Source organism: Pseudomonas sp. Irchel s3f19, from assembly GCF_900187555.1.
Lineage (GTDB): Bacteria > Pseudomonadota > Gammaproteobacteria > Pseudomonadales > Pseudomonadaceae > Aquipseudomonas > Aquipseudomonas capeferrum.
This window is the reverse complement of sequence record NZ_FYDW01000005.1, coordinates 112,682-332,677: the sequence shown is the minus strand read 5'-3', so window position 1 is coordinate 332,677 and position 219,996 is coordinate 112,682. Positions and strand designations below refer to the sequence as shown.

General features: G+C 61.8%; 237 protein-coding genes, 5 tRNA genes and 2 pseudogenes (2 of these 244 only partly in view). 122 read left to right on the top strand and 122 right to left on the bottom strand.

Features of this window, described 5'->3' with window-relative positions:
* Positions 1–368: the 5' portion of a DUF4880 domain-containing protein gene (locus tag CKW22_RS15600; protein WP_033696674.1), read on the bottom strand. It extends 148 nt beyond the left edge of the window; 368 of the gene's 516 nt are visible here — the first part of the coding sequence; the start codon lies at positions 366–368; its stop codon lies beyond the left edge, outside the window.
* A 433-nt stretch (positions 369–801) separates the two neighbouring features.
* Positions 802–1,113: a DUF6124 family protein gene (locus CKW22_RS15595; RefSeq protein ID WP_033696675.1), complete on the bottom strand. Its 312-nt coding sequence runs from the start codon at positions 1,111–1,113 to the stop codon at positions 802–804.
* An 88-nt stretch (positions 1,114–1,201) separates the two neighbouring features.
* Between CKW22_RS15595 and CKW22_RS15590 the strand changes: the two genes are divergently transcribed.
* On the top strand, positions 1,202–1,909 hold the full coding sequence (locus CKW22_RS15590) for a LexA family transcriptional regulator (protein WP_095064378.1): 708 nt from the start codon (positions 1,202–1,204) through the stop codon (positions 1,907–1,909).
* 93 nt (positions 1,910–2,002) lie between these two features.
* On the opposite strand, the gene CKW22_RS15585 is transcribed toward CKW22_RS15590, so the two are convergent.
* From CKW22_RS15585 to CKW22_RS15570, 4 genes are read right to left on the bottom strand one after another with little or no spacing between them, the layout of a single operon-like run.
* The gene (locus CKW22_RS15585) at positions 2,003–3,955 is read right to left on the bottom strand and encodes an acetyl/propionyl/methylcrotonyl-CoA carboxylase subunit alpha (protein WP_033696677.1); all 1,953 of its coding nucleotides are present in this window, start codon (positions 3,953–3,955) and stop codon (positions 2,003–2,005) included.
* On the bottom strand, positions 3,952–4,767 hold the full coding sequence (locus CKW22_RS15580; protein WP_033696678.1) for a gamma-carboxygeranoyl-CoA hydratase: 816 nt from the start codon (positions 4,765–4,767) through the stop codon (positions 3,952–3,954). The genes CKW22_RS15585 and CKW22_RS15580 overlap by 4 nt, the downstream gene beginning before the upstream one ends.
* A 3-nt stretch (positions 4,768–4,770) precedes the next feature.
* The gene (locus CKW22_RS15575) at positions 4,771–6,378 is read right to left on the bottom strand and encodes a carboxyl transferase domain-containing protein (RefSeq protein WP_033696679.1); all 1,608 of its coding nucleotides are present in this window, start codon (positions 6,376–6,378) and stop codon (positions 4,771–4,773) included.
* Between the two features lie 19 nt (positions 6,379–6,397).
* Entirely contained in the window at positions 6,398–7,561 is a 1,164-nt protein-coding gene (locus CKW22_RS15570) for an isovaleryl-CoA dehydrogenase (protein WP_033696680.1), read from the bottom strand.
* 181 nt (positions 7,562–7,742) lie between these two features.
* On the opposite strand from CKW22_RS15570, the gene CKW22_RS15565 reads away from it, so the two are divergent.
* Entirely contained in the window at positions 7,743–9,425 is a 1,683-nt protein-coding gene (locus CKW22_RS15565) for an AMP-binding protein (protein WP_095064377.1), read from the top strand.
* 75 nt (positions 9,426–9,500) lie between these two features.
* On the opposite strand, the gene CKW22_RS27585 is transcribed toward CKW22_RS15565, so the two are convergent.
* A complete protein-coding gene (locus tag CKW22_RS27585) occupies positions 9,501–9,662 on the bottom strand; it encodes a hypothetical protein (protein WP_003251307.1) in 162 nt (53 codons plus the stop codon).
* A gap of 141 nt (positions 9,663–9,803) precedes the next feature.
* Between CKW22_RS27585 and CKW22_RS15560 the strand changes: the two genes are divergently transcribed.
* The 3 genes from CKW22_RS15560 to glgB are packed head-to-tail and all read left to right on the top strand — an operon-like array spanning position 9,804 to position 17,395.
* Complete coding sequence (locus CKW22_RS15560; RefSeq protein ID WP_095064376.1) at positions 9,804–11,822, top strand: alpha-1,4-glucan--maltose-1-phosphate maltosyltransferase; 2,019 nt, start codon at positions 9,804–9,806, stop codon at positions 11,820–11,822.
* Between the two features lie 44 nt (positions 11,823–11,866).
* A complete protein-coding gene (treS, locus tag CKW22_RS15555) occupies positions 11,867–15,184 on the top strand; it encodes a maltose alpha-D-glucosyltransferase (RefSeq protein ID WP_095064375.1) in 3,318 nt (1,105 codons plus the stop codon).
* Positions 15,185–17,395 (top strand): 1,4-alpha-glucan branching protein GlgB, encoded by a 2,211-nt coding sequence (gene glgB / locus CKW22_RS15550; protein ID WP_033696684.1) that lies wholly within the window; start codon positions 15,185–15,187, stop codon positions 17,393–17,395.
* A gap of 183 nt (positions 17,396–17,578) precedes the next feature.
* Here glgB and CKW22_RS15545 read toward each other — a convergent pair whose 3' ends face one another.
* Complete coding sequence (locus tag CKW22_RS15545; RefSeq protein ID WP_033696685.1) at positions 17,579–18,655, bottom strand: autotransporter outer membrane beta-barrel domain-containing protein; 1,077 nt, start codon at positions 18,653–18,655, stop codon at positions 17,579–17,581.
* Between the two features lie 187 nt (positions 18,656–18,842).
* Here CKW22_RS15545 and CKW22_RS27880 point away from each other — a divergent pair, with 187 nt between their 5' ends.
* On the top strand, positions 18,843–18,968 hold the full coding sequence (locus CKW22_RS27880; protein WP_256577300.1) for a hypothetical protein: 126 nt from the start codon (positions 18,843–18,845) through the stop codon (positions 18,966–18,968).
* Between the two features lie 3 nt (positions 18,969–18,971).
* Here CKW22_RS27880 and CKW22_RS15540 read toward each other — a convergent pair whose 3' ends face one another.
* From CKW22_RS15540 to CKW22_RS27580, 8 genes are all read right to left on the bottom strand, one after another.
* The gene (locus CKW22_RS15540) at positions 18,972–19,766 is read right to left on the bottom strand and encodes an endonuclease/exonuclease/phosphatase family protein (RefSeq protein WP_033696686.1); all 795 of its coding nucleotides are present in this window, start codon (positions 19,764–19,766) and stop codon (positions 18,972–18,974) included.
* Between the two features lie 215 nt (positions 19,767–19,981).
* Positions 19,982–22,135, bottom strand: a complete 2,154-nt coding sequence (gene glgX / locus CKW22_RS15535; protein ID WP_033696687.1) for a glycogen debranching protein GlgX — start codon at positions 22,133–22,135, stop codon at positions 19,982–19,984.
* A gap of 174 nt (positions 22,136–22,309) precedes the next feature.
* Positions 22,310–22,558 (bottom strand): DUF2934 domain-containing protein, encoded by a 249-nt coding sequence (locus CKW22_RS15530; protein ID WP_095064374.1) that lies wholly within the window; start codon positions 22,556–22,558, stop codon positions 22,310–22,312.
* Positions 22,559–22,572: 14 nt separating this feature from the next.
* The gene (locus CKW22_RS15525) at positions 22,573–25,347 is read right to left on the bottom strand and encodes a malto-oligosyltrehalose synthase (RefSeq protein WP_095064373.1); all 2,775 of its coding nucleotides are present in this window, start codon (positions 25,345–25,347) and stop codon (positions 22,573–22,575) included.
* Positions 25,344–27,413: a 4-alpha-glucanotransferase gene (gene malQ, locus CKW22_RS15520; RefSeq protein WP_095064372.1), complete on the bottom strand. Its 2,070-nt coding sequence runs from the start codon at positions 27,411–27,413 to the stop codon at positions 25,344–25,346. The genes CKW22_RS15525 and malQ overlap by 4 nt, the downstream gene beginning before the upstream one ends.
* Positions 27,410–29,152 carry a malto-oligosyltrehalose trehalohydrolase gene (treZ, locus tag CKW22_RS15515; protein ID WP_033696694.1) on the bottom strand — a complete coding sequence of 581 codons (1,743 nt, stop codon included), beginning with the start codon at positions 29,150–29,152 and terminating at the stop codon, positions 27,410–27,412. The genes malQ and treZ overlap by 4 nt, the downstream gene beginning before the upstream one ends.
* Positions 29,153–29,166: 14 nt before the next feature.
* Complete coding sequence (gene glgA, locus CKW22_RS15510; RefSeq protein ID WP_033696695.1) at positions 29,167–30,726, bottom strand: glycogen synthase GlgA; 1,560 nt, start codon at positions 30,724–30,726, stop codon at positions 29,167–29,169.
* A gap of 542 nt (positions 30,727–31,268) precedes the next feature.
* Positions 31,269–31,436, bottom strand: coding sequence for a DUF6026 family protein (locus tag CKW22_RS27580; RefSeq protein WP_077068354.1), 168 nt, complete (start codon positions 31,434–31,436; stop codon positions 31,269–31,271).
* Between the two features lie 165 nt (positions 31,437–31,601).
* Here CKW22_RS27580 and gnd point away from each other — a divergent pair, with 165 nt between their 5' ends.
* From gnd to CKW22_RS15480, 6 genes are all read left to right on the top strand, one after another.
* A complete protein-coding gene (gnd, locus tag CKW22_RS15505) occupies positions 31,602–32,624 on the top strand; it encodes a phosphogluconate dehydrogenase (NAD(+)-dependent, decarboxylating) (RefSeq protein WP_256577303.1) in 1,023 nt (340 codons plus the stop codon).
* Positions 32,621–34,126 (top strand): glucose-6-phosphate dehydrogenase, encoded by a 1,506-nt coding sequence (gene zwf, locus CKW22_RS15500; protein ID WP_047581814.1) that lies wholly within the window; start codon positions 32,621–32,623, stop codon positions 34,124–34,126. Before gnd ends, zwf begins: the two co-directional genes overlap by 4 nt.
* A 143-nt stretch (positions 34,127–34,269) precedes the next feature.
* Complete coding sequence (locus CKW22_RS15495; RefSeq protein ID WP_095064370.1) at positions 34,270–36,066, top strand: glycoside hydrolase family 15 protein; 1,797 nt, start codon at positions 34,270–34,272, stop codon at positions 36,064–36,066.
* Between the two features lie 60 nt (positions 36,067–36,126).
* Entirely contained in the window at positions 36,127–36,483 is a 357-nt protein-coding gene (locus CKW22_RS15490; RefSeq protein ID WP_047581818.1) for a VOC family protein, read from the top strand.
* Positions 36,483–37,103, top strand: coding sequence for a TetR/AcrR family transcriptional regulator (locus CKW22_RS15485; protein ID WP_033696704.1), 621 nt, complete (start codon positions 36,483–36,485; stop codon positions 37,101–37,103). The genes CKW22_RS15490 and CKW22_RS15485 overlap by 1 nt, the downstream gene beginning before the upstream one ends.
* 2 nt (positions 37,104–37,105) lie before the next feature.
* Positions 37,106–37,501, top strand: coding sequence for a DUF4440 domain-containing protein (locus CKW22_RS15480; protein ID WP_095064369.1), 396 nt, complete (start codon positions 37,106–37,108; stop codon positions 37,499–37,501).
* A gap of 101 nt (positions 37,502–37,602) precedes the next feature.
* On the opposite strand, the gene preA is transcribed toward CKW22_RS15480, so the two are convergent.
* The 3 genes from preA to hydA form a co-directional block, all read right to left on the bottom strand.
* Positions 37,603–38,877, bottom strand: coding sequence for an NAD-dependent dihydropyrimidine dehydrogenase subunit PreA (preA, locus tag CKW22_RS15475; RefSeq protein WP_095064368.1), 1,275 nt, complete (start codon positions 38,875–38,877; stop codon positions 37,603–37,605).
* Positions 38,878–40,245: an NAD(P)-dependent oxidoreductase gene (locus CKW22_RS15470; protein ID WP_033696707.1), complete on the bottom strand. Its 1,368-nt coding sequence runs from the start codon at positions 40,243–40,245 to the stop codon at positions 38,878–38,880. It lies immediately after the preceding gene.
* A 106-nt stretch (positions 40,246–40,351) separates the two neighbouring features.
* The gene (gene hydA, locus CKW22_RS15465) at positions 40,352–41,791 is read right to left on the bottom strand and encodes a dihydropyrimidinase (protein WP_033696708.1); all 1,440 of its coding nucleotides are present in this window, start codon (positions 41,789–41,791) and stop codon (positions 40,352–40,354) included.
* 616 nt (positions 41,792–42,407) lie between these two features.
* Between hydA and CKW22_RS15460 the strand changes: the two genes are divergently transcribed.
* Together CKW22_RS15460 and CKW22_RS15455 are read left to right on the top strand one after the other, a co-directional pair.
* A complete protein-coding gene (locus CKW22_RS15460) occupies positions 42,408–43,898 on the top strand; it encodes an NCS1 family nucleobase:cation symporter-1 (RefSeq protein WP_033696709.1) in 1,491 nt (496 codons plus the stop codon).
* A 45-nt stretch (positions 43,899–43,943) separates the two neighbouring features.
* Positions 43,944–45,227: a Zn-dependent hydrolase gene (locus CKW22_RS15455; protein ID WP_095064367.1), complete on the top strand. Its 1,284-nt coding sequence runs from the start codon at positions 43,944–43,946 to the stop codon at positions 45,225–45,227.
* A gap of 120 nt (positions 45,228–45,347) precedes the next feature.
* On the opposite strand, the gene CKW22_RS15450 is transcribed toward CKW22_RS15455, so the two are convergent.
* The 5 genes and pseudogenes from CKW22_RS15450 to nhaB form a co-directional block, all read right to left on the bottom strand.
* Entirely contained in the window at positions 45,348–46,307 is a 960-nt protein-coding gene (locus CKW22_RS15450; protein ID WP_095064366.1) for a ribonuclease Z, read from the bottom strand.
* Positions 46,308–46,324: 17 nt separating this feature from the next.
* Entirely contained in the window at positions 46,325–46,771 is a 447-nt protein-coding gene (locus CKW22_RS28155) for an NUDIX hydrolase (RefSeq protein ID WP_050506093.1), read from the bottom strand.
* Positions 46,766–47,065 (bottom strand): annotated as a pseudogene (locus tag CKW22_RS28150) (NIPSNAP family protein); the annotation flags it as partial. The gene CKW22_RS28155 and the pseudogene CKW22_RS28150, both read right to left, overlap by 6 nt.
* Before the next feature lie 81 nt (positions 47,066–47,146).
* On the bottom strand, positions 47,147–47,698 hold the full coding sequence (locus CKW22_RS15440) for a lipocalin family protein (RefSeq protein WP_077068357.1): 552 nt from the start codon (positions 47,696–47,698) through the stop codon (positions 47,147–47,149).
* A gap of 172 nt (positions 47,699–47,870) precedes the next feature.
* The gene (nhaB, locus tag CKW22_RS15435) at positions 47,871–49,373 is read right to left on the bottom strand and encodes a sodium/proton antiporter NhaB (protein WP_033696714.1); all 1,503 of its coding nucleotides are present in this window, start codon (positions 49,371–49,373) and stop codon (positions 47,871–47,873) included.
* Between the two features lie 151 nt (positions 49,374–49,524).
* Between nhaB and CKW22_RS15430 the strand changes: the two genes are divergently transcribed.
* Complete coding sequence (locus CKW22_RS15430; protein ID WP_047581826.1) at positions 49,525–50,337, top strand: crotonase/enoyl-CoA hydratase family protein; 813 nt, start codon at positions 49,525–49,527, stop codon at positions 50,335–50,337.
* 34 nt (positions 50,338–50,371) lie between these two features.
* Entirely contained in the window at positions 50,372–51,202 is an 831-nt protein-coding gene (nudC, locus tag CKW22_RS15425) for an NAD(+) diphosphatase (protein WP_033696716.1), read from the top strand.
* Here the strand turns inward: nudC and CKW22_RS15420 are convergent.
* The 13 genes from CKW22_RS15420 to CKW22_RS15360 all read right to left on the bottom strand — a co-directional run bounded on the left by CKW22_RS15420 (position 51,170) and on the right by CKW22_RS15360 (position 66,384).
* Entirely contained in the window at positions 51,170–51,949 is a 780-nt protein-coding gene (locus CKW22_RS15420) for a TSUP family transporter (protein WP_033696718.1), read from the bottom strand. The genes nudC and CKW22_RS15420 overlap by 33 nt on opposite strands.
* Positions 51,950–52,092: 143 nt before the next feature.
* The gene (locus tag CKW22_RS15415) at positions 52,093–52,923 is read right to left on the bottom strand and encodes an alpha/beta fold hydrolase (protein WP_095064365.1); all 831 of its coding nucleotides are present in this window, start codon (positions 52,921–52,923) and stop codon (positions 52,093–52,095) included.
* 182 nt (positions 52,924–53,105) lie between these two features.
* Positions 53,106–54,452 carry a glutamine synthetase family protein gene (locus tag CKW22_RS15410; protein WP_077068516.1) on the bottom strand — a complete coding sequence of 449 codons (1,347 nt, stop codon included), beginning with the start codon at positions 54,450–54,452 and terminating at the stop codon, positions 53,106–53,108.
* 15 nt (positions 54,453–54,467) lie between these two features.
* The gene (locus CKW22_RS15405; RefSeq protein WP_033696721.1) at positions 54,468–55,019 is read right to left on the bottom strand and encodes a helix-turn-helix domain-containing protein; all 552 of its coding nucleotides are present in this window, start codon (positions 55,017–55,019) and stop codon (positions 54,468–54,470) included.
* Positions 55,012–56,301 carry an FAD-binding oxidoreductase gene (locus CKW22_RS15400; RefSeq protein WP_095064364.1) on the bottom strand — a complete coding sequence of 430 codons (1,290 nt, stop codon included), beginning with the start codon at positions 56,299–56,301 and terminating at the stop codon, positions 55,012–55,014. Before CKW22_RS15400 ends, CKW22_RS15405 begins: the two co-directional genes overlap by 8 nt.
* A gap of 108 nt (positions 56,302–56,409) precedes the next feature.
* A complete protein-coding gene (locus CKW22_RS15395; RefSeq protein ID WP_095064392.1) occupies positions 56,410–58,368 on the bottom strand; it encodes a DNA topoisomerase III in 1,959 nt (652 codons plus the stop codon).
* Between the two features lie 155 nt (positions 58,369–58,523).
* Positions 58,524–58,958, bottom strand: a complete 435-nt coding sequence (locus CKW22_RS15390) for a GNAT family N-acetyltransferase (protein ID WP_033696724.1) — start codon at positions 58,956–58,958, stop codon at positions 58,524–58,526.
* Positions 58,951–60,117: a cupin domain-containing protein gene (locus CKW22_RS15385; RefSeq protein WP_095064363.1), complete on the bottom strand. Its 1,167-nt coding sequence runs from the start codon at positions 60,115–60,117 to the stop codon at positions 58,951–58,953. Before CKW22_RS15385 ends, CKW22_RS15390 begins: the two co-directional genes overlap by 8 nt.
* Positions 60,118–60,198: 81 nt before the next feature.
* On the bottom strand, positions 60,199–61,569 hold the full coding sequence (purB, locus tag CKW22_RS15380; protein WP_033699922.1) for an adenylosuccinate lyase: 1,371 nt from the start codon (positions 61,567–61,569) through the stop codon (positions 60,199–60,201).
* A 189-nt stretch (positions 61,570–61,758) separates the two neighbouring features.
* Positions 61,759–62,385: a high frequency lysogenization protein HflD gene (gene hflD / locus CKW22_RS15375; RefSeq protein ID WP_033696726.1), complete on the bottom strand. Its 627-nt coding sequence runs from the start codon at positions 62,383–62,385 to the stop codon at positions 61,759–61,761.
* Positions 62,382–63,506: a tRNA 2-thiouridine(34) synthase MnmA gene (gene mnmA, locus CKW22_RS15370; RefSeq protein ID WP_095064362.1), complete on the bottom strand. Its 1,125-nt coding sequence runs from the start codon at positions 63,504–63,506 to the stop codon at positions 62,382–62,384. The genes hflD and mnmA overlap by 4 nt, the downstream gene beginning before the upstream one ends.
* A gap of 59 nt (positions 63,507–63,565) precedes the next feature.
* Positions 63,566–64,006 carry an NUDIX hydrolase gene (locus tag CKW22_RS15365; protein ID WP_095064361.1) on the bottom strand — a complete coding sequence of 147 codons (441 nt, stop codon included), beginning with the start codon at positions 64,004–64,006 and terminating at the stop codon, positions 63,566–63,568.
* A gap of 152 nt (positions 64,007–64,158) precedes the next feature.
* Positions 64,159–66,384, bottom strand: coding sequence for an NADP-dependent isocitrate dehydrogenase (locus tag CKW22_RS15360; protein ID WP_095064360.1), 2,226 nt, complete (start codon positions 66,382–66,384; stop codon positions 64,159–64,161).
* 414 nt (positions 66,385–66,798) lie between these two features.
* Here CKW22_RS15360 and icd point away from each other — a divergent pair, with 414 nt between their 5' ends.
* Positions 66,799–68,055, top strand: a complete 1,257-nt coding sequence (gene icd / locus CKW22_RS15355; protein ID WP_033696730.1) for an NADP-dependent isocitrate dehydrogenase — start codon at positions 66,799–66,801, stop codon at positions 68,053–68,055.
* A 69-nt stretch (positions 68,056–68,124) separates the two neighbouring features.
* Here the strand turns inward: icd and cspD are convergent, their stop codons facing one another.
* A complete protein-coding gene (gene cspD, locus CKW22_RS15350; RefSeq protein WP_033696731.1) occupies positions 68,125–68,385 on the bottom strand; it encodes a cold shock domain-containing protein CspD in 261 nt (86 codons plus the stop codon).
* 230 nt (positions 68,386–68,615) lie between these two features.
* Here cspD and clpS point away from each other — a divergent pair, with 230 nt between their 5' ends.
* Both clpS and clpA read left to right on the top strand, forming a co-directional pair.
* Positions 68,616–68,978, top strand: a complete 363-nt coding sequence (gene clpS / locus CKW22_RS15345) for an ATP-dependent Clp protease adapter ClpS (RefSeq protein ID WP_003251220.1) — start codon at positions 68,616–68,618, stop codon at positions 68,976–68,978.
* Positions 68,979–69,008: 30 nt separating this feature from the next.
* On the top strand, positions 69,009–71,279 hold the full coding sequence (clpA, locus tag CKW22_RS15340; RefSeq protein WP_033696733.1) for an ATP-dependent Clp protease ATP-binding subunit ClpA: 2,271 nt from the start codon (positions 69,009–69,011) through the stop codon (positions 71,277–71,279).
* A 155-nt stretch (positions 71,280–71,434) separates the two neighbouring features.
* Here clpA and infA read toward each other — a convergent pair whose 3' ends face one another.
* From infA to aat, 3 genes are all read right to left on the bottom strand, one after another.
* Positions 71,435–71,653 (bottom strand): translation initiation factor IF-1, encoded by a 219-nt coding sequence (infA, locus tag CKW22_RS15335; RefSeq protein WP_002553999.1) that lies wholly within the window; start codon positions 71,651–71,653, stop codon positions 71,435–71,437.
* A gap of 102 nt (positions 71,654–71,755) precedes the next feature.
* The gene (locus tag CKW22_RS15330) at positions 71,756–72,463 is read right to left on the bottom strand and encodes an arginyltransferase (RefSeq protein ID WP_033696734.1); all 708 of its coding nucleotides are present in this window, start codon (positions 72,461–72,463) and stop codon (positions 71,756–71,758) included.
* A gap of 57 nt (positions 72,464–72,520) precedes the next feature.
* Positions 72,521–73,201, bottom strand: coding sequence for a leucyl/phenylalanyl-tRNA--protein transferase (aat, locus tag CKW22_RS15325; protein ID WP_047581837.1), 681 nt, complete (start codon positions 73,199–73,201; stop codon positions 72,521–72,523).
* Here aat and CKW22_RS27305 point away from each other — a divergent pair.
* From CKW22_RS27305 to cysG, 7 genes are all read left to right on the top strand, one after another.
* Entirely contained in the window at positions 73,194–73,427 is a 234-nt protein-coding gene (locus tag CKW22_RS27305; RefSeq protein ID WP_143500745.1) for a hypothetical protein, read from the top strand. The two genes, aat and CKW22_RS27305, sit on opposite strands and share 8 nt — an antisense overlap.
* A gap of 87 nt (positions 73,428–73,514) precedes the next feature.
* Positions 73,515–76,031, top strand: a complete 2,517-nt coding sequence (locus tag CKW22_RS15320; protein WP_371856424.1) for a DNA translocase FtsK — start codon at positions 73,515–73,517, stop codon at positions 76,029–76,031.
* Positions 76,032–76,092: 61 nt separating this feature from the next.
* On the top strand, positions 76,093–76,716 hold the full coding sequence (gene lolA, locus CKW22_RS15315; protein WP_033696739.1) for an outer membrane lipoprotein chaperone LolA: 624 nt from the start codon (positions 76,093–76,095) through the stop codon (positions 76,714–76,716).
* Between the two features lie 12 nt (positions 76,717–76,728).
* Positions 76,729–78,054, top strand: coding sequence for a replication-associated recombination protein A (locus CKW22_RS15310; RefSeq protein WP_033696740.1), 1,326 nt, complete (start codon positions 76,729–76,731; stop codon positions 78,052–78,054).
* Complete coding sequence (gene crcB / locus CKW22_RS15305; RefSeq protein WP_033696741.1) at positions 78,051–78,425, top strand: fluoride efflux transporter CrcB; 375 nt, start codon at positions 78,051–78,053, stop codon at positions 78,423–78,425. The genes CKW22_RS15310 and crcB overlap by 4 nt, the downstream gene beginning before the upstream one ends.
* Positions 78,426–78,455: 30 nt before the next feature.
* Positions 78,456–79,736 (top strand): serine--tRNA ligase, encoded by a 1,281-nt coding sequence (gene serS / locus CKW22_RS15300; protein WP_033696744.1) that lies wholly within the window; start codon positions 78,456–78,458, stop codon positions 79,734–79,736.
* On the top strand, positions 79,737–81,128 hold the full coding sequence (gene cysG / locus CKW22_RS15295; RefSeq protein ID WP_033696745.1) for a siroheme synthase CysG: 1,392 nt from the start codon (positions 79,737–79,739) through the stop codon (positions 81,126–81,128). It begins immediately after the preceding gene.
* Positions 81,129–81,162: 34 nt separating this feature from the next.
* On the opposite strand, the gene CKW22_RS15290 is transcribed toward cysG, so the two are convergent.
* The 8 genes from CKW22_RS15290 to CKW22_RS15255 all read right to left on the bottom strand — a co-directional run bounded on the left by CKW22_RS15290 (position 81,163) and on the right by CKW22_RS15255 (position 86,958).
* A complete protein-coding gene (locus tag CKW22_RS15290) occupies positions 81,163–82,125 on the bottom strand; it encodes a glutathione S-transferase family protein (protein ID WP_095064359.1) in 963 nt (320 codons plus the stop codon).
* A gap of 95 nt (positions 82,126–82,220) precedes the next feature.
* Positions 82,221–83,222 (bottom strand): glycosyl transferase family protein, encoded by a 1,002-nt coding sequence (locus CKW22_RS15285; RefSeq protein ID WP_033696747.1) that lies wholly within the window; start codon positions 83,220–83,222, stop codon positions 82,221–82,223.
* The gene (locus CKW22_RS15280; RefSeq protein ID WP_033696748.1) at positions 83,219–83,554 is read right to left on the bottom strand and encodes a TusE/DsrC/DsvC family sulfur relay protein; all 336 of its coding nucleotides are present in this window, start codon (positions 83,552–83,554) and stop codon (positions 83,219–83,221) included. The genes CKW22_RS15285 and CKW22_RS15280 overlap by 4 nt, the downstream gene beginning before the upstream one ends.
* The gene (tusB, locus tag CKW22_RS15275; RefSeq protein WP_095064358.1) at positions 83,551–83,847 is read right to left on the bottom strand and encodes a sulfurtransferase complex subunit TusB; all 297 of its coding nucleotides are present in this window, start codon (positions 83,845–83,847) and stop codon (positions 83,551–83,553) included. Before tusB ends, CKW22_RS15280 begins: the two co-directional genes overlap by 4 nt.
* A complete protein-coding gene (gene tusC / locus CKW22_RS15270) occupies positions 83,847–84,206 on the bottom strand; it encodes a sulfurtransferase complex subunit TusC (RefSeq protein WP_033696752.1) in 360 nt (119 codons plus the stop codon). Before tusC ends, tusB begins: the two co-directional genes overlap by 1 nt.
* A gap of 1 nt (position 84,207) precedes the next feature.
* Positions 84,208–84,600 (bottom strand): sulfurtransferase complex subunit TusD, encoded by a 393-nt coding sequence (gene tusD / locus CKW22_RS15265; protein ID WP_033696753.1) that lies wholly within the window; start codon positions 84,598–84,600, stop codon positions 84,208–84,210.
* A gap of 117 nt (positions 84,601–84,717) precedes the next feature.
* Positions 84,718–86,097, bottom strand: a complete 1,380-nt coding sequence (locus CKW22_RS15260; RefSeq protein WP_033696754.1) for a nucleobase:cation symporter-2 family protein — start codon at positions 86,095–86,097, stop codon at positions 84,718–84,720.
* 189 nt (positions 86,098–86,286) lie between these two features.
* Positions 86,287–86,958, bottom strand: a complete 672-nt coding sequence (locus CKW22_RS15255) for a Bax inhibitor-1/YccA family protein (protein WP_033696755.1) — start codon at positions 86,956–86,958, stop codon at positions 86,287–86,289.
* Between the two features lie 133 nt (positions 86,959–87,091).
* Here CKW22_RS15255 and CKW22_RS15250 point away from each other — a divergent pair.
* Positions 87,092–87,179 (top strand) — tRNA-Ser (locus CKW22_RS15250).
* A 111-nt stretch (positions 87,180–87,290) separates the two neighbouring features.
* Here CKW22_RS15250 and CKW22_RS15245 read toward each other — a convergent pair.
* Genes CKW22_RS15245 through CKW22_RS15230 form a run of 4 tightly spaced genes read right to left on the bottom strand, consistent with a single transcriptional unit; the run spans position 87,291 to position 89,477 of the window.
* Entirely contained in the window at positions 87,291–88,352 is a 1,062-nt protein-coding gene (locus CKW22_RS15245; protein ID WP_095064357.1) for a tyrosine-type recombinase/integrase, read from the bottom strand.
* Between the two features lies 1 nt (position 88,353).
* Positions 88,354–88,599, bottom strand: coding sequence for a DUF4224 domain-containing protein (locus tag CKW22_RS15240; RefSeq protein WP_095064356.1), 246 nt, complete (start codon positions 88,597–88,599; stop codon positions 88,354–88,356).
* Positions 88,600–88,638: 39 nt separating this feature from the next.
* Positions 88,639–88,962, bottom strand: coding sequence for a hypothetical protein (locus tag CKW22_RS15235; RefSeq protein ID WP_095064355.1), 324 nt, complete (start codon positions 88,960–88,962; stop codon positions 88,639–88,641).
* 56 nt (positions 88,963–89,018) lie between these two features.
* Entirely contained in the window at positions 89,019–89,477 is a 459-nt protein-coding gene (locus CKW22_RS15230; protein WP_095064391.1) for a hypothetical protein, read from the bottom strand.
* 276 nt (positions 89,478–89,753) lie between these two features.
* Between CKW22_RS15230 and CKW22_RS15225 the strand changes: the two genes are divergently transcribed.
* Positions 89,754–90,218 (top strand): lysozyme inhibitor LprI family protein, encoded by a 465-nt coding sequence (locus CKW22_RS15225; RefSeq protein ID WP_160015189.1) that lies wholly within the window; start codon positions 89,754–89,756, stop codon positions 90,216–90,218.
* Positions 90,219–90,302: 84 nt separating this feature from the next.
* Here CKW22_RS15225 and CKW22_RS15220 read toward each other — a convergent pair whose 3' ends face one another.
* The 6 genes from CKW22_RS15220 to CKW22_RS27565 all read right to left on the bottom strand — a co-directional run bounded on the left by CKW22_RS15220 (position 90,303) and on the right by CKW22_RS27565 (position 92,728).
* Positions 90,303–90,608, bottom strand: coding sequence for a hypothetical protein (locus tag CKW22_RS15220; RefSeq protein ID WP_238347571.1), 306 nt, complete (start codon positions 90,606–90,608; stop codon positions 90,303–90,305).
* On the bottom strand, positions 90,605–90,823 hold the full coding sequence (locus tag CKW22_RS15215) for a hypothetical protein (protein ID WP_095064353.1): 219 nt from the start codon (positions 90,821–90,823) through the stop codon (positions 90,605–90,607). The genes CKW22_RS15220 and CKW22_RS15215 overlap by 4 nt, the downstream gene beginning before the upstream one ends.
* A gap of 26 nt (positions 90,824–90,849) precedes the next feature.
* Positions 90,850–91,128 (bottom strand): hypothetical protein, encoded by a 279-nt coding sequence (locus CKW22_RS15210; protein WP_095064352.1) that lies wholly within the window; start codon positions 91,126–91,128, stop codon positions 90,850–90,852.
* The gene (locus tag CKW22_RS15205) at positions 91,125–91,607 is read right to left on the bottom strand and encodes a hypothetical protein (protein ID WP_095064351.1); all 483 of its coding nucleotides are present in this window, start codon (positions 91,605–91,607) and stop codon (positions 91,125–91,127) included. The genes CKW22_RS15210 and CKW22_RS15205 overlap by 4 nt, the downstream gene beginning before the upstream one ends.
* Before the next feature lie 87 nt (positions 91,608–91,694).
* The gene (locus tag CKW22_RS15200; protein ID WP_095064350.1) at positions 91,695–91,919 is read right to left on the bottom strand and encodes a hypothetical protein; all 225 of its coding nucleotides are present in this window, start codon (positions 91,917–91,919) and stop codon (positions 91,695–91,697) included.
* Positions 91,916–92,728 (bottom strand): hypothetical protein, encoded by an 813-nt coding sequence (locus CKW22_RS27565; protein ID WP_177447943.1) that lies wholly within the window; start codon positions 92,726–92,728, stop codon positions 91,916–91,918. Before CKW22_RS27565 ends, CKW22_RS15200 begins: the two co-directional genes overlap by 4 nt.
* Positions 92,729–92,805: 77 nt before the next feature.
* Here CKW22_RS27565 and CKW22_RS15190 point away from each other — a divergent pair, with 77 nt between their 5' ends.
* Positions 92,806–92,985 carry a hypothetical protein gene (locus CKW22_RS15190; RefSeq protein WP_095064349.1) on the top strand — a complete coding sequence of 60 codons (180 nt, stop codon included), beginning with the start codon at positions 92,806–92,808 and terminating at the stop codon, positions 92,983–92,985.
* A 78-nt stretch (positions 92,986–93,063) separates the two neighbouring features.
* On the opposite strand, the gene CKW22_RS15185 is transcribed toward CKW22_RS15190, so the two are convergent.
* A complete protein-coding gene (locus tag CKW22_RS15185) occupies positions 93,064–93,369 on the bottom strand; it encodes a hypothetical protein (RefSeq protein ID WP_256577299.1) in 306 nt (101 codons plus the stop codon).
* Positions 93,370–93,458: 89 nt separating this feature from the next.
* Here CKW22_RS15185 and CKW22_RS15180 point away from each other — a divergent pair, with 89 nt between their 5' ends.
* The gene (locus tag CKW22_RS15180) at positions 93,459–94,358 is read left to right on the top strand and encodes a hypothetical protein (protein WP_095064348.1); all 900 of its coding nucleotides are present in this window, start codon (positions 93,459–93,461) and stop codon (positions 94,356–94,358) included.
* Between the two features lie 91 nt (positions 94,359–94,449).
* Here the strand turns inward: CKW22_RS15180 and CKW22_RS15175 are convergent, their stop codons facing one another.
* Positions 94,450–95,046, bottom strand: a complete 597-nt coding sequence (locus CKW22_RS15175; protein WP_095064347.1) for a hypothetical protein — start codon at positions 95,044–95,046, stop codon at positions 94,450–94,452.
* Positions 95,047–95,159: 113 nt separating this feature from the next.
* Between CKW22_RS15175 and CKW22_RS15170 the strand changes: the two genes are divergently transcribed.
* The gene (locus tag CKW22_RS15170) at positions 95,160–95,564 is read left to right on the top strand and encodes a DUF3224 domain-containing protein (RefSeq protein ID WP_095064346.1); all 405 of its coding nucleotides are present in this window, start codon (positions 95,160–95,162) and stop codon (positions 95,562–95,564) included.
* 77 nt (positions 95,565–95,641) lie between these two features.
* Here the strand turns inward: CKW22_RS15170 and CKW22_RS27870 are convergent.
* Together CKW22_RS27870 and CKW22_RS15165 are read right to left on the bottom strand one after the other, a co-directional pair.
* Positions 95,642–95,759: pseudogene (locus CKW22_RS27870) on the bottom strand (DNA cytosine methyltransferase); the annotation flags it as partial.
* 7 nt (positions 95,760–95,766) lie between these two features.
* Positions 95,767–96,546: a DUF2786 domain-containing protein gene (locus CKW22_RS15165; protein ID WP_095064345.1), complete on the bottom strand. Its 780-nt coding sequence runs from the start codon at positions 96,544–96,546 to the stop codon at positions 95,767–95,769.
* 91 nt (positions 96,547–96,637) lie between these two features.
* On the opposite strand from CKW22_RS15165, the gene CKW22_RS15160 reads away from it, so the two are divergent.
* Positions 96,638–97,696 carry a hypothetical protein gene (locus CKW22_RS15160; RefSeq protein ID WP_095064344.1) on the top strand — a complete coding sequence of 353 codons (1,059 nt, stop codon included), beginning with the start codon at positions 96,638–96,640 and terminating at the stop codon, positions 97,694–97,696.
* A gap of 203 nt (positions 97,697–97,899) precedes the next feature.
* Here the strand turns inward: CKW22_RS15160 and CKW22_RS15155 are convergent, their stop codons facing one another.
* The 7 genes from CKW22_RS15155 to CKW22_RS15130 all read right to left on the bottom strand — a co-directional run bounded on the left by CKW22_RS15155 (position 97,900) and on the right by CKW22_RS15130 (position 102,015).
* The gene (locus tag CKW22_RS15155; RefSeq protein WP_095064343.1) at positions 97,900–98,397 is read right to left on the bottom strand and encodes a single-stranded DNA-binding protein; all 498 of its coding nucleotides are present in this window, start codon (positions 98,395–98,397) and stop codon (positions 97,900–97,902) included.
* Positions 98,394–98,726 carry a hypothetical protein gene (locus CKW22_RS15150; RefSeq protein WP_095064342.1) on the bottom strand — a complete coding sequence of 111 codons (333 nt, stop codon included), beginning with the start codon at positions 98,724–98,726 and terminating at the stop codon, positions 98,394–98,396. The genes CKW22_RS15155 and CKW22_RS15150 overlap by 4 nt, the downstream gene beginning before the upstream one ends.
* 17 nt (positions 98,727–98,743) lie before the next feature.
* On the bottom strand, positions 98,744–99,127 hold the full coding sequence (locus tag CKW22_RS15145; protein ID WP_095064341.1) for a response regulator transcription factor: 384 nt from the start codon (positions 99,125–99,127) through the stop codon (positions 98,744–98,746).
* Between the two features lie 6 nt (positions 99,128–99,133).
* Positions 99,134–99,985, bottom strand: coding sequence for a ParB N-terminal domain-containing protein (locus CKW22_RS15140; RefSeq protein WP_095064340.1), 852 nt, complete (start codon positions 99,983–99,985; stop codon positions 99,134–99,136).
* Positions 99,986–100,332: 347 nt separating this feature from the next.
* Positions 100,333–100,509 (bottom strand): hypothetical protein, encoded by a 177-nt coding sequence (locus tag CKW22_RS27560; protein ID WP_177447947.1) that lies wholly within the window; start codon positions 100,507–100,509, stop codon positions 100,333–100,335.
* 399 nt (positions 100,510–100,908) lie between these two features.
* Positions 100,909–101,157, bottom strand: a complete 249-nt coding sequence (locus tag CKW22_RS15135) for a DUF1654 domain-containing protein (protein ID WP_095064389.1) — start codon at positions 101,155–101,157, stop codon at positions 100,909–100,911.
* Between the two features lie 168 nt (positions 101,158–101,325).
* Positions 101,326–102,015, bottom strand: coding sequence for a LexA family protein (locus tag CKW22_RS15130; protein ID WP_371856423.1), 690 nt, complete (start codon positions 102,013–102,015; stop codon positions 101,326–101,328).
* Positions 102,016–102,087: 72 nt separating this feature from the next.
* On the opposite strand from CKW22_RS15130, the gene CKW22_RS15125 reads away from it, so the two are divergent.
* The 5 genes from CKW22_RS15125 (at position 102,088) to CKW22_RS15105 (ending at position 105,584) form a co-directional block, all read left to right on the top strand.
* Positions 102,088–102,318, top strand: a complete 231-nt coding sequence (locus tag CKW22_RS15125; RefSeq protein ID WP_081717229.1) for a YdaS family helix-turn-helix protein — start codon at positions 102,088–102,090, stop codon at positions 102,316–102,318.
* A gap of 238 nt (positions 102,319–102,556) precedes the next feature.
* On the top strand, positions 102,557–103,285 hold the full coding sequence (locus tag CKW22_RS15120; RefSeq protein WP_095064339.1) for a DnaT-like ssDNA-binding domain-containing protein: 729 nt from the start codon (positions 102,557–102,559) through the stop codon (positions 103,283–103,285).
* A complete protein-coding gene (locus tag CKW22_RS15115; RefSeq protein ID WP_095064338.1) occupies positions 103,282–103,965 on the top strand; it encodes a replication protein P in 684 nt (227 codons plus the stop codon). The genes CKW22_RS15120 and CKW22_RS15115 overlap by 4 nt, the downstream gene beginning before the upstream one ends.
* 27 nt (positions 103,966–103,992) lie before the next feature.
* Positions 103,993–104,289: a DUF1364 domain-containing protein gene (locus tag CKW22_RS15110; RefSeq protein WP_095064337.1), complete on the top strand. Its 297-nt coding sequence runs from the start codon at positions 103,993–103,995 to the stop codon at positions 104,287–104,289.
* Positions 104,286–105,584: a site-specific integrase gene (locus tag CKW22_RS15105; protein ID WP_095064336.1), complete on the top strand. Its 1,299-nt coding sequence runs from the start codon at positions 104,286–104,288 to the stop codon at positions 105,582–105,584. Before CKW22_RS15110 ends, CKW22_RS15105 begins: the two co-directional genes overlap by 4 nt.
* 127 nt (positions 105,585–105,711) lie before the next feature.
* Here CKW22_RS15105 and CKW22_RS27480 read toward each other — a convergent pair whose 3' ends face one another.
* Complete coding sequence (locus tag CKW22_RS27480; RefSeq protein WP_160015187.1) at positions 105,712–105,870, bottom strand: hypothetical protein; 159 nt, start codon at positions 105,868–105,870, stop codon at positions 105,712–105,714.
* Between CKW22_RS27480 and CKW22_RS27865 the strand changes: the two genes are divergently transcribed.
* The 4 genes from CKW22_RS27865 to CKW22_RS15080 all read left to right on the top strand — a co-directional run bounded on the left by CKW22_RS27865 (position 105,856) and on the right by CKW22_RS15080 (position 107,643).
* Complete coding sequence (locus CKW22_RS27865; protein WP_095064335.1) at positions 105,856–106,173, top strand: hypothetical protein; 318 nt, start codon at positions 105,856–105,858, stop codon at positions 106,171–106,173. The genes CKW22_RS27480 and CKW22_RS27865 overlap by 15 nt on opposite strands.
* An 11-nt stretch (positions 106,174–106,184) precedes the next feature.
* Complete coding sequence (locus CKW22_RS15090) at positions 106,185–106,763, top strand: hypothetical protein (protein WP_095064334.1); 579 nt, start codon at positions 106,185–106,187, stop codon at positions 106,761–106,763.
* A gap of 124 nt (positions 106,764–106,887) precedes the next feature.
* Positions 106,888–107,265: a hypothetical protein gene (locus CKW22_RS15085; protein ID WP_095064333.1), complete on the top strand. Its 378-nt coding sequence runs from the start codon at positions 106,888–106,890 to the stop codon at positions 107,263–107,265.
* 102 nt (positions 107,266–107,367) lie between these two features.
* Entirely contained in the window at positions 107,368–107,643 is a 276-nt protein-coding gene (locus tag CKW22_RS15080) for a hypothetical protein (RefSeq protein WP_095064332.1), read from the top strand.
* Positions 107,644–107,679: 36 nt separating this feature from the next.
* Here the strand turns inward: CKW22_RS15080 and CKW22_RS15075 are convergent, their stop codons facing one another.
* Positions 107,680–108,081 carry a type II toxin-antitoxin system HicB family antitoxin gene (locus CKW22_RS15075; RefSeq protein ID WP_095064331.1) on the bottom strand — a complete coding sequence of 134 codons (402 nt, stop codon included), beginning with the start codon at positions 108,079–108,081 and terminating at the stop codon, positions 107,680–107,682.
* Between the two features lie 37 nt (positions 108,082–108,118).
* Positions 108,119–108,301 carry a type II toxin-antitoxin system HicA family toxin gene (locus CKW22_RS15070; RefSeq protein ID WP_016715573.1) on the bottom strand — a complete coding sequence of 61 codons (183 nt, stop codon included), beginning with the start codon at positions 108,299–108,301 and terminating at the stop codon, positions 108,119–108,121.
* A 286-nt stretch (positions 108,302–108,587) separates the two neighbouring features.
* On the opposite strand from CKW22_RS15070, the gene CKW22_RS15065 reads away from it, so the two are divergent.
* The 35 genes from CKW22_RS15065 to CKW22_RS27855 all read left to right on the top strand — a co-directional run bounded on the left by CKW22_RS15065 (position 108,588) and on the right by CKW22_RS27855 (position 138,408).
* The gene (locus CKW22_RS15065) at positions 108,588–108,959 is read left to right on the top strand and encodes a chemotaxis protein (RefSeq protein WP_095064330.1); all 372 of its coding nucleotides are present in this window, start codon (positions 108,588–108,590) and stop codon (positions 108,957–108,959) included.
* Positions 108,959–109,276 (top strand): hypothetical protein, encoded by a 318-nt coding sequence (locus CKW22_RS15060; RefSeq protein WP_095064329.1) that lies wholly within the window; start codon positions 108,959–108,961, stop codon positions 109,274–109,276. Before CKW22_RS15065 ends, CKW22_RS15060 begins: the two co-directional genes overlap by 1 nt.
* 96 nt (positions 109,277–109,372) lie before the next feature.
* Complete coding sequence (locus tag CKW22_RS15055; protein ID WP_095064328.1) at positions 109,373–109,843, top strand: lysozyme inhibitor LprI family protein; 471 nt, start codon at positions 109,373–109,375, stop codon at positions 109,841–109,843.
* 98 nt (positions 109,844–109,941) lie between these two features.
* On the top strand, positions 109,942–110,280 hold the full coding sequence (locus CKW22_RS15050) for an HNH endonuclease (RefSeq protein ID WP_095064327.1): 339 nt from the start codon (positions 109,942–109,944) through the stop codon (positions 110,278–110,280).
* Between the two features lie 157 nt (positions 110,281–110,437).
* Complete coding sequence (locus CKW22_RS15045) at positions 110,438–110,914, top strand: terminase small subunit (RefSeq protein ID WP_095064326.1); 477 nt, start codon at positions 110,438–110,440, stop codon at positions 110,912–110,914.
* Between the two features lie 3 nt (positions 110,915–110,917).
* A complete protein-coding gene (locus CKW22_RS15040) occupies positions 110,918–112,597 on the top strand; it encodes a terminase large subunit (RefSeq protein WP_095064325.1) in 1,680 nt (559 codons plus the stop codon).
* Positions 112,594–112,755 (top strand): hypothetical protein, encoded by a 162-nt coding sequence (locus tag CKW22_RS27555; protein WP_085983377.1) that lies wholly within the window; start codon positions 112,594–112,596, stop codon positions 112,753–112,755. The genes CKW22_RS15040 and CKW22_RS27555 overlap by 4 nt, the downstream gene beginning before the upstream one ends.
* Positions 112,748–114,058 carry a phage portal protein gene (locus CKW22_RS15030; RefSeq protein WP_095064324.1) on the top strand — a complete coding sequence of 437 codons (1,311 nt, stop codon included), beginning with the start codon at positions 112,748–112,750 and terminating at the stop codon, positions 114,056–114,058. Before CKW22_RS27555 ends, CKW22_RS15030 begins: the two co-directional genes overlap by 8 nt.
* A 3-nt stretch (positions 114,059–114,061) precedes the next feature.
* On the top strand, positions 114,062–114,919 hold the full coding sequence (locus CKW22_RS15025) for a head maturation protease, ClpP-related (RefSeq protein WP_095064323.1): 858 nt from the start codon (positions 114,062–114,064) through the stop codon (positions 114,917–114,919).
* A gap of 2 nt (positions 114,920–114,921) precedes the next feature.
* Positions 114,922–116,109, top strand: coding sequence for a phage major capsid protein (locus tag CKW22_RS15020; RefSeq protein ID WP_095064322.1), 1,188 nt, complete (start codon positions 114,922–114,924; stop codon positions 116,107–116,109).
* Between the two features lie 48 nt (positions 116,110–116,157).
* On the top strand, positions 116,158–116,691 hold the full coding sequence (locus tag CKW22_RS27290) for a hypothetical protein (RefSeq protein ID WP_143500741.1): 534 nt from the start codon (positions 116,158–116,160) through the stop codon (positions 116,689–116,691).
* 4 nt (positions 116,692–116,695) lie between these two features.
* Positions 116,696–117,037, top strand: a complete 342-nt coding sequence (locus CKW22_RS15015; protein ID WP_095064321.1) for a head-tail connector protein — start codon at positions 116,696–116,698, stop codon at positions 117,035–117,037.
* On the top strand, positions 117,034–117,360 hold the full coding sequence (locus CKW22_RS15010) for a phage head closure protein (protein ID WP_095064320.1): 327 nt from the start codon (positions 117,034–117,036) through the stop codon (positions 117,358–117,360). Before CKW22_RS15015 ends, CKW22_RS15010 begins: the two co-directional genes overlap by 4 nt.
* 8 nt (positions 117,361–117,368) lie before the next feature.
* Positions 117,369–117,539: a hypothetical protein gene (locus CKW22_RS27550; protein WP_177447945.1), complete on the top strand. Its 171-nt coding sequence runs from the start codon at positions 117,369–117,371 to the stop codon at positions 117,537–117,539.
* Between the two features lie 3 nt (positions 117,540–117,542).
* Entirely contained in the window at positions 117,543–118,043 is a 501-nt protein-coding gene (locus CKW22_RS15005) for an HK97-gp10 family putative phage morphogenesis protein (RefSeq protein WP_095064319.1), read from the top strand.
* On the top strand, positions 118,036–118,422 hold the full coding sequence (locus CKW22_RS15000; RefSeq protein ID WP_095064318.1) for a DUF3168 domain-containing protein: 387 nt from the start codon (positions 118,036–118,038) through the stop codon (positions 118,420–118,422). The genes CKW22_RS15005 and CKW22_RS15000 overlap by 8 nt, the downstream gene beginning before the upstream one ends.
* Before the next feature lie 55 nt (positions 118,423–118,477).
* A complete protein-coding gene (locus CKW22_RS14995; RefSeq protein WP_095064317.1) occupies positions 118,478–118,978 on the top strand; it encodes a hypothetical protein in 501 nt (166 codons plus the stop codon).
* 39 nt (positions 118,979–119,017) lie between these two features.
* Complete coding sequence (locus CKW22_RS14990) at positions 119,018–119,347, top strand: hypothetical protein (RefSeq protein ID WP_095064316.1); 330 nt, start codon at positions 119,018–119,020, stop codon at positions 119,345–119,347.
* 107 nt (positions 119,348–119,454) lie between these two features.
* On the top strand, positions 119,455–119,598 hold the full coding sequence (locus CKW22_RS14985; protein ID WP_371851085.1) for a hypothetical protein: 144 nt from the start codon (positions 119,455–119,457) through the stop codon (positions 119,596–119,598).
* A 42-nt stretch (positions 119,599–119,640) separates the two neighbouring features.
* Positions 119,641–119,976 carry a hypothetical protein gene (locus tag CKW22_RS14980; protein ID WP_095064315.1) on the top strand — a complete coding sequence of 112 codons (336 nt, stop codon included), beginning with the start codon at positions 119,641–119,643 and terminating at the stop codon, positions 119,974–119,976.
* A gap of 53 nt (positions 119,977–120,029) precedes the next feature.
* Complete coding sequence (locus tag CKW22_RS14975; protein WP_095064314.1) at positions 120,030–123,221, top strand: phage tail tape measure protein; 3,192 nt, start codon at positions 120,030–120,032, stop codon at positions 123,219–123,221.
* A 45-nt stretch (positions 123,222–123,266) separates the two neighbouring features.
* Positions 123,267–123,851: a hypothetical protein gene (locus CKW22_RS14970; RefSeq protein WP_095064313.1), complete on the top strand. Its 585-nt coding sequence runs from the start codon at positions 123,267–123,269 to the stop codon at positions 123,849–123,851.
* Positions 123,851–124,456: a hypothetical protein gene (locus tag CKW22_RS14965; protein ID WP_095064312.1), complete on the top strand. Its 606-nt coding sequence runs from the start codon at positions 123,851–123,853 to the stop codon at positions 124,454–124,456. Before CKW22_RS14970 ends, CKW22_RS14965 begins: the two co-directional genes overlap by 1 nt.
* Before the next feature lie 2 nt (positions 124,457–124,458).
* Positions 124,459–124,857, top strand: a complete 399-nt coding sequence (locus tag CKW22_RS14960) for a hypothetical protein (RefSeq protein WP_095064311.1) — start codon at positions 124,459–124,461, stop codon at positions 124,855–124,857.
* Positions 124,854–132,641 (top strand): DUF1983 domain-containing protein, encoded by a 7,788-nt coding sequence (locus CKW22_RS14955; protein ID WP_095064310.1) that lies wholly within the window; start codon positions 124,854–124,856, stop codon positions 132,639–132,641. Before CKW22_RS14960 ends, CKW22_RS14955 begins: the two co-directional genes overlap by 4 nt.
* Complete coding sequence (locus tag CKW22_RS14950) at positions 132,641–133,690, top strand: hypothetical protein (protein WP_095064309.1); 1,050 nt, start codon at positions 132,641–132,643, stop codon at positions 133,688–133,690. The genes CKW22_RS14955 and CKW22_RS14950 overlap by 1 nt, the downstream gene beginning before the upstream one ends.
* 11 nt (positions 133,691–133,701) lie before the next feature.
* Positions 133,702–134,226 carry a hypothetical protein gene (locus CKW22_RS27860; RefSeq protein ID WP_256577298.1) on the top strand — a complete coding sequence of 175 codons (525 nt, stop codon included), beginning with the start codon at positions 133,702–133,704 and terminating at the stop codon, positions 134,224–134,226.
* Positions 134,226–134,831 carry a tail fiber assembly protein gene (locus CKW22_RS14940; protein ID WP_095064308.1) on the top strand — a complete coding sequence of 202 codons (606 nt, stop codon included), beginning with the start codon at positions 134,226–134,228 and terminating at the stop codon, positions 134,829–134,831. The genes CKW22_RS27860 and CKW22_RS14940 overlap by 1 nt, the downstream gene beginning before the upstream one ends.
* Before the next feature lie 60 nt (positions 134,832–134,891).
* Entirely contained in the window at positions 134,892–135,104 is a 213-nt protein-coding gene (locus tag CKW22_RS14935) for a hypothetical protein (protein ID WP_095064307.1), read from the top strand.
* Positions 135,105–135,174: 70 nt separating this feature from the next.
* Positions 135,175–135,909 carry an SGNH/GDSL hydrolase family protein gene (locus CKW22_RS14930; RefSeq protein WP_160015185.1) on the top strand — a complete coding sequence of 245 codons (735 nt, stop codon included), beginning with the start codon at positions 135,175–135,177 and terminating at the stop codon, positions 135,907–135,909.
* Positions 135,910–135,970: 61 nt separating this feature from the next.
* Positions 135,971–136,417, top strand: a complete 447-nt coding sequence (locus CKW22_RS14925) for a structural protein P5 (RefSeq protein WP_095064305.1) — start codon at positions 135,971–135,973, stop codon at positions 136,415–136,417.
* Positions 136,414–136,935, top strand: coding sequence for a DUF2514 domain-containing protein (locus CKW22_RS14920; RefSeq protein ID WP_095064304.1), 522 nt, complete (start codon positions 136,414–136,416; stop codon positions 136,933–136,935). Before CKW22_RS14925 ends, CKW22_RS14920 begins: the two co-directional genes overlap by 4 nt.
* A 167-nt stretch (positions 136,936–137,102) precedes the next feature.
* Positions 137,103–137,897 (top strand): DNA adenine methylase, encoded by a 795-nt coding sequence (locus tag CKW22_RS14915; RefSeq protein WP_095064303.1) that lies wholly within the window; start codon positions 137,103–137,105, stop codon positions 137,895–137,897.
* 78 nt (positions 137,898–137,975) lie between these two features.
* Positions 137,976–138,188, top strand: coding sequence for a hypothetical protein (locus CKW22_RS14910; RefSeq protein WP_033698135.1), 213 nt, complete (start codon positions 137,976–137,978; stop codon positions 138,186–138,188).
* A 13-nt stretch (positions 138,189–138,201) separates the two neighbouring features.
* The gene (locus CKW22_RS27855; protein ID WP_095064302.1) at positions 138,202–138,408 is read left to right on the top strand and encodes a hypothetical protein; all 207 of its coding nucleotides are present in this window, start codon (positions 138,202–138,204) and stop codon (positions 138,406–138,408) included.
* On the opposite strand, the gene CKW22_RS14900 is transcribed toward CKW22_RS27855, so the two are convergent.
* On the bottom strand, positions 138,371–139,090 hold the full coding sequence (locus tag CKW22_RS14900; protein WP_095064301.1) for an SOS response-associated peptidase family protein: 720 nt from the start codon (positions 139,088–139,090) through the stop codon (positions 138,371–138,373). The genes CKW22_RS27855 and CKW22_RS14900 overlap by 38 nt on opposite strands.
* Before the next feature lie 103 nt (positions 139,091–139,193).
* Here CKW22_RS14900 and CKW22_RS14895 point away from each other — a divergent pair, with 103 nt between their 5' ends.
* The 5 genes from CKW22_RS14895 (at position 139,194) to CKW22_RS14875 (ending at position 143,240) form a co-directional block, all read left to right on the top strand.
* Complete coding sequence (locus tag CKW22_RS14895) at positions 139,194–139,622, top strand: LexA family transcriptional regulator (protein ID WP_095064300.1); 429 nt, start codon at positions 139,194–139,196, stop codon at positions 139,620–139,622.
* The gene (locus CKW22_RS14890; protein WP_095064299.1) at positions 139,612–140,886 is read left to right on the top strand and encodes a Y-family DNA polymerase; all 1,275 of its coding nucleotides are present in this window, start codon (positions 139,612–139,614) and stop codon (positions 140,884–140,886) included. Before CKW22_RS14895 ends, CKW22_RS14890 begins: the two co-directional genes overlap by 11 nt.
* Positions 140,880–141,089, top strand: coding sequence for a hypothetical protein (locus CKW22_RS14885; RefSeq protein ID WP_095064298.1), 210 nt, complete (start codon positions 140,880–140,882; stop codon positions 141,087–141,089). The genes CKW22_RS14890 and CKW22_RS14885 overlap by 7 nt, the downstream gene beginning before the upstream one ends.
* 111 nt (positions 141,090–141,200) lie before the next feature.
* The gene (locus CKW22_RS27850; RefSeq protein WP_256577297.1) at positions 141,201–141,830 is read left to right on the top strand and encodes a hypothetical protein; all 630 of its coding nucleotides are present in this window, start codon (positions 141,201–141,203) and stop codon (positions 141,828–141,830) included.
* Positions 141,831–142,514: 684 nt separating this feature from the next.
* Complete coding sequence (locus tag CKW22_RS14875) at positions 142,515–143,240, top strand: hypothetical protein (RefSeq protein ID WP_143500740.1); 726 nt, start codon at positions 142,515–142,517, stop codon at positions 143,238–143,240.
* Positions 143,241–143,663: 423 nt separating this feature from the next.
* Here the strand turns inward: CKW22_RS14875 and CKW22_RS14870 are convergent, their stop codons facing one another.
* Positions 143,664–143,843 (bottom strand): hypothetical protein, encoded by a 180-nt coding sequence (locus CKW22_RS14870; RefSeq protein WP_033696799.1) that lies wholly within the window; start codon positions 143,841–143,843, stop codon positions 143,664–143,666.
* Positions 143,844–144,051: 208 nt separating this feature from the next.
* On the bottom strand, positions 144,052–144,237 hold the full coding sequence (locus CKW22_RS14865) for a hypothetical protein (RefSeq protein WP_033696800.1): 186 nt from the start codon (positions 144,235–144,237) through the stop codon (positions 144,052–144,054).
* 399 nt (positions 144,238–144,636) lie between these two features.
* Here CKW22_RS14865 and CKW22_RS14860 point away from each other — a divergent pair, with 399 nt between their 5' ends.
* Complete coding sequence (locus tag CKW22_RS14860) at positions 144,637–144,990, top strand: SH3 domain-containing protein (RefSeq protein ID WP_095064296.1); 354 nt, start codon at positions 144,637–144,639, stop codon at positions 144,988–144,990.
* Positions 144,991–145,415: 425 nt separating this feature from the next.
* Positions 145,416–145,610, top strand: coding sequence for a hypothetical protein (locus tag CKW22_RS14855; protein ID WP_033696802.1), 195 nt, complete (start codon positions 145,416–145,418; stop codon positions 145,608–145,610).
* Positions 145,611–145,742: 132 nt separating this feature from the next.
* On the opposite strand, the gene CKW22_RS14850 is transcribed toward CKW22_RS14855, so the two are convergent.
* Complete coding sequence (locus tag CKW22_RS14850) at positions 145,743–146,648, bottom strand: LysR family transcriptional regulator (RefSeq protein WP_095064295.1); 906 nt, start codon at positions 146,646–146,648, stop codon at positions 145,743–145,745.
* 98 nt (positions 146,649–146,746) lie between these two features.
* On the opposite strand from CKW22_RS14850, the gene CKW22_RS14845 reads away from it, so the two are divergent.
* Entirely contained in the window at positions 146,747–147,508 is a 762-nt protein-coding gene (locus CKW22_RS14845; RefSeq protein ID WP_033696804.1) for a TSUP family transporter, read from the top strand.
* Position 147,509: 1 nt separating this feature from the next.
* On the opposite strand, the gene CKW22_RS14840 is transcribed toward CKW22_RS14845, so the two are convergent.
* The 4 genes from CKW22_RS14840 to CKW22_RS14825 form a co-directional block, all read right to left on the bottom strand.
* The gene (locus tag CKW22_RS14840) at positions 147,510–148,934 is read right to left on the bottom strand and encodes a GGDEF domain-containing protein (protein WP_095064294.1); all 1,425 of its coding nucleotides are present in this window, start codon (positions 148,932–148,934) and stop codon (positions 147,510–147,512) included.
* Between the two features lie 138 nt (positions 148,935–149,072).
* On the bottom strand, positions 149,073–150,902 hold the full coding sequence (locus CKW22_RS14835; protein ID WP_095064293.1) for an SLC13 family permease: 1,830 nt from the start codon (positions 150,900–150,902) through the stop codon (positions 149,073–149,075).
* A gap of 138 nt (positions 150,903–151,040) precedes the next feature.
* On the bottom strand, positions 151,041–151,427 hold the full coding sequence (locus tag CKW22_RS14830) for a glycine zipper domain-containing protein (RefSeq protein ID WP_033696807.1): 387 nt from the start codon (positions 151,425–151,427) through the stop codon (positions 151,041–151,043).
* A gap of 74 nt (positions 151,428–151,501) precedes the next feature.
* Positions 151,502–151,690: a hypothetical protein gene (locus CKW22_RS14825; protein WP_033696810.1), complete on the bottom strand. Its 189-nt coding sequence runs from the start codon at positions 151,688–151,690 to the stop codon at positions 151,502–151,504.
* A gap of 224 nt (positions 151,691–151,914) precedes the next feature.
* On the opposite strand from CKW22_RS14825, the gene CKW22_RS14820 reads away from it, so the two are divergent.
* A complete protein-coding gene (locus CKW22_RS14820; protein WP_095064292.1) occupies positions 151,915–153,066 on the top strand; it encodes a GGDEF domain-containing protein in 1,152 nt (383 codons plus the stop codon).
* 10 nt (positions 153,067–153,076) lie between these two features.
* Here CKW22_RS14820 and CKW22_RS14815 read toward each other — a convergent pair whose 3' ends face one another.
* The gene (locus CKW22_RS14815; RefSeq protein ID WP_095064291.1) at positions 153,077–153,379 is read right to left on the bottom strand and encodes an RcnB family protein; all 303 of its coding nucleotides are present in this window, start codon (positions 153,377–153,379) and stop codon (positions 153,077–153,079) included.
* A 114-nt stretch (positions 153,380–153,493) separates the two neighbouring features.
* Between CKW22_RS14815 and CKW22_RS14810 the strand changes: the two genes are divergently transcribed.
* A complete protein-coding gene (locus CKW22_RS14810; RefSeq protein ID WP_033696813.1) occupies positions 153,494–153,844 on the top strand; it encodes a hypothetical protein in 351 nt (116 codons plus the stop codon).
* A 55-nt stretch (positions 153,845–153,899) separates the two neighbouring features.
* A complete protein-coding gene (locus CKW22_RS14805; protein WP_033696814.1) occupies positions 153,900–154,721 on the top strand; it encodes a bifunctional 2-polyprenyl-6-hydroxyphenol methylase/3-demethylubiquinol 3-O-methyltransferase UbiG in 822 nt (273 codons plus the stop codon).
* Here the strand turns inward: CKW22_RS14805 and CKW22_RS14800 are convergent, their stop codons facing one another.
* The 4 genes from CKW22_RS14800 to CKW22_RS14785 form a co-directional block, all read right to left on the bottom strand.
* Positions 154,722–155,489 carry an SDR family oxidoreductase gene (locus tag CKW22_RS14800; RefSeq protein ID WP_019470688.1) on the bottom strand — a complete coding sequence of 256 codons (768 nt, stop codon included), beginning with the start codon at positions 155,487–155,489 and terminating at the stop codon, positions 154,722–154,724.
* Positions 155,490–155,512: 23 nt separating this feature from the next.
* Positions 155,513–156,580: a phosphotransferase family protein gene (locus CKW22_RS14795; protein ID WP_095064290.1), complete on the bottom strand. Its 1,068-nt coding sequence runs from the start codon at positions 156,578–156,580 to the stop codon at positions 155,513–155,515.
* Positions 156,581–156,767: 187 nt separating this feature from the next.
* A complete protein-coding gene (locus tag CKW22_RS14790; protein WP_033696817.1) occupies positions 156,768–157,085 on the bottom strand; it encodes an SCP2 sterol-binding domain-containing protein in 318 nt (105 codons plus the stop codon).
* 56 nt (positions 157,086–157,141) lie between these two features.
* Positions 157,142–157,852: a histidine phosphatase family protein gene (locus CKW22_RS14785; RefSeq protein WP_033696819.1), complete on the bottom strand. Its 711-nt coding sequence runs from the start codon at positions 157,850–157,852 to the stop codon at positions 157,142–157,144.
* 425 nt (positions 157,853–158,277) lie between these two features.
* On the opposite strand from CKW22_RS14785, the gene CKW22_RS14780 reads away from it, so the two are divergent.
* From CKW22_RS14780 to trbK, 9 genes are all read left to right on the top strand, one after another.
* On the top strand, positions 158,278–159,591 hold the full coding sequence (locus tag CKW22_RS14780) for a tyrosine-type recombinase/integrase (RefSeq protein WP_095064289.1): 1,314 nt from the start codon (positions 158,278–158,280) through the stop codon (positions 159,589–159,591).
* 1,207 nt (positions 159,592–160,798) lie between these two features.
* Positions 160,799–161,572, top strand: coding sequence for a Rha family transcriptional regulator (locus CKW22_RS14775; RefSeq protein WP_095064288.1), 774 nt, complete (start codon positions 160,799–160,801; stop codon positions 161,570–161,572).
* Between the two features lie 234 nt (positions 161,573–161,806).
* On the top strand, positions 161,807–162,106 hold the full coding sequence (locus CKW22_RS14765; RefSeq protein WP_095064286.1) for a hypothetical protein: 300 nt from the start codon (positions 161,807–161,809) through the stop codon (positions 162,104–162,106).
* A 170-nt stretch (positions 162,107–162,276) separates the two neighbouring features.
* Positions 162,277–162,696 carry a hypothetical protein gene (locus tag CKW22_RS14760; RefSeq protein WP_095064285.1) on the top strand — a complete coding sequence of 140 codons (420 nt, stop codon included), beginning with the start codon at positions 162,277–162,279 and terminating at the stop codon, positions 162,694–162,696.
* A 60-nt stretch (positions 162,697–162,756) separates the two neighbouring features.
* Positions 162,757–163,797 (top strand): hypothetical protein, encoded by a 1,041-nt coding sequence (locus CKW22_RS14755; protein WP_095064284.1) that lies wholly within the window; start codon positions 162,757–162,759, stop codon positions 163,795–163,797.
* 198 nt (positions 163,798–163,995) lie between these two features.
* Positions 163,996–164,169, top strand: a complete 174-nt coding sequence (locus CKW22_RS27475) for a hypothetical protein (RefSeq protein ID WP_160015183.1) — start codon at positions 163,996–163,998, stop codon at positions 164,167–164,169.
* Between the two features lie 282 nt (positions 164,170–164,451).
* Positions 164,452–165,471 (top strand): protease SohB, encoded by a 1,020-nt coding sequence (gene sohB / locus CKW22_RS14750; protein WP_095064283.1) that lies wholly within the window; start codon positions 164,452–164,454, stop codon positions 165,469–165,471.
* A gap of 154 nt (positions 165,472–165,625) precedes the next feature.
* Positions 165,626–165,699: transfer RNA gene (locus CKW22_RS14745), tRNA-Cys, on the top strand.
* A gap of 310 nt (positions 165,700–166,009) precedes the next feature.
* Positions 166,010–166,228 (top strand): entry exclusion lipoprotein TrbK, encoded by a 219-nt coding sequence (trbK, locus tag CKW22_RS14740; protein ID WP_033696822.1) that lies wholly within the window; start codon positions 166,010–166,012, stop codon positions 166,226–166,228.
* Positions 166,229–166,491: 263 nt separating this feature from the next.
* On the opposite strand, the gene CKW22_RS14735 is transcribed toward trbK, so the two are convergent.
* Positions 166,492–167,391 carry a DMT family transporter gene (locus CKW22_RS14735; RefSeq protein ID WP_047581907.1) on the bottom strand — a complete coding sequence of 300 codons (900 nt, stop codon included), beginning with the start codon at positions 167,389–167,391 and terminating at the stop codon, positions 166,492–166,494.
* 178 nt (positions 167,392–167,569) lie between these two features.
* Positions 167,570–168,637 (bottom strand): SDR family oxidoreductase, encoded by a 1,068-nt coding sequence (locus tag CKW22_RS14730; protein ID WP_033696824.1) that lies wholly within the window; start codon positions 168,635–168,637, stop codon positions 167,570–167,572.
* A 73-nt stretch (positions 168,638–168,710) separates the two neighbouring features.
* On the opposite strand from CKW22_RS14730, the gene CKW22_RS14725 reads away from it, so the two are divergent.
* The gene (locus tag CKW22_RS14725) at positions 168,711–169,106 is read left to right on the top strand and encodes a MerR family transcriptional regulator (protein ID WP_047581911.1); all 396 of its coding nucleotides are present in this window, start codon (positions 168,711–168,713) and stop codon (positions 169,104–169,106) included.
* A 105-nt stretch (positions 169,107–169,211) separates the two neighbouring features.
* Here CKW22_RS14725 and CKW22_RS14720 read toward each other — a convergent pair whose 3' ends face one another.
* Together CKW22_RS14720 and CKW22_RS14715 are read right to left on the bottom strand one after the other, a co-directional pair.
* A complete protein-coding gene (locus CKW22_RS14720) occupies positions 169,212–171,182 on the bottom strand; it encodes an acyltransferase family protein (RefSeq protein WP_160015181.1) in 1,971 nt (656 codons plus the stop codon).
* Positions 171,183–171,405: 223 nt separating this feature from the next.
* Positions 171,406–171,615, bottom strand: a complete 210-nt coding sequence (locus CKW22_RS14715; protein ID WP_095064281.1) for a DUF6434 domain-containing protein — start codon at positions 171,613–171,615, stop codon at positions 171,406–171,408.
* Between the two features lie 183 nt (positions 171,616–171,798).
* On the opposite strand from CKW22_RS14715, the gene CKW22_RS14710 reads away from it, so the two are divergent.
* A complete protein-coding gene (locus CKW22_RS14710; protein WP_047582044.1) occupies positions 171,799–172,023 on the top strand; it encodes a hypothetical protein in 225 nt (74 codons plus the stop codon).
* Between the two features lie 342 nt (positions 172,024–172,365).
* On the opposite strand, the gene CKW22_RS14705 is transcribed toward CKW22_RS14710, so the two are convergent.
* The gene (locus tag CKW22_RS14705; protein WP_227696970.1) at positions 172,366–172,707 is read right to left on the bottom strand and encodes a hypothetical protein; all 342 of its coding nucleotides are present in this window, start codon (positions 172,705–172,707) and stop codon (positions 172,366–172,368) included.
* A gap of 444 nt (positions 172,708–173,151) precedes the next feature.
* Here CKW22_RS14705 and CKW22_RS14700 point away from each other — a divergent pair, with 444 nt between their 5' ends.
* The gene (locus tag CKW22_RS14700; protein WP_033696829.1) at positions 173,152–173,349 is read left to right on the top strand and encodes a hypothetical protein; all 198 of its coding nucleotides are present in this window, start codon (positions 173,152–173,154) and stop codon (positions 173,347–173,349) included.
* A gap of 1 nt (position 173,350) precedes the next feature.
* On the opposite strand, the gene CKW22_RS14695 is transcribed toward CKW22_RS14700, so the two are convergent.
* Together CKW22_RS14695 and CKW22_RS14690 are read right to left on the bottom strand one after the other, a co-directional pair.
* Positions 173,351–173,764 carry a DoxX family protein gene (locus CKW22_RS14695; protein WP_033696831.1) on the bottom strand — a complete coding sequence of 138 codons (414 nt, stop codon included), beginning with the start codon at positions 173,762–173,764 and terminating at the stop codon, positions 173,351–173,353.
* A gap of 103 nt (positions 173,765–173,867) precedes the next feature.
* Positions 173,868–173,952 (bottom strand) — tRNA-Leu (locus CKW22_RS14690).
* Positions 173,953–174,165: 213 nt separating this feature from the next.
* Here CKW22_RS14690 and CKW22_RS14685 point away from each other — a divergent pair.
* From CKW22_RS14685 to CKW22_RS14670, 4 genes are all read left to right on the top strand, one after another.
* Entirely contained in the window at positions 174,166–174,450 is a 285-nt protein-coding gene (locus CKW22_RS14685; RefSeq protein ID WP_177447944.1) for a hypothetical protein, read from the top strand.
* A gap of 83 nt (positions 174,451–174,533) precedes the next feature.
* A complete protein-coding gene (locus CKW22_RS14680) occupies positions 174,534–175,694 on the top strand; it encodes a nitrogen regulation protein NR(II) (RefSeq protein ID WP_033696834.1) in 1,161 nt (386 codons plus the stop codon).
* Positions 175,695–175,699: 5 nt separating this feature from the next.
* The gene (locus tag CKW22_RS14675) at positions 175,700–177,145 is read left to right on the top strand and encodes an ATPase domain-containing protein (RefSeq protein ID WP_033696835.1); all 1,446 of its coding nucleotides are present in this window, start codon (positions 175,700–175,702) and stop codon (positions 177,143–177,145) included.
* An 11-nt stretch (positions 177,146–177,156) separates the two neighbouring features.
* Positions 177,157–177,519, top strand: coding sequence for a response regulator (locus CKW22_RS14670; RefSeq protein ID WP_033696837.1), 363 nt, complete (start codon positions 177,157–177,159; stop codon positions 177,517–177,519).
* A gap of 45 nt (positions 177,520–177,564) precedes the next feature.
* Here CKW22_RS14670 and csrA read toward each other — a convergent pair whose 3' ends face one another.
* The 8 genes from csrA to CKW22_RS14630 form a co-directional block, all read right to left on the bottom strand.
* The gene (csrA, locus tag CKW22_RS14665; protein WP_004375914.1) at positions 177,565–177,762 is read right to left on the bottom strand and encodes a carbon storage regulator CsrA; all 198 of its coding nucleotides are present in this window, start codon (positions 177,760–177,762) and stop codon (positions 177,565–177,567) included.
* A 253-nt stretch (positions 177,763–178,015) separates the two neighbouring features.
* The gene (locus tag CKW22_RS14660) at positions 178,016–179,038 is read right to left on the bottom strand and encodes a DNA topoisomerase IB (protein WP_033696839.1); all 1,023 of its coding nucleotides are present in this window, start codon (positions 179,036–179,038) and stop codon (positions 178,016–178,018) included.
* A gap of 57 nt (positions 179,039–179,095) precedes the next feature.
* Positions 179,096–180,187, bottom strand: a complete 1,092-nt coding sequence (gene modC / locus CKW22_RS14655) for a molybdenum ABC transporter ATP-binding protein (protein ID WP_033696840.1) — start codon at positions 180,185–180,187, stop codon at positions 179,096–179,098.
* A 1-nt stretch (position 180,188) separates the two neighbouring features.
* The gene (gene modB / locus CKW22_RS14650) at positions 180,189–180,869 is read right to left on the bottom strand and encodes a molybdate ABC transporter permease subunit (protein WP_033696842.1); all 681 of its coding nucleotides are present in this window, start codon (positions 180,867–180,869) and stop codon (positions 180,189–180,191) included.
* Complete coding sequence (modA, locus tag CKW22_RS14645; RefSeq protein ID WP_033696843.1) at positions 180,869–181,627, bottom strand: molybdate ABC transporter substrate-binding protein; 759 nt, start codon at positions 181,625–181,627, stop codon at positions 180,869–180,871. Before modA ends, modB begins: the two co-directional genes overlap by 1 nt.
* Before the next feature lie 107 nt (positions 181,628–181,734).
* Positions 181,735–182,811 (bottom strand): nitronate monooxygenase family protein, encoded by a 1,077-nt coding sequence (locus CKW22_RS14640; RefSeq protein WP_047581918.1) that lies wholly within the window; start codon positions 182,809–182,811, stop codon positions 181,735–181,737.
* Between the two features lie 51 nt (positions 182,812–182,862).
* Positions 182,863–183,033, bottom strand: coding sequence for a hypothetical protein (locus CKW22_RS27545; RefSeq protein WP_077068364.1), 171 nt, complete (start codon positions 183,031–183,033; stop codon positions 182,863–182,865).
* Positions 183,034–183,040: 7 nt separating this feature from the next.
* On the bottom strand, positions 183,041–183,343 hold the full coding sequence (locus CKW22_RS14630; RefSeq protein ID WP_033696846.1) for a DUF1883 domain-containing protein: 303 nt from the start codon (positions 183,341–183,343) through the stop codon (positions 183,041–183,043).
* A 161-nt stretch (positions 183,344–183,504) separates the two neighbouring features.
* Between CKW22_RS14630 and CKW22_RS14625 the strand changes: the two genes are divergently transcribed.
* The 9 genes from CKW22_RS14625 (at position 183,505) to CKW22_RS14585 (ending at position 192,239) form a co-directional block, all read left to right on the top strand.
* Entirely contained in the window at positions 183,505–183,864 is a 360-nt protein-coding gene (locus CKW22_RS14625; RefSeq protein WP_033696847.1) for a hypothetical protein, read from the top strand.
* A 144-nt stretch (positions 183,865–184,008) separates the two neighbouring features.
* Complete coding sequence (locus CKW22_RS14620) at positions 184,009–184,659, top strand: cytochrome c (RefSeq protein WP_095064279.1); 651 nt, start codon at positions 184,009–184,011, stop codon at positions 184,657–184,659.
* Positions 184,656–185,570 (top strand): c-type cytochrome, encoded by a 915-nt coding sequence (locus tag CKW22_RS14615; protein WP_033696850.1) that lies wholly within the window; start codon positions 184,656–184,658, stop codon positions 185,568–185,570. The genes CKW22_RS14620 and CKW22_RS14615 overlap by 4 nt, the downstream gene beginning before the upstream one ends.
* 102 nt (positions 185,571–185,672) lie before the next feature.
* A complete protein-coding gene (locus CKW22_RS14610) occupies positions 185,673–187,034 on the top strand; it encodes a UDP-glucose/GDP-mannose dehydrogenase family protein (protein ID WP_095064278.1) in 1,362 nt (453 codons plus the stop codon).
* 48 nt (positions 187,035–187,082) lie between these two features.
* Positions 187,083–187,922, top strand: coding sequence for a UTP--glucose-1-phosphate uridylyltransferase GalU (galU, locus tag CKW22_RS14605; RefSeq protein ID WP_033696852.1), 840 nt, complete (start codon positions 187,083–187,085; stop codon positions 187,920–187,922).
* Positions 187,923–188,019: 97 nt separating this feature from the next.
* Positions 188,020–189,375, top strand: coding sequence for a glutathione-disulfide reductase (gene gorA / locus CKW22_RS14600; RefSeq protein ID WP_047581926.1), 1,356 nt, complete (start codon positions 188,020–188,022; stop codon positions 189,373–189,375).
* Positions 189,376–189,663: 288 nt separating this feature from the next.
* Positions 189,664–190,227 (top strand): alkyl hydroperoxide reductase subunit C, encoded by a 564-nt coding sequence (gene ahpC, locus CKW22_RS14595; RefSeq protein WP_033696855.1) that lies wholly within the window; start codon positions 189,664–189,666, stop codon positions 190,225–190,227.
* A gap of 203 nt (positions 190,228–190,430) precedes the next feature.
* Positions 190,431–191,993, top strand: a complete 1,563-nt coding sequence (gene ahpF, locus CKW22_RS14590; protein ID WP_033696856.1) for an alkyl hydroperoxide reductase subunit F — start codon at positions 190,431–190,433, stop codon at positions 191,991–191,993.
* Positions 191,994–192,050: 57 nt separating this feature from the next.
* On the top strand, positions 192,051–192,239 hold the full coding sequence (locus CKW22_RS14585; RefSeq protein ID WP_047581928.1) for a hypothetical protein: 189 nt from the start codon (positions 192,051–192,053) through the stop codon (positions 192,237–192,239).
* A 4-nt stretch (positions 192,240–192,243) separates the two neighbouring features.
* On the opposite strand, the gene CKW22_RS14580 is transcribed toward CKW22_RS14585, so the two are convergent.
* The 3 genes from CKW22_RS14580 to nhaR all read right to left on the bottom strand — a co-directional run bounded on the left by CKW22_RS14580 (position 192,244) and on the right by nhaR (position 195,189).
* Entirely contained in the window at positions 192,244–192,891 is a 648-nt protein-coding gene (locus tag CKW22_RS14580) for a YceH family protein (RefSeq protein ID WP_033696859.1), read from the bottom strand.
* A gap of 88 nt (positions 192,892–192,979) precedes the next feature.
* The gene (sstT, locus tag CKW22_RS14575; RefSeq protein ID WP_033696861.1) at positions 192,980–194,191 is read right to left on the bottom strand and encodes a serine/threonine transporter SstT; all 1,212 of its coding nucleotides are present in this window, start codon (positions 194,189–194,191) and stop codon (positions 192,980–192,982) included.
* Positions 194,192–194,295: 104 nt separating this feature from the next.
* Positions 194,296–195,189, bottom strand: a complete 894-nt coding sequence (nhaR, locus tag CKW22_RS14570) for a transcriptional activator NhaR (RefSeq protein ID WP_033696862.1) — start codon at positions 195,187–195,189, stop codon at positions 194,296–194,298.
* Positions 195,190–195,324: 135 nt separating this feature from the next.
* Here nhaR and CKW22_RS14565 point away from each other — a divergent pair, with 135 nt between their 5' ends.
* Both CKW22_RS14565 and CKW22_RS14560 read left to right on the top strand, forming a co-directional pair.
* On the top strand, positions 195,325–195,564 hold the full coding sequence (locus CKW22_RS14565; protein WP_033696863.1) for a hypothetical protein: 240 nt from the start codon (positions 195,325–195,327) through the stop codon (positions 195,562–195,564).
* A gap of 28 nt (positions 195,565–195,592) precedes the next feature.
* Positions 195,593–196,345 (top strand): TerC family protein, encoded by a 753-nt coding sequence (locus CKW22_RS14560; RefSeq protein ID WP_033696865.1) that lies wholly within the window; start codon positions 195,593–195,595, stop codon positions 196,343–196,345.
* Between the two features lie 78 nt (positions 196,346–196,423).
* Here the strand turns inward: CKW22_RS14560 and CKW22_RS14555 are convergent, their stop codons facing one another.
* Positions 196,424–196,603: a hypothetical protein gene (locus tag CKW22_RS14555; RefSeq protein ID WP_033696866.1), complete on the bottom strand. Its 180-nt coding sequence runs from the start codon at positions 196,601–196,603 to the stop codon at positions 196,424–196,426.
* 223 nt (positions 196,604–196,826) lie between these two features.
* Between CKW22_RS14555 and CKW22_RS14550 the strand changes: the two genes are divergently transcribed.
* Positions 196,827–197,513, top strand: a complete 687-nt coding sequence (locus CKW22_RS14550; protein WP_033696868.1) for a peptidase C39 family protein — start codon at positions 196,827–196,829, stop codon at positions 197,511–197,513.
* A 50-nt stretch (positions 197,514–197,563) separates the two neighbouring features.
* Here CKW22_RS14550 and CKW22_RS14545 read toward each other — a convergent pair whose 3' ends face one another.
* Complete coding sequence (locus CKW22_RS14545; protein WP_033696870.1) at positions 197,564–198,847, bottom strand: FAD-binding oxidoreductase; 1,284 nt, start codon at positions 198,845–198,847, stop codon at positions 197,564–197,566.
* A gap of 201 nt (positions 198,848–199,048) precedes the next feature.
* Between CKW22_RS14545 and CKW22_RS14540 the strand changes: the two genes are divergently transcribed.
* A tRNA-Val gene (locus CKW22_RS14540) sits at positions 199,049–199,125 on the top strand.
* Between the two features lie 182 nt (positions 199,126–199,307).
* Positions 199,308–199,384 (top strand) — tRNA-Val (locus CKW22_RS14535).
* 46 nt (positions 199,385–199,430) lie between these two features.
* On the opposite strand, the gene CKW22_RS14530 is transcribed toward CKW22_RS14535, so the two are convergent.
* Genes CKW22_RS14530 through CKW22_RS14515 form a run of 4 tightly spaced genes read right to left on the bottom strand, consistent with a single transcriptional unit; the run spans position 199,431 to position 203,104 of the window.
* Positions 199,431–200,711 (bottom strand): TRAP transporter large permease, encoded by a 1,281-nt coding sequence (locus CKW22_RS14530; protein ID WP_047581930.1) that lies wholly within the window; start codon positions 200,709–200,711, stop codon positions 199,431–199,433.
* Positions 200,705–201,313 carry a TRAP transporter small permease subunit gene (locus CKW22_RS14525; RefSeq protein WP_050506094.1) on the bottom strand — a complete coding sequence of 203 codons (609 nt, stop codon included), beginning with the start codon at positions 201,311–201,313 and terminating at the stop codon, positions 200,705–200,707. Before CKW22_RS14525 ends, CKW22_RS14530 begins: the two co-directional genes overlap by 7 nt.
* 26 nt (positions 201,314–201,339) lie before the next feature.
* Positions 201,340–202,389, bottom strand: a complete 1,050-nt coding sequence (locus CKW22_RS14520; RefSeq protein ID WP_050506021.1) for a TRAP transporter substrate-binding protein — start codon at positions 202,387–202,389, stop codon at positions 201,340–201,342.
* A gap of 46 nt (positions 202,390–202,435) precedes the next feature.
* On the bottom strand, positions 202,436–203,104 hold the full coding sequence (locus CKW22_RS14515; RefSeq protein ID WP_095064277.1) for an RraA family protein: 669 nt from the start codon (positions 203,102–203,104) through the stop codon (positions 202,436–202,438).
* Between the two features lie 112 nt (positions 203,105–203,216).
* Between CKW22_RS14515 and CKW22_RS14510 the strand changes: the two genes are divergently transcribed.
* Positions 203,217–204,116 carry a LysR family transcriptional regulator gene (locus CKW22_RS14510; RefSeq protein WP_033696874.1) on the top strand — a complete coding sequence of 300 codons (900 nt, stop codon included), beginning with the start codon at positions 203,217–203,219 and terminating at the stop codon, positions 204,114–204,116.
* A 51-nt stretch (positions 204,117–204,167) separates the two neighbouring features.
* Here CKW22_RS14510 and CKW22_RS14505 read toward each other — a convergent pair whose 3' ends face one another.
* From CKW22_RS14505 to CKW22_RS14485, 5 genes are read right to left on the bottom strand one after another with little or no spacing between them, the layout of a single operon-like run.
* Complete coding sequence (locus CKW22_RS14505) at positions 204,168–204,968, bottom strand: HpcH/HpaI aldolase/citrate lyase family protein (RefSeq protein WP_095064276.1); 801 nt, start codon at positions 204,966–204,968, stop codon at positions 204,168–204,170.
* Positions 204,969–204,993: 25 nt separating this feature from the next.
* Positions 204,994–205,797 (bottom strand): carbon-nitrogen hydrolase family protein, encoded by an 804-nt coding sequence (locus CKW22_RS14500; RefSeq protein WP_033696876.1) that lies wholly within the window; start codon positions 205,795–205,797, stop codon positions 204,994–204,996.
* A 51-nt stretch (positions 205,798–205,848) separates the two neighbouring features.
* On the bottom strand, positions 205,849–206,844 hold the full coding sequence (locus CKW22_RS14495) for a TRAP transporter substrate-binding protein (RefSeq protein WP_033696877.1): 996 nt from the start codon (positions 206,842–206,844) through the stop codon (positions 205,849–205,851).
* 28 nt (positions 206,845–206,872) lie between these two features.
* A complete protein-coding gene (locus CKW22_RS14490) occupies positions 206,873–208,156 on the bottom strand; it encodes a TRAP transporter large permease subunit (protein WP_095064275.1) in 1,284 nt (427 codons plus the stop codon).
* Positions 208,156–208,674 (bottom strand): TRAP transporter small permease, encoded by a 519-nt coding sequence (locus CKW22_RS14485; RefSeq protein WP_033696880.1) that lies wholly within the window; start codon positions 208,672–208,674, stop codon positions 208,156–208,158. Before CKW22_RS14485 ends, CKW22_RS14490 begins: the two co-directional genes overlap by 1 nt.
* A 341-nt stretch (positions 208,675–209,015) precedes the next feature.
* Between CKW22_RS14485 and CKW22_RS14480 the strand changes: the two genes are divergently transcribed.
* Together CKW22_RS14480 and CKW22_RS14475 are read left to right on the top strand one after the other, a co-directional pair.
* Entirely contained in the window at positions 209,016–209,585 is a 570-nt protein-coding gene (locus CKW22_RS14480; protein ID WP_033696881.1) for an SPOR domain-containing protein, read from the top strand.
* A 115-nt stretch (positions 209,586–209,700) separates the two neighbouring features.
* On the top strand, positions 209,701–210,126 hold the full coding sequence (locus tag CKW22_RS14475) for a GTP pyrophosphokinase (RefSeq protein ID WP_033696882.1): 426 nt from the start codon (positions 209,701–209,703) through the stop codon (positions 210,124–210,126).
* 3 nt (positions 210,127–210,129) lie between these two features.
* Here the strand turns inward: CKW22_RS14475 and CKW22_RS14470 are convergent, their stop codons facing one another.
* Positions 210,130–210,822 (bottom strand): endonuclease, encoded by a 693-nt coding sequence (locus CKW22_RS14470; RefSeq protein WP_033696883.1) that lies wholly within the window; start codon positions 210,820–210,822, stop codon positions 210,130–210,132.
* A 6-nt stretch (positions 210,823–210,828) separates the two neighbouring features.
* Positions 210,829–211,071, bottom strand: a complete 243-nt coding sequence (locus CKW22_RS14465) for a DUF1654 domain-containing protein (protein WP_033696884.1) — start codon at positions 211,069–211,071, stop codon at positions 210,829–210,831.
* A gap of 219 nt (positions 211,072–211,290) precedes the next feature.
* Here CKW22_RS14465 and CKW22_RS14460 point away from each other — a divergent pair, with 219 nt between their 5' ends.
* A complete protein-coding gene (locus tag CKW22_RS14460) occupies positions 211,291–213,414 on the top strand; it encodes a TonB-dependent receptor family protein (protein ID WP_371856421.1) in 2,124 nt (707 codons plus the stop codon).
* Positions 213,415–213,443: 29 nt separating this feature from the next.
* On the opposite strand, the gene CKW22_RS14455 is transcribed toward CKW22_RS14460, so the two are convergent.
* The 5 genes from CKW22_RS14455 to CKW22_RS14435 all read right to left on the bottom strand — a co-directional run bounded on the left by CKW22_RS14455 (position 213,444) and on the right by CKW22_RS14435 (position 219,553).
* Positions 213,444–214,739: an FAD-binding oxidoreductase gene (locus tag CKW22_RS14455; protein ID WP_095064274.1), complete on the bottom strand. Its 1,296-nt coding sequence runs from the start codon at positions 214,737–214,739 to the stop codon at positions 213,444–213,446.
* A gap of 53 nt (positions 214,740–214,792) precedes the next feature.
* On the bottom strand, positions 214,793–215,215 hold the full coding sequence (locus tag CKW22_RS14450; RefSeq protein WP_047581942.1) for a RidA family protein: 423 nt from the start codon (positions 215,213–215,215) through the stop codon (positions 214,793–214,795).
* 26 nt (positions 215,216–215,241) lie between these two features.
* Positions 215,242–216,381, bottom strand: a complete 1,140-nt coding sequence (locus CKW22_RS14445; RefSeq protein WP_033696889.1) for a tyramine oxidase subunit B — start codon at positions 216,379–216,381, stop codon at positions 215,242–215,244.
* Positions 216,382–216,566: 185 nt separating this feature from the next.
* On the bottom strand, positions 216,567–217,877 hold the full coding sequence (locus CKW22_RS14440; protein ID WP_095064273.1) for a hypothetical protein: 1,311 nt from the start codon (positions 217,875–217,877) through the stop codon (positions 216,567–216,569).
* A gap of 188 nt (positions 217,878–218,065) precedes the next feature.
* Entirely contained in the window at positions 218,066–219,553 is a 1,488-nt protein-coding gene (locus CKW22_RS14435) for an aldehyde dehydrogenase family protein (protein WP_095064272.1), read from the bottom strand.
* Between the two features lie 275 nt (positions 219,554–219,828).
* Here CKW22_RS14435 and CKW22_RS14430 point away from each other — a divergent pair, with 275 nt between their 5' ends.
* Positions 219,829–219,996, top strand: the beginning of a protein-coding gene (locus CKW22_RS14430) for an APC family permease (RefSeq protein WP_033696897.1). It continues 1,329 nt past the right edge of the window; only the first 168 of its 1,497 coding nucleotides appear in the window; it begins with the start codon at positions 219,829–219,831; the stop codon falls past the right edge of the window.

Sequence of the window (219,996 nt, the reverse complement as noted above, 5' to 3'; positions counted from 1 at the left end):
AACTCGGTGTCGTGAAACGCCTGCAAGTTCGCCGGGTCGGCATCCAGCCAGCGGCGAAAGTCGATGCGCTCGCACGCGGTCACGTGGGGGCTCTGCAGGCGCACGTACCATTGCCCGGCAACGCTCGCCAGCACATCTAGGCGCGAACGGCCTGCCTGCAGCGCCTGGTTCATATGGCGCTCGATGCTGCTCAACGGCAAATCAAGCCGGGCAGAGAGGGTGGCGAAATCCAGTTGGTCAAGACGGTTGAGCAGGAACACTTGCTGGACGCGTCGGGGCAGGCGTTTCAGGGCATGCAGCAGGGCGTCTTCGGCAGCGTGCTCGGCAGTGGCGGTGGGGTGTTCAAGGGGCAGCAGCAGACGTGTCATGGACAGCTCCTTGCTCAAAAGGGGAGGTGTGGGGGCATCTTCCTTGATGCCTCATCAGCGTAGGTGAAACGAGATTGATTCTCAAGTGCTGATTCGGCAAAGTTTTGTAATGAGCGTTCACGGTCTGACACACTTTTGCTATCATGCCGGCCACTCACGATCTTCATTAGCCTGAAGAGCAAAAAAAAGACCCGGCAAAAAGCCGGGTCAAAAACCGTGATTAGCCTGATGAGGAGATAATCTGAGAGCGACCTAAGCTCCAGGTTATCCAGCAGATCTCGCGATCAGCTGAGTGCAATAATAATCGTTATCATTTGCCAGTCAAATGATTTTTCGCTAATTCGGTAAAATAGTTTTACCGATGCACTTCCTTGTCCCGGCAATCGGGGCCTTTGCCGTTACCCGGCCATCACGTATCTCCCTTCCTTGTTACCTACAAACCCGTCTGCGCGGTGCGTTTGTGCTCCAGCAGTGCGCGCGCCATGTCCATCATGTGCATCAATGCGAAGGTCAACTCGCGCTGGGTGCCTTGCTGATGGACAGCGGTTTCCTGCGCCGTGGCGGCGGCGCAGCGGAGCAGGGCGATGGCGTGCTCCTGGGCTTGCTCACCGCTTACGCCTTCGTGGAGCGTCCAGATCTTGTTCTCGGTACTGGGGCGCGTCGGGTTGGGGTTGAGGTAGTAGTCGAGGGCGCGGCGGGCCGCTTCGCTGTCGAGATCTGTTTCGTCGTTTTGCGGTGGTTTCATCCTGATACCTGCGAATGCCAATAGGGAAAGGGTTCAGGTCGATACTAATACCTAAAGTATTTTCGCGCTTTCTGATAAATAATACTGAATGTTTATTGAGCGCCGGAAGGCAGTCCGTATCGTGCCAGCGATGAATATGGATAAATGGATTGCCCTCGTCCGTGACCGGATGGAGGAGCTAGGGCTTACTCAAGAGCAGCTTGCCGAGCGCGTTGGCGTGTCGCAAGGCAGCGTAGGGCATTGGGTGAACAAGCGGCGACAACCGAAGATCGAGTCGATGAACCGAACGTTCATCGAGCTTGGCATGCCTCATTACAATGTCAGCTTACGGCTGCGCATCGTGGGGCAGGTTGGCGAGGTGCGAGGCATCTATGATGTGGATGATGCCGACGACGACCTGGATCTCATGCAATACATCGTGTGTTTCCGCTACCCGGTACTGAGTTGGGATGAACTCGGTGCAGAGGCGCTGGCGGAGCCTGTTGCATACGAGCAGACGGACTACATGGCCCAGGGCAAGGCGTTCTGGCTGACCGTTGAAAACGATGCGATGAGTGCCGCCAGTGGCCGCAGTGTGCCGCAGGGCATGCGCATGCTGGTGGACCCAGGGGTGGAGGCTGAGCCGGGGCGCTTGGTCATCGCCCGCCAACCGGGCAAGCAGGCGATTTTCCGTGAGCTGGCCGAAGAGGGTGGCCAGCTGTACCTGAAGGCGCTGAACAGCAGCTACCCGGCACTGTTGTGCGAGGAGGGCTGCGTGTTTCTGGGCGTGGTCGTGCGGGTGCATGGGGCGTTTTGACTGCTGGTTTTTGTAGCGCCCATGTGATCGAGCGCCGCCCGCGCGGCACTCGATCGCATAGACACCCCAGGCCTCAAGCCGGCCCGCCTTGAATCATTCCACCAATTCGACCAGCACCGTCCCTTCGCTGACCATATCCCCTTCCTGACAGAACAGCGCCTTCACCGCCCCAGCATGCGGTGCGCGAATGCTGTGCTCCATCTTCATCGCCTCCAGTACCACCAGCGCGGTACCGGCCTCCACCACCTGCCCCGGCTCGACCAGCACCCGCACGATGCTGCCGTTCATGGGCGCGCCCAGGCCACCTTGGTGGCTATGGCTGGCCTCAGCCTCGGCAATCGGGTCGAAGGCTTCGATGGCGTGCATCTCGCCCTCCCAGCGCAGGTACAAGGTGCCACCGCGGCGTATCGCCAGGTGCTGACGGCGCACGCCTTCCTGGTCGTGCACCAGTTGCTCGCCATCGAGCTGCCAGGTAGAGGCCGCGCTGTGTTCCAGCGCCACTGCCTGGTCCTGCCCGGCACTGGCCAGATGCAGACAGCTACGCGCTGGCAGCCCCAGGCGCAGGCCGTTGCGCTCAGCCCACGGCGAACGGTTGTCGTCGTCCCGTTGCTGACCGGCCTGGCCCTGTAGCCAGGCTTCGGCGGCCGCCTCCCAGAAAGGTGCTGGCAGCGCTTGCGGGGCGGGCAGCAAAACATCCTGGTGACGCGGGATGAACCCGGTGTCGAGCTCGGCCTCGGCAAACGCCGGGTGGGCGAGAATGCGCCGCAGGAAGGCGATGTTGGTCTTCAACCCGCCGATGGCGAACTCGTCCAGCATCGCCAGCAAGCGCAGGCGAGCCTGTTCACGGTCCTCGCCCCAGGCAATCAGCTTGCCCAACATGGGGTCGTAGAACGGCGACACCTCGTCACCCTCGCTGACTCCGCTGTCCACCCGACGGCCTTCGCCCGGGGTCGACTCGCGGTACAGGGCCAGCTTGCCAGTGGCTGGCAGGAAGCCGTTGGCCGGGTCTTCGGCATACAGGCGCACCTCGATGGCATGGCCGATCAGCGGCACCTGTGCCTGCGTGATCGGCAATGCCTCGCCGCGCGCCACGCGGATTTGCCAGGCCACTAGATCAAGGCCGGTGATGGCTTCGGTAACCGGGTGTTCGACCTGCAGGCGGGTGTTCATCTCCATGAAGAAGAACTCGCCGCGGGCATCGAGCAGGAACTCCACCGTGCCCGCACCCACATAGCCGATGGCCTGAGCAGCGCGCACCGCGGCCTCGCCCATGGCCTGGCGCTGCGCGGGGGACAGGCCAGGGGCAGGGGCTTCTTCGACCACTTTCTGGTGGCGGCGCTGGATCGAGCAGTCACGTTCGTTGAGGTACAGGCAGTTGCCGTGCTGGTCGGCGAACACCTGGATTTCTACGTGGCGTGGCTTGAGTACGTACTTTTCCACCAGCATGCGAGCATCGCCAAACGACGATTGCGCCTCACGCTGCGCCGAGGCCAAGGCGTCGGCCAGTTGGCTTTCGTCCTCGACCACTTTCATGCCTTTGCCGCCACCACCGGCGCTGGCCTTGAGCAGCACCGGGTAGCCGATGCGTTCGGCGGCGGCACGGAAGGTGTCCAGGTCCTGGGCTTCACCGTGGTAGCCCGGCACCAGCGGCACGCCGGCCGCGTCCATCAGGGCCTTGGCCGCCGACTTGCTGCCCATCGCGTCGATGGCGCTGGCCGGTGGGCCGAGGAAGATCAGCCCGGCGTCTTCGATGGCGCGGGCAAAGCCTGCGTTTTCGGAAAGAAAGCCATAGCCCGGGTGGATGGCTTGGGCGCCGCTGGCCTTGGCCGCGGCAAGCAGTTTGTCCACCAGCAAGTAGCTTTCGGCGGCCTTGGTGCCGCCGAGGTCGACGCGGATATCGGCTTCGCGGCTGTGCCGTGCGTCACGGTCGGTGGCGCTGTGCACGGCAACGGTGGTCAGGCCCATGGCCTTGGCGGTGCGCATCACCCGGCAGGCAATCTCGCCGCGGTTGGCGACCAGCAGGGTGGTCAACGGGGTGCGGCTCATGGGCGCGGCTCCTTGTTATCGTCGGTTTGCCAGGCTGGGCGGCGCTTTTCGAGGAAGGCGCGCAGGCCCTCCTGACCTTCGGCGCTGACGCGGATGCGAGCGATGGTGTTTTCGCAGTAGCGGCGCAGGGCAGGGCTCAGCTCGCCGTCATCGACCTCGCGCAGCAGGTCTTTGCTGGCGCGCAGGGCTTGCGGGCTGTTGAGCAGCAGGTTGGCCACCCAGGCTTCGACCTGGGCATCCAGTTCATGGGCCGGGTACACCTCGGCCAGCAGCCCCAGTTCACGGGCGCGCACGCCGCTGAAGCGTTCGGCGGTCAGGGCATAGCGGCGCGTGGCGCGCTCGCCGATGGCCTTGACCACGAACGGGCTGATGACCGCCGGGGCCAGGCCGATGCGCACTTCCGAAAGGCACAGCTGGGCGTCTTCGGCGCCGATGGCCATGTCGCAGCAACTGATCAGGCCCAACGCGCCACCAAAGGCCGCGCCTTGCACCACGGCCAGGGTCGGCGCCTTGAACCGGTGCAGGGTGTACATCAGCTCGCCCAGCTCGTGGGCGTCATCGAGGTTGGTGTTGAAGTCCAGTTGTGCCGACTGTTGCATCCAGGCCAGGTCGGCGCCGGCGCTGAAGTGCCGGCCACGGCCACGCAGCAGCAGAAAACGCAGGCTGCTGTCTTCGGCTAGCTGGCCGAGGGCGACGATTAGCTCGCGGATCATCTGGGCGTTGAAAGCGTTGTTCTTGTCTTCGCGGCTGAGCCACAGGGTGGCGAAGCCGCGAGGGTCGTTGACCACTTCAAGGGTGCTGAAATCGCTCATGGATCACATCCGGAAAATGCCGAAGCGGCTCTGTTCGATCGGGGCGTTCAGCGCGGCGGACAACGCCAGGCCGAGCACGTCGCGGGTCTGTGCCGGGTCGATCACGCCGTCGTCCCACAGCCGGGCGCTGGAGTAGTAGGGGTGGCCCTGGTGCTCGTACTGGTCGAGGATCGGCTGCTTGAGCCTGGCCTCGTCCTCGGCGCTGAAGGGCTGGCCGCTGCGCTCGCTTTGTTCGCGTTTGACCTGGGCTAGCACGCCTGCGGCCTGCTCGGCGCCCATCACGCCGATGCGTGCGTTAGGCCACATCCACAGCATGCGTGGGTCGTAGGCGCGGCCGCACATGCCATAGTTGCCGGCGCCGAAGCTGCCGCCGATGATTACCGTGAACTTCGGTACCTGGGCGCAGGCCACTGCGGTCACCAGCTTGGCGCCATGCTTGGCGATGCCGCCTTCCTCGTACTTCTTGCCGACCATGAAGCCGGTGATGTTCTGCAGGAACAGCAGCGGGATGCCGCGCTGGCAGGCCAGTTCGATGAAGTGCGCGCCCTTTTGCGCGGCCTCGGCGAACAGAATGCCGTTGTTGGCCAGGATCGCTATCGGGTAGCCGTGCAGGTGGGCGAAGCCACACACCAGGGTGGTGCCGAACAGTGCCTTGAACTCATCGAACACCGAGCCATCGACCAGGCGGGCAATGACCTCGCGCACGTCGAACGGCTGCTTGGCGTCTGCCGGTACCACGCCGTACAGCTCATCGGCAGGATACAGCGGGGCGATCGGCGCCTGGCGCTGCAAGGTGCCCAGCTTGTGCCAGTTGAGGTTGGCCACGCTGCGCCGGGCGAGGGCCAAGGCGTGTTCGTCATTGTCGGCGTAATGGTCGGCCACGCCGCTGATGCGGCAGTGCACATCGGCGCCGCCGAGGTCTTCGGCGCTCACCACCTCACCGGTGGCGGCCTTCACCAGCGGCGGGCCGGCCAGGAAGATGGTGGCCTGCTGGCGGACCATGATCGCTTCGTCGGCCATGGCCGGCACATAGGCCCCGCCGGCGGTACACGAGCCCATCACCACGGCGATCTGCGGGATGCCCAGCGCGCTCATGTTGGCCTGGTTGAAGAAGATCCGCCCGAAGTGCTCGCGGTCAGGGAACACTTCGTCCTGACGCGGCAGGTTGGCGCCACCGGAATCGACCAGGTAGATGCACGGCAGGCGGTTCTGCAGGGCGATGGTTTGCGCGCGCAGGTGTTTCTTGACCGTCAGCGGGTAGTAGGAGCCGCCTTTGACCGTGGCGTCGTTGGCCACGATCATGCACTCCACGCCTTCGACTCGGCCGATGCCGGCAATCACGCCCGCAGCGGGCACGTCTTCGCCATACACCTCATGGGCGGCCAACTGGCCGATTTCGAGGAAGGGTGAGCCTGCGTCCAGCAGGCGGTCGATACGCTCGCGCGGTAGCAGTTTGCCGCGCGAGGTATGCCGCTCCTGGGCCTTGGGGCCGCCGCCCTGGGCGATGTGGGCAAGCAGGCCACGCAGGGCCTGGACCTGTTCGAGCATGGCCGCGCTGTTGCCGGCGAACTCCGCCGAACGCGGGTTGATCTGGGTGTGCAAGGTAGCCATGTGCGCCCGTCCCTTGTGCTCAGCGGGTTTCGTTGAACAGTTCGCGGCCGATCAGCATCCGGCGGATTTCGCTGGTGCCGGCGCCGATCTCGTAGAGTTTCGCGTCGCGCAGCAGGCGCCCGGCCGGGAACTCGTTGATGTAGCCGTTGCCGCCGAGAATCTGGATAGCCTCCAGGGCCATTTGCGTGGCGCGTTCGGCGGTATAGAGGATGACCCCGGCAGCGTCCTTGCGGGTGGTCTCGCCACGGTCGCAGGCCTGGGCCACGGCGTACAGGTAGGCGCGGCTGGCGTTGAGCTGGGTGTACATGTCGGCGATCTTGCCCTGGATCAGCTGGAACTCGCCGATGCTCTGGCCAAATTGCTTGCGGTCGTGGATGTAGGGCACTACCAGGTCCATGCAGCTTTGCATGATGCCGGTCGGGCCGCCGGAGAGCACCACGCGCTCGTAGTCCAGGCCGCTCATCAGTACGCGTACGCCGCCGTTGAGCTGGCCGAGGATGTTCTCTTCGGGCACCTCGACGTCATCGAAGAACAGCTCGCAGGTGTTGGAGCCGCGCATGCCCAGCTTGTCGAACTTGTTGCTGCGGCTGAAGCCGTTCCAGTCACGTTCGACGATGAACGCAGTGATGCCGTGTGCGCCCTTGTCCAGGTCGGTCTTGGCGTAGATCACGTAGGTGTTGGCGTCGGGGCCATTGGTGATCCAGGTCTTGCTGCCGTTGAGCACGTAGCGGTCGCCGCGTTTTTCGGCGCGCAGCTTCATCGAGACCACGTCGGAGCCGGCGTTGGGCTCGCTCATGGCCAACGCGCCGATGTGTTCGCCGCTGATCAGCTTGGGCAGGTACTTGAGCTTTTGCTCATGGGTGCCGTTGCGGTTGATCTGGTTGACGCAGAGGTTGGAGTGCGCGCCGTAGGACAGTGCCACCGAGGCCGAGCCCCGGCTGATTTCTTCCATCGACACCACATGGGCCAGGTAGCCCAGGCCAGCGCCGCCGTATTCTTCCGATACGGTGATGCCCAGCAGGCCCATGTCACCGAATTTGCGCCACATGTCGGCAGGGAACAGGTTGTCGTGGTCGATTTGCGCGGCACGCGGCGCCAGTTCGGCGGCGACGAAGCTGCGCACCTGGTCGCGGAGCATGTCGATGGTCTCGCCCAGGGCGAAGTTCAGGGAGGGGTAATGCATGGGGGCACCTTCTTGTTCTTGAAATAGGGAAAGCACAGTGTCTTTTTCACCTTTACGTTAACGTAAACCTGCCTTCTATTACTGTCAATCTCAGCATCACCTTTACGTAAACGTAAATCTGCGCCAGAGTATCTCCCGCTTGCTTCAATCGTGCCCAGAACAACCACAAGAAGGGACACCCATGAGTCAACCGAGCTATACCTGCGGTCGCCAGGACCGGCCCTTGCTGACCCTGACCATCGGCCAGGCCTTCGACGCCACCGTGGCCCGTTACCCCGACCGCGAAGCGTTGGTGGTGCGCCACCAGGGCCTACGGTACACCTGGGGGCAGCTGGCCGAACAGGTCGATGTACACGCCCGCGCCTTGATGGCCCTGGGCGTAGGCACCGCCGACCGGGTCGGCATCTGGGCGCCCAACTGCGCCCAGTGGTGCATCCTGCAACTGGCCAGCGCCAAGGTCGGCGCGATTCTGGTCAACATCAACCCGGCCTACCGCGTGGGTGAGCTGGAATACGTGCTGCGACAGTCCGGCTGCCGCTGGCTGGTGTGCGCCGATACCTTCAAGACCTCCGATTACCACGCCATGGTCCAGGAGCTGGTACCGGAACTGGCTGCAGCGGCCCCCGGTGAGCTGGCCAGCGAGCGCTTGCCCGATCTGCACGGGGTGATCAGCCTGGCCTGCAACCCGCCGCAGGGCTTTCTGCCCTGGCCTGCGCTGGCAGAGCGGGCAGGGCAGACGCCTGCCGAAGCCTATCAGGCCCGCCAGCAGAGCCTGCCGTTCGACCAGCCGGTGAACATCCAGTACACCTCCGGTACCACTGGCGCACCCAAGGGGGCGACGCTCAGCCACTACAACATCCTCAACAACGGTTTCATGGTCGGCGAGAGCCTGGGCTTGACCAGCGACGACCGCATGGTGATCCCGGTGCCGTTGTACCACTGCTTCGGCATGGTCATGGCCAACCTCGGTTGCATTACCCATGGCAGCACGATGGTCTACCCCAATGACGCCTTCGATGCCGAGCTGACCCTGCGCGCGGTTGCCGAAGAGCGCGCCAGCATCCTCTACGGCGTGCCCACCATGTTCATCGCCATGCTCGACCACCCGGCCCGCCAGGGCATGGACCTCTCGACCCTGCGCAGCGGCATCATGGCCGGCGCCACCTGCCCGATCGAGGTGATGCGCCGGGTCATCGACCAGATGCACATGGCCCAGGTGCAGATCGCCTACGGCATGACCGAGACCAGCCCGGTATCGCTGCAGACCGGCCCGGATGACGCGCTTGAACTGCGCGTGACCACGGTCGGCCGCACCCAGCCGCAGCTGGAGAACAAGCTGGTGGATGCCGACGGCTGCATCGTACCCAGGGGCGAAATCGGCGAATTGTGCACCCGTGGCTACAGCGTGATGCTGGGATACTGGGACAATCCGCAGGCCACGGCAGATGCCATCGACCCGGCGGGGTGGATGCACTCGGGCGACCTGGCGGTGATGGACGAAGAGGGCCATGTGCGCATCGTCGGGCGCAACAAGGACATGATCATCCGCGGTGGCGAGAACATCTATCCACGCGAGCTGGAGGAGTTCTTCTATACCCACCCGGCGGTGGCCGATGCGCAGGTGATCGGCATTCCGTGCAGCAAATATGGCGAAGAGGTGGTGGCCTGGATCAAGCTGCATCCGGGGCATAGCGCTACGGTTGAGGAGCTGCACGGCTGGTGCAAGGCACGTATCGCGCGTTACAAGGTGCCGCGGCATTTCCGCTTTGTCGACGAGTTCCCGATGACGGTGACGGGCAAGGTGCAGAAGTTTCGGATGCGCGAAATCAGCTCGGCGGAAATTTCGGCGGTCTCTGCGGGTTGACAGGTTTGCGCTGCCGGCCTCTTCGCGGGTAAGCCCGCGAAGAGGCCAGTGCAGCCACTGTAAAAGCCTCTATCCTTAAGCCTTCACTGGTGGCTCCTGGCTCGGCGGGTCGCCCACTGTCGGCGGTACCGTCGGCTTGATCGGCAGCTCGTCCGGGTCTTCTTCCGGTACGGGCGGCGGCAAGCTGGGGTCGTCGATGTTGGGATCGGGTGTCTCCGGTGGAATGGGAATGTTCATGGCCTGACCTCGCGTGGGTGAATGAAGAGGTGCTGCAGGCTCTGACTGTCAGGGGCTGCCATTCGCTCAATTTTTTTGAACCCCCACGCCCGCGCTCGGCTCTGAACCCTTACCGCCACCAGCCTAAGGGAGCAAGGTCCGATGTCACGAAACGAGCCCTTCCAGAGCGTGCCTGCGGCGAATGATCACCCGGACCAGGCCATTAGCCTGTCCCAGGCGCTGCTGGCGCCGCGCATCGTGATCGAAGGCACGCAACCCGCGCTCGACGGTGGTACGTTCGCCGTCAAGGCCATCAGCGGCCAGGCGGTCGCAGTCAGCAGCAAGGTCTACAGCGACGGCCACGACCGCCTGGCCGTGATGCTCAATTGGCGCCAGGCGAACAGCCGGCGCTGGCACTGCGTGCCGATGCAGTCGCCGGGCAATGACCTGTGGCTGGCCGAGTTCACCCCGACCGAGCTCGGCCCGCACCTGTTCAGCATCGAAGCCTGGATCGACCCGTTCGCCACCTACTGCCACGACCTGGAGAAAAAGTACCACGCCGGGGTGGAGGTGAAGCTGGAGCTGGAAGAAGGCAGGTTGATGCTGGGCAAAGGCATCGAGCTGAGCCAAGGCGCGTTGCGTGACGAACTGCAAACCGTGCAGCAGCGCTTGCCTGGGTTGAGCGCCGATGACCAAGTGGCGGTGTTTCTGTGCGAGAGCACCGCGCGGCTAATGAGCGAGGCCGAGCACCGCAGCTACTTGACCCGCAGCAGTGACTTCCCCCTCGACGTCGACCGCCCCGCCGCGCAATTCGCCAGTTGGTACGAGCTGTTTCCGCGTTCGATCACCGACAGCCCCGAGCGCCACGGCACCTTCAATGACGTGCACGAACGCCTGCCGATGATCCGCGACATGGGCTTTGACGTGCTGTATTTCCCACCCATTCATCCGATTGGCAAGCAGCACCGCAAGGGCCGCAACAATGCCTTGCAGGCAGCGCCCAGCGACCCGGGCAGCCCATACGCCATCGGCAGCGACGAAGGCGGGCACGATGCCATTCATCCTGAATTGGGCACCCGTGAAGACTTCCGCCGCTTGGTAGCCGCCGCTGCCGAGCATGGCCTGGAAATCGCCCTGGATTTCGCCATCCAGTGCTCCCAGGACCACCCGTGGCTCAAACAGCACCCTGGTTGGTTCAGCTGGCGCCCCGACGGCACCATCCGCTATGCGGAAAACCCGCCGAAGAAGTACCAGGACATCGTCAACGTCGACTTCTACGCCCCCGACGCCGTGCCTTCGCTGTGGCTGGCGCTGCGCGATGTGGTGGTCGGCTGGGTCGAGGAGGGCGTCAAGACCTTCCGCGTCGACAACCCGCACACCAAGCCGTTGCCATTCTGGCAATGGCTGATCGCCAATGTGCGCAGCCAGCACCCGGACGTGATCTTTCTCGCCGAAGCCTTCACCAAGCCTGCAATGATGGCGCGCCTGGGTAAGGTCGGCTACGCGCAGAGCTACACCTATTTCACCTGGCGCAACACCAAGCAGGAATTGCGCGAGTTCTACGAACAGCTCAACCAGCCACCGTGGAGCCTGTGCTACCGGCCCAACTTCTTCGTCAACACACCCGACATCAACCCGTTTTTCCTGCACACCTCAGGGCGTGCCGGTTTTCTCATTCGCGCGGCCCTCGCCACCATGGGGTCGGGGTTGTGGGGCATGTATTCGGGCTTCGAGCTGTGCGAAGCCACACCGCTGCCCGGCAAGGAGGAATACCTCGATTCGGAGAAGTACGAAATCCGCCCGCGTGATTTCACCCAACCCGGCAACATCATTGCCGAGATCGCCCAGCTCAACCGAATTCGCCGGCAGAACCGCGCCCTGCAGACGCACCTGGGGGTGGCGTTCTTCAATTGCTGGAACGACAACATCCTGTACTTCGCCAAGCGCACGCCCGAGCGCGACAACTTCATCCTGGTGGCCATCAGCCTGGACCCGCACAACGCCCAGGAAGCCAGCTTCGAGTTGCCGCTGTGGGAGTTGGGGCTGGACGACAATGCCGACACGTTGGGTGAAGACTTGATGAACGGCCACCGCTGGACCTGGCACGGCAAGACCCAGTGGATGCGTATCGAACCCTGGCATCAGCCGTTTGGTATCTGGCGCATAGAAAAGGCCCGTTAGTCCCTCAGGGGCGGTGCTGAACCCGCAATTGAAAGGAGTCACCCATGGCCAAGCGTTCCCGCCCGGCAGCCTTCATCGACGACCCGCTGTGGTACAAGGACGCGGTGATCTACCAGCTGCACATCAAGTCGTTCTTCGACGCCAACAACGACGGCATTGGCGATTTCGCCGGGCTGATCAGCAAGCTCGACTACATCGCCGAACTGGGCGTCAACACCCTCTGGCTGCTGCCGTTCTACCCCTCGCCACGGCGCGACGACGGCTATGACATCGCCGAGTACAAGGCCGTGCACCCCGACTACGGCAGCATGGCCGACGCCCGGCGCTTCATTGCCGAGGCGCACAAGCGCGGCCTGCGGGTGATCACCGAACTGGTCATCAACCATACCTCCGACCAGCACCCGTGGTTCCAGCGCGCCCGCCTGGCCAAGCGCGGCAGCAAGGCGCGCGACTTCTACGTGTGGTCGGATGACGACCAGAAGTATGACGGCACACGCATCATCTTCCTTGACACCGAAAAGTCCAATTGGACCTGGGACCCGGTCGCCGGCCAATACTTCTGGCACCGCTTCTACTCGCACCAGCCCGACCTCAATTTCGACAACCCGCAGGTGCTCAAGGCCGTGATCGGGGTGATGCGCTTCTGGCTCGACCTGGGCGTCGACGGCCTGCGCCTGGACGCCATCCCCTACCTGATCGAGCGCGACGGCACCAACAACGAAAACCTCCCCGAGACCCACCGGGTGCTCAAAGCCATCCGCGCCGAGATCGACGCCAACTACCCGGACCGCATGCTCCTGGCCGAAGCCAACCAGTGGCCCGAAGACACCCGCCCGTACTTTGGCGAGGGCGACGGCGACGAGTGCCACATGGCCTTCCACTTCCCGCTGATGCCGCGCATGTACATGGCCCTGGCGATGGAGGACCGCTTCCCGATCACCGACATCCTGCGCCAGACCCCAGAGATCCCCGCCCACTGCCAGTGGGCGATCTTCCTGCGCAACCACGATGAGCTGACCCTGGAGATGGTCACCGACCGCGAGCGCGACTACCTGTGGAACTACTACGCCGAAGACCGCCGCGCGCGTATCAACCTCGGCATCCGCCGCAGGTTGGCGCCTTTGCTGCAACGCGACCGCCGGCGCATCGAACTGCTGACCAGCCTGCTGCTGTCGATGCCCGGCACACCGACCCTGTACTACGGCGATGAGCTGGGCATGGGCGACAACATCTACCTGGGCGACCGCGATGGCGTGCGCACCCCCATGCAATGGTCGCCGGACCGCAACGGCGGGTTCTCCCGCGCCGACCCGCAGCGCCTGGTGCTGCCGCCGATCATGGACCCGCTGTACGGCTACCAGACGGTCAACGTCGAAGCCCAGGCCCACGACCCGCATTCGCTGCTCAACTGGAACCGCCGCCTGCTGGCGGTGCGCAACCAGCAGAAGGCCTTTGGCCGGGGCAGCATTCGCATGCTCACACCGAGCAACCGGCGCATCCTCGCTTACCTGCGCGAGTACGTCGACCAGGACGGCAACAGCGAGGTGATCCTGTGTGTGGCCAACGTGTCCCGTGCCGCACAGGCCGCTGAACTGGAGCTGTCGCAATACGCCGATAAAGTGCCGGTGGAAATGCTCGGTGGCAGCGCCTTCCCACCGATCGGCCAGTTGCCTTTTCTGCTCACGTTACCGCCGTATGCGTTCTACTGGTTCCTGCTGGCCTCGCACGACCGCATGCCCAGCTGGCACATCCAGGCTACCGAGGGGTTACCCGAATTGACCACACTGGTGCTGCGCAAGCGCCTGGAAGAGTTGCTCGAAGCGCCTTCCAGCGAAATACTCGAAGGCTCGATACTGCCGCAGTACCTGCCTAAACGGCGCTGGTTCGCCGGCAAGGAAGGGCCGCTCGACCAGGTTCGCCTGCGCTATGGCGTGCGCTTCGGCACCGCGACCACACCGGTGCTGCTCAGCGAGCTGGAGGTGTTCAGCGACGGTGTGGCCAACCACTACCAACTGCCCTTCGGCCTGTTGCCCGAAGAGCAGATCAACAGCGCCTTGCCCCAGCAGCTGGCGCTGTCGCGGGTGCGCCGTGGCCGCCAGGTCGGCCTGATCACCGACGCGTTCGTCCTCGAGCCGTTTATCCGCGCCGTGCTACGTGCCTGCCAGGAGCGCCACCGGCTGCCGTGCGGCAATGGCCTGGGCGAGCTGCGCTTCGAGTGCACCGATCAACTGGCCGGGCTGGGGCTTGGCGAAGACAGCCCGGTGCGCTACTTGAGTGCCGAGCAGTCCAACAGCTCGGTGGTGGTCGCTGACCGGGTGGTGCTCAAGTTGATCCGCCGGGTCAACCCGGGCATTCACCCCGAGCTTGAGATGAGCGCCTACCTGACCGCGGCGGGCTTTACCAATATTTCGCCGCTGCTGGCGTGGGTCAGCCGCGTGGACGAGCACGCCACCCCGCACCTGCTGATGATTGCCCAGGGCTACCTGAGCAACCAGGGCGATGCCTGGGCCTGGACCCAGAACACCCTGGAACGGGCCATCCGCGACGAAATGGAGCCGTCCAGCGCGGCCAGCGAAGCCCACACCGATGCGCTGGCCGAACTCGACGGCTTCGCCGCCTTGCTCGGCCAGCGCCTGGGCGAAATGCACCTGTTGCTGGCGGCACCGACCGAAGACACCGCCTTCCAGCCGCGCCCAAGCGATGCCCGGGACAGCGAACGCTGGAGCAGCCAGATCAGTGCCGAACTGACCCACGCCCTCGACCTGCTGGCCCAGCACCGCGACAGCCTCGACAGTGACAGCCAGGCGCTGGTAGATGACCTGCAGCAACAGCGCGACGGCCTTGCCCAGCACATCGATAACCTCGCGCACCAAGCCCAGGGCGGCTTGCTGATGCGGGTGCACGGCGATCTGCACCTGGGCCAGGTGCTGGTGGTGCAGGGCGATGCCTACCTGATCGATTTCGAGGGTGAGCCGTCCCGCCCCGTGGAAGAGCGCCGGGCCCGGCACAGCCCCTACAAAGATGTCAGCGGCGTGCTGCGATCCTTCGACTATGCTGCTGCGATGATTCTGCGCAGCGCCTCTGCCGTGGACCTTTCCGACCCTGCGCGCAAGGCGCGGCAACGGGTGGCCAGGCAGTACCTGCACCAGTCGCGGCATGCCTTTGTCGAAGCCTATGGCCTGGCCACCGCTGCCATGCCCCACGCCTGGCAACAGGCGGAAGGCGAGCGTGCCGCGCTGGAATTGTTCTGCCTGGAAAAAGCCGCGTACGAAATCACATACGAAGCTGAAAATCGACCGAATTGGCTGGCCGTGCCTTTGCATGGCTTGCATGGACTGATCAGTACCTGGGGAGAGTCATAGATGAATGCAACCACGCGTGAAAACGGCGGTCTTCGGCAACGGGACCTCGACGCCCTGGCCCGCGCCGAGCACGCCGATCCATTTGCGGTACTTGGCCCCCATGGCGATGGCGCGGGTGGGCAGTTCGTGCGCGCCTTCTTGCCCACTGCCCTGAACGTGCGCGTACTGGCGCGCGACGATGGGCGCGTACTCGCCGAAATGCGCCAGGGCAGCCTGCCGGGGCTGTTTACCGCGCACCTTGATGAGGCACAGCCGTACCAGCTGCACATTGCCTGGGCCGGCGGCGAGCAGGTGACCGAAGACCCGTACAGCTTTGGCCCGCAGTTGGGCGATATGGACCTGTACCTGTTCGCCGAGGGCAACCACCGTGACCTGTCGGGGCGCTTCGGTGCGCAGCCGATGCAGGCCGACGGCGTCGACGGCGTGTGCTTCTCGGTGTGGGCACCGAATGCCCGACGGGTGTCGGTGGTGGGTGACTTCAACAACTGGGACGGCCGCCGTCACCCCATGCGCCTGCGTCACAGTGCAGGGGTCTGGGAGCTGTTTGTGCCACGCCTTGGCGTTGGCGAAACCTACAAGTTCGAGGTGCTGGGCAAAGACGGTGTGTTGCCCTTGAAAGCCGACCCGCTGGCCCGTGCCACCGAACTGCCGCCGAGCACGGCGTCGAAGGTGGCCAGCGCGCTCAGCCACCCCTGGCAGGACCACGACTGGATGGCGCAGCGTGCGCAACGTCACGCCTACAGCGCGCCCCTGTCGATCTATGAGTTGCATGTCGGCTCGTGGCAATGCGAGCTGGATGACCTGGGCGAAGTCGCGCGTTACTACAACTGGCGCGAGCTGGCCGAGCGTCTGGTTCCCTATGTGCAGGCGCTGGGCTTCACCCACATCGAACTGATGCCGATCATGGAGCACCCGTTCGGCGGCTCGTGGGGCTACCAGCCCCTGTCGATGTTCGCGCCCACCTCACGCTACGGCAGTGCCGAAGATTTCGCCGCCTTCATCGACGCCTGCCACCAGGGCGGCATCGGTGTGATCCTCGACTGGGTGCCGGCGCATTTCCCCACCGACGAACATGGCCTGGCGCGTTTCGACGGCACCGCCTTGTACGAATACGAGAACCCGCTGGAGGGTTACCACCAGGACTGGAACACGCTGATCTACAACCTTGGGCGTAACGAAGTGCGCGGCTTCATGCTGGCCTCGGCGTTGCTCTGGCTCAAGCAGTTCCACATCGACGGCCTGCGGGTCGACGCGGTGGCATCGATGCTCTACCGCGACTACTCGCGCAAGGCCGGCGAGTGGGTGCCCAACCGCCATGGCGGGCGCGAGAACCTGGAGGCCATCGACTTCATCCGCCACCTCAATGGCGTGGCGGCGCACGAGGCTCCTGGCGCGTTGATCATCGCCGAAGAGTCCACCGCCTGGCCGGGCGTCAGCCAGCCGATCCAGCAGGGCGGGCTGGGCTTTGCCTACAAGTGGAACATGGGCTGGATGCACGACACCTTGCACTACATCCAGAACGACCCGGTGCACCGCACCTATCACCACAACGAGATGAGCTTCGGGCTGATCTATGCCTACTCCGAGCATTTCATCCTGCCGATTTCCCACGACGAAGTGGTGCATGGCAAGCATTCGCTGATCGACAAGATGCCGGGCGACCGCTGGCAGAAGTTCGCCAACCTGCGGGCCTACCTGACGTTCATGTGGGCGCACCCGGGCAAGAAGCTGTTGTTCATGGGCTGCGAATTTGGCCAGTGGCGCGAGTGGAACCACGACAGCGAGCTGGACTGGTACCTGCTGCAGTACCCCGAGCACAAGGGCGTGCAGCGCTTGGTCGGCGACCTCAACCGGCTGTACCGCGAGGTGCCGGCGCTGCACGAACAGGATTGCCAGCCCCAGGGCTTCCAGTGGCTGATCGGCGACGACGCGCAAAACAGCGTGTATGCCTGGCTGCGCTGGAGCAGCAATGGCGAGCCGTTGCTGGTGGTGGCCAACTTCACCCCGGTGCCGCGCGAGGGGTACCGGATTGGCGTGCCGTTTGGCGAGCGCTGGGAAGAACTGCTGAACAGCGATGCCGAATTGTATGCAGGGTCTAATGTAGGCAACCTGGGGGCCGTGGAAAGTGACCAGGTATCCAGCCATGGGCAGCCATTGTCGCTGGCGCTGAACCTGCCGCCGCTGGGCGTATTGATCCTCAAACCGGCCTGATCGATCGGCCAACTCGGTTGCGTTGTAGGAGCGGCCTTGCGTCGCGAAAGGGCTGCGCAGCGGCCCCAGCAATCTCTGCGGCGAAGCTGAAATTCAGCTCTGCGGCGAAGCTGAAATCCAGGGGCTGCTACGCACCCCGTTCGCGACGCAAGGCCGCTCCTACACACAAACCGGGGTTACCGGCTACCAGCGCATCCGCACCCCAAGGCTGCCGATCAACCCATTCAGGTCATTGTCATCCACATCGCTGCTGTAGTCGGCACTCACAAACAACGCCACATTCGGCGTCACCCGGGCTACCAGCCCCAACCCCAATTCCACTGTGGTCGAATACCGCGAGCTGGAAATTTTGTCGACCTGGTCCAGCTTCACCTCGTCGGCATTGCTGAAGTCATACCAGACGTTGGTCCGCACGTAGGGTTCGATCGGCATGCCACGCACCTCGTAGCGCCCGGACAACTTGGCACCGACCCGGCCGCTCCAGCTGGGCTGGCTGTCGAATGCCTGCAGCGTCTCCTCCTGCACGCGGCTGCCGGGGAAAAACTGCTGGTTGATCAACTGTGCCTGCGGCTCGATCACCCAACCCCCGCCCAGGCCGATCGGGTAGCCACCTTCCAGCGAGAAGGTCATGGCATGGCCGCTGTCGTCCAGGCGCTGGCCGCTCTCGCCACGGCCATTGATATCGATACGCGAGCCCATGGCCACGGCATCCAGGTGCCAGCCCCGTTCATGGGTCATGCTCCAGTACACGCCCAGGCTTTCGCCACTCAGGTTCACGGCATTGCGCTGCTTGTCGCCCAGCAGCGGGCGAATGCCATTGAAGCTGCTCTGCAGGTTGTTGTGGCCAACGAAGATGCCCGCGCGGTGCACATTGCCCGCCGTGGTTTCACGCATGAACAGGTCCGGGCCTATCATCAGTTGCTGGCTGGGGGCCTCTAACTGGTCGGGCGGCTGTGCACCGGTGCGCGGGGCACCAGGGAAGAATTGCGACCACTGGCTGGCGACCAGGTCGGCTACTCCCTGGTCGTGGCGCTCGGACATCTTTTCCGAGAATGCGTTGAGGGTACCGATGTTCAACCCGCTGGCGCTGACCGGGTCGAGCGATAGCTGCGGGACCGCCGCTTGTTGCAGAAAACGGGGGGAGGTCGGGTCGTCCTGCAAGTCGAATGCGAAAGTTTCCACCGGGGTTGCCAGAAGCAGCGACGTGGAAACCGCGCAGAAAATGCTGTCGAAGCGCAAGGGATTCGAGGTTCTTTTCATGGCGGATCTCCGTAGTTTTTGTGGTACAGCCCAAGGACCTGGCCTGTTGTCACGAGCTGTACGGCAAAAACAGGGGGCGACCCAAACCAGCACGCCTGCTTTCGCAAACGCGCACGAAGGCGCGAGCTAGAGGCCCGGCGCGAGATCTTTACGACTAGATACTGTTCAGCTAAGGAGAGGTCTGGGCTTGCGTCAAGAAAGCGTGAAGGATCTGTTCATAGCCTGTGATTCGGTACAAGTAGCTGATTTGTTGAGTGAAATACTCGGGGATATCGAAGTTCGCTATTTACCGCTGCTTGGCTATGAAGAATGATTGCTACAGCTTGACCTCGACGGCCAGCGGCAGATGGTCGGAGAGGTGCGTCCAAGGTTTGTGCCCCAGAATCCGAGGTGCATGGCTTTCGGCGTTGCGCAGGTAGATACGGTCCAGGCGCAGCAGCGGCATGCGCGCGGGGTAGGTGCGCGCCAAGTGCCCGTGGTGGCGCTCGAACGCTTCGTGCAAGTCGTTGCGCAGGCCCAAGGTGCGATTGCCGCGCAGCTTCCAGTCGTTGAAGTCGCCGGCGATGATCACCGGGGCGCCTTCCGGCAGTGATTCGAGCAACCTGCGCAGCAGCTGCAACTGTTGCTGGCGGTGGCTTTCCAATAGCGACAAGTGCACGCAGATGGCATGCACCTGGTGTGGGCCGGGCACATCGAGGATGCAATGCAACAGGCCACGGCGTTCGGGGCCGGTGATCGAGACGTCGAGGTTGCGGTGCTCGATGATCGGGTACTTCGACAGCAGGGCGTTGCCATGGTGGCCGTCGGGGTAGACCGCGTTGCGGCCGTAGGCGAAGTCGCTCCACATGCTGTCGGCGAGAAATTCGTACTGGGAGGTTTGCGGCCAACCGGGGTAGCGCGCAGCGTGGCGGTCGTGGCTGCCCAGCACTTCCTGGAGGAAGACGATGTCGGCCTGGGTACTGCGCACCGCCTCGCGCAGTTCCGGCAGGATGAAGCGCCGGTTGAAGGCGGTAAACCCCTTGTGGGTGTTGACCGTGAGTACCCGCAGCCGATGCACGGCCGGGGCCTGGTTGACGGTGGCGAAACCTGCACTGCCGGCTTCGAGGTTCACAGTTGCTCCTCTGTTAAAACGTCACGCTCGGCCTTTGTAGGAGCGGCCTTGCGTCGCGAAAGGGTCGCGCAGCGGCCCCAGCAATCTCTGCGGCGAAGCTGAAATTCAGCTCTGCGGCGAAGCTGAAATCCAGGGGCCGCTGCGCAGCCCTTTCCGACCGGTCCGGCGCCCCGGCAAGGCCGCTCCTACAAGGGACCGGTCAGGGCCCTTCGGGTTCACTCTTCCTCGCGTTGCAACACCATCAATAGCATTGAGCGCCCCTTCACCTCGAACGTGCTCTCGAACGCCAAGTGCTGCCCCTTGCGCAACTCTGGCCGGTCGGTATCCACCAGGCAGCTCCAGTAATCACCGTCAGGCACGGTCGGCAACTGGAACGGCACCACGTCATGATGGGCATTGACGATCAGCAGCACCGTCGCCTCGGCGCCTGGCCGGGCGATGCCGCTGACCTGGGCACGCCCGTCGATCAACATGCCCAGGCACCGGCCATGGGGGTCTTCCCATTGCTCGACGCTCATCTCGCTGCCATCCGGCGCCAACCAGGTGACATCCTTGACCCCGATCGCCTCGTTGTAGTCGCCCACCAGAAAGCGTGAGCGGCGCAGCACCGGGTAGGCCAGGCGCAGGCGGGTCAGGCGCTTGACGAAGGCCAGCAGCGCGGCGCCCTCGTCGTCCAGGTCCCAGTTGACCCAACCGATCTCGCTGTCCTGGCAATAGGCGTTGTTGTTGCCGTGCTGAGTGCGGCTGAACTCGTCGCCGGCGACGATCATCGGCGTGCCTTGGGCAAACAACAGGGTGGCGAAGTAGTTACGCATCTGGCGCATGCGCAGGGCATTGATTTCCGGGTCGTCGGTGGGGCCTTCGGCGCCACAGTTCCACGACAGGTTGTTGTCGGTGCCGTCCTGGTTGTTCTCGTCGTTGTCCTCGTTGTGCTTGTTGTTGTAGGACACCAGGTCGCGCAAGGTGAAACCATCGTGGGCGGTGACGAAATTGACCGAGGCATAGGGGCGCCGGCCGCGGTTGTTGAACATGTCGCCCGACGCGGTCATGCGCGAAGCGAAGTCGGCCAGCTGGCCTTCGTCACCTTTCCAGAACGCCCGCACGGTATCGCGGAAGCGGTCGTTCCACTCGGCCCAGCCGGGCGCGAAGTTGCCCACCTGATAGCCACCGGGGCCGCAGTCCCAAGGTTCGGCAATCAGCTTGACCTGGCTCAGCATCGGGTCCTGGCGGCAGGCGACGAGGAACCCGTGTCGTTCGCTGTAGCCGTCATGGTAACGGCCAAGGATGGTCGCCAGGTCGAAGCGGAAGCCATCCACGTGCATCTCACCGGCCCAGTAACGCAGTGAGTCGGTGACCAGTTGCAGCACGCAAGGGTGGCTCAGGTCCAGGGTATTGCCGGTGCCCGAATCGTTGATGTAGTAACGCTTGTCATCGGGCATCAGGCGGTAGTAGGAGGCGTTGTCGATGCCGCGCATGGACAGCGTCGGGCCGCGCTCGTTGCCTTCGGCAGTGTGGTTGTAGACCACATCCAGAATCACCTCCAGGCCGGCGTCATGCAGGTGCGCAACCATCTCCTTGAATTCGGCGATCTTGCCGCTGGCCAGGTAGCGGGGGTGGGGGGCGAAAAAGGCAATGCTGTTGTAGCCCCAGTAATTGTTGAGGCCCTTGTCCAGCAGGTGCTGGTCGTTGACGAAGGCGTGGATCGGCAGCAGTTCGATGCTGGAAACGCCCAGGTCCTTGATGTGCTTGAGCAGCTCGTCATTGGCAAGGCCGGCGAAGGTCCCACGCAGCGCTTCGGGCACCGCCGGGTGGCGCATGCTGATGCCGCGGGTATGGGCTTCGTAGAGGATGGTGCGCTCCCACGGTATCTGCACGCGCTGATCGCGGCCCCAGGTGAAGGCCGGGTCGATAACCTTGCATTTGGGCACGAAGGGCGCGCTGTCACGCTCATCGAACGACAGGTCGCCGTCGGGGTGGCCGATGGTGTAGCCGAACAGGGCCTCGGACCATTTCAGGCTGCCGACCAGTTGCTTGGCGTAGGGGTCGATCAGCAGTTTGTTGGGGTTGAAGCGGTGGCCGTTCTCGGGCTCGTAAGGGCCGTAGACGCGGTACCCGTAGACCAGGCCCGGGTGCGCGTCGGGCAGGTAGCCGTGGTAGATCTCGTCGGTGTACTCGGGCAGTTCGATGCGTTCGATTTCCTGTTCGCCGCTGGAGTCGAACAGGCACAGCTCAACCTTGGTGGCATTGGCCGAGAACAGGGCGAAGTTGACCCCAAGCCCGTCCCAGGTGGCGCCGAGGGGGAAGGGCATACCTTCGCGAATGCGCGATGGGGCGACTGAGCGGGTTTTCTTCGGGATGCGGGGGCTCATGGCGGTCCTCATGTGGCCGTGGTGAAGGGGGAAACAGTGCAGCGTCTGTGCCGTCTTCTTCGCGGGGCGAGTCGGATCGCCGCACCGCCGCTCCCACAGGGAGGGTGCAGGCCTGACTGTGTGGGAGCGGCGGTGCGGCGATCCGACTTGCCCCGCGAAGAGGCCGGTACAGGTTTAACCAGCAGCTGGCTTCTTCACCGGGCGAGGCTTCTTCACCGCTGCAGGTTTCTGAACCGGCTCTGCCGCTACCTTAGGCTTGGCCGGCGCTTTCTTGCGTGGCGCTGCCTTGGGTGCGAGCGCTTCAGCCTCGGCGAGCTTGCGCGCCATGTCCCAGTGGCGCTCCTCCTCACCGACCGGCTTACCTTCCGATTCCCAGATCTGGTAGGCAAATTCACGAATACGTTTTTCATCGACACTCATCATGACGCTCCTGATGCTCAAGATTGTTGTATCAACACATTGACTGGAAATTCCGACAGTACGGCGCTCAACGGCAGCTCCTTTGAAAGGCTGACCGCAGCACAGGGGAAAAGTCCCGTCGAGTTGGCAGGCGACAAGGCAAACGGCAGTATCAGCCGGGTGTCGTCCCAGTTATGGGCCGGGATCAACGGTGTAGGGGCGCTACCGAGCAGGCCGCTGGCCAGGCGCGGCGCAATCACGATGGCGCGCTCGTCGTCACCCAGGCGGGCGAAGGCCAGCACCTTGTCGGCATGCCGGCCCTGCACGGTCAGCGGCAGGTAGGCGCCACGGCGGAACAGTTCGGCATGCGCCTGGCGACAGTCCAGCACCCGCGCCACCAGCGCTTGCTTGATTCGGCCATCGCGCCAGTGCGCCAGCAGCTCGGCGACCGGCGTGGCGTCGTCCAGGGTGCGGCGCCTGCTGGCGTAGTCGACTGGGCGGCGGTTGTCGGGGTCGACCAGGCTGAAGTCCCAGTATTCATTGCCCTGGTACAGGTCGGGCACGCCGGGCACGGTCATGCGCAACAGCGCCTGGACCAGGCCGTTGAGCGCGCCTGGGCGGGCGATGAGCTGGGCGGCATCGGCCAGCGACTTGCGCAACTGCTGGTTTTCGCCATCGAGCAGCAGGCCATCGATGTAGCGTGCGCAGGCGGCCTCGTAGGCGTCGTTCGGGGCGCTCCAGCTGCTGCGCAACTTGGCTTCGCGCAGGGCCTTCTGCTGCCATTGCCGCAGGCGCTCGGCGTACTGGCGCAGTGCGCCGTCATCGTGTGGCTCAAGGCTCAGCGGCCAACTGCCCAGCAGCGTCTGCAGCAGCATCAGCTCATCACCGGGGCTGGGTGCCAGGCCATCGTCCAGTTGCGCCCGCAGGGGCGCCGCCAGCTCGCGCCAATGCTCCACGCGGCTGGCCAGCCACGGCCCGCGTTCGCTGAGCACCGCCAAGCGGGCGCGGGTGTCTTCGCCGCGTTTATGGTCGTGGGTAGCGGTGGCCAGCAGGCTGTCGGGGAAGTCGCGCAGGCGCCGCTGTGCCTCGTTATGGAAATACGCTGGGCCCGCGCTGAAGCGCTCGGCCTCGAAGCCCACGTCGTTACGCGACAGCAGCCGCGCACTGCGGTAGAAGGCGGTGTCTTCCACTGCCTTGGCGGCGCTGGGTGCGGTCAGTTGCTGGAACCGCACGCAGGCATGGCGCAGGTGCTTGCGCGGCCGGCCCGGTGGTAGGCCACGCCAAGGCTGGCCACCCAGCCATCGTTCGAGCTGTTCGAGCAGTGGCCAGTCTGCCTCGCCAAGGTCCTGGCGGGCAGCGGCCAAGGCCTGCTGGAAGAACGCTTCGTCCTCGGCTGGGCGGCCGCAGGCGTTGAAGTAGGTGCGGTACACCGGGTAATGCGCGACCAGCGCCTGCAAGGCCCGGCGGATGGCGCCAAGGGTCAGGTCACGGGTCATCAGGTCGTCGCGAGCCACTTGCAGCAACGCCTGGGCCACCGATTCGCAGTCACCGGCCAGGCTGGCGTTGAGCACCAGGTGGCGGGCCAGGCGCACCTCCTCGGTGAAGTCCGGGCGTTCGCTGACGTTGGCCCAGAGCTCGGTCAACGGCGCTTCGCCCGCCGGGTCGTGTTGCAGCAGCGAGACCTGGTTCATGAACTCGTAGCCGGTGGTGCCGTCGGTGAGCCAGTCGCGGTGCAGGTGTTCGTTGGCCCCGAGAATCTTCTCCACGTAGATCGGGAAGTGCTCCAGCGCCGCATGCAAGGGCCGCCGGGCCAGCAGGCCATCGACCCTTCGGCGCAGTTTGCGGCAATAGCCGCGTGGGTCGGCCAGGCCGTCGATATGGTCGATGCGCAGGCCGTCCACCAGGCCGCGTTCGATCAGTTCGAACAGCTTGGCGTGGGTGGCTTCGAATACCACGGCGCGCTCGACCCGCAGGCCGCCCAGCTCGTTGATATCGAAGAAGCGCCGCCAGTTGATGTCGTCGGCGGCGGTGCGCCAGCTGGCCAGGCGGTAGGTCTGGCGTTCGAGCAGCAGGTGCAGGCGCTTGAAACCGGCCTCGCTGCGGCTATCGAAAGCGAGCAGGGCCGCGTCGAGGTCGGCGCCGTCTTTTACCAGGCGCGCCAGTTCAGCCTGCAAGGGCAGGGCGTCGGCCAGCGGTTGGGCGCTGTCGTGCAGGGCAGTGAAATGCGCGGCCAACGCCTGCAAGGCGGGTTCGGGGCTTTGCGCGAGGATCCAGCCGTAGTCGATCGGGCAGATGGGGAACCGGTGTTCGTAGTGGGCAATCTGCAGCACACCGTGGTGCTTGTCGAAGGTCAGCGGCATATCGCCTTGCTTCAAGGCCGCCCCGTAATCGCTGCCCAGGAAGGGCAGCAGCAACTGGCCGGCCAGCAGCGGGTCGCTGGAGTGCCACTGGATATCGAAGAACGCCGCATACGGGCTACGCCGGCCCCAGGCCAGCAGGCTTTGCCACCACGGGTTGTCGGCGCCGCCCACGGCCATGTGGTTGGACACCGTGTCGAGGATCAGCCCCATGCCGTGCTGGCGCAGTGCGGCCACCAGGCGCTCCAGTGCAGCCTCACCGCCAAGCTCCGGGTTGACCTGGGTCGGGTCGACCACGTCGTAACCGTGGCGGGAGCCGGCGCGGGCCTTGAGAATCGGCGAGGCATACAGGTGGCTGATGCCTAACTGGGCAAAATACGGCACCAGCGGCACGGCGTGATCAAGGGTGAAGTCGCTGTGAAATTGCAGGCGCAGGGTCGCGGTCAAGGGCTTCATCGGTCACGCTCCCAGGCTTGTTCACGGGCCTGGGCCAGCAGCTCCAGGCGCCGTGCGGCGTCTTCGTCGTCGAGCAGTTCGCGCACCGGCAGGGCGAAGCGCCGGCGCCAATTGGGGTGCCCTTCGGTGGTGCCGGGCAGGTTGGGTTGTTCGTCGCAGCCCAGCAGGTCTTCAAGTGGCACCAGCACCAGCGGGGCGCGGGTATGGCCGACGTAGCGCAGGGCGGCATCGATAACCGCGTCGTTGTCGGGCAAGGGGCCGTAGTTGGCCTCCAGGGTGCGGCGCAGGCCGTCGTGTTCTTGCTGGCGCTCCTGGCGCCAATGGAGTTCGGTGGCGGCGTCGATCAACTGCAGGCGATGGCTCCAGTCGATGTCGCGGTTCTGCAGCCAGCCGGCCAGCGGGGCCAGGTCGTGGGTGCCGGTGGTGGCCAGGGCGCTGTCCGGCCAGTCGAGAATGGGCCTGAAGTGGCCGGGTTGGGTCTGCTCGAAGGGCAGCACACGCATGCCCAGCACGGCCTTGTCGGCCAAGTGTTCGCGCAGGCCTTCGGGCACGGTGCCGAGGTCTTCGCCGAGGATGATCGCCTGGTGGCGCACCGACTCCAGCGCCAGCAGGCGCAGCAGGTCTTCGAGGGGGTAGTTCAGGTATGCGCCCTCGCTGGGCTTGGCGCCCCGGGGGATCAGCCACAGCCGACGCAGGCCCATGACGTGGTCGATGCGCAGTCCACCGGCATGGGCCATGTTGGCCCTCAGCATCTCGATGAAGGCGCGGTAGCCATTGCGCTTGAGGCCTTCTGGGGAGAACGCGCAAATGCCCCAGTCCTGCCCCGAGCGGTTGAGAATGTCGGGCGGCGCGCCGACCTTGAGGTTGGCCAGCAACTCGTCTTGGCGGCTCCAGGCCTGGCTGCCGGCACCGTCGGCGCCTACCGCCAGGTCGGCGATCAGGCCGACGGCCATGCCATTGCCACGGGCGGCCTCCTGGGCTCGTTGCAGGCTGCGTTCGGTCAGCCATTGGCAGAAGGCGTGGAACTCGACCTTGGCCGGGTAGGCATTGGCGAAGGCTTCGACCTCGGCGTGGTAGGGGTCGTGCCAGGCACTGGGCCACTTGCGCCAGTCGGCGCCCAGGCCATGCTCCACCGCTTGTGCCTGCAGCACCTCGAAGCGGCAGTGGTGCTCCAGGGCCTGGCCGGCGGCTTCGCGGTAGCTGTCGAAGTCCTTGCGCAGCGGGTGATCGCCCTGGCTGAAGTCCTGGTACAGCGCTTCGAGCAGGCGCAGGCGGGCACTGGCAGCGCGGGGCCAGTCGACCAGCGGGCGTTGCTCCAGGTCTTCGAGCTGCTGCTGCAGCCCGCAGGCTTCGATGGCCATGCGCACGGCGCGCTCGCCAAACAGCGCGGCCGGGCTGGCATAAAGGCTGTTGAGCAGCAGGCGGCTGGAGGGCGAGTAGGGGCTGTAGTGCTGCTGGTCGATGGACGACAGGGCGTGGATCGGGCTGATGGCCAAGGCGTCCGCACCGCGCTCGGCGGCCGTACGCGCCAGTTGCTCCAGCGCCAGGCAATCGCCGTAGCCGCCATCGCCGCTGCGGCGCAGGCTGTACAGCTGCACGGCCAGGCCCCAGCAGCGCGGCGGCGGTTGCGGCACGCTGTCTTCGAGGCTGTAGCAGCGCGACGGCGCCACCGCCACGGTGAAGGTGCGGCCGTCGATTTCCAGGCTGTGGTAGCCCAAGGGCAGTTCGCCGGGCAGGCGAGCCTGGCTGTCCAGTGCCAGGCTGTGCTGGCTGTGGTCTTCCAAGGTGCAACGCACCGCGCTGCCTGCGCTGAAATAGCGGTGCAGGGCCAGCGGTTGGCCCAGCTCGACGGTCAGCAAGGGCGGCAGGTGCTCGCTGTCCTCGGCGGCCTCCACAGCGCGCAGGCTGGCCTGGATGGCGGTCTCGTCGGCGGCGGGGTGGCCCAAACATTCGAGGACGTTGCGCAGTACGGCGTCACTGACTTGCTGGGGCCGGGCGTTGGCATCGATCCAGTCACGGCTGAGCCCGACGCGGGCCGCCAGACGGTGCAGGGCGGTTTCGCTCATGGGCGCTCCTGGCCAGGGGGAATCAGGCTGACCACGCAGCTGTACGCGGCCAGATGGGTATCGGGGTGGCGGTTGTCACTGCTGTCGAACAGCCGTGTTGCGGCAGGGGGTAGTTCCACGGCTTGGGGGCTTGCGGCCAGGTTCAAGTCGATGCGCAAGGTGTTGCCATCGCCCAGCCGCCAGCGTGCGCTGAGCGCTTTGTCGCCGTGCACGTCGGCGCCCAGCGCACGGCTGCCAGGCAGGTGCGGGATGACATGGCGACGGCGCAGGTCGAGCAACTGCTGATAGAGGCCGTGCCAGCCGGCAATGACCTCGTTGTGCTGCGGGCGTGATGACTCGAATGTCTGCTCGGCGTTGGGGTCGGGAATGCGCTCACGCTGCGCGGGGTCGGCAAATGCGGTGAAGTGGGCGAATTCGCCGCGTCGGCCTTCGCGCACGGCATCGGCCAGTTCATCGTGAAAGTCGGTAAAGAACAGGAACGGGCGGCAACTGCCGTCATCGTCGCCCATGAACAGCAGCGGGATCATCGGCGCCAGCAGCAGCAGGCCCGTGGCCGCACGCAGGGCTGGCGGCGGGCACAGGCGGGTCAGGCGTTCACCCAGGGCGCGGTTGCCGATCTGGTCGTGGTTCTGCAAGAACAGCACGAACGCGCTCGGCGCCAGGTGCCCACTGGGTTCACCGCGCGGCTCGCCATGGCGGTTGGCCTGGCCCTGGAACACGAAGCCTTCCGACAGGCAGCGGGCGAGCTGGTCGATGGGGCGCTGTTTGTAGTCGGCGTAATAGCCTTCGGTTTCGCCGGTCAGCAGCACGTGCAGGGCGTTGTGGCCGTCGTCATTCCACTGCGCGTCGAAACCTTGCTCCAGCAAAAAGGCCTGGTTGTGCTCGTTCTCCAGCACCAGCCACACATGCCGGCCAGGCTCCACCGCAGCGCGTACCCGTTGCGCCAGCTCGACGAGAAAGTCTGGCTGGTCGATTGCGTGCACCGCATCCAGGCGCAGGCCGTCGCAGCGGTAGTCGCACAGCCACATCAGGGCGTTCTGGATGAAGAACTCGCGCACCTCGGCGCGGCGGAAGTCGATGGCCGCGCCCCACGGCGTCTGCTGGTCTTCGCGGAAAAACGGGCTGGCGTACTGGTGCAGGTAATTACCGTCCGGGCCGAAGTGGTTGTAGACCACGTCCACCAGCACCATCAACCCTTCGCCATGGGCCTTGTCGACCAGCGCGCACAGCTGCTGCGGACTGCCGTAGGTATTCTGCGGCGCGAACGGCAGCACGCCGTCGTACCCCCAGTTGCGTTCACCCGGAAACTGCCCCAGCGGCATCAATTCGACAGCACTGATGCCGATGGCGGCCAGGCGTGGCAGTTGCCGGGCAACCCCGGCATAGCCGCCCAGCACGCCGACGTGCAATTCCTGAATGACCGCTTCGTGCCACGGGCGGCCCTGCCAGGGGTGTTGCCAGTCGTAGCTGGCCACATCCACCAGTTCGCTCGGCCCCTGCACGCCCTCGGGCTGGTAGCGCGACGCGGGGTCCGCTACCTGCAGTTTGCCGTCGATCCGATAGTGATAGCGATCGCCGGCCTGGCACGGGGCGGTGCCGGTGTACCAGCCATCATTGTCGGGCAGCAGCTCGACCGGCGGCTGCTGCTCGATTTCCACGCTCACGCTGCGCGCATCCGGCGCCCAGAGGGCGAAGCGCGCCGACGTGGCGTCCAACAACTGTGCGCCATGCCTGTGCATCTTCGATTCTCCGCTCAGTTGTGGCTGAACTGTGCCTGCTTGACCAAGTCCTCATAGAGGCGAGCGTAGGGTTCCACCGCCTGGCACCAGTTGAACGGCTGGGTCATCGACAGGCAGCGCATGGCGTTGAGCAAGTCTTTCTTGCCGTACACATAGAAGGCGCGGCTCAGCGCTTCGCGGTAGCTCTCGACGGTCGATTCGTTGAACAGAAAACCCGTGACCCCACACTCGATGGTATCGGCCAGGCCGCCGGTGTTGCGCGCCACCGGCAGTGAACCGAAGCGCTGCGCGTACATCTGGCTCAGGCCGCATGGTTCATAGCGCGACGGCATCAGCAGGAAGTCGCTGCCGGCGAACATGCGCCGCGCGTCGGTCTCGTTGAAACCGATGCGCACGCCGATACGGCCCGGGTGGCGCAGCGCCAGTTCGCGCATGGCCTGTTCTTCTTCCGGCTCACCACGGCCGATGATCGCGATCTGCCCGCCTTGCTCGACGATGTAGTCGGCCACACCCAGGGTCAGGTCGAGGCCTTTCTGGTAGACCAGGCGCGAGACCACGGCAAACAGCGGCCCCTCGGAGGGTTCGAGCTCGAACAGCTGGCGCACGGCTTCGGCGTTGCGCGCCTTGCCGTCCCAGTCATTGATGCTGAAGTTGTGTTGCAGGTGCTTGTCGGTGGCCGAGTCCCAGCTTTCGTCGATGCCGTTGGGGATCCCGCCCAGCAGGCCTTGCTGGGCCTTGGCCGCAAGGAAACCGTCCAGGCCGCAGCCAAACTCGGGGGTGGTGATTTCCCGGGCATAGGTGGCGCTGACCGTGGTGATGTGGCTGGAGTAGGCCAGGCCGGCCTTGAGGAACGACAGCTTGCCGTAGAACTCCATGCCTTCCTGCTGCATGGCGTGCTCGGGGATTGCCAGCTCCGGGCTGCAGCCACGGCTGTAGACGCCCTGGTAGGCCAGGTTGTGGATGGTGAACAGGGTCGGCGTGTTCAGCCCGCGCCAGTGCATGTAGGCCGGGGCCAGGCCTGCAGGCCAGTCGTGGGCGTGCACCACTTCGGGCTTCCAGTGGATCATGCCTTCGCCGGCAGCAATCTCGGCTGCAGCCAGGCCCAGGCGGGCGAAGCGGATATGGTTGTCGGGCCAGTCGCGGCCATTGTTGGCACCATAGGGAGTGCCGTCACGCTGGTACAGCTCAGGGCAGATCAACACATAGATGACCAGGCCATCGGCCAGGTCCATACGGCCGATCTTGCACGGCGGCAGTGCGGCGTGGCCGCCCAATTCGCCGACGATGTGAATCGGGTTGTCGCTCTCCATCACCTGGCGATAGCCGGGGATCAATACGCGCACATCGTGCAGGTGCGCCAAGGCGCGGGGCAGGGCGGCAGAGACGTCGCCCAGGCCGCCGGTCTTGACCAAGTCGGCGATTTCAGAGGTGACGAACAGGATCTTGCGTTTGTTCGGGTTGTGCTGGCGCTGTGCGCCGGGTGCCTTGCCTGTCGTGGCGAATTCCGGGGTAAGCGGCTCGCGGTTGTCCGGTTTGAATGACTCTACGTGAGGCTCGACAGCGGCACTGATCATACTTCTCTCCGTCCCTATGCTTGGCCGGGTGCTGGCACCCGCGGCGTTATCTCGTGTTGGTTCTCTCTGGTTCAAATCCGTGTAGTGCTATCCATGCCCCTGAGTCGTGCGCGCAGGCACAGCGCGATCAGCATTCCGGCCGAAGGCGATTGGACTGAATGGGGTTGGTGGGCCGAAGCGGGGGAGGTCCCTTTGCATTTGGCCTACTTAGTTCCTGACCCACCGCCGTTTGTGAAAGTTCGACTTTTTTACGTCACTCTTCCTATGAGCAAATGGCGGGCCGAAAGCTGAGTGTAGGAGAGAAGAAGTAAAAAAGGTGACCCACTGGTCACTTTCGTTATGGCCGGTTTAGACGCAAACGTTGGCGTCTGCGACCCGATGTGAACGGGGTGCTCGAGGGTAGGGCACAGGGTTTCAGACGCGCATCATTTCGTCGCGCAGAGAACGGGGTTGCCCTGTTTTGGTGCGCGCGCAGAGGCAAGCGGAGAGGGGGAGGTACAGCAGCGTGGGAGCCGGTCAGCCCCCACCAGGGAAGGTCACGATCAGAGATTGATAGCTTTGTCGCCGGAGCGAGCTTGCTCAAGCATCATGTGCAACTGAGCGACCTGCTGACGCAACTGGTCACGTTCGTCTTTCAACTTACGCAGCTCATCACGGCGTACGGAGACATAGAGGGTCTGGGTTGGAGTAGCAGGCATCAAGGTACCCATGAGCACACCTCGCGGTTTTGGCTGGTGACAGTTAAAGCGTAGTCGCTTCACGCGGGGCGCATTCTGAATTCTTTCGCCGCCCATGGGAACTTTTTTGTTTATCGTGGTCTCGCCGTTCGTCGCTGAACCCTTGGGCGGTACGCTGGACTAATCTGAAACGCTTAACTGCATCATCATCCATTTTCGAAACGGGAGCATCGGCTCATGCAACTGGGAATCGTCGGGCTGGGCCGCATGGGCGGCAATATCGCAAGGCGCCTGATGGGCGCCGGCCATCGCACCGTGGTGCACGACCGCAACCGCGACGCCGTCGTCGGGCTGGAGGGCGAGGGCGCACAAGGTGCCCACGACCTCGGCGCCCTGGTGCAAAAACTCAAGGCCCCGCGTGCGGTGTGGGTGATGTTGCCGGCCGGTGACTCTACCGAGCAGACCATCGCCCAACTGGCCGACCTGCTGGAACCGGGCGATGCGATCATCGACGGTGGCAACACCTTCTATAAAGACGACATGCGCCGTGCCGCCGATCTGGCCAAACGTGGCCTTCACTACCTGGACGTGGGCACCTCTGGCGGCGTGTGGGGGCTGGAGCGTGGCTACTGCATGATGATCGGGGGCGAAAAGGACGTGTTCGAGCGCCTCGAGCCGCTGTTCAAGGCCTTGGCGCCCGGCGTCGGCGACATCCCGCGTACCCATGGCCGCGAGGGCGAGCACCAGCGCGCCGAGCATGGCTACATCCACGCAGGCCCACCCGGTGCCGGGCACTACGTGAAAATGGTGCACAACGGCATCGAGTACGGCCTGATGCAGGCCTACGCCGAAGGCTTCGACTTGCTGCGCAGCAAGGGCGGCAACGAGCTGCCCGAGGACCAGCGCTTTGACCTCGACGTGGCCGAGATCGCTGAAGTCTGGCGCCGCGGCAGTGTGGTCACGTCCTGGTTGCTAGACCTTACCGCCGATGCGCTGGTGGCCGACCCGCAGTTGGCGCAGTTCAGTGGTTCGGTGTCCGACAGTGGCGAGGGCCGCTGGACCATTGACGCCGCCGTGGAGCAGGCCGTGCCAGTGCCGGTGCTGTCCAGCGCGCTGTTCGCCCGCTTCCGTTCGCGTCAGCAGCAGGGCACGTATGGCGACAAGATGCTCTCGGCCATGCGCCTGGGCTTTGGTGGGCATGTCGAGAAGAAAGGCGAATGACTAAACAGACGATCCCTGCAGCGCCTCCCTGCACCCTGTTTCTGTTCGGCGCCAATGGCGACCTGGTCAAGCGCCTGCTGATGCCGGCGCTGTACAACCTCAGCCGTGACGGGTTGCTGGACCGCAACCTGCGCATCGTTGGTGTCGATCACAATGCCGCCACCGCCGAGGCGTTCGCCGAGCGCCTGCACGCCTTCATGCTGGAGCGTGACAAGGGCGGCGAGGGCAGCGCCAAGTGCCTGGACGAAAAACTGTGGGCGCGGCTGGCCAAACGGCTGGACTACCAGACCGGCGACTTTCTTGATCCGGCCACGTACCAGGCGATTGCCAAGCGCATCGAAGCGACCCGTCATGGCAACGCGATCTTCTACCTGGCCACCTCGCCACGTTTCTTCCCCGAAGTGGCCCTGCGCCTGGGCCAGGCCGGCCTGCTCGACGAGTCGGCCGGTGGCTTTCGTCGCGTCGTGGTGGAGAAACCCTTTGGCACTGACCTTGCCAGCGCCGAGGCACTCAACGCCTGTTTGCTGAAGGTGATGGGCGAGCGGCAGATCTACCGCATCGACCATTACCTGGGTAAAGAGACGGTGCAGAACATTCTGGTCAGCCGCTTCTCCAACGGGCTGTTCGAGTCGTTCTGGAACAACCACTACATCGACCATGTGCAGATCACCGCCGCCGAGACCGTCGGCGTCGAAACCCGCGGTGCGTTCTATGACAACACCGGGGCCCTGCGCGACATGGTCCCCAATCACCTGTTCCAGTTGCTGGCGATGGTCGCCATGGAGCCTCCGGCCGCCTTTGGCGCCGATGCCGTGCGCGGCGAAAAGGCCAAGGTGGTCGGCGCCATTCGCCCGTGGTCGGCGAAGATGGCGCTGAAAAACTCGGTGCGAGGCCAGTACACGGCGGGCAAGCTGGGGCGCAAGCGCTTGCCCGGCTATCGCCAGGAAGCCAATGTCGGCGAAGACAGCCAGACCGAGACCTACGTGGCACTCAAGGTGATGATCGACAACTGGCGCTGGGCCGGCGTGCCGTTCTACCTGCGTACCGGCAAGCGCATGAGCGTGCGCGACACCGAGATCGCCATCTGCTTCAAGCCCGCGCCCTATGCGCAGTTCCGCGAGTCGGAGCTGGAGCGGCCCAAGCCCAACTACCTGAAGATCCAGATCCAGCCCAATGAGGGCATGTGGTTCGACCTGCAGGCCAAGCGCCCGGGGCCTGAGCTGGTGATGGAGAACGTCGAGCTGGGCTTTGCCTACAAGGACTTCTTCAAGATGACCCCGGCGACGGGCTACGAAACCTTGATCTACGACTGCCTGACCGGTGACCAGACGCTGTTCCAGCGGGCCGACAACATCGAGAACGGCTGGCGCGCGGTGCAGCCCTTTCTCGATGCCTGGGCCAAGGATGGCGAAGTGCACGAATACCCGGCAGGTGAAGATGGGCCAGAGGCTGGCAATGAACTGCTGACCCGTGACAGGCGGGAATGGCACCGTTTGGGGTGACCTGATCAAGTTGGGTTGCCAGTGCCGGCCTCTTCGCGGGGCAAGCCCGCTCCCACTGGTGCGGTGTTGTACCTGTGGGAGCGGGCTTGCCCCGCGAAGAGGCCGACCCAGGCAACCAACCGGCTCAACCGAAAGGAGACTCAATGCCCGCCCACATCGAAGACTACGCCTTGCTCGGCAATTGCCGCAGCGCCGCCCTGGTCAGCCGCGATGGCTCCATTGACTGGCTGTGCCTGCCCCGCTTCGACGCCCCCGCCGTGTTTGCAGCCCTGCTGGGCAATGAAGAAAACGGCCGCTGGCGCCTGGCCCCTTGCGACCCGGTCGAGCACACCAGCCGGCAATACCTGGAGGACACCCTGGTGCTTGAAACCACCTGGGTCACCGCCTCTGGTCGGGCGCGCGTGCTCGACCTGATGCCCCTGGGCGAGGTCAACTCGGTCGTGCGCATCGTCGAAGGCCTGGCCGGCGAAACCAGCTTCGAGATGGACCTGGTGCTGCGTTTCGACTATGGGCGCAGCGTGCCTTGGGTAGAAAAGCTCGCCCCCCTGACCCTCAGCGCCGTAGCCGGCCCTGACCGCCTGATCCTGTGCAGCACGGTCCCCTCGCATGCACGCGACCACCACACCGTCGCACGCTTTCGCGTCGGTGCCGGCCAACGTCAGGTGTTCAGCATGCGCCACCAACCCTCGCACCTGCCTGTGCAGCCCGATTGCGATGTCGAGGCGGCGCTGGCGCAAACCATCAACCAATGGCAGGCCTTTGCCGCCCGCTGCCCGGAGGTCGGTCCCTACACCGCCCTGGTGCGGCGCTCGCTGCTCACGCTTAAGGCCATGACCTACGCGCCCACCGGCGGCATCGTCGCCGCTGTCACCACCTCGCTGCCCGAGCGCATAGGTGGCGAACGCAACTGGGACTACCGCTTCTGCTGGCTGCGCGACGCCACCATGACCCTGCTGGCGTTCATGAACCTGGGCTACTTCGACGAAGCCCAGGCCTGGCGCGAATGGCTGTTGCGTTCGGTGGCAGGCAACCCCGAACAGATGCAGATCATGTACGGCCTGGCCGGCGAGCGTGACCTGCAGGAGTACACCCTGCCATGGTTGGCCGGTTACGAGCACTCGCAGCCGGTGCGGGTGGGCAACGCGGCGGCCGGGCAGATGCAACTGGATATCTACGGCGAGCTGGCCGATGCCATGACCCAGGCGATCAAAGGCGGCTTGCCTCGGCACCCACGCAGCGCCGCGATTGCCCGTTTGATCCTGCCGTACGTGGAGCGCATCTGGCGAGACCCGGACGAAGGTATCTGGGAAGTTCGCGGTGGCAGGCAGCATTTCGTGCATTCCAAGGTCATGGCGTGGGTGGCGTTCGACCGCGCGGCGGGGTTGGCCGAAACCACCGAAGAGGATCGCGAGCGCGGGCGGCACTACCGCCAGGTGGCAGACGAGATTCGCCGTGAGGTGTGCGAGCGCGGGCTGGACCCGAGCGGGGCGTTTTTTGTCCAGGCCTACGGCGCCAACGAAATGGACGCCAGCCTGTTGCAGATTGCATTGACCGGCTTTCTGCCGGCGGAAGACCCACGGTTTTTGCGCACGCTGGCAGAAATCGAAAAGCGGCTGCTGAAAAATGGCCTGTTGTCGCGCTATGACACCGACAGCTGCAGCGACGGCCTGACACCCGGGGAGGGTACGTTCCTGGTGTGTTCATTCTGGCTGGCCGATGTCTATGTGCTGCTAGGCCGGCAAGCCCAGGCACAGGCCCTGTACGAACGCTTGAGCGGCCTTTGCAACGACCTGGGGTTGCTGGCGGAGCAGTATGACCCGGCAGGCAAGCGAATGCTGGGCAACTTCCCCCAGGCGTTCAGCCATATCGGCATCATCAACACGGCGCTGAACCTGCACCGCGCGCAGTGCCCGGTGCGCGATCGGGCGCGTTGTGGTTAGGTCTGCGTGTGTGCACTGACTCAAGTAGACTGGGCCATTACCCATTGGCAAGGAGCACGCATGAGCGTTCGTGGCCACGATCGACAGATCGACAACATCGAATTCAATGTCAGCGATATCGCACGGAGCAAGGCCTTTTATGGCAGCGTCTTCGGCTGGCGCTTCACCGATTACGGCCCTGCCTACACCGAATTCAGCGATGGGCGGCTGACGGGTGGCTTTACTACAGGCGAGCCGGTACGCCCGGGTGGCCCGCTGGTCATCCTGTACGCCGACGATCTCGACGCCACGCAGCAGCGGGTCGAGGCCGCCGGTGCGCAGATCAGCCGTGCCACGTTCTCGTTCCCCGGCGGGCGAAGGTTCCACTTCGTCGACCCGGACGGCTATGAACTGGCGGTGTGGACGGCCCAAGCTTGATGGCCAACCACAAGATCGAGATCCGCCGGCGCAACATCGAGAAGATTCTCCAGGCTGCAGAAAAGGTGTTCGCCGAGAAAGGCTATGGCGCCACCTCGATGGGCGATATCGCCGAGCAGGCCGAGTTGCCGCGCTCCAACCTTCATTACTACTTCAGCACCAAGGACGACCTGTTCCGCGCCGTGCTGCAGGACCTGCTGGATGTGTGGAAGCAGGATGCGCTGTGTTTCGAGAACTTCGATGACCCACGTGTGGTGCTCACCAGCTACATCCGCGCCAAGATGGGCCATTCGCGTTCACGCTCGCTGGGCTCGAAAATCTGGGCTGAAGAAATGCTGCACGGCGCGCCCGTGCTGGGCGTGAGCCTGGACGAAAGCCTGGTGCCCTGGGCGAAGCTGAAGGAGACCAAGATTCGCCGTTGGGTGGAAGACGGGCGCATCCTGCCGGTAGAGCCGTCTGCGCTGTTGTACATGATCTGGGCATCGACCCAGCACTATGCCGACTTTGGCTATCAAGTGGCGTTGCTCAATGGCGGCGAGCCCTTGTCGGATATGGCATTCGAAAACGCGGTGCAGACGGTGACCAGTGTCATCCTGCGTGGCATTGGCCTGGAGCCTTGAACATGACGTTGAGTGAACGTGCGGTACGCAGCATCCACGATGTACATGATCTGATCCATGCAGTATTCACCCGACCCGCTGCGCGAACCGAGGCGCTTCGCAGCGAGTTGATGGCGGTGTTTGCCGACAACTTCAGTATGGTCACCACGGCGGGCGCGATCGTTGATCGGCAGCAGGTGGGGCAGTTGTTCGAGCGGGGGGCCGGGGCTCGGCCAGGGCTGGAAATCGAGGTCAGTGACGTGCAGGTAGTGTGGCAGGCGGGGGCGAGTGTGGCGGTGCGCTACAAGGAGACGCACCGGTTGCAGGGGCAGGAGACTGCGCGGTATTCGTTGGCCATTGTGGAGTGTGACGAGCAGCGGGTGGTGTGGGCGTACCTGCATGAGACAGCGGTGGCTTGACCAGAGATGGGGCCGCTTCACAGCCTTTCGCGGGGCAAGCCCGCTCCCACAGGATTTCTGCCTGCCTGAAAAAGCACACAACGCCTGTGGGAGCTTCAGCCTCAGCTCGCCTCGCGATAGGGGTTACGCGGATCCTGCGTCCAGTTCAGATAAGGCTTGCCGGTATCCTGCGCCACCATGTCGATGCAGTTTTCCACCGGGCAGGTGATCTGGCACAGGTTACAGCCCACGCATTCCTCCTCGATCACGCTGTAGATGTGGGTGCCATCAGCCTTGGCCGTGCTGGCAATGGCCTGGTGCGACGTATCTTCACAGGCGATGTGGCACCGCCCGCAACCGATGCAGGCGTCCTGGTCGATGTGTGCCACTGACTTGTAGTTGATGTCCAGGTACTTCCAGTCGGTGGTATGCCCCACGGCCTGGCCTCTGAACGCCTCCAGGTTGCGGTGCCCATGCTGGTCCATCCAGCGGGCCAGGCCATCTTTCATGTCTTCGACGATACGGAACCCATGCAGCATCGCGGCCGTGCACACCTGCACGGCGCCACTGCCCAGGGCGATGAACTCGGCAGCGTCACGCCAGTTGCCGATACCGCCGATGCCGCAAATCGGCAAGCTACGTGTCTCGGGGTCGCGGGCGATCTCCGCGACCATGTTCAGGGCGATCGGTTTGACCGCCGAACCGCAGTAACCGCCATGGGTGCTCTGGTCGCCGACGATGGGGTGGGCCACCATGCGGTCCAGGTCAACGCTGGTGATCGAGTTGATGGTGTTGATCAACGACACCGCATCCGCCCCGCCGCGGTGCGCGGCGCGGGCCGACTGGCGAATGTCGGTGATGTTCGGCGTGAGCTTGACGATCACCGGCAGGGCGCAATAAGTCTTGCACCAGCGGGTGACCATCTCCACATACTCCGGCACCTGGCCGACCGCCGCGCCCATGCCACGTTCAGGCATGCCGTGGGGGCAGCCGAAGTTCAGTTCGATGCCATCGGCGCCCGTGGCCTCCACCAGGGGCAGGATGAACTTCCACGATTGTTCCTCGCACGGCACCATCAGCGACACGATCAACGCGCGGTCGGGCCAGTCCTTCTTCACCTGGGTGATCTCACGCAGGTTGATCTCCAGCGAGCGGTCGGTGATCAGCTCGATGTTGTTGATACCCTGCACCTGGCGGTTGGCGCCGTAGTGCGCTGAGTAGCGCGACGACACGTTGACCGCCGCCGGGTCCTCGCCCAGGGTCTTCCAGACCACGCCGCCCCAGCCGGCCTCGAACGCGCGGACCACGTTGTAGGCCTTGTCGGTGGGTGGCGCCGAGGCCAGCCAGAAAGGATTGGGCGCCTTGATACCGGCGAATTCGATAGACAAGTCGGCCATTTACGCAGCCTCCACATTGAGCATGAGTTGGGCATGGATGGCTTCAGCGGCCAGCTTGCCGTGTTGCACGGCCTGGACGGTGAGGTCCTGGCCCAGGGCGGTGCAGTCGCCGCCCGCGTAGACACCCGCAAGGCTGGTGCGCATGTGCGCATCGACGTGGATGCGTTCACCGTCGCGGGCCAGTTGCGCGGCCACGGGGTCGATGAGGCTGGCGTCGTCGAAGCGCTGGCCGATGGCCTTGAAGATCGCATCGGCGGCCAGTTCGAAGGTTTCGCCGGTGTCGCGCAGGCGCCCATCCGCCAGTGCCGTGCGGGCGAAGCGCATGCCGCGCACCTTGCCGGCGTCATCCAGCAACACGGCATCGGGGCGCGCCCAGGTGTGCAGGCGCACCTGGTTGGCCTTGGCGATGTCCTGCTCGTGGTCGGTGGCGCCCATGTCGGCGTGGCCGCGGCGGTACACCAGGTTGACGTCACGGGCGCCCAGGCGGCTCATCTGCACGGCCATGTCGATGGCGGTGTTACCGGCGCCGATCACCAGGCAGCGGTCGGCCAGCGGCAGTTGGCTCAGGTCGTCGGCCTGGCGCAGTTCGCGGATGTATGCAGTGGCGGCGAGCACGCCGGGCGCCTCTTCATCGGCCAGGCCGAGCTGACGCACCGCATTCAGGCCAAGGCCCAGGAATACTGCATCGTACTGATCGCGCAGCTCGCCCAGGCTGAGGTTGCTACCCAGGCGTTGACCGTGGCGGATTTCGATGCCGCCAATACCCAACAGGAATTCCACCTCGCGCTGGGCGTAGTCGTCCACCAGCTTGTAGCGGGCGATGCCGTACTCGTTGAGGCCACCGGCCTTGTCGCAGGCTTCGAAGACCACTACGTCGTGCCCATGCATGGCCAGGCGGTGCGCGCAGGACAACCCGGCCGGGCCTGCGCCGACCACGGCGATGCGCTTGCCGGTGGCCGGCGAGCGGGTGAAGGGGTGCTCGGTGAAGTGGGCGTTGTCCAAGGCATAGCGCTGCAGTTGGCCGATCAGCACCGGTGCGCATTCCTGGGCGTTGTTGCGCACGCAGGCTTGCTGGCAGAGGATTTCGGTCGGGCACACACGGGCACAGCTGCCGCCGAGGATATTCGCCGACAGAATGCGTTCGGCAGCGCCTTGCAGGTTCTCGTCACTGATGCGGTGGATGAACGAGGGGATGTCGATTTCGCTTGGGCAGGCATTGACGCAGGGGGCGTCGTAGCAATACAGGCAGCGGGCGCTTTCCACGGCGGCCTGGCGGGCGGTGAGGGGCGGGGCGAGGTCGCCGAAGCGCTCGGCCAACTGGTCGGCGCCGGCCCGGGGGCGCGGCAAGTGGTTCAGGGCATCGATCACGGTTGTTAGCCTCTCTTTTCTTTTTTGGATGTGGCAGTCAACGGCAATACGGCGCCGCCCGGCCTCTTCAGGGCCGGTACGGCAGTGCTGGTGCTGTGGGTAAGGCTCAGCGCTGGACGGGTGTCGGGCGCTGCTGCTCGGCGCGTCGGCCCAACACCTCGTACACCGAGGGGTAGGCCGGGCGCTCCACGTAACGGCCGGCGCCAGGTTCGGCGCGCAGGTCGCCATCGGCCCAGACCACACGGCCCTGGCTGATGGTGTGGCTGGGGATGCCGCGCACGGTGCGGCCTTCGAAAATGTTGAAGTCCACGCGCTGGTGGTGGGTCTGCGCCGAGATCAATCGCGTGCCCTCTGGGTCCCACAGCACCAGGTCGGCATCGGCACCGACGCGGATGGCGCCCTTGCGCGGGAACAGGTTGAAGATCTTCGCGGTGTTGGTGGAAGTCAGTGCGACGAACTCCTGCATCGACAGGCGCCCACTGTTGACCCCGGCATCCCACAGCACGGCCATGCGGTCCTCGATACCGGCGGTGCCATTGGGGATGCGGCTGAAGTCGTCGCGGCCCATAGCCTTCTGCTCGGCGCAGAAACAGCAGTGGTCGGTGGCGGTGGTGTGCAGGTTGCCCGATTGCAGGCCGCGCCACAGGGCTTCCTGGTGTTCCCGTGGGCGGAAGGGCGGGCTCATCACGTAGCCGGCGGCCGTGGCCCAGTCCGGGCTGCGGTAGACGCTGTCATCGAGCAGCAGGTGGCCGGGCAGTACTTCACCGTACACCGGCTGGCCTTTGGCCCGGGCATAGGTGATTTCGTCCAGCGCTTCGCGGCTTGAGATGTGCACCACATACAGCGGCGTACCGATGGTTTCGGCAATGCGGATGGCGCGGCTGGCGGCTTCGCCTTCGACCTGCGAAGGGCGCGACAGGGGGTGTGCCTCGGGGCCCGTCATGCCCTGGGCCAGCAGTTTTTTCTGCAGGTGGTAGACCAGTTCGCCGTTCTCGGCATGCACGGTGGGCACCGCGCCCAGTTGCAGGCAGCGCTCGAAGCTGGCCACCAGCGTGTCGTCGGCGGCCATGATGGCGTTCTTGTAGGCCATGAAGTGCTTGAAGCTGTTAACCCCGTGCTTGGCCACCAGCTCGCCCATTTCTTCGGCGACCTGCTCGCTCCACCAGGTGATGGCGACGTGGAAGCCGTAGTCGCTGGCGCTCTTCTGTGCCCAGCCACGCCAGGTGTGAAAGGCCTCCAGCAACGACTGCTGCGGGTTGGGGATGACGAAGTCGATGATCGAGGTGGTACCGCCGGCCAGGCCTGCAGCAGTGCCGCTGAAGAAGTCCTCGCTGGCCACGGTGCCCATGAAGGGCAGTTGCATGTGGGTGTGCGGGTCGATGCCGCCGGGCATCAGGTATTGGCCAGTGCCGTCGAGGATTTCGCAGTCGGTGGGGGGGTCGAGGTTTTCGCCAATGGCGCGGATCACACCCTCGACACACAAAACATCGGCGGGGTAACGCTCTTCGTGGGTTATCACGGTGGCACCACGGATCAACAGGGACATGCCGTCTTCCTCGCAGGCTGACCGGTCTGGGCCGGTTCTTGAATTGTTATCGGCCAGTGGCTGAAGGGTAACTTGCAATCCTGTCAGACCTGACAAGAATGAAATTTAGATGGTGATTTAAGATTGTTCAAGAAAATAATTTATTAGCTTATAACATTTATAAATTATTGATATTAAAGGGAAAAATATACAAATCACCAAAATGGTGAGGCCCTTCACCATTTTGACGCACTTGACAAGAAGCCAAATTGGTCAAGATTTTCCATGCAAAATCAGCTGCTTGATAACCGGTTCGAAGGGCCGGCTATCCTGCTCAAAAAACCAGGCTGCACCAGATTGAAACCAAAGGCAGGGTGCAGGGGCGGCCGAAGGTGGTATGCGCAGCAGGCGAGGGGAACACCGTACTTTCGCCAGGCGCAGATAAATGCTTTGCAGTTCAGTTGATTACCTCCGGTAGGCGGCGGCCACCCGGGACGGCGCAGGCCAACCCGGCACGCAATTTGAGTACGGCCACAACCGCCAGGCCGGACCGGAGGAGCAGTACTGGTGGTGTGTGTACTCCGGCCATCGCGTTAGCCCGATGAGCAAACAATTAGAAAAACCTGGAGAAGGCCCCATGCAACAGAGCAGATCGCAAGTGATCGAGCAGGAAGGCCTGTTCGAGCTGGAGGCGGGCAGTGACGTGCTCGACAGCCCGCGCTACAACCACGACATCGCGCCCACCAAGGTGCACCAGCGCACCTGGAACAAGTGGCACATCACCGCCTTGTGGGTGGGCATGTCCATCTGCGTACCCACCTACACCCTTGGCGGTGTGCTCACGGCCTACTTTGGCCTGAGTGTGGGTGAAGCGTTGCTGGCGATCCTGCTGGCCAACCTGATTGTGCTGATCCCGCTGACCCTCAACGCGTTCCCCGGCACCAAGTACGGCATCCCCTTTCCGGTGCTGCTGCGTTCCTCGTTCGGCATCCTTGGCTCTAACGTGCCGTGCTTGATCCGCGCCGTCGTCGCCTGTGGCTGGTTCGGCATCCAGACGATGTTTGGCGGTCTGGCCATTCACCTGTTCCTCGGTTCGATGTTCGATGGCTGGAAGGCCCTGGAGGGCACCGGTGAGGTCATTGGCTTCATGATCTTCTGGGCCCTCAACCTGTGGGTGGTGCTGCGCGGGGCGGAGTCGATCAAATGGCTTGAAACCCTTTCAGCGCCATTGCTGGTGGCGGTCGGCATCGGCCTGCTGGTGTGGGCTCTGCCGCACATGTCGATGACCGAGTTGCTGGCGCAACCGCCCAAGCGGCCCGAGGGCGCCAGCGTGGTCAGTTACTTCTGTGCCGGGCTCACCGCCATGGTCGGTTTCTGGGCCACGTTGTCGCTGAACATTCCCGACTTCAGCCGCTACGCGAAAAGCCAGAAGGACCAGATTCTGGGGCAGATCTTCGGCCTGCCGCTGACCATGTTCCTGTTCGCCGCCCTGGGTGTGGTGCTGACCGCCGCTTCGGCGTCGCTGGTGGGCGAAACGGTGTCGGACCCGGTGAGCCTGATCGGCAAGATCCAGAGCCCAGGCTGGGTGGCCCTGGCCATGGCACTGATCGTGATCGCCACACTGTCGACCAATACTGCGGCGAACATTGTGTCGCCAACCAATGACTTCCAGAACATCGCCCCACGCCTGATCGGGCGTAGCCGTGCGGTGTGGCTGACCGGCCTTATCGGCTTGGCGCTGATGAGTCACGAACTGCTCAAAAAGCTTGGCTTGATCGTTTCCGACCTGAGCCTTGAGAGCGTCTATTCCAACTGGTTGCTGGGCTACTCGAGCCTGCTTGGGCCCATTGCCGGGATCATGGTGGTGGACTACTTCCTGATCCGTCGCCAGCGTCTGGACCTGGCCGGGCTGTACCGTGACGACGTGTATCCGGCCTGGAACTGGGCGGGGTTTGCGGCCTTCGCACTGCCGGTGGCGCTGACTGTCATGGCCATCGGCAACAGCAGTTTCAGCTGGTTCTACGACTACGGCTGGTTCACCGGTTCGCTGCTGGGTGGGGCGCTTTACTACGTCCTCGGCGGCGTGGCGGCGCGCAGCCCGACGCGGCTGGCCAAGCCTTTGCCGTGACCGCTTGCCAGTACCGACAACTAGAAATGCCTGAGGAGAACGATCATGACCCCAGCCAAGCAAGTGCTGCATTCCACCCAACGCCACGTCGACAGCGCGCGCCTGTGGCAATCGTTGATGGACCTGGCCCGCCTCGGCGCCACGGCCAAGGGCGGCGTCTGCCGCCTGGCGCTGACCGACCTCGACCGCCAGGCCCGTGACCTGTTCGTCCAGTGGTGCGAGGCGGCCGGTTGCAGCGTCAGTGTGGACGCGGTCGGCAACATCTTTGCCCGCCGCCCGGGGCGCAACCCCAAGCTGCCCCCGGTGATGACGGGCAGCCACATCGATACCCAGCCCACCGGCGGCAAGTTCGATGGCTGCTTCGGGGTGATGGCTGGGTTGGAGGTGATCCGTACACTCAACGACCTGGGCGTGGAAACCGAAGCACCGCTGGAAGTGGTGGTGTGGACCAACGAGGAAGGTTCGCGCTTTGCGCCTTGCATGATGGGCTCGGGGGTGTTTGCCGGGAAGTTCACCCTGGAAGACACCTTGGCCAAGCGCGATGCCCAGGGCGTCAGTGTTGGCGAGGCGCTCAACGCCATCGGCTACGCGGGCCAGCGCGCCGTGCTAGGCCACTCGGTGGGGGCTTATTTCGAAGCGCATATCGAGCAGGGGCCGATTCTCGAAGACCAGGCCAAGACCATCGGCGTCGTGCTTGGGGCCTTGGGCCAGAAGTGGTTCGACCTGACCTTGCGCGGTGTAGAGGCCCACGCAGGCCCGACGCCCATGCACCTGCGCAAGGATGCCCTGGTGGGGGCGGCGGCGGTGGTCGAGGCGGTCAACCGCACCGCCCTTGGCCATCAGCCGCATGCCTGTGGCACGGTGGGTTGCTTGCAGGCCTACCCTGGGTCGCGCAACGTGATTCCGGGTGAGGTGCGCATGACCCTGGATTTTCGCCACCTTGAAGGTGAGCAGCTGGATGCGATGATCGCCGAGGTGCGTGGGGTGATCGAAAGCACTTGCGCCAAGCATGGCCTGGCGCATGAGCTGACCCCCACGGCGGATTTCCCGGCGTTGTACTTCGACAAGGCGTGTGTCGATGCGGTGCGGGATTCGGCAGATACACTGGGGCTGGCGCACATGGATATTGTCAGCGGCGCCGGGCATGACGCGATCTTTTTGGCTGAGCTGGGGCCGGCGGGGATGATTTTTGTACCGTGCGAGAATGGCATCAGCCATAACGAAATCGAGAATGCCACGCCGGAGGATCTGGCGGCGGGGTGTGCGGTGTTGTTGCGGGCGATGCTGGCGGCTTCGGAGGCGATTGCCAGTGGGCGGTTGGCGGCTTAAAGCCGCTAGGCCCTTGGTTTGCGGTTTCAGCGCCCATGAGATCGAGCGCCGCGCGGGCGGTGCCCGATCTCATGGGCGCCACACCCCCAACGGCATGCACCTGTCAGCCCAACCCCAAATCTACCCAACCGCCACCAGACACCCATCGCGCCCAATGTGATACCGCTGCAGGTCCCGCGCCAAGGTCAAATGCCCGTGGTAATGGGCCAGCGCCTCGACCCGAACATCATCAATGGATGGACTACGCCGCGAATCACTCTGATACCGCGCACTGAAATGCGTCAGCACCAGGTTACGTACCCCTGCGGCCTCGGCAAACCGTGCCACTTGCGCCGCCGTGCTATGGCCGAATGTAGCCCCCGTGCGTTCGACGATCGCCTGGGTAAAGGTCGCCTCATGCACCAGGACATCCACGCCCTTGGCGACCTCCGTCAGCAGTTCGGGCCTGTCGTTGTCACCGCACACAATCACTCGCCGTGCCGCTCGCGACGCACGCAGGTAGTCATGCCCGTGCAGGGTTCGCCCCTCATGTTCCACCGACAGCCCCTTGGCCAGGTCACCCCACAACGGCCCGCGAGGGATGCCCTCGGCATCCAGGCGTTGCACGTCCAGGCGCGGCTCAGGGTTGAGCTCGGTAAACACGAAGCCAACGCTCGGCACCCGATGCGACAACTGCACGGTACTGACCTGCAGCGTCTCGCTACGCCAGTCAGCCAGGCTCTCTACTGCCAGCAGGCGCACTTCGAAAGGCAGGTAGCTGTCGCTGGCAGCCAGGCTCAGCCTCACCCAATCATGCAGCGCAGCGGGCAGGATCAGGTCCAGCGGCTGGGTACGCCCGCTCATTCCGGCACTGGCCAGCAAGCCCGGCAGGCCGAAGCAATGGTCGCCATGAACGTGGGTGATGAAGATGCCGCGCAGGTCGCGTATCGATAACGGCGTGTGCAGGAGCCGGTGTTGCGTGCCTTCGCCGCAATCGACCAGGTACCACTGGCTGCCGCTGGCTTCGATCACGGCGGTGGCACTGACGTTGCGGGCCTTGGTCGGCACACCGGCACTGGTGCCTAGAAACAGCAGGTCCATGATCTGCCTCCTTCAGTTCAACCGAGCAGCGACAGGTCGCGCAGCATGGCTTGCAACCCTTCGGGGACAAGCGGGCCGATACTGTCGAAGTCGGCGCTGTCGCACCACTTGGCGCGAAAAGGGTTGCCGTTGGATTCGCGGCCTTCCAGCCACGGCTGCTGGTACAAGCTGGCGTCATCGAAGCGGGCATCGAAAACCTGCACAATCTCATGCCCCGGTGCACCGGCATAGGTGAACAGGCTCTCCAGCGTACCAAGCAAGCGCACATCGCTGATCGACTGCCCCAGTTCTTCTTCGATTTCCCGGGCGATGGCTGCACTGCCCCGTTCACCAAACTCGATACCGCCACCGAGCGGTCGGCACAGCGTCCGTTGCGTCACAGGGTCATCGAAGACGTTGACCAGGATCTTGCCCTGGTGATGGAACACGCACAGGGCAAGTGAGCGAATGCGCGGCTCGAGCAGTGGCTTGAGGAAGCTGCGCTCATAGCTGAGGATAAACCGTTGCTCAGTGGCCAGGGCCACCGCGGCGATGCATTCGGGGTCGGTCTCCGCCTGTTTGCGGTATTGCTCGTAGGCCGCCAGGCTGGGAAAACTGAACAGGCAGTAGGCAACATTGTTGGCGCCTTCGGCAGGCAGGAAGTAGCCGTGGTGCTTGCCGCCCATGCGCGTAACCAGGCCCATCCACAGGCGCGAATAGGCCTCGAACGCTGGCAACTGGTAAGGGTCGACGGTGTATTTGACGTGGCAGGTGATCAACGGCTCGTTCCTTCGAGGGGATGCGGGGCGCACACCTTAGCTTGATTGCCCCGCGTCGTCGACGAGCAGCCGTGCGGCGGGCTAGCCCTCCTGGCGCCAGATCAGCTTGCTGGTGTCATAGCCTTGCTTGCGGGCTATCGACAGCAGCTGTTCGCGCTCCTGGTCGGTGACCGCCGGTGTGCGCGAAAGCAGCCACAGGTACTCGCGGTTAGGGTGCCCGACCAAGGCTACGCGGTAGTCCTTGTCGTGGTAAAGCACCCAGTAGTCACCCTTGGTCAGGCCCGGTGCCAGGCGGCTGAACCAGTTGTCGAACTGCACCCAGAGCTTGTCGGTCTTGCCTGGCTGCTGGGCTTCGGCGATGCCCTTGGCTTCATTCCATTGGCCGTCCTTTTCCTTGCAGCGGTTGTTGACGTCGATGCGGCCGTCCTCGCGCAGGCCGTAGTGCGCTTCGGATTGCACGCAGTTGCGCTGGAAGAACATCGGCAGGCGTGCCAGCTCGTACCAGGTGCCTTGGTAGCGTTGCAGGTCGACCTGCTGCGTGGTGGGGGGCGTCTTGTGTTCGTCGTTGGACCCGGCGCAACCGATCAGGGCAAGGGTCATGCAGGAAAGCAACAGTGCCGAGCGCATCGCCATGGCGAACCTCCTTGAAGCGGATGGGGACTTACTGTGATTCGATGCTGGGTAGGGGGAAAAGTTGTATCGGGTTGGGTGTGGGATGTTTGTCTTTAGGATTGCAGCGTCTGAGATCGAGCGCCGCGCGGGCAGCGCTCGATCTCACAGACGCAGCAAAACCCAAGCCAGGCCCTCACAACCAGTAGGTCACCGCCCACCACCCCAGCCCACCCATGACCACGGTATAAGGCAAGGCCATCCACACCATTCGGCCATACGACAGCCGGATCAGCGGCGCAACCGCCGAGGTCAGCAGAAACAGGAACGCCGCCTGCCCATTAGGGGTCGCCACGCTCGGCAGGTTGGTACCGGTGTTGATCGCCACCGCCAGCGTCTCGAAATGCTCGCGGCTCATGCCACCATTGAGAAACGCCTGCTTGACCTCGGTAATGTAGATGGTAGCGACAAACACGTTGTCGCTGATCGCCGACAGCAAACCGTTGGCCAGGTACAGCATGCCGGGTTGTTGTTCGGCGGGTAGCGCCAGTACCCAGGCGATCAGCGGGCTGAACAGCTGCTGTTGATGGATCACCGCGACCACGGCGAAAAACACCACCAGCAGCGCGGTGAACGGCATGGCGTCCTGGAAGGCACGGCCTAGGCGGTGCTCATCGGTAATGCCGGTAAACGCGGTGATCAGCACGATCACCAGCAGGCCCACCAGGCCAACCTCGGCAATGTGCAGGCCCAGGCAGATGATCAGGATCAGCGCGGCGCTGCCTTGCACCCACAGCGCGGCTCGCTGTGCCGCGGTGCGCGCGGCATCGTCTTCGGCGGCGTAGGCGGCCAGTACCTGGCGCACACGCTCGGGCATCAGCGTGCCGTAGCCGAACAGGCGCAGTTTTTCCAGCAGCACACAGGTCAGCAGCCCGGCGCCGAGCACCGGCAACGACACGGGCGCGACCTTGAAAAAGAAGTCGGCGAAGTGCCAACCCATCTCATGGCCGATCAACAGGTTCTGCGGTTCGCCCACCAGCGTGCACACGCCGCCCAACGCGGTACCGACCGCACCGTGCATCAGCAGGCTGCGCAGGAAGGCGCGGAACTGGTCGAGGTCTTCACGGTGCAGTTGGGGGATCTGCTGGTCGCTGTCGAGCGCGCTGTCTTCGCGCGGGTTGGCGCCGGAGGCGACACGGTGAAAGACCGCGTAGAAGCCTACCGCAGCGCTGATGATCACCGCCGTAACCGTCAGGGCATCGAGAAAGGCCGAGAGAAACGCCGACAGCACGCAGAACAGGACCGACAGCAGCGCTTTCGAGCGCACGCCAAGCAGGATCCGCGAGAACAGGAACAGCAGCAGTTCCTTCATGAAGTGAATACCGGCAACCATGAACATCAGCAGCAGGATCACCGGGAAGTTGTGCTGCAGTTCTTCGTACAGCGCCTGAGGCGTGGTCATCTCCAGCAGCAGTGCTTCAACCAGCAACAATCCGCCAGGCATCAGCGGGTAGCACTTGAGCGCCATGCCCAGGGTGAAGATGAATTCGATCACCAGCACCCAGCCCGCCGTGACCGGGCCTGCAGTCAGCAAAAGCAATGGGTTGAGCACCAGGAACAGGCCGATGACGGCCTTGTACCAGAGCGGTGACTGGCCCAGGAAATTGTGCGCGAGCGCGCCGGCCACGGAGCGTGACATGAATATGTATCCTTATAATTCGGCAATGCCGCACGGTGCCGGATCGGGCCGCCTTAGGCAAGGTGTGCAGTCCCGTTTTTGGCACAAGTGCGGCCTCGCGGCTGGGTTACCATCCTGCGCTATGAACCCTTCAACCGCAGGAGTGCCGCACGTGACCGAGTACAGCGCGTTCAAGGTCGAACTGACCGACAACATTGCCCACGTTCAGATCAACCGCCCGGAAAAGGTCAACGCCATGAACGCGGCCTTCTGGGAAGAGATCATCGACATCTTCCAGTGGGTCGACGACACCGATGCCGTGCGTGCCGTGGTCATCAGCGGTGCGGGCAAGCATTTTTCCGCCGGCATCGACTTGATGATGCTGGCCTCGCTCGCTGGCCAGATGGGCAAGGACGTCGGCCGTAATGCGCGCTTCCTGCGCAGTACCATCCTGCGCCTGCAGGGCTCGTTCAACGCCGTGGACAAATGCCGCAAGCCGGTGCTGGCGGCGGTGCAGGGCTACTGCATTGGGGGCGCCATCGACCTCATCTCGGCGTGCGACATGCGCTACTGCAGCCAGGATGCGCAGTTCTCGATCAAGGAAATCGACATGGGCATGGCCGCCGATGTCGGCACGCTGCAACGTTTGCCACGTATCATCGGCGACGGCATGATGCGTGAGCTGGCATTCACCGGGCGCAACGTCGAGGCCGATGAGGCGCTGCGCATCGGCCTGGTCAACCGCGTCTATGATGATCAGGCCGCGCTGCTCGACGGGGTCTTTGCCATTGCCCGCGAGATTGCCGCAAAATCGCCGATCGCCGTGGCCGGCACCAAGGAAATGCTCAGCTACATGCGTGACCATCGCATTGACGATGGCCTGGAGTACATCGCCACCTGGAACGCCGCGATGCTGCAGTCCGAAGACCTGCGCGTGGCAGTGGCGGCGCACATGAGCAAACAGAAACCGACGTTCGCCGACTGACAGCTCGGGGGGCGCTCAGCAAGGAACCCCCAACATGTCAGCACGCTGGACTACCGCAGTACTCGACCCGCAGATCACCGGGGGCTGGGCCGTCGCCCGCAGCCCGGAAGGGTTCCTGGTGGACGACAACGGCGCGCTGTTCCCCCGCGAGTGGCTCAAGCGCCAGGACCTGGACGTACTGTGCGAGCATGGCATCGGTCACTTCGATGGCCAGCCGGTGTTCCTGCTCGAACTGCGCACCGCCACCGACGTGCCGGGGTGTGCCTGGCGTGGGTTGCGTGCGTTCATGCTCGAAGGCGACTTCGCCCTGTACAAGGTGCTGGGCTACGCCGCGCAGATCGGCACCTGGGCCCGCGAACACCGGTTCTGCGGCAGTTGCGGCCAGGCGATGACGCAAATCCGTTGGGAGCGGGCAATGTATTGCCAGCCGTGCGACCTGCGCAGCTACCCACGCATTTCGCCGAGCATGATCGTGCTGGTCACCCGCGGTGACGAGATTCTGCTGGCGCGCTCGCCGCGTTTTGTCACCGGTGTCTACAGCACCCTGGCGGGCTTTGCCGAGCCAGGCGAGTCGGCCGAGGACTGCCTGGTACGCGAGGTGCGTGAAGAGGTGGCGGTCGAGGTGCAGAACATCCAGTACGTTGGCAGCCAGTGCTGGCCGTTCCCCCATTCGATGATGCTGGGCTTCCATGCCGAGTACGCGGGCGGGGAGATTGTGATGCAACCGGACGAGATCGAGGACGCCCAGTGGTTCAGCGTGCACGACCTGCCGCCGCTGCCGGCCGGGCGTTCCATCGCCCGCTACCTGATCGACCTGTATGTGGCTCGGCGTCTAGGCCTGCCCGAACCAGTGCTGCCACGCTAGGCGCACGGTCAAGGCCAGCACCACGGTGATGAACACCGGGCGGATGAACTTGCTGCCGCCGCTGATCGCCGTGCGTGCGCCGAAGAAGGCGCCGACCATCACCGACAGGCCCATGGCCAGGCCGACGATGTAGTCCACCTGCCCGGAAATGATGAACACCGTCAGCGCCGCGATGTTGCTGACGAAGTTCATGCTGCGTGCCACGCCGCTGGCGCGCACCAGGTCGATGGGGTACAGCAGCAGGGTGCTCACGGTCCAGAACGCGCCGGTGCCGGGGCCGGCCACGCCATCGTAGAAGCCCAGGGTGAAGCCTTGCGGCACTTGCCATTTCTTCTTGATCGGCGCATTGGCATCCAGCGGTGCCTTTGGCGTGCCGCCGAACAGCAGGTAGACCCCGCAGGCGAAGACCACCACCGGCAGCATCTTGTTCAGCCATTCGGCGGGCAGGTAGTGGGCGATCACTGCGCCCAGCGAGGCGCCGACCAAGGTGGCGAACAGTGCCGGGCGCCACTGCGCAGGGTGGAACAGTTTGCGCTTGTAGTAGGTGAAACCGGCGGTGGCCGAGCCAAATGTGGAGCTGAGCTTGTTGGTGCCCAGCACCAGGTGCGGTGGCATGCCGGCCGTCAGCAATGCCGGCGTGGTGAGCAGGCCACCACCGCCGGCGATGGCGTCGATGAAGCCGGCGACGAAGGCGACCAGGGCCAGGATCAGCAGTGTGAGGGGTTCTACGGTGAGTTCGAAGGGCATTGGTATCTGGCAGGCAGGGAGGCAAGGGTGCGGCAAACGGCCGCGCTAGAAGTGGGACATGGTAATCCTGACGAGTGGGTGTTGCCAGTGCGGGCCGTTTCGCGGGTAAACCCGCTGCCATAGGGACCCGCACTGGCACCGCTTCAGTTGCGGATGAATGCCAGCAAATCGGCATTGATCACATCGGCATGGGTGGTGGGCATGCCGTGCGGGAAGCCTTTGTAAGTCTTCAGCGTGCCGTTAGGCAGCAACTTAGCTGACAACGGGCCGGAATTCTCGTAGGGCACGATCTGGTCATCGTCGCCATGCATCACCAGAACCGGTTGGTTGATGCCCTTCAGGTCTTCGGTGAAGTCAGTCTGCGAGAACGCAACGATGCCGTCGTAGTGCGCCTTGGCGCTGCCGATCATGCCCTGGCGCCACCAGTTGCCGATGATGCCTTCAGCAGGTTCGACGCCAGGCCGGTTGTAGCCATAAAAGGGCCCTGTCGGCACGTCGCGGTAGAACTGCGCCCGGTTATCTGCCACCTGGGCCTGGAAGCCGTCGAACACCGACTTGGGCAGGCCGCCCGGGTTGGCAGGTGTTTGCACCATCAGCGGTGGCACGGCGGCAATCAGTACCGCCTTGGCGACCTTGTCGCCGGGGTAGCGCGCCATGTAGCGCACCACTTCGCCGCCGCCGGTCGAGTGGCCTACATGCACCGCGCCCTGGATGCCCAGATGTTCGACAACGGCCGCCACGTCGTCGGCGTAGTGGTCCATGTCATGGCCGTCCCACACCTGGCTGGAGCGCCCATGGCCGCGGCGGTCGTGGGCGACCACCCGAAAGCCCTCGGCCAGGAAAAACAGCAGCTGGGCGTCCCAGTCGTCGGCACTCAGCGGCCAGCCGTGGTGGAAGTGGATGACCGGCGCATCGCGCGGGCCCCAGTTCTTGTAGAAGATCTGAACGCCATCCTTCGTGGTTACGTAGCTCATGGTCGCGGCTCCTCTGTGCAGGGGGATTGCCAAGTGAGCTATTGAGAATAGGAGAGATTTTGGTCTTGTCAGTACCGGCCCTTTCGCGGGGCAAGCCCGCTCCCACTACAATCTCCAACCTTGTGGGAGACCTGTGGGAGCGGGCTGGCCCCGCGAAAGGGCCAGCACTGACAATCAAGTCATTACAGGAACCATCGATATTCTCTGGCACTGACCTCCTGCATGAACGCCAGATGGTCCTGACGCTTGTTCTCGCAATACACCATCACGAACTCTTCGCCCAGCCCCTCATTCACCGCCGGGTGATTGCGCATCGCGGCTACGGCGCTGAGCATGTCCTTCGGAAAGTCGATACCGCTGCCACGGTCTTCGTTCAGCGGCGCAATCGGCTCCCGCGCCGCATCCAGCCCATGCTCCATGCCACACAGGATCGCCGCCAGCACCAGGTACGGGTTGGCGTCGGCACCCGCCAGACGATGCTCGATGCGTAAATTGCGCGCATCGGACTCGGGAATGCGGATGCACGCATCGCGGTCCTCGAAGCCCCAGCTCGCACGGCTGGCAGCGTTGACCATGGCGCCATAGCGGCGAAATGCATTGTGGTTGGCGGCAAAGATCGGCATGCAGTGCGGCAGGGTCGCCAGGCAACCTGCCACCGCCTGGCGCAGCGGGCGCTGCCCGTCGGCGGCCAGCAGGTTGTTGCCGTCGTTGTCATACAGGCTTACATGCACATGCATGCCGCTGCCCGGGGCTTGCAGGTAGGGTTTGCTCATGAACGAGGCGCGCAGGCCATGCTTGAGCGCCACGCCACGGGTGCTGCGGCAGAACAGGGCTGCCCAGTCGGCGGCGCGCAGGCCGTCGTCGCAGTGGCCGAAGTTGATTTCGAACTGGCCCGGCCCAAGCTCCGCGGTGATGACATTGGCGTCGACACCTTGCGCGTTGGCCGTTTCGACCATGTCGCGCAGCACATCGCTGAAGCGCGATAGCCGCTCGATGTGCATGTTGGGCTGATCGTCCGGGTCATCGCTGAACGGGTCGCGCGGAAACTGTGGCAGGCCTTCCTTGAGTGCCCGCTCAAACAGGTAGAACTCCAGTTCGAACGCCACGACCGGGCGAATGCCGCGCCGGGCCAGGCGCTGCAACACGCGGGCGAGCACTTCTCGTGGCTCGAACTCGATGGGCGCTGCGGTGCCATCGGAGCTGATCAGCATCTGGCCCAGCGGCTCGCGCTCCCAGGTGACCGGCTTGAGGGTGCCGGGGATCAGGCGCCGCAGCGCATCCGGGTCTCCATCGTTGAAGCAATAGTCGCCAATCGGGAACAACCCGCCCTGTACCCCCAGCAGCACGCAGTTCTGTGGCAGTTTCAGCGGGCTGCCGGCGGCGACCTTTTCCAGCATGTCGATGGGGTAGCGCTTGCCGTAGAAATGCCCGGGGATATCCAGGCTCAGCAGGTCGACGTGGCGTACGTCGGGGTAGCGGGCACGGAACGCGCGTACTTCACTGAGCAGATCGGGAAAACCTGTGGTGATGGTCATGCTGTGCTCTCATCGGAAGACCCAGAGGACCCGGGTCGTCTGGTCGGTCAGGTTGGCGTAGCGGAACTGGTTGTGCGGGGGGAGCTGAAAGCTGTCGTTGCGCCGCAGCGTCACCGCCTCGGCGTGGCCTTCGCGCCAAAGCGTCAGCTCGCCTTCGAGGACGAAGCCGCCTTGCTCGGAACTGTCGTTCAGGTGCCCCTCGCCACTGCTGGCGCCAGGCGCCAGGTGGCTTTCGAGCATGGAGAAGCCGCCATTGAGGGTGGGCGATACCAGCACGTCGCTGATGCCCTCGGCGTAGTAGATCGTGCGCCGTTCACCGGGCCGGGTGACCCAGTCCAGCGGGCGCGGCTGGCCGGCCTGGTAGAAGTAGGTGGTCGGCACGTGCAGGGCTTCGCTGATGGCCGTCAGGTCGGCCACGGTCGGGCGCGACAGGCCGCGCTCGACCTGCGAGAGAAAGCCCAGTGAGCGCTTGACCTTGCCGGCCAGCTCGTCAAGCGTCAGCCCGCGGTGCTTGCGCAGGTCGCGGATCAGCACCGCCAGTGTTTGAACTTCATCAGACATGGTCGCGCAACCTGTACCAGGCTTTGGCCGCGGCCTCCAGCGGTGCGGCTATCAAGTCGCCGCCAGGGAAGCGACCGTTGTCGATGCCTTGGTACAGCGTCAGCAGGTCGTCGTTGCCGAGGATCGCATCGCTGACCGCCCGCGCCCCAGCCAGGGTAGGCAGCACGCCATGACCGGAGAAACCCTGCAACCAATAGCGCTGGCCGTCACGGCCGATGTCGGGCGTGCGCTGGATGCTGCAGTCGATGTGGCCGCCCCAGGCAAAGTCGATGGCCACCCCAGCCAATTGCGGGAACACCCGTTCAAGGTAGGGGCGGGTGGCGCCGGCCACGTCCTTGGGGATGCCGCCCAGGTAGGTGCAGCCGCCGCCGAACAGCAGGCGGTTGTCGGGGGTAAGGCGGAAATAGTCGGGCACGAACTGGTTGTCGATCACGCAGCTGTTGCGCGGCAGTAATGATTTGGCGAAGTCGGCTTCCAGTGGCGCGGTCGTTACCTGGTAGGAGCCAACGGGCAGCAAACGGCGCGACAGTGCCGGGTCGAGGCGGTCGATGTAGGCGTTGCAGGCCAGCACCAGGACCTGGCTGTGCACCTCGCCATGGCCGGTGCGGGTGACATACCCGTTGCCGGTCTTCTGGTAGTCGAGCACCTGGCTTTGCTCGAAGATGTGCCCGCCGGCTGCCTCGATAGTGCTGGCCAGGCCTTGGGCCAGCTTGAGCGGGTTGAGGTGTGCACCTTTGGCGTCATACAGCGCAGCCTGGTAGCGCGGGCTGTCGATCCACTGGGGCAGCTCATCGCGCCCAATCAGGCGCAGGGCGTCATAGCCCCACTTGGCCTGGGCGTCATGCAGGGCATCCTCAAGCATCTTCACCCGCCGTGGCAACACGGCGGTCCACAAGCTGCCAAGCCGATAGTCGACATCGAAACCATGGCGTTGCGGCAGTTCACGCATTTCATCGGCGGCCCAGCACATGCTGTCCCACAAGCGCCTAGTGCGTTCGATGCCGAGGGCTTTTTCCAACGGCGGCATGTCGCATGACCAGCCCAGCAACGCCTGGCCACCGTTGCGCCCGGACGCAGCCCAGGCCACACGGCTGGCTTCCAGCAGCGTCACTCGCTTGCCGGCCATGGCCAGGCGCAGGGCGGTGTGCAGGCCGCTGAACCCGGCGCCGACAATCAGCACGTCAGTGTCGTGTGGGCCTTGCAGAGTAGGGCGTAGAGGAATAGGGGTGGGGTAGGTCTGGGCGTAGTAGGTGGCAATGTGTTGCGCGGATTGCTTGAACATGCCGGGGCCTCATGAAAATTTTTATCATTATTTTCATGAAAATTTAGCAGGTAAATTTCACGGCGCCAGTTTGTTTGTCGGGTTTTGTGGTTTTGGCATTGCAAGGGGTCAGGTTGCCGCCTTTTTCCTCGGTTGCCTTGGCTTGCCTGCGGCCGCCTTGCTTGCGGTGGTTTTGCCTTTCCCGCCGCCCCGGCGCTTCTTTTTCCAGGGCGGCGCGGCGCCGGCTGCCGGCCCTGTGATGGTCATGCGCATGCCGCTGCAGCGCTCGACCAGCTTGCCCATCCAGGCCGACTGCCGGGCGACGAACTCTTCCAGGCTCATTTCACCGCTCTGCACCATGTCCAGGGCCTGCTCCCAGATTGCCGTGGTGCCGGGGTCGGCGATAGCGCGTGGCACGGCGTCGATCAGGCTGAAGGCCGCAGGCGTCGCGGCCAAGGCCTTGCCGCTCTTGACCAGGTAGCCGCGGTCGAGCAGGCCCTGGATGATGCTGGCCCGGGTCGCTTCAGTGCCGATGCCGGTGGTTTCCTTGAGCTTCTGTTTCAGCCGAGGGTCATCTACCAGTTTGGCGACGTTCTTCATCGCCTTGATCAGGTCGCCTTCGGTGAAGGGCTTGGGTGGCTGGGTCCACATGTCCTTCAGCTGCAGGCCTTGCACGTTGCAGTCCTGGCCTTCGCGCAAGGCTGGCAGGACCTGGGCTGGCGCTGCCTCGCGGCCTTTGGCCGGGGTCAATGCCTCGGGCAAGGCACGCCGCCAGCCAGGCTCGACGATCTGCTTGCCCACGGCGCGCAGGGCATGGCCCGCACAGTCGAAATCGGCCTGGGTGCGGTCGTACTCGTGGTTGGGCAGAAACTGCGCCAGGTAACGGGCACGTATCAAGGTGTAGACCGCTTTGTACTTGGCGGGCAGGCGCGCGGGGTCGCTGGCCGCTGCTGTGGGAATGATGCCGTGGTGGGCACTGACCTTGGCATCGTTCCAGGCACGGGAGCGGCGCTGTGGCTCAAGGTAAGGCTGCAGCGGCGCAAGGCTGCTATCGGCGCGCTGCAACGCTGCGAGAATGGCGGGCGCCTCGGCGTGCTGGCTCAGTGGCAGGTAGCCGCAGTCGCTGCGCGGGTAGGTGATCAGCTTGTGGGTTTCGTACAGGGCCTGGGCGATGTCGAGGGTTTCCTGGGCGCCGAGGCCAAACTTTTTCGAGCACAGCTCCTGCAGGGTGCCCAGGTCGAAGGGCAGGGGGGCAGCTTCGCGCACGCGTTCTGTCGCCACCTTGACCGCTCGGGCCGTGCCCGCGTTACTCATATCGGCGGCAGCCTGTTGCGCCAAGGCCGGGTTGAGGCACCGGCCCTGGTCGTCACAGGCGTCCTCCGGGGCCCGCCATTGGGCATTGAAGCCTTGGCCGGCATGTTCGAGTTGCACGTCGATGGCCCAGAACGGCACTGGCACGAAGTCGGCGATGCTGCGATCGCGGTCCACCACCAGGCGCAGGGTCGGCGTCTGCACCCGGCCTACCGGCAACACCCCTTGGTAGCCGGACTGGCGGCCGAGCAAGGTAAACAGCCGGCTCATGTTCATGCCGATCAGCCAGTCGGCACGGGAGCGGCCCAGCGCCGAGTGGTAAAGGCTGAACGTCTCCTGGCCGGGCAGCAGGCGCGCCAGGGCCTTGCGGATGGAGGCATCGTCGAGTGCCGACAGCCACAAACGCTGGATCGGCCCGCGGTAACGGCAGTGCTCGACCAGTTCGCGGGCGATCATCTCGCCTTCGCGGTCGGCGTCGGTGGCGATCACCAGTTCGCGCGCTTCGCCGAGCAGGCGCTTGACGGCCTTGAACTGGCTGGCGGTCTTGGGTTTGACCAGCATCTTCCATTTTTCGGGAATGATCGGCAGGTCGGCGAGGTTCCAGCGCTTGTAGCGTTCGTCGTAACTGTCGGGCGGGGCGGTTTCGAGCAGGTGGCCAATGCACCAGGTCACGCAGACATCGGTGCCTTGCCAGCAGCCGTCGGCCTTGCGAGTGGCGCCGAGTACTTTGGCGATGTCTTTTGCCTGGGAGGGTTTTTCGCAGAGGAACAGGCGCATGGCCGCAAACGCTTCATCGGGGGTGATGGGCACTAGGATGCGCAAGCAGGGGCGCAGAGGCAAGTTTTATCTGGATGGATGTACAGGTTCTGTCGGTCGAGATGTTTTGCCTGCGCTGCCCCTTTCGCGGGGCAGTGCAGGCAAACGCTTAGGGATCAGGCGATTTCGCGAGAGTCGCGCACCATGTCCACATGCGGGATGCCGGCTTCAAGGAACTCTTCGCTGACGACGCGAAAGCCCAGGCGCTCGTAGAACGGCGTGGCGTGCACCTGGGCACTGAGTGTCTGCTGCTTCAGGTCGCGCTGCTGGGCTTCGATGATGACCGCATTCATCAGTGCATCGCCCACCTTCAGCCCGCGCCAGTCCTTGAGTACCGATACTCGGCCGATAGTGCCGTCGGGCAGCAGGCGGGCGGTACCGATCGGGTAGTCACCCTCCAGGGCCAGGAAGTGCACCGCAGTCGGATCGTCCGAGTCCCACTCGAGCTCTGGCGGTACGTGCTGTTCGGCAATGAACACCGCTTCACGGATACGCCGGATGTCGGCGTTGTCCTTATGCCAGTCGGCGAGGCGCACACGAATCTTATTCATTGGCGAATCCCAGGCTTCCTTGTTTGATCAGCTGCTGTACCAGCATAAGGCCATCTTCATCCTCCAACCACTCTGCAAGGTTTTCGATGTGTAACGCGTCCGCCGCACAGACCAGCTTCAGCAGCTCACGCAGCTTGGCGGGCAGTGGGCAGCTACGGCCGCTGGCGAACAGCATCAGGTCGTCATTGAGCTCTGACCAGGCCATGCGCGCACTTGGGTTACGGATCAGGATGGCGCCATCCTCAAGGGCTTCGATCAGCTCTTTCTCGTTCAGCTCTTCACCCACCACCTGCTCCGGGTAGCGCGGCTCGGTCATGAACTGGCCGAACCAGGTCAGCAGCAGGTCCTTGTCACCCATGTGCTTGTCGAGCAGGCCCTTGAGGCGGTCGAGGGCATCGTGCTGGATCTGGTGCGGGTCGCTGACCGGCTGCGCGTCGGCGTCGCTGTAGCGCTCTTCGTCCGGCAGGAACTGGCCGAGGAAGTCGGTGAAGTGGGTCAGCACTTCGGCGGCGCTCGGGGCACGGAAACCGACCGAGTAGGTCAGGCAGTCGTCCTCGGCTACGCCGTAGTGGGCCAGGCGCGGCGGCAGGTAGAGCATGTCGCCGGGCTCCAGGGTCCACTCACCGCTCTGTTCGAAGTCGGCCAGGATGCGCAGGTCGGCGTGCTCGATCAGCGGGCTGTCGCTGTTGCACATCTGGCCGATCTTCCAGTTGCGCTTGCCGTGGCCTTGCAGCAGGAACACGTCGTAGTTGTCGAAGTGCGGGCCGACGCTGCCACCGGGGGCAGCGAAGCTGATCATCACATCGTCGATGCGCCAGCTGGGCAGGAAGCGGAACTCTTGCAGCAGTTCGGCTACTTCCGGGACGAACTGGTCCACGGCCTGTACCAGCAAGGTCCAGTCACGCTCGGGCAGGGTGGCGAAGACATCTTCCTCGAACGGGCCGCGACGCAGTTCCCAAGGGCGTTCGCCATGTTCGAGCACCAGGCGCGATTCGACTTCTTCTTCCAGCGCCAGGCCGGCCAGTTCGTCGGGTTCGATCGGGCTGATGAAGTCGGGGAAGGCCTGGCGTACCAGCAGGGGCTTCTTCTGCCAGTAGTCGCGCATGAATTCGCGGGCAGAGATGCCGCCCAGCAGCTGCAGTGGAGTATCAGGATTCATGTTCAACCTATTGAAAAAAGGTAATTTTCGTCCGGGAATAAAAACGCCCGGCTAAGCCGGGCGTTGAACGCGACGGTCAGCTTAGATGCGTTTGGCCTGTGCTGCCGCGTTACCGATGTAGGTAGCAGGGGTCAGCAGCTTGAGCTCGGCCTTGGCGTCGGCTGGCATGTCCAGGCCGTCGATGAAGGTCAGCAGCGCTTCAGGGGTGATGCCCTTGCCACGGGTCAGCTCTTTGAGCTTCTCGTAGGGGTTCTCGATGTTGAAGCGGCGCATGACCGTCTGGATCGGCTCGGCCAGCACTTCCCAGCAGGCGTCCAGGTCGGCGGCGATGCGTGCAGTGTTGACTTCCAGCTTGCCGATGCCCTTGAGGCTGGCTTCGTAGGCGATGACGCTGTGTGCGAAGCCCACGCCCAGGTTGCGCAGCACGGTGGAGTCGGTCAGGTCACGCTGCCAGCGCGAGATCGGCAGCTTGCTGGCCAGGTGCTGGAACAGCGCGTTGGCGATACCCAGGTTGCCTTCGGAGTTTTCGAAGTCGATCGGGTTGACCTTGTGCGGCATGGTCGACGAGCCGATTTCGCCCGCGACGGTCTTCTGCTTGAAGTAGCCCAGGGAGATGTAGCCCCACACATCGCGGTCGAAGTCGATGAGGATGGTGTTGAAGCGGGCGATCGCATCGAACAGCTCGGCAATGTAGTCGTGTGGCTCGATCTGGGTGGTGTACGGGTTGAACTGCAGGCCCAGCTCGTCTTCGATGAAGGCGCGGGCGTTGGCTTCCCAGTCGATCTGCGAATAGGCCGACAGGTGGGCGTTGTAGTTGCCTACGGCGCCGTTGATCTTGCCCAGCAGCGGCACGGCGGCCACCTGGGCGATCTGGCGCTCCAGGCGGTACACGACGTTGGCCAGCTCTTTACCCAGGGTGGTCGGCGAAGCCGGTTGGCCGTGGGTGCGCGACAGCATCGGCACGTCGGCCAGGGCGTGGGCCTGGGCGCGGATGGCGTCGGCGATCTGGCGCATCAGCGGCAGCAGCACTTCGTCACGGCCGGCGCGCAGCATCAGGGCGTGGGACAGGTTGTTGATGTCCTCGCTGGTGCAGGCGAAGTGGATGAACTCGCTGACCTTGGCCAGCTCAGGCAGCTGGGCAGCCTGCTCCTTGAGCAGGTACTCGATGGCCTTGACGTCGTGGTTGGTGGTGCGCTCGATTTCCTTGACGCGTTCGGCGTGCTCAAGTTTGAAATCGGTGGCCAGGGTGTCCAGCACGGCGTTGGCTTCGGCGGAGAACGCCGGCACTTCGCCGATTTGCGGGTGGGCGGCCAGGCGCTGCAACCAGCGGACTTCGACCAGGGCGCGGAAACGGATCAGGCCGTATTCGCTGAAAATGGGGCGCAAGGCCTGGGTTTTGCCGGCATAACGGCCGTCTACAGGGGAAACCGCAGTGAGCGAGGAAAGCTGCATGGGGTGTTCTCGGACAGTCAGGCTTTTGGAAGGGCGCATATCATACATGAAAAATGCCTGTAGGAGCGGCCTTGCGTCGCGAAAGGGCTGCGCAGCGGCCCCGGCAATCTATGCTGGGGCGGCGATTCTGGGGCTGCTGTGCAGCCCTTTCGCGACGCAAGGCCGCTCCTACAGGTCCGGCGTTTTTCTTCAGGACGACGTGCGCATCATGTCGTACAGTTCGTTGAGCAGCTTGCGGCGGCTGAACACCAACTGCCAGCGATGGCCGCCCAGTTGGCGCCACAGGCGCGCGGCGCGGATGCCGGCCAGCAGCAGGGCGCGGATCTTCGAGGCGTTGCTGGGCTGCTGCAGGAAGCGCATGTCGCCGTGTACCTGAATACGCTGGCGCAAAGTGCTCAGGGTGTCCTGGTACAAGGCTCCACTGGAAGCGATGACGTTTTCATGAACCAGGCCGAAATGGTCGGCCTGCGACTGGATCTGCGGCAGGCGGTTGCCGATGGTGTCGAGCAGGTCGCCGCGCTTGGCCAGCTGGCGTTCCAGGCCCAGCATCGACAGGGCATAGCGCAGTGGCTCGCGCTGCAGGCTGCTGGGGTCGCGCTCGAGCGCGCCGACCAAGGCGCGGTAACCGTCGCGCAGGTTGAGGTCGTCACCGCCGAACACCTCCAGGGTGTCCTTGGGGTCGCGTACCAGCAGGCTACCCAGCATGCAGCCGATGTTGGCCTCGCTGGCCTGGCCGGTGCGGGCGATGCGGTCGACCAGCACGGCGGCCTGGAACACACCGCCCAGGGCAATCAATTGCTCCTGCAGGTTGCTCATGCGCGCGGGCTCCAGGGCTCGGCGGTCTCGATCACGCCGCCACCCAGGCATACCTCGCCGTCGTAGAACACCACCGACTGGCCGGGCGTCACGGCCCGCTGCGGCTCGTCGAACACCGCGCGGTAGCCGTATTCGCTGCGCTCAAGGGTACAACCCTGGTCGCCCTGGCGGTAACGCACCTTGGCAGTCAGGCGGCGTGGGCTGGACAGGTCGATTGGGTTGACCCAGTAGATGTCCGAGGCCAGCAAGGCGCGGGAGAACAGCCACGGGTGCTCATTGCCCTGGCCGACCACCAGCACGTTGCGCGAGAGGTCTTTGTCGAGCACGTACCACGGCTCGTCACCGGCATCCTTGAGGCCGCCGATACCCAGGCCCTGGCGCTGGCCGATGGTGTGGTACATCAGGCCATGATGGCGGCCGATGACTTCGCCGTCGGTGGTCTGGATTTCACCTGGCTGGGCCGGCAGGTACTGCTTGAGGAAGTCGCTGAAGCGGCGCTCGCCAATGAAGCAGATACCGGTGGAGTCCTTCTTCTTGGCCGTGGCCAGGCCGTGCTTTTCGGCAATGGCGCGGACTTCGGGTTTTTCCAGTTCGCCGACCGGGAACAGGGTGCGGGCGATTTCCTTGCCGCCGACGGCATGCAGGAAGTAGCTCTGGTCCTTGTTCGGGTCCAGGCCCTTGAGCAGCTCGGTGAGCTCACCGGTGTCGCGGCGGCGCACGTAGTGGCCGGTGGCGATCAGGTCGGCACCCAGCGACAGGGCGTAGTCGAGAAACGCCTTGAACTTGATTTCGCGGTTGCAGAGGATGTCGGGGTTGGGCGTGCGGCCGGCCTTGTATTCTTCGAGGAAGTGCTCGAACACGTGGTCCCAGTACTCGGCGGCGAAGTTGGCGGTGTGCAGCTTGATGCCGATGCGGTCGCACACGGCCTGGGCGTCGGCCAGGTCTTCGCGGGCGGTGCAGTATTCGGTGCCGTCGTCCTCTTCCCAGTTTTTCATGAACAGCCCTTCCACCTGGTAGCCCTGCTCCATGAGCAGAAGGGCGGAGACGGAAGAGTCCACGCCGCCGGACATGCCGACGATGACGCGGGTCTTGGCGGGGTCTTTGAGTGCTGGGCTGGTCATGGCTACCGATGTGTATCAGAGGGGAAAAACGCCGATTCTATCAAACCCGAGGCCGCGCGTCAGTCGCGCAGCAGGGCGAGGCTGTGCAGCGGGCCGGCCAGGTAATCGTCGAGGCAGCGCGCCACCAGCTCGCTGCGCCAGCGGCTAGGGTCGGCGAGCAGCTCGTCGCGGGTCAGCCAGACGGCGCGGACGATGTCGCGGTCCAGCCCCAGGTCGGCGTGATGGCGCACCGGGCGTGCGGCGAAGCAGATGCGCTGGTAGGTCACGCCATTGCTGGGTGCGGTGTACAGGTAGATGCCGACCACGCCGGTCAGTTCGACTTCCCAGGCGGTTTCTTCGAGGGTTTCGCGCAGGGCGGCCTGGGGCAGGGTTTCGTTGGGTTCCAGGTGGCCAGCGGGCTGGTTGAAGACATGCTGGCCAGCTTTGAACTCTTCGACGAAGAGGAATTTGCCCTCATGCTCGACGACGGTGGCGACGGTGATATGGGGTTGCCAAGACACGGTCGATTCTCTCCCTAAGTAGCAAGTTTCAAGCTGCAAGCCACAAGTCGAAGCAGTACGCGGGCTGCTTTGACTTGTGGCTTGCAGCTTGCGGCTAAAAAGCACAAACCCCGGTGCGTGGCCGGGGTTTGCGGTGTTACATCAAGCGAACCTTACAGAGCGGCAATGGCGCTGTTGAAGGTCTGGCTTGGGCGCATTACCTTGGCGGTCAGCTCGGCATCCGTGGCGTAGTAGCCACCGATGTCGGCCGGCTTGCCCTGAACGGCGTTGAGCTCGGCGACGATGGTCGCTTCGTTCTCGGCCAGGGTTTTAGCCAGCGGGGCGAAGCGCGCCTGCAGGGCGGCGTCGTCAGCCTGGGCGGCCAGGGCTTCGGCCCAGTACAGGGTCAGGTAGAAGTGGCTGCCGCGGTTGTCGATACCACCGACTTTGCGCGAAGGCGACTTGTTGGTGTCGAGGAACTTGCCGGTGGCTTGGTCCAGGGTGTTGGCCAGGACCTTGGCACGCGGGTTGTCGTAGGTGTTGCCCAGGTGCTCCAGGGAAGCAGCCAGGGCCAGGAACTCACCCAGCGAGTCCCAACGCAGGAAGTTCTCTTCGACCAACTGCTGCACGTGCTTGGGTGCCGAACCGCCAGCGCCGGTTTCGAACAGACCGCCGCCGTTCATCAGCGGCACGATCGACAGCATCTTGGCGCTGGTGCCCAGCTCCATGATCGGGAACAGGTCGGTCAGGTAGTCGCGCAGCACGTTGCCGGTCACCGAGATGGTGTCCTTGCCTTCGCGGATGCGGGCCAGGGAGAACTTGATGGCGTCGACCGGTGCCAGGATACGGATGTCCAGGCCGGTGGTGTCGTGATCCTTCAGGTACTGCTGCACCTTCTCGATCATCACGCCGTCGTGGGCGCGCGCCGGGTCCAGCCAGAACACCGCCGGGGTGTTGCTCAGGCGGGCACGGTTGACGGCCAGCTTGACCCAGTCCTGGATCGGCGCGTCCTTGGTCTGGCACATGCGGAAGATGTCACCCGCTTCGACGTTCTGCTGCAGCACGACCTGGCCTTTGCCATCGACCACACGCACCACGCCATCGGCCTGGATCTGGAAGGTCTTGTCGTGGGAGCCGTACTCTTCGGCTTTCTGCGCCATCAGGCCGACGTTCGGTACGCTGCCCATGGTGGTCGGGTCGAAGGCGCCGTTGGCCTTGCAGTCTTCGATGGTGGCCTGATAGATGCCGGCGTAGCAGCGGTCCGGGATGATCGCCTTGGCGTCCTGCAGCTCACCAGCGGTGTTCCACATCTTGCCCGAGTCACGGATCATGGCCGGCATCGAGGCGTCGACGATGACGTCGCTCGGCACGTGCAGGTTGGTGATGCCTTTGTCGGAGTTGACCATGGCCAGGGCCGGGCGAACGGCGTACAGCGCCTGGATGTCGGCTTCGATCTCGGCCTGCTTGTCAGCTGGCAGGTCCTTGATGCGGGCGTACAGGTCGCCGATGCCGTTGTTGGCGTTGAAGCCCACTTCAGCCAGTGCGGCGGCGTGCTTGGCCAGCACGTCGTTGTAGAACGCTTCGACGATGACGCCGAACATGATCGGGTCGGAGACCTTCATCATGGTGGCTTTCAGGTGCACCGACAGCAGCACGCCAGAGGCCTTGGCATCGGCGATCTGCTCGGCGATGAAGGCTTGCAGGGCCTTGCGGCTCATGGTGGCGCAGTCGACGATCTCGGCAGCTTTGACCGCAGTCTTGGCTTTCAGAACGGTGGTGGTGCCGTCTTTGCCGACCAGCTCGATGCGCAGGCTGTCGTCAGCCTCGATCAGCGCGGCCTTTTCGCTGCCGTAGAAGTCGCCTTGGGTCATGTGGGCAACGTGCGACTGCGAGTCGGCAGCCCAGGCGCCCATCTTGTGCGGGTGCTTGCGTGCGTAGTTCTTGACCGACAGCGGGGCGCGGCGGTCGGAGTTGCCTTCGCGCAGCACTGGGTTGACGGCGCTGCCCTTGATGCGGTCGTAGCGGGCGCGGGATTCTTTCTCGGCCTCGGTGGACGGCTCGTCGGCGTAATCGGGGATGTTGAAGCCTTTGCCTTGCAGTTCCTTGATCGCGGCCTTGAGCTGCGGTACCGAGGCGCTGATGTTTGGCAGCTTGATGATGTTGGCTTCAGGCGTGGTAGCCAGTTGGCCCAGTTCCGCCAAGTGATCGCCTACTTGCTTCTCGGCGCCCAGTTGCTCCGGGAAAGCCGCGAGGATACGGCCAGCCAGGGAAATGTCGCGAGTTTCGACGGCGATGTCGGCCGAGGCGGTGAACGCTTCGACGATCGGCAGCAGCGAGTAGGTGGCGAGGGCAGGGGCTTCGTCGGTGAAGGTATAGATGATCTTGGAACGGGTGGGCATGCGGTTTAACTCTCTATGTGCTGAGCGTACTCGAGTCTCGAGGTGCGCAGGGTAGGCGCTTCGCCCTGGCGACGCCATGAGCGGAAAGTCGAGAGGCTGCGAGCGGTGATGGTGGATGCATCAGTCGAGCGTCAAGTGCTGAACTGCGGTAACAGCCCAGGCTTCGTGGCCGTTCTTGGCCAAGGGCGAGCCGCATTTTCCAAGGGTTCGCCCCGATGACCCTACGGTCGCGGCGCAGTATATCAAACCAATCGGGCTATTCAGCAAGGCGAAGTGACATCGGCGCCATTTATAAGACCAAAGACGTAGGGGCAATGTGGCGCGTTGTCGCAGCGCTTGCAGGTCAGCAGATGTGGTTTAGGCTCAGTGGATCGCACGATGTCCAATCACACCCGAAAGCGGAGTAGTGCAAGCATGGGATACCAGAAAATCAAGGTTCCGACCGACGGCACCAAGATCACCGTCAATGCAGACCATTCGCTCAATGTGCCCGACAACCCCATCATTCCCTATATCGAAGGCGACGGGATCGGCGTCGATGTCTCCCCGGTGATGATCAAAGTGGTGGATGCTGCCGTACAGAAAGCCTACGGCGGCAAGCGCAAGATTGCCTGGATGGAGGTGTACGCGGGCGAGAAGGCCACGCAGGTCTATGACCAGGACACCTGGCTGCCGCAGGAAACCCTCGATGCGGTGCGTGAGTACGTGGTGTCGATCAAGGGCCCGCTGACCACACCGGTCGGCGGTGGCATCCGCTCACTCAACGTTGCCTTGCGCCAGCAGCTTGACCTGTACGTGTGCCTGCGCCCGGTGGTGTGGTTCCAGGGCGTGCCGAGCCCGGTGAAGAAGCCTGGCGATGTCGATATGGTGATCTTCCGTGAGAACTCCGAAGACATTTATGCGGGCATCGAATGGAAGGCCGGCTCGCCCGAGGCGAACAAGGTGATCAAGTTCCTCAAGGAGGAAATGGGCGTCACCAAGATCCGCTTCGACCAGGACTGCGGCATCGGCGTCAAGCCCGTCTCCAGGGAGGGCACCAAACGCCTGGTGCGCAAGGCGTTGCAATACGTGGTGGACAACGACCGCGAATCGCTCACGCTGGTGCACAAGGGCAACATCATGAAGTTCACCGAAGGCGCCTTCAAGGACTGGGGTTACGAGGTGGCCCGTGATGAGTTTGGCGCCGAGCTGCTCGACGGCGGCCCCTGGATGAAGTTCAACAACCCCAAGACCGGTCGCGAGGTCATCGTCAAGGATGCCATCGCCGACGCCATGCTCCAGCAGATCCTGCTGCGCCCGGCCGAGTACGATGTGATCGCCACCCTCAACCTCAACGGTGACTACCTGTCTGACGCCTTGGCGGCGGAAGTGGGCGGTATCGGCATCGCGCCGGGCGCCAACCTGTCCGACACCGTGGCCATGTTCGAAGCTACCCACGGCACCGCGCCCAAGTATGCCGGGCAGGACAAGGTCAACCCGGGCTCGGTGATTCTGTCGGCAGAGATGATGCTGCGCCACATGGGCTGGACCGAGGCGGCCGACTTGATCATCAAGGGCACCAACGGCGCGATTGCCGCCAAGACCGTGACCTACGACTTCGAGCGCCTGATGGAAGGGGCGAAGCTGGTGGGCAGTTCAGGCTTTGGCGATGAGATGATCAAGCATATGTGAGGCAAGAGAAAACCGGTCGCTTGGCTAAAGAGGCGACCGGTTTTTTCGTATACCGACACGGAGCAGGGTTCAGGCTCTGGCGGTTTCGCTCGCGGTCTGGCTTTGGGCCTTGGCAGCCGCAGCGGTAACGGCGTCCATTATCTTGACCGCGTGCAGGCCTTTGGGGCCCTGGATGATTTCGAATTCCACGGCCTGGCCAGCCTTGAGCGTCTTGTATCCGTCCATCTGGATGGCCGAGTAATGAGCGAACAGGTCATCGGATTTACCATCCTCGTTGATGAATCCGTAGCCCTTGGCATTGTTGAACCACTTGACTTTACCGCTTGCCATCCCTATGTCCCTCTGCAAAGGACTCCATCACTGGAGTATCATCCACTTCATCCGCATACGAACCATGCGAAAAATCTGGTTGACTGCGCGGATCTTTATCGACCACGGTGGGTTCTTATTGGTTGTAACACCGTTTTGCCGATAGTCAAGGTCAGGCGGCGCGTGCGCCGTAGGCGAACTTTGCGCTCAACCGACAACTTTAACCTGTCGATCATGATGAAATTCTTTCCATGCATGCACCTAGTGAGATTCGACTAACATTCAATCAGGATCGCCCGCAATCGAATGAGGACGACGGCTCAGGTCTTGCTGTCCAGGAAGCCAAGCCGATCCTGCAGGCGCCACCGATGTACAAGGTGGTTTTGTTCAACGATGACTACACACCGATGGATTTCGTCGTCGAAGTGCTCGAGACGTTCTTCAGTCTGAACCGCGAGCTGGCGACCAAGATCATGCTGACCGTCCATACCGAGGGGCGGGCAGTGTGCGGATTGTTTACCCGTGACATCGCCGAAACAAAGGCCATGCAGGTCAACCAATACGCCAGGGAAAGCCAGCATCCGCTACTCTGTGAAATCGAGAAGGACGGTTAATCGCCGACCACTTGGGTATGAGGTGAAGCTATGTTAAACCGCGAGCTCGAAGTCACCCTCAATCTGGCCTTCAAGGAGGCTCGTTCGAAACGTCATGAATTCATGACCGTCGAACATCTGCTGCTGGCACTCCTTGACAACGAGGCTGCCGCGACCGTTCTGCGCGCCTGTGGCGCCAATCTCGACAAACTCAAGCACGACCTGCAAGAGTTCATCGATTCCACCACGCCCCTGATTCCGGTCAACGATGAAGACCGCGAGACCCAGCCAACCCTGGGCTTCCAGCGTGTGCTGCAGCGTGCCGTGTTCCATGTGCAAAGCTCCGGCAAGCGCGAAGTGACCGGCGCCAACGTGCTGGTGGCGATCTTCAGCGAACAGGAAAGCCAGGCCGTGTTCCTGCTCAAGCAGCAGAGCGTGGCCCGGATCGATGTGGTCAACTACATCGCCCATGGCATTTCCAAGGTGCCGGGCCATGGCCCGAACACTGAAGGCGACCAGGAAATGCAGGACGAGGACGGTGGCGAAACGTCATCGTCGAGCAACCCGCTGGATGCTTACGCCAGCAACCTGAACGAGCTGGCCCGCGCCGGGCGCATCGACCCGCTGGTCGGGCGCGAGCAGGAGGTCGAGCGCGTCGCGCAGATTCTGGCGCGTCGGCGCAAGAACAACCCGCTGCTGGTGGGTGAGGCCGGGGTGGGCAAAACTGCCATTGCCGAAGGCCTGGCCAAGCGTATCGTCGACGGTCAGGTGCCTGACCTGCTGGCCCAGAGCGTGGTGTACTCCCTCGACCTGGGTGCGCTGCTGGCCGGCACCAAGTACCGTGGCGACTTCGAGAAGCGTTTCAAGGCGCTGCTCGGCGAGCTGCGCAAACGCCCGCAGGCGATCCTGTTCATCGATGAGATCCACACCATCATCGGTGCCGGTGCGGCGTCTGGTGGGGTCATGGATGCATCCAACCTGCTCAAGCCGCTGCTGTCGTCTGGCGACATTCGCTGCATTGGCTCGACTACCTTCCAAGAGTTTCGCGGCATCTTCGAGAAGGACCGTGCCCTGGCGCGACGCTTCCAGAAGGTCGATGTCAGCGAGCCTTCGGTGGAAGACACCGTGGGCATCCTGCGCGGGCTCAAGGGCCGGTTCGAGAGCCATCACAATATCGAGTACAGCGACGAAGCCCTGCGCGCCGCCGCCGAGCTGGCCTCGCGCTACATCAATGACCGGCACATGCCGGACAAGGCCATCGACGTGATCGACGAGGCGGGTGCCTACCAGCGCCTGCAGCCAGAGGCGAACCGGGTCAAACGCATCGACGTGCCGCAAGTTGAAGACATCGTCGCCAAGATTGCACGGATTCCGCCGAAGCATGTCAGCAGCTCCGACAAGGAACTGTTGCGTAACCTGGAGCGTGACCTGAAGCTGACCGTGTTCGGGCAGGACCCTGCCATCGACTCGCTGTCGACCGCGATCAAGCTGTCTCGTGCTGGGCTCAAGGCACCCGACAAGCCGGTCGGCTCGTTCCTGTTCGCCGGGCCTACCGGTGTCGGCAAGACCGAAGCGGCGCGGCAGCTGGCCAAGGCGCTGGGCGTAGAGCTGGTGCGCTTCGACATGTCCGAGTACATGGAGCGGCATACCGTTTCGCGCCTGATCGGTGCCCCGCCCGGTTATGTCGGGTTCGACCAGGGTGGCCTGTTGACCGAGGCAATCACCAAGCAGCCGCATTGCGTCCTGCTGCTGGACGAAATCGAGAAGGCCCACCCGGAAGTCTTCAACCTGCTGCTGCAGGTGATGGACCACGGCACGCTGACCGACAACAACGGGCGCAAGGCGGACTTCCGTAACGTGATCCTGATCATGACCACCAACGCCGGGGCTGAAACCGCGGCGCGGGCTTCGATCGGGTTTACCCATCAGGACCATGCGTCCGATGCCATGGAAGTCATCCGCAAGAGCTTCACACCGGAGTTCCGTAACCGTCTGGACACCATCATCCAGTTTGGCCGCCTGAGCCACGAGACGATCAAGAGCATCGTCGACAAGTTCCTCATCGAGCTGCAGGCCCAGCTGGAAGACAAGCGTGTGCTGCTGGAAGTCAGTGATGACGCCCGCGGCTGGCTGGCGGCCTCGGGCTACGATGTGCAGATGGGCGCGCGGCCAATGGCGCGGCTGATCCAGGACAAGATCAAGCGGCCACTGGCCGAGGAGATCCTGTTTGGCGAGCTGGCCGAGCATGGTGGCGTGGTGCACGTCGACCTGCGCGATGGCGAACTGGTGTTCGACTTCGAGACCACGGCTGAGGTGGCGTGACAGTGGGGCCGCTATGCGGCCCTTTCTCACCGTACCTACAGGTTACCGCGATCCTGTAGGAGCGGCCTTGCGTCGCGAAAGGAGGGCAAAACCCTCCCAGTTCTCCAAGCCAAAAAAAAGCCCGGCACATGGCCGGGCTTTTTCATGGCTTGGGCTTAGCGCGCACGGTAAGTGATGCGGCCTTTGCTCAGGTCGTAAGGTGTCAGTTCGACGCGGACCTTGTCGCCAGTGAGAATACGAATGTAGTTCTTGCGCATCTTTCCGGAGATGTGCGCGGTTACGACGTGCCCGTTTTCCAACTCCACGCGGAACATGGTGTTGGGCAGGGTGTCGACGACAGTACCTTCCATTTCGAAGCTGTCTTCTTTCGACATGCAGTTGAGCCCTCGGTGTCCAGTGTTGGCCCGACGCATAACCGCACCGGGCAAAAAAGTGGCGTGGATTATGCCGGAAAATAGTGTTTCAAGCCAATGCTTTCAGTTGAGGGTGACCCAGCGCTGGTTGATCAGCAGCTCGATGGGGCGATACTGCGTCTTGTAGTTCATCTTCTTGCAGTTCTTGATCCAGTAACCGAGGTAAACCGCCTCAAGATTCTGGCGCAGGGCTTCGGTGATCTGCCAGAGGATGGCGAAACGGCCCAGGCTGCGGCGCTCTTCATCGGGCTCGTAGAAGGTGTACACCGCCGACAGGCCGTTAGGCAGCAGGTCGCACACCGCCACCGCCAGCAGGCGCCCTGCCAGGCGGAACTCGTAGAACCAGCAGAACGGCAGGTCGCGCACCAGGAAGGTGGAGAACTGGTCGCGGCTGGGCGGGTACATGTCGCCGTCGGCGTGACGGGTCTCGATGTAGCGCCGGTACAGGTCGAAGTACTCTTCCTTGAATGCCGGGCGTGCCGCGGTCACGGTCAGGTCGGCGTTGCGCTTGAGGATGCGGCGCTGCTGGCGGTTGGGGATGAAGCGCGCCGTCGGAATGCGCGCCGGCACGCAGGCATTGCAGTTTTGGCAGTGGGGGCGGTAAAGGTGGTCGCCGCTGCGCCGAAAACCCATTTCAGACAGGTCGGCATAGACGTTCACGTCCATCGGCTGGCTGGGGTCGAGAAACAGCGTGGTGGCCTGCTCCTCGGGCAGGTAGCTGCAGGAGTGGGGCTGAGTGGCATAGAACTTCAACCGCGCCAACTCTGTCATGATCAACCCCTTCGGTGAGACTTTGCCTTTAAGTGTAAGCCAGCTCTGGGAACTCGCCTAGGGAACCCAGGTGGCGCTGTTGGGCTGGTCGAGGTAGCGCGCGAGGTACCCGGCGAACTCGGCGCGGCTGATGGCGCGGGCGCCAAGGCTGTGCAGGTGGTTGGTCGGCATCTGGCAGTCGATCAGGACAAAACCGGCCTGGCGCAGGTGCGTGACCAGCGTGACGAAGCCGACCTTGGAGGCATTGTCGGCACGGCTGAACATCGACTCGCCGAAGAACAGGCGGCCCATGGCCAGGCCGTACAGGCCGCCGACCAGCTCACCGTCCTGGCGCACTTCCACTGAATGGGCATGGCCGCGACGGTGCAGCTCGCAGTAGGCGGCGCGCATGGTGTCGGTGATCCAGGTGCCGTCGGCATAGTCGCGGGGTGCGGCGCAGGCGGCGATCACGGCGGCGAAGTCGGTGTCGAAGGTGACCTGGTAGTGGCCCTGGCGGATGAACTTGGCCAGCGAGCGCGAGACGTGCAGCTCATCTGGCAACAGCACCGTGCGGGGGTTGGGTGACCACCAGAGGATCGGCTGGCCCTCCTGGTACCAAGGGAAGCAGCCATGGCGGTAGGCCTGCACCAGGCGTTCGGGGCTCAGGTCGCCGCCGGCGGCGAGCAGGCCGTTGGGTTCATGCAGGGCCTTTTCCAGGGGCGGGAAGGTCAGCGAGTCGCGGGTCAGCCAGGTGAGCATGGTCTATTGTGCGGTGGGGGAGGGGAGCGGCCAGCATGGCGCGGCTGAAAAGCAGGGTCAATCGCTGTCGTTCATTCGCCAAGGTACGGGCAACCGTTTAGGTAATTTCCTGCACATTCATGAGGCCACAGGCACCATCCGGGACATTTGCTGTCATACCTGTGCAAAAACACAGCATAAGCCTTTGTCACAAAAGAAAATGCATGCTCAAATTGCAGCTAAGTGAAAGTAGCCCCCTCAAGCCCATGTGCGGCGCGCCGTCATGGCGGCTGACGGGCAGTAATGTTAAAAGTAGTGGTTCATTGGCCATGCATTGGCCGATCACTATTGGACGCGCAGCACGCGCAGGAATAGACGCGTTTTGAAGAAATCCACCGCAACTCCAGCTCCCTTGCCAGTGCCCCTGTGGCGGCAGCAGCTGCACTATCGCCTGAAGGAAGGTGCGTTGATCGCCGTCGGCGCCATGTGCCTGTACCTGTGGATGGCGCTGCTGACCTACGACACGTCCGACCCTGGCTTCAGCCACACCAGCAACGTCGACCAGGTGCAGAACGCCGCCGGGCGAGCAGGGGCCTACTTCGCCGACATCCTGTTCATGGTGCTGGGCTATTTCGCCTACATCTTCCCGCTGCTGCTGGCGATCAAGACCTTGCAGATCTTCCGCGAACGCCACCAGGCCTGGGAATGGAGCGGCTGGCTGTTCTCCTGGCGGCTCATCGGGCTGGTGTTCCTGGTGCTGTCGGGCGCGGCCCTGGCGCATATCCATTTCCACCCGCCGGCGAGCATACCGTTCTCTGCCGGGGGCGCCCTGGGCGAAAGCCTGGGCGAGCTGGCGCGCAACCTGCTGAACGTGCAGGGCAGCACGCTGATGTTCATTGCCTTGTTCCTGTTTGGCCTGACGGTGTTCACCGACCTGTCCTGGTTCAAGGTGATGGACCTTACCGGCAAGATCACCCTTGACCTGTTCGAACTGGTGCAAGGCGCCGCCAACCGCTGGTGGGAAGCCCGCAACGAGCGCAAGCGCCTGGAGGCGCAGTTGCGCGAGGTCGATGAACCTGACTTCGGCGTGGCGCCCATGGTGGCCCAGAAGCGCGACCCGGCCAAGCCACAGCTGCGCGAGCGCAGCGTCGAGCGTGACGATGTGCCCGCCCGGCCTGTAGCCGCGCCGCCTGCTGCGCCGCGTGAACCCGTGGTGGCGCGTGAGGCCGTGGTGCCCCGCGAGCAACCTGCGGCCCCGGTAATCGTCCCGCCCGCGCCGGCCAAGGCGCCGGAACCGAGCAAGCGGGTGATGAAGGAGAAGCAGGCGCCGCTGTTCGTCGACAGCGCCGTGGAAGGCACGTTGCCGTCCATTTCCATCCTCGACCCGGCCGAGCAGAAGAAGATCGAGTATTCGCCAGAATCCCTGGCCGGCGTCGGCCAGCTGCTGGAAATCAAGCTCAAGGAATTCGGCGTGGAAGTCTCGGTGGACTCCATCCACCCAGGCCCGGTCATTACCCGTTACGAGATCCAGCCAGCGGCCGGGGTAAAGGTCAGCCGTATCGCCAACCTGGCCAAAGACCTGGCGCGCTCCCTGGCAGTGACCAGCGTACGGGTGGTCGAGGTGATCCCGGGCAAAACCACTGTGGGTATCGAGATCCCCAACGAAAACCGGCAGATGGTGCGCTTCTCCGAAGTGCTGTCGTCGCCGCTGTTCGACGAATCCAAATCACCGGTCGCGCTGGCCCTGGGCCACGACATCGGCGGCAAGCCGGTCATCACCGACCTGGCCAAGATGCCGCACCTGCTGGTCGCCGGTACCACTGGCTCCGGTAAGTCGGTGGGTGTGAACGCGATGATCCTGTCGATCCTGTTCAAGTCCGGGCCCGAAGATGCGCGGCTGATCATGATCGACCCGAAGATGCTCGAACTGTCGATCTACGAAGGCATCCCGCACCTGCTGTGCCCGGTGGTCACCGACATGAAGGATGCCGCCAACGCGCTGCGCTGGAGCGTTGCCGAGATGGAGCGGCGTTACAAACTGATGGCCGCCATGGGTGTGCGTAACCTGGCCGGCTTCAACCGCAAGATCAAGGATGCCCAGGAAGCCGGCGAGGTCATTCACGACCCGCTGTACCGCCGCGAGAGCATGGACGACGAGCCGCCAGCACTGAAGACCCTGCCGACCATCGTGGTAGTGGTGGACGAGTTTGCCGACATGATGATGATCGTCGGCAAGAAGGTCGAAGAGCTGATCGCGCGTATCGCCCAGAAGGCGCGGGCTGCCGGTATTCACCTGATCCTCGCCACCCAGCGTCCGTCGGTTGACGTGATCACTGGCCTGATCAAGGCCAACATCCCGACCCGCATGGCGTTCCAGGTGTCGAGCAAGATCGACTCGCGCACCATCATCGACCAAGGCGGTGCCGAGCAGTTGCTTGGCCACGGTGACATGCTGTACATGCCACCGGGCACCAGCCTGCCGATTCGCGTGCATGGCGCGTTCGTTTCCGACGACGAAGTGCACCGCACGGTGGAGGCCTGGAAGCTACGTGGCGCGCCGGACTACAACGACGACATCCTCAACGGCGTCGAAGAGGCTGGCAGCGGCTTCGAAGGCGGTGGTGGTGGCGGTGACGGCGACGATTCGGAAAGCGATGCGCTGTATGATGAGGCGGTGCAATTCGTGCTAGAAAGCCGTCGAGCCTCCATTTCGGCGGTGCAGCGCAAGCTGAAGATCGGCTACAACCGCGCCGCACGCATGATCGAGGCGATGGAGATGGCCGGTGTGGTCACCCCCATGAACAGCAACGGCTCGCGGGAAGTGATTGCCCCAGGCGGCCCGCGCGATTGATGAACACATTGCCGGGCGCCTCGAGGGCGCCTGGTTCATAGACTGCCCTACGAGGATTTCCATGCGCGCGATTCGCATGCTGTTGGTTTCTGCCCTGGCCATGGGCTCTGTGTCGGCCCACGCCGGCGAGCTGGACGTAAAGCGCCTGACCCAGTTGCTGGAAAAGTCGCAAACCATCGATGCCAAGTTCTCTCAACTGACGTTGGGTGCCGATGGCACCAGCCTGCAGGAAACTGCCGGGCAGATGACCGTGAAGCGCCCGGGCCTGTTCTACTGGCATACCGATGCCCCGCAGGAGCAGGTAGTGGTGTCCGATGGCAAGATGGTCACCCTGTGGGACCCGGACCTGGAACAGGCCACCATCAAGAAGCTTGATGTGCGCCTGAACCAGACCCCGGCGTTGTTGCTGTCCGGTGACGTGTCGAAGATCAGCCAGAGCTTCGATATCGACTCCAAGGAGCAGGGCGAAGTGATGGACTTCACCTTGAAGCCGAAAACCAAGGACACCCTGTTCGACTCGCTGCGTGTTTCGTTCCGCAAGGGCCTGATCAATGACATGCAACTGATCGACAGCGTCGGCCAGCGCACCAACATCCTGTTCACCGGGGTGAAGGCCAACCAGGCGGTGCCGGACAGCAAGTTCAAGTTCGATGTCCCGAAAGGCGCGGACATCATCCAGGAGTAAGCGGAGCCCGTGATGGACCTGTTTCGAAGCGAACCCGTCGCCCAGCCCCTGGCTGCTCGCCTGCGCCCGTCCAACCTGGACGAGTACGTCGGCCAGGAGCACCTGCTGGCGCGCGGCAAGCCGCTGCGCGAGGCGCTGGAGCAGGGGGCTTTGCACTCGATGATCTTCTGGGGCCCGCCCGGGGTCGGCAAGACCACCCTGGCGCGGTTGCTGGCGCAGTTCTGTGATGCCCACTTCGAAACCGTCTCGGCGGTGCTGGCGGGGGTCAAGGAAATTCGCCAGGCGGTCGAGGTGGCCAAGCAGCAGGCGGCCCAGTATGGCCGTCGGACCATCCTGTTCGTCGACGAAGTGCACCGCTTCAACAAGTCCCAGCAGGACGCTTTTCTGCCCTATGTGGAAGATGGCACGCTGATCTTCATCGGCGCCACCACTGAAAACCCCTCCTTTGAGCTGAACAATGCCTTGCTCTCGCGGGCGCGGGTGTATGTGCTCAAGAGCCTAGACGAGCCGGCCCTGCGCAAGTTGGTCGACCGGGCCCTCAGCGAGGAGCGCGGCCTGGGCCAGCACAACCTGCGGGTTGGCGACGAGGCCTTCAAGATGCTCATGGCTGCCGCCGACGGCGATGGCCGACGCATGCTCAATTTTCTCGAAAATGCCTCGGACCTGGCTGAAGATGGCAGCGAAATTGCTGTCGAGCTGCTGCAAAGCCTGCTCGGCGACAGCCGCCGCCGTTTCGATAAAGGGGGCGAGGCGTTCTATGACCAGATCTCGGCGCTGCACAAGTCGGTGCGCGGCTCCAACCCCGATGCGGCCTTGTACTGGTTCGCGCGCATGCTCGATGGTGGCTGCGACCCGCTGTACATCGCCCGCCGCGTGGTGCGCATGGCCAGCGAAGACATCGGCAACGCCGACCCTCGTGCCTTGAGCCTGTGCCTGTCGGCCTGGGACGTGCAAGAGCGCCTGGGCAGTCCCGAGGGGGAGCTGGCAGTCGCCCAGGCCATCACCTATATCGCCTGCGCGCCGAAGAGCAACGCGGTGTACATGGGCTTCAAGACCGCCCTGCGCGAGGCCGCCGAGCACGGCTCGCTGGAGGTGCCGCTGCACCTGCGCAACGCCCCGACCAAATTGATGAAGCAACTGGGCTATGGCGATGAGTACCGCTACGCCCATGACGAGCCCGATGCCTACGCGGCGGGTGAAGATTACTTCCCCGACCAGCTTGAACCCCGCCAGTACTATCAGCCCGTCCCCCGTGGCCTGGAGCTGAAGATCGGCGAGAAGCTTCGGCACCTGGCCGAGCTGGATCGCAGCAGCCCCCGGCAACGGAGAAAACCGTGATTGCACTGATCGCCGCCGTCAGTGCGGGCGGTGTCGCCGGCACGTTGCTGCGCTTTGCCACCGCGAACTGGGTGGTTGCCCACTGGCCACGGCACTTCTATCTCGGTACGCTGGCGGTCAACCTGATCGGCTGCCTGCTGATCGGCCTGCTCTACGGCCTGTTCTTGCACAAGCCGATGGTGCCGGCCGAGCTGCGCGCCGGCCTGATGGTCGGCTTTCTTGGCGGCTTGACGACGTTTTCCTCTTTTTCGCTCGATACCGTACGCCTCATGGAAAGCGGGCAGATGCCCCTGGCTTTGGGCTATACCGGTATCAGCGTGGTGGGCGGGCTGCTCGCGACCTGGGCCGGCCTGTCCCTGACCCGATTCTGAACCAACACTTACATATAACGAGAGAACGATATGCTCGATTCCAAACTGTTACGCGGCCAACTTCAGGAAGTGGCGGATCGCCTGGCCTCCCGTGGCTTCAGCCTGGATGTCGCGCGCATCGAATCACTGGAAGAACGCCGCAAGGCGGTGCAGACCCGCACCGAGCAGCTGCAGGCCGAGCGTAACGCCCGCTCCAAGTCCATCGGCCAGGCCAAGGCCAAAGGCGAGGACATCGCGCCGCTGATGGCCGATGTCGAGCGCATGGCCAATGAGCTGGCAGCCGGCAAGGTCGAACTGGACGGCATCCAGGCTGAACTGGACGCCATCCTGCTGACCATCCCCAACCTGCCGGACGCCAGCGTGCCGGTCGGCGCCAGCGAAGACGACAACGTCGAAGTGCGCCGTTGGGGCACGCCGACAGCGTTCGACTTCGAGATCAAGGACCACGTCGCCCTGGGCGAGGTCAGCGGTGGCCTGGACTTCGAAGCCGCTGCCAAGCTGTCTGGCGCACGCTTTGCCGTGCTGCGTGGCCCGATCGCCCGCCTGCACCGCGCCCTGGCGCAGTTCATGATCAACCTGCACACCGGCGAGCACGGCTACGAAGAACACTACACCCCGTACCTGGTACAGGCACCGGCCCTGCAGGGTACCGGCCAGCTGCCCAAGTTCGAGGAAGACCTGTTCAAGATCACCCGTGAAGGCGAAGCCGACTTCTACCTGATCCCGACGGCCGAGGTTTCGCTGACCAACCTGGTCGCGGGTGAAATCCTCGATGCCAAGCAACTGCCGCTCAAGCTGGTCGCCCACACCCCGTGCTTCCGCAGTGAAGCCGGCGCTTCGGGCCGTGATACTCGCGGCATGATTCGCCAGCACCAGTTCGACAAGGTCGAGATGGTGCAAGTGGTCGAGCCGTCCAAGTCGATGGAAGCCCTGGAAGGCCTGACAGGCAACGCCGAGCGTGTGCTGCAACTGCTGGAGCTGCCGTACCGCGTACTGGCGCTGTGCACCGGCGACATGGGCTTTGGTGCGGTGAAGACCTACGACCTGGAAGTGTGGGTGCCAAGCCAGGACAAGTACCGCGAGATCAGCTCCTGCTCCAACTGCGGTGACTTCCAGGCCCGTCGCATGCAAGCCCGCTGGCGCAACCCGGAAACCGGCAAGCCAGAGCTGGTGCACACCCTCAATGGCTCTGGTCTGGCGGTAGGCCGCACCCTGGTGGCGGTCCTTGAGAACTATCAGCAGGCCGACGGTTCGATCCGTGTGCCTGAGGTGCTCAAGCCGTATATGGGTGGCGTCGAGGTCATCCGCTAAATGGATTACCTGCCACTGTTCCACAAGCTGCAGGGCGGCCGGGTACTGGTTGTCGGTGGCGGTGAAATTGCCTTGCGCAAGGCGCGCCTGCTGGCTGATGCCGGCGCCGCGCTGCGCGTGGTGGCGCCCGAGGTTGATGGCCAATTGGCTGCATTGGCCCGGGAAGGTGGCGGTGAGGTGCTGGTGCGCGGTTATCAGGCGTCCGACCTGGTCGGTTGCCGGCTGGTGATCGCGGCCACCGACGACCCTGGGCTCAACGCCCAGGTGTCGGCCGATGCCCAGTCGCTCAACCTGCCGGTCAATGTGGTGGATGCGCCGGCCCTGTGCACGGTGATCTTCCCGGCCATCGTCGACCGCTCGCCGTTGGTGGTGGCTGTCTCCAGTGGCGGTGATGCGCCGGTCTTGGCGCGCTTGATCCGCGCCAAGCTGGAGGCGTGGATCCCTTCGGCGTACGGCGAACTGGCCGGGTTGGCCGCGCGTTTCCGGCACCAGGTCAAACGCCTGTACCCGGACGTCAACCAGCGTCGCGGTTTCTGGGAAAACGTATTCCAGGGCCCGGTTGCCGAGCGCCAGCTGGCCGGGCAGGGCGCCGAGGCCGAGCGCTTGTTGCAGGCGATGGTCGAGGGTGCGCCGGTGCAGCAGGGCGGTGAGGTGTATCTGGTAGGCGCGGGGCCGGGCGATCCGGACTTGCTGACCTTCCGTGCCTTGCGCCTGATGCAGCAGGCCGATGTAGTGCTGTACGACCGCCTGGTGGCCCCGGCCATCATCGAGATGTGCCGGCGTGATGCCGAGCGTATCTACGTGGGCAAGCGCCGCGCCGAGCATGCCGTGCCGCAGGACCAGATCAACCGTCTACTGGTCGACCTGGCCAAGCAGGGCAAGCGTGTGCTGCGGCTCAAGGGTGGCGATCCGTTCATCTTTGGGCGGGGTGGCGAGGAGATCGAGGAACTGGCCGAGCAGGGCATCCCGTTCCAGGTGGTACCGGGTATTACTGCGGCCAGTGGTTGCTCTGCCTACGGCGGCATCCCGCTGACCCATCGCGATTATGCGCAGTCGGTGCGCTTCGTGACCGGGCACCTGAAGGACGGGACCAGTAACCTGCCTTGGAATGACCTGGTGGCGCCGAACCAGACCCTGGTGTTCTACATGGGGCTGGTGGGCTTGCCGACCATTTGCGCCGAGCTGATTCGTCATGGGCGTGCGGCCAGCACACCTGCGGCGCTGGTGCAGCAGGGGACGACGCGTAATCAGCGGGTGTTCACCGGTACCCTGGCGGATTTGCCGGGCCTGGTCGCCCGGCATGAAGTGCATGCGCCGACCCTGGTGATTGTCGGGGAAGTGGTGCAGTTGCGTGAGAAGCTGGCTTGGTTTGAAGGGTCGCAACAAAGCTGAAATCGAACGGGGCCGCTTTGCGGCCCCGGCGTTATCAGCTATTAAGCCATATCCCACGCCCCGCCAAACGCTCCCGATCATGCGCCAGGCCAAACTCCTGCAGCGGCCCCTTGGGCACGATCCCATTCGGGTTGATGGTCTTGTGGCTCATGTAATAGTGCTTCTGGATGTGCTCCATATCCACCGTCTGCGCCACCCCTGGCCACTGGTACAGCTCGCGCAACCAGTTTGACAGGTTCGGGTAATCGGCCAGGCGCCGCAGGTTGCACTTGAAGTGCCCGTGATACACCGCGTCGAAGCGCACCAGTGTGGTGAACAGGCGCACATCGGCCTCGGTCAGGTACTCACCAGCCAGGTACCGCTGGCGGCTCAGCAGCGCTTCCAGATGAGCCAGCTCATTGAACACCTCGTCGAATGCCGCTTCGTACGCGTCCTGCGTCGTGGCGAAACCTGCGCGGTATACGCCATTGTTAACCGCTGGGTAGATCCGCTCGTTCAGTGCATCGATCGTTGGGCGCAACGGCTCTGGGTACAGGTCCAGGCGATTGCCGGTCAACTCGTCGAAGGCACTGTTGAAGATGCGGATGATCTCGGACGATTCGTTGTTGACGATGCGCTTCTCTTTCTTGTCCCAGAGCACCGGCACGGTGACACGCCCAGTGTAATGCGGGTCATCCTGGGTATAGCGTTGGTGCAGGAACTCGAGGCCGTCGAGGTGATCGCCGCTGGAGCCCTGCTGCTGGTCGAAGGTCCAGCCGTTTTCTTGCATCAGCCAGCTCACCACCGACACATCGATAAGCGGCTCCAGGCCCTTGAGCGCACGCACGATCAGGGTGCGGTGGGCCCATGGGCAAGCCAGCGAGACGTACAGGTGATAGCGGCCGGCTTCAGGCGCGGGCAGGGAGTTGCGGCGCTGGGCGTTTTCGCGTTTAAAGGCACCGTCTTTGCCTGTTTCATACCACTGGTCGTGCCAGCGGCCGTCGATCAAAAGGCCCATGCTGAGCTCCTCAGAACAAAGTTGTTTGTCGTTGGAGCCCAGTCTAGGGAATATCGTTCGAACAAATAGCGCAAAGACTCGGGGTCTTTGATCGATTAAATCGATGTGTTGCGTTCGCTCCAGTAACGGCGCGCGGTGGCGAAGGCGTCTTCACGATGCTGGCCAAGGCCGCGCAGGGCCAAAGCCATGGTGGCGACCACCGCCATTTCGCCGTAACTGTCCTCGGCATCACCTTGCCACACGGCAAGCAGCTGCTGCGGTTGCAGGCTAGGCGGTTTGACGTGACGCCGTTCGCTCAGGGCTGGCCACTCTTCATCCCAGGCCTCGCCAGCGGTGGTGCCGTAGAGGTGGCTGATGACGTCGGGGTTGACTTCGATTTCGCCGCCGTCGCCCTTGATCACCACGGCGTGGTCGCCGAGCAGGCGGCTGGCTTCGCGGTGCACCGCCTGGTAGCCCGGGTGGAAGATGCTCTGCAGGCCGCAGCGTGCGCCCAGCGGGTTGAGTACCCGTGCCAGCGAATGAATCGGCGACCGCAGGCCCAGGGTGTTGCGCAGATCAATCATGCGTTGCAACTGCGGCGCCCAGTCCTGCAGCGGGAAGAACGCCAGGCGCTGCTGGTCGAGCGCGGTACCGACTGCCGACCAGTCACGGCACAGTGGGATGTGCAGCAGTGCAAGCAGTTGTTCGGTGTACATGCGCCCGGCGGTATGGGCACCGCCACCATGCATCAGGATACGCACGCCGTTGTTGGCCAGGCACTTGGCGGCCAGCAGGTACCAGGGCAGGTGACGTTTCTTGCCGGCATAGGTGGGCCAGTCCAGGTCCACGGCGATGTGCGGGGCCTGCAGGTGCGCGCGCAGGGCCTCGGTGAAGCCGGCCAGTTCCTCGGCGCTTTCTTCCTTGTGGCGTAGCAGCATCAGGAAGGCACCCAGTTGAGCGTCTTCGACCTTGTCCTCCAACAGCAAGGTCATTGCTGCATGGGCTTCCTCGCGGGTCAGGCCGCGCGCGCCGCGCTTGCCTTTGCCAAGTATGCGCACGAATTCGGCGAACGGGTGTTCGGCGGGGGTTTGCAGGGTGAGCGGGCGTGGTTCGATCATATGCAGTTGGTCGGCTTGGGCAGGCCCGCCAGCTTGGCGGCAAGTTTGGCGGGAGTGCCGTTGAACAGGCGGTTCAGGTGCGCGCTGTTGCCCTTTTCGGGCCCCAGCTTGAGGGCGGTGTACTTGATCAGTGGGCGTGTGGCCGGGGAGAGCTGGAATTCCTGGTAGAACTGGCGCAGCAGTTCGAGGATTGCCCAGTGGTCCTCGGTCAACGGGATGCCTTCGCGTGCGGCGAGGGCATTGGCAACGGCCGGTGACCAGTCTTGCAGGTCGACCAGAAAACCGTCTTTGTCCAAGGCAATCGGCTGATCACCAACATTGAGGGTACTCATAACCAGCTGTTGACCTTGTCGTAATGCAGTGACAGCTGGACGAATGCGGCGTAGTCCACGGGCGTGGCCAGGTGGTTGGCAACTGCGCGGGCTTGTAGGTCTTCGTCGAGGGCGAACAGGCGCTGGCTGAGGTTTGCGCCCTGCAACAGGCGCTGTGGTTCGCTGCCGGCGCGCAGTGCATAGACCGCATCGCCACACAGCAGCAGTGCATCGTCGGCACCTAGCAGGCGCAGGCAGCTGGCCAGCCGGTTGTCGCCAAAGGGCGAATGGGCAATTACATGCAGGGTCGTCATCAGAGCGTTACCACCTGGTCGAAACGGGCGATCAATGCAGCCAGGGCCGCGTCGTCCAGCACTTGTACGGGCAGTTCCAGGGTGTCGGCTGCCAGGCCGCGCTGGCGCAAGCTGTGGCTGCAGGCGAACAGTGCTTCTACGCCGAACATCGGCAAGGCCTGCAGGTTGGCGCCAAGGTTTTTCTGTTGCAGGGCGGTGGGCTGCTGGCCTGGGGCAAGCTGGAACACACCGTCATCGAGGAACAGCATGCCCAGCGGCAGGTCGAACGCGCCCCCGGCCAATGCGATGTCCAGCGCTTCGCGGGCCGATGGGCCGTTCCAGGGGGCCTGGCGGCTGATGATCAACAAGGACTTGGCCATTTCAATCGCCTCCGAAGCAGATCAGGCGATCGGCACTCTGCGCCGCCTCGTGCAGTTGGCCGAGCCCCGACAGCTCCCAGGGCTTGGGCAGGTTCGCGGCCGGGCGTTGATAGCGGCTGGCCTCGGCTTCGTCGAGCACGCCACGGCGCAGGGCGGCGGCAATGCACACCACAGCGTCCAGTTGGTGGCTGTCGATGAAGGTGCGCCATTGGGCGGCGACATCCAGCTCATCCTGAGGGGTAACCACATTGGCCGAGGCACTGTGTACCCCGTCCTGGTAGAAGAACAGCCGGGCAATCTCATGCCCGCCGGCCAGCACCGCCTCGGCAAAGCGCAGCGCGCGGCGCGAGGAGGGCGCATGGGCCGGGGAAAATACCGCGATAGCGAATTTCATGGACAACTCATGCAAGGGAATGCCGCCATGATAAAGCAAAAAAGCCCATCCCCGCTCATGCAAGGGCCTTGTGGCCTTGCGCAAAGGGGTGGGCTTTTCAACTGAGACGCCGAGTGATCAGGCGCGCTCTTTACTCTCTGGCAGGAACCAGTTCAGTACCAAGGCGCAGATACCGCCGGTAGCGACGCCGGACTCCAGCACATTGCGGATCGCCGCTGGCATGTGGGCCAGAAACTCTGGCACCTGAGCCACACCCAGGCCCAGCGCCAGCGATACCGCGATGATCAGCAGGGCGCGACGGTCCAGCTGAGTGCTGGCCAGAATGTTGATGCCCGAGGCCGCTACCGCGCCGAACATGACCATGGCTGCGCCACCGAGCACCGGCTCCGGTACCGCCTGGATCACCCCGGCAACCGATGGGAACAAGCCCAGCAGCACCAGCATGACAGCGATCCAGATGCCGATGTGGCGGCTGGCGATGCCGGTCAGCTGGATAACGCCATTGTTCTGGGCAAAGATCGAGCTGGGGAAGGTGTTGAACAGGCCAGCCAGCAGCGAGTTGGCGCCGTTGACCAGCACCCCGCCCTTGATCCGTTGCATCCACACCGGGCCTTCGACTGGCTGGCGCGAGACCTTGCTGGTAGCCGTGACGTCACCGATGGCTTCCAGCGACGTCACCAGGTAGATCACCAGCATCGGAATGAACAGCGCCCACGAGAAGCTGAGGCCAAAGTGCAAAGGTGTTGGCACCTGGAATAGCGCGGCCTCGTGCATGCCGGTGAAGTCCAGGCGGCCCAGATAGCCGGCCAGTGCATAACCGACCGCCAGGGCGATGACGATGGCGCAGCTGCGCATCCAGACCACCGGGATGCGGTTGAGGATTACGATGATCGCCAGCACCACACCCGACAGCAGCAGGTTCTCGCCATTGGCGAAAGTGCCATTGGCCATCGCGCCAAAGCCGCCGCCCATGCTGATCAGGCCGACCTTGATCAGGGTCAGGCCGATCATCAGCACGACGATGCCGGTCACCAGCGGGGTGATCAGACGTTTGACGAACGGCAGGATGCGCGACACGCCCATTTCCACGAAGGAGCCCGCAATCACCACGCCGAAGATGGCTGCCATCACGCCTTCAACCGGCGTGCCTTGCTTGACCATCAACGCGCCACCGGCAATCAGCGGCCCGACGAAGTTGAAGCTGGTGCCTTGGACAATCAGCAGCCCCGCACCGAACGGCCCGAAGCGCTTGCACTGGACGAAGGTGGCGATACCGGAGATCACCAGCGACATCGACACGATCAGGTTGGTGTCACGTGCCGAAACGCCAAGCGCCTGGCAGATCAGCAGGCCCGGCGTGACGATTGGTACGATGATCGCAAGCAGATGCTGCAACGCCGCCAGCAGGCCGATCAGCAGCCGCGGCTTGTCCTCAAGGCCAAGCACCAGTTCATTGGCAGGCGCCGATGCGCCTGGGCTGTGTTCGTGTGAGCTCATTGCACAAAGCTGCCCTGGGAGAAAAAAGGAGCGCATTCTACGGGCTGAGGCGCGTCAGGGGTAGTGGCAAGCACGATGGCAGCATGATCGGTGGCTATTCACCCAATAAGCTGACTTTTAGGTCAATCTCTGCTCATGAAAAAGCCCGCCGAAGCGGGCTTTCCTTTTACTGCATTTGACCAATCGCAATCAGTCGTCGCGGCCCATGATGCCGAACAGCTGCAGCAGGCTGACGAACAGGTTGTAGATCGATACATACAGGCTGATGGTCGCCATGATGTAGTTACGCTCACCGCCATGGATGATCGCGCTGGTCTGGAACAGGATGCAGACCGACGAGAACAGCACGAAGCCAGCGCTGATCGCCAGTTGCAGGCCGCTGATCTGGAAGAAGAAGCTGGCAACCACTGCACCCAGCAGCACGAAGAAGCCTGCGGTGATGAAGCCGCTGAGGAAACTCATGTCCTTGCGGGTGATTAGCACGTAGGCCGACAGACCACCGAACACCAGCGCGGTCATGGCGAAGGCCGAGCTGACCACTTCAGCGCCACCGGCCATACCCAGGTAGCGGTTGAGGATAGGGCCGAGGATGAAGCCCATGAAGCCGGTGAGGGCAAAGGTGGATACGATGCCCCAGGCCGAATCACGCAGTTTGTTGGTGAGGAAGAACAGCCCGTAGAAGCCGATCAGCACCACGAAAATATTCGGGTAGCCGACGCGCATCTGCTGGGCGACGAAGGCCATGACACCGCTGAAGGCGAGGGTGAGTGCCAGCAGGCTGTACGTGTTGCGCAGGACCTTGCTGATCTCCTGCTGCTCGACCTGCTGGCCGTGGTGTACGGCGTAATCCTGTTCGCGCATGGCGACACTCCTTGGTAAACCTGTGGTTTCAGACGTTCAGATGCTAGGAGTCTATCAGAGCTCCTGCAACCGGCGACATTGAGAGTTTGACAGCGTGTTTCATTACGGTATTATGGCGGCCGCAAAACGAGCTGGAAGCGTGGCCGAGTGGTTTAAGGCAACGGTCTTGAAAACCGTCGATGGGCAACTATCCTAGAGTTCGAATCTCTACGCTTCCGCCATATTCAAAGCCCTGATTATTCAGGGCTTTTTGCGTTTTTGGGGCATAGAAAAACTACCCATGGGAACACCCTTGGGAATGGTTTATTTCGGAAGCGCTTCCGATACTTTCCTTATTTGGTCGGTTTGGCCAGTGCCCCGACGCGGCGATAAACCCGCTCGGTAATGTCGCCCTTGGTGTGGCCCAGCAGTAGGCTGGCGTGGTCGACATCGGTGATCTCCGAGGCTGCTTTCGGGCGGATGTCGCGGAATTGGAACTGGCTGATGCGGCCTGCCAAGACCTGGTCGCCGGCGGCAACAGCCTCCTTTACTGCATCCTCCCTGGCATCGTCCCAGCGATGGCGAAGCATGGCCGCGGTGACCCGCTTACCGGTGTCGGTCAGCAGCAGGTAAGGCGATCCGTGCGGCGCGTTGCGCTCAAGAATCTTCCTGATCAGTGCCCCCAGGCCACTTTCCACCCCGTCCACCTCAAGTAGAATCCGCAGCTTCTTGTGAGTCTTCTTCTGTTTGACGCCGAGGGCTTTTTCCTCGATGTCGTCCCGCCTCATCACCAGCACGTCCGCCGGCCGCTGGCCCGTCAAATACGCCAGATCCATGGCGTCCTTCAGCTCGCCCACCGCTTTCGCGTATACCGCGTTCCAAATGGCATCGTTCGCATAGAAGTCCCGAGGTACCTCCTTGTTCTTGCGCACGCCCTGGCATGGGTTCTCTTTCATCGTCAGGCCCCATTCCCGTGCCATGTTGTAGACGTGAGAGAGAAGGGCGATCTCCCTATTCGCACGTACTGGCGCCGAACGAGCATCCCGATATTGGGCTACCAGTGATGGCGTGATAGCTTCGATGGGGGCCTTGTCGAAGAAGGGGCGCAACTGGCGGAGCTCCGCCAGGTTGTCCTTTTGCGTGCGGGCGCCCTTCTTGGGGATGATGTCTCTCTCATAGCGATCAAAGATCGACCTCATCAGGAGCAGGTCACGTGGCTTTTCTCTGGCCTCCAGCTCGGCCCATTTCATTCTTGCCAGGCTGAGGTCCGTGCCCAGCGGGATTTCCTTACCGTCCTTGTCTCGGTAGTAGTAGCTGACCCACGCTTTTGTGGGGTTCTTCTTGCTCTTGCTGGTGCGCTTGCGCCGGTACACGCCCGGCGGCAAATCCCTGTTTTCTGTGCTCCGGGGGCGCATATCACCTCACTTTCGAAAAATCTGGCGTCCACGCTGGTACGGGTGGCGGGGGCGGCGGTGCCAGCGGCACCACCTCAAGGGTGACGCCCAGCTTCATGCGGGCGTACTGGCGGCCTACCAATGGCCGGCCGCCGCGGCTCTCGACAAAGTGCCAGCCGCGATCGTTGAGCCAACGGCGCTGCCAGCCCCTGGCCTTGTAGCCGGTAAGGTCGGCCAGCTCTTCGTCCGAAAGGATCTCGGTTTCCATGGGATGGTCTCCACGCCGCCCGTGGCGGCAGGTTGGTGGTCAGTCGACCTGGTAGTAGACGTAGCAGTCGACGCCTTGGGCGGTAAGCGACTTGTGCATGGCCTGCACTCCAGCGCTGTGCTGGTTGCCCTGCCCTGGCCATGGGGTGTCTAGGTGCAAGCCCTGCCGGTGGTAGCCGTGCCTTTTCTGGATGTAGCCAGGCAGACCGTGTTCTGTGTCGAGGCGCAATCCCGGCACCGGAATTACCACTCGATCAAGGTTGGCGCTCCCTCCGTCATTCGTGCATGCGGCCGCAGCGGCTTTGCCCGCCTCAAACGCGATGGCGATCTTTGGCCCGAGGGCCTGCAGCTCTTCCTTTGTCATGGCAATAGCTCTCCATGCCCGCGCATGTCGGCGGGCTTGAGTAGTTGGGGGAGGGGTTATTTTGGCTTGAGGGCGGCTTTGCGCTTGCGCTCGGCCCGAGCGATCTCTTTGGACATGCTGGCAAGACCGCCAGCCACGTCTTCGGGCAAGAGCGCGTTATTGCAGTGAGGGCAGAGCGGGGCCATCGTCGTACTGCGCCATGCTTCGTCCATCGCCTTGGCTGCGCGGCTACGCAGCTGGAATTTCTCGGCCTGGGTCAGCTCCTCTGCCCTGCGATTGAGCTTGCTTACCGCGGCGCCGTAATGCTCGACCAGGAAGGTGAATGCGTCGAAAGCCTCGACCTCGGTCTCGCAATCGCTGCACCATACCCGACGCTCTTTCTCGTCGTAGACCATCTTCCGGTGTCGGCACGAGGATCGCGGCCGCCGCGTGAGGCCACGGGCGACCCGAATGTCTTCGATCTGGACGACCTTGACGCCGAACGACCAGTCTTGCGGCTCGATTGGTGCGCTCATCGCGGCCCCCTGTAGATCAGGTAGGCCATGTACATCAGGGGTAGGGTCATAGAAGATGTCCTTCGGCATCCAGCAGGGCGTCTCGATCTTGCCGAAGCTGATCGCGCTCTCTGATCAGGGCCTTGATTGCGGTTGAAATGTTGCGGTGCCCCAGCTCGATGGTGATGGCAACGCATATAATGCGTTAGGGATCACCTCAGCCCGGCTTTTGGCCGAGCCAAACCCGCCTGGAACGGCACCACGCCGGACGGGCTATCACTCAGGGAAATGAGAACAATGAAGACCGCTATCAAGGCCGGTATCGCAGGGGCAGTGCTGGCAGTAGTGGGTGCAGCCCACGCCGAGCTACACGGGGAGGAAGCAGAGGATGCAGCACGGGATGCAGCGGTGCGCCAGTATGCGGCGAAGCTAGAGGCTGAATGGAAGCAGTGTTTGAAGACCGCGAAAAACACCAATGAATCTGGCCTGTGTGCACATGCCATGCGGGAGGCAGCCAAGGACGCGGTGAAAGAGAAGTACCAGAAGGCTCTTGCCAGCGCACAGGAGGACGCCGACAAAGGGTGGCTCCCGAAAGATGTACCGGCCATGCTGCCCCAGGCGCAGGCAGCGTGGGAGCAGTTCGTCAACGCTGATTGCGGCGTGGTGGGTGCGCTGGTGACTGGGACCGCAAGCGCTACCTATCAGACGGTGTGCGAGTACAAGCACCAGATACAACGTCTCCACGACCTGGACCAATGGTGATTTTGATGGTGATTGATAGGCGCAGGTCGTCGTAGTCAGGCCGGTCGCCCGATTTCGCCGCCTCGGTGATTTCTCCGAAAGTTTTCATGGCTTGTCTCCAGCGGCCAGGGCCTCAGCCTTCAGTGAGGCGTACGCCACGCCATCCAACGCGCTGTCCTCGTGGTATTTGTCGGGGTTCTGCCACTGGCGCACGTCCTTGACGATCTGCATCAGCAGCCAGCCTTCTGCTTCGGTGAGATCGCGGCCGGTTATGGCGTTGAAGGCTTGGACCGTCTTCACCATGCTGCGAGTGCCGTCCGGTGCGTCGTACTGCTTGCCGCGCTCGGCCTGTACGTCGATGGCGGCCTGCAGGAAGTAGGTGGACGTCTTTGCTTCGATCAGGTCGGTCATGGCTTCACCACTTGGATCTTGCTGCGTGCGACATCCACGAGTGCCGCGTGGATGCCATCGTTAATGATGCGAGCTTGGCCGGCACCGACCTGGGCGTACATCGCCCCATTCGCTGCGGCCATGAATCCAGCCCAAAGTTGAGCCTTTTCGAGCGGGCCAGAGAACCCATTGGCTGCTGCCACATCATCGAAGGTTGGCCGAAGCATGATCCACATGTCTCGGCCCAGTGCTGAAGGATCTGTCACAGCTCATACCTCTCATCAATCCAGCGCCCAGGCGCCAGAGCGGGTGTAGGTTCGGATTGGGTTTCGTGCGGGGAGAGCTGGCGCTCGTTGCCGGCCTGTCGATCTTGCATTGGCAAGCAGCTGATGCCGGAGCCCATGCCGGTGATCCAGCAGGTGACGCCGCGCTCAACGTCGTCGTACCGGGATAGACCGCTCGGGATGAAGCGCTCGAGCACGATTGGATCTGCGCTGGCGCCGGTGGCCAGCAGCAGGAGGCAGAGGGCGAGGCGGGTCATGGCTGCACCGCCGGGAACTCAACCAGCGTCGTGCTTCCTTCCTCCGGGTATTCATCGGTCGCGATGTGCAGCCCGTGGACTTTGCTCCCATCGTCGTCCAGCACGTAGCCGACCCACAGCCGGCCATCGGTGTACTGCCCGAACTGGCCACCTTCTTCTTGGTCGGTGTCACCGCAGTGGAAATTGATGACGCCGATGACGTCCTTGCTGAGCAACATGCTTTGCGGCACCAAAGCGAATCCGTCCGGCACGCGGGGCTGCTGCAGCATTTTGCGCAAGTTGCGTACCTCTTCGACCAGGGCCAGAGCTACGGCCGGGTCGGCGAGGACCAGGTAACGCTCATCGGTTCCCAGCAAGTCGGCGTCTTCGACCATTCCCTTCCAGCCGTGGGAGCGGATCACATCCTCGGCGGCGGCCTTTGCGGCTACATGCAGGGCGTCCAGATCGATGGAGTCGAGAGCAATTTTTTCCACAGGCACGGTCGTTCCTTGGCCGCCATATCGCGGCAGTGAATAGAGGGGAGAGGGGTTGCAACTGGGTGGAGTACAAATGTGCTCTTTCGAGGCTTAGGCCTCGGCGCGCATGAATGCGGCCATGTCGCCCATCTGCTCAACGATGAAGCGTTCTTCGTCTGCTGCGGCTTCGATGAGCTTTTCCTTATGTTTCTGGCAGAGCAGGCAATCGACTTCGGACCATTCGCCTGATAGCTCGCTGGCTTCACCCAGCCAGGTGCCGCACGGCGCTTGCTCGAGGTCTTCCAGATCGGTGAATGGTGCGAAGTGCGTCTTCACGACGTTGCCTCCGTCTCTGCGCTTGCTGCCAGAGCTGCATCGATAAGCTCTCGCGTCTCGTCCAGGCCGGCGTACTCGTCCCAGTACTCGCGCTGAAGTGTCTCCTTCAGCTTGTGCAACAGCGCATCCTGGTTGGCCAGCTGGTCAGCCAGCTCCAGGGTACGAGCGATCATTCGGTCACGCTCGCCCTTCATCTGCTCCAATAGCGCTTCGCGCAGGCCATATGACCTTTCAATGGACCTCAGCCGCTCAACCTCGCCATGATCGGCGCTGGTGTAGAGCTTGGCGCCGAGCTTCGGCATGCGCCCGGCTGACCAGGCTATTTCATGCAGCCCTTCCCCGAATGCCACGACTTCCCCGACCGGATCGCCCTGGTGCTGCTCGGCTGGCTTGCTGCTTTCCGTGATCGTGCCGACTGGCGTTACTGGTAGGCCGGTAGCCGCCGCATCCCTCTCTGCCTCTTCTTTGGTCCACCAGATGGCAGTACCAACCATCCAGGCTAATGGTTCGGGGTGGGACTGCGTGGCTTCTGGCTCGCTGCTGAACACTTGAGCGTGGGCCGGCTGGCTGGCGCGCTCCGTGATAGCCATCAGCAGCGTCGACAATGGCGTGCCTTGGCCGATTACCGCGCCTGGCGGCAGCTTCACTTCGCACGGCAGCGCCTGCGGCACTTCTGCCTGCTCAACTGCGTCGGTTATTGCCTGCCAAGCGGCGGGGCCGAGGCGCATTTCTTCCTTGATGCGGTCGATTACCCACATCGGCAGGATGGCGAACTTGTTTGAGCTGGCGGGCTGCTTGCCTGTATTCATTTCTGTCATCGAATGCGGTTGATTTTCTGTCGGATACGCGGGAGTGTTGCCACTGACTTACATGGACAGAGGCCTTTATGAGCACAACCACGCGTAACGGAATAACTGTTGTTGTCACCAACAAGTTCAAGGGCGTGACCCTGGACAAGTGGATCATCGAAAGCGTTACCGGAATCCCGCGCCCCATGGATGACAGCTACGCCACCCAGCAGCAGGCCATTGAAGCCGGGTTCGCTATGGCGGAAGGGAACGGCTAGGCCGCTTTAGCCTTTCCATCTGCGCCGTAGTCCGACCATCCGATTCTTGGCATCTTGGTTTTCGGGTTGATCACCGGGTTACCCTTGGCGTCGGTGAGCGCGCAGCGGGCTCGAATTCGAAGGTCTCGGCAATCCCCCTGCTTGCGTGCAAGCTCGATGAACTGCTGCGCGTACTGGGGGGGCGTCGAACAGGTTGCTGAGCTGCTTTACCTTCTCGCCGCTCATGAGCTTGTCGGCGTACTTGGCGACTGCCTCGTCCCATTGGGCTGGCGTCAACTGTATTGATGGCCCGCCAGGCTTGCCGGGCTTGCTGGTTTTGACGCGCTTCTTGGCCTCGGCCAGCGCAACATCACGGGTCATGCCGAAGACTGCGAATGTGCTCATGGTGTTCTCCAGGCAGCCGCCAGCCTCTCCGAGGTGGCGGAAAATTGTGTTCTGGGTTAAAAGTTGGCGGTAAAAAATGGAGAAGCGGGATGAATACAGGACAGTGCAAACTTTGCTTGACGCATGGTGAGTTAAAGCTTAGTCATTTTATCCCAAAGTTTGTCGGTAAGTGGGTGAAAGAGACGTCTGCTACTGGATTTATTCGTAAGAATACCAATGTAAATAAGCGGGCGCAGGACATCGAAAAAGATTACTGGCTATGCGGCTCTTGTGAGTTGCTGTTCTCGGGTTGGGAGCGAGAGTTCGCTAATAAAGTCTTCTATCCGTTCGTAAGAGGTGAGGTTGATAAAGTCGCTTACGGTGACTGGCTCGCAAAATTTTGCGCATCCCTAAGCTGGCGAACGCTTAGTTATATGCGCAGTGTTAACCCGAGGGAAGATGGTAGTCAGAATGAAGTGGAAGAGTCTGCGCTACGCGCACTGGCGTCTTTTTTGCTTGGGCACTCATCCAGTCCAGGGAAATATGAGCAACACTTTTTTCCACTTGAGCCGATAGATTCAACCAATACCGAAGTTCCTACGAATATAAACAGATATTTCCTTCGAAATATGCATATGGACATTCTAGGGACTGATCAAGGCGAGATCATGGTTTACACCAAGCTTCCTAAATTCATTGTGTTGGGGCTTACAGGGCATAGAGAGTCAAGGCTGATGCGTGAGAGCCGCGTGTCGATCAAAGAGGGTGTAATCAAGCCTCGAAGCTATTACTGGCCGACTGGTTTTGCTAACTACATGTTTGGTAAGGCTCGCGAGGTCTCTGATCTCTACAGATCCATGAATAGCTCACAGCACGCCATGATTGAAAAAGCGCTTTTGAAAGACCCGGATCGGGCTGCTGCCTCTCAAACGATAGCTGCCTTGCGACACGACTTCGATATGTTTGGTGACGATGTATTTATGCCAAGAAACCGAACCGAATCGGATTGAAGTCCCTTGTAAAGATTGAGCGGCTTCAGGCTCCCCCTCGCCGGGGTGGCGTTATCGTTGAATAGGGGAAGGCGCTGGCGGGGAGCGCGGGTCAAGCGGAGTAGATGCGATCGAAGTCGTTGGCCGGCATCTTGGGTTTGGCGCGGAAATCCTTGAGTGCGGCCTTGTAGCTTGCCTTGGCTTCCTTCAAGGTCGGCGCCCATTCACCCGCGACCTCGAGCGTCTCGTAGGGTGACCAGCGCGCGAAGTCGTAGTGGCGGCGGTATTGCCGGTACGAGCTCCCGCGGGGATAGCGAACCATCCGGTACTCCCGTGCACCCCACTCGCCGCGCTGCTGATACTGCGGCATGTTGATGCCGAGGAAATGAGCGAAGCCGTCATAGCATTCACACTCATCGAGGTAGGCGTCAAACTTGGTGCGCTTGGGAGGCGTCGCCGCCGGTGGCAGCTTCTCCACGGCGAACTGCTTGCCCTCGTCCGTGGCGCGATACACCACCTCGTCCTCGGAGCAGAAGGCCGGGGCCTTGCCGCGTGTCATCATGCCGGCCTCTACCAGCACATCCAGGTTATTGGCGTCGTCATAGCCTGGGCTGGTGAGGAAGTAGTTTCGGCTACTGAGGCGGCATTCTGGATGCAGGCCCAGCGTATGCCAGAGCAGTTCGAGCTGCTTCTCGGTGGCTTCGATCATGGCTTTCTCCATGCATGCGCCGCCCTCCGTGCTGGTGGCGGCATGGTGGCAATTTGGATTGGGATGGGGTATTACGGTTGACCGGCATCGAGCCGGGTCAAAAGGAACTTGATATGCATTACACCGCCATAGGGCCGTTCGACATCACGCTCAGTCCGGAAACTTTGAGCAGCGTCGCTGAGCAATCTGGCCTCGGTCGATTGTCTTTGGACAAGCAGTTTCAGGGGGATCTAGAAGCCACCAGCCGAGGTGAGATGTTGTCCTTCCGCAGTAGCGTTCAAGGGTCGGCCGGCTACGTTGCCATGGAAGTTGTGCATGGAGCCTTGCACGGTCGCAGCGGGAGCTTCGTACTTCAACACAGTTCTTCTATGGATCGTGGAACACCCGTTCAGTCCATCACCGTGGTACCTGATTCGGGAACTGACGCGCTTTCGGGGCTGACCGGTAGCATGGTCATCACGATCACCGATGGGCAGCACTCATATAAATTTGAGTATGCGCTACCAGATCAAAGCTGATTGTTGGCCGCTGGCTGGGCGAGCAGCGCATGGGGCTCAGCCCCAGCGAACCATGAAGTCGAACAAGCACCAGATGGGCTCTCCCACTCAGCGTCCACGGGGCAATGGTTTGCCGCCCAACGAACCTGGACGCCTGCGGCGCGCGCTGGTACTCCATCCGCCGAGGCCGGCGAACAGGTCGATTGCTGTGGTCATGTTATCCTCATGCTCTGGCCAGTTGGAGCTGGGCTTCCCCGCCTGTAGCCAGGCCGGGATTCAGTTCAACGCGCTGACCGGCCAGCAGGCCGGCGATTTGTGCATTCAGATCGAGGTCAAGTTCTCTAACCTTTCGGGCTTTTCCGATCTCGCGATCTGCCAAGAACTGCTCGATCAACGCTTTGTCATGCGATTCAACTGCTACCAGATCCCGCCCGTTGGAGTGCTGGCTGATTGCAGGATCCTCTTCACCCCGCGGGACCAGCTCGTGAATCTTGCCGTGGACTGCCGAAACCCAGGCCAGCGCAAAGTGATCCCCAGCGGTATCCGGTGAGTAGGCGCTCCTACGCTTGCCGGTGCGAACCTGCGATACATAGGCGCGCCGTGCAATGGTCAACTGGTTCAGCAGTGTTTCGTAGGCGTACATCGCGATCTGTGGTGCCGGGGTTACACCAACGAACATTGCACGTTCGACTACACGGTTAGTGGCGTCGCACCAGTGCCTACGGGACAGTGGCCTTACCCCGAAGGCCTCAGCGATAATGGCGCCGAGGTGACGGTCCCATGTCGGTCTCCGGTTGGCCCTGCTCTTTTCCGACTCCACCTCTCCAACACCACTGAGTCGCACGTCCATTTCAGTGAGGCGATACTCGCGCATCAGCGACTGGGCTTGGCGCATGGCCGTAGCTGCCTCGTTCTCGTTCGAGCTTTTGGAAAGGGCCAGGCAGCGCTTGATCTTGCGGATGACCCGCTCGAGCTTGCTCTCGTCGTGTTGTTGTTCGGTCATGTCGATATCCTTCTGTGCAGGCGCCGGCGATGATGGCTTTTTACGCGGTGTTAGTGTTTGATAAAGAAAATTTTGGGGAATGGGGTGGTAGATGGAGCTTCAACAGTTTTTGCAACGTAATAAGGTTGACGATGCCACTTGGGAAGCTGCGAACATTAGCTGGGAGGAACTGAAGGACATCTACGACGATTTTATCGGTCGTCGGCGTCAACTTGAGGACGCCGCCGAGTTCGTGGTTAAGAGTATTCAGGCATTGGGCGGGGTCCATTCAGTCCGTTGGCGAGTAAAGGACCCAGAACATTTGCTTGAGAAAATCGTCAGGAAGCGAAGTGAAAAGACGCCGTCCAAAAAATATCTCAGTATTTCGGTTGATAATTACCTAGCTGTCGTTACGGATTTGGTTGGAGTGAGAGCGCTGCATCTATTCAAAGGGGAGGTGTTTGCGATACACGACAAGATAAGGGGAGCCTGGAATTTAGGCGAGAAACCTGTTTCCTATATTCGTGAAGGTGATCATCCTGGCTTGGTTGAGCAGTTCAAAGAAAAAGGCATTACCACCAAGATTCATAAGTCGGGTTATCGGTCAGTTCATTATATTTTGAAAATGAAGCCAAACCTTGAGCAGTTTCTCATCGAATTGCAAGTTAGAACAATATTTGAAGAAGGCTGGAGCGAGATAGATCATAAGGTCAGGTATCCTAATTTCTCAAAAAACCAACAGTTAGAGTCGATACTGAAGATTTTCAACCGTCTTGCAGGGAGTGCGGATGAAATTGGAAGTTTCATACAAGACCTAAGCAGGGAGATTGAATCCTTTGAGGAACGTTTAAGGGGCGCGGCGGAGCAGGCAGAGGTTGCCGCGAGCGAGCGAGATCAAGCCCTTCATGATGCACAAAATCTTGTCGACGAGCTTGACGCGATGAGCTATGCAAATGGGAATTCATCCGCGAAAATAAAAGAGTTGCAATCTGAACTCACCAATCTTCGTAATAAGATTACGGCCTCTGAGAAAGCGGAATCTAATTACAGTAAATCGGAGTCTCGTGGGATTTCAGATACTTTTATGAAAGCGTTCATCTCAAATGCCCTTTTGCATGCGGATCACACTCCAAAAATCAGCACTACCATAAAGCGTAAGAAGGACATATGACTTGAAACTTGAGCGGTGATGCGTTTCAAGCGGTGAGCTCCATGTCTCGGTCATTCCATCCCGCCAGCCGCCAGCCGCCAGCCGCCAGCCGCAGTCCACGGTCATCCAGCCGTATGGCTCGGCATCGCGTGACTGGCTGTTGTCGCGGCATGCGCGACTTAGGTAGCACGCGGCGGGGTGGACCGGCTGCTGACGCCTCATGGCTACGCCCCGGCGAGGTGATGCATTGGCGCGAACGGTATGTGGTCGTGGAAGCTGTCGTAGTCCGGCGGCGCTGCCTGCTGGTTCTGCTGCTGTGGCACCGGCCGCTGCTGTCGTGGCTGACGATCGGGGGCTTGGCCTGGCTGCTGACCCTGCGGCTTTCCGCCGAGCAGCTGCATCGTGCCGTTGATGTCCACGACGATTTCCGTGGTGTAGCGCTTGATGCCGTCCTTCTCCCACTCGCGGGTCTGCAGCTTGCCCTCGATGTAGCACTGGGAGCCCTTGCGCAGGTACTCGCCGGCAATTTCCGCGACCTTGCCGAACAGCGACACGCGGTGCCATTCGGTGCGCTCGACCTTCTGGCCTGACTGCTTGTCTGTCCACTGCTCGCTGGTGGCCAGGCTGAGATTGGTCACCGCGTTGCCGTTGGGCAGGTAGCGCACTTCCGGGTCCTGGCCGCAGGTGCCGACAAGGATCACCTTATTTACCCCGCGGCTCATGACGCGAATGCTCCGGCAACAACTATCAGTGCCAATGCCCAGAGCGCTAACCAACGAGTGCGGATATCGTCAGGGGGAGCGACGGTCAAAGTCGGTGCCGACTTTGAATCGATCACCCGCTCCAGGCTTTTTGCGTAACTGACCGCGTCAGGGTACTCACGACGCTGGCCGTAAAGGCGGTTGTCGTTTGAGCCGACAATGGCCCAGCTGTTGTTCTCGCCTTGCTGAACAAAGAAACGTGAATTGCTGCGAAACTGCGCGGCCGCGGCTTCGGCCAGCTGCTGGGTCTGAGCGTACTGCATCTGGCTATTACGGATGTCTGCGTTCATGGATAGGTCCTTGTTGGTCAGGCATGGAGTTCCAAGGCTTCAGCCCTGCGAACGATTCGAACTTGGGCGGTGCGGCGCTCCGGCGCGCGGCGGTCGCGGCGCATGGGGTCGCTGTCATTGATGGCGGCATGCATGCTGATGAGGCACGCCAGGAGGATGCAGAGCGGGCTGATTATTTTCTTGTCCCAAGCCTTCATCACCGCGTCCAGGCGCCGTTTGGCTTTCAGTTTGAAGATCGCTCGCTCAATGCCGTTCGCAGCGGTGCCAGGCGATACCTGCATCAAGCGAGCGATTTCCTTAGTGGTCAGGTCTTGGGCAACCCAGAGCAGCGCTTCCAATTCGCGCGGCGCTAGAAGCATGCCGAGGTTGCCAATCCATTTGCCTCGCGTGATCGTGTCCATAAGCGTCTATCTCGGCTTGGCGCCATCCAGGGCTTCGCGCAGCTGCAGGACAAGCGCAGTGGGAATGGTAAGGGACCGGCTGTCCTCATCGATCGAGTCCAGCGATGCAATTAAATTGCGTGATGCGGTGTGCACCGCTTCAAGCCTGGGCTTCGGTATCGAAGGCCCTTTCATCGAACCAGCAGTAACTCGCTTCTTGCCGCTTGCCTGGGCTTTCTCTAGTTCGGCTCCCAGCACCTTGCCAGCACCGTCTCCGTGTTCGCGAACGACCTGTGCAGCTGTCGTAGCTGAAACGTGGCCGGCAGCTACCAAGTTCTGCACGTCAGTGTTTGCGTTGCCGACAGTGAGCACCTGCTCGACGTGCTGTCGTGTCTTGCCGACCTTGGTGGCTATCTGCTCCACCGACCAACCGAAAGCTCGGAGGCGCTTGTAGCCTTCAGCCAGCTCCAAGGGGGAGAGCTTTTCGTTTTCCTGGCTAGTGATGATGCGTGCCACTCGATCGGCATCGCTGCCTTCGAAAGCGATCACTGGCACCCAGGCTTCCAGTGCTTCGGGCCTATCTTTGTTGGGCGTCCGTGGAAGACGGCCCTCGGCATCTAGCTTCAACAGCGCCCGGCGCCTGCGGTGACCATCAACCAGCCAAACACCACCTTCGGCCCGTGGGCGGACTTCCAGCGGAGGGATTTGACCGCCTGCTGCGATGAACTCTGCGAGAGCATTGATGCTCGCTTCGAGTGCATCGCCTTCGGTGCGGAGGTTGAAACCTAGCTCTTCGTGCAGATCCTCCAGTTGAACCTTCATGGCATCGGCGCGCCGCACCTCGCCATCCTTGATCATTTGCTTGAACGACTTCGCCATTTGAGTTCACTTCCGTTGGGCTGGATTGGTCGTGACGCTCGCTGCCGTGTACCTCCCGGACCAGGGGAGGGCGAACGTCACGACCAATTCAGCCGACTTAATATGCATGATGGTGGGTGTTACGAGCTGTAAAACGCATGAGGGCGCGCCTTAATGGCTGCATGGGTGTGTGATCTGGCCGGTGCTTATCTCCGGCATTGGCGCCTAACTCGATATGCCTCAGTAGCTGCCAAACGAGGTTCGATTTGCGCATCAGCCTGCGCATCCAGATCACACACCGATGCAGCCTGGTGATGGGGAACCAGGTAGATCGGGCAGTTTTCGTCAGGCTGACGTGGTGTTTTGGTTCAGCTGTCAAAAGGGGGCTTGTCGCCGATGCGCTTCAGCTTTTCTTGCTGGAATGCTTCGGCAATATCGAAAGCCTTGGCTGGAGCTTCGTTGTGATCAGTCCCTCCCTGGCTCAGCAAGCCGATGAGGACCGCCATTGCATAACCTTCAAGGTCTTCATATTCAGCACGCTTCATAGCTTCTCTCCTGGTTGATTTCCCGTCTGGCCCTGTCGCCAAGGCCAGCCAGTGAAATCTGATTTCCGCCCCATGCTTGTTGCCGCGGCTATCCCCACCTGGCCGGGTCACACATTTCGTGTTCGGTGTTCTTCCCGGCTGGCTGCATGGTTTGGCGTCCTCCCATGGGGGAGTCCGGCAGCTATCCAGAGGCTGCGTGGTCGACGACTTAGCTTGTCCCGACCCAGGTAATGGCCTGGGTGCGTCGAGGTGGTCACGTCTGGTTTTGTAAAGAGCGGTGGCCGCCTGCGCTGCCTATAACCTGTGTTATGGGATGAATCATAACCTAGGTTTTCAAGATGTCAATAACTCAAGTTATAAATCCAACCAAAAAAAAGCCCGCGTTATGCGGGCTTATGCTCATGCTTCAGTGAATTCTCGCCATCCGATCCGAATGAAGCCTGATTCCAGCGTCTCAATCTTCACTCCAGTGGTTTCTTCCAGGTCTGAGATCAATCGCCTCCAGTCGGCAGGGCACTCATCTGGGTTGGGCCTGACTTCTACAAACTGCCTTTTCTGCACGTGAGGCGATGCGATGGCCTGCTGGACCCTATGGCCAAGGCGCTCATACGAAAGAGAAGGGGAATGAGATAAAGCGAGGGGAAGCATGACGGACAACTCCTTGTACTGTATGTGCATACAGTTATCCGTTGTGGATTCGGATTGCAATAGTTGCCCGCATGTAAAGTGACGCTACGGGTAAATTATTCAATCAGGCTGATTTTGCCAGGCATAAAAAACCCGGCGTGATTGCCGGGTTCTTCTGGATCTAAATTGTCACAGCTTGATCATTGCCCGCACCACCACCCCCACGATGCGACAACCTTCCATGCACATCTCAACTGGGTAGGCAGGATTGAGAGGCTTCAAGAAACGCCTCCCTCCATCTTCGACCAGTTTCTTGAAGGTTGCCTCATTGCTGTCGGCGAGCTTAGCAATGACCAGCTTTCCAGACGTGGCTTCGGCTTCTGTATCGACCAGGATCAGCATCCCCTCGGTAATGCTTGTTCCAACTGGCGAGGTCATTGAGTCGCCTTTCACTTCAAGCCAGAACGCAGCGCCCTTTGAGTCGTAATCGGACAGCTCGTATCGATCCGAGTACCCAGGAGGAAAGGGCTCAACTGCTTCAGCCCAAGCACCTGCAGCCACCCAGCTGATCACCGGATAGCGGAATGACTCCGGCTCAATGCTCAGTGGCTGAACATTACTCGCAGCTCGAGCGGACCCCTCACCGGAGCCGAGCCACTCTGCTGTCACGCCAAGAGCTCTTGCGATGTCGAGCAGCTTTTTTGAGGTGGAATTTCGGCCGCTCTCCAGATGCTGGATGGTCACCTGGCTAACGCCTGCTTTTTCCGCGAGCTGTGACTGGCTCAGGCCCAGTGCTGTGCGCCTTTCGAGAATTCGGTCTTTGAGTGCTTCGGGGGCTTTAGTCATGCCTTCAAGGGTAAAACACGCGTTATTAGTCATCAAATAACATGTGTTTGCCTTATCTATAACTTGAGTTATCATCGGGACAACGATCCATTGAGGCACATAGACATGCCGAACACAGAAAGACCAATTGACGAGGTGGTGCGCTTGGCCGGCGGCCAGGCCGAACTCGCAAGGAGATGCAATACGAGTCAGCCGAGAATCTGGCAATGCGTTCACCGGAATCAAAAGGTGCCGGCTGATCTGGTCATCCCATTTGAAAAGGCTGTTAGCGGGCAAGTGACGCGCCATCAGCTTCGGCCAGACCTGTATCCGCCAGAGGATGAGGCTGCTTCGTGATGAGCATTGTGCATCGCGTGGCGTTGCGCCAGTAGATGACTGAAACACCTGCGAATCCATCCAGTACAGGAATTGCAGACGAAAAAAAACCGCCTGGCGGGGCGGCTTCTCTACAACAAACATCGAGGTCGATTATGCACCGCATGGCCGATGCAGGCAATACCACGCATTCCACGTCAGGTTTTGGCATTCCGCCAAATCTGACGCGTCAGGCTGTCAGTCATGGAGGGCGTTCGTAATGGCACGTATCCGTACCATCAAGCCTGAGTTCTGGACCAGCGAACAGGTCATGGAGTGCTCGGCGATGGCTCGACTCCTGTTCATCGGGATCTGGAACTTCTGCGACGACGCAGGCAACCATCCGATGTCCCCCAAGACCATCAAAGCTCTAGTTTTCCCTGGCGACGACATCACTGCGTTAGCGGTGGAAGGGCTGCTCGCTGAGCTGGTATCGAACCGACTGATCACCATCTACGAGGCGGCATCGAAGCAGTACCTTCACGTCAACGGATGGCACCACCAGAAGATCGATAGACCTACTGTAAAGCACCCTGAGTTCGTTGAGCCTTCGCAGAGCGCTCGCCGAGAAGTCGGCGAAGGTTCGTCTAGCGGTGATCGAGACCTCACCCCCGGAAGGGAAGGGAAGGGAAGTAAGACACACTCTCCGCGTGAGCCGTTCGCGATGTTCCTCGACTGGATCCCCGACCAGGTTCAGCTTGAGGCTTACGCCAAGCGTTCAGGGGTGGCCATCGAGGAATTCTCGGAGAAGGCCATTTCGGGCTTTGTCGTCCATCACGACGCGAAGGGGCTGGCGAAAACCGAGAGCCAGTGGATCGCCGACCTGGTCGGCTGGAGAAAGCGCGACCTTGCGAATGCAGCGAAGGTCGTTCCTCTGAGGGCAGGGCCTGGTGGCCAGCAGCTCGATGACAGTGATACGTCATGGATCGAGCAAGGAAGTGCCCAATGAACCCAGCCGCAGTTCTCACGCACGGCCTGTGGGCCAAGGTTCAGTCCGGCCAGCACATCCCTACTGGTTATGAGCTTCCCGATGAAGTGAAGGCCGAGCTAAACCGGAAGACAGCGAAGGTAATCAACGATCTGTTCCGCGATCTGCGCTCGATCTGCACCGCTTGGAAGCAGGCGTGGCCTGACCAGGTCACCTACGACGCCTCAAAGCAGCAATGGCTGACCGCGTTCCTTGAGGCTGGCATCTGCAATCCAGAGCAGTTGCAGTTTGGGCTGATGCGCTGCCGCCAATCGGGAGCAGCGTTCATCCCGCCGCCCGGCGAGTTCATCCAGTGGTGCCAGCCGTCGCCAGAAATGCTCGGCCTTCCAGCCGTGGAGGCCGCCTTTCGCGAAGCAACTCGCAATGCCCATCCTGCGATGGCAGGCCGGGGCAAGTGGAGTCACGACGCGGTGTGGCACGCGGCCAGGGAGTGCGGATTCGAGAACCTCTACAAACTGCCATCCGATGCCAGCGCGAAGCTGTTCGAGCGCAACTACACCATCGCGGTTCGGCGGCTTATGGCTGGTGAGCCGTTGCAAAAGATGCCACTGGCACTCCCCGCGGAGGCTACCGCACCACGTACCCCGCAAGTCGGGAACTCTGCCCTGGCAGCCATGCGTGCGCGCTTGGCGGGGCGCTGATTAATCAATCTGCAAGGAGGCGTTTCTGTGCGCCAAACAAAACTGACCAAGGCCGCTCGCGGTCGGGAATGCCAGGTGCGCATCCCGGGCGTCTGCAACGGCAACCCGGAAACCACCGTCCTGGCGCATTACCGCATGGCTGGCACCTGTGGCGTCGGCAGCAAGCCGCATGATCTGCAGGGCGCCTGGGCATGCAGCACTTGCCACGATGCCTGTGACGGGCGTAGCAAGTCTGTAGACCGAAAGACGGCGCGCCTTTACCACGCCGAAGGAGTGATGCGAACCCAGGCGATCCTGCTGGCCGAGGCGGTGGTGGTTGCATGAGTGCGACCCGCGAAGTGAAATTCAGTGAGGCCGAGATTCGCCGACAGTCCGCCGACAAGTCGGTGCGTGACCTGCGCGATCCGCGTCACCCCGGCCTGTACCTGCGCTTCTGGAGCAACCGGGAGCGCGGTACCTGGCACCTGGTGCGCGGCAAGCAGTGGGTGCGGGTCGCCCGATGGCCAGACCTAACCGTAGCAGCAGTGATTGCCGAACTGCCCGCTCTGCGTCAGCGCCTGCTGCGTGACCCGGGTACCGCGCTTGTGGTTTCGGGCATGGCTACCTTGGGCCAACTGCTCGACTGGTACGTCGACCGCATGGGGCGTGATCGCTCGCTGTCTGCAAAACGCAAGGCCGCCGCTCGCTCCGCCATCGGGCAGCACCTGCGCCCATGCCTGGGCGATCTGCCAGTCAAGTACGTCACCGCCGAGCTGATCGACAAGCACCTGATCTGGCCGGCCCAGGCCAAGCTATCGCTGTCCTATCTGCGGCAGATGTTCGGCATGCTGCTGACCGCCTTCCGCCAAGCCCTGAAGCTGGAGATGATCGACAGCAATCCTCTGACCGGAGTGCGCTTCAGTGACTTCACCAAGGCACGAATAGCCCCAAAGGCTTCCCGCCTGCGTGGTGTACACCTGCCCGAGCTGATGCAGCAACTGACCCAGGCATTCGAGGCGACCCCGCACGACGCCATGCTGGCCCTGATGATGCTGTCCCACGGTACCCGAATCGGCGAAACCCGAATGGCCCGCTGGAGCGATGTAACCCTGGCTGCTGCCGAGTGGTTCATTCCTGCTGCTCACACCAAGACCCGTACCGAGCACCGCCTGCCACTGACCGTTCAGGTCAAGGCGCTGCTGATCCGGTACCGGGCCATTCAACAGGCCCGAGGGTATGAAGGTGTCTACCTGTTCCCGAATCGCCGTGGTCACTACCTGAGCGAGACCCAAGCCAGCATGGTGTTCACCCGCCTGGGGCAGGGCGAGTGGACCAGCCACGATCTGCGCAAGGTGTCGCGCACCACCTGGACCGACCTCGGCATCGATGGCCACATCGGCGAGATGCTGCTGAACCACACGCTGGGCAAGATCGCCAGCACCTACATCCACACGCAGGCCATGGAGCAGCGCAAGTTGGCTCTGGAGAAGTGGCATGCGTGGCTTGACCGGATCGGTTTCACCGCCATCCACGGCCTTAAAGAGGCCTTATTTGAAATCCCGCAGAAATCGCCACAAGCCAATGGCGGCGAGGCCTCGGGCGACCTTAGCGAATTAGTGATTAGCGAGGATTCGAAATGACTGGAAAGCACCCTGGGCCGGCCGTGGCCGACTTGAACACGATGTCTCCAGCGGCCCGATCGGCGGCAATGCGCGGCGGGATGGAGGTTTGGGGTTTTGTCGGCGGGCTGCCTGGGCAGATCTGCTATCAGGAGCAGGTTGATTCGAAGTCGCGTCGGCGCTGCAACTGCGGCTGTGGGCGTCGGGCAACCCATCGGGGAATGGCCAACGGGGTCTGCTTGAAGATGGGGTGCGAGCTGTCGGTACGGCGCTGGGTAAAGGCGTCCAACGCATGAGGAAGCGCCACGGCCCATCCTTCAAGAAGGCCGTGACCGAGCTGGGCGAGTGCCCTTTGTGCCGTGGGAGAGCGGTCATTCAGGGCGTGTTTCACGAACTGCCATGCGACCACTGCAACGCCTCGGGCTTTGTGGTAGCTGCAACAGGTGAGGCCTTGGCCCTAGATGAACTGGTGACCCAGCTCAGCATGAGGCTTCGGGCAGCGCTCCGGCAGATCGAGCAGTTGAAGAACCCTCAGGCATCCGGGCCTGAGGTTACATATCAGGGAAGCAACCAGCGGGGTGCTGGGCGCGCCAACTACACCGGGGATTGAGGGGGAAGGACATGATTTACAGCAGCGTACTCGCGGCGGTCGTCTCGGCCCTGGCTGCAGAAGCGATCGACAATACCAGCAAGCAGGCTTGGCAGAAGCTATACGAGCCCGGCAGCGAAGACGGACACGACATGGCTACCTTGAGCAGGTCGGTGGAGCGCGGCGAAATCAGCCGTATGGATGCTGACTGCTGGGTGTTCGCCAGGCTGCACAGCCAGCTGAAGCCGCGGCACTGGGATGTCCTGGTGGCGAGGTTCAGCACGCACAAGGGGCGAAAGGTTCAGTCGATCAGCCGCCTGATCCCCATGGTTGCCTCCCATGCTCCGAAGCTGTTCATCACCAGTGCGGTGACGGCTTGGGCGATCCCGAAGATGAAGGGCACCGAGGGAAAGCGGTCCAGCGACATGATCGTGTTGCCGGCTCAGTTCTACGATATTAACCGGTGGGACCCGGATGCTCGGCCTGAGCGAACTCGCCGCCGCTGGAGGAAGGACATCGAAGACGTGCTGAAGCAGATGGCCGAAGAAGCACTGAAGGCTGCTGCCGACATCCTGAGCTACGAAGGTCTGTCGATGGAAAACGCCGCTTGACAGCAAATGGCCGTATGGCCGATTATTTCTCCATCCTGTCATTCCTGCGCGTGTTGAGGAGTGATTACCCAAAGCCCGGCCCCCGTGTCGGGTTTTTGTATGTTGAGTAGGGAAATTTCATCACATGGAAATGTGGGAGCTGATCAAACGGCTTCTCGGTGGCGCCACTGAGAGCCAAAGCTTCGTGCCAGGAGTCATTGCTGCCGGGTATTACAGTGAATCGAAGGCGTCTCTGCCTGCAGATATACCTCCTGTTGATGGATTCATGCGGTACGCCGAGGATGTTGCTATCGATCTTGAAGGAGTTGGCCTTCTTGAAGACACGCCTCAGGGTACTCAAAGCCTGGCAATTTTGAATTGCAAGCGAAGGACGGTCTTCGGAGAAGAGCTTTACCAGGCGCTGCAGAGCCACAATGTTGTCGCGTTCTTTGAAGGGATGAAGGCCTACATTGATCGAGGCGAGATTCAGCGTCTGCTATACCAGCTCCGTAAGCGGGGCTAAGCGCACAAACCCAAGAACCCCGGCCATTTCAGCCGGGGTTTTTCATTTGAAGCACTTTGGTTATGCTCAGGATGGCAAACTGTCATCAGCTGAGGGATAAGCATGAAACGTAACAAAGCGATTGCGCACAAGCTTTTGCACCTGATCGAGGAACACGACGTAGACGGTGCTGGACTGTTCCGATCTGAATTACAGGCTCACTTCAGCCAGCAGAACAAGCAGTTAAGCTTTGAAGGCTCCCTTCTCCTTGTGGAGTACCACTTGGAATTGCTTGTTTCGGCGAATTTCCTGAGATTTGTTGAAGAGCCGGAAAACCGTGATATGGATAACTTTAGTTTGACTTGGGCGGGGCACGACGAGCTCGAGAAAGCCAAATAACACTGCAAGCCCCGCATCGAGCGGGGCTTGCTGTTTCTAGCGGCCCAGCTTTTCCATGGCGGCATCTGCCAAGAACGAAGACCGGCTTTTCACATTGTGGTCTCGCACGTACCGGTCAATCTGCTGGATCACAAACCCTGGCAGTGTGACGTTGACCTTCTCGGTCTTCCCCAGGTAAGGGGTGATGTCGATTTCCAGCATGCCCCAGCCCATATCAGCGAAATCGGGATTGCCCCGGTGCGCTGCTGCGCTGGTTGGCATTGGGATGGCCTGGCCGTTGCTTGCGATCTCTTCCAGCATGATATGAGCGACCTCGACAGCGGAGGAATAGGCTTCCTCGAAGGTGTCGCCCGCAGTTACAGCGCCTGGAATGTCAGGGATCTGGATACCGATGGCGGTGTTCTCGTCGCCCCATTCGATGCAGATTGGGTATTGCATGGTCATCTCCTGCAGAGGTGCAAAGGGTGAAGCCGGGTTATTTCAACCCGGCTCGTTCCTTGATGCTCTTTACCGTGCCGATTGGTAGATCCTTCTTTGGGTGTGGCACTGGTATCGAGTTCGGGTTGTTAGGGTGTTTGAAGATGTGGTGGCTTCCGGTGACACGTTTTAGAACCCATCCAGCTGCTTCAAGCTCCTTGATCAACTGCCTGCTTTGCACCTCCGTCTCCTTGTGTAGTTGATGGAGTTATTATACCTCTAGGCGTATAAGACGCAAGATAAAAGATGCGCCTAGGGTTATCTTTGTGCGGATGACGTGCCCAGGCAGCTGGGCTAAGTCGGTAGTGGCGTTCAGTCAAACCCGTGCGGTCACTGATGGACAACGCGATGAGAGTCTGGGGTATGTGACCCAGCGATCCAGACCAATAAGCCGGGAAGCGCCGGCCCTCCGCACCCATTCCAACGGCTCGCCAAGATGGCGGGCCTTTTTTCGTTCTGGAGTATCAATGGACCCGACCGACCTCGGCCCAGGCACAGCCACCTGGCTGGGCGGAACGGGCACCGTTTTGCTGGGTGGCTTCCTGTGGCTGCGCAAGTTCCTCTCGAAGGATGCCGCCGACCGAGCCATGGATAACGCCGATATCGGCACAGTCCGCCGGTTGAATGAACTGCTCGACTCCGAGCGTGAGGCCCGCAAGCTTGCTGAGGCCCGCGCCGATCAGTTTGCCAAGGAACGCAACGATCTGGCCGCAACCGTCGGTCGTATGGAAGGGAAAATCGAGGCGCTGACTAGCCAGGTTGCCAGCCTCACGGAGCGGGTAACTCTTCAAAGCGATGAGATCGCCCGCCTGCGCATCAAGCTTGGGGGTACCACGTAATGGACAGATGCGCAGTGGAATTCATAGCCCGCCGCTGGTGGAGGCGCATTGAGGTTTGGGTCATTGCCTTGCTGCTGGTGGTTGGTGGCGGCTTCAGTGGCTACCAACTGGCGCAATGGGCTCTGGCAAGGGTGTATCTGGAGCAGGTCGCTGAGGTGCGCAAGGCCTATGACGCAGCCACAGAGCAGCGCGATCTGCGGCTGGATGAACTGGCCCGCCAGACCGGCAATGCCGCCGCTAAGGCTTCGAAGGCCGCGACTACTGCGACGCAGGCGGCAGACAAGGCCGATGAAGCCCTAAATCGAGTATCGCCATAGTCGCGCCACGAAATGCATCATCACCTTATCGTGGCGCGCTGCCTATTTTTGAAGGACCATGCAGCGTTCCAACAGCCATATCAAGGAATGAGGCACGTGAGGAATTTTTTTAAAGCGATCTCTATAGGATCGTTGCTTGTGGTGAGTGTTGTCCACGCCGATGTTGGACGCGAGGAAGAGTTGGACGAAGCGGTTCGTCAGTTCGCTGCAAAGGCTGAAGCTGTCTGGAAGGAGTGCCTGCGGCGCCCAGATGTTCATACCACGCATGACAGCGATATGTGTCTTCTGACAATGGTGCGTACTGCTAACGAGAAAGTTGAGCTCAAGTACCAAGAAAAAATGGCTGACGCTCTGCAGATGATTGAGCACCCCGACAGGTTTTCGTCTTATGAGCAAGTCCCTGTTCTACTCAAAGCTTCTCAATCCCAGTGGAAAGAGTATGTCAAATTGGATTGTGAAGGGATTTACCAAATGAGCGTTGCTGGAACTGCTCGGTCTGGTTACTCCTTGCTGTGTCAGTACAAACACGCGCTTCATCGCCTGCGAGCACTGGACGAATGGTTCTGATGATGTGCCATATAGCATTTCCGAACGTTGTCAGTCGATGCGATAGGTAAAGCTTCCTGATCGGCGCATCCACTCATTTATGCTTTAGAGGTGCGCTAATGGCTAGGCTCAAGACGCTGGGATCACGCATCAAGGAAAGCGCAGGCTCACGCGTCAAGCTAGTCACGCCCGGCAGCTGGCGAAGCGGCATGACCAGCTCTCAGCGTGGCTACGACTATCGATGGCAGAAGGCGAGAGAGCAGTATCTGCGTGACAACCCGCTGTGCATCTACTGCGAGCGGAACGGACGCACAACCGCCGCCAGGATTGTCGACCACATCGTTGCTCACCGTGGCGACATGATTCTCTTCTGGGATCAGACCAACTGGCAGAGTCTCTGCAAGCCTTGTCACGACTCCGTCAAGCAGGCCAAGGAGGCGGCGGGGCAGGGTAGCTGACCCCTCAGCGGATCGCCGAAACCCGGCGCGGCGAGCTAGAGGCACGACAGTGACGTGCTGCGAAAGGGGTAGGGGGTCAAAAGCTAGGGATTCTCATCTAGCTAGACCGCCACCGACCCCACGTACACATTTTTTCCCGTTTCAGGAAAAGTTAACCATGGCTTTAACCGACAAGAAGCGGCGGTTTGTTGACGCTTTGCTGTCGGGGGCCACAAATCGCGAGGCGGCGCTCGCCGCTGAATATTCCGAGAAGACCGCGTCGCAAGCGGGCTCCAAGCTTGCGAAGGACCCCGATGTCCTTGCTGAAGTCGGACGCCGGTTGAAGCAAAAGCAGGCTTCCAGCACCGAGGTTAAACCCTCTCGAAAAGTTAAAGCTGAACAGCCGCAGGTTCAGCAGGCTGATGACCTGTCGCTAACCGAGACCGACGATCCGCGCGCCTTCCTGACTGAGCTAATGAATGCCGAAGGCGCCGACCTGCGTATGCGACTGGAAGCGGCCAAGACGCTGATGCCTTATGTGCATGGCAAGGTCGCCGACCAGGGCAAGAAAGAGCAGAAGGCGGAGGCCGCCAAACAGGTCGGTAAAGGCAAGTACTCCCAGGGCAAGCCACCCCTCTCCGTAGTGAAGAATTGACCTATGCAATGGACAACAGCCTGCCCGGATTGGTGGAGGTGCCTGGCTGCGGGCGAATCAATCATCCCTGAGCCGCTGTTTCCAGAAGAAGCTGAAGCCGGCCTCGATGTGTTCAAGGGGCTGAAAATCGTCGATGCCCCGGGCAGCCCCACCATTGAGGCCGCCTGCGCACCGTGGGTCTTGGCATTCGCCGGGGCCATCTTCGGCAGCTACAACAGCGAGACCGGCGAGCGCCTGATTCGGGAGGTGATGCTTTGCATCCCCAAGAAAAATAGTAAATCGACGATCGCCGCCGGGATCATGCTGACGGCGCTGATCCGCAACTGGCGCCTCTCTGCTGAGTTCATCATCCTCGCGCCGACCAAAGAGATTGCCGACAACTCGTTCATCCCGGCCAAAGACATGGTCAACAACGATGACGAGCTGAAAGCGCTGCTGCATGTGCAGCCGCACCTGCGGTTGATCACCCATCGCGAGACCGGCGCCACCTTGAAGGTGGTGGCTGCGGATAGCGACGTGGTTGGCGGCAAGAAGGCGGTCGGCGTCCTGATCGATGAGGCCTGGCTGTTCGGGAAGAACCCGAAAGCCGCTGACATGATTCGCGAGGCTACTGGCGGTCTGCTGTCGCGACCTGAAGGCTTCATCATCTGGCTGACGACCCAATCGAACGAACCGCCGGCCGGTGTGTTCCGCTCCAAGCTCAACTATGCACGCGGCGTGCGTGATGGCCGGATCGACGACAACCGCTTCTTGCCGATCATCTATGAGTTCTCTCAGGAGATGATCAAGAGCGGCGAGGCGCGGAAGCCTGAGAACTTCCACCTGGTCAATCCGAACATCGATTACTCCGTTGACCGGCCTACGCTTGAGCGCCTGTTTATGCAGGCTGAGCTGGACGGCGAGGCTGAGCTGCGCGGCTTCTTGGCCAAACACCTCAACATCGAGATCGGCCTTGCGCTGATGTCCGACGCTTGGGTCGGGGCGGAGTTTTGGGAGGCGCAAGCTTCAGCGTGGCTCAATCTCGATGAAATCCTCACGCGATGCGAGGTCATTGATGTTGGCGGTGACGGCGGTGGTCTTGATGACCTGCTCGGTCTTGCCGTGATGGGTCGGGAGGCGGGAACCCGCAGGTGGTTCCACTGGGCTCACGCCTGGGCGCACCCTTCGGTGCTGGAGCGCCGCAAGTCAGAAGCGCCGCGCTTGAGGGATCTAGAAAAGGCTGGCGACATCACCATTGTGGATCGAATAGGTGATGACGTTGAGCAATTCGCGGCCATCGTGGCCCGCGTCAACGACACCGGGCTACTCGACAAAGTCGGTCTCGACCCGGCCGGCATCGGTGCAGTACTCGACGCGCTTGCGGATGCAGGCGTTGAGGAAGACAAGATCGTGGGGATCTCTCAAGGCTGGAAGCTCACCGGCGCAATCAAAACGACGGAACGCAAGCTTGCCGAGGGCACGCTGCTCCATTGTGGTCAGCCGCTCATGGCCTGGTCCTGCGGAAATGCCAAGGGCGTGCCTTCAGCCAACGCCTTCTTGATCACCAAGCAAGCATCGGGCACCGCAAAGATTGACCCGCTGATGGCTACATTCAACGCCGTTTCGCTGCTGAGCCTGAATCCAGAGGGCAGGGGCGGAATGGACAATTTCATGGCAGGCATTCGGGATCCACTGATCGCATGAACGCATTTCATATTTTCATCGCCTGCGCAGTGATCGCTTTCTGCCTGGCATGCGGCGGGGTCTGGATGCTGGCCGGTACCGGCTGGGCTTTGCTGGCGGGATCACTGAGCTTCTTCTGCATCGCCGGCTTCATCCGCAGAGGGCTTGTCAGTGATTAGAACCCTATCGCAGGCGTTGGGGGCTGCTGCCACCAAGCCTTCAGCCAGTATGAGTGAATGGCTGGGCAAGACTATCAAGCTGTCCGATGGAGGTTTCTGGAGTGCTTTTAACGGCGCCCAGTCCAGTAGTGGAAAGTCAGTCAGCGTCGATAAGGCCATGCGTCTGTCCACGGTATGGGCATGCGTCCGCATCATTTCGACCTCGGTGGCTGGCTTGCCGCTGAGCATCTACCGGCGCATGCCGGATGGCAGCCGAGAGAGCGCTCGCGACTTCCCGTTGTACGACGTGGTGCACAACAGCCCCAACGAAGACATGGCCGCCTTCCATTTTTGGCAGGCAGTCGTCGCTTCGATGCTGCTCTGGGGCAACGCCTATTGCGAGATCCACCGCTCTGCTGGTCGCGTCATCGCCCTGGATTTTCTGATGCCATCGAGAGTCGACCTCGAGTTCGACGATGATGGACGACTCAGGTATTTCTTCAGGCCCCGAAAGGGCGCCCGCCGAGAAATCCAGCGGCAGGACATGCTGCACATTCCGGCCTTTACCCTGGATGGCCGAGTCGGCCTTTCAGCTATTCGATACGGCGCGGATGTGTTCGGTTCGGCGATGTCGGCAGACGATGCCGCTAACAGTACCTTCCGCAACGGCATGATGCCCACTGTCGCGTTTTCGGTGGACAAGACGCTGAACCCCGCTCAGCGCGTTGAGTTTCGTGAATACGTGAAGACGATCTCCGGAGCATTGAATGCCGGCAAGAGCCCCGTGCTCGAGCAGGGTGTGAAGCCGGAAATGATCGGCATCAACCCCGCCGATGCGCAACTGCTGGAGTCGAGAGGGCACAGCATCGAGGAAATTTGCCGCTGGTTCGGGGTCCCACCTTGGATGGTGATGAAGACCGACAAGGGCAGCAACTGGGGCACAGGACTGGAGCAGCAGCAGATCGCGTTTCTCACCTACTGCATCATGTCCTTCACAGCGCCAATCGAGCAGTGCGTGAACAAGTGGTGCATGACGGCGGTTGACCGGATCAAGTTTTATGCCGAGTACTCGCTTGAAGCATTCCTGCGTGCGGATAGCGCGGGCCGTGCGGCCTATCTCAGTACGATGGGGCAGAACGGCTACCTGACCCGAAACGAGGGGCGGCGGAAAGAGAATCTTCCCAGCATGCCTGGTGGCGATGTACTGACCGTGCAATCGAACCTGGTGCCGCTGGACCAGTTGGGCAAGCAAAACGATGGTCAGGCCGCACGGGCCGCACTGATGAACTGGCTGCAAGAGCCGGAAAGCAAATCTCGGGAGTAATCCATGAAACACAAGATCCAGTCTCGCGGCCTGCGCAGCGAGATGAGCCCGCGCGCGCTCGACAAGTGGAATCCCGCGATCCAGGCGGCCGTTGAGAACACATCGGACACCATCACGGTGTACGGAGTGATCGGTGAAGACTGGTACGGCGAGGGGGTCACGCTGAAACGAATCGATGCCGCGCTGCGTGCTATCGGCGAGCGCGACGTCACCGTTTACATCAATTCGCCCGGCGGCGACATGTTCGAAGGCATTGCTATATACAACCGCCTGCAAGAGCACAGTCATGAGGTCACCACCAAGGTGCTCGGCATGGCGGCCAGCGCTGCTTCGATTGTCTTCCTGGCTGGCAAAAAGCGAGAGGTGGCCAGTAGCGCCTTTCTCATGATCCACAACTGCTGGACCTGGCTCGCCGGAAATCGCAACTACCTGCGCGATATCGCCGCCGACATGGAGGAGTTCGATGCCGCGATGGCCGATCTCTATGCCGAGACTAGCGGGCAGTCGGCAGAGGACATGGCCGAACTGATGGACGACGAAACCTACATCCGTGGCAAGCGTGCCGTGGAGCTTGGCCTGGCTACTGGGCTGCTGTCGTCCACCGAGGTCACCGAGCGCGAAACCGAAGATGCCGCCCAAGCCAATGCACTCAAGGCCATGGATGTAGCCTTGGCCAAGGGCGGCATGCCTCGCTCCGAGCGCCGAGAACTATTCGCCAGTTTCAAGTCCGGCATGCCTCGCGCTGCCGGCGGGGGTACGCATAACGCTGCCCCGCCCGATAAGCCCCGCGCTGTCGCGCCAGACCTCTCCGCCTCTCTGAGCGCGGCAACCAACCTCCTCAATTCTCTGAAAGGAAAGTGACCATGGACTTTGAAGCCCAAGTCAAAGAACTCAACGCCAGCCTCAAGGGCATTGGCGATCAGATCAAAAGCCAGGCCGAGGCGACCGAAAAGCAAATCAAAGCCTCCGGTGAAATGAATACCGAAACCCGCGCCAAGGTCGATGAATTGCTGACCAAGCAAGGCGAGCTTCAGGCGCGCCTGGGCGAGGCCGAGCAGAAGCTTGTCAACGCAAGCCGGGATCGCAGCCATCAGGAAGAGCCCCAGAAATCGGTCGGCGTTCTCGTGATCGAAAGCGAAGAAATGAAGGATATGAACTCGTCCTTCCGTGGTTCTCGTCGGGTCTCCGTGCCGCGCGCGGCCATCACCACCGCAACCGGTGGTGACCTGGTGCAGACTCAGCGCTTGCCGGGGATCATTGCCCCGCCTCAACGCCGATTGACCGTCCGCGACCTGGTTGCTCCGGGAACCACTGAATCGAACTCCATCGAGTACGTCCGTGAAACCGGCTTCACCAACAACGCCCGTACGGTGGCGGAGAACACGGCCAAGCCGTACTCCGATCTGACCTTCGGCCTGGCCACTGCGAACGTGCGGACCATCGCCCATTTGTTCAAAGCCAGCCGCCAGATGCTGGACGATGCCAAGGCACTGCAGAGCTATATTGACGGTCGTGCACGCTACGGCCTCACCATGGCGGAAGAAGCTCAGTTGCTTTACGGCAACGGCACCGGCGTGAACCTGCAGGGCCTCATGACCGTTGCTCAACTGTACGCCGCCCCGGCTGGTGTAGCTGTAGTGGGCGAGCAGCGCATTGACCGCCTGCGCCTGGCGCTGCTGCAGGCCGAACTGGCCGAGTTTCCATCCGACGGCATCGTGCTCAACCCGATTGACTGGGCGACCATTGAGCTGACCAAGGACGGGGAAGGCCGCTACATCATCGGCCAGCCTCAGGAAGGCACCAACGCGAAACTCTGGAATCGCCCTGTGGTTTCTACCCAGGCCATGACACAGAACGACTTCCTCGTCGGTGCGTTCAAACTCGGCGCCCAGATCTTCGACCGCATGGAAATCGAAGTGCTGATCTCGACCGAGAACGGTGACGACTTCGAGAAAAACATGGCGACCATTCGGGCAGAAGAGCGACTGGCCTTTGCGATCTATCGCGAAGAGGCTTTCGTGACCGGCCCGCTTACAACCGTCACCCCCTAAACCTCCCACGATGAGGCGCCGGTAAAAGCGCCCCACTGGAGCACTCATATGGCACGTAAACAGGAAAAACAAGAGTCCACGGTTGAGCCGCAGGATACTGCCTCGACCGCTGAAACGAGCGGCAGCCAGCCTGAAGATGGGGCTTTGACCCTCTCACCTGGTGATGCAGTGTCGCCAAATCCTGGCGAATCGGGCGCTTCTGAAACTGATCCGGGCTCGGGATATAGCACAGAGCAGACACGGCCAGAAGCACCGGAAAACTCGGGGCCTGGATCGAACGTCTCAGCAACCGACCTGAGCACCAGTGCCGAAGCCTCCGCTTCTGAAGCGGGGGCATCGGAAGGCGTAGGACAGAACGGGCAGGCGGTGGCTGAGAGTGGCGACGATATCGCCCAGCCAGTTGGCGAGGAACAGGTTGCGGCTAACCCTAATCCAGCAACTCTTCAGGTCTACCCGATGCGGTCCTACATGGATGAGGGCGAACTACGTCGCCGCGGAGGCCCGGGTTATGTAGTGCCACGTCGGCATGCAGAGGAGTTGGTGGAGCGGAAGCTAGCATCGTTCGAGCCGCTGAGGGAGTAGCGATATGCCGGTCATCAGCATGACCATCGTCCGGCATCACCTGCGGGATCCTGACGACGATGACGCTTACCTTGAACTCCTGATCGAGGCGGCCGAAGGGCAGGCGATGGATTATCTGAATCGTCGCTTCTACGCCGACCCGCAGGCGTTGGATGAGGCTGTCGCCGGCGGGGATGCTGGCGATTACCCCATGGTCATCAACAAGCAGATCAAGGCTGCCTGCCTGCTGATTCTCGGCCACCTTTACGCGAACCGTGAGGATGTTGTGACCGGGACCATTGCTACTGAAATGCCGAAAGGCTCCGAGGCACTCCTGACCCCGCACCGCATCGGGTGGGGTGTATGAGGGCCGGTCCGCTGCGTAACCGCTGCCAGGTGGCGTTCCCTCATGAAGAGCGGAACAAGTCTGGCGGTGCGACGGTGACATGGCTGCCGGCGACCCCTCCAATCATGTGGGCTGAGATTCGCACCCCCACCGGAAGGGTGGCACCAGTAGCTGAGAAGCTGGCGTCTGTAGTTACCGCCGAGATTATCGCCAGGCCGCGCCCCGACATAGCTGCCGGCTGGCGGATCACAAGGCGCGGGGTCACCTACAAAGTCGAAGCAGTTCTGCCTGACAACGACAATTCGCTGATGAGGCTCCTTTGCTCATCGGTCCCAAATCCATGAGGTGAACAATGAAAATTCGAGCACTGGGCCCGCTGACGGGCGCATCGGGTGAGCGGGAGAAGGGCGAAGAGTTCGAGGTCGACAATGCCTATGGCGAAGGCCTGATTGCTCGGGGCTACGCCGAAGCAGTAAACGACAAGGCCGCGAAGCCAGCGAAGGCTGACCCAGCCAAGGAGTAGCGTATGGCGCGCCGGTCGAGCATTCGCGGCGACATCCGGCTGCGCAGGACGCTGCGCAATATCCACAAGACGATGGATAACGAGCTGCAGCCAGCGATGCTGGAGGCAGCGAACCGGATCTTGGAGACCCAGCGGCAGCTGATCCCCGAGGACACCGGGGCGGCCGCCGCCGCGTTGCGGGTTTATGTTTCGCCCAACGGCCTGGATGCTCAAATCGGCATCCGCGGCAAGCGCGACAACAGGAAGTTCTTCTACCTGCGCTTCATCGAGTACGGGACCAAGGGCTACCTCGGCGGCAAGCGCGCTGGGAATCGCAACCGCAGTGCCACCAACAAGAGCGACGGTACGCACTTCTTCGGCAAGTACCCAGCGATTCCGGCCAGGCCAGCCCACCCATGGCTGCGCCCCTCAATGCAGGTCAATCGGGAGTACGTCATGGCTGACATCGAAGCTGCAGTACGCCGCACACTGCGCAAGGCAAGCCTGGGAGTAGGGAATGGCTGATCCATCACTGGCCCTGCAGGAGGCCATTTTCGCCAGGCTTCAGGCTGAAGTCAGCTGTCCGATCTACGACGGCGCACCGCTGAACGCTGACATGCCGTACGTATCCATTGACCGCGAGGTATCGGTCAACAGCAGCCCGATCTCGGGCCGCAAGCGCGAAACGCGCCTGCTGTACTTGTCGGTCTGGTCCGATGCCGTGGGCCAGGCCGAGGTCAAACGCATCAATGGCGAGGTCATCGCGGCCCTCGACGAGCGCCGGCTGCCGCTGGAGGTGGGCCGCGCGGTCTCCGTCCGGGTTGAGCAGTCCGACGCCCAGCGCGACGCGGACGGTATCACTTACCAGGGCTCGATCACCGTCCGCGTGATCACCACCCACTGAATCACCCACCGGCCGCGCCGCGGCTTTTATCCAATGTGCCTTTGGAGGAACCCCCATGGCCGACGACAACCTCAACACAGCCGCCGGCTGCCGCTTCTTCATCGGCAGCAAGACCGGCGCAGACACCGAAACCAAGTACAAGACCGACACCTACGTCGAAGTGGGCGAGATCGAGGATCTGGGCGAGTTCGGCGATACCTTCAGCAGCGTGAACTTCACGTCACTGAAAAACGGCCGCGTGCGGAAGTACAAGGGCACTGCCGACGCTGGCGACCTGACACTGACCGTCGGTCTGGACAACGGCGATGCTGGCCAGAATGCCATCAAGACTGCGCACAAGGATCGCAGCAAGGGCGATTACAACATCAAAATCACCCTCAACGACGGCGACCCGGATGCCTCCCCGGCGATCAGCCCGACCACGTTCTACATGCGCGGGAAGGTGATGAACAACACGGTGGCGCCTGGCGCTGCTGACAACGTGGTCCGTCGCAACGTTACCATCGGCATCAACTCGGACATCCTCGAGCTGCTGCCAGCACCGGTCACCCCATAATCGCCTGGGGCTTCTGCCCCGCAACGCAGGATCTGTTCCATGAACAATACGTTGCACGGTACCGTCACCGTGAAACTGGGTGACGAGGAATTCACCCTGCAGCCCACCCTCAAGGCCGTTCGCGCAATCGAGGGCCGCTTTGGCGGCCTGCGCGGGGCATCTGGAGCCCTGCATGCAGTAGGCGTGGATGCAGTGGCCTTCATCATTGCCGCTGGTGCTGGCCTGGAAGGAAAGGCTGCCGAAGCACTGCCCGAGAAGGTCTGGCAGGAAGGCGTGGCAGGGCTGACACCGTCAGTCACTAGGTACCTTGGCGCTCTCTACAATCCGCGAGGCGGTGACCCGGGAAACGACCAAGCCGGGACGGCGTAAGCGCTGTCGAAGACGGCAGCTACGTCGACCGGCTGTATGGGATCGCCACCGGCTGGCTGGGCTGGGCGCCTGATGTGGCCTGGTCTACGCCGCTCCCTGAGCTGTTCATGGCGATGGATGCCAGGATCGAGTGGGCGCAGATGACCAACCCGTTCGGCAGCGGTAAGGCCTCGGGCCAGCAGGGCAAGCCGAAGGCCTCTAATGTGGCGGATAAGCTGCGGCAGGCGCTGACGGGAAGACGGGCCAATTAGCGTTTTGTTAGTCTTCCCTGTTCGAGTGCGAGGGAATGACCAATGCAGAAAATGATACTGATGCTTCCTGCTTTTCTGCTGATGGCAGCATGCGGGCAATCGGATGCGAAGAAGGCAGAAAGTGCAGCCGCAATGGCTGAGATAAGAAACCAGCGCGTTGCTAGAGAATTTGTGGGCGGAGTCTTAAAAGATCCAGGCAGCGCTGAGTTTCGTAATCAGCACGGGCTTTGTGGCGAGGTGAATTCCAAGAATTCGTTTGGGGGCTACGTTGGTTTCAGGAGATTTATCGCAGCAACCAAGGAAATGGTAGTTCTCGAAAATGATGGCCGCATGAGCCCACGCGATTTTGAGGCAGCCTGGTTGACGCACTGTCGTTAGTTTTCCCGTTTTACCACCCGCTTCGGCGGGTTTTTTATTGCCCGGAGAAAAGCATGGCAGACCAACAAGTCCAGGGGATGCTTGTTCAGATCGAGGCGACCACCGCCCAGCTACGCCGCGAGTTGGCCAGTGCTGACCAGATGGTGGCGCGCAGCACGCAGGCGATCGACCGCAACTTGGCCACTGTCGATTCGGCTTTTGACAGGGCGGGTGCAGCGGCTGATAGCGCTGGCGCGCTAATGCGTGGAGCCTTCGCTGCGGTTGCTGGCGCTGGGCTGATTGGCGGCATCATTCAGCAGGTCGATGCTTATGGGCAGATGTCCGATCGCATGAAGGCCGCCGCTGGCAGCGCTGGTGAGTACCAGAGCGTGCAGGAGCACTTGCTTCGCACCGCTCAGGAAACCTACCGGCCACTGGCTGAAGCGCAAGAGTTGTACATCCGCACTGCAGACGTCATGCGCAGCCTGGGCTTCAACACCCAGCAGACGCTGGACATTACCGACAGCTTCAGCTTTCTACTGGTGACCAACGCCGCGGCCGCCGACAAGGCCGGCTCCGCGCTGGATGCCTATTCCAAGGCGCTGCAGACCGGCAAAGTTGAGGCCGATGGGTGGGTGTCCATTCAGGACGCCATGCCGACCATCGTCACCGCGATCGCCACCGCCACCGACAAGAGTGCCGAAGAGATCCGCAAGCTCGGTGTCCAGGGCAAACTGTCGCTCGATGACATCAACACCGGCTTACTGCGCACCGTGGAGGTCAACCGCAAGGCTGCGGCTGACATGTCCACCAGCGTGCAGGACGCGATGGTGAACATCAGCAACGCCACTCAGACCTTTCTGGGTGGCATGGAGGAGCGGACCGGCGCAGTCGCGGGCCTGTCGAGCGTGCTGATCGCCCTGGCCGACAACGTTGATCTGGTGGCGGTCGCCATGGGGGGGGCGGGCGCTGCGGCTCTTACCCTCTATGTCGCCAAGGCTGGCATGGCGCTAAAGGCCGCCCTGGCCCAGCGTATCGCGGAGGTCCAGAACGCCCAGGCAGCACTGCGAGGCGCTGAAGCACAGCGCATTTATGCCCAGGCGCAGGTACAGCAGGCGGAGGCCTCGGTAGCTGCCGCGACAGGCCTGCAACGGCTCAATCTGGTTCAGACCCAGCTCTTGCCAAAACAGGCGGCGCTCACGGCTTCCACCGAGGCGCTGACCATTGCCCAGGCCAACCTGACACGTGCCGCCACCGGTGGTTTGCTGTCGGCACTCGGCGGCCCGATGGGATTGGCATTGCTCGCCGGTACCGCAGCGGCCAGCTTCCTGTTACTCAGCGACAACGCCGACCAAGCGGGCGTCAGCCTAGACGACCTGCACAAGCCGGTTGCTCAGTTGCGAGAAGAGTTCGCCAAGCTCAACAAGGACCAGCGCGAAGCCTCGCTGGTGAAGTGGCAGCAAGAACAGGTCAATGCCGCCGACAAGGTCAAGGACGCCTATGGCAACCTGGCCCAGTCCATCCGGTCGGCTGTGGTAACGGCTCCGGCGCGCGACTCTGGCGGCCAGTACAACCGGCAGTTGGCTGAATACCAAGGCCTGATCGACCGCCTCAATGAGGCGCGTGCGTCTGGACAGGGTTTATCGCCCGTGCTGCAGGAGGTAGCGACACGGCTTCAACTGCCGGCCAGCACGGTGCAGCAGTGGATCACCCAGGCTGGAGCCGTCAGCGACGCCGATCAGCGATCGAGCCTGATCGCGGAAACCCTGCGAGTTCTCACCGGTGTCACCGATGCGAACACTTCGGCCACCCAGGCGAACAATGCCGCCAAGGTCGGTATGAGTTCGGCGGGCCAGACGTATTTGGAAACGCTGCAGAAGCAACTGGCCGGCCTGCAGGACAATGGCGACGCGATGAAGATCGCCAACCGCTACATCGCCGAGAACGCCGATCTCACCGAGACCGACCGCCAGGCGATTCTTTCGGCAGCTAGCGCGATCGAGGCACAGAAGAAGGCCAACCAGGGCGCCAAGCAGGAAACGAAAGACGCCACCTCTGCGCAGACGAAGCTGAATCAGCAACTGAAGGAAGCAGAGACCGCTTATCAGCAGTTGAAGAAGGCTTACGACCCTGTAGGCGCTGCGTCTGATGAGTTTCAGAAACAGACCAAAAACCTTGATCTACTGCTGGCGCAGAAGAAAATCACAACTGAGGAATACGGCAAAGCCATTGGAGCACTCGCCGAGCAGTTCAACACTGCGGTCCAAGCCTCAACCGGCCTGTCGCGGGCGATGAAGTACCAGGCCGACCTTGAGCGTCAGTTGGCGATCGCCCAGCAGCAGGGCGACGCTGCCGCTGCTGCAGTTGGAATGGGAGACAAGCGGGCTAGTCGTGCTCAGTCTCGCCTGGCGCTTGAGCAGGAAAACAACAACAAGATCCTGGCGCTGCGCGACGAACTGGCCACGGCCACTAACGAGAAACAGCGACAGGAGCTCGAAAAGCAGATCGCCTTGAGGCAGGAGTATGGCGCGAAGCTGGTGCAGGTTCAGGAAGACACCTTCACTAAGATCGACGCTGCTCAGTCTGACTGGAGTAATGGCGCCTCGGCAGCTTTTGAGAATTACCTCGACAGCGCTGCCGATGTTGCGGGCCAGACCGAAGATCTGTTCACCAATGCGTTCAACAACCTTGAGGATGGCATTGTCCAGTTCATCAAGACCGGTAAGGCGTCGTTCAAGGACTTCGCGGACGCAATCATCGAAGACCTGATCCGCATCCAGGTGCGCCAGGCGGCTGCTGGTTTCCTGAGTTCGGCGTTCAGCTTCCTCAGCGGCGGCAGCTCGGCGCTAGGCCAAGGAACCATGACCGGATTCAGTGAAGTCATTCCCAATGCCAAGGGTGGCGTGTACGACTCTCCGAGCCTGTCTGCCTTTTCCGGCGGGGTGTATGACAGCCCGCAGGTGTTCGCCTTTGCCCAGGGCGCGGGCATCTTCGCAGAGGCCGGGCCTGAAGCAATCCTGCCTCTTCACCGGGGGCCGGATGGTTCTCTCGGTGTCATGGCCGCTGGCGCTGGAGGAGGTGGCGGGGAGTCCTCGATCTCCTTTGGCGGCATCACGCAGCACTTCCATTTCAGCGGAGGTGCTGGCTCGCTGACCAAGGAGGAGGTCCGGCAGGTTGCCCAGGACGGCGCCAAGGGCGGCTACGAGATGATGCTCCGAGACTTCAAGACCAACGGCGCCGGGCGGCAGATGCTGCAGCGGCGGTAAATAGGCTCGGCCCGCTTCGGCGGGCTTTCTTTTTGGAGTGACCCAATGGCGGAGGAATGGCCCGAGGACCTGGAGCCCACTGAGGTCACCTGGGGCGTCGTCTACAACAACCGGGGGTTCACTTCCTCGCTGTCGAATGCCCAGCAGATCGTGGCTCAGCCTGGATCCTACTGGAAGTGCACCATGACCTTTGGCTTCCTGTACGAAGAGGATGAACGCCAGCTGACATCGCTGCTTGGCCGCCTGCACGGCATGTTTGGCACGGTGCACATCCCGTATCTCACCCGGACGCGCACAGACAATATCGGCGCGCCAGCGGTGGCTGTGGCCATTGCTCAGGCCAGCGTCATGCAGCTGCAGGGCATGCTGGCCAGCCGACGAGTGTTCAGTAGGGGCGACCTCATCACCATCAAAGGCGAGATGTTTGAGGTGGTCGAGAACGCATTTTCTGACGCCGCTGGCAAGGCGCTGATCAGCGTGAACAAGCGGATTCGCAAGGTGATCCCGGCCGGCAGTGCGGTTGAGTACAAGAACCCCTACTGCGAGATGCGCCGCATGGACGACACCAACGAATGGACCACCCAGCCGGTGGTCTCGAACTCGACCCTGCAATTTCGAGAGGCATTCTGATGGCCACCGGTGTTTTCCCATTCAGCCAGACAGTTGTCGACATCATCGCCAAGGGCAACTTCATGGCGGTCTACGCCTGCCAGTTGGACTTCCCCGACGGGATGGTCTTTGCGCACACCGGGACCGGCGACCTGGTGATCGACGGCATCACCTATCAGGGCGTCGGCAGCTTCGGCGCGGTCGGGCAGTCGCAGGAGAGCAGCAACTCGGGATCGCCCATGTCGGTGGACCTTACGCTCAACGGCCTAGACGCCCAGATCATCACCGAGACTTCGCTTAAGGGATGCAGGGGGCGCAACGGCAAGTTGATGTTCGTCGTGTTCGACCAGGACGGCACCTATGGCGCTGACATTCTGTTCAGTGGGCGCATGGATGCCGCCAAGTTCTCCTACGCGGGCAACGGCGAGGAGGGCAACAGCATCACCGTGCCTCTGATCGACCGCATGGCCGAGTGGAACCGAACCGGTACCGAGCGCTGGACCGACGAGAACCACCGCGCGCGCCGGCAGGACGACCGCTTCTTCTTCGCGATCGCCCAGATCGCCGACTGGCCCATCTATTGGGGCGCTTCCAAGGATGCGCCGAAATTCACCTACGAGAAGTGACCATGCGAAAGCGCGATTGGACGACACAGCTTGCCAACACGATCAAGGCCGCCATCGAGCGGCCTTTTTCATGGGGCGAATTTGACTGCTGCCTGTTTGCCGCCGACTGCGCCCTGGCGGTGTGTGGCGTCGATCCTGCCGAGGCCTACCGGGACCGCTACGCATCCGAAGCTGGCGCCAAGCGCCTGCTGAGGAAGCTGCACGGCTCACTGGAGGGCGCCTGGGACGCCTGCTTTGCCCGCATCCAGCCTGGCCTGATCCAGCGGGGCGACATAGCCCTGTACGACGGCCCCAATGGCCGAGGCGTTGCGGTGTTCTGGGCAGATGAATTCTGGTCGGTTTCCCCTGACGGGGTGTGCCGTATCGAGTGTGAGCCGTTGACGGTGTGGAGAGTTGAATGAGTTCTGCAGTCAGTAAAGTTGCCCAGATCGCCGTCGGGGCGGTGATTGGCTTCGTACAGGGTGGCCCGTTGGGCGCCCTGGCGGGTGCTGCGCTGGCGTTCTACGTCGCCTCGCAGCAGGACCAGCTTGATACCGGCTCACTCCGCACGGGTGAACCGTCCAGCCAGACCCTGCGCTCGTCCAAGGCGGCCGCTCGCTATGTGCTGGGGCGCGTGAGCACCGGCGGCGTTTTGGCCTGGGGCCAGGAGCAGGCCGGCGATCAGACCGACGGCGAATGGCTGCACATGGTCTATGTGCTGTCGGAGGGGGAGATCGATGCCCTGGAGGAGATCTTCCTGGGCGAGGAGCAGATCCAGACCTATGGCGAGTTCGCGTCCTACGAACTGGTCACCAACCCGGGCCAGGTGAATGCGTTCCTGAAAGCCAACAGCCCGGACTGGCGCGACACGCAGATCGGCCGTGGCCTGTCCTTCGTGCGGGTGTCGTTCAAGTACAGCGCGGAGAAGTACCCGTCCGGCATCCCGGATGTGCGCTTCGTGCTCCGCGGGCGCCGGGATATCTACGATCCCCGCACCCGCACCACTGGCTACAGCGAAAACACCGCGCTGCACATCCTCTGGTTCCTGCGTAATCGCTGCGGCGTGCCGGATGATGAGATCGTGTTCCCGAGCTTTGCCAGCAGTGCAAGCGTGTGCGACGAGATGCTGGCCAACGCAGACGGCAGCAGCTCGGCGCGGTACCGTTCCGGCTGCGTCATCGGCGCGGACGAGTCGCGCACCCAGGTGATGCAGAAGCTGGAGTCGGCATGCGGCGGCAAGCTGATCCGTGTCGGTGGCCGGTGGATGCTGCAGGTCGGTGCCTACTACGGCCCGTATGACTTCGAGATCACCGAGGACATGGTGATCGGCACTGTCACCGGCAGCACTGAGCCGTCCAATGACTCGGCGATCAATACTGTGCGCGGTACCTTCGTGGACCCGGCGCAGGCGTGGGCCGAGACTGATTATCCTGAGGTGTCGGTCAACGAGTGGGTGGTTGCCGACGGCGGTGAAGCGGCAGAAACCCTGTCGTTCTCCTACGTCAGCAATCCCTACCAGGCCCAGCGCCTGGCCAACATCGAGCTGCGCCGTCGGCGCGCAGGCGGCACCTTGTCGATCCCCATGAACTTCATGGGCTACAACTGCCGTCCAGGCCGTTCGGTGAAGGTCAACCTGCCGTCGCTGAACATCATTGGCGAGTTCATTGTCACCGACTGGTCGATGAGCGCCGACAGCGGCTGCAGTGTCTCAGTTGCGCAGAACGAACCGGCCATCTTCGACGACGCCGTGGGCCAGCCCTACAACCCGATTGGCTTCATCAGCCTGCCAACGGGTGGCCTGGGCAGCCCCACCGGTGTCACCTGGTCGACCGAAGATAATGCCGAGGTCGTCCAAGGCACCCTGGCATGGGTCGCGCCTTATGGCGTGGTCACCGCATATGCCATCACGGTGCGCCAGGGCACGGCAGCAGTGCAGGCGCAGCAGGTGCCGGCGACGACGCTCAAACTGCCCCTGTCTGGGCTGCCATCTGGCAACTACACCATGAGCGTGGCCGCCCTGGGGCCGCTGACCCGCTCGGGCGAAGCCAGCATCACCGTCAACATCGATGGCCCACCGGTGCCGGAAGCGTGCGTGGTACAGGCCACTATCGACACGATCACGCTTTATCCGAGCAACCCGCAGCACGGCTTGAACGGCGGCACCTACGAGTACTTCTACTCGAGCAACCCACAGGCCACCCAGGGTGAATACCTGGGCCAGGGCCTGACGCTGAGCCATACCGGCCTGGCCTTCGCCACCAATTACGCCTACTTCATCCGCGCCAAGAACGCCTATGGCGTTAGCGCCTTCCTGAAGGTGGTGGCGTCCACGTCGACTGACGTGAAGACCATGCTTGATGCGCTCAAGGACAAGGTCGAGGCGGGGCAGCTTGCGCCGGCGCTGCGCCAGGAGGTTTCGCTGATCTCCGGCCCGCCGACCCAGGCGGGGTCTGTCGCCCAACGTCTTGCCGCTGAAGCGGCGGCCCGCGGCCAGGCCATAGCAGCTGAGGCAACCGCTCGTGGCCAGGCCATTGCGGCAGAGACGAAAGCTCGAACCCAGGCCATCTCGGCTGAGGTCGTGGACCGCAACAAGGCGATTGCCGTCGAAACCCAAGCGCGCACCCAGGCGATTGGCGACGAAGCCACAGCCCGCGCACAGGGCCTGCTGTCTGAAGCCCAGGCTCGCGGCGCGGCGATCACCAGTGAGGCGCAGACTCGGCAGTCGGCCGACAACGCATTGGGTCAGCGCATCGATACAGTCACCGCATCGACTGGCAACAACGCCTCGGCCATTCAGACCGAGATCAGTGCTCGCACCAATGCGGACAATGCGCTCGGCCAACGCATCGACACCGTGGCGGCCAGCACTGCGTCGAACTCGGTCGCGATCGGCAACGAGACCACGGCACGGACCAATGCTGACTCGGCCCTGGCCTCCCAGATCGCCACGCTGCGCGCCGAATCCGGAGGGTTTGACTCGACGTTGAACTACGGTTTTGCCTCCACCACTGAGGGCTGGTCTGGTACTCGCTGCACGCTGGTGGTTGAAAACGGCCGCTTGATCGTCACGAACGACGGCGCTGGCGCGTACCTCAACGCTCCGGTTGTCTCGATCAAAGGTCGGGATCACGACCGTATCCGTTGCCGGATCACCCGGCGCGCGGGGAGCGGCTGGACTGGCCAGGTGTCCTACGCCACGGCCGGGCACGGCTCGTCGACCGCGTACAACAAGATCATCCCGAACCCTGGTCTGGCAGTCGGGCAGACCATGGTGCTCGAGTGGGACATGTCGCAGCTCACCAATGGTGGCAGCGACTGGTCGGACAGTACGATCACCAGGTTCTACCTGTGGATCAGCGGCACCGCAGGGGATGTTTTCGAGATCGACTGGATTGCCGTCGGCCAGATCGCGCCGTCGGCCTCGGTGTCTTCGGTCGTGGATGAGCGTACCGCGCGGATCAGTGGGGATGAGGCGAACGCCTCGGCTGTTACCGCGCTGGGCAGCAGCCTGACCACTACCAACCAGAACGTCACCGCCGCCCAGCAGGCCGCCCAGGACGCGGCCACGCTGGCGGGTGGCAAAGGCAAGGTGCTGGTGCAGGCGACTGCCCCGGTCGCTTCCGACCGTCTTCCGCAGAACCTCTGGATCGACACCACCGGCAATGCCAACACCCCAAAACGGTGGAACGGCACTGCCTGGATGGCTGTGACGGACAAGGTGGCCACCGACGCCGCGGCGGCCGCTCAGTCGGCATTGTCGCAGCTGGCCGGCAAGGCCGACGCTTCGGCACTGCAGGCGCTCAGCACGACCGTCAGCAACCAGGGCAACACGCTGTCGAGCCAGGGCAGCAGCATCACAGAGCTCAACAACAGCCTGCAGACCACCAACGGCAACGTTGCCACGGCTCAGCAGGCGGCGCAGGCAGCGGCCAGTCTGGCCGGTAGCAAGGGCAAGGTGCTGTATCAGTCGGCGGCGCCGGCGGTTGTCGACCGCCAGGCCGAGAACCTGTGGATTGATACCACCGGTGCAGCCAATACGCCCAAACGCTGGAACGGCAGCGCCTGGGTGGCCGTCACCGATAAGGTGGCGACTGATGCAGCTGCAGCCGCAGCCAGTGCGCTGGCGCAGGTGGCGAATAAGGCCGATGCTTCTGCGCTCCAGGCACTGAACTCCACCGTGTCCAGCCAGGGCACCACCCTGACCAGTCAAGGCGCCGCGCTGACCCAGCTCAAGGCCTCGATTGGTCAGCAGCCCGACAACCTGATCCTGCGGGGCAGCTTCGAGGATGGCCTAGTCGATCCCTGGACCGCCGACCCGGTGATCACCAACATCTCGGCGCACCCGTCGGCGGGCAAAGGCATCGCGTTCTACAACAACAGCTTTTGCGGTGTGGGCTTGAATGTCCTGACCAGGGGTGGCGAGCAATTCGACCTTTCTGCGGACATCTGGCCGAATTACATGACGGTGGGGCAGACCACCCGGCTGCAGATGCAGTTCTATGACAAGGCCAACGTCAACCTGGGCTACTTCACCGCGTTCGCGGTACCGGCGGCGAGTACGGGGTTCAAAACGAACACCGGTCGCATCACTGCGCCAGACGGTGCGGTCTCGGCCCGATTTGTGACCCGCACCGAGCCAGCGGACGGTACCGGGCGTTCGCTGTGGTGCAACATCATCGCTCGTCGAGTCACGGCGGCCGATACGGCCAACGCTGATGCGGTGTCCAACCTCACCAGCACGGTCACCCAGCAGGGCGCCACACTGACCAGTCAGAGCCAGGCCCTGACCGAGCTGAACAGCAACTTGGTGATCACCACCGGTAACGCTGCTGCGGCACAGCAGGCCGCCGATGCTGCCAACGCCCTTGTAGGAGGAAAGGGAAAGGTCATCATCCAGGCGGCGGCACCGGCGACAGCGGATCGACTTCCACAGAACCTGTGGATCGACACAACAGGGAACGCCAATACGCCTAAGCGCTGGACCGGGTCCGCCTGGGTCGCGGTGACCGACAAGGCTGCAACGGACGCGGCAGCCGCCGCAGCCGATGCCCTGGCGCTTGCTCAGACCAAGGCAGACGCGTCGGCCCTGCAGACGCTGAGCACCACCGTGTCGAATCAGGGCAGCACCTTGACCAGCCAGGGCGCGAGCATCACCCAGGTGAACAATGGCCTTCAGACCACGAACGGCAACGTGACGACCGCGCAGCAGGCCGCCCAGGCGGCGTCTGATAAAGCTGGTGCCAAGGGCGAGGTCATCTATGGCACCGCTGCGCCGGCGGCTGATAAGCGCCTGGCGCAAAACCTCTGGATCGACACCACAGGAGGTGCAAACACCCCCAAACGCTGGACGGGCTCGGCCTGGGTAGCGGTGACTGATAAGGCGGCAACAGATGCAGCGGCAGCGGCAGCCAGCGCCTTGGCGCAGGTGGCCACGAAAGCCGATGCCTCCGCGCTGCAGACACTGAGTAACACCGTCACCAATCAGGGCAATACGCTGACCAGCCAGGGCAACGCGCTCACCGGTTTGCAGGCTTCGATCGGCAATCTGGCTGGCAACGGCGCCAACCTGCTCGACAGTGAGTACAGCTGGTTGGCGTCCACCACATTGCCGGTGACCGGCGGCGCCTTGTTGACCAAGACGGGTGTGTCCGTGCCCGAAGCCGATTCCGGTTTCGGCTACTCCCTACGTGCTGATACCGATAGCCTGTTCTCTTACATCGTCATGGCCCCGGCCAACAACCAGGCCAGCTACAACATCCGTGTTGAGCCCGGGGTTTACCTGGTGTCGATGTATGTGAAGGGCGGCACGGCCGGATCGGTGATGGCCAACCTGTACGACGGTGTAACCTCTCGATCGGTAACCCTGCCGTACACCACGGAACGCACGCGCATTACGTTCCCGATCACCATCACGGTGAGCACCAAGGTCGGCCTGCTGATCTACCCGAACCGCCACGCCGCGGCCAGCGCCTCGATGGTGGTGGACTCGATCATGGTCGAGAAGCGGGTGGGCGAGAGCGACGTCCCTTCGCCGTTCGTGGCAGGGCCGTCGGCGCGTGCAACTGGCGCGCTGGCGGCGGCCAACCAGGCGCTGGATGTTCGAGTAACGCAGACCGAGAGCGGGTTGTCCTCGGCCAGCAGCTCGATTACCAGCCTGGGCAACAGCCTGGCGGCCACCAACCAGAGCGTCACTGCGGCGCAGCAGGCAGCGCAGTCTGCGTCGAACCTGGCCGGCAGCAAGGGCAAAGTGATCGTGCAAGCGGCGGCGCCTGATGTGGCCGACCGCCTGGCCCAGAACCTCTGGATCGATACGACCGGCAACGCGAATACGCCGAAACGCTGGAGCGGCAGTACCTGGGTGGCGGTCAGTGACAAGGCGGCCACGGATGCTGCAGCGGCAGCGGCCAACGCCCTGGCGGTTGCTCAAACCAAGGCGGATGCCTCGGCGTTGCAGGCGCTCAGCACCACGGTGACGAACCAGGGCAACACCTTGTCGAGTCAGGGCAGCAGCATCACCAACCTGACCAACGGCCTGCAAACCACGAATGGCAACGTCAGCACCGCCCAACAGGCGGCACAGGCGGCTGCTGATCTGGCGGGCAGCAAGGGCAAGGTGCTGTACCAGACGGCCACCCCGATTGTTGCTGATCGGCAAGCTGAGAACCTGTGGATCGACATCACCGGTAATGCCAACACGCCAAAACGGTGGAATGGCAGCGCCTGGGCGGCTGTGACAGACAAGGTGGCTACCGATGCCGCCGCGGCAGCGCAGTCAGCACTGACGCAAGTAGCGTCCAAAGCTGATGCATCTGCCTTGCAGTCGCTCAGCAACACGGTGGCCAGTCAAGGTACGACGCTGACTAGCCAAGGCACAGCGCTCACCCAGCTGAAAGCTTCCATTAGCCAGCAGCCGGATAACCTGGTGCTGCGCGGCACGTTCGAAGATGGTCTGATCGACCCGTGGACAGGGAGCCCAGGGATCGCTGGGCTGTCGGTGCACCCATCGGCCAGCAAGGGCATCGCCTTCTATGCGAACAGCTTCTGCGGGCTGGCTGCAAACGTGAGCGTTGCGGGTGGCGATCAGTTCGACCTGTCTGCTGACGTATACCGGGCCTACATGACCGCCGGTCAAACCGGCAACTTGCAGATGCAGTTCTTCGATAAGGCAGGGGCCAACCTTGGCTATTTGAACGGCTTCACCTTCTCAGCGGGCGGAGGGTTTCAAACCTTCACGGGTCGGGTCACGGCGCCGGCAGCAGCAGTGACGGCGCGCTTCGTCAGCCGGATCCAGCCAGCGGACGGAAGTGGCCGGTCGGTTTGGTGCAACATCGTGGCTCGTCGGGTGACCGCAGCGGATGCGGCGAATGCGGATGCCATCAGTAGTCTGAGCAGTACGGTGACCCAGCAGGGCACCACGCTGACCAGCCAAGGCCAATCCCTGCTCAGCCTGACCAACCGAGTCACTGGTGCCGAAGGCGTGAACAGCGCCCAGGCATCGGCCATCAGCCAGATGGACACGACGGTCAAGCAGCAGGGCTCCGCGATCACTGCGGCAGCCACGCGCCTGGACGGGCTGTATGTTCAGGTGAACCCGGAAATGGAAGGCGATAGCACCGGCCTAGCCGGCGCAACGGGCGGCCTAGTGGGTGTCTGGACCGAGCAATCGGCCCGGATCGAGGACGGCATTGCCATAGGACGGCAGGTCGAAACCGTCCAGGCGCAGATGGGGCAGACCAATGCTTCGGTGCAGCAGGTGAGTGAAGTGGTTGCAGGTGTCGATGGCAAGGTGTCTGCCATGTCTTCCTGGAAGACCGAGACCAATGCCAACGGCAAGAAGGTGGCCACCGGCATCATTCAAGGAAGTGATGGGGCGGTTGGCGAGATCCTGCTGTCGGCTGACCGCGTGGCGATCATCAACGGGTTGAATGGGCCAGAGGCGAGCTTGTTCGTGTTCCAGGATGGCCAGCTGTTCTTGAACTCGGCATTGATCAACCAGGCATTCATTCAGAACCTGATCGTGGGCATGACGCTTCGGTCTCAGGCGGTTAACGCCCAAGGCTTGCCGCTGATAGAGATCAATCTGGCGTCCGGTTCATTCACCGTGCGCGGACAGGATGCTGCCGGATCAACGCTTCTGAACAACGGCGGCTTGTATGTGTACGACGTGAACGGTGTTGAGCGTGTAGCGGTGGGGAGATTGACCTGATGGCCACTATCTACGGACTGCGGACAAAGGATGCGTCCGCCAGGATTACGCTCGACACCGGAAGCACGCCGATTCGCTCGCTGAAGATGCTCCAGGTGACGTGCGACGGTAGCTTCGAGCAGACCTTTTCGGTACCTGAGATCAAGAGCGATTCCTTTGTGGTGGTGGATCGGCTGGCACCGGTGACCGACCCTGCCAGTAACTGGTCACCCCAGGCCTGGTACTCCCCGGGCCAGCTCACGATAAGGCGCGGCTTCAACCAAACGTGGCAAGTGTTGGTGTTGTCGAGTGGTGGCGCTCCTTTTTTGGCCTCGGGCCAATACGGGATCCGCTCAGTAAACAACGCTTTCCAGTCACAGATTGATTCGGTGAACCGCGTCCTGAATGTGATGTATCAGGGTTCGTTCACTTTCCCTTCGTGGGCCAACCGGGATCAGCCATTCCTCAATGGGTATGATTTTCCGACGCCCATCACGACGTACGAGCGACCGCTGGTGTTCGTGAATGGCCCGGGGCACTTGATGCTCTCGAACTTCTATGTGCAGGGGCAGCCAGGCAACTGGACGGGTTGGCGAGTCGCCAAGTACATGCACCCTGATTTCGGGCCCGTATGGCTGGAGGCGATGCAAGTGGATTGGTTCGTGGGTAGCTACTCGGCCAGTCCGCTGCCTGTGGGAGCGTATGGCTCTAAAGTAAGCGATGCGTCGGGGGTGGACATATTCACATCCACGAATAACGTTGTTCGATTGAACAGTCAGCCGACAACTACATCATTTGTTGTAGCAGGAAGTCCAATCGTTGGCATTGGTTACTATGCGGCTAGTTGTCAAATGCCTTGGACCAACAATGTGGGCGACTACTTTTTAGCTAATGCACTCCTGTCACCAACGTATGTGCCTGCCGGGACTACTACTCCCTGGCTGCCTACCATTGCGGGTTTTCTCAATGGTAGGCGGGATATGCTGCAGGCTTATACCGAGAACTACAGCGGCATTAACCCAGTTGATCCAAATGGCCGGACTTTGTTCGCCGCCCGACCAACTCTTTAGCAAGGAATACTATGGCCAAGCAAACAATCAATCTCGGCACCGCGCCCACCGGCGCGGGAGGGGACGACCGACGGAGCGCGTGGGTGAAGGCGATTGCAAACTTCGATGAGCTGTATAGTTTAATCGCTACGGCATACCTCAAGTCCAATGTACTCGGAACCGTCAGTCAAACTGCAGGTGTGCCAACGGGTGCACTTTTGCAGAAGGGGTCGAACTCTAACGGTGATTTCATTCGCTTTGCCGACGGTACGCAAGTCTGTTGGGGAGTCATCACCTTACCCAAACAGGCGTTGAGCTCCCAGGCCACAGCTAGGGCGACAATGCCGGCTGCTTTTGTCTCTTCGCCTAAAGTGCTTGCTTCCGCTTTGACCTCAGTAGGGGTTAGCGGCAACCAATCCGCGATTGGTGAGCAGGCCTACAACGGTGTGTGGTGGAGTGCGACGACAACGCTCGTAGGGGCAGACTCTTGGTCATATCGCCAGGCTACGACTTCTGATATGCAGTACCAATATTTCGCCATTGGCAGGTGGTTCTAATGCGAATCAAGCTCAGCCCATTTGTGCCGGTTTCCCCGTCTGCATTGACGGTCTACAAGCAAGGCGACAGCCTGATTATCAATGGATTGACCCTGGATTTCTCGCGATTGCCCGACGGCGCCACGCTGCCTAATGAGGCAACCCGGTGCCCTTGGATAATTGCTCCGATCGAACGCTTCGGTGGCGACTTGTTGATTGTCCTGCAATTGCCTATCCCAATCGACGCTACCCAAGAGGCCTGTTTTCCGCACGACATTGTTTCGCCGGCTGATGGCCAGATCGCACTGCCGATCCCAGAGGCCGACCGGCCTGTACCGGTCCAGGGTTATGCCACTATCGATTGGAGCCAGTTGGTGACAACCGAGGACAAATCCCTGGCGGCGAGCCAGCAAGAGCGAAGTTCTGCTATCGCTAAGATAGCCCAGCAGAGGGCGCTGGCGGATACGGCCATCGCGCCGCTGCAGGATGCGGTGGATTTGGACGACGCCACCTTTGGGGAAATCAACGCCTTGAAAGCCTGGAAGCGTTATCGTGTGTCGCTCAATCGTCTAATTGGCCAACCCGGTTTCCCCGAAACGATCGACTGGCCGGATCTGCCGGTCTGACTCAACGTTACAATCAATCCAACCGCCACTAGGCGGTATTTTTTTGTTTGGAGAAAACTCATGCCCTATATCGTCATCAACACCAGCAACAACTTTGACCCTATCCATCAAAGTGAGTATGTCACCGAGCAGGAGGCAGACGCCGCAGCACGCAATCTGCTGGAGGAGCAGCCAACTGCGCTCGTGAGAACTGCACAGGTCCTCAAACGTTACTCAGCTACGGTGACCGTTACCGCAGCTGATGCTGGCGAGCAGCCTTCCACTGTTGCTTAGCATGATCAGAGTCTGGCCATTGCAGCCAGGAACGCGTGTATATTGCGCGCATCGAAAAAAGGAGTTGATGATGCGCGCCGCTGTGTTTATTGCATCACTGGGTTTGAGCTTTGCCTGCTTCGCTGGGCCTAAGTCACAGTTGGATGACCATATCGCATGTCCAGCGCCGGAGCCGGGGCAATACCGCATCCTGTTCATTGGGGACAGCATCACCCGGCACTCTGTCAACGAGGGGACAATTCGTGACCTTGGGTGGGATCACGTTTCCGGCATGGCTGCAACCAGCGACCAGATGGACTTTGCCGGCGTAGTATCTCGCTTGATCCAACAGGATCGAGGCCAACCAGTTGTCCGTTGTTATCATACCTATGGGGGCGGCGGGAGCATTGCCGAGCGCATTCAGGGCTTTGGGAACGTTGCGGATACGAGACCAGACCTGGTTGTGATCCAGCTTGGGGAGCACGACGACGCTGAGGCTGATGTCTACCAGTTTCGCTTTGACTACGGCCGCCTTCTGGACATGGCCAAAGGGATGAGCAGCCATCCAAAGGTTGTCGCGGTCGGCCCCTGGTATCCATCAGCGCTGGAGTCGAACGGAATCTACCCTCCCGACCAAGTCAAAATCGACCATGAAATGCGCTCAATCGCAGCCTTGAAGCGGATCCCCTTCAGGTCAGTCTCTGACATTGCGGCGATCCTCGGGACACAGGGCCTCGGCACATCCGCCGGCGTTATGTGGCATCCGAATGACTATGGTCACTCGCTGTACGCGCAGAAGATATTCGAAATGTACAAGCAGAACTGACCCTAATAACGAATTCACAAAGCCCGCCCAGTGCGGGCTTTTTTGTATCTGGAGAAAATCTATGACCACACCACGTGGAGTCCGCAACAAGAACCCTGGCAACATCGATTACAACCCGCGCAATGTCTGGCAGGGCCAGCTCGGCCTGGAAGAGGGAGTCGCCAAGCCGCGCTTCGCCCGATTTGACCATCCCGAAAACGGCATTCGTGCCCTGGGCAAGCTGCTGATCAACTACCGCGGCAAGGACGGGATGCCCGGCGTGGGCGGGAAGGGCATCGACACCGTGCTCGAAACCGTCAACCGCTGGGCGCCGAGCAGCGAGAACGACACCCAGGCCTACGCTGCGGCTGTGGCCAAGCGCCTGGGCGTTCGGGCCGCTGACCCGATCGACATCAAAGATCCGGCCACGCTGCGCGGGATGGTGCTCGGCATCATCATTCACGAGAACGGAGGCAACCCGTACCCGTCGATGATCATTGATGAGGGTATTCGGCGGGCTTTGTCATGAGTGCTTGGCCTGCTACTGCTGCCACGGTACTTGTGCTTCTGGCGTCCCATTGGGGTGCGTACCAGCACGGCATCTCGGTAGAGCGGGCAAAGGGCGCTCAGGTATCAGCGCAACGGGACAGCGGCGACCGCTTGGCCGAGGTCATCGGCGAACGATCGGCGCGCCAGGAAGAACACCGGAGCGCAGACGCGCAGCAAGAGGCGAGGATAAAAGCGTATGAAGAAAGAACGATTGCTGATGCTGGCGCTGCTGGCGCCGATGCTGCTGGCCAGCGGCTGCGCGACGAAGGTGCCAAGCTCGCTGCCACCGTCAGTTGCCCCGCCACGAATACCGCCGCTATCGGCCGAGGCCAGGCAGCCACCCGCGCCGCCATGGTGCTTTCCGACCTGCTCGACCGGTCTGTCGCTACGAATCGAGAGCTGGCGCAGGCTTATGACCGAGCCAGGATCGCCGGTGAGCAGTGCTCCCGGGAGCACGATGCCTTGATCGCAAAACGGGTATCAGGAAGCGCCCGCTAATAATTCGAAGGCTTCATGCAAAGAGAGCGGCCACCGGGGATGCGTCAACATCCCTGCTGACCGCCGAACCCGCAGACCATACCTGCAAGCCCAGCCAAGGCTCCCGCTCTGTGCACAAAGCACGGCGAGCCTAGCACCTGTTCATCCATACAGTAAAGGTTTGCAAATTGACTAACCCAATCATCCCCTGGATGGGCGGCAAGCGCCGCCTGGCCGACCGCTTGATCCCGCTGTTCCCCGCCCATGAGTGCTACGTCGAAGTCTTCGCCGGCGGCGCCGCCCTCTACTTCATGCGACCACAACCTGCCCAGGTGGAGGTCTTGAATGATCTCAACGGCGATCTGGTCAACCTGTATAGGGTGGTGCAGAACCACTTGGAGGAATTTGTCCGACAGTTCAAATGGGCACTTTCGTCTCGGCAGATCTTCGAGTGGCAAAAGATGGCGAGACCGGAGACGTTGACCGATATCCAGCGCGCGGCGCGGTTCTTTTATCTGCAGCAGCACGCCTTCGGCGGGAAGGTTACTGGGCAAACGTTCGGCACCGCCACCACCGGCCCTGCTATCAACCTGCTGCGCATTGAGGAGAACCTTTCCGCGGCCTGGCAACGGCTGGCCGGTACATACGTCGAGAATCTGTCATGGCTCGACTGCGCGCAGCGCTACGATCGAGCGCACACCTTCTTCTACATGGACCCGCCTTACTGGCAGACCGCAGGCTACGGGGTCGACTTCACTTTCGAGCAATATGAGCGCATGGCCGAGTTCATGCGCACTTGCAAAGGCAAGGTGATGGTGAGCATCAACGACCATCCCGACATTCGAGCGGCTTTTGACGGGTTCCACTTCGAGCGGTTGGATATCCGGTATACCACCGCGAACCAGAGGCATGGCCAGGCCGATGTGACCGGTGAGCTGGTAATCATGAATTGGGAGCCGTCTCAACTCGGTCAACTTTTCTGACATGCAGGGATCTTTGCCTGCTGTAGCTGCTTGGGTCGTCTTACCCTATGCTTCATCAATTAACTGATTGGAGTGACTGTGGCTAAGCGATCTTTCATTGGGATTGTTGAGGCCGGTGAGGCGCTGATTAAGAAGGCAATTGATGCCATGAGGGAGCTCCGAGCCGCTGAGGCTGCTAACGCGTCTGCTGAAGAGGTGGAGCGGTTGCGCCTTATCGCGGACTCCCTCTACCAGGCGGTCATCGATTTTCAACTGATCGAGGCCAAACAGGCGCCTGATACCATCCATTGAAAGGGGCTCTGTAATGTCAAATGTTCCGCCGTTACTGTTCCCAGATCATTCGATGTACACCGATGCAGTCGAAGCATTGAAGCGTTATCACCAGGCTCAGGCCGATGGCGCGTCACCCCTGGAGATCGAGCGACTGCGCATGATCGCAGAATCGCAATTCCAAGCGGTTAGCGAATACCAGCTTAAAGCTCTAGGTCGCCCTGGCGGTTCTCCTCACTGACAGGTTCGATTAGCTCTGGTCCCTGGTTACCGACCTTGCCGACTGCTTTTCCTACCGGGAACCAGCGAAAATCATGAGCGGGTCGGCATCCTGCTTCGACAATCTCCTCCGCGCGCTCACTCGTTGTACCGGGGTCCATCCATTCCCTAGCAGTCTCAGGGGACAGCACCAGGGGCTTTCTGTCGTGGATGTCGACCAGGCCTTGGTCGGCTGCTGCAGTAATGATCACAAACCCATCGCGCTCGTCCGGCTCCAGGCTGTGGTGCACCTCTGCCAGCGCCGCAAAGAAGAGCGGGCCGCCGTCGGCGCTGGTGATGTAGTAAGGCTGCTTTCGCTTTGGTTCCGTTGGATCAGCGATCCACTCAAACCAACCATTTGCAGGCGCAAGAGCTCTGCCATTCGGCCAAAGGCCCTTGAAGAACTTCCCCGTCACCACCGTCTCGGCTCGAGCATTGATCGGATCGGGGCGCTTTCCCTTCGCCCAGAATGGCGACCATCCCCACTTAACGCGGTCCACGCTCAATCGATCCCCAACCTGGCGAACGATTTCCACGCGAGTGGACGGCGCTACGTTGTATCGGTTGATCGGCTCATGGTCGTAGCCGTTGATCGCTATCAGGTCCAGCGATAGCTGGCGCAGGTAGTAATCCATCGACTCGTAGATCGAGTACCGTCCGCACATTTTCCCACCTCTCGCCCGTCAGAAATTTCGCTGCCCAGGATTGACCGGGCACCCGATGCCAGATTTACTGTATATGCATACAGTTTGCATTGGACCTTCCATCATGACGATCACATTCTTGGGTACGCCAACCGGCGGTACCGAACCGTTACCGCTGTATTCGTTTCACGTTCCGGCCGGCTTCCCATCCCCTGCAGCGGACCACCTGGAAGGCCATATTTCCCTTGATGAGCTATTCGACCTCCGCGCACCCCATGTGTATCTGGTGAAAGTGGAGGGCGACAGCATGCAAGGGGCGGGGATTTACTCCGGCGACATCGTCATCGTAGATCGCGGCCGTGAGGCCGAACATGGCGATATTGTCATTGCCGCAGTAAACAGCGAGCCGGTCTGCAAGCGTTTGCATCGTCGCGACGACGTAGTGATTCTGAAATCGGAGAATCCAGCGTACCCGCCGCGGTACATCATGGAAGGCGATGAGCTCGTCGTCTGGGGCGTTGTGCGTTACAGCGTTCGCGACCATGCGCAGTGACCAGGTCTTCGCGCTGATCGATTGCAACTCGTTCTATGCGAGCTGCGAGCGGGTGTTTCGGCCTGACCTGGCGAAGGTCCCGATAGTGGTGCTGAGCAACAACGACGGCTGCGTGATTGCCAGGTCCTACGACGCGAAGCCATTCGTGAAAATGGGCGAGCCGTACTTCCAGGCAAAGGATAAGTTGCGCCGACACGGCATCATGGCTTTCAGCAGCAACTATGCCTTGTACGGCGACATGAGCGAGCGCGTTATGACGCTAATCGAGTCGATGGTGCCTGCCACGGAGGTCTACAGCATCGATGAATGCTTCGCCGATCTGTCAGGCATTCAAGAAAACCTGACGCAATTCGGGCGAAGAGTTCGCTCACGGATATTGCAGTGCACCGGCATTCCGGTGGGTGTGGGCATCGCCAGCACAAAGACGCTCGCTAAGCTGGCCAATCACACCGCCAAGCGGCTGCAGGCGCAGACAGGTGGCGTGGTCGATATTACCGATCCGTTCAAGCGCGATTGGGTGCTGCGCAACACAGAGGTGAAAGAGGTATGGGGTGTTGGCCGGCGGATGACCGCCCACCTCGAGGCGATGGGCATCCACACGGCTATGGATCTGGCCAAGGCTGATGCCTGGACGCTGCGGCAAAAATTCAGTGTGGTGGTGGAGAAGACTGCCCGCGAGCTGGCTGGCACCCCGTGCCTGGAACTGGACGAGGCCGAACCCCCAAAGCAGGAAATCTGCTGCAGCCGGATGTTCGGCATGCGGCTGACAGAGCTGGCGCCCATCAAGCAGGCAGTGGCCACTTACGTTGGCCGAGCAACGGAGAAACTCCGGGCCCAGGGCTCAGTGTGCAAGCGCATGCGCGTCAGCATTCGCACCGGCATGTTCAACCCGGACGAGGCGCACCACGCACAAGGGGCGCTGGTGGAACTGCCATACCCAACCTGCGACACGCTGCTGATGACCCGACTGGCCACCGATGCTGTTGCGCGAATCTTCCGGCCGGGTTTTCGGTACAGCAAGGCAGAGGTGCTGCTGATGGACCTGCGGCAACCAGGTGAGTTTTCAGAGGACTTGTTTGCGCTCAAGCAATCGGTGGCATGTGACCGACTGATGCAGGTGATGGATGACATCAACGAGCGCTGGGGGAGGGGGACAATGCGAGCCGCCAGCGTACCGGCGACACCGGACTGGGGAATGAGGAGGGAGATGATGAGCCAATCCTATACGACGCGAATCGATCAGCTGTGGACAGTCAAATGCTGAGCTTGCCAACGGCGTGGTTGGCGGAACTCAATGACCAGTCGGCGTTGGTGGCAGATCCTGATGGCCGGGCCGCGGTGCTTGCCGAACTCGCGATTTCTGCGCATCGACGCAGTGACGTTGACGCCGACCAGTTGGCCGACATGCTGGAGTTTGCCGAGTCGGCCAGGCTGTGGGCGTTGGTTGAGGATGAAGAGGCATCTTGAACAGCTCGGTGCGCCTTCCTTCTATCACTATGAGTTTCGTAACTAAGGTGAATCTATCGTGCATGGCATAGTAGCATCCCCGCGTTTTGACCAAAACGTGGGAGGGTAGGCATGGATGATCTTCTGAATAGGTCAGATGAGCTGCACGACGAAATTCTGAGGCTGCTTCACGGGGTTCCGGCGTATCCCGACATACGTCATGAAATCGCCTTAGTAGCATGTGGCATGGCGCTGGAGCACGCTTTGAGCCTTCGGTTGTTGGTGAGCGCTGGGTACTACACCTCAGCGTTGTCAATGCTGCGTTTGCAGTACGAAGCCCTGACTCGAAGCGTTTGGATCTTGTATGCGGCTACCGATCAGCAGGTCGGGACTTTAGGTTCTCCGCTGACGCTGGAGGCAGAACATGCAGCTAAGAAAATGCCGATGTTCACTGCCATGCTTAATCAGATAGTGGAGAAGGCTCCAGAGCAAGCTTCGAGCATGCTGCTCAATTTTAAAGAGGTGAATTACCAAGCGATGAACTCGTTTGTGCATAGCGGGCTTCACCCTTTGCGCCGTCATGCCGAAGGCTATCCTGCAGCGCTGGTTCAGGACGTGCTGAGGAATAGCAATGGTCTGAACATGATGACCCTACAGATGGGAGTGATTCTGTCGGGCGATCCACGTTTCAATGGCGCGATAAAGACAGTGCAGGACGAGTTTAATCAGATTCTTCCGAGCCTGGCTTCAACTCTTAACTGAATCATGGTCGAAGAATGGGACGTGCCATGGATCACATGATGGAGGTTAAAAATGACCATCCTGCTTGGAAAAGACCGCTTGGGTCGATAGCTGACAGGCAGTGACAGCCACTGGGTGATACCAATTGTGATACCACTGACTGGGGAATGAGGGGTGGTGGTGGGGCGTTAGACCCAATGAAATCAACCCTTTACCACCGCCAAATACCCCCAGGAAACTGCATGGTGATGTTGGCGGTAGACGTCAGCCGCGGCTCTTGGAGGGGGGGCGATCCGAAGTTGGGTCGAGCCAGTGCTGAGGTTGTCTTAGGCGCTTTGTACAGCGCTGCAGGCGGGCGAAAGGGGCCCAAAATCAGTTCCAAAACAGAAAGGGCGACCCTTGTAGAATGCGGGTTACAGCCCGGTAAATCTCGATTCGTTTCGGAACTGATATTTCCGCCTAGGCCGCGTGAGGTGGCAATTCTTGTATCGGATTGCAGATCCGGGTAAGCGGTGCTTGGGCGGCTAGTGCTTATTTTTTGCTGCGAGAGAGACGGCCTTTCACGCTCACGGACTGCTAAGGAGGCTCTGAATAAGCCCGCAGCTATCGGCATCCCCAATCAGTAGAGGGAGTGAGTCCTGCTGGTGATAAGCTTTGTCCGGCCGATACAGTCATCTGAAGATGGAATTCAATTAGGGATAAATGATGCTTGACAAGGATAGGTACGATTTAGTGTGCACGAGCGCAGATGATCTTGGCGACGAGCAGAGGCCGCGCCTGAAGAGCGTGGTAATCGATGGGCTCGGCGCATCAGTTGGCAAAATGTTTCCTGGCTTTGCCGCAGCCTTTCCTCGTACCGTCGCGGCTATCGAGCGTGAGTATGCGGAGCCGATAGTGCTGTTCAGGATGTTTGAGGGCACCTGGATGGCATCTCTGGCGGCTGAAGGGCGGAAGCTGAATCTGTTCTTCGATCTGGCGCCTCTTCCACTTGAAACAGAGGGACCTGAATTCGAGCGAAACTGCGCGATGCTACCGCCCCGATGGAAGGAGCTGTATCGCTATTTCTGGTCCTTTATGTTGACCGAACGCTCCTATTGGTCCATGGATTGGACCAACTCCCCTTTTTCCTACAGCGGACGTCTGACAATCGAGCGCTACCGAGTACTGCGCGGGGTGAAAAAGGCGCTGGTCAGGGATTTCGTCAAAAGCATCCAGGCGAGTTCTGTGCACTACCTGCGTTGCTGGCTGTTGACTGATGCGGGTGATGCCCTGTTTCTTGACGAAGGGAAGCGCGACGGAAAGGTTTATCACGTGAAGAACGGTGACTTGGCCGGTTACCGTTTGCTCGATGATCCGGAAAATGTCCTAGACAACTACCTGGCGCACTACGTGACGACGCAATCGCCAGAGGCTTTTGACTTCAGGGCGTAAAGGGGTTTGGAGTAGGTCGGCAGAAGGTCGGAGAAGGGCGAAAAATCGATTCCAAAACTGAAATGGCGACTCTTGCATTATGCGGCCTGTGGCCGTGCCGTTTCGTCTTTGTTTTGGAATTGATTTACCCGCTCGCGCCGCATGGATCGGGCGCTTATGCCACGGTCTTGAAAACCGTCGATGGGCAACTATCCTAGAGTTCGAATCTCTACGCTTCCGCCATATTCAAAGCCCTGATTATTCAGGGCTTTTTGCGTTTTTGGGCATGCAAAAATTGTCATCAAGTGCACCCAGTTGGCCGCTGACCGGTCTGCTATGAAGCGATGTTTTCCTAACTGGAATATTGATTCTCACTTCAAGGGGCGAAAGAAAGCCCGCGAAAGCGCCCCTGCTAAGGTGGAAAAACCAGAGGCAGCAGGCGAGTCAACGTTGGGCTTTTTGCTGCTGCATGCGCTGCAAACGCGAAACCGCGATCTGCACGGCCGCTGCCACGAGGCAGAGCAAGCCGATTTTCCAGCTGCCCTCAAGCCCGAAGTGCTCGGCTAGCTTGCCGGCGATGAGCACGCTAAAGAAAATGGCTGCAGGTAGGATCAATTTATTCATGGGCGCTTCCAACGGCGAACGGCATAAGGCGTACAGGGTACACAATTCGCGTCATGAGGCTTGGTCATCTTTGCCCGGCTGAACCTTTCACAGGGTTACTTTTGTGCCAGTTACCGAGAGCCTGCGGGGCAGGCGCAGGCGTGACCGACGCGCCCTTCGGCAATGTTCGTGAAGGGCGCGCACCCGCTGTACACGAAAATGCTTGGGCTCACTGCAATGTTGGCGGTCTGATCGTACCTTGCATATTGCTCAACACCGCCTCGATTCGCGCGATCTGTTGCGCAAGCTGATCCGCTTCCTTGTCATTGCCTTCCTGCCTGAGGCGGTCACGCGCCCGGCGCAGTGTCAGCAGGTTTTTCTGTAGTTTCAGGGCTGAGGAGTCGAACGGGTCCATGCTTTTCTCATGCGGTAGGCGTCCGTGCCGTTGTAGGAAAACTGGACCGTATCAGCTCGATTTTGCCGATGAAACTGATGTTTCGTACAGGGCCACGCTGCTGCCTAGAGTTGTCCTACGAACCACAGGATAAAATCCTACAAATCTTGAGTCTGTCCATTTCAAGAAGTGTGTTTCAGATGGCGCTCAATACCACGGATTGACGGGTATTGAAGCGAGTTCGATAGCGTCATCAGTTACAGTGATCTGTAGCAGGCGCGCCGTGAGCTTCGAAATCTTGTGTAGCAATTACAGGCCCTGAAGCGGGCCGCTGGCGAGGTTAATGGGCCGCGGCTTGAGCAAATGCATATCAGACAGCATCTGCTACGATCCCTGATTTCCCTGGCCAAGGAGAGGCGTATGCATTACATCGTGATCGAGTCCCACCGCAGCGAATACCCGCGCCCGCTTCGTTTCGTCAAGGGCACGCTGCTGGATATCGGCCCGCGTTATGAGGGGGAGCCGGGTTGGCAGGACTGGTACCTGTGTTCGTGCACCGGCCAGGAACCGGGCTGGGTGCCGGCCCAGCTCATCGAGCCGATCAGCGTGGGGCGGGGCAGGGCGCTTGATGACTACTCGGCCCATGAACTGGACGCCGACCCGGGGCAGTTGGTGCAGATACTTCGCCCGCTCAATGGCTGGATATGGTGCCGGCGCCAAGGCGATGGCGAGCTGGGCTGGTTGCCAGCAGAGAAGCTCAAGCAACTGACCTGATTCAACTTGTTTCGACGAATGTGGCGCACCTGCGGTGTATCTGATCTGCTTTTTTTCTGCAAACCTGAATCTGTAACCGTATCAGGCCAAGTAAGACAATATGCCCATCCCCGCATCACACTGTAGAGGTTCCGATGGGCAAGCTGACGCTGTTCCTGGGTGGTTTTCTGCTACTGACCATTCTGATAGGTCTTTTAGGCACCATCCCGCCAAGCTGATATTCACCACACTTCCCCCTCTGCGGCCCGTCTGATTCGCCAGATGGGCCCGCACGTGCGCGCCCTTCGCCAACCCCGCTCGATCGCTATCGCTTGACCAGCGGTAGCTGCAAGTCATTCTCAAGTGCAAATGGCTCGTGTAGTCTCCCGCCGCCGTCATACGGCCCGCATGGACGGGCCGGTCTTTTGCCTTGGAGTCGAACATACATGGAATGCAAGAAAGGCACTTCAGCCATGCTGGAGTGGCGTTGCCGTTTTCTCGCTGAAGGCTCCCTCGACGAGGAGGGCTACGATGAGGCGCTACGCAGTGCCGGCGTGCTGGAACAGTCGGGAGTGATCAGCACCCTCGAATGGATCAAACTGGTCAAGCTGGCCAATTCGGCGTTGCTGCATGTGCGATAAGTCGTTCTTTGCGCTGGGAAATCTGTCCACAAAAAACGTGGGTAGGTCTGTGGATAAAATGCTGTAAGCCAAGCCGGAAGCGGGCTCTGTTAAATTGAGCAGAATTTGAACAGTCCTTTTCGGGTGCTTGGGTCAGGCCGACAGGCCGGCGCGGCGCAGGGCCTGCAACAGCTCACGCACCCGTGCGGGCAACTCGCCAGCGGGGTAGACCGCGTGCATTTGCGGGTCCTGGCCTGTGCTTGAAGTCAAGTGGTATTGCGGGCACACCCGCACCAGGCGCCCGGCTTCGACCTGGGCTTCGCCAACCCAGGCTGCCAGGCGCGCGATACCGCCCCCTGCCAAGGCGCTGTGGTACACCGCATCGCCCGAATCCAGGCGAAGCCGTGGCGTCGGGCGCAGGCTGGTGATCTGGCCATCACGGCAGAAGTGCCAGGCTTTGAGTATGCGCGGGGCGGTATGCAGAATCAGTGCGTGGTCTTCCAACTGATCGGGGTGTTGCGGGTTGCCCGCCATGGCCAGGTAGCCAGGGCTTGCATAGAGATGGCGGCGGTAGCCCCACAGCGGATAGCCGATCAGTTCGCTGGATTGCGGAAAGGCACCGCGCACCACGAAGTCGAATTTGTCCAGTAGCGGGTCCAGGGCGGCATCGCTGTACTGCACGTCCAGGGTCACTTGTGGGTGGCGTTGGGAGAACGCGGCGAGTACCCGTGGCAGCACATGTTCACCGAGCAACTGCGGCACGGCAAAACGGATCCAGCCTTGCGCGCTGCCGCTGAGCGCGGCCAGCTCATCGGCTGCATCACGTTGCGCATCCAGCAAGCGTTCGGCATGGGGCAACAAGCGCTCGCCGGCTTCGGTGAGGGTCACGGCATTGGCGTTGCGGTTGAGCAGTTTGCTGCCGGCATTGTCTTCCAGGGTTTGCACCGCACGCGTCACTGCACTGGGTGAACGGCCCAGGGCGCGCGCTGCGGCAACGAAGCTGCGCTTGTGCGCCACACTGACGAACGCCTGAATCTCCCGCAGCATGTCCAATGCCATTGCCTAGCCCTCGTTGCAGTTTTCGCAATGTGGCATTTCAACACAAGTGCGGCACTTTGATTAGCCTTGCAGGCTGACTCACTGCCTGGAGCTGTATCATGATGGATATCGCCGTACTTTCTGTATTCGCCTTTGCCGCCGGTTTGATCGACGCCGCCGTGGGCGGTGGTGGGCTGATTCAGATTCCGGCGTTGTTCAACGTGCTGCCCACCGCGCAACCGGCGGCCTTGCTGGGCACCAACAAGCTGGCCTCGGTGTGTGGTACGGCCTTTGCGGCGCGCTCGTTCATTCGCAAGGTCACGCTGGACTGGGGGCTGATTGTGCCCGCAGCGCTCAGTGCCTTCGTCATGTCGTTCGTCGGCGCCGCCACAGTATCGCTGGTGCCGCCCAGCGTGATGCGCCCGGCAGTGCTGGTGATGATCGTCCTGATGGCGATCTACACATTCTGCAAGAAGGACTTCGGCACCTTGCACAAGCCCACGCAGATCGGTCGCAAGGAGCAGTGCCTGGCGGTGCTAATCGGCGGCGCGATCGGTTTCTACGATGGGCTGTTCGGGCCAGGCACCGGCAGCTTCCTGATCTTCCTGTTCATTCGCTTCTTCGCCCTGGACTTCCTGCATGCCTCGGCTTCGGCCAAGGTGGTGAACATCGCGACCAACCTGGCGGCGCTGGTGTTCTTCGTGCCGTCGGGCAACGTGTTGTACGCCATCGCCTTGCCGATGGCGGCATGCAACATTCTCGGCGCTTTGACCGGCACCTGGCTGGCGGTGCGCAAGGGGGCAGGGTTCGTGCGCGGGCTGTTCCTGATTTTGCTGTGCGTACTGATCGCCAAGCTGTCCTGGGACTTGCTGGCCGGGTGAGTCAGACCACCTGGCGCTGTGCCTCGGCCTGTTCGACACGGTTGCGGCCATGGGCCTTGGCCCGGTACAGCGCCTGGTCGGCGCGCGCCAGCAGTTCGTCCAGGCTCGGTGCCGGGGTCTCGGCGGCGCAGCCGTCCAGGCCGATACTCACGGTAATCTGCAGGCGATGGTCGGCCTGCACCACATGCAGGTCCTGCACCGCCCGGCGCAGGCGTTCGGCGGTGAATTTGGCACGCTCCGGCGCAAGGCCCGGGAGGACCACGACAAACTCCTCGCCGCCCATGCGTGCGAACAGCTGCCCTTCGTGCAACTGGTCTTGCAGGGTGCGGGCGAAATGGCGCAGCACTTTGTCACCGACCGCGTGGCCATGCGCGTCATTGATCGCTTTGAAATGGTCGATGTCCAGCATCATCAAGGTCAGCGGCAGTGCCGGGCCGTGTTGCTGGCGGCTGTCGAGCAGGGCGTTGGCACGGCGGGTGAACGCGCTGCGGGTCAGTACACCGGTCAGGTGATCGATGGTGGCCTGATGCGCCAGGCGCGCCAGCAGGCTGCGGTTGGCCTGGCTGACACAGGCCACCACCAGCGGGCCGAGCACCAGCATGGCGATGCCCAGGCGCGCCGACATCAGCGTAGTGACCCCCGGTTCGCTTTGCGGCACGCTGAAGTGCATGAGGTTTTGTGCGACCGCGACGATCAGCGTACTGCCAGCGGTGAGCGTCAGCAGCGAGACCAGAAACGGCGGGTAAGTCCAGGCACACCACAACAGTGCGGCAATGGGGAAGGCAATGGCGCCTGGCCCACCAAAGGCAATGCTGAAGGCCAGCGAAGCAAGCAGCACCAGCAGGGGCGGCAAACGTACCGGCTGGGCGCCGCTGCGCATCAGGGCGCGTACCGAGGGGGCGGTCAGCAGCACTGGCAGCACCAGTACGCCGGTCGAGAACTGTTCGCTGAACCAGGCCAACCAGGTGGCCTGCAGGGATTGCTCGAACCAGGGGGCGGCCATGACCGAGGCCAGGCTCGCCGCGACCATGGCACCGGCCGCGCAAGCGGCAAACACGCTGAGTACGCCATGCGGGCTGCGCATGCGGCGGTGCAGGCGCGGCACGCGTGCCAGCAACTGCCACACGCTGAACACCATGCCGAGGTTGCACAGGTTGAACCACAAGGCCGGCATCCAATCGCTGCCGCACAGCAGGTCGGCCGCCACCATGGCCAGCCACACCAGTGTGAAACCAAGGGCATTGGCCTGACGGGGGTAACGCAACAGCACGCCGACCAGTACCGCATTGACTGGCCAGAACAGCGACAGGGACTCGATCGGGCGTGCCAGGATGCCGCCCAGGGTCAAGGCAAAGGTCAGGCAAAGCAGAGCGACGTAGGACAACAAGCGCGATTGGGCTGGAAAAACCATGAACTCGACCGGCAAGCGGAAACGAAATCCAGGAAAACGCCTTGAAGCACCTGGGGCAATTACGTATCAGTGTGTTTCCACAGGGCAGTGGGTGTCAATCTGCCGCGATCCGGCTGGATAATGTCAAATTGCCTGCATTCCCTGTCGATTTCATCACAAGCCGAAGAACCACGGCACCATCAGTACGGTGACCAGCATCACCAGCAAGGTAAAAGGGACGCCGACTTTGACGAAGTCACCGAAGCGGTACTGCCCAGGCCCGAGCGCCAGGGTGTTGACGGGTGACGAGACGGGCGTCATGAACGCTGCCGATGCGGCGAGGGCCACAGTCATGGCGAACGGGTAGGGCGACATGCCCAACTGGGTGGCGGTGCTGATTGCTACCGGTGCCATCAGCACGGCGGTGGCGGTGTTGGAGATGAATAGGCCGATCACCGCGGTCACGGCAAACAGGCAGGCCAGAATGGCCCTCGGTCCGGCGTCGCCGAGCAAGCTGACCAGGCCGGTCACTGCCAGGTCGATACCGCCGGTTTTCTGCAGGGCCAGGGCAAAGGGCAGCATACCGACGATCAGTACCAGGCTCTGCCAATGGATGGCCCGGTAAGCGCTGTTCATGTCGATGCAGCGGCCCGCGCCCATCAACAGGCAGCCGATCAAGGCGGCGATGACATTGGGCACCGCGCCGCTGACCATCAGGCCGACCATCACCGCCAGGCTCAGCAAGGCCTGCGGTGCGCGCCTGCGGGCCGGGGCGACCTGATCGACTTCGGCGGGCAGGCTCAACACTAAAAAGTCGTGGGGGTTGCTTTGCAGTTGACGCACGGCTTTCCAGGGGCCTACCACCAGCAGCGTATCGCCCAGGCGCAGCTTTTCTTCCACCAATTGCTCTTCGATGGCGGCCTGTTCACGGCGCAAACCCACCACGTTGAGGCCGAAACGGCTACGGAACGCCAGCTCGAGGATGCTCTTGCCGACCAACTGCGAGCCGGGGGGCAGCGACACTTCGGCCATGCCCAGCTCCTGGGACTGGTCGATGAAGTACGCCGCCTTGAAGTGCAGGGGTTCCAGTTGCATGGTCTGGCACAGGCTGCGCAGGTCGTCGCGGTTGGCGAACAGGTCGAGCAACAGCACGTCACCTTGGTGCAGCACGGTGTTGGAGTCGGCCGCGATGACCCGCGTGGTGAACTTGTGCTGGCGTTCGATGCCGATCACGTTGGCGCCATGCCGGGTGCGCAGCTCCAGCTCGCCCAGGGTATGGCCGATCAGCGGCGAGTGGGGGCGGATGCGCAGGCGCCGCTCGCGGCCGTTGAGCTTGTAGTCCAGCACCAGGTCGAGCAGCGTACGGCGGGTTTCCACGCGGCCGTCCTTGCGCACTTCACCATTGAGCCAGTGGCGCGTCAGCAGCATGTAGCCGATGCCCAGCACCAGCACCACCAGGCCGAACGGGGTAAAGCTGAAGAAGTTGAAGCCCTGCTCGCCATGGCGCACCAGTTCACTGTGCACCACCACGTTGGGGGGCGTGGCCACCAGGCTGAGCATGCCGCTGATCAGGCCGGCGAAGCTCAAGGGCATCATCAGGCGGCTGGGTGACAGTTTGAGGCGCGCGGCGATGCTCAGCACCACCGGTATGAAGATCGCCACCACCCCGGTCGAGCTCATCACCGAGCCCAGCCCCGCTACCGCCACCATCAGCAATACCAGCAGGCGCACTTCACTGTTGCCGGCCCGCTCGCTCATCCACTCGCCAATGCGGTAGGCAATGCCGGTGCGCACCAGGCCTTCGCCGATCACGAACAGGGCCGCGATCAGCACCACATTGGGGTCGCTGAAGCCGGCCAGGGCCTGTTCCACGGTAAGGATGCCCGATAACGGCAGGGCGAGAATCACCATCAGCGCGACCACGTCCATGCGCGGGCGGTTGATGATGAAGAGGACGACGACGATGGCCAGCAGGCCGAGGACCCAGAGCAGCTCTTGGTTCATGGGGAGGGGGTGTTCCTTCACACGGGGGCACGGTAGACAGTAGCAGCCAGTGTGCCAGCTTGCGGTGAAGTGTATGTTGACGTGTTGCAGGGTTTCACAAGCAAAAGGGGCTGCCGAGCAGCCCCTTGGTCACCGGGATCAGTGACGGTGACGGCGGTGCTTCTTGCCGTTGTTGTCGCCCAGGTGGTTGCCGATGGCACCCCCTGCAGCACCGCCCAGGCCGGCACCGATGGTCGAACCGGCAGAGCCACCGACCTTGCCGCCCAGCAGCGAACCACCCGCCGAACCCAGGCCACCGCCGATGGCGGCTTCGGTGCGATTGCCCTTGCGTGCGCCTACCGCACTGCCGGCCGCGCCGCCGACACCGGCACCAATCGCAGCGCCGGTGCTGCCGCCGATCTGTTGACCGACAACGTTACCCAGTACACCACCCAGGCCACCGCCAATGGCGGCGGTACCGTCACCGGCGAAAGCGCCCTGGCACAGCAGCAGGCCGAGAGCAAGGGAAGGTAGAGTCAGACGCATGGTACGAACCTCAAAAGGAATCATCAGGTTAAGGTGCCGCGCAACGGGCGGCGGGTCAGGGGTGCAAAGACGCTTCAGCGGTAGTAGCGGTCACCGCGGTATTGACGATTGTCATCGTCATCATCGCGGTCATGCCGATGATGGTGGCGCTGGCCACGGTCGCGATCACGCCAGCCATCGTCGTCGTCATGGTAGCGATGGCTGTGGCAACCAGCGGTCAGCAGGATGGCGGCAACCAACGAGAAGCTTGCAAGGCGGGTCATCACGATATAGGTCCTTGATCCGCAAAGGTTTACGGGGCACTTCCTGAGACTGGGAACGGTCCATTTGGTTTCCTTGGCAGGCAAAATTTTGTCAGGCGCGCGATCAGCGGCGTGCCTGCCGGCTGCTGTTCTGTCCCGCTCGGTCATGGCCGAGCCGCGGGTCGGCCACTAAACTGCACAGCAAGCCGCAGCCAAGACGGCAAACTGCCACACGGTGAATCACGATGATCGCCCACACCCCCACGTTGTTCGCCGCCGTTGCCCTGGTTGCAACCATTCTGGCCTTCTGCCTGCTGCTGGTCGGGCGCAGCAACCGCCGCGACAACCTGATGCTGACCGGTTGCGGGCTGCTGGTGCATGCCTTGGCCTATGTGTGCTACACGCTCTATGTCCAAGCGCCGTTATGGGTGAGCTATGGCCTGGGCAACAGCTTGCTGTCCCTGGCCTTGGCGTTCTATTCGGCCAGCCTGTTCCGGGTGCGCGAGCAAGTGATCCCGTGGCGGATGATCTTCGTCATTCCCGCCGTCATGCTGGTGGGGCTGATGCTGCTGCTCGATACCCTTGAGCCCCGCATGTTGCTGGCGACGCTGGTGCTGATGCTGCAGTGTTCGATGATCCTGTATTGGGCGCGGCGTTACGTCGAGCGGCCGGGCAGGGCGCACCTGCTGCTGCAGATCGGTGCGCTGATCAGCCTGGTCGGGCTGGGCATGCGCGCCGTGGCTGTGGCCAATGGCACGGCCGTGGAAATGCGCTACGACACCAGTAACCTCAAGCAAAGCATTTCGGTGGCGATCGGCACTGCCACGGTGATGATGTATTCGATCGGGCTGGTGCTGATGGCCAAGGAACGCAGCGAATCACGCCTGCAGCACCTGGCCCTGCGCGATGTGCTCACGGGTACCTACAATCGCCGGGCGATCCTCGAGCGCTTCGTCGTCGAGCTGGACCGCGCCCGGGACGCGCAGAGCAGCCTGGCCGTGGCCATGATCGACATCGACCACTTCAAACGCATCAACGACCTGTACGGGCACCTGGCCGGTGACGAGGTGCTGTGCCATTGCGTGCGCCAGTTGCAGCAACGCTTGCGCCAGGGAGACAGCCTGGGCCGCTATGGCGGCGAGGAATTTTTGCTGCTGTTGCCCGAAACCGACCGCGTTGGCGCAATGGCGGCGCTGCAGGGCTTGCGTGAGGCCATTGCCCGCAGCCCCGCACGCTTTGCCAGCGATGAAATCGAGCTGCGTTTCAGTGTCGGATTGTGGTGCAGTGTGCCCGGCGCCAACGACAACACTGCCAGCCTGCTTGCTCAGGCCGATGCAGCGCTGTACCAGGCCAAGGCCGCCGGGCGCAACACGGTGCACATGGCGGCCTGTGTGTAGCTCGGCAGGGTCAGGACGCGGGGTGGATGGCCAGGACCACACCATTGGTGATCTGCACCAGCACATAGTGCTCGCCCATGCGCACCCAGTGGCTTTCCTTTTCGGGGGCCGGCAGGCCTTTAGCTTTCCAGTCTTTTACCGTCTGGTCATCGCGTTTGTATTGGTCGGGGGCCTTATCACCTACCTTGAGTTCGCGGTTGTGGGTTTCCGGCCCGGTGATGCTTTCTTCGGCTGAGGGCGCGGCAGAGGCGGCCAGCGGTAGGCAGGGCAGGGCGGCGAGCAGCAGTGAAGGCAGCAGGTGATGCAGTTTCATGGCGGTTTCCTTGTGACGGCATGTCCTTACTGCGACAGCGGCGTGCCGCCAACAATTCACTCGCGGTGCCTGCCAGTGCTAGAGTCGCCTTCTTTTTTGCCCTGAGGGTTGAACATGCGAGCAATTCTGCCGATGGCCGCGATACTGATGCTGGTCGGTTGTGCTTCTGCGACCATGGAAACGGCACGTGGCGGCAAGCCGACCGCGCAGCTCGATTCGCACAAGGCGCCCGCGCTGGTAGCCCAGTGCATCCAGTTCAGCTGGCAGGAAGAGGCGGTGTTCGGGGTCGATGCCAGTGGCTACCTGGAGCCGCGCAAGCTGGGTGGTTTCACGGTGTATACCCGCGATGCCGAAGCGTTCGTGGATATCTATCCGCAAGCAGACGGAACGCGGGTCGACTACTACGCGCAAAACAATGACAGTGTGGCCCTGCAACGGCGCGCGGCGGCGGCGACCTGCCTGTAATGATGAAGGCCTGACCAGGGCTGCCGAGACACGACACGTAGACAAGGACGTAAGCATGGACCGATCACTGCAACTCAACCGCAGCAGTTGGGACGAACGAGCCCCCTTGCATGCGGCCTCGAAAGACTATGAGGTCGAACGGCTCGTCGAGCACCCTGCGCATCTTTCCGAAACCGTTCGCTTCGACCTGCCGTTGCTAGGCGATATCAGCGGGTTCAACACCGTTCACCTGCAGTGCCACATCGGTACCGATACCCTCTCGCTCGCCCGCCTGGGCGCGAAGGTCTGCGGCCTGGATTACTCCGGGGCTTCGCTGGCCGAGGCGCGGGCACTCGCCGAGCGCTGCGCGGTGCCGATCGACTATGTGGAATCGGATGTCTATGCCGCCGACCAGGTGTTGCCCGCAGGTAGCTTCGACCTGGTCTATACCGGCATCGGCGCACTCTGCTGGCTGCCCCACATCGAACCGTGGGCGCGTACGGTGGCAGCCCTGCTCAAACCGGGTGGGCGGTTGTTCCTGCGCGATGGCCACCCGATGCTGATGGCGGTCAACGAAGACCATCAGGACCGCCTGTTGATCGAGTATCCGTACTTCGAGCACGACACTCCGACGGTCTGGCATAACGACCAGACATACGTCGAAACCGATCAGCGCCTGGTCCATACCGAGACCCATGAGTGGAACCACGGCCTGGGCGAGGTGATCAGTGCGTTGCTGGCGCATGGGCTGCAACTGACAGCTCTGGTCGAGCACCAGAGCATCCCTTGGGAGGCGCTGCCGGGCCAGATGGACAAAGGTGCCGACGGCGAGTGGCGCTTGCGCCAGCAGCCGTCACGCCTGCCTTTGAGCTACACCCTGCAGGCAATCAAGGCCTGATCAGGACAGGTAACCGCCGTCAACGTTGAGTGCGGTGCCGGTGGTGTAGCTGGAGGCATCGCTGGCCAGGTACAGCACCGCGCCGGCCATTTCCTTGGGGTCGGCCACGCGCTTGAGCGGGATCTGCTGCAGGGCGGCGTTGAGGATGGCGTCGTTCTTCACCAGTGCCGAGGCGAACTTGGTGTCAGTCAGGCCTGGCAGCAGCGCATTGCAGCGGATGCCGAACTGCGCACATTCCTTGGCGAAGACCTTGGTCATGTTGATCACCGCCGCCTTGGTCACCGAATAGATGCCCTGGAAATGCCCCGGCGAGACGCCGTTGATCGACGCCACATTGATGATGCTGCCGCCGCCGTGTTCGCGCATCAGCTTGCCGGCTTCCACCGACATGAAGAAGTAACCACGAATGTTGACGTCCACGGTCTTCTGGAAGGCGTTCAGGTCGGTGTCCAGCACGTTGCAGAACTGCGGGTTGGTGGCGGCGTTGTTGACCAGGATATCCAGGCGCCCGAACTGTTCGCGGATACCGGCGAACACCTGCTGGATCTGCTCCATCTCGCCGATGTGGCAGGCCACTGCAGTTGCCTTGCCCCCGGCGGCAATGATCGCCTCGGCGACCTGCTGGCAGCCGTCCAGCTTGCGGCTGGAGACGATCACGTGGGCGCCCTGCTGGGCCAGCAGGTGGGCAATGGCTTCACCGATGCCGCGGCTGGCGCCGGAAACGAAGGCGATCTTGCCGTCAAGGTCGAACAAGTGGGTCTTGGACATGCTGTTTTCCTTGTTGTCTGTCGTCAGAGCGTGGTGCTGGCGATGACCTTCAAGGCCATCTGCTCCAGCAGCCGGTTCATGTGGATGAACTGAGCGAAGCGCTTGTCCTGGGTCTGGCCGTGGTAGTAGCGGTAGTAGATCTGTTGCACGATGCCGGCGAGGCGGAACAGGCCATAGCAATAGTAGTAATCGAAGTTGTCCAGGCGGATACCGGCGCGCTCGGCGTAGTAATCGACGAACTGGCGACGGCTCAGCATCCCAGGGGCGTTGCTGGGTTGGCGGCGCATCAGTTGCATCGGCGCCGGGTCACCCGCTTCGATCCAGTAGGCCAGGCTGTTGCCCAGGTCCATCAGTGGGTCGCCAATCGTGGCCATCTCCCAATCCAGCACGCCGATGATGCGCATCGGGTTGTCGGCATCGAGGATCACGTTGTCGAAGCGGTAGTCGTTATGCACGATGCCGGGGCGCGGATGGTCGGCGGGCATCTGCTCGTGCAGCCAGGCGATGACCTGCTCCCAGCGTGGCGCATCCTCGGTGATGGCTTTTGCATAGCGGCTGGTCCAGCCCTCGACCTGGCGCTGCACATAGCCTTCCGGCTTGCCTAGGTCGGCCAGCCCGCAGGCCTGGTAATCGACTTGGTGCAGTTCCACCAGGCGGTCGATGAAGCTTTTGCACAGGGCTTCGGTCTTGGCGGCGTCAAAGTTGAGTTCAGCGGGGATGTCCGAGCGCAGGATGATGCCCTTGACCCGCTCCATCACGTAGAACTCGCCGCCTATCAGGCGCTCGTCGGTGCAGTGCACGTACGCCTTGGGGCAGTACGGGAAGCCATCGTTGAGCTGGTTGAGAATGCGGAACTCGCGGCCCATGTCGTGGGCCGACTTGGCCTTGTGGCCGAACGGCGGCCGGCGCAGTACAAAGTCGCGGCCCGGGTAGCTGACCAGGTAGGTGAGGTTGGAGGCGCCGCCAGGGAACTGGCTGATGCTCGGCAAACCCGCCAGGCCGGTGATATGGGCCTTGAGATAAGGGTCGATGACGGCCGCGTCGAGTTCTTCGCCGGGGCGTACCTGGGTGGACTGATCGGTGAGCGTCATGCGTTTTCCTTATTATCGATCGCAAGGACTATTGGCTAATTTAATGGCCTGCGGGAACTGGAACAAGCGTCCTAGTAGTCATATAGACAAGGGTGTTGCAGGTGGATCAATCGCCTTGATGGGGTGGGCAAAAAAAAACCGAAGCCGGTCAGGCTTCGGTTTTTTCATCGCTCGGCGTGCCCGTCACTCAGGAAGGGAACAGCTCGCTCAGTTTCATCGACAGCATCATGTCGCCCTCGACGCGCAGCTTGCCGCCCATGAAGGCCTGCATGCCGTCGGTCTCGCCACTGACGATACCCTTGAGGGTCTCGCTGTCCAGCACCAGGGTGCAGTTGGCGTCTGGGTTCTCGCCTTCCTGGATGTCGCAGGCACCGTCCTTGACGATCAGCGCGTACTTTTTGCCTTCGTCGGTGATGTCGAAGCCGAACACCAGGTCCAGGCCGGCGGCAGCGGCTGGGTTGAACTTCTCTTGCATCTTCTTAACGGCATCAGCTACGGAGGTCATGGCGCATTCCTTATAGAGTGATTTTCACGTCCCCGCAGGGACACAACAAGCCGGGCTCATCGGTAGGTAATGAGCTCCGGCGCCCTCAACAGCTGCACATGGGCTTGGCTGTTGAAGGAAGCCAGTGCCACGTCGCGGCCGCGGAACTTCAGCTGGCTGAGCGACGTGTTGATAATTTGCCAGTTCAGTGCGAAAGCCTGGCTGGGGGTAATGCAGGTGACCAGGTGGAGCAGGGCGGCGATGGTGCCGCCGGAGGTGAAGATGGCGATGTTGTCGCCACTGCCTGCGGCTTCGAGCACACGTTGCAAGCCCTTCTGGACGCGGGCGGTGAAGGCCTGCCAGGTCTCCAGGCCGTCGTCGGCATGCTCGCCATCGTGCCAGCGCTGCACCATCAAGGCGAACAGGCGCTGGAATTCACTGCGGTGCTGCGCGCCATTGCGCAAGATGTGCAGGGCGTTGGGTTCGTGCTCCATCAGCCCCGGCAGCAGGGCGTGGATCACCCCGTCGGCATCGAATTCATTGAACGCCGCGTCGGTCTCGACAGCCGGTACCGCGCAGCCGCTGGCGTGCAAGGCCTCCAACGCCAGGCGTGCGGTATCCTGCTGACGGCGCAGGTCGCCGGCCACGCAACGATCCAGCCGCACACCGAGCTGAGCCAGGTGTTCGCCCAGGGCCTGGCTCTGACGCACACCGACGGCTGAGAGGACGTCGTAGTCTTCGGCACCAAAGGAGGCTTGGCCATGTCGGATCAGGTAGAGGTTGCCCACGAAGGTATCCGGCCTGTTGGAGGTTGCTGCGAGGTTAGGATGTGCCACACAGGCTGTCAACGAAAAAACATACAAGCGTTTGAAAAGGTTGTTTGAACTGTGTTGCCAGCGTTTACACCGGCTGGCAGCGCCTCAGGCGCACCGGTATGCTTGTAGCAGTTACGCGCTGAACTGGCGCCAGTCTTTGAAGGAGTCAACGTGGAGTTTCTTGCCAACTGCCTGACATGGGGGTCCAAGCCCCGTATTGCTTAGGCTGCGCCACAATGACCACCAATCGACCAGCTCAATCTGTCACAACCCTGTTAAAGATCGCCAAGCCTTGGGTCTATCGTCGTGACAATGGGTCGTACAGTCTCCGGGTGAGACCATTAGGCACCTCAAAGACTCACACGGTCTCTCTACGCACCACCGCTAAGGCCACCGCAATGTCCTCCACACGCCACCTCATGGCCGCTCTACAGGTCTTCCATCTGGACAACCCAGAGGCCACTTGGCCAGAGCTGAAGGCCCGTCTGAGTGAGATCGCTGAGGGAGCCTTAGCGACCCCTGAAGAGGACACCTATGGCCTCGTGCTGTCTGACCTTGCCGAGAACCTTCAGGAGGCCGCTCGGGTCCTTCCACTGTCCATCCCACAGGCCAAAGCCATTACGCTTGCCTACAGGGTCCTCAGTGCGTCTCAGGCGAGACTCAGCGGGGACCTCAAGCCTCTACTGGGTCTACTGGACAATGAGCTGGCTGACTCAATAGATCATTCCTATCATCTTGGTGCAGTCGATAGAGATAACCGTCTCTCCCTGCCTCAATCTGTAAGTCCACATTCAGTCCCCGCTGAGTCTCCCGTTAATGCCCCTGCTGGCCCAGCCCATGAGTTCACCTTTCAGGCCCTGAGTGACGCCCTTGAGGCTGAGCGTGGTGAGACCATGGCGCCTGCCACCTTGAAGAACTTCAGATCGTCCTCTAAGACCATCGCCGGGCTGCTGGGTGACTTGGACATGCGGGCACACACTCGGGCTGACATGCTGGGCGTGCGTGAGGCCCTTCAGGAGACCCGTAAAGGTTCCACTGTGAACAAGCTGCTGACTCACTTGGGCATGGTCGTGTCGTGGTCTCAGGCTACAGGTCTCATCACTCACGACTATTCCAAGAAGCTGGCTGTCACTAAGGGCGCTGAGAGTTCCCGCCAAGCCTTCACAAAGGCCCAGACAGAGGCCCTCAAGGCTGCCTCAGTGGGTCATCTTGCGTCTGACTGGAAGGGCGCCGCTATGGCTCTGGGCGTGGCCTCTGGGGCTCGTATTGGTGAGATCCACCAGTTGACCGGGCAGGACATCACGAAGGACCCAGAGACAGGCCTGTGGCTGATGTCGATCAACGATGACAACGGGAAGACCCTCAAGAACAAATTCAGTCGTCGTGTGGTCCCTCTGGTCGGGATCCCTGAGGCCACCTGTGAGGCTCTGGTAGGCACCGTGGGTCGTCTGTTCCCTATGTCTATGTCGGGCTTTGCTCAGATGCTTAATCAGGCTGTGAGGGACGTTCTGGGGACCGTAGCGGGTGAGGGTCTGAGCTTCCATAGCCTGCGCCACTCTCTGGCCACTGACCTCAAGGCCTCAGGTTGCCCGGTAGGTACCGCTCAAGAGATCCTTGGGCACTCCTCAGGATCAATTAGCTACGACCTATATGGCGGGTCTGCCAGTGCTGACGTTGTGCGACTCGCTGAGGCCCTCGCTAAGGTCCGCTAAAGCCCTCACTAAGGGCGACCCCAAGGGCAGACCAGAAGACTACTCACAGAGGCTCCTTACGCGGGGCCTTAGTGCTGTCTGGGGGCCGTCACTCAGTTGGCCTGGGATTCTCTGTGACCAGTTGGTGATCCAGATTTGGATTGCGAGACTGTGACCACAAGGGCCTATAGGGTCATGCCTGAGACCAGATTAAAAACCCACACATTAGACTTAGGGAGTGACCGGTTTAGCAGTCATGGCCGCCTCTACGTCATTGGGGTTTCACTCATGGATTTGGCGATGCGTCAACAAAAGTTAAAAACCCACACAATAGACATAGGGACCAGAAAATAATTCAGGTCTCCTCTCAAAGTGCCTCATGACGACTCACAAAGTCGCCCACTGAGGGGAACCCTGAGACCGGATAGTGCCATAGAGCCAGACCACTCAGGGACCATACAGACCAGACCGTTATACGGTGATGTCTGGGTCCAGCACTGGGGACCATTCAAACGATATTGTTGTTAGGCCTTTATGGCTTGATGACCCTTGATGGGGCTTGGGCCTCCCGTCACTGCTCGTTGGATCACGGGGCCTTTAACTTAAAGACCTCTAAGTCTTAAAGACTCTTTAAGTAAGAGCAAAGACCAATATTAGGATTAGACTATAAAGATTGCTATCTGATAGTCCTCATTGAGTAACGTAAAGAGACTTTAAGTGGTCTCTAAGTGGACTCAGTGACAGGGGACCATTGTAGCTGTATCCCCTCCCTAAAGCCTCCCTCTATGGGTCTCCCACAGGGTCCTCCCCAAGGCCTATGAAGGTACTCACAGACACCGCGTAGGCTGACCAGCAGGCTCACGCTACGGTCGCGCACAGCACGCCCATAGGAGCCCGCAAAGGGACTCAGAGATTTAAAACCCACACAATAGATATAACCACGCCATACCGCTGCCATAGTCGCCTTCAAGGGTCCCTAAATATCAATTCCACACATGGGATCAATAGTAAGTATCGGGTTTCACCAAAAGCCGTACTGACGCCCTTGAGGGTGACTATGGGAGCGGTATGGCGGTTCCACCTCCTGTAATAAAGACCATGCCCGGTCTGGCCATTAATCCAGTTCTTCTAAAAGCGCCTTCGAGTCTTCCGTTCGTTCCCTGTTGTTGGGGTCTGGATGGCGACCGGGAGGGGCAACTTGAGGACGCTTCTAAAAGGAAACCAACAAATGACTTCCCAAGTAACAATGACCACCGTTGAAATCGCCAAGCTGACTGGCAAGGTACACAAGAACGTACTGCGTGATGCACGCCGTATGCTCGACCAGCTCAAAGTTGAGCCCGTTGAATCCTCGTATCAGGACGGGAAGGGTGAGACCCGCCCCATGCTGGTCCTCAATAAGCACCTGACGTTCACCCTCATCACCGGCTATGACTCTGGTCTGCGCCACACCGTGCTGGGCCGCTGGATCGAGCTTGAGGCCTTGGCCAATCCGGGCTTCCTGAGCCAGACCGTCACGGGGACCCTGAATGACCTTCAGGCGCGAGTGGACGCCATGACCCCTTCCTACAGTGAGCACGTTCGCCGTGGCACCTCTGGTCGTGGTTACCTGTGGGATGAGGCCTGCCGTATGGCTGAGGTCCCCGCAAAGGCCGCAAAGGACTGGTGCCGTGCCACTGGTCGGTTCCGCGTTGAGCGGCCTGCCGTGGAATCCTTGGAGACCCCTACAGGGACTCTCAGGCCCACTAAGGAAGGCTTCGACCGGGGCTACTTCAAGCGCTCTGCCCACACCGTCAAGCATGGCGGTCACCCTGATGGCTTCAAAGTGACCCTCAAGGGCCTTGAGTGGCTGAAGGGTCACCGTGGGGCAATCCTTGTGTGGGACGCTGAGCGCCGTAAGGTCCGTGCGGTCACCGATGCGGATGGCTTCGTGGTCGATATCAACGGCGAAGGTGCCCACGGCTTGACCACTACTGACCTCCGTAATGAGGTGACCCTATGAGCCACCAACCGCTGACCCGTAAGCAGCGCGCCAGCCTCTACCGGACCCTTGTACTGATGCTGGCCGGGGTCTCAAAGGCTGACCGTATGGCCCGCCATGAGTCCGTAGAGGCCAACAGCAGGGCATGCAAGACCCGATGCCAAGCCCGCCGTAACGCTGCCCGTAGAGACGCCAAGAGGGTCTCCTGACCGGGGACCTACCGTCACTCATTGACCCTGGGAGATCCTGTGACCGATGACTTTCCATGAATGCTTGACCCAACACTGCAACACCCCAGCTAAACGTCTGAAGCTGGTCACCCTTCGATCCTTGTGGAACGCCCCGCGTGACCGTACCGAGCTCAGAGACCCTGACGGCTTTGGCGTGGACCTTGAGGCCTTTGAGGCCCGTATGGTCGCCACCAATCCATCGCTGGTCACCTTTACCCAAGACATCATCGCCACTGGCAACCTTAGCCTTGATGCTGTCCTTCTGGTCCCTATGCGCATCCCGCTGAACCGGGAGCCTATTCGTGACCCAATGATGACCCACTGAGCAACATCCCACCGCTATCTCGCTGACTGCTATCGGCGCACACATCAAACCCCAGAATCCATAGACAAGCCTTGAGCCCTTCCGGGTGGCGTCTCCTGCTGCCTCTCTGGTCCCGAAAGGGCATAGCGGCAAGGCTTGATCTATGGGTGACCCTTAAAGGAGAAACCCAAATGCAACTGAACATTCAAAACGTCACCCCTGAGACCGTCGAAGTACAAGGTCAAACCGTTACCCGTGCTTTCGCTGAAGGCGTAATGCTCTCTGGTCTGATCGCTGGTGCAGGTAAGAATGATGTGAGCCGTGAGGCCATCGTTAAGCAATACCTTGACGCTGGTCTGAGTGCCGCTGCGTTCCCCGCTGTGGCCCGTGCAGTGCGTGCCCGTGAGGCCCAAGCAGCAGCCGAGCATGAGCGCCAGTTAGCCGAGTCTCGTGCCCATGCTGAGCGCGTTGCTTCCTATGCGACCCCTACGGCCCTTGAGGTCGCCCGCCGTCGCGCCAAGCGTGAGGAACGTGAGCGCCAGTATCAAGAGATGAGCCGTGCTGTTCGTTCGGCCAACGGTAGCGGCTCGTGGTCGTCGTCGGACTTCTAAGCCCAGACACCTGATTACCTTCAAGACACTTCAAGACAACTCTCAGAGGAGACACACAACATGACTACTTCCAACAAGAACACCGACCACCGCGCTAACCGTGACCGCTACACCGGCCCGTCCACCTCTACCACTGAGGCATGGTCGAATGGCGCTGAGCGTACCTACAACACTCAGGCGACCATGAACGGCGCCACCCCGAGTGCTGCTGTGATCGCCAAGACCATCGCTGAGACCATGCACGAATACTTCAATGGCGGTGAGTGGGAGGCTGAAGCCGAAGCCGCTATCCCTTGCGAGATCCGCCCCAAGGGCACCGCTGCGACCCCTGTGCAACTGGTCAACATGGCCAACCGTAACGTGGAGTTTGACCCACGCCAGTCAATCTATGACCGCTCGAAGTTCACCAAAGGTGAGGCTATCGTGGGCGACATGATTTTCACTGAGCCGACCAATACCGCCGCTCTGTTCTCTTCGCGTTTCACCCTGCTGGACGCCCACGTTATCGCTGGCACGACTGGCAATAGCCTTGAGCAGATGATGGACAAGTGGCAGAAGGACTTTGAGAAGGACTGTGGGTCCACCGTGGTCGATATCCTCATTAAGTCCCCAAGCGTGGAAGCCAAGCAGGTGACCATTGCGGGCACCACTCCGCGTGACCGTGCTGAGGACTGGATCGACGCACTAACCATGAGCATTAACCAGTCCGTAGGGAACTCTCTGGGTGACTTCGTGCTGCTGATGCACCAGACCGAACAAGCCGTGCTTGAGCGTGCTGCCCAACGTGCTGGCGTTGAGTCCATTGAGGAACTGCTGGGCTGCCGCACTCAGTTCTACTCCAAGACCAACAGAGGCGTCTTCATGCTGCCTAAAGGCTTCGCCTCGCTGTCCTTCCGTGAAGGCTCCAACGGTGATGTCTGGAAGATCCATTGCACCCGTAACAGCTCCGTTCTGGGCTGGGACATTGAGGTCTCCGGCGTGGCTGACGTAATGGCTCAGGCAAAGGTCAAGATCAAGCTGGAGAACCCTCGTGACCCTAACGAGAAACTCCAAGTGGAGCTTGTGCCGTTCCCACTGGTCACCCGCGTCACCGCCAAGTAACACACCGCGACACCGCAAGGCCTCTTCACGGGGCCTCGTGGTCTCTCCTGAGTGGCTTCCTCTGTGAGGCCTTTCAGTAGAGGTCACTACTCTTTAGCTAAAACCACACACTATTGAGGTCACCTAAAGGACGCTCCTACGCGCAAAGTGCAGGGCAATGACCCACAAACTTTCTCAGAATCCACACAGGAGCGCCTTATGACGACGCCTAATGCATGGTTGGCCGTCCTCAAGGCTCTCGCTAAGTCTCCCGCTACTTGGAAGCTGATGGGTCTGCTGCTGGTCACCCTCGGGGCGACTCAAGGTGACCTGATAGCTGAGCTGTGCGGGGAACTGGTCGGGGATCTGATGGGAGCCGGTGAGGTGACCTGAGGGTCCTTCAAAATCTGCCACAAATTTTCCTGTGACCACCTTTCATGCTCTACCTGTGCGTGTACCCCCGTAGGCCCCTGCGCGTACCTGAGCGGGCACCTGCGTGTGCGTCACCTGCATGCGCGTGAGGGTCCTTATCGTGCGCCTGTGCGCCACTGGAAGCTGAGCCGTGGGGTGGCCTCAGGGATGACCCAAAGAGTGTTAGAGCCTGTTACAGACGGTTAGACATCGGTTAGAGATTCTGGTTACCATGGCTTCTCATTCCCTATGGATACAGGCACTGTGGAGTTTCTTGCCGAATACGCAAGCTTTCTCGCTAAAACCGCCACCTTGGTGATTGCCATCCTGGTGGTGTTGTCGGCCATTGCCGGTTTGCGCGGCAAAGGGCGGCGCAAACCGGGCGGGCAACTGCAGGTCACGCGCCTGAACGAGTTCTATAAAGAGCTGCGCGAGCGCCTGGAGTCGGGTTTGCTCGACAAGGCCCAGCTCAAGGCCTTGCGCAAGCAGCAGGCAAAGGCGGAAAAACAGCAGAAAAAAGCCAAGGCTGAAGAAAAGAGCCGGGTCTTCGTGCTCGATTTCGATGGCGACATCAAAGCCTCGGCCACCGAGAGCCTGCGCAACGAGATCACCGCCCTGCTGACCCTCGCCACCCCGCGTGACGAGGTGGTGCTGCGGCTCGAAAGCGGCGGTGGCCTGGTGCACAGCTATGGCCTGGCCGCTTCGCAACTGGCGCGTATTCGCCAGGCAGGCATCCCGCTGACCGTGTGCATCGACAAGGTGGCTGCCAGCGGTGGTTACATGATGGCCTGCATTGGCGAGAAGATTGTCAGCGCACCCTTTGCCGTGTTGGGTTCGATTGGTGTGGTGGCGCAACTGCCCAACGTCAATCGTCTGCTGAAGAAGCACAACATTGATTACGAGGTGCTCACCGCCGGCGAATACAAGCGCACCCTTACGGTGTTCGGTGAAAACACCGAGAAGGGCAGGGAGAAGTTCCAGGAAGACCTGGACATCACCCACCAGCTGTTCAAGGATTTTGTCGCCCGCTATCGGCCACAGCTGCACATGGACGAAGTGGCCACCGGCGAAGTCTGGCTGGGCGTGGCAGCGCTTAACCGCAAGCTGGTGGACGAGCTGCAGACCAGCGACGAATACCTGAGCGACCGCGCCCGCAACGCCAACCTGTTCCACTTGCACTTTGCTGAGCGCAAGAGCCTGCAGGAACGCATCGGCATGGCCGCCAGCGGCACGGTGGAGAACACCGTGGTGGGACTTTGGAGCAAACTCGGCCGCTTGCGCTAACACCTTGAACCCCTTGAAATTTTTTTCTGTTCAGGGGGTTGCAAGGTTCATTGAATGCAGACATAATGGCGCCCATCGAAACGCAGCGAACTTTGAAAAAGGTTCAGTGTTTCAAGGAGATAGCAAAGCGAAAGCGGCTAACTCCAAACTTTGAGGCCGAGTAGCAAAGTGGTTATGCTCCGGATTGCAAATCCGTCTACGCCGGTTCGATTCCGACCTCGGCCTCCATTATTCGAAAGCCCCGCAGATTAACGTCTGCGGGGTTTTTCTTTGTGGGTCGAAAAAGACAGGGGTTCCGAAACTACAGAGGTGGAGTTCCGAAACTTCAGCCTTTTGAGGGCTTGGCGATGGCGCCGACGCGGCGGTAAACGCGCTCCATATCGTCCCTGCGCATGGAATTGATGATGCAGGTGCCGCCATCTCTGGTGAGGCGTTATGGTTGAATAGGGGAGGGGGCTGGCTGATGGCACTACGCTACGCTTTGCGGGGCATTTCGATCCTTGGTATAACGCCCGTCCATTTCACAGGAAGGAACCTCATGAAGCGCACCCTTACTACAATGCTCGCTGCTGCACTCGCTATGGGCTTGGCCGGCTGTAAAGAAGAAGCCGCCGATACTGCCGCCTACGAGCCCACTGCCGAACATTGCCAGCCGGACTACCTCAAAACGCTTCCAGACAACAAGGCCCGGGAAGACCTGGTCGAAAAGTGCATGACCGGTGGCTCGTACAAGAAGTCAGAGCCGAAGACCTGGTAACGCCCGTCCTTCGTCAGTCATCGCCGCCTCATCAGGGGGCGTTTTCGTTTTCCGGGAGGGTGAATCCGTCTACACCGGTTCGATTCCGACCTCGGCCTGCACATTCAAAAGCCCCGCAGATTAACGTCTGCGGGGTTTTTCTTTGTGGGTCGAATAAAACAATCGTTTCCGAATCTGGCCATTGCGTGGTGGGGCACACGCGCTCACCCGTTCGGCGATAGATGCGCTTGGTGTGTGCGCCGAGTGCTGACTCAAAAAGCGAATTACACCGCAGACGGCTGTGCTGTCTTCTTGCCTAATCGGATCAATTCGTTTGAGAAACACAGTCCAGTGAGGATGAGCCCGGCCCCCCAGTACAACGTGTCTCGCGGTACCTCATTAAGGACCACGAACGCCAGAAGTGCGGCAAACAGCGGTTCAGTCAGTTCCAGTGCCTGAACTTGTGATGGCTTTAAATACTCGATGGCCTTGGTGGTGCAGAAGAAACCGAGGATGGTCGGCAATGCAGCCAGGGCCACCAAAGCCATGACCGCCACCGGTGACAGCTCTCCCATGATGAACCCATTGGTTGCAGCCGGCATCAGCAGGTAAAGACTCCCGAAAAACAATAGCTGCCGAGTGAAATGCAGTCCTCCAGAAACGCCCATGCGCTTCATGGCAACCGAAAACGCGCCATAACCGCAGCCTCCAATCGACGCGAGCACTGCGCCTTGCAGCGAAAAACCTTGTTCCAGGTCTGCTCCAAAAACCACGGCAATACCGGCTATCGTCAATCCGGCACCTACCGCTGCGTTGGCGGTGATTGGGTCCTTGAGGACTATCCGGCCCAGTAATAACGAAGAAATGGAAGCACTTGCCATCAGGATCACCACCACGCCCGCTGCGGCGTAATGGTTATAGGCCGAGGTTTCAAAGTGGAACAACACAAAAATGCCGAGAAAGGCGCAGACGGCTGCCTGGAGCCACTTAGCCGTATGCCAGGGCCGCTTGAGGAACAGCAGCAAGACTGACAGCAGTAGGCAGCCGAGTACGGTCTTTATCAGGGCGATACTGCTGGGGCTGAACCCACTGTTCATCAGCACCTTGCTGAATACTCCGATTGTTGCATTCAGTGCAGCGGCGCAAAGTGCAAAGAGGACGCCTTTGCCGAATTGAGATTGCATCAGTACATTCCTTGTTAATGTATGCTGGATTGCTCGTAGGCGAGGCTAAGTGTCGATCCTTTTGACCAACCAAACGGTCTGAAAGCAACTATTTGGTCTGCGAAGAAAATAGAGTGCCTTAAGGGCAGAAATAAATGCCAATGTGCGCAGAGGGCAAGCAACTCTGTAGAGGGCTAGATTATTGCTTCGTCACGTAGTCCTTGACGTAGCGCACCGTGTTCTCGATAGCACGTGTCATGTTGGGATGGGTTAATTGATACTTCCGTTCCAGTTGTCTACTCATACCCATATCGAAGCGCTGCACCTGAATAAAATTTAATGACTCGGCGCTGATCGCGAACCGGGTCGCCAGTCCGGGAATGGTCAATAGCGACCTGAGCAACCCTATTGGTACATGGCGGCGGGGTGCCTTGACGTCTAGCGTTTTTGCGATCTGCAGAAGCATCCCTTGTAAGCTCGGTGTTCGCTCATAGAGCGCCAGGACCTGACGGTTGGCCATGAAGGGGTCGAAGGCCACGCAAATCATCATCTTCACCAGGTAATCGACGCTGACTAATGGTAACCAATGCCTGACAGAGCCGGGTACAGCTTTGAACTGGCCTTGTGCCAGGTTTCGAATCAGTTCGGAAAACGGTTGGCCTTCCAAGATATGTCCGTTCTCGCTGTGGCCACACACCGTAGCAGGATGAACAATCGTGTAATCCGCGTCTGCGTCTTGCATGTAGCGGATGACAGCAAAATGGGATTCGAGTTTGCTGCCTTCATAGCCACCTACACGGGCGTAGACCGCAGGCCAGTCTGTGTTCTCAGGGCATGTGATATCAACTCCGATACTGTTGAGGTGGGTAAGGTTTTGTAGCATGAAACCGCCCACCATCAGCAGTCGGATGCGTTGGCTAGCCGCAAGCTTGGCCACGCTCAGAGCACCTTGAACATTAATGGCGCGAGCACGCTCCAGTGTCAGCCCCCAGGAGAATTGCGCAGCGAGGTGGAAAATCACAGTGGCCGAAGACACGTTTTGCTTGTCTGCCTCGCTGAGTCCAAGCCCCTCCCTGCTGATATCGCCCTCAACGGCATGGATAAACGCAGGGTTACCTCCCAGTTGGCCTACCTGTTCCCTGAGACGCTCTATGTTTCCAGGGGTGCGCATAAGCACCCAGGTCTTGTGCCCTTTCGCCGTAAGACGGCTCAGTAGATGTTGGCCCACAAACCCACTGCCACCTGTGATGAAGCATTCCGCACTCATGACTGAATCCTTGTTTAGCTGATCGGCGCAGGCTAAGGTATAGAGCCTACTCTACAGTCAAGGATTTTTTACCGTGAACATTGGTGAGTTGGAGCGCCGGAGTGGGATCAGCCGCCACGCATTGCGCTATTACGAACAGCTCGGCCTTATCGTGTCTCATCGACAAGCCAACAACTACCGCAGCTACAGCGAACAGACCGTTGTCGATTTAGCCTTCATTCAGAGTGCGCAGAGCGGAGGTTTTTCACTCGCAGAGATTGGGGAAATTCTTGCGGCCAGGCGGGGTAATAACATCGATTGCGCGCACGGTGTGGTTTTGGTAGCCGCCAAGATGGCCGAGATTCAAACGAAGATCACCACACTGCAAGCCGCTTATGTTTTTCTAAGCGCGGAGCGTGCGAAGCTTGAAGCCAGTGCTCTGGCCAACGGACAAACTATTCCTCTACTGCCTGACCATGGTCATGTCTAAGGCGCAATGTGCAAGAGCAAGGCATCCCGGCCAGGTCAGACTGTAAAAGTGCAAGCCCGCCGAGGTGGCGGGCTTGCAGAGATGGCAGTTTAAATGCTCATGCGTTCAATCTTCGACGTGTTGCCCAACAGATCGAGCGGATTGCCCCAGGGCCGCGATAGGCTGGGGTACTTGACCGGACTCTACTACGGAGCGGCCAATGATCTCAGAGCCGACCATGCTGATGTGGCCGCTGTCAAAGTAGAGAAGCGTATCTTTGTCGTAAGCCGAGCACGTTCCGTTTTTGCAGATTTGCGGCCGGACATCGAACGTGGTTACGTTGGCGTACTGGCTTGCGAGTTCCTTGAGATAGAGGTTGACTTCGCTTTCGCCTTGATCTGGAATCATCGCGGTTGCTGGACAGTTCATTCCTGGGATGCGAATGGCTTTTGCCGTACACATGCGGTCCAGGCCTACGAATACGGGGACATTCAGGGCAATGATCACCTGATTGTGGTTGCCGGCCAGTTCAGCGATGGTATCGGCGAACTTTTCCTTCCCGCCTTTCGCAGCATAGCCTTCCCAATATGCTCCGATGATTACGGTTCTAAAGTGCTTGGACTCGGCGAACGCCCGCTCATTAAAGTCATTGCAGGACTTTGCGCGATCCGGGCCAATAAGGCCTTTTGTATCATGCACCGGAGGGCACGATGTAAGAGAGATATTTCGGATAGAGAAATGCGCGGTTTCTCCTACAGCCTTCAGATACCCAACGTAATGCGCTGCGTTTGAGTCGCCCCAAAGCAGTGTTTGCGCAGGCACTGTCTTATCACCATTGACGCATTGATCCTCGGTCCATTTTTTCGGATCGTACTGCATCATCTGGCAGTTGAATGGGAACCGGCTCGCAGGTTTCGTGTTGTAGTCGTGTAAAGAGATTTCTCTCTTGTATGCCGCTCCTGCTGCGGTTGGCCAATAACCATTGTTCTTCACCAAGACGTATCCCAGTACCATTACACCCGCGCTGGTCGCAATGATCGGCCCAGCCTTGGTGATCAGCCACATTGGAGTGCGAGCCCTGAAAGGCGTCTCTATCAGGTGATACGAGATGAGGGTGAGTAGGCACATCAGCAGTGCGCAGGCGATGCCACCTGACAGCGTCGGCTCACCGTATGCGTAACGGTAGAACGCCAGAACAGGCCAGTGCCAGAGGTAAAGCGAGAATGAACGCAGCCCCACATAACGGGCGACTGGGGTCCCAAAAATTCTGGATAGAAGGTTTCTTTGGTTAGTGCCTGAAAGGATCAGCAGTGCCGCGCCCAGGGACGGAATAATCGACCGAACGCCAGGGAAACCATTCTTCTCGTCAAGATAGAGAATCGATCCGGCAACCATGGCCAGGCCCACTGCACCTGCCACGTTGGCAGCGGAGGCAGGGATGCGTCGCGAGTCCTGCCACAGGAACAGAAGGGCACCGACCAGAAGTTCGCCTGCCCTGGAAGGCAGCATGTAATAAGCGAACGAGGGGTCGCGAGCCAGGAAGTACTCACTCACCGCGAAGGAACCGATAGCGAGAATGACGCCGGCTGCCACCAGCAGGCGCTTACCTCCGACCTTCATGGCGATGATCATCAACGTCGGCCATATCAGATAGAACTGCTCTTCGACGCCGAGCGACCACATGTGCAGCAGTGGCACGGTGTCGGACGAAGCGGCGAAGTAACCCGTGTCCAGGAAGAGCCAATAGTAGATGTTAGCTGCAGAAAGGGTAGCGCCGATGGCCGACTCCGAAAGAGACTTGACGTCGGCAGGCAAGAGCAAGAACGAGCCAGCGATTAACGTGACGATTGTTACAAATGCAGCTGCAGGTAGGATCCGACGGACACGGCGACCGTAAAAGTCAGCGAAAGAGAAGTTGGGCCCTTTTCCGTAGATGATCCCTGTGATCAGGAAGCCGGAAATGACGAAAAAAACGTCAACGCCGACGAAGCCGCCAGGGAGCCATTGCTTGTTGAAATGGAAAATTGTGACAGCCAAAACGGCCAGAGCCCTGAGCCCGTCTATGTCCGGTCGATAGGCTAAGTGTTTGCCTTGCATTTCTGAATTCCCTGTCATGGGGGCTGAATAAACGGCGGATGATACCTTTTTGCCTGCATGCGCGGGCATTTTTGTGCTTGGTGAAATCGGCGACGGATGTGCCCTGTCTATCTCCATAAATCGCGAGGCGAGGCGACACTTCCTGCAATCGGCAAGTCGTTTTCCAGCATCGTGTCGAATAGCTAGACGGTATGGCGGATGAGTTAATAAATCGGTGTTGCCGTCATAGCTTCCTTCTACGCAGCCATTCATCTGCAACGTCGCCCAGTGTTACGGGCTCGCCGCCCTTGATCCAGGCCATGAAGGTGCGATCGAACTTGAAGCCATCGCCGCATTCGCCGACCATGAACTGCCGGACCTTCTGCGTGTTGCGGTAGTTCCTGTCCAGCGGGGTTGCACGGGTGATCGGCCCTGCGTGCCAGTCAAAACTCATTCCCTGCTCCTTGGGTGGCGAAGTCGCCCGCAGCGTAGCACTGCTCGTGCTGCAGAACACTGACGGTGTAAGCACCCTCTGTGCCCGGCCACACACGGGTAGGCAAATTTTTAAGTAGCGCTTATGTAGCCGGAGGAGGAGTATTGATGGCTTCCCGGCGCAATGTCGGAGGGAGTCATCTCAATGGATCGCAAGCCCAGCAATCAGGAAGTCGCAGTAGCGATCGGCATAAGCGAAGCGGAAGTCCTACGATACCGAAGCGAAACGTTGTTGCTCGGCGATGGCTCATGGCTGATCCACTTCACGTTCGTGATGCCCAAAGAGCTTCGGTTCGGCTTGACCGGGAGCTTTTCCCACATCTTGAAAGCGCCGCCGCCTTTCGGTGACCGGCGGATGGAGGCTCTTTAACTGCTGGCACTTGGGGGCGGGAAGGGGAATTCACCCCGTCAGTGACGGATGAGGCGTATAGTGACAAACGAGTTGCTGCATTCCAGTGACTTCCCTATCGAGGTTCAGTCATGAATGCCTCCCATCAGTCCCCCACGCACAAAGCCCACCTGCGGCTCGACGAGCAGATCAAAGTATTCCTCTCAAAAGGCGGGTCCATCCAGGAGGTGGCTTCCGGTATTGGCGCTTCCGATCGTGTCGGCCCCAGGCAGCCTTCTGCCAGGTGGTCCAATTCGAAGGGCTAGGCCTTGCGTTTGAGACGTTAAAGCAAAACCGGCCAGTGGCCGGTTTTTTTGTGGGCTTTCAGCTGTCTGCTGATGGGCGTGTGGGGAAATGCTGAGGATACAGCGCCCTGTCCACCTCCAGCTTTTCAGCGTCGCCAATACGCTTGCGCACTTCGGCGTAGAACTGCTGGCTCTGATTTTGGAACCTGATAAAGTCGCGGTCGCACTCCGCCTGCGCGGCCATCAGCTCCAGGCCGGCAAGCCCCTGGGTGGACTTGCGCGACAGGACATAGGCCTGCCAAGCGTTTTCAACCTTCAGCAGCCCTCTAGCGAACGCTTTTGTCTCGATTGTCGCCATTGAAACACCCTCTTTGAGCCAAATAGGCTCGTCGGTGTGGATCGCCAGAGCGACGATGGGCAAGCGCGTTGAAACGCCGATTACCAAGGCATCGGATAGCTGAGCTTAGCGTGTTTTCTGGGTGACGCCGCATAGTGGTTGGAGCGAGGAAAGGGGCTAGGCCCAACCTGGGGTCAGGCAATTATTAAGCGGCAAAAGAAAAGCCCGCCGACAATGGGCGGGCTAAAGAACGTACGGAGCAAGGCCAGTGTGCCAAGCAGGTTGTCGATAATATGTGAAGAGGGTGTCATACGGCTGTCGTTTGCTACGGGTATTCAAGCCAGGTGTTTCCCCGTCTTCAACAAACCCCCGCGCAAAAAAAAGCCCGCCATTAAATGGCGGGCAAGGAACGCTTGAAGGGAGAGCCTGCAGACTGCCCGCGCCCGGTTAACCCAGCATTAAGCGGCCATCCATTGACCTTGCCCACTGTTCAGCCTATATAGGCCTCCCGCCAATCCAGGAGCCAGCATGCGCGACGAAGACGACCTGCACGAACCCGAGCATGACCACCTGCTCGACCACGAATTCCTCTACGACGACATCGAGCACGAAGCAGATGCCCAAGGCGCGCTAGACGAAGTCGAAGAAGATGAGGAAACGCTGGATGATCTCGATGACGAGGACCGTGATCACCCAGCCTGGCACGACGACTGCGAAGACGATTGAGTCAACGGCGGTCCAGCGAGAAACGCCCGGGGCCGCTCACTGCCAGCAACAGCAAGCCGCCAATGATGCTCAAGTTTTTCAGGAACTGAGTCATGTTGGCGCTGCGTTCGGGGTCGACCATGTTCCAGAACGGGTGGCCGATCAGCGCGGTGCCCAGCACGAACAGTGCGAATAGAAACGCCAGTGGGCGGGTATAGAACCCCAGAATCAGCACGATGGCGACAAAAAACTCCATCACCACTGCAACTGCTGCGGCAAGCATTGGCGCAGGCGCGCCTAGTGATGTCATGTAGCTGACCGTACCTTCAAAACCAGTCAGTTTGGCCCAGCCGGATACAACAAACAGAATCATCAACAGTATGCGGGCAATCAGGATGATGACGTCGCGTTGACCATCGAACAGGGAGTAGCGCATGGCGGCGTTCCAGTGGACGGGGACAAACTCCACTCTAGCAGTTGCGCCGGGAATTTCCGTAGGACGAAAAAAGGCGCCACAAGGGCGCCTTTTCGAAGGAATTTGGTGCGAGTGGCGGGACTCGAACCCGCAAGGCTCACGCCGACAGATTTTAAGTCTGCTGTGTATACCAATTCCACCACACTCGCACTTGAATGGGTCTGAGCGACCGGCATGCTTCTAAGTCAATGCTTTTAAGTAGAAGAGCCTTGCATTCAAGCGCGCTTTATAACCCATTGTTATAGTTGAGTCAACCGCAGCACCTATGATCAAGGGTGTGAAGGGTGCTCGAATGGGTGATTGACACCTTGCTGTCATTACGCCACTGTTGCCCCTCATTTGGATCCAATGGCTATGAAACGATGACTCGGGCCAGTCCGTCCGATGCTAGTGGTCGTGTGGTGCGCCCGCGGTTTATATGGCGTCTGTTGTTCGCCCGGGTGACACTGCTGGGGGCGTTTCTCTATGTGAGCCTCATCAGCCTCGGCGGTTATTTGCTGATGCTAGGGTTTGACGCCGAGCACCCGCAACCCCAGCGCATGATGGCTTTGGCGGGCGGCGGCGGCATTCTGCTGCTGGGCCTGTGGCTGCTCAAGGTGGCGCTGCCGCGTCGAGTGAGCCCTGTACTGGTCGACCGTGACCGCTGACAAACAGTTGCCACAGGGCGGATGCAGGGTGACACTGCTGGTTAGGCCTATTTTCTACCTCCCGCTGTGCCTGTGGAGTTTGCATGGTTTCAGCTGACTGCCTCGATCACCCCGTCATTCCCGCTCACCGCTATGAACAACTGGTTCAGTCGGTGGTGGACTACGCCATCTACATGCTCGACCCGGATGGGCGCGTGGTTTCCTGGAACGCTGGCGCCGAACGGATCAAGGGCTACCGCGCAGATGAAGTGATCGGCCGGCATTTCTCGTTGTTCTTCACGCCTCAGGATTGTGCCGAAGGGCGCCCCGAACGCCTGCTTCGCCAAGCGCTGGAGCAGGGGGTGGCGCAGGATGAGGGGTGGCGCGTGCGCAAGGACGGCTCGCAATTCTGGGCGATGGCCGCGCTGGACGTGATCCGTGACGATCTCGGGCAGATCGTCGGCCTGGCCAAGGTTACCCGGGATATCACTGACCGGCGCGATTCTGCGCTGCAGCTCGATGCTGTGCGTGCCCAGCTGTTCCAGGCGCAGAAGCTCGAAGCCCTTGGTCAACTGACCGGTGGGCTGGCGCATGATTTCAACAACATGCTGACCATCATCCTGAGCTCGGCACGGCTGGCCATGAACGCTCAGGACCCGGCGCGTATCCAACGTATGCTGCAACACATTGTCGACGCGGGGCAGCGGGGTACCGAACTGACCCAGCAACTGCTCAGTTTTGCCCGACACCGCAAACTCGATGTCAGCCGCGTCGCGCCCTTGGAACTGATCGCCGCCACCCGTGGGCTGCTGGAACATTCGCTGCCCAGTGACATCGACCTGGAGCATCACCTGCCGTCAACTTTGCCATCAATAGAAGTGGATGCAGGGCAGTTGCAGATGGTGCTGCTGAACCTGTTGTTCAATGCCCGCGATGCTATCCCGGGCAGTGGCCAAATCCGTATGGCGGCCGAGGTTGTCGAGCTTGTCGGTGAGGTGGAGGGGTTGCATGGCAGCTTCGTGTGCTTCGAGGTGCAGGACAGCGGAAGCGGGATCGCCCCTGACGTGCTGCCACGCATTTTCGAGCCGTTCTTCACCACCAAGGCATTCGGCAAGGGCACCGGCCTGGGCCTCAGCCAGGTCTATGGCTTCGCCAAGCAGAGCAATGGCGCCATCAGCGTCGACAGCGTGCTCGGCAAGGGCACCTGCATGCGTCTTTATTTACCCACGTCTGACCCACAAGCAGATCGCCAACTCGACAGGTAGAAACCATGGCACAGGCACTCAAGCGGCTGGTGACGGGGATCGAAGGGCTCGATGCGCTGCTCAGGGGTGGGCTGGTGGCGGGGGCGTCGTACATCATTCAAGGCCCACCCGGCGCGGGTAAAACCATTCTCGCCAATCAGTTGGCCTGTCACCACGTGCAGACTGGCGGCAGGGTGCTGGTGGCGACGTTGCTCAGTGAATCCCACGAGCGGCTGTTCCAGTACCTGGGTACCCTTGAATTTTTCGACCCGAGCCTGGTTGGCGACCAGATCCAGTTCGTCAGTGCCTTCGACGCCCTCGAGCAGGAAGGGCTCGATGCCGTGGTCAAGTTGCTGCGCCAGGAGATCGGGCGCCAGCAGGCCAGCCTACTCATCGTGGACGGTGTGCTCAATGCCCGCGTGCGTGCGCAGACGCACCTGGACACGAAAAAATTCGTCTCGGAACTGCAAGGCCACGCAGCTTTTGCCGGCTGCACCGTGTTGCTGTTGACCAGTGCACGGCTGGACGAAGGCAGCCCGGAACACACGATGGTCGATGGGGTGATCGAGCTGGGCGAGCAACTGGTCGGCAGCCGTGCCGTACGCCACATTCAGTTGCGCAAGACGCGTGGCAGCGCAGCCTTGTCGGGCCGTCACGAATGCCTGATCGACGAAGCGGGCATGCATGTGTTTCCGCGGCTGGAGTCGCTGCTCGGTCACCTCAGTCAGAAGGGCAACGCCACGCTGAGCCGGGTCTCTTCAGGCATCCTGAGCCTGGATGAAATGTGCGGTGGCGGGCTGGCCGCTGGCTCGGTCAGCCTGTTGATGGGGCCTTCCGGTATCGGCAAGACGTCCCTGGGCCTGGCATTTCTGGGCGCATGTACCGCGCGGGCGCCAGGGGTGCACTTCGGTTTCTACGAAACGCCCGAACGCTTGCGCCTCAAAGCGGCGTCGCTGGGCTACGATTTTGCCGCACTTGAGCGCGAAGGTGCCCTGCAGTTGTGCTGGCAGCCCACCACGGAGGGTTTGCTGGACCAGGTTGGCGCGCGCTTGCTTGAACGTGTCGAGGCGCAAGGCAGCAAGCGTGTGGTGATCGACAGCCTGGGTGCCTTCAGCCGTCTGGCGATCGACCCGACGCGGCTCAACGCGTTTTTCCGCGCCTTGACTGCTGAGCTGCGAGCACGTGAAGTCAGTGTGCTGTTGACCTGGGAAATGCGTGACATCTTCGGTTCGGAAATCACTGCGCCGACAGCGGACCTGTCGAGCATCGTCGACAACCTGATGCTGATGCGCTTCGTCGAGCTGCAGTCGCAGCTGCGGCGCATGCTGTCGATCCTCAAGGTGCGTGACAGCCACCATGACCCTGCGTTGCACGAGCTGCTGCTCGGCCCCCAGGGCATCACCTTGCGCAAGGCCTTCGAGGGCGCCAGCGGCGTGCTCTCTGGGGCCCCTGTGCCGCAGGGGAGCGGGTGACGGGCCCTCTGATGAACACCATTCTGATCGTCGATGACGAATACCTGATCGCCGACATCCTCGGCTTCGCCCTTGAGGATGAAGGTTATCTGGTGGAGAAGGCGAGCAATGGCCTCAAGGCCCTGGAAGCGCTCAAGGAAAAACGCGTCGAGCTGGTGATCACCGACTACATGATGCCCCTGCTCAATGGCGAAGAGCTGGTGCGCTCGATGCGCGATGAGCTGCACCTGAGCGACCTGCCGGTCATCTTGATGAGCGGCGGCCAGGTTAGCCAGGCCAACCACGGGTGCCCGGAACTGTTCGCCGCGGTATTCGACAAACCCTTCGATATGGACAGGATGATCGCCAAGGTGCGCGAACTGGTGGGCACCTGAGGCACCGTCGATCAAGCGCGTCCGTGCGTCTTGAGGCGGGGTCGCTCAGTGCGAGTCGTCGTGTTTTTCCGGGGCCGGGCTGCCAGCCTGGATACGCTTGAAGATCTCTTCGCGGTGCACCTGGACATCTTTCGGTGCGTCGATACCAATCCTCACCTGCATCCCTTTGACGCCCAGAATGGTGACTTTGATGTCATCGTTGATGACGATGCTTTCGCCAACCTTACGGGTGAGTATCAGCATGTAGTTCTCCTTGGTAATGTTGAAATCCGTCGGGCTATTTGCCGCGGCGGTGGGAGCCAGTCCCTCTTCCTTCTCATTAAAGACGCTTTCGGCGGATAGGAATTCCCCGACAGACAAATTCTGTTGCGTGTCTTCAGTTGCAGGCGCCGATAGTTACCGCAAGCGGATTGTCGGCGAAGGTGCTCGGTGGCAAGAATAGGGGGGTTCAGCCCGTATTGGAAATTTCTCTGCATCATGGCCTAAATAGACAGTGTCAATGATCGTACTGTTCCTCTAGTGCCTGAAGAAATAACAGCAACGCGACTTCCTCCGGGTCCAGGCCCTTGCGGTTACGCTTGCGCGGCAAACTGGCCAGCCGCCCGAGGGCAAAGTGTTCCAGCACCGCCGGGTGGATGTAGCAGCGTCGGCACACCGCCGGGGTGTTGCCCAGGCGTGTGGCGACCTGTTTGACGATGGCTGCGACCTGGCGCTTCGCTTCGCTTTCCGGCTCCCATGCCAGCGGCCTGAGCAGATCCAGCGCCAGGCTGCTGCCGGCCCAGGTGCGGTAGTCCTTGGCAGTGAAATCGGCGCCAGTGAGTTCCTGCAAAAACTGGTTGATCTCGCTGGAGCCGACGCTGCGGCGTTGGCCGTCTTCGTCTAGGTACTGGAACAGCGCCTGGCCCGGCAGCTCCATGCAACGCTTGAGCAGGTTTGCCAGGCGCCGGTCATGCAAGGTGACGTCGTGCTCGACGCCGCGCTTGCCGCGGAACTGGAAGCGGATGGTGCCGCCTTGCACCTTGACGTGGCGGTTGCGCAGCGTGGTCAGCCCGTATGACTGGTTGTCGCGCAGGTAACGCTGGTTGCCGATGCGGATCAGGGTGTGGTCCAGCAGGCTCACCACCAGTGCCATGACCTTTTCCCGGTCCAGGCCCGGGCGGGCCAGGTGCGTTTCCAGTTGCAGGCGCAGTTTCGGCAGTGCCTGAGCAAAGGCCAGCATGCGCCCGTATTTGTGCTGGTCACGCAGTTCGCGCCATTGCTCATGGTAGCGGTACTGCTTGCGGCCACGGGCGTCGCGGCCAGTGGCTTGCAGGTGACCCTGCGGGTCGGCGCAGATCCACACTTCGCTGTACGCCGGCGGAATCACCAGCGCGGCGATGCGCGCGAGGGTGTCGGCGTCGCGCACCCGTTGGCCCTCGGCGTCAAAGTAGATGAAGCGGTCGCGCCAGCGCCGCCGGCTCAGGCCCGGTTGGCTGTCGTCAACGTAATGCAAGGTGCGGGGCAGGGGGCAGTCGAGCATTGGCGGCAGGCCTCGATCAGGTCACTGATCAATGGACAACGGCCGCGTGGTGGTTGCTCAGCCCAACAATGCCACCGACTTGATCTGGGCAAACAGTGCCTGGCCCGGGTGCAGGCCCAACTGGTCTGCCGAATAGCGAGTGATACGCGCCAGCAAGGCATTGCCGCCGGCATCCAGGCTGACCAGGACATGGGCCGGGTTGTCTGCCGGGCGGCTTTCACGCACCCGCACCGGCAACCGATTGAGGATGCTCGAGGCGCTGTCTGCGGCCAGGGCCAGGCTTACATCGCGGGCCTGAACCTTGACCCGCAGGGTACTGCCCATGACATGCGCAGGGTGGGCGATGCGCAAGAGTGGCGCGCTACTGCCGGGCAGGCGTAGGTCGAGCAAATCGTAATGAGGGTCATGACCGACCACCAGGCCTTCGAACACCACCCCGGCGTCCTCGCCCTGGGCCAATGAAAGGTCGAGGCGCGCCAGCGTTTCGCCGATCGGGCCGCTGGCCACGGCCTGGCCTTGCTCCAGCAACACCAGGTGGTCTGCCAGCCGCGCCACTTCGTCCTGGGCGTGGCTGACATACACCAGCGGGATCTCCAGCTCGTCATGCAGGCGCTCCAGGTACGGCAGGATCTCGCGCTTGCGCGGCCCGTCGAGGGCCGCCAGTGGCTCGTCCATCAGCAACAGCCGTGGGCTGCTGAGCAGCGCACGGGCAATGCCGACGCGCTGGGCCTCGCCGCCGGACAAGGTGGCCGGGCGGCGTGCCAGCAGGTGGCCGATGCCCAACAGTTGGCAGGCCTGATCAAGGCTGACCTTGCGCTCGCCCGGCGCAATTCGCCGCCAGCCGAACTCCAGGTTGCTGCGTACCGACAGGTGCGGGAACAGGCTGGCTTCCTGGAATACGTAGCCCACCGGTCGCAGATGCGGCGCCTGGAAATAGCCGCTCGCGCTGTCTTCCCAAACCTCGCCGTTGATCTCGATATACGCGCTGGCAGCCCGCTCCAGCCCCGCCAGGCAGCGCAGGCATGACGTCTTGCCCGAGCCGGAGTGGCCGAACAGCGCGCTGATACCGCGCCCTGGCAGCAGCAGGTCGACATCCAGGGTAAAGTCGTCGCGCGCCAACTCCAGGCGCGCCACAATCGATCCAGTCATTTCAGCTCCAGCCAGCCTTGCCGCGGCGCCCAGCGTATAGCAATAGCAGCACCAGGAACGAGAACACCAGCATGGCACCGGCCAGCCAGTGGGCTTGCGAATATTCCATGGCCTCGACGTGATCGAAGATCTGTACCGAGACCACGCGGGTCTTGTCGGGGATGTTGCCGCCAATCATCAGCACCACGCCAAACTCGCCCACGGTATGGGCGAAACCCAGGATGCTCGCGGTGACGAAGCCGGGGCGGGCCAGCGGCAGTACCACATGAACGAAGGTGTCCCAGGGGCTGGCGCGCAGGGTGGCTGCAACTTCCAGTGGCCGTTGGCCGATAGCGCCAAAGGCATTTTGCAGCGGCTGCACCACGAACGGCATGGAATAGATCACCGAGCCGATCACCAACCCCGTGAAGCTGAACACCACGCTACCCAGGCCTAGCGCCTGGGTAGCCTGGCCGAGCCAACCGTGCGGGCCGAGGGCGATCAGCAGGTAAAAGCCGATCACCGTCGGTGGCAGCACCAGCGGCAACGCCACCACGGCGCCCACCGGCCCGCGTAACCACGAACGCGTGCGTGCCAGCCACCAGGCGATGGGCGTACCGAGGACCAGCAGAATCAGGGTGGTCAAGCTGGCTAGTTTGACGGTCAGCCAGATTGCCCCCAGGTCACTGGCGTCCAGTGGCATCAGATTTCATAACCGTAGGACTTGATCACCGCTGCGGCTTTCGGGCCCTTCAGGTACTCGACCAGCGCCTTGGCGGCGGCATTGTCTTTGCCCTTGTTGAGGATCACGGCGTCCTGGCGGATGGGGTCGTGCAGCGCGGACGGCACGATCCAGGCCGAGCCGCTGGTTACCTTGCCGTCCTTGTAGATCTGCGACAGGGCAACGAAGCCCAGCTCGGCATTGCCGGTGGATACGAACTGGAAGGCCTGGGTGATGTTCTGGCCTTCGACGATCTTGCCCTTGGTGGCCTCGGTCAGGTTCAGTTTGTCCAGCACCTGCGTCGCGGCCAGGCCGTAAGGGGCGGCTTTAGGGTTGGCGATGGACAGGTGCTTGTAGGCGTTCTTTTTCAGCACTTCGCCCTTGGCGTCCACGTAACCTTCCTTCGCCGACCAGAGGGCCAGGGTGCCGATGGCGTAGGTGAAACGCGAACCGGGTACGATTTCGTTTTCTTGCTCGAGCTTGGCTGGGGTGCTGTCATCGGCGGCGAGGAACACTTCGAACGGCGCACCGTTCTTGATTTGTGCGTAGAACTGCCCGGTGGCACCGTAGGCTGCAACCAGCTTGTGGCCGGTGTCTTTCTCGAAGTCCTTGGCGATGGCCTGGATCGGTGCTGTGAAGTTAGCTGCGACCGCGACCTGAACCTCGTCGGCCCAGGCAGTGTTGAGGCAGATCAGGCTGGCCAGGGCAGTGGCAGCCAGGTGCAGTGGGCGGATTCGCATGAAGACAGCTCCTTGGGATTATCGTTATAGCGTTAACTATATAGCGATACGCCATTGGCCGGGAAGGGCCTGAGGGCAACTGTGTTATAGGCGTTCGCCAACCGGGTTCAGCGCCCGATTTGTTGCAGGGCCTTGTCGGCGATATCCTGGGTCAGCTCACCTGCCGGCAAGTGCCTGCCCAGGCGCAGCGCCTGGCCTGACCAGAGGTTGCTGAAGTCGCTGTTGCCCTGGGGGTCGGTGATTGCGCGCAGCGGCATCAGCGCGCCACCCGCCAGCGGAAAGCGCGGTGCCAGCTCGCTCATCGGACCCAGCTCGCGCATGACGCGATTGATGATGCCCCGCGCCGGGCGGCCGGTGAACAGATTGGTCAGTGCGGTTTCGCTGGCCGGCGCGGTGTCCAGAGCGTGGCGGTGAGCGGCAGAAACCTTGGCCTCAGGGCAGAACAGGTAGGCCGTGCCGATCTGCACGGCCGACGCGCCGAGGGCCAGGGCCGCGACCAGGCCGCGGTGGTCGCCGATGCCGCCGGCTGCAATCACCGGCACCTTGACCGCATCGGCAATCTGCGGCACCAGGGCGAAAGTGCCAATCTGGCTGGTGATTTCTTCGCTGAGGAACATGCCGCGATGGCCGCCGGCTTCATAGCCCATGGCGATGATCGCGTCGCAGCCGTGGCGCTCCAGCCACACCGCTTCTGCCACCGTGGTGGCGCTGGACAGCACCTTGGCGCCGGTTGCCTTGACCCTCTGCAGCAACTGCGGCGCGGGCAGGCCGAAATGGAAACTCACCACTTCAGGGCGCAGTCGCTCGACCAGTTGGCAGCTTTGCTCATCGAAAGGCGCACGGTTGGAGACCGGGGTAGGGGCCTCGAAGTCGGCACCCAATTCGCTGTAGTAAGGCTTCAGTGCCTGCTTCCAGCGCGCATCGCGCTCGGCATCGGGCAGCGGTGGCTGGTGGCAGAAGAAGTTCAGGTTCAGCGGGCGCCCAGGGCAGGCGGCGCGAAATGCTTCGATCTCTTCAGCGATCTGCGCGGCGGTGAGCATGGCGCAGGGCAGCGCACCGAGGCCGCCCGCAGCGCCCACGGCAATGGCCATGGCCGAGCCGGTCGCACCGGCCATCGGCGCCTGGAGAATGGGCAGCTCGATGCCCAGCAGATCGAGGATGCGACGGTCAGGCCACTGGCTCATGCGATTCTCCTTGCGGGGCAGCGTGATCGGTACGGCAGTGCACTTGGGCGTTTACAGGGCCTTGCTGACCTGGATGTCGCTGATCTTCACGGCATCGTCGCCGTGGATCTTTTGCAGCGCTTGCAGGGCCTGCTCCACGGAAGCCTCGGGCATGAACGCGAATTCAAAGCGGCGCTCGCCGTCGAGTTTGTATTTGATGACGTACTTGATGGTCTGGGTCATGGCGGTCTTATCTGAGTTTCGACGACGAGCGACGGATGATCTTGATCTTGTGGGTCAAGGTCGGTTTGCGCGTTACCGAGATCGGGCGAGTGGTCACGGTATCGAGGGTGATGTTCCAGAAACCGGTACTTGGCACGGTGATCTTTGCCGGGAACTGGTCAAAAGCACCCCCGTGGTAGGTGTGCCGGCCGCCATTTTTGAAACTGCGGAAGTTGGCGTCGTTCATCAGGCGGATGTTGCAGCGCTGGGAGCACTCGATGACGACGATATCGTCTTCGTTCAGGTGCTCGCGCTGGTGTACGAATTTCATGTGATGCTCCGCAAGGTTTGGATCTGCAAAGGCGAAAGATACCACGATGTAGCGTTACACTGCCGCGCCTGTTGGCCAGGCGTAGATAAATCTGCCAAAGCAGGGAGCAAAACAGCCCGGCGGTGGTCGAACGGGATTCTTGAAAGGCAGAGGTGCTGCAAATGAAATGGATGGTAGCGGCGTTGTCCCTGACGCTGGGTGGCTGTGTCAGCGTTTCGGAGCTTGAACAATCGCGCGAAACAATGGATGTGATCTCTGGCAAGACGCCGCGTGAATACGCAGATTGCATCAAGCAGAAGCTGGCCGATACCCGTGATCCGTTGGTCGAGGAGCCGCGAGGCGACGGCCTGCGCCTGATCGTGCCGCAGAAGCTGACGTCCGGGGCCGGGCCTGCGGCGCTGGTCGATATCGACAAGCGTGGCAGCGGCAGCAGCATCAAACTGCGTGAGCGGTTGAACAACTTCCCGCTGCGCCTGGGCGACGTGCGCACGGCGACGACGCAGTGCATTTCTGGCCATTGATCTGGCGCAATTGATTCGCGGTTAAAAAGCCAATAACCCTCGCTTGGCGAGTCTGGCGTTGTTGCGATTTGCCTTACGGGGCTAGTATCCATTTGCTTATGTTTTTTAAGCCTAAGCTTATAACAAAAGAAATGGAGATTCGTGATGACACCGTTTAGTCGAGTCGTGATCGGCAGCTTGCTGATCCTGGCCTGGCCCACGGCGCATGCCGCCGATGGCCAGAAAATCTTCACCCAGGGCGGGGCGAACCCCGCCGCCATGGCCTGCCTAGGTTGCCATGGGCCAGACGGCAAGGGCATTGCCGCCGCTGGGTTCCCCCGTTTGGCCGGGTTACCCGCCGGCTACCTGAGCAAACAGTTGCACGACTGGCGTGATGGCACGCGCAAGCAGCCGGTGATGGAACCGCTCGCCAAGGCTTTGAGCGAAGACGAGATCAAGGCGGTCAGCGCGTACCTGGCCAGCCTACCGGCCGAGCCAGCGGCTGACCTGCGCCGCCAGCAGATTGCCGATGACCCCACCACGCGCATGGCCCTGTACGGTGACTGGGGGCGACAGATACCCGGTTGTGTGCAATGCCACGGCCCTGGTGGCAGTGGTGTAGGTGAGCATTTTCCGCCCTTGGCAGGCCAGCCTGCGGCTTACTTGATGGCGCAGCTCAATGCCTGGCGCGACGGCAGCCGCAGCAATGACCCCAACCAACTGATGGTCGGCGTGGCCAAGGCCATGACCGATGACGAGGTCAAGGCCATTGCCGAGTTCTTCGCCCGCCCCGCCCGCCAGGAGGTCACGCCATGAAGCCCTTGATTCCCGCCGCGCTGCTGTTGGCCATGGGCAGTGCCCAGGCGGCCCCGATCGCCATGGAAGACCAGTCGCAGTTGAAGGTGCCAGGCGTGCAGGCCGCGCCGCAGTTCGTGCCGCCCGCCGAAAGCGAGTTGCCGGACAATGCCTTTGGCAAGATGGTCCGCGAGGGCCATGCCTTGTTTGTCGATACCCGACGCAAGATGCCGGAAGCCGTGGGTAACGGTTTGAACTGCAGCAACTGCCACCTCGACCAGGGGCGGCTGGCACACTCCGCGCCGATGTGGGGCGCGTACCCGATGTACCCGGCCTATCGCAAGAAAAACGACAAGGTCAACACCTATGCCGAGCGCATCCAGGGGTGTTTCCAGTTCAGCATGAACGGCAAGCCGCCGGCGGCAGACAGCCCGCAGATGACGGCGCTGTCGGTGTATGCCTACTGGTTGTCGACCAAGGCACCCACAGGCGTCGAGATCGCGGGTCGCGGCTATCCGGACGTGGCGCAACCCCAGGGTGGCTACGACTTCAAGCGCGGCCAGCAGGTTTACCGTGAGCAATGTGCGATTTGCCATGGTGACAACGGCGAAGGGCAGAAGGTGGCCGGTGAGTACGTGATGCCGCCGCTGTGGGGCAAGGACTCCTACAACTGGGGGGCCGGTATGCACCGGATCAACACGGCAGCGTCCTTCATCAAGTACAACATGCCACTGGGCAAACCGGGCAGCTTGAGCGATCAACAGGCCTGGGATGTGGCGGCGTGGATCAACCGCCACGAACGGCCGCAGGACCCGCGCTTGGTGGAGGGGTCTGTGGAGAAGACGCGGCTGAAGTTTCATGCCAATGACGGGGTGAACCTGTATGGCCAGCAAGTCGAGGGGGTGTTGATCGGGCAGGGAACGGGTAGCTGACGGGTTTGCTGCGCCGGCCGCCTTCTTTTGTCATCTGCCCGTCACCGCCCTGCAACCACCTTCGGGTTGCAATGACCGCCATCATCCTCAAGGAGCGCGGCCATGGAACTCTGTGTGATCGGGGCGGGGTATGTCGGCTTGGTAACGGCGGCCTGTTTTGCCGAAATGGGCAACCGGGTGACCTGCCTGGAACGTGATCCGCAGCGCTTGATGCAGTTGCGCCAGGGCCAGAGCCCGATCCACGAGCCAGGCCTGCCGGCACTCTTGCATAGCGGCATGCAGGCGGGCCGCCTGCTGTTCAGCGATGATTGGCAGCAGGCGCTGGCCAGTGCCGAGGTGGTGTTTATCGCCGTGGGCACGCCCAGCCAGGAGGACGGTTCGGCCGATCTGCAGCATGTGCTGGGCGTTGCCGACAGCCTGGGGCGCCACCTGACACGCCCAAGCCTGGTGGTGAACAAGTCGACAGTACCGGTAGGTACTGCAGAGCGGGTGGCCCGGCACATTGCAGTCGGTTTGCGCGCGCGTGGCGCAGGCTTTGCTGTCGAGGTGGCGAGCAACCCCGAGTTTCTCAAGGAGGGCAGCGCCATCGATGACTTCATGCGCCCCGACCGCATCATTATCGGCAGCGACAGTGCGGCGGCCGGCCAGTGCCTGCAGCGGCTGTATGCACCCTTTGTGCGTAACTGCGAACGCATTCTGTTGATGGCGCCCCGCGCCGCCGAGTTCAGCAAATACGCCGCCAACGCCTTTCTGGCCACCAAGATTTCCTTCATCAATGAGCTGGCGGGGCTTTGCGCACAGCTGGATGTGGACATCGAGCAGGTGCGCCGGGGCATCGGCAGTGATCGGCGCATCGGCAGCCATTTTATCTATGCCGGGTGTGGCTACGGCGGTTCGTGCTTCCCCAAGGATGTCCGGGCCCTGCTTTGCACTGCCGAGCAGCAGGGCTACCAGGCCGCGATTTTGCAGGCGGTGCAGGCACGCAACGACGAACAGAAGACCTTGCTGTTCAAGGCGCTGCACCAGCACTTTGGCGGCTTCATGCGTGGGCGTAGCGTCGCGCTCTGGGGGCTGGCCTTCAAACCGGGCACTGACGACCTTCGCGAGGCGCCCAGCCTGGTGCTGATCGATGCGTTGCTTGCGGCGGGGGCCCGGGTACAGGCCTGCGACCCGGTGGCACTTGGCGGCATGCAGGGGCGTTATCCGCAGGCCGTGGCCAGCGGTCAGTTGCGCCTGAGCGAAGACCCTTACGCCTGTGTCGAGGGCGCAGACGCCCTGGTGCTGGTGACCGAATGGAAGCAGTTTCGGCAGCCGGATTTCGTGCGTGTGCGGGGGCTTATGCGTATGCCAGTGCTATTTGATGGGCGCAATATTTACGATCCCTTGGAACTATCTACACTGGGTTATCTCTATCATGGCATCGGTCGGCCTCAGGCGGGGCATTGTAAGGTGACTGCCGCCTGATTAGACTGCGCCGAATTCCACAGGCCTAGCCTTTGTTTAAGGACGTATATGATCAAGAAATGCTTGTTCCCGGCCGCCGGTTACGGCACCCGCTTCCTGCCCGCTACCAAAGCCATGCCCAAGGAAATGCTGCCGGTGGTCAACAAGCCACTGATCCAGTATGGCGTTGAAGAAGCGCTGGATGCCGGCCTGAACGAGATCTCCATTGTGACCGGCCGTGGCAAGCGTGCCCTGGAAGACCACTTCGACATCAGCTACGAGCTGGAAAACCAGATCAAGGGCACCGACAAGGAAAAGTACCTGGTCGGTATCCGTCGTCTGCTCAACGAGTGCTCCTTCTCCTACACCCGTCAGACCGAGATGAAGGGCCTGGGCCACGCGATCCTCACCGGCCGCCCGCTGATCGGCGACGAACCGTTCGCGGTGGTGCTGGCTGACGACCTGTGCGTCAACCCGGAAGGTGACGGCGTACTGACCCAGATGGTCAAACTGTTCAAGCAGTACCGCTGCTCGATCGTCGCCATCCAGGAAGTCGACCCGCAGGAAACCAACAAGTACGGTGTGATCGCCGGTGAGATGATCCGCGACGACATCTACCGTGTCACCAACATGGTCGAAAAGCCTGCACCGGAAGACGCGCCTTCGAACCTGGCGATCATCGGGCGCTACATCCTGACCCCGGACATCTTCGATATCATCGCCAATACCGAGCCGGGCAAAGGCGGCGAAATCCAGATCACTGACGCCCTGCTGCAGCAGGCCAAAGATGGCTGCGTGATTGCCTACAAGTTCAAGGGCAAGCGTTTCGACTGCGGTGGCGCCGAAGGCTACATCGACGCGACCAACTTCTGCTTCGAGAACTACTACAAGACTGGCAAGGCTTACTGATAAGCCCCGCTGGTCTGCAAGCCACCCCTCGGGGTGGCTTTTTTGTTTGCGGCGGCCAACGGCGGTATGCTGGGCGCCAGCCTAGGAGACTGAATAAATGGCCTACGATTTTGATCTGTTCGTGATTGGTGCCGGGTCCGGCGGTGTGCGCGCAGCGCGTTTTGCCGCGGGCTTCGGCGCGAAGGTGGCGGTAGCCGAAAGCCGCTACCTGGGCGGTACCTGCGTCAACGTCGGCTGTGTGCCGAAAAAACTGCTGGTGTATGGCGCGCATGTCGCCGACGAGCTGGAACAGGCCGCAGGCTTCGGCTGGACCCTGGAAGAAGGGCATTTCGACTGGGGCACCCTGATTGCCAACAAAAACCGGGAGATCGAGCGCCTCAACGGTATCTACCGCAACCTGCTGGTCAACAGCGGGGTGACCCTGTTGCAGGGCCATGCACGCCTGACTGGCGCCAACGAGGTGGAAGTCGACGGCCAGCGCTATACCGCCGAGCACATCCTCATCGCCACCGGCGGCTGGCCGCAGGTGCCGGACATCCCTGGCAAGGAACTGGCCATCACTTCCAACGAAGCGTTCTACCTCAAGGCGTTGCCGCGCCGCGTGTTGGTGGTGGGCGGTGGCTACATCGCCGTCGAGTTTGCCGGCATCTTCCAGGGGCTGGGGGCCGATACCAGTTTGCTGTACCGGGGCGATCTGTTCCTGCGCGGGTTTGATGGTTCGGTGCGCACGCACTTGAAGGAAGAGCTGGAAAAACGCGGCCTCGATCTGCAGTTCAACGCGGATATCCAGCGCATCGACCAGCTGGACGACGGCAGCCTCAAGGCCACCCTCAAGGATGGCCGCGAGCTGGTTGCCGACTGTGTGTTCTACGCCACTGGGCGGCGTCCGATGCTCGACAATTTGGGCCTGGAGAACACGGGCGTCGAGCTGGATGCACGGGGCTACATTCGCGTCGATGAGCAGTACCAGACCACCGCGCCGTCGATTCTGGCCATTGGCGATGTGATCGGTCGCGTGCAGCTCACCCCAGTGGCGCTGGCCGAAGGCATGGCCGTTGCGCGGCGCTTGTTCAAGCCCGAGCAGTACCGCCCGGTGGACTACCAGAACATCCCCACTGCGGTGTTCAGCCAGCCGCCGATCGGTACCGTTGGCCTCACCGAGGAACAGGCGCTGGAGGCCGGCCATAAGGTGCAGATCTTCGAGAGCCGTTTCCGGGCCATGAAGCTGACCTTGACCGACATCCAGGAAAAGACCCTGATGAAGCTGGTGGTCGATGCCGAGACCGACAAGGTGCTGGGCTGCCACATGGTCGGGCCGGATGCCGGCGAGATCGTGCAGGGCCTGGGGATTGCGCTGAAGGCGGGCGCGACCAAGCAGCAGTTTGACGAGACCATCGGCGTGCACCCGACCGCGGCCGAAGAATTCGTGACGATGCGCACCGTTACCCGCTAAAAGCACCTCTGGCCTTTGTAGGAGCGGCCTTGCGTCGCGATGGGGGGCGAAGCGGCCCCAGGATCTGTGTTTCGACGCCGAAATCCTGGGGCCGCTTCGCCGCCCATCGCGACGCAAGGCCGCTCCTACACAAAGCAACCGCCGCTCAGCGCTATCTCTTCTATTAATAGACCCTGGTTATAGCCAAAACCAATCGCCAGCATCAGGTTTGCCAATGAGCCTTTCTGGGGGCCAGCGGTTAGGATTCTCTCCGTCAACTGATTTCAACCCCATGAAGGAGCGTCTCTCATGCCTATCATCAACAGCCAGGTCAAACCGTTCAACGCCACCGCCTTCCACAACGGCGAATTCGTTCAGGTAAGCGAAGCCGACCTGAAAGGCAAGTGGTCTGTCGTGTTCTTCTACCCGGCCGACTTCACCTTCGTTTGCCCGACCGAGCTGGGTGACCTTGCTGACAACTACGCAGAGTTCCAGAAGCTCGGCGTGGAAATCTACGGCGTGTCCACCGACACCCACTTCACCCACAAAGCCTGGCACGACACTTCGGAAACCATCGGCAAGATCAAGTACCCGCTGATCGGTGACCCGACCCACGTCATCTCGCGCAACTTCGACGTGCTGATCGAAGAAGCCGGCCTGGCCGATCGCGGTACCTTCGTGATCAACCCGGAAGGCCAGATCAAGATCGTCGAAATCAACGACGGTGGTGTAGGCCGTGATGCCAGCGAACTGCTGCGCAAGGTCAAGGCTGCCCAGTACGTCGCTGCCCACCCAGGCGAAGTCTGCCCGGCCAAGTGGAAAGAAGGCGAGGCTACCCTGGCGCCATCCCTGGACCTGGTCGGCAAGATCTAATCGTCGTCCAATAAGTGCCTGCGCGACGATCATGCTGCGTTGAAACTGATCGCCGCTCGGCACTTCACGAACGAATAGACGTTATGCGCCAGTCGAGGGCGGTAAGCAGCCGCCAAAGCTGAAGTACTTACCGCCCCGCCAAACGCCCGGGCGCTGTTGCCTGGGCGTTTTTGTATCTGAAGATTGAAAAAGGAATCGCCCGTATGTTGGACGCCACGCTTAAATCGCAACTGAAAACCTACCTGGAGCGGGTCACCCAGCCGATCGAGATCGTTGCTTCCCTCGACGACGGCGCGAAATCCCGCGAATTGCACGACCTGCTGGTGGAAATCGCCGGCCTGTCGAACCTGATTACCCTGCGCGCGGACGGGACCGACGCTCGTCGTCCATCGTTCTCGCTCAATCGCCCTGGGGCTGACATCAGCCTGCGTTTCGCCGGCATCCCCATGGGCCATGAATTCACCTCCCTGGTGCTGGCGCTGCTGCAAGTCGGTGGCCACCCGTCCAAGGCCAGCGCCGAAGTGATCGAGCAGATCCAAGGGCTGCAAGGCGAATTCACCTTTGAAACCTACTTCTCGCTGTCGTGCCAGAACTGCCCGGACGTGGTCCAGGCGCTGAACCTGATGGCGGTGCTCAACCCCAACGTGCGCCACGTGGCCATCGACGGCGCGCTGTTCCAGGACGAAGTCGAATCGCGCAAAGTCATGGCGGTACCGAGCATCTACCTGAACGGTGAAGTGTTCGGCCAGGGCCGCATGGGCCTGGAAGAGATTCTGGGCAAGATCGACACCAGTGCCGGCAGCCGCCAGGCCGAAAAGATCAACGCCAAGGACGCTTTCGATGTACTGATCGTCGGCGGTGGCCCGGCCGGCGCTGCGGCCGCGATCTATGCCGCGCGTAAAGGTATCCGTACCGGTGTTGCCGCCGAGCGTTTCGGCGGCCAGGTGCTCGACACCCTGGCCATCGAGAACTTTATCTCGGTGCAGGAAACCGAAGGGCCGAAACTGGCCACTGCGCTGGAAGAACACGTCAAGCAGTACGACGTCGACATCATGAACCTGCAGCGCGGTGAAGCGCTGATCCCGGCCACCGATGGCGGCCTGCACGAAGTGCGTCTGGCGGGCGGTGCGTCGCTCAAGGCCAAGACCGTGATCCTGGCCACCGGTGCACGCTGGCGCGAAATGAACGTGCCGGGCGAGCAGCAATACCGTGCCCGTGGCGTGGCTTACTGCCCGCACTGTGATGGCCCACTGTTCAAGGGCAAGCGTGTGGCGGTGATCGGCGGCGGCAACTCGGGCGTGGAAGCGGCCATCGATTTGGCGGGCATCGTCGCCCAGGTGACCCTGATCGAGTTCGACAGCCAGTTGCGTGCCGACGCCGTGTTGCAACGCAAGCTGCACAGCCTGCCGAACGTCAAGGTGATCACCCGCGCACTGACCACCGAAGTGGTCGGCGATGGTGAGAAGGTGACGGGGTTGCGCTACAAGGATCGCGCCAGCGATGAGCTGCATGACCTGGCGCTGGAAGGCATCTTCGTGCAGATCGGCCTGTTGCCCAATACCGACTGGCTCAAAGGCACCGTCGAGCTGTCGCCGCGTGGCGAGATCATTGTCGATGCCAAGGGCGCGACCAACATCCCCGGCGTGTTTGCCGCGGGTGATGTGACCACCGTGCCGTACAAGCAGATCGTCATTGCCGTGGGTGAGGGCGCCAAGGCTTCGCTGGCGGCCTTCGACCACCTGATTCGGGCTTCGGCCCCGGCGTAAGTCAGCAGCAGCCTGAGGGTGTCTATCATTACCCCAGACACCCTCAGGAAGCTCACCATGACCCTGATCAGCCGCGAACCCTGGTGGCTAGTGCCACCCAAGCCCGGGCAGAAAGAGCAGGACCTGCACTGGGGCTTCCTCGAAATCTACGCCGACGGCCGCACCGTGTTCGTCGACCAGCGCCCCAGTGAGCGGGAGCTGGCTGAGCGCAAGAGCTGTCGCAATTTCCCCGACCCCGAGCACTAATGGCTCAGCCTTCGAGTTCGGCCAGGCGCGCCTCCAGCGCTGCAATCCGGGCTTCCAAGGCCTCCATGCGCTCTTCCGAAACACTGCCACCGCTGCTGCGGGCACCGCCTTCCTGTTGGCGTGCGGCCATGATCGCTTCGATTTCTGCCGGGTCGCCCAATGCATGGGTATAGCGGTCTTCGCGCTGGCCTGCCTGGCGCGGCAGGTGCAGGGCAAGGTCCCTTGAAATCAGGCGTTCCAGCTGGTGCTGGATCTGCTCGGTGTCATCGAATTCATGCAGGCGGTTGCTGCGGCTGAGCAACTCGTTGAGGGTTTGCGGGCCGCGCAAGAACATCAGGCCCATCAGCACCAGTTGCGCCGGCACCAATTCCAGGGCCTTGTCCACCCGCTGCTCCCAGCGGTCGGCGCGGCTGCCCATCTGCAAGCGGGTCATGCCTTGGCCTTCGAGCGCCCGCAGGGCCTGGCCGACCTGGCCTTGGGTGAGGTTCATCACCGGTTCCCGGCTGGTCTTCTGGTTGCAGGCCAGGACCAGGGCATTGAGGGTCAGTGGGTAGCTTTCCGGGCTGGTGGCCTGCTTTTCGATCAGCGAGCCGAGAATGCGGATCTCGGTGCTGTTGAAACGGCCTTCACCTACGGTTTCGTGTTCGGACATGGCCCTGTCTCATTGCGAGGAAAAGGCCACTAGCGTAGGTAAAGCCGTTGATTAAGGCAATTGGGGCCGCAACACGGCCCCGACAGCCTCACGCCCCGCGTCGTTCCTCAGCCTGGCACGCCGCCGCGGTGAACAGCACGTCGGTCGACGAATTCAGCGCAGTCTCCGCCGAGTCCTGCAGCACACCAATGATGAAGCCCACCGCCACCACCTGCATGGCAATCTCGCTGGGGATGCCGAACAGGCTGCACGCCAGCGGGATCAACAACAGCGAACCACCTGCCACGCCCGAGGCGCCGCACGCACAGACAGCCGCCACCACGCTGAGCAGCACGGCAGTCGGCAGGTCGACCGGGATACCCAGGGTATGCACAGCGGCCAGTGTCAGTACGGTGATGGTGATCGCTGCGCCCGCCATGTTGATGGTCGCGCCCAGCGGGATCGACACCGAATAGGTGTCTTCATGCAGGCCAAGACGCTCCGACAGGGCCAGGTTGACCGGGATGTTGGCCGCCGAGCTGCGGGTGAAGAACGCCGTGATACCGCTCTCGCGCAGGCACAGCAGGGTCAGCGGGTACGGGTTGCGGCGAATCTTCCAGAACACGATCAGCGGGTTCATCACCAGGGCCACAAACAGCATGCAGCCGATCAGCACGGCCAGCAGGTGCAGATAGCCGAACAGGGCATCGAGGCCCGACTGGGCGAGGGTGGCACTGACCAGGCCGAAGATGCCCAGCGGGGCGAAGCGGATGACCACGCGCACGATCAAGGTAACCCCGTTGGACAGGTCCTCGACCACAGTGCGGGTGGTTTCGCCGGCATGGCGCAGGGCCACGCCCAGGCCAATCGCCCAGGTCAGCACGCCAATGAAGTTGGCATTGAGCAAGGCGTTGACCGGGTTGTCGACCGCGCTCAGCAGCAGGTTTTGCAGGACCTCGGTGATACCGCCCGGCGCACTCAGCGTGGCGTCGCCGGCACTCAGCACCAGGTGGGACGGGAACAGCATGCTGGCGACCACGGCCACCACCGCTGCGGCGAAGGTGCCCAGCAGGTACAGCCACAGGATCGGCCGTATGTGGGTTTCCTGGCCGTGGCGGTGGTTGGCGATCGAGGCCATGACCAGAATGAACACCAGAATGGGTGCCACTGCCTTGAGGGCGCTGACGAACACCTTGCCGAGGAACGCCAGGTCGCGGGCGACGTCGGGTGCGAGCAGCGCCAGGGCGATGCCGGCCAGCAGGCCGATGACGATCTGCGTCACCAGGCTGGTGCGGTTGAGAAGGCGGAAGAAGGGGGTCATATGCAGCGATATCCCGGCATGTTCAAAAAGGGCGAGACTTTACCATAGACCTTTGTCGGGCAGGTTCGCGGTCTTCAGGGTTCACGCGCGAAGCGGCGAGCACATCACCAGTGGAACAACTCCCGTCGCGCCCCCTCGGTAATGGCGACGATCCCTGGGTGCTTGACCTTGCGCTCCACCGAAATGGCATAGAACGACTCATGCACCGCTTCGGTCTGCCCGATCAGTTGCACGCCATACTGGCGGCACACTTCCTCGGCGATCACGCTGGGCGCCACGAAAATGCCGCTGCCCGATTGGCCAAACGCCTGCATCAAGGCGCTGTCGTCGAACTCGCCAACGATCCGCGGCTGTACCTGCTGTTCCCCCAGCCAGCGCAGCAAACGGCTGCGCACCACGGTCTCCTGGCCCGGAATCAACAGCGGTGCATCGTCGAGGCAGGCAGGGAAGGGGCCGGCAAGGCGTTGCGCCAACGCCTGGGTGGCGAAGAAACTCAGGCCACACTCGCCGAGCTTCTGGCTGTAGCCCTTGATATCCAGGTGGTTGGGCATCGGGCTGTCGGAAATGACCAGGTCCAGGCGCTGAATCGCCAGGTCCGCCAGCAGCCGCTCGAGTTTGTCTTCCCGGCAATTGATGCGCAGCACCTCGTCCAGCTCCATGGTCGGCGCCAGCAGGCGATAGACGATGGATTTGGGGACAACGTCGGCCACCCCCACGCGAAACAGAATCTGCTCTTGCGGACCGGCGCGCAGCATGGCTTCCAGCTCGCCGCCGAGTTGGAACATCTGCTCGGCATACACCAACGTCTGGCGGCCGGTCTCGGTCAGCTCCAACTGCCGACCGACTCGCTGGAACAATTCAAGGCCATACGTCTGCTCGAACAGGCTGATCTGCCCGCTGATGGTCTGCGGGGTGAGGTTCAACTGCTCGCTGGCACGCGCGATGCTGCCGGTCTTGGCCACGGCCCAGAAGTAGTGCAACTGGCGATAGTTGAGCATCGGTGTATTTCTCGATTCGTAAAAACCGAAGTATAACCGCTGAAAATACGAATTTTCCTGATGTATTCGCCTCTCTAGAATGCGACTCCATGAGGCGCGTTGCGCGCCGCCGGAATATCGACAAGCGAGGAACCCATGTTGCAGCTTAAATCCATTGGCACGCCTTTGGTGCTGGCCCTGGCCCTGTTCACCCTGGCCGGCTGCGATCAGGCTGAAAAATCTGCCCAGCAGATGCTCGACCAGGCCGCCCAGTCGGCCAAGCAGGCCATCGACAAGACCAACGAAGCGGCCCAGCAGGCCCTGAGCGATGCCATCGGCAGCGAAGGCCAGCCGCCCAAAGATGCTGAAAAGCACGAAAAGACCCAGGACATCTGACCCCAAGACCCGATGCAGGATTGATTAAATGGAATATTTGCTGGAACTCGCCGCAAGCCCGACCGCCTGGGTCGCCCTCGCCACCTTGGTGGCCATGGAGATCGTGCTCGGCATCGACAACCTGATCTTCATCTCCATCCTGACCAACAAGCTACCCATGGAATACCGTTCCAAGGCGCGGCGCATTGGTATCAGCATGGCCCTGGTCATGCGCCTGGCGCTGCTCAGCACCGTGGCCTGGATCGTGCAATTGACCGAGCCGGTGATCGATGTGTTCGGCCACAGCTTCTCGTGGAAGGACATGATTCTGATCGCAGGTGGCTTATTCCTGCTGTGGAAGGCCACCAAGGAAATCCACGAGAACGTCGACCCGCATGGTGCCAAGGAAGAGTCCAAGGCCGGTTCCACCATCACCTTGGGTTTTGCCGCAGCCATTGGCCAGATCCTGCTGCTGGATATCGTCTTCTCGATCGACAGCATCATTACCGCCGTGGGTATGACCGAGCACTTGCCGATCATGATCATTGCCGTGATCGCTGCCGTGATCGTAATGCTGGTGGCGGCCGACCCGCTGGCCAAGTTCATCAATGACAACCCGACCGTGGTGATGCTGGCCCTGGGCTTCCTGATCATGATCGGCATGACCCTGATCGCCGAAGGCATGGGGGCTCATGTACCGAAAGGGTATGTGTACGCAGCGATGGCCTTCTCGACCTTGATCGAGGTCCTCAACATCATGGCCCGTCGGGCGCGGCTCAAGCGCGAAGCGGCAGAAGGTTGATGTAAAAGGCGCAGGCCCACCGCTGGCCTTGAAGCCAGGGGTGGGCCCCGCGAATGGACCATCACAAAAGCGTGAGTTTTAATGCGCCTCCACTTGCCGCCGTACCCTGTGCCCAACCTGAGGTTTGGCCAGGCCCTGCGGGGGCAGGGAGTGATGATGGGAATGACGCCGCACGATACGCAGTACACCCCACAGCATGGCGGCTGCGACGCTCAGCCACATACCTACCAGCATGAGGATTGCCAGGGTCAGGCTCATGTGTGCCTCCTTCTCTCGGGCAAGCGCGCTGTCAGCCAGGGCTCGCCTTACAGACACTGCTTTAGTCTAGCTCGACCCGTGTGACGTTCCATTGATCAAAGGTCTATTGCTTGGTCCGATTGGCTACAAGCCTGTGTCGGACTATACCCGCGCACCTGTGGGCCCTATGATCTGAGCCCAGAGCCGGGCGCTGCCTGCCTGGCATCGGAACAAGCGAGTGCCCATGGAGCAAGTTTCCTTCAAACCGCTGGCCTCAGCCCCCCGTCGGCTGCTGCTGGCCTGCCTGATGGCGGCCAGCCTGGCCGGTTGTGCCAGCGCACCGCCCGCGAACCTGAAAGGCCTGCCGCAGCGGGTCGAGATCAGCAGCGTGCCGTTCTACCGTGGCAATGCCAACCACAGCGGCGCCATGGCCCTGGCAGCGCTGCTTTCGCAGCAGGGGGCGCCGATCACGCCAGGCCTGCTGGACAAGCCATTGAACCTGCCCCAGGGCGCTGAAACGCTGGACACCAGCATCCCCCGTGTGGCGCGTGACTACGGCATGGTGGTGTACGCACTGGACAAGCAAATGGATGCCTTGTTGACGCAGGTGGCGGCGGGCAACCCGGTTTTGCTGCGTTACGAGGAGGGTTCAGCCTGGTGGAGCGAGCCACGCTACGCGGTGCTGATCGGTTATGACCGCTACAAGCAGCGGGTACTGTTGCGCTCAGGCATGCACCGCAGGCAACTGATGGCCTTCGATGATTTTGCTTCGGCCTGGGCCAAGCAGGGCAGTTGGGCGGTGCTGGTGCAACCGCCGCGGCAACTGCCCGCCCAGGTAGACCGGCAACGCTGGTTGCAGGCGGCCGACGAACTGGCCCGGGCAGGGCAGGAAATTGCCGCGAAGCAGGCCGTGAACAGCCTGGGGCGGTAAACGTACACCGGCCTCGTGAAGAGGCCGGTGCCAGGTTACCGAGGCATCAATCAGAAGCCCAGGCGGTCACGCAGGCTGTAGTACCAGGCACCGATGGCGCTGAATGGCACACGCAGCATCTGGCCACCCGGGAACGGGTAGTGCGGCAGGCCTGCGAACGCATCGAAACGCTCGGCCTGGCCACGCAGCGCCTCGGCCAGCACCTTGCCTGCCAGGTGCGTGTAGGTGACGCCGTGGCCCGAGCAGCCCTGGGAGTAATAGATGTTGTCGCCGATGCGGCCAACCTGCGGCAGGCGCGACAGGGTCAGCAGGAAGTTGCCGGTCCAGGCGTAATCGATCTTCACGTTCTGCAACTGCGGGAAGGCCTTGAGCATCTTCGGACGGATGATTGCCTCGATGTTCGCCGGGTCACGCGCGCCGTAGACCACGCCGCCGCCGAAGATCAGGCGCTTGTCGCTGGTCAGGCGGTAGTAGTCGAGCAAGTAGTTGCAGTCTTCGACACAGTAATCCTGCGGCAGCAGGGTACGTGCCAGGTCATCGCTCAGGGGCTCGGTGGTGATCACCTGGGTGCCGCACGGCATGGACTTGGCGGCCAGCTCTGGCACCAGGTTGCCCAGGTAGGCGTTACCGGCGACGATGATGAACTTGGCGCGCACCTTGCCTTGCGGTGTGTGCACGACCGGGTTGGCGCCACGCTCGATACGGATGGCCGGGGTCTGCTCATAGATGATGCCGCCCAGCGACTCTACCGCGGCCGCTTCGCCCAGGGCCAGGTTAAGCGGGTGGATGTGGCCGCCGCTCATGTCCAGCATGCCGCCGATGTAGCTGTCGCATGCGACTACTTCACGGATGCGCTTCTGGTCCATCAGCTCGAGCTGGTTGTGGCCAAAGCGTTCCCACAGGCGCTTTTGCGACTCCAGGTGGCCCATCTGTTTAGGGGTGATGGCTGCGAACACGCCACCGTCTTTCAGGTCGCACTGGATATTGTACTTGGCGACACGCTCACGAATGATGCGGCCACCTTCGAATGCCATCTGGCCCAGCAGTTGTGCCTGCTTTGGGCCGACGGTGCGCTCGATCACGTCGATGTCACGGCTGTAGCTGTTGACGATCTGGCCGCCGTTGCGGCCGGACGCGCCAAAACCAACCTTGGCGGCTTCGACGATGCTGACCTTGAAGCCGTTTTCCAGCAGGAACAAGGCGCTGGACAGGCCGGTGTAGCCGGCACCGATGATGCACACATCGGTTTCCACCTCACCCTGCAGCGCCGGACGTGGCGGCACCGGGTTAGCCGAGGCGGCGTAGTAGGACTGGGGGTAGGGGGTGTTGGCCATGCTCGAGAAACCTCGTGTGTTATATTTTTAACGAATGTAGCGATGCTATCAATAATAATAAACACCCGCTAGTCGTCCGTTGAAAATCCTTTACCCGGCCGTCGCCGAAGCTTTCCTATAAAGAGGTTAAGATTCAGTAAGTTAGCGCGAAAAAAAGTGTTGACATGGTTTTCGGAATGCGTAGAATGCGCACCACACGACAGGCACATAGCTCAGTTGGTTAGAGCACCACCTTGACATGGTGGGGGTCGTTGGTTCGAGTCCAATTGTGCCTACCAAATCGAAGAAGGGGCAATCCGAAAGGGTTGCCCCTTCTTTCATTGGGCGGCCTACCGGGGCGTCGATCCGGTCGAAAAGGGGCATGAAGCAGCCCCTCCGGTCAAAACCGAAAGTTTTTGATTTTTCTGAAAAAAAAGCTTTACAGGTACGCATTCGATCACTAATATGCGCACCACACGACAGGCACATAGCTCAGTTGGTTAGAGCACCACCTTGACATGGTGGGGGTCGTTGGTTCGAGTCCAATTGTGCCTACCAAATCGAAAAAGGGCGATCCATACGGGCCGCCCTTTTTTATTGCCCGCTAAACAGCTGCCGGCAACCACAACGCCAGTTGTGGAAAGGCGATCAACAGGGCGATCAGCACCAGCAACGCCAGGCAGAACGGCAGCGCGCCGTACACCACGTCCATGAAGTTGCCCCGGCCACGAATGCTCTGCACCACGAACAGGTTCATGCCGAACGGTGGCGTAATCTGGCCCATCTCGCACAGCACGATCAACACCACCCCAAACCACAACGGATCGAAGCCCAGTGCGACGATGATCGGCACGATCAGCGGCGCGGTGGTGATCAACATGGCCAGCGTGTCCATGAAGCAACCCAGCACGATGTAGAACAGGATGATCGCCAGCAGTGTGGCCGTGGGGGAAAGGTTCAGGTCAGTGACAAAATGGACCAGCGTGGTGGTCAGGCCAATGGAGGCCAGCACAAAGTTGAGAAAGAACGCCGACAAGGTGATGAGCATGATCATGCCGGTGGTGCGCAGGGTTGCCTCGAACGCCTGACCCAGGCTCTGCCAGGTGAATGCCCGGCGCCATAGGCCCAGGCCGAAGGCGCTGAGCACACCCAGCGCTGCCGACTCGCTGGCGGTGGCGAAGCCGCTGTAGATCGAACCAATCACCAGGGCGAAGATCGCCAGTGGCGGCAACAGGTCAGGGAGGCAGGCCAGGCGCTCGGCCCAGCGCGTAGGCGCCTTGCGGCCGTCCAGCTGTGGCCGAATCAGGCAGGCCAGCACGATCAACGCGATAAACAGCACGCTCAGGATGATGCTGGGAACGGTCGCGGCCAGGTACAGCTTGGGCACTGACACGTTGGCGATAAGGGCAAACAGGATCATGTTGATCGAGGGCGGAATCAGGATGCCCAGTGTGCCACCGGCGGCAATCGAGCCGAGAAACAGCGGCGCGTTGTAGCCTTTGCGTTCCTGCTCGGGGATGGCCAGGGTCGAGAGGGTGGCCGCAGTCGCCACGCTGGAGCCGCTGGTGGTGGCGAACAGTGCGCTGGCGCCGATGTTCGAATTCATCAAGCCACCTGGCAGCCACGACAGCCACTTTTCGACGGCCTGGTACATGCGCCCGGCCACGCCTGAACACACCAGCAGTTCACCCATCAGGATGTACAAAGGGATCGCCACCAGAAGGAATTCGCTACTGGTATTCCAGGCAATTTCGCCCATGGCGCTGCTTAACGGCAATGTCGAGAACAGCTGCGACAGGGACATGCCCAGCAGGCCGACACTGACTGCAGCGGCCACGCTAAGCGCCAGCAGTGCGAGCAGCACGATCAGGGTGAGGCTCAGCATGGCTTTTGCTCCGTGCCAGCAGCGGGGCTACCGTGGTAGCGCTCCTGCTGAATGTCCTCCTCGACCGAGTTGATGCCGATCAGTTTGCTGACAGCGTGCCAGCGGCCGTGCAGCAAGTGGCGGGTGCAGGTGACCACCAGGCTCGACAAGGTCAGGGCAAAGAACACGTAGCCGGCGAACCAGAGTGATTGGGGCAGCCATTGTGGTACCTGCAGTGGCGTGTTTGACACTGAACGGTATTCGATGGAGTCCCACAGCACGTTCCACGCGTGGTAGGCCAATGTGCTGGCAAGCACCAGCATGCAGGCGAGGGCGAACAGGTCGAGCGCGACCCTGGGGCGCAGGCCAAGGCGGGTGTAGAGGATGTCCACGCGAATATGTGCGCGCTTCAGCAAGGTGACCGGGAACGCCCAGGCGCTGGTGATCGCCAGCACGTAACCGGCTATTTCGTCGGCGCCGCCCATGGAGATACCCAGGGCCTTGCGCAAGATCAGGTCGATGCCGATCAGAAGGGCGCAGGTGAGCAGCGCGAAGCCGCCGACCCAGGTACTGGCCTTGGCAATGGCGCTGATGGCTCCCATGCTTGAGCGGGCGGTGTGCATGTGGGCAGTCTCCGAAGCAGGGTAACTCATGGGGCCAGGCGCATGCCGATGGCATCGCCCACGGTGGCATTCCAGCGTGCCACGCAAGGTCCGCCGCAGCGTTTGCCCCAGTCGTTGGCAATGGTCAGTGCGGCCTGGCGCAGGGTCTGCTTCTCTGCTGCGGTCGGGGCCGAGGCGGTCATGTGTGCGGGGTGATGAATCTGGCAGTCAGGGCCGCCGACATTGCAGGCCTGGGCATAACGGTTCTCGTTGGCGGTCGCTTGCCACAAGGCCTGCTCCAGCACTTGCGATTGCACCTGCAGCAATTGCTGTACCTCGGGCGGCAGTTGCTGCCAGCGCTTCAGGCCGATGCCATAGAAGCCGATCGACCAATCCACGGGCAGGTTGTAAAGGTAGCCTGCAACGTCGTACCACTTGGCGGCGTTGCCCGAGCCAATGCCGGTGATTGCGCAGTCGATGACGCCGGTTTGCATGGCGGTTACCACCTCGGCAAAGGGCAGGGTGACGGGCGCCGCGCCCATGGCCTTGACCAGCTCGGCCATGTTGCGCCCGCGAGTGCGCACTTTCCTGCCCTTCAAGTCAGCCAGCGAGTGCACGGCATCGCGGCAAAAGAAGACCTGCGCGGTATAGGGGACGGTGGCCAGCAACTTGATGCCGTGACGCTCGGCCATGCGTTGTTCGAGCACCGGCTTGTAGGCGTTGGCGACCCTGTGGGCGGTGTCGATGGTATCGGCCAGGCCGGGCAGGTCCACACCTTCGAAGGTGGCATCGTCGCCGGCGACGAAGGCGAACACGCCCATGCCGATATCGACTGCGCCAAAGCGCATCAGGCGAATGATCTCCGGCCCTTTCAGGCCACTTTCCGACAACCCCAGCAGTTGCGCGGTGACCCTGCCTTGCGAGCGCGCGGGCAACGTCTGATTCCAGAACGGCTGTTCAACCGCCCGGAACGTGTAGTTGTGGCTGCCACCGCCCACCACGTTGAAGCGCATCACGGGGTAGTCTTGCGCGCGCGCCAGCGAGGTACCGAGCAGCGCGCCGAACGCCAGGGGGATGAGCAGCGAGCTGAGTTTCACGGTAGTCCTCTTGTGCTTGTTCGGGAGCTACTTTGGAGCTGTTCGATCAACGAGGGCGGGACGCGGCCTCGATGGTGGTTCGCGAACCGACGATATCAGGGAATTTCTCACCCTTGGCCAGCCGTGCCAGCGTGTGCTTTTCCTTGTGCTGGAAGTCGATGGCCCGCTGAGCCATTTCGATCACCTGGCCGGGGCGCAGAAACACCATGCCGTTTTCGTCTGCCACCACCGCATCGCCGGGGTGGACAATCACCCCGCCACATTGGATGGCGGTACAGAACTCGCCTTCCAGGCCCATCACGCGGGTGGTAATCGCGCTGGCACCGCGTGACCACACTGGCACACCATGCTCGCGTATTTCGCCCAGGTCGGTGACGTAGCCGTCGACGATGATCCCCGCCACGCCAGCCTGCTTGGCGGCGTAGGCCATGGCGCCGCCCAGGGCGGCGGTCATGCGTTCACCGCAGCGGTCCACCACCAGAAAGTCGCCTGGGCGCACGCAGCCCATGGCGTAATGCAGAATCCCGCCATCGTTGCCTGGCATCCTCACGGTCACCGCGGTACCCACGGCCCTGACATTCTGAAAGTGTGCCTTGATGTGCGGGCTGGCAATACCGTGGGTAATGAAATGGCCGATGGTCGCCGGTTCGGCGTTGATCAAGACTTCAAGTTCAGCGGCGCTGATCGGGGCGGGCAGTGCTTCGATAATATACATAGGGTGTTGTTATTAGGCCGGATGCTTTTTCGAAGGGTTTCGGTCATCCTAACAAGCACGCTTAACGGTCGATAATAAAAATCCGTAAGCAGTAACCGGAGCAGTTTTTATCATGCGTATCACGCTGATGCAGATCGAGGCGTTCTACTGGACCGCCCGCCTCGGGGGCGTTCATGCCGCCTCCCGTCATCTTCACCTGACGCAACCTGCAGTGTCGGCGCGTATCAAGGAAATGGAATCGCTGCTCAGCGTCAAGTTGTTCGACCGCAGCAAGCAACGCATGAGCCTCACCGCAGATGGCCATACCGCTTTGCGCCACGCCGAACAGGTGCTCAACAACAGCACGCAACTCGAGCAGTTTGCCGCGCAGCAGAAAAAGCACCGGCGCTTGCGCCTGGGCGCGGACGAATGTTCGGCGATGGTCGGGCTGACGGCGGTAATCAGCGATATAAAGGCGCACTTCCCAGAGATCACCCTGGAGATCTCCATCGATGTCGGTGCGGTGCTCAACCGCAAGCTGAACGACCACGAACTCGACATCGCGCTGCTGACCAACCCGGCCACGCGTGAGGATGTAACCGATGTATTCCTCGGCTGGATGACCTTCCAGTGGGTGGCGGCGCGGCACCTGGACGTGGCCCCGGGGCCTTTTCTGGCGCAGCAGGCCCGGCAATATTCGATTGTCACCCACAGTGCGCCCTCGACACTGTATTCAGTGGTGGACCGCTGGCTGATGGAAAGTGGCTCGGTCAGCCATGCCTTTCATTCGAGCAACTCGCTGGCCTTTATTGCCAAGATGGTAGCGGCAGGGCATGCCATAGGTATTTTGCCGGTACCCTTGATTCGCGACCTGCTGGCCGTCGATTTGTTGAAGACATTGCCTTGCGATCCGCCGATCCCGCCGGCCAAGTTCTGCCTGTCTTATTTGACCGAACGCCCGGATATGCAGCTTGATACCTTGGTTTCGATCATCCGGGCGACCTTGGTCAAACAGAATTTTCTGGTCGATTGATCAAACGGGGTGTGCCCGGCCACGGCGCAGGCGCCTTGGCCGGGCCGGCGTTCAGGCCAGTGCGCGTTTAACGGCCGAGATCTGTTGCCCGGCCTGGTTGAGCCAGGACAGGTCGCTGCCCATCAACAGCATGTCGCTGCCCATTTCGATGAGGCGCTGCGCGGTGGCCTGGTCTGCGGGGAAGCACGGCACCATGACCTGGATCGCGCGGGCATGGCACTTCTCGATCAGCAGCTCAAGGCGTTGCAGCACTTCGGGGTTGCCAAGGCGGTAGTCGACCGGCAAATGTCGCGACAATGAATAATCGGCAGGGCCGAAGTGCACGGCGTCGATGCCCTCCACGTCGAGTATTTCATCGATGTTGTCAAAGAACTCGTAGCTCTCGGCCATCGGCACGATCACGCTGCGGGTATTTTCGGCCTGGGTGTAGGTGGCCCAGTCGAAGCCGGGCCCGGCGAACCCTGCCGAGCGCACCGAACTGTCACCGCCGCGGCGCCCCAGCGGGGGGAACTTGCTGTAGCGGATGATTTCGCGCATCTGCGCCGCCGTGTGGACCTGCGGCACGATCACACCCGAAGCGCCCATCTCCAGCGCCTTGCGGATGTCCCACTCCAGCGTGCCACGCACCCGTACAAGGCAGGGGATGGCCGTGCTGTTGGCGGCCAGCAAGAGCTTCTCCATGTGGCTGTCGACACCCAGCGCAGTGTGCTCGGCATCGATGAAGACGAAGTCCAGGCCCCAGTTGCCGGCCACCTCGATGGGCATGCAGGCCGTACTGTAAATGTTCATGCCGAAGGTAGCACCGCGTGCCATGCGCGCCTTCAGCGTTGTGTGTGTGATGTTTGGGTTCATGATTAAGGTCTGCCTTGGGCTGATATCAGAGGCGATAGGTTTCGGGCAGGCGGTCGCGGAACGGGTGCACCTCGAACACGCCAGGGTCACGTATCAGCGATTTGTTGCGAGCCTTGGCCAGGTCGATTTCGACGCTGTACACACCGTCTTCCAGCCCTGCGCGTACCAAGGTCTTGCCGGAGGGTTCGATGATGTGGCTGGTGCCGATGAACTGCATGCCTTCATCCATGTCGTTGCGGTTGGGCGCGACGAAATAGACCATGTTCTCGGCCGCGCGCACGGTGCTGAAAATGTCCGGCAGCATGCGCGCCTGCTCAGGCCAGGCGGCAGGCAGCACGACAATATCGGCGCCTTCGAGCGCCAGCGTGCGGACGACCTCCGGGAAACGGATTTCATAGCAGATGGCCAGGCCGATACGGCCGATCTCGGTGTCGAACACCGGCGGCGCCCACTCGCTCGGGCGGTCGGTGAAACGGTCGCCGATCATGAACGGCAGATGGCGTTTGCGGTGCAGGCCGATAATGCCCTGTGCGCCGATCAGCGCGGCGGTGTTGTACACCGAGGCTTCATGCCGTTCGTAGAAACCGACCACGATCAAGATGCCGCTCTGCGCCGATACCTGCAGCAGCGGTGCCAAGGCATCCAGGGTAATGGCGCCGCGTTCCAGGTCTTCGCGGCTGTCGAAGGCGCCACCGGTAATCAGGCATTCGGCAAAGGCGATCAGGCGCGAGCCTTCAGCCGCAGTCTGACGTGCCAGTTCGGCAACCTTTTCTAGGGTGAGGGCCGGGTTGCCGGCCACGGGATGAATCTGGGCGACGGAGATTTTCATGCGGGTCCTTGTGGCAATTGAAGGGCGCCGCCGCGGGCGGCGCGGGTAATTTCACTGCGCCTGGTAGCCCATGGCCTGGTAGACCTTGCTGACCAGTTCGGGGTTGATCTGGGCGGCGTACTTGTCGACCACGGGGCGGATCCTGGCCTGGATCCGCGCGACCTCTTCGGCCGGCATGTCGTTGACCTGCATGCCGTCGCTGCGCAGTTCGGCGATGGCCTTGCTGTCGGCCTCGCGGGAGATCCTGCGTTGCTCCAGGCGCACTTCCTGGGCCACCTCGGTCAGCAGTTGCTGCTCATCGCGGTTGAGGGTGTCCCAGAAGGTCTTGCTGATCAGCACAATCTGCGGGTTGTAGTTATGCCGGGTCAGGCTCAGGTACTTCTGGACCTCGTTGAAGCGCGAGGCCAGGATCAGCGCCGCCGGGTTTTCCTGGCCATCCACGGTGCCGGTCTCCAGTGCCGTGTGCACCTCGGTGAAGGGCAGGGGGGTGGGGTTGGCACCCAGCGCAGCCCACACGTCGAGGAACAGCGGCGATTGCTGCGCGCGGATCTTCAGGCCGGCAATGTCTTCAAGGCTTTGCACCGGGCGCGCATTGTTGGTCAGGTTGCGTACGCCCAGCTCCCAGAACGCCAGGCCGACCAGGTTCTTTTCGGGCAACTGGTCGGTGAGCATCTTGCCCACTTCGCCATCGAGCATGGCATCGACCTTGGCGGTGTCGGTGTACAGGAACGGGAAGTCGAGGATGCCGAAGTCGGTGACGTGGTTGATCATCAGCCCGGCGTTCCAGGTCATCATTTCAACCACACCGCCTTGCAGCGACGACAGCACTTGCACGTCGCCACCCAGGACGCCATTAGGGAAGGTGCGTACCTTGATCTTGCCATCGCTGCGCTCTTGCACTTTCTTGGCGAACAGCTCCATGCCGATGGCCGGTGGCGTGCCCTTGGGGCTGGTGGCGGCGAACTTGATCACACGCGGATTGTAATCGGCGGCCATGCTCAGGCTGCTGGAGAGCAAAAGGGCGGCGATGACGGCGAGCTTCTTCATGGTGTGTGCCTTTTATTGTTGTAGGGGATCAGTGGCCGAACCACTGAGCGGGGACGGTGACCAGTTCGGGGAAGATGACCAGCAGGAACAGCACGATGATTTCGGCGATCAGGAACGGGAACGTGCCCTTGAGCAGCGCCTCGTAGCGCATCCTGCCGATGCCGCACACGACGTTCAGCACCGTGCCCACGGGTGGGGTGATCAGGCCGATCGAGCAATTGATCATGAACAGCACGCCGAAATAGATCGGGTCGATGTTGGCGGCGGTTACTACCGGCACCAGGATGGGCGCAAGCAGCAGTACGGTCGGCGTCAGGTCCATGACCATGGAGATCACCAGGATCAACAGCATCAACACCACGATCAGCAGGCGTGGGTTGTCCATCACTGGCTGGATCAGGTCGATGATCTGCCCCGGGATGTCGGCGATGGTGATCATCCAGGCGGGTATCGAGGCAGCGGCGACCAGGAACATCACGGCGGCGGTGGTCTTGCCGGCGCGCATCAGCAGGTCATTGAGCGACTTGAGGCTGAGTTCGCGGTAGATCAACGACGACACCAGCAGGGCATAGACGCTGGCAACCGCACCGGCCTCGGTGGGGGTGACCACGCCAAAGCGCAGGCCTACCACGATGATAACCGGCAGCATCAATGCCCAGAAGCTGTCGACCAAGGCCTTGAGGCGCTGCTTGGCACTGGCCTTTGGGCTCAGCTCGACCTCGGTATTGCGCCGCGACATCAGCCACCAGGCCACGACCAGGGCGGCGGCGATCATCAGCCCCGGGGCAATGCCGGCAAGGAACAGCTTGGTGATCGACAGGCCGGAAGCCACCCCCAGCACGACGAACCCGATACTGGGCGGGATGATCGAACCGAGCACCGAGACCGAGGCGATCAAGCCGCCGGAGCGGTCGCGGTTGTAGCCGGCGATGACCATCATCGGCAGCAGCAGCGCGGTCAGCGAGGCCGCGTCCGCCAGTGCCGAACCGGACAGGCTGGACAGCAGCACGCCAGCGAAGATGGTGACGTAGCCGAGCCCGCCGCGCAGGTGGCCGACCAAGGTGATGGCCAGGTTGATGATGCGCTTGGACAAGCCACCGCTGTTCATGACCTCGCCAGCGATGATGAACAGCGGAATGGCCAGCAGGGGGAAGCTGCCTGCAGAGTTGATGATGTTCTGCGCGATGATCTGGCCATCGAACAGGCCCAGCAGCCACATCAAGGCAACGCCGCAGAGGATCAGGGCGTAAGCGATGGGGGCGCCGATCAGGATGGCGGCCATCAGCACGCCGACGAAGACAGACAGGGCCATTATTCGACTGCTCCGTGTTCGGCTGCCGAGGGTTCGGCCGGGGTGTGCGCGGGCAGGGTGCCCGTGAGGTTTCTGACCAGCTGGGTAAAGATCAGCAGGCCGCTGAGTATGCAAAAGACCAGGCCTGCACCATGGAACAAGGCCATGGAAATGCCTGTGGAGGGGGCGCCTACATGCAGGTTGATCACGGTCTGTTTCCAGCTGCCGTCAAGGAACAGCCAGGTCACGTAGAGCATCAGCACTTGAGTGAGCGCCAGCAGGCACCTGGCCACGCTGGGGGAGACCCGCCGGGTAACGATGTCGACGCCGATGTGGCCATGTTCGTGAAGCATCAGTTGGGCGCCGGCGAACACCAGCCAGACGAAGGCCAGGCGCGAAATCTCCTCGCTGAAGAACAGGCCCGAGTTGAAGCCGTAGCGCAGCACGACATTGGTGAAAATCAGGCAGGTGATGGTGACAAGGCACCCGATCACCAACGTCTTCAGAACCAGGAAGTAACCATCGATCAGTGTTTTCATGGCGCCTCCTGGAGCATCACTGCCCAGGGAGCGCCGAAAGCGCTTGGTGCGAGAACGCGGACAGGAACATCCACCTGTAAGTGTGAGCGGGGCATGGAGTCACCTTTTTATTATTGGACATACGTCGTCGTACGACTGTGTGGATTGTTCAACGAAACGCCCGGTGTCTGCTGCCTCAAGTTTTTTATCAGGGGGATAAGAAATAGCGATCAGTGGGCTGGCGCCGCGCGTGCAAGGGACTGCCGTCGCAGCGTCGCGGTAGCAGGGTGTAACGTATGGTCGCGGTCCTTGCCCTGGGTCGGCATGCTAGAATCCGCCCCTTCGAATCTGGAGGTACACGCGTGCGCAAACTGGCTGTGGTAATGGCAGTGCTCGCCCTGGCGGGCTGTGAAAACGAGGTCGAAGGCGTGCACAAGCAGGTGGCCGAGCACCTGCACAACCCCAAGACGGCCAAGTTCGGCAACGTGCGGATCGACACGAATGGCACCCTCTGCGGCCAGGTCCGCGGCAAGGACGATGCCGGGCAGTACGAAGCCTACCGCAGCTATGTGGCGATCAAGCGTGATGGCCAGTACCAGATCATCGTCGACGACAGCGGCAACAACCTGCGCATCCGCGAACTGTGTGGCGGTGCCGACCTGCAGCGCCGCGCCGAGGCGCTGGCCGGTGAGCCGGCCCCTGAAGGCTGGGATGTCGAAGTGGTGCAGGGGGCGAACATGGGCGCATTGAGCGACATGACGGCGCGCCTGATCGAGAAGGGCATCCCGTCTTCTGTCGAATACCGCAACGGCAAGCCGGTCGTGCTGATGGGGCCGTTCCCCACCAAGGAAGAAGCCGAGGCGCGCAAGGCCGAGGTGATGGCCAAGCTGGGGACCGATTCGGTGGTGATCCAGCACGGCGCCCAGCGCTGAGGGTTATCCAGGCTGCAAGGCAGGCCGCAAGGGCTCTATCGCAAGCAGCCGACCTGTCATCTGCGACCAGTGCGGGCTATGCTTGCACTGGGAGAGCTGAACGGGGAGGGGCCTCATGTCTACACTGGAGCGGGCCATTGTCGTGGCAGCCAAGGCACATGAAGGGCAATACGATAAGGGTGGGGCGGCGTACATCCTCCACCCGTTGCGCGTGATGATGCGGGTTTCCACGCCCGAGCAGCGGATCGTCGCGGTGCTTCATGATGTGATTGAAGATACCCCGCTGACCCTGTCCGACCTGGCGCGTGAAGGTTTTGCACTGAAAATTCTCGCCGCCTTGCTGGCGCTGAGCCGACGTGACGGCGAGGCCTATCAGGACTTCGTGGTACGGCTGGGCGTCGACCCGCTGGCGCGTACCGTCAAATTGGCCGACCTGGCCGACAACAGCGACCTCTCGCGCATCGCCTGCCCAGGCCCTGCCGACCTGGCGCGGCTGGCCCGTTACCGGGAGGCCAGCGCCTACCTGCAGACACTGGCCTGACCCTCAGCCGCAGGCCTTGAGGTTCACCGGCCCGACGAATGCGTTACCACGCCCCATCACGCAGGCCACCTGCTGGTTGCGTTGCAGCTCCCAGGCCTGCGGTGGGTACGTCTTGTTCCAGGCTTCGAACAACTGGCGGTCCTGCTTCGACAGGCGCAGGTTGTACTGCTTGCTCATGTAGAAGTAGGTGCGCGCGATCATGCCGCGGATCGAGGGGCGCGGCATGACCTTCTTGGCCTTGAAATCGACCTGGGTCAGGCAACTGCCGTACTGACCCCGCTGTTCGGGCAGCCAACCGAAACTGAAGTTGCTGCGGTCGCCGTTGACCTCGCCAATGCTGGGCACCAGGTTGTGCAGGTCGGCCTCGGCGCGTTTGTACACCTCATCCTGTTGCGAGCATTGTTTGCGCCCTCCGGCCTGCCAGCACTGGCGCTGGTGGCCAATGTGCCAGGCCGGCACGATGTGCTCCCATTCGATGCGCGAAGCCCGTTGCGCATTCTTGCGCGGGGCATAACCGCAAGAGGCAAGGTCGACCTTGTTGCCTTTATATTTGCAGCCGCAATAAAACTCCGTCGACTGGGGCGCGTACAGCTTCCAGGCGACTTTCTTGGCCTCCTGGAAGGTGCGCGGGGCATCGGCTTGGGCAAGCGGGGTGGCCAACAGCAGGCAGGTTGCAGCGAAAAGCGAAACTCTCATGCGCGGTCAGTCTTCCTTGGGCACGGTCCAGAAAATCTGCACGCCACCGTCGTCGCGATGGGCGAGTGTGACGTTGTCGTTTTCGGCGATTTCCTCAAGCAGGGTTTCCCAGTCGTCCGGGGATTCCTGCTCCAGGCGGAAGATCAGCGCGGCGCGGTTGCGCTGGGCGGATTGGCTGTTGATGATCTTCTGGATACGGACACCCAGTTGTTCATAGCTGCTCGGCGTTGCTGAGGAGGTGCTGGCCACAGGCATTTCCTTGTTTTTGCTGTATGTGCATACAGTATTTCACTGTAAGTAAATTCGCAACTGCCTGTGAGGCGAAAGAGTGTGTGACTGAGGAGAAGGATTGATACCATTCAGCCCATCACCCCTCCGCCATCATTCGCGCGCGCTGTGCATGGCCACAGCAGCGACGCCTTGGGCGTGGCCCGCAACGGGTCAGGCGCAAGTTTCAGGAAGCTTCACATGTACCCACTCCCTTTGCATCGACCTGCCCACTTGCGCACAGGCCTGGCCCTGTTGCTGACCGGTAGCATGAGCCCCTTGAGCCATGCCGGCAGCGAGGCAACCGATGTGCTGATCACCGACCCTGTGGTGGTCACCGGCGCCTATGCGCCAACCGGTAGTTTCGACTTGCCTTTTTCGATCGATACCGTCGACCTTTCACAGGGCAATGACGGCCAGTTGGGCGTCAACTTGTCGGAAGTGCTGACCAAGGTGCCTGGCCTGGTGGTGCAGAACCGGCAGAACTACGCGCAAGACCTGCAGGTGTCTTCGCGGGGTTACGGCGCACGCTCGGCCTTCGGCATTCGTGGCCTGAAGCTGCTCAGCGACGGCATTCCGGCCAGTACCCCGGACGGGCAGGGGCAGGCGGCCTCGCTGAACCTGGATGTGGCCGACCGTATCGAAGTACTGCGTGGCCCGGCCGCGACCCTTTACGGGAGCAACGCCGGCGGCGTCATCCAGATGTTCAGCCGGGACGGGCAGGGGCCTGCCAGGGTCGGGGCCGAAACCACCTTCGGCAGCGACGGTTTCAACAAGAATCACCTGTCGGCCGAGGGCGGTAACGAGACGGCCGGCTTTGTGCTCGATGCCTCGCGCATGGACACCGACGGTTACCGTGACCACAGCGCTGCCCGCCGCGACCAGACCTTCGCCAAGGTGCACGTCAGGCCAGACGCCGATTCACGCCTGGCACTGATCTACAGCAGCCTTGAGCAAAACAACACGCAAGACCCGTTGGGGCAGACCTGGAGCGCTTACCAGCACGACCCGCGCTCCACCGCGACCGTGGCTGAAACCTACAACACCCGCAAAAGCATCGACCACCAGCAGTTGGGCATGAACTACGAGCGCTATTTTGGCGATGCCACGTTGCAGTTCAATCTCTATGCGGGGCAGCGCAGCGTCATTCAGTACCTGTCCATCCCCAAGACGGTGGCCTCCAACAACCAGCGTGGCGGTGGGGTCGTCGACTTCGACCGTGAGTTCCACGGTGGCACCTTGCGCTGGATACAACCGGTTACCGCCGCACCCGGCAACCTGACCGTCACGGTGGGCGCGGACTACGACCAGAGCAAGGATGACCGCCGCGGCTACCAGAATTTCAGCGGCGACACGCTAGGCGTCAAAGGCGAGTTGCGCCGTGACGAGCAAGACACCGCCACCAGCCTGGACCCATACATCCAGGCGCATTGGGAAATCGGCGACTGGACCACCCAGCTCGGCGTGCGCCACAGCACCATGCAAATGCGCGTCGATGACCACTACCTGGCCAATGGCGACGCCAGTGGCAAGAAGAAATATCAGCAGAACACGCCATCGCTGTCAGTGATGTACGCGTTCACTGCCGACTTGCGTGGTTACGTGAGTGTCGGCAAGGGTTTCGAGACCCCGACCCAGGCCGAGATGGCTTACGCGCCCGGCCTGGTCGAAAGCTTCAATTTCGGGCTCAAGCCTGCCACCAGTACCCAGTATGAACTGGGCGTGAAATACCGGCTCGGTGAGCGCACCCGGATCAACGCAGCGGTCTACGAAATCCACACCGATGATGAAATCGTCGTGGACCGCTCCACCGAAGGCCGCACCAGCTATCGAAACGCTGGGCGAACCTTGCGCCGCGGTTTCGAGGCGAGCCTGCACAGTGACCTGAGCGATCAGTGGCAAACCACCGTGGTCTACACCCGCACCGATGCCCGCTATGCCGAAGATTTTGCCCAAGGCACGCAGACTATCGACAGCGGTAACCGGCTGCCTGGGGTACCGCTGAACAACCTGTATGGCGAGCTGGTATGGAAGCCTGCGACGTTCGTCAGCATGGGGGTTGAAGGGCAATACCGCAGCAAAGTGTATGTGGAGGACAGCAACAACGCCAAGCCGGCGCCTGCCTATGCCGTGTTCAACTGGCGAACGCGCTTTGAGCAGCACGTCGGGCCTTGGACGTTTCATCAGCTGATCCGCTTGGATAACCTGCTTGACCGGCAGTACGTGGGGTCGGTGATCGTGGGCGACAGCAACTCGCGTTACTACGAAGCTGCGCCTGGGCGCTCGTGGTATGCCGGGGCAGGGTTGGAGTATCAGTTCCGCTGATGTGATGCGGTGCTATATCCGCTGAGGGTTCAGGCGAAGCGTTCGAACCGATAAGGGCTTGGATCGATCAGCGGTGGCGCTTGCGAAACCAGGTCTGCGGCCAGTTGGCCGGCAGCCGGCGAGGTGCCGAAGCCATGGCCGGAAAAGCCGGTGGCCAGGGTCAGGCCGGGTAGGGCCGGCACCGGCCCGATGACCGGGTTGGAGTCGGGGGTGACGTCGATGGTGCCGGCCCAGGCTGCGGCGATCTGTGCCTGCTCGAAGACCGGCCAGGCCGCCTTGAGGTTACGCAGGGCTTCGTCATTGAGAGCGGTGTTGGCCTGCGGGTCCTGAACCCTGACGCGTTCGAAGGGCGTGACTTGCGAGGCCTTCCAGTGCCGGGCCAGGGCCAGGTCCTTGAAGAAATACTTGCCGAAACTGATGCGCAAAAAATCACGTTGCGCCCGCAATTGCGGCAGGTAGCGCCTGCCCAGCAGCACATGGTCCCAGGTCAGGAACGCATCGAGCGCGCCGCGTTGGGTGATGATGTAGCCGCCATCCTTGTGTTTGCGAAACGAAAAGTCCGGTGCGCCCACGGCGATGTCGGTCGGGCCTTGCAGCGGGTGGGTACGCAGCACGGAACAGGTCAGCGGCAAGGTGGGCAGGTCGATATCGAGGTTGCCGAGAAACTTGCGTGACCACATGCCCCCGGCCAGCAGCACCTGCTCGCAGCGGATCTCGCCTTGTTCGGTGACCACGCCGCTGACCCTGCCGGCGGCGGTGACCAATGTGCGCACGGCGCAGTTTTCCACGATCACTGCGCCTTTGGCGATCGCCGCCCGGGCAATGGCGCTGGCTGCCAGGGTTGGCTCCGCGCGGGCGTCGGAGGCGGTGTAGATGCCCCCGGCCCATTCGGCACGGCCACCGGGCACCCGGTTGGCAATCTCTTTGCTGCTGAGCAGGCGAGAGTCCAGGCCAAGGTGCTCGATGCTCTTCAGCCAGCTCTCGTGCATGCCCATTTGCGTGTCGTTACGGCCAATGAACATGATGCCGGCTTGCCGGTAGCCGACATCGCAGCCAACCCGCTCTGGCATCTTCGCCCACAGCCGATCGGCGGCCAGGGCCAGCGGAATGTCGTGCGCATGGCGGTTGGTCTTGCGCACCCAGCCAAGGTTGCGCGACGACTGCTCGCCCGCCAGGCGGCCCTTCTCCAGCACCATCACCGGGATGTTGCGCTCGGCCAGGGTCAGGGCTGCGGTCAGGCCGATGATGCCTGCGCCGATGATCACCACGCTGGTGGCCTGAGGGTGGGTGGTACTGGTGTGCACAGGATCGATGACGGGGGACATGGCTTCACTCGGCGGCAGTGTGAACAGAACGTGGCGGGTTCAAGGCGGGCAGGTCACTGGCCCAGCCGGATCAACGTGACCTGCGCGCGGGAGGCACCCCGGTACGCCGTCACTTCCAGCTCGACCTTGTACACGGTCGACCCCAGCGGCGGGCAGGTGACGGTGGTGGCCGGGTCGACGCCCCTGAATTTCTCGCCGATCACGTCCATGACCTTGGGAACATCGTTTGGGTCCTGGATGAACACGCGCGAGCTGATCACATCGCCCAGCCCAGCGTCGACGGCCGCCAGCGCGGCTTCGATGTTGGCGAACACCTGATGAGTCTGTTCGATCACGTCTTCGGGGATGATCTGGGTCTGCGGGTTGCGGCCGGCGGTGTTGGACACGTAGATCCAGTTGTCTACCGCCACCAGGCGGGAGTAGCTGGCCATGTCTTCGAATTTGGAGCCGGTTTTCAGTTTGGTGATGTGCGTCATGGGGGAGCCTTTTGAGGTGAGGAGGGTCAGCTGAGGACAGGTTTTTCCCAGAGGTTGAGCTTTACGCCGATGCCTTTCTCGACAGCGTTGCGGTACACCACGGTGCCCCAGGCGACGTCTTCCACGGGCATGCCGCCCACCGACATGATGATGATTTCATCGTCGTTCAGACGCCCTGGCGCATCACCGCTGATGATCTTGCCGATGTCTTCGACCTGCGCGGCGTCGAGCGTGCCTTCGGCGATCATGTCCATGAAGCGCACGCCTACCAGCGGCACGTGGTTGTGCGCAGGCTTGGGCAGTTCGTCGAACCACGCTTCGTACAGCCCGGTGTTGTCCACCACCTTGCGCACGTCCGAACGCTCCATGCCTGCATCGATGCTGCAGGGGGCGGGCATCGCCAGAAACGCGCCGGGCTTGACCCATTCGCGGCGTACCAGCGGGTAGGTGCTGGGGTCGCCGACTTCGCCCGAGCTGCAATAGCTGACCAGGTCGGCATCACGCACCACCTCTTCCAGGGTTTGCACGACCTGGATGCGCGTGATCTGCGGGAAGGTGGCCTTGACCCAGGCCACGAACTCATCGAGGTTCTTCTGGCCACGGCCTTTGATCTTGATCGTGTCGATCAGCGGGCACACGGCCATGAACGCGGCGACCGTGGTCTTGCCCATCACACCTGGCCCGGCCAGGCCGATGACCTTGGCGTCCTTGCGGGCCAGGTGGCGCGCGCCAACACCGGGGATGGCGCCGGTGCGGTACGCCGACAGCAGGTTGGCCGACATGTGCGCCAGGGGCGCGCCAGTGTCGGCGTCGTTGAGGGTGAACATCAGGATGGAGCGCGGCAGGCCCTTTTCCCGGTTGGCGATGTTCGAGCCATACCATTTGGCGCCTGCGGTGCGGAAGCTGCCGCCCAGGTAGGCGGGCATGGCCATCATGCGACGGTCTGCGGTGGGCTTGGGCATGTGCGGGAAGGGCGACTGTTCGGGGAACGTGATCATCGCGCCGTGGGAATCGTTGTTCGGGCCGGCCATGCGGTAGTCGCCCTGGTAGAGCAGGTTGAACATCGCTTCCATGGTGTCGACACAAGCGGGCATGTCGGTCACGCCGGCGCGGATCATGTCCTGCTCGGACAAGTAGATGAAGTCAATTCGGGTATCGAGGGTCATGGCGGGTCTCGCAGGGCGGCCGTTGTCAGGGACGACGGCGTCATCGGGTTTTGTTGTTGTGGGCTGGCGCTAACACGTGCGGCCAGTTTCGCTAACGGCTGGCAGGGCGTCTTGTGCCTGCGTGCCAGCCGTTTTGACCTGCCGTGCCATCGGCGTATTGGCAAGACGGTGACTGCCATCAGGGCCTAGAAGGGCACCGCGATGGTCAGCTGGCTGTAGACGTTGGTGCCGTTGCCACCCACCTGGTTGCCGCCGTTGCTTTCGCCCTTGCGTGGCTGATACAGGCCGACCAGCGGGCTGATGACCAGGTGCTCGTTGACCGCCCATTCCAGGTACAGGTCGAGCTCCCTGGCATCGAGGTTGAGGCTGTCGCGGGTGCGCACGGTATCGAAGTCGAAATACAGCGCACCGACCGTGAGGTTTTCCAGCGGGGTAGCCTTCACGCCAACATGGTGAATGCCGGTGTTGCTGTTGAACGGGCCGGCGTAGTTGGCGGCGACCTCACCCTGGAACCAGGTGCCATAGCCACTGGACAGGCCACTGAACAGCGAATCCCAGCCTGCCGAGTAGCGCGTGTAACGGTAGGTCACCTGGGGTGCCCAGGGCAGGTCGGCGAAGGTGTAGCCGGCCTGCAGGTACCAGGCTTTTTCCGGGCCGCCTTGCTTGTCTTGCCACGCGTATTCGAAGGCGAAGCTGGCGTTGTCGATGCCGGCGCTGCCTTCGCCCCGCAAGCTGTAGACATCCATGCCCTCACGCGCCTTCTGGAAGGCGCTGGCCCATTGGTCGGTGACGCCGATGCCGTGCACCCAGGTCAGCCCCAAGGTGCCCAGGGCATGGGTGTAGTCCAGCGTGCCTGCGGCCAGTTCGGTCTCGGCCTGTGCGCGGTTGTCGGACTTGAGCCACAGCAGGCTGCCATGCAGGCCATCCTGCCCGCCCAGGCGCAGCACGGCGGTGCGGTCGAAGGCATGGCGCGCCGCCAGGTAGTAGGCACCGCCGCGGTCCAGGGTGCCATCCGCCACGCCGTTGCCCAGGTTGGGCCCGTCGTCGTTGATCAAGAAGCCACTGCCCAGGCGCACCACCTGGCGCCCTCCGGAGATATCCACGCCATCCTTGCCCAGCCAGGGCAGCAGATCGCCCGAACGCCAGCCCAGGTAGGCGTCTTCGATCTTGGTGGTGCGTTCGGAGCCATCGGTATTGCCTGCGGCATCGCCATCGCCCCAGGTGGCGGAACTGACCCAGTTCAAGGCGCCATAAAGGCTGCCGTTGCCGGCCAGGCCCTGATCGCCGCTAACGCCATACTTGATGAAGCCCTCGCGCCAGGTCGAGCCACCGGGGGTGCCGTCATAGTTCTTGCGGCTGTTGAACATGCCCCACACCGCGAGCATGTCGGCATTCAAGTGGCTGTCGTCGTCGGCGTAAAGCTCGTAGGCCGGCGCGGCCTGGCTGGCCAGTAAGGTGGCCAAGGCCAGGGCGGACAGCCGTTGCGGTTTGAACATTGCACTTCCCTCGATTGTTCTCGGCACCTTGCAAGGCGGCCTTTGTTTTTCGGGGGCACCCGTGTGGGGACGAGGCGCCGTCGCGGTTGGCTGCGACGGCCTATTAGCGCGTGGATGGCAGGGTGGGGTCTTGTTCGTGGCTGCCAAGGCGTTTGCACGCCTTGGCCAGGCCTGTTCGATTGGCCTATTCAGTAACGGATCATCACCGACTTGAGCTCGGTGAAGTCATCGATGAACGCCGAGCCGAACTCGCGGCCGATGCCGGACGCCTTGATACCGCCAAACGGCACGGCCGGGTCGAGCAGGGTGTGCATGTTGACCCACAAGGTGCCGGCCTGGATTTCCGGCACCAGGCGCATGGCCTTGCCCAGGTCGTTGGTCCATAGGCTGGCGCTCAGGCCATAAGGCGTCGCGTTCATCAGGTGCAGCAGTTCGTCTTCGTCGTCGTAAGGCAGGAAGGTCGCCACCGGGCCGAAGGTTTCCTGGTTCAGCAAGGTGTCGCTGGCGGCCTTGGCGAGGATCACCGTCGGTTCGACGAAGCAGCCCGGGCCCTCGCCAATCTGCCCGCCATGGATGATCTGGCTGCCCTCGGCGCGCGCGGTGGCGAACAGCTCGGCCAATTTCTGCTGGTGCGGCTTGTTGGCCACTGGGCCGAACTGGGTGGCCTCATCCAGGGGGGAGCCGACCTTCAGCTGGCTCAGGCGCTGGGACAGCGCATCGAGCAGCGGGTCGATGCGCGAGCGGTGGACGAAGAAGCGCTCACCCGCTGCGCAGATTTGCCCTGAGTGCAGGAAGCCTGCCTCGATGATGCCATCGACGGCCTTGTCGAGCGCCACGTCAGGCAGGAATGCCACTGAGTTCTTGCCACCCAGCTCCAGAGTCGCCCGGGTCAGCTTGGCGCCCATGGCGGCCTGGCCGACGGCGATGCCGGTAGGCACCGAGCCTGTGAACGAGACCTTGTCGGTGCCGGGGTGCTCGATCAATGCCTTGCCCACCAGGCCGCCACCGGTCAGCACGTTGAGCGCGCCCGGCGGCAGGCCGGCCTGGCTGGCCAGTTCGGCGATGCGCAGCAGCGTCAGGGGCGTGAACTCGCTGGGCTTGAGGACGATACTGCAGCCGGTGGTCAGGGCCGACGCGAGTTTCCAGATGGCGATCATGGTGGCGAAGTTCCACGGCACGATGCCCACGACCACGCCGATCGGTTCGCGCAGGGTGAATGCACTGTAGCGCTCACCGGCGAACGAGGGCAGGGACGGGGTGATGGTCTGGCCGGTGATCTTGGTGGCCCAGCCTGCGTAATAGCGCAAGAAGTGCGCGGCCTGCTCGACTTCGAAAGCGCGCGAGATACCGATCAGCTTGCCCGACTGCAAGGTTTCGAGCTGGGCCAGTTCTTCGCGGTTGGCTTCCAGCAGGTCGGCCAGTTTGAACAGCACGGCGGCGCGGGCGGCGGGGCTGGTGCGCGACCACGTGGTGAAGCCCTGGCGGGCCGAGCTCACGGCATGCTCCACATCGGCCTGGTTGGCGTCGGCGATGCGGGCGATGGTTTCGCCATCGGCCGGGTTGACCACCGCAAGGGTCGCAGACGATTGGCTGGCCAGGTGTTGGCCGTGAATGAACACGCCATGTTGTCGGGCCATGAATGCGGTGACCGCGGGAATAAGGGTAATGTCGCTCATGCAGGCTCCTGAGGCAGAGACGCGGCCCGGCAGGCCGCCAAAGCGTCGAGCATAGTGAGCGTGCACGGTGTTGATCTTGCATCTCCCTGACGCCGGCATGACGCTGCCTGCCAGGCGTGATGGCATTGGCAGGCAGCAACAAGGGCCACGGCAGCCATGGGCAAGACGCCCTGCCGGCTGCGGCGCACAGTGGCAGCGCAGGGAGGCAAACAACAGCCGTGCGTGCAGGTTCGCTTGCCGCGTTCAACGCCACAAAAACAAGCCGGGGCATAACGATGTCACTCAACAATAAGCTCACCGAGCATCTCAACCGGGGCACTGTCGGGTTCCCCACGGCGCTGGCCAGCACCGTCGGGCTGATCATGGCCAGCCCGGTGATCCTTACCGCGACCATGGGCTTTGGCATTGGCGGCAGTGCCTTCGCCATGGCCATGGTCATCGCG

Excerpts from the sequence above, each read along its gene's own strand:
- CKW22_RS15595 (WP_033696675.1), bottom strand. The coding sequence starts at position 1,113 with ATGAAACCACCGCAAAACGACGAAACAGATCTCGACAGCGAAGCGGCC.
- CKW22_RS15590 (WP_095064378.1), top strand. The coding sequence starts at position 1,202 with ATGTTTATTGAGCGCCGGAAGGCAGTCCGTATCGTGCCAGCGATGAAT.
- CKW22_RS15585 (WP_033696677.1), bottom strand. The coding sequence starts at position 3,955 with ATGAGCCGCACCCCGTTGACCACCCTGCTGGTCGCCAACCGCGGCGAG.
- CKW22_RS15580 (WP_033696678.1), bottom strand. The coding sequence starts at position 4,767 with ATGAGCGATTTCAGCACCCTTGAAGTGGTCAACGACCCTCGCGGCTTC.
- CKW22_RS15575 (WP_033696679.1), bottom strand. The coding sequence starts at position 6,378 with ATGGCTACCTTGCACACCCAGATCAACCCGCGTTCGGCGGAGTTCGCC.
- CKW22_RS15570 (WP_033696680.1), bottom strand. The coding sequence starts at position 7,561 with ATGCATTACCCCTCCCTGAACTTCGCCCTGGGCGAGACCATCGACATG.
- CKW22_RS15565 (WP_095064377.1), top strand. The coding sequence starts at position 7,743 with ATGAGTCAACCGAGCTATACCTGCGGTCGCCAGGACCGGCCCTTGCTG.
- CKW22_RS27585 (WP_003251307.1), bottom strand. The coding sequence starts at position 9,662 with ATGAACATTCCCATTCCACCGGAGACACCCGATCCCAACATCGACGAC.
- CKW22_RS15560 (WP_095064376.1), top strand. The coding sequence starts at position 9,804 with ATGTCACGAAACGAGCCCTTCCAGAGCGTGCCTGCGGCGAATGATCAC.
- treS (WP_095064375.1), top strand. The coding sequence starts at position 11,867 with ATGGCCAAGCGTTCCCGCCCGGCAGCCTTCATCGACGACCCGCTGTGG.
- glgB (WP_033696684.1), top strand. The coding sequence starts at position 15,185 with ATGAATGCAACCACGCGTGAAAACGGCGGTCTTCGGCAACGGGACCTC.
- CKW22_RS15545 (WP_033696685.1), bottom strand. The coding sequence starts at position 18,655 with ATGAAAAGAACCTCGAATCCCTTGCGCTTCGACAGCATTTTCTGCGCG.
- glgX (WP_033696687.1), bottom strand. The coding sequence starts at position 22,135 with ATGAGCCCCCGCATCCCGAAGAAAACCCGCTCAGTCGCCCCATCGCGC.
- CKW22_RS15530 (WP_095064374.1), bottom strand. The coding sequence starts at position 22,558 with ATGATGAGTGTCGATGAAAAACGTATTCGTGAATTTGCCTACCAGATC.
- CKW22_RS15525 (WP_095064373.1), bottom strand. The coding sequence starts at position 25,347 with ATGAAGCCCTTGACCGCGACCCTGCGCCTGCAATTTCACAGCGACTTC.
- malQ (WP_095064372.1), bottom strand. The coding sequence starts at position 27,413 with ATGAGCGAAACCGCCCTGCACCGTCTGGCGGCCCGCGTCGGGCTCAGC.
- treZ (WP_033696694.1), bottom strand. The coding sequence starts at position 29,152 with ATGCACAGGCATGGCGCACAGTTGTTGGACGCCACGTCGGCGCGCTTC.
- glgA (WP_033696695.1), bottom strand. The coding sequence starts at position 30,726 with ATGATCAGTGCCGCTGTCGAGCCTCACGTAGAGTCATTCAAACCGGAC.
- CKW22_RS27580 (WP_077068354.1), bottom strand. The coding sequence starts at position 31,436 with ATGGGTACCTTGATGCCTGCTACTCCAACCCAGACCCTCTATGTCTCC.
- zwf (WP_047581814.1), top strand. The coding sequence starts at position 32,621 with ATGACTAAACAGACGATCCCTGCAGCGCCTCCCTGCACCCTGTTTCTG.
- CKW22_RS15495 (WP_095064370.1), top strand. The coding sequence starts at position 34,270 with ATGCCCGCCCACATCGAAGACTACGCCTTGCTCGGCAATTGCCGCAGC.
- CKW22_RS15490 (WP_047581818.1), top strand. The coding sequence starts at position 36,127 with ATGAGCGTTCGTGGCCACGATCGACAGATCGACAACATCGAATTCAAT.
- CKW22_RS15485 (WP_033696704.1), top strand. The coding sequence starts at position 36,483 with ATGGCCAACCACAAGATCGAGATCCGCCGGCGCAACATCGAGAAGATT.
- CKW22_RS15480 (WP_095064369.1), top strand. The coding sequence starts at position 37,106 with ATGACGTTGAGTGAACGTGCGGTACGCAGCATCCACGATGTACATGAT.
- preA (WP_095064368.1), bottom strand. The coding sequence starts at position 38,877 with ATGGCCGACTTGTCTATCGAATTCGCCGGTATCAAGGCGCCCAATCCT.
- hydA (WP_033696708.1), bottom strand. The coding sequence starts at position 41,791 with ATGTCCCTGTTGATCCGTGGTGCCACCGTGATAACCCACGAAGAGCGT.
- CKW22_RS15460 (WP_033696709.1), top strand. The coding sequence starts at position 42,408 with ATGCAACAGAGCAGATCGCAAGTGATCGAGCAGGAAGGCCTGTTCGAG.
- CKW22_RS15455 (WP_095064367.1), top strand. The coding sequence starts at position 43,944 with ATGACCCCAGCCAAGCAAGTGCTGCATTCCACCCAACGCCACGTCGAC.
- CKW22_RS15450 (WP_095064366.1), bottom strand. The coding sequence starts at position 46,307 with ATGGACCTGCTGTTTCTAGGCACCAGTGCCGGTGTGCCGACCAAGGCC.
- CKW22_RS15440 (WP_077068357.1), bottom strand. The coding sequence starts at position 47,698 with ATGGCGATGCGCTCGGCACTGTTGCTTTCCTGCATGACCCTTGCCCTG.
- nhaB (WP_033696714.1), bottom strand. The coding sequence starts at position 49,373 with ATGTCACGCTCCGTGGCCGGCGCGCTCGCGCACAATTTCCTGGGCCAG.
- nudC (WP_033696716.1), top strand. The coding sequence starts at position 50,372 with ATGTCAGCACGCTGGACTACCGCAGTACTCGACCCGCAGATCACCGGG.
- CKW22_RS15420 (WP_033696718.1), bottom strand. The coding sequence starts at position 51,949 with ATGCCCTTCGAACTCACCGTAGAACCCCTCACACTGCTGATCCTGGCC.
- CKW22_RS15415 (WP_095064365.1), bottom strand. The coding sequence starts at position 52,923 with ATGAGCTACGTAACCACGAAGGATGGCGTTCAGATCTTCTACAAGAAC.
- CKW22_RS15405 (WP_033696721.1), bottom strand. The coding sequence starts at position 55,019 with ATGTCTGATGAAGTTCAAACACTGGCGGTGCTGATCCGCGACCTGCGC.
- CKW22_RS15400 (WP_095064364.1), bottom strand. The coding sequence starts at position 56,301 with ATGTTCAAGCAATCCGCGCAACACATTGCCACCTACTACGCCCAGACC.
- CKW22_RS15395 (WP_095064392.1), bottom strand. The coding sequence starts at position 58,368 with ATGCGCCTGTTCCTCTGCGAAAAACCCTCCCAGGCAAAAGACATCGCC.
- CKW22_RS15390 (WP_033696724.1), bottom strand. The coding sequence starts at position 58,958 with ATGAATAAGATTCGTGTGCGCCTCGCCGACTGGCATAAGGACAACGCC.
- CKW22_RS15385 (WP_095064363.1), bottom strand. The coding sequence starts at position 60,117 with ATGAATCCTGATACTCCACTGCAGCTGCTGGGCGGCATCTCTGCCCGC.
- purB (WP_033699922.1), bottom strand. The coding sequence starts at position 61,569 with ATGCAGCTTTCCTCGCTCACTGCGGTTTCCCCTGTAGACGGCCGTTAT.
- hflD (WP_033696726.1), bottom strand. The coding sequence starts at position 62,385 with ATGAGCAACCTGCAGGAGCAATTGATTGCCCTGGGCGGTGTGTTCCAG.
- mnmA (WP_095064362.1), bottom strand. The coding sequence starts at position 63,506 with ATGACCAGCCCAGCACTCAAAGACCCCGCCAAGACCCGCGTCATCGTC.
- CKW22_RS15360 (WP_095064360.1), bottom strand. The coding sequence starts at position 66,384 with ATGCCCACCCGTTCCAAGATCATCTATACCTTCACCGACGAAGCCCCT.
- icd (WP_033696730.1), top strand. The coding sequence starts at position 66,799 with ATGGGATACCAGAAAATCAAGGTTCCGACCGACGGCACCAAGATCACC.
- cspD (WP_033696731.1), bottom strand. The coding sequence starts at position 68,385 with ATGGCAAGCGGTAAAGTCAAGTGGTTCAACAATGCCAAGGGCTACGGA.
- clpS (WP_003251220.1), top strand. The coding sequence starts at position 68,616 with ATGCATGCACCTAGTGAGATTCGACTAACATTCAATCAGGATCGCCCG.
- clpA (WP_033696733.1), top strand. The coding sequence starts at position 69,009 with ATGTTAAACCGCGAGCTCGAAGTCACCCTCAATCTGGCCTTCAAGGAG.
- infA (WP_002553999.1), bottom strand. The coding sequence starts at position 71,653 with ATGTCGAAAGAAGACAGCTTCGAAATGGAAGGTACTGTCGTCGACACC.
- CKW22_RS15330 (WP_033696734.1), bottom strand. The coding sequence starts at position 72,463 with ATGACAGAGTTGGCGCGGTTGAAGTTCTATGCCACTCAGCCCCACTCC.
- aat (WP_047581837.1), bottom strand. The coding sequence starts at position 73,201 with ATGCTCACCTGGCTGACCCGCGACTCGCTGACCTTCCCGCCCCTGGAA.
- lolA (WP_033696739.1), top strand. The coding sequence starts at position 76,093 with ATGCGCGCGATTCGCATGCTGTTGGTTTCTGCCCTGGCCATGGGCTCT.
- CKW22_RS15310 (WP_033696740.1), top strand. The coding sequence starts at position 76,729 with ATGGACCTGTTTCGAAGCGAACCCGTCGCCCAGCCCCTGGCTGCTCGC.
- serS (WP_033696744.1), top strand. The coding sequence starts at position 78,456 with ATGCTCGATTCCAAACTGTTACGCGGCCAACTTCAGGAAGTGGCGGAT.
- cysG (WP_033696745.1), top strand. The coding sequence starts at position 79,737 with ATGGATTACCTGCCACTGTTCCACAAGCTGCAGGGCGGCCGGGTACTG.
- CKW22_RS15290 (WP_095064359.1), bottom strand. The coding sequence starts at position 82,125 with ATGGGCCTTTTGATCGACGGCCGCTGGCACGACCAGTGGTATGAAACA.
- CKW22_RS15285 (WP_033696747.1), bottom strand. The coding sequence starts at position 83,222 with ATGATCGAACCACGCCCGCTCACCCTGCAAACCCCCGCCGAACACCCG.
- CKW22_RS15280 (WP_033696748.1), bottom strand. The coding sequence starts at position 83,554 with ATGAGTACCCTCAATGTTGGTGATCAGCCGATTGCCTTGGACAAAGAC.
- tusB (WP_095064358.1), bottom strand. The coding sequence starts at position 83,847 with ATGACGACCCTGCATGTAATTGCCCATTCGCCCTTTGGCGACAACCGG.
- tusC (WP_033696752.1), bottom strand. The coding sequence starts at position 84,206 with ATGGCCAAGTCCTTGTTGATCATCAGCCGCCAGGCCCCCTGGAACGGC.
- tusD (WP_033696753.1), bottom strand. The coding sequence starts at position 84,600 with ATGAAATTCGCTATCGCGGTATTTTCCCCGGCCCATGCGCCCTCCTCG.
- CKW22_RS15260 (WP_033696754.1), bottom strand. The coding sequence starts at position 86,097 with ATGAGCTCACACGAACACAGCCCAGGCGCATCGGCGCCTGCCAATGAA.
- CKW22_RS15255 (WP_033696755.1), bottom strand. The coding sequence starts at position 86,958 with ATGCGCGAACAGGATTACGCCGTACACCACGGCCAGCAGGTCGAGCAG.
- CKW22_RS15245 (WP_095064357.1), bottom strand. The coding sequence starts at position 88,352 with ATGCGCCCCCGGAGCACAGAAAACAGGGATTTGCCGCCGGGCGTGTAC.
- CKW22_RS15240 (WP_095064356.1), bottom strand. The coding sequence starts at position 88,599 with ATGGAAACCGAGATCCTTTCGGACGAAGAGCTGGCCGACCTTACCGGC.
- CKW22_RS15235 (WP_095064355.1), bottom strand. The coding sequence starts at position 88,962 with ATGACAAAGGAAGAGCTGCAGGCCCTCGGGCCAAAGATCGCCATCGCG.
- CKW22_RS15230 (WP_095064391.1), bottom strand. The coding sequence starts at position 89,477 with ATGAGCGCACCAATCGAGCCGCAAGACTGGTCGTTCGGCGTCAAGGTC.
- CKW22_RS15225 (WP_160015189.1), top strand. The coding sequence starts at position 89,754 with ATGAAGACCGCTATCAAGGCCGGTATCGCAGGGGCAGTGCTGGCAGTA.
- CKW22_RS15220 (WP_238347571.1), bottom strand. The coding sequence starts at position 90,608 with ATGACCGACCTGATCGAAGCAAAGACGTCCACCTACTTCCTGCAGGCC.
- CKW22_RS15215 (WP_095064353.1), bottom strand. The coding sequence starts at position 90,823 with ATGTGGATCATGCTTCGGCCAACCTTCGATGATGTGGCAGCAGCCAAT.
- CKW22_RS15210 (WP_095064352.1), bottom strand. The coding sequence starts at position 91,128 with ATGACCCGCCTCGCCCTCTGCCTCCTGCTGCTGGCCACCGGCGCCAGC.
- CKW22_RS27565 (WP_177447943.1), bottom strand. The coding sequence starts at position 92,728 with ATGAATACAGGCAAGCAGCCCGCCAGCTCAAACAAGTTCGCCATCCTG.
- CKW22_RS15190 (WP_095064349.1), top strand. The coding sequence starts at position 92,806 with ATGAGCACAACCACGCGTAACGGAATAACTGTTGTTGTCACCAACAAG.
- CKW22_RS15185 (WP_256577299.1), bottom strand. The coding sequence starts at position 93,369 with ATGAGCACATTCGCAGTCTTCGGCATGACCCGTGATGTTGCGCTGGCC.
- CKW22_RS15180 (WP_095064348.1), top strand. The coding sequence starts at position 93,459 with ATGAATACAGGACAGTGCAAACTTTGCTTGACGCATGGTGAGTTAAAG.
- CKW22_RS15175 (WP_095064347.1), bottom strand. The coding sequence starts at position 95,046 with ATGATCGAAGCCACCGAGAAGCAGCTCGAACTGCTCTGGCATACGCTG.
- CKW22_RS15170 (WP_095064346.1), top strand. The coding sequence starts at position 95,160 with ATGCATTACACCGCCATAGGGCCGTTCGACATCACGCTCAGTCCGGAA.
- CKW22_RS15165 (WP_095064345.1), bottom strand. The coding sequence starts at position 96,546 with ATGACCGAACAACAACACGACGAGAGCAAGCTCGAGCGGGTCATCCGC.
- CKW22_RS15160 (WP_095064344.1), top strand. The coding sequence starts at position 96,638 with ATGGAGCTTCAACAGTTTTTGCAACGTAATAAGGTTGACGATGCCACT.
- CKW22_RS15155 (WP_095064343.1), bottom strand. The coding sequence starts at position 98,397 with ATGAGCCGCGGGGTAAATAAGGTGATCCTTGTCGGCACCTGCGGCCAG.
- CKW22_RS15150 (WP_095064342.1), bottom strand. The coding sequence starts at position 98,726 with ATGAACGCAGACATCCGTAATAGCCAGATGCAGTACGCTCAGACCCAG.
- CKW22_RS15145 (WP_095064341.1), bottom strand. The coding sequence starts at position 99,127 with ATGGACACGATCACGCGAGGCAAATGGATTGGCAACCTCGGCATGCTT.
- CKW22_RS15140 (WP_095064340.1), bottom strand. The coding sequence starts at position 99,985 with ATGGCGAAGTCGTTCAAGCAAATGATCAAGGATGGCGAGGTGCGGCGC.
- CKW22_RS27560 (WP_177447947.1), bottom strand. The coding sequence starts at position 100,509 with ATGAAGCGTGCTGAATATGAAGACCTTGAAGGTTATGCAATGGCGGTC.
- CKW22_RS15135 (WP_095064389.1), bottom strand. The coding sequence starts at position 101,157 with ATGCTTCCCCTCGCTTTATCTCATTCCCCTTCTCTTTCGTATGAGCGC.
- CKW22_RS15130 (WP_371856423.1), bottom strand. The coding sequence starts at position 102,015 with ATGACTAATAACGCGTGTTTTACCCTTGAAGGCATGACTAAAGCCCCC.
- CKW22_RS15125 (WP_081717229.1), top strand. The coding sequence starts at position 102,088 with ATGCCGAACACAGAAAGACCAATTGACGAGGTGGTGCGCTTGGCCGGC.
- CKW22_RS15120 (WP_095064339.1), top strand. The coding sequence starts at position 102,557 with ATGGCACGTATCCGTACCATCAAGCCTGAGTTCTGGACCAGCGAACAG.
- CKW22_RS15115 (WP_095064338.1), top strand. The coding sequence starts at position 103,282 with ATGAACCCAGCCGCAGTTCTCACGCACGGCCTGTGGGCCAAGGTTCAG.
- CKW22_RS15105 (WP_095064336.1), top strand. The coding sequence starts at position 104,286 with ATGAGTGCGACCCGCGAAGTGAAATTCAGTGAGGCCGAGATTCGCCGA.
- CKW22_RS27865 (WP_095064335.1), top strand. The coding sequence starts at position 105,856 with ATGAGGAAGCGCCACGGCCCATCCTTCAAGAAGGCCGTGACCGAGCTG.
- CKW22_RS15090 (WP_095064334.1), top strand. The coding sequence starts at position 106,185 with ATGATTTACAGCAGCGTACTCGCGGCGGTCGTCTCGGCCCTGGCTGCA.
- CKW22_RS15085 (WP_095064333.1), top strand. The coding sequence starts at position 106,888 with ATGGAAATGTGGGAGCTGATCAAACGGCTTCTCGGTGGCGCCACTGAG.
- CKW22_RS15080 (WP_095064332.1), top strand. The coding sequence starts at position 107,368 with ATGAAACGTAACAAAGCGATTGCGCACAAGCTTTTGCACCTGATCGAG.
- CKW22_RS15075 (WP_095064331.1), bottom strand. The coding sequence starts at position 108,081 with ATGCAATACCCAATCTGCATCGAATGGGGCGACGAGAACACCGCCATC.
- CKW22_RS15065 (WP_095064330.1), top strand. The coding sequence starts at position 108,588 with ATGGACCCGACCGACCTCGGCCCAGGCACAGCCACCTGGCTGGGCGGA.
- CKW22_RS15060 (WP_095064329.1), top strand. The coding sequence starts at position 108,959 with ATGGACAGATGCGCAGTGGAATTCATAGCCCGCCGCTGGTGGAGGCGC.
- CKW22_RS15050 (WP_095064327.1), top strand. The coding sequence starts at position 109,942 with ATGGCTAGGCTCAAGACGCTGGGATCACGCATCAAGGAAAGCGCAGGC.
- CKW22_RS15045 (WP_095064326.1), top strand. The coding sequence starts at position 110,438 with ATGGCTTTAACCGACAAGAAGCGGCGGTTTGTTGACGCTTTGCTGTCG.
- CKW22_RS15040 (WP_095064325.1), top strand. The coding sequence starts at position 110,918 with ATGCAATGGACAACAGCCTGCCCGGATTGGTGGAGGTGCCTGGCTGCG.
- CKW22_RS27555 (WP_085983377.1), top strand. The coding sequence starts at position 112,594 with ATGAACGCATTTCATATTTTCATCGCCTGCGCAGTGATCGCTTTCTGC.
- CKW22_RS15025 (WP_095064323.1), top strand. The coding sequence starts at position 114,062 with ATGAAACACAAGATCCAGTCTCGCGGCCTGCGCAGCGAGATGAGCCCG.
- CKW22_RS15020 (WP_095064322.1), top strand. The coding sequence starts at position 114,922 with ATGGACTTTGAAGCCCAAGTCAAAGAACTCAACGCCAGCCTCAAGGGC.
- CKW22_RS27290 (WP_143500741.1), top strand. The coding sequence starts at position 116,158 with ATGGCACGTAAACAGGAAAAACAAGAGTCCACGGTTGAGCCGCAGGAT.
- CKW22_RS15015 (WP_095064321.1), top strand. The coding sequence starts at position 116,696 with ATGCCGGTCATCAGCATGACCATCGTCCGGCATCACCTGCGGGATCCT.
- CKW22_RS15010 (WP_095064320.1), top strand. The coding sequence starts at position 117,034 with ATGAGGGCCGGTCCGCTGCGTAACCGCTGCCAGGTGGCGTTCCCTCAT.
- CKW22_RS27550 (WP_177447945.1), top strand. The coding sequence starts at position 117,369 with ATGAAAATTCGAGCACTGGGCCCGCTGACGGGCGCATCGGGTGAGCGG.
- CKW22_RS15005 (WP_095064319.1), top strand. The coding sequence starts at position 117,543 with ATGGCGCGCCGGTCGAGCATTCGCGGCGACATCCGGCTGCGCAGGACG.
- CKW22_RS15000 (WP_095064318.1), top strand. The coding sequence starts at position 118,036 with ATGGCTGATCCATCACTGGCCCTGCAGGAGGCCATTTTCGCCAGGCTT.
- CKW22_RS14995 (WP_095064317.1), top strand. The coding sequence starts at position 118,478 with ATGGCCGACGACAACCTCAACACAGCCGCCGGCTGCCGCTTCTTCATC.
- CKW22_RS14990 (WP_095064316.1), top strand. The coding sequence starts at position 119,018 with ATGAACAATACGTTGCACGGTACCGTCACCGTGAAACTGGGTGACGAG.
- CKW22_RS14985 (WP_371851085.1), top strand. The coding sequence starts at position 119,455 with ATGGCGATGGATGCCAGGATCGAGTGGGCGCAGATGACCAACCCGTTC.
- CKW22_RS14980 (WP_095064315.1), top strand. The coding sequence starts at position 119,641 with ATGCAGAAAATGATACTGATGCTTCCTGCTTTTCTGCTGATGGCAGCA.
- CKW22_RS14975 (WP_095064314.1), top strand. The coding sequence starts at position 120,030 with ATGGCAGACCAACAAGTCCAGGGGATGCTTGTTCAGATCGAGGCGACC.
- CKW22_RS14970 (WP_095064313.1), top strand. The coding sequence starts at position 123,267 with ATGGCGGAGGAATGGCCCGAGGACCTGGAGCCCACTGAGGTCACCTGG.
- CKW22_RS14965 (WP_095064312.1), top strand. The coding sequence starts at position 123,851 with ATGGCCACCGGTGTTTTCCCATTCAGCCAGACAGTTGTCGACATCATC.
- CKW22_RS14960 (WP_095064311.1), top strand. The coding sequence starts at position 124,459 with ATGCGAAAGCGCGATTGGACGACACAGCTTGCCAACACGATCAAGGCC.
- CKW22_RS14955 (WP_095064310.1), top strand. The coding sequence starts at position 124,854 with ATGAGTTCTGCAGTCAGTAAAGTTGCCCAGATCGCCGTCGGGGCGGTG.
- CKW22_RS14950 (WP_095064309.1), top strand. The coding sequence starts at position 132,641 with ATGGCCACTATCTACGGACTGCGGACAAAGGATGCGTCCGCCAGGATT.
- CKW22_RS27860 (WP_256577298.1), top strand. The coding sequence starts at position 133,702 with ATGGCCAAGCAAACAATCAATCTCGGCACCGCGCCCACCGGCGCGGGA.
- CKW22_RS14940 (WP_095064308.1), top strand. The coding sequence starts at position 134,226 with ATGCGAATCAAGCTCAGCCCATTTGTGCCGGTTTCCCCGTCTGCATTG.
- CKW22_RS14935 (WP_095064307.1), top strand. The coding sequence starts at position 134,892 with ATGCCCTATATCGTCATCAACACCAGCAACAACTTTGACCCTATCCAT.
- CKW22_RS14930 (WP_160015185.1), top strand. The coding sequence starts at position 135,175 with ATGCGCGCCGCTGTGTTTATTGCATCACTGGGTTTGAGCTTTGCCTGC.
- CKW22_RS14925 (WP_095064305.1), top strand. The coding sequence starts at position 135,971 with ATGACCACACCACGTGGAGTCCGCAACAAGAACCCTGGCAACATCGAT.
- CKW22_RS14920 (WP_095064304.1), top strand. The coding sequence starts at position 136,414 with ATGAGTGCTTGGCCTGCTACTGCTGCCACGGTACTTGTGCTTCTGGCG.
- CKW22_RS27855 (WP_095064302.1), top strand. The coding sequence starts at position 138,202 with ATGTCAAATGTTCCGCCGTTACTGTTCCCAGATCATTCGATGTACACC.
- CKW22_RS14900 (WP_095064301.1), bottom strand. The coding sequence starts at position 139,090 with ATGTGCGGACGGTACTCGATCTACGAGTCGATGGATTACTACCTGCGC.
- CKW22_RS14895 (WP_095064300.1), top strand. The coding sequence starts at position 139,194 with ATGACGATCACATTCTTGGGTACGCCAACCGGCGGTACCGAACCGTTA.
- CKW22_RS14890 (WP_095064299.1), top strand. The coding sequence starts at position 139,612 with ATGCGCAGTGACCAGGTCTTCGCGCTGATCGATTGCAACTCGTTCTAT.
- CKW22_RS14885 (WP_095064298.1), top strand. The coding sequence starts at position 140,880 with ATGCTGAGCTTGCCAACGGCGTGGTTGGCGGAACTCAATGACCAGTCG.
- CKW22_RS27850 (WP_256577297.1), top strand. The coding sequence starts at position 141,201 with ATGGATGATCTTCTGAATAGGTCAGATGAGCTGCACGACGAAATTCTG.
- CKW22_RS14875 (WP_143500740.1), top strand. The coding sequence starts at position 142,515 with ATGCTTGACAAGGATAGGTACGATTTAGTGTGCACGAGCGCAGATGAT.
- CKW22_RS14870 (WP_033696799.1), bottom strand. The coding sequence starts at position 143,843 with ATGAATAAATTGATCCTACCTGCAGCCATTTTCTTTAGCGTGCTCATC.
- CKW22_RS14865 (WP_033696800.1), bottom strand. The coding sequence starts at position 144,237 with ATGGACCCGTTCGACTCCTCAGCCCTGAAACTACAGAAAAACCTGCTG.
- CKW22_RS14860 (WP_095064296.1), top strand. The coding sequence starts at position 144,637 with ATGCATTACATCGTGATCGAGTCCCACCGCAGCGAATACCCGCGCCCG.
- CKW22_RS14855 (WP_033696802.1), top strand. The coding sequence starts at position 145,416 with ATGGAATGCAAGAAAGGCACTTCAGCCATGCTGGAGTGGCGTTGCCGT.
- CKW22_RS14850 (WP_095064295.1), bottom strand. The coding sequence starts at position 146,648 with ATGGCATTGGACATGCTGCGGGAGATTCAGGCGTTCGTCAGTGTGGCG.
- CKW22_RS14845 (WP_033696804.1), top strand. The coding sequence starts at position 146,747 with ATGATGGATATCGCCGTACTTTCTGTATTCGCCTTTGCCGCCGGTTTG.
- CKW22_RS14835 (WP_095064293.1), bottom strand. The coding sequence starts at position 150,902 with ATGAACCAAGAGCTGCTCTGGGTCCTCGGCCTGCTGGCCATCGTCGTC.
- CKW22_RS14830 (WP_033696807.1), bottom strand. The coding sequence starts at position 151,427 with ATGCGTCTGACTCTACCTTCCCTTGCTCTCGGCCTGCTGCTGTGCCAG.
- CKW22_RS14825 (WP_033696810.1), bottom strand. The coding sequence starts at position 151,690 with ATGACCCGCCTTGCAAGCTTCTCGTTGGTTGCCGCCATCCTGCTGACC.
- CKW22_RS14820 (WP_095064292.1), top strand. The coding sequence starts at position 151,915 with ATGATCGCCCACACCCCCACGTTGTTCGCCGCCGTTGCCCTGGTTGCA.
- CKW22_RS14815 (WP_095064291.1), bottom strand. The coding sequence starts at position 153,379 with ATGAAACTGCATCACCTGCTGCCTTCACTGCTGCTCGCCGCCCTGCCC.
- CKW22_RS14810 (WP_033696813.1), top strand. The coding sequence starts at position 153,494 with ATGCGAGCAATTCTGCCGATGGCCGCGATACTGATGCTGGTCGGTTGT.
- CKW22_RS14805 (WP_033696814.1), top strand. The coding sequence starts at position 153,900 with ATGGACCGATCACTGCAACTCAACCGCAGCAGTTGGGACGAACGAGCC.
- CKW22_RS14800 (WP_019470688.1), bottom strand. The coding sequence starts at position 155,489 with ATGTCCAAGACCCACTTGTTCGACCTTGACGGCAAGATCGCCTTCGTT.
- CKW22_RS14795 (WP_095064290.1), bottom strand. The coding sequence starts at position 156,580 with ATGACGCTCACCGATCAGTCCACCCAGGTACGCCCCGGCGAAGAACTC.
- CKW22_RS14790 (WP_033696817.1), bottom strand. The coding sequence starts at position 157,085 with ATGACCTCCGTAGCTGATGCCGTTAAGAAGATGCAAGAGAAGTTCAAC.
- CKW22_RS14780 (WP_095064289.1), top strand. The coding sequence starts at position 158,278 with ATGTCCTCCACACGCCACCTCATGGCCGCTCTACAGGTCTTCCATCTG.
- CKW22_RS14775 (WP_095064288.1), top strand. The coding sequence starts at position 160,799 with ATGACTTCCCAAGTAACAATGACCACCGTTGAAATCGCCAAGCTGACT.
- CKW22_RS14765 (WP_095064286.1), top strand. The coding sequence starts at position 161,807 with ATGACTTTCCATGAATGCTTGACCCAACACTGCAACACCCCAGCTAAA.
- CKW22_RS14760 (WP_095064285.1), top strand. The coding sequence starts at position 162,277 with ATGCAACTGAACATTCAAAACGTCACCCCTGAGACCGTCGAAGTACAA.
- CKW22_RS14755 (WP_095064284.1), top strand. The coding sequence starts at position 162,757 with ATGACTACTTCCAACAAGAACACCGACCACCGCGCTAACCGTGACCGC.
- CKW22_RS27475 (WP_160015183.1), top strand. The coding sequence starts at position 163,996 with ATGACGACGCCTAATGCATGGTTGGCCGTCCTCAAGGCTCTCGCTAAG.
- trbK (WP_033696822.1), top strand. The coding sequence starts at position 166,010 with ATGAAGCGCACCCTTACTACAATGCTCGCTGCTGCACTCGCTATGGGC.
- CKW22_RS14735 (WP_047581907.1), bottom strand. The coding sequence starts at position 167,391 with ATGCAATCTCAATTCGGCAAAGGCGTCCTCTTTGCACTTTGCGCCGCT.
- CKW22_RS14730 (WP_033696824.1), bottom strand. The coding sequence starts at position 168,637 with ATGAGTGCGGAATGCTTCATCACAGGTGGCAGTGGGTTTGTGGGCCAA.
- CKW22_RS14720 (WP_160015181.1), bottom strand. The coding sequence starts at position 171,182 with ATGCAAGGCAAACACTTAGCCTATCGACCGGACATAGACGGGCTCAGG.
- CKW22_RS14715 (WP_095064281.1), bottom strand. The coding sequence starts at position 171,615 with ATGAGTTTTGACTGGCACGCAGGGCCGATCACCCGTGCAACCCCGCTG.
- CKW22_RS14710 (WP_047582044.1), top strand. The coding sequence starts at position 171,799 with ATGGATCGCAAGCCCAGCAATCAGGAAGTCGCAGTAGCGATCGGCATA.
- CKW22_RS14700 (WP_033696829.1), top strand. The coding sequence starts at position 173,152 with ATGCGCGACGAAGACGACCTGCACGAACCCGAGCATGACCACCTGCTC.
- CKW22_RS14695 (WP_033696831.1), bottom strand. The coding sequence starts at position 173,764 with ATGCGCTACTCCCTGTTCGATGGTCAACGCGACGTCATCATCCTGATT.
- CKW22_RS14685 (WP_177447944.1), top strand. The coding sequence starts at position 174,166 with ATGACTCGGGCCAGTCCGTCCGATGCTAGTGGTCGTGTGGTGCGCCCG.
- CKW22_RS14680 (WP_033696834.1), top strand. The coding sequence starts at position 174,534 with ATGGTTTCAGCTGACTGCCTCGATCACCCCGTCATTCCCGCTCACCGC.
- CKW22_RS14675 (WP_033696835.1), top strand. The coding sequence starts at position 175,700 with ATGGCACAGGCACTCAAGCGGCTGGTGACGGGGATCGAAGGGCTCGAT.
- CKW22_RS14670 (WP_033696837.1), top strand. The coding sequence starts at position 177,157 with ATGAACACCATTCTGATCGTCGATGACGAATACCTGATCGCCGACATC.
- csrA (WP_004375914.1), bottom strand. The coding sequence starts at position 177,762 with ATGCTGATACTCACCCGTAAGGTTGGCGAAAGCATCGTCATCAACGAT.
- CKW22_RS14660 (WP_033696839.1), bottom strand. The coding sequence starts at position 179,038 with ATGCTCGACTGCCCCCTGCCCCGCACCTTGCATTACGTTGACGACAGC.
- modC (WP_033696840.1), bottom strand. The coding sequence starts at position 180,187 with ATGACTGGATCGATTGTGGCGCGCCTGGAGTTGGCGCGCGACGACTTT.
- modB (WP_033696842.1), bottom strand. The coding sequence starts at position 180,869 with ATGCCACTGGACGCCAGTGACCTGGGGGCAATCTGGCTGACCGTCAAA.
- modA (WP_033696843.1), bottom strand. The coding sequence starts at position 181,627 with ATGCGAATCCGCCCACTGCACCTGGCTGCCACTGCCCTGGCCAGCCTG.
- CKW22_RS14640 (WP_047581918.1), bottom strand. The coding sequence starts at position 182,811 with ATGAGCCAGTGGCCTGACCGTCGCATCCTCGATCTGCTGGGCATCGAG.
- CKW22_RS27545 (WP_077068364.1), bottom strand. The coding sequence starts at position 183,033 with ATGACCCAGACCATCAAGTACGTCATCAAATACAAACTCGACGGCGAG.
- CKW22_RS14630 (WP_033696846.1), bottom strand. The coding sequence starts at position 183,343 with ATGAAATTCGTACACCAGCGCGAGCACCTGAACGAAGACGATATCGTC.
- CKW22_RS14625 (WP_033696847.1), top strand. The coding sequence starts at position 183,505 with ATGAAATGGATGGTAGCGGCGTTGTCCCTGACGCTGGGTGGCTGTGTC.
- CKW22_RS14620 (WP_095064279.1), top strand. The coding sequence starts at position 184,009 with ATGACACCGTTTAGTCGAGTCGTGATCGGCAGCTTGCTGATCCTGGCC.
- CKW22_RS14615 (WP_033696850.1), top strand. The coding sequence starts at position 184,656 with ATGAAGCCCTTGATTCCCGCCGCGCTGCTGTTGGCCATGGGCAGTGCC.
- CKW22_RS14610 (WP_095064278.1), top strand. The coding sequence starts at position 185,673 with ATGGAACTCTGTGTGATCGGGGCGGGGTATGTCGGCTTGGTAACGGCG.
- galU (WP_033696852.1), top strand. The coding sequence starts at position 187,083 with ATGATCAAGAAATGCTTGTTCCCGGCCGCCGGTTACGGCACCCGCTTC.
- gorA (WP_047581926.1), top strand. The coding sequence starts at position 188,020 with ATGGCCTACGATTTTGATCTGTTCGTGATTGGTGCCGGGTCCGGCGGT.
- ahpC (WP_033696855.1), top strand. The coding sequence starts at position 189,664 with ATGCCTATCATCAACAGCCAGGTCAAACCGTTCAACGCCACCGCCTTC.
- ahpF (WP_033696856.1), top strand. The coding sequence starts at position 190,431 with ATGTTGGACGCCACGCTTAAATCGCAACTGAAAACCTACCTGGAGCGG.
- CKW22_RS14585 (WP_047581928.1), top strand. The coding sequence starts at position 192,051 with ATGACCCTGATCAGCCGCGAACCCTGGTGGCTAGTGCCACCCAAGCCC.
- CKW22_RS14580 (WP_033696859.1), bottom strand. The coding sequence starts at position 192,891 with ATGTCCGAACACGAAACCGTAGGTGAAGGCCGTTTCAACAGCACCGAG.
- sstT (WP_033696861.1), bottom strand. The coding sequence starts at position 194,191 with ATGACCCCCTTCTTCCGCCTTCTCAACCGCACCAGCCTGGTGACGCAG.
- nhaR (WP_033696862.1), bottom strand. The coding sequence starts at position 195,189 with ATGCTCAACTATCGCCAGTTGCACTACTTCTGGGCCGTGGCCAAGACC.
- CKW22_RS14565 (WP_033696863.1), top strand. The coding sequence starts at position 195,325 with ATGTTGCAGCTTAAATCCATTGGCACGCCTTTGGTGCTGGCCCTGGCC.
- CKW22_RS14560 (WP_033696865.1), top strand. The coding sequence starts at position 195,593 with ATGGAATATTTGCTGGAACTCGCCGCAAGCCCGACCGCCTGGGTCGCC.
- CKW22_RS14555 (WP_033696866.1), bottom strand. The coding sequence starts at position 196,603 with ATGAGCCTGACCCTGGCAATCCTCATGCTGGTAGGTATGTGGCTGAGC.
- CKW22_RS14550 (WP_033696868.1), top strand. The coding sequence starts at position 196,827 with ATGGAGCAAGTTTCCTTCAAACCGCTGGCCTCAGCCCCCCGTCGGCTG.
- CKW22_RS14545 (WP_033696870.1), bottom strand. The coding sequence starts at position 198,847 with ATGGCCAACACCCCCTACCCCCAGTCCTACTACGCCGCCTCGGCTAAC.
- CKW22_RS14530 (WP_047581930.1), bottom strand. The coding sequence starts at position 200,711 with ATGCTGAGCCTCACCCTGATCGTGCTGCTCGCACTGCTGGCGCTTAGC.
- CKW22_RS14525 (WP_050506094.1), bottom strand. The coding sequence starts at position 201,313 with ATGCACACCGCCCGCTCAAGCATGGGAGCCATCAGCGCCATTGCCAAG.
- CKW22_RS14515 (WP_095064277.1), bottom strand. The coding sequence starts at position 203,104 with ATGTATATTATCGAAGCACTGCCCGCCCCGATCAGCGCCGCTGAACTT.
- CKW22_RS14510 (WP_033696874.1), top strand. The coding sequence starts at position 203,217 with ATGCGTATCACGCTGATGCAGATCGAGGCGTTCTACTGGACCGCCCGC.
- CKW22_RS14505 (WP_095064276.1), bottom strand. The coding sequence starts at position 204,968 with ATGAACCCAAACATCACACACACAACGCTGAAGGCGCGCATGGCACGC.
- CKW22_RS14500 (WP_033696876.1), bottom strand. The coding sequence starts at position 205,797 with ATGAAAATCTCCGTCGCCCAGATTCATCCCGTGGCCGGCAACCCGGCC.
- CKW22_RS14495 (WP_033696877.1), bottom strand. The coding sequence starts at position 206,844 with ATGAAGAAGCTCGCCGTCATCGCCGCCCTTTTGCTCTCCAGCAGCCTG.
- CKW22_RS14490 (WP_095064275.1), bottom strand. The coding sequence starts at position 208,156 with ATGGCCCTGTCTGTCTTCGTCGGCGTGCTGATGGCCGCCATCCTGATC.
- CKW22_RS14485 (WP_033696880.1), bottom strand. The coding sequence starts at position 208,674 with ATGAAAACACTGATCGATGGTTACTTCCTGGTTCTGAAGACGTTGGTG.
- CKW22_RS14475 (WP_033696882.1), top strand. The coding sequence starts at position 209,701 with ATGTCTACACTGGAGCGGGCCATTGTCGTGGCAGCCAAGGCACATGAA.
- CKW22_RS14470 (WP_033696883.1), bottom strand. The coding sequence starts at position 210,822 with ATGAGAGTTTCGCTTTTCGCTGCAACCTGCCTGCTGTTGGCCACCCCG.
- CKW22_RS14460 (WP_371856421.1), top strand. The coding sequence starts at position 211,291 with ATGTACCCACTCCCTTTGCATCGACCTGCCCACTTGCGCACAGGCCTG.
- CKW22_RS14455 (WP_095064274.1), bottom strand. The coding sequence starts at position 214,739 with ATGTCCCCCGTCATCGATCCTGTGCACACCAGTACCACCCACCCTCAG.
- CKW22_RS14450 (WP_047581942.1), bottom strand. The coding sequence starts at position 215,215 with ATGACGCACATCACCAAACTGAAAACCGGCTCCAAATTCGAAGACATG.
- CKW22_RS14445 (WP_033696889.1), bottom strand. The coding sequence starts at position 216,381 with ATGACCCTCGATACCCGAATTGACTTCATCTACTTGTCCGAGCAGGAC.
- CKW22_RS14440 (WP_095064273.1), bottom strand. The coding sequence starts at position 217,877 with ATGTTCAAACCGCAACGGCTGTCCGCCCTGGCCTTGGCCACCTTACTG.
- CKW22_RS14435 (WP_095064272.1), bottom strand. The coding sequence starts at position 219,553 with ATGAGCGACATTACCCTTATTCCCGCGGTCACCGCATTCATGGCCCGA.